At 60.7% G+C, this 220858-nt stretch carries 237 protein-coding genes, 1 tRNA gene and 6 pseudogenes (1 of these 244 running past the window's edge); 100 read left to right on the top strand and 144 right to left on the bottom strand.

The window, feature by feature from the left end; all coding sequences use genetic code 11:
* Nucleotides 1-66: 66 nt before the first annotated feature.
* From ACP7BX_RS15180 to ACP7BX_RS15140, 9 genes are all read right to left on the bottom strand, one after another.
* The gene (locus ACP7BX_RS15180; protein WP_426161296.1) at nt 67-819 is read right to left on the bottom strand and encodes a phage minor tail protein L; all 753 of its coding nucleotides are present in this window, start codon (nt 817-819) and stop codon (nt 67-69) included.
* A 10-nt stretch (nt 820-829) separates the two neighbouring features.
* The gene (locus tag ACP7BX_RS15175; RefSeq protein ID WP_426160472.1) at nt 830-1168 is read right to left on the bottom strand and encodes a phage tail protein; all 339 of its coding nucleotides are present in this window, start codon (nt 1166-1168) and stop codon (nt 830-832) included.
* Nucleotides 1168-4221: a phage tail tape measure protein gene (locus ACP7BX_RS15170; protein ID WP_426160473.1), complete on the bottom strand. Its 3054-nt coding sequence runs from the start codon at nt 4219-4221 to the stop codon at nt 1168-1170. The genes ACP7BX_RS15175 and ACP7BX_RS15170 overlap by 1 nt, the downstream gene beginning before the upstream one ends.
* Nucleotides 4222-4248: 27 nt before the next feature.
* On the bottom strand, nt 4249-4521 hold the full coding sequence (locus tag ACP7BX_RS15165) for a DUF1799 domain-containing protein (RefSeq protein WP_017479634.1): 273 nt from the start codon (nt 4519-4521) through the stop codon (nt 4249-4251).
* 47 nt (nt 4522-4568) lie between these two features.
* Nucleotides 4569-4949, bottom strand: coding sequence for a phage tail assembly chaperone (locus ACP7BX_RS15160; RefSeq protein ID WP_426160474.1), 381 nt, complete (start codon nt 4947-4949; stop codon nt 4569-4571).
* 3 nt (nt 4950-4952) lie between these two features.
* Nucleotides 4953-5609, bottom strand: coding sequence for a phage tail protein (locus tag ACP7BX_RS15155; protein WP_426160475.1), 657 nt, complete (start codon nt 5607-5609; stop codon nt 4953-4955).
* 72 nt (nt 5610-5681) lie between these two features.
* Complete coding sequence (locus ACP7BX_RS15150) at nt 5682-6098, bottom strand: phage tail terminator-like protein (protein WP_426160476.1); 417 nt, start codon at nt 6096-6098, stop codon at nt 5682-5684.
* Nucleotides 6095-6691, bottom strand: a complete 597-nt coding sequence (locus tag ACP7BX_RS15145; protein ID WP_426160477.1) for a hypothetical protein — start codon at nt 6689-6691, stop codon at nt 6095-6097. Before ACP7BX_RS15145 ends, ACP7BX_RS15150 begins: the two co-directional genes overlap by 4 nt.
* A complete protein-coding gene (locus ACP7BX_RS15140; protein ID WP_426160478.1) occupies nt 6688-7056 on the bottom strand; it encodes a hypothetical protein in 369 nt (122 codons plus the stop codon). Before ACP7BX_RS15140 ends, ACP7BX_RS15145 begins: the two co-directional genes overlap by 4 nt.
* 49 nt (nt 7057-7105) lie before the next feature.
* On the opposite strand from ACP7BX_RS15140, the gene ACP7BX_RS15135 reads away from it, so the two are divergent.
* Nucleotides 7106-7345: a hypothetical protein gene (locus tag ACP7BX_RS15135; protein ID WP_426160479.1), complete on the top strand. Its 240-nt coding sequence runs from the start codon at nt 7106-7108 to the stop codon at nt 7343-7345.
* On the opposite strand, the gene ACP7BX_RS15130 is transcribed toward ACP7BX_RS15135, so the two are convergent.
* The 10 genes and pseudogenes from ACP7BX_RS15130 to ACP7BX_RS15085 form a co-directional block, all read right to left on the bottom strand.
* Nucleotides 7342-7845, bottom strand: a complete 504-nt coding sequence (locus tag ACP7BX_RS15130; RefSeq protein WP_426160480.1) for a DnaT-like ssDNA-binding protein — start codon at nt 7843-7845, stop codon at nt 7342-7344. The two genes, ACP7BX_RS15135 and ACP7BX_RS15130, sit on opposite strands and share 4 nt — an antisense overlap.
* A 59-nt stretch (nt 7846-7904) precedes the next feature.
* Nucleotides 7905-8489, bottom strand: a complete 585-nt coding sequence (locus ACP7BX_RS15125) for a hypothetical protein (protein WP_426160481.1) — start codon at nt 8487-8489, stop codon at nt 7905-7907.
* A 47-nt stretch (nt 8490-8536) separates the two neighbouring features.
* A complete protein-coding gene (locus ACP7BX_RS15120; protein ID WP_042572010.1) occupies nt 8537-9502 on the bottom strand; it encodes a major capsid protein in 966 nt (321 codons plus the stop codon).
* Between the two features lie 12 nt (nt 9503-9514).
* Nucleotides 9515-10243 (bottom strand): hypothetical protein, encoded by a 729-nt coding sequence (locus ACP7BX_RS15115; RefSeq protein WP_426160482.1) that lies wholly within the window; start codon nt 10241-10243, stop codon nt 9515-9517.
* A 101-nt stretch (nt 10244-10344) separates the two neighbouring features.
* Entirely contained in the window at nt 10345-10995 is a 651-nt protein-coding gene (locus tag ACP7BX_RS15110) for a hypothetical protein (RefSeq protein WP_426160483.1), read from the bottom strand.
* A gap of 24 nt (nt 10996-11019) precedes the next feature.
* The gene (locus ACP7BX_RS15105; RefSeq protein ID WP_426160484.1) at nt 11020-12108 is read right to left on the bottom strand and encodes a minor capsid protein; all 1089 of its coding nucleotides are present in this window, start codon (nt 12106-12108) and stop codon (nt 11020-11022) included.
* Nucleotides 12083-13502 (bottom strand): annotated as a pseudogene (locus ACP7BX_RS15100) (DUF4055 domain-containing protein). Before ACP7BX_RS15100 ends, ACP7BX_RS15105 begins: the two are co-directional and overlap by 26 nt.
* Nucleotides 13499-14800, bottom strand: a complete 1302-nt coding sequence (locus tag ACP7BX_RS15095; RefSeq protein WP_426160485.1) for a terminase large subunit domain-containing protein — start codon at nt 14798-14800, stop codon at nt 13499-13501. The pseudogene ACP7BX_RS15100 and the gene ACP7BX_RS15095 overlap by 4 nt, the downstream one beginning before the upstream one ends.
* Complete coding sequence (locus ACP7BX_RS15090; protein WP_426160486.1) at nt 14787-15248, bottom strand: DUF2280 domain-containing protein; 462 nt, start codon at nt 15246-15248, stop codon at nt 14787-14789. The genes ACP7BX_RS15095 and ACP7BX_RS15090 overlap by 14 nt, the downstream gene beginning before the upstream one ends.
* A gap of 88 nt (nt 15249-15336) precedes the next feature.
* Nucleotides 15337-15669: an HNH endonuclease signature motif containing protein gene (locus ACP7BX_RS15085; protein ID WP_426160542.1), complete on the bottom strand. Its 333-nt coding sequence runs from the start codon at nt 15667-15669 to the stop codon at nt 15337-15339.
* Between ACP7BX_RS15085 and ACP7BX_RS15080 the strand changes: the two genes are divergently transcribed.
* Nucleotides 15562-15939 carry a hypothetical protein gene (locus ACP7BX_RS15080; protein ID WP_426160545.1) on the top strand — a complete coding sequence of 126 codons (378 nt, stop codon included), beginning with the start codon at nt 15562-15564 and terminating at the stop codon, nt 15937-15939. The genes ACP7BX_RS15085 and ACP7BX_RS15080 overlap by 108 nt on opposite strands.
* Here the strand turns inward: ACP7BX_RS15080 and ACP7BX_RS15075 are convergent.
* Nucleotides 15888-16520 carry a putative metallopeptidase gene (locus ACP7BX_RS15075; protein WP_426160487.1) on the bottom strand — a complete coding sequence of 211 codons (633 nt, stop codon included), beginning with the start codon at nt 16518-16520 and terminating at the stop codon, nt 15888-15890. The two genes, ACP7BX_RS15080 and ACP7BX_RS15075, sit on opposite strands and share 52 nt — an antisense overlap.
* Nucleotides 16521-16716: 196 nt before the next feature.
* On the opposite strand from ACP7BX_RS15075, the gene ACP7BX_RS15070 reads away from it, so the two are divergent.
* The gene (locus tag ACP7BX_RS15070; RefSeq protein ID WP_426160488.1) at nt 16717-17028 is read left to right on the top strand and encodes a hypothetical protein; all 312 of its coding nucleotides are present in this window, start codon (nt 16717-16719) and stop codon (nt 17026-17028) included.
* Between the two features lie 177 nt (nt 17029-17205).
* A complete protein-coding gene (locus ACP7BX_RS15065) occupies nt 17206-17565 on the top strand; it encodes a hypothetical protein (RefSeq protein WP_426160489.1) in 360 nt (119 codons plus the stop codon).
* Between the two features lie 5 nt (nt 17566-17570).
* On the opposite strand, the pseudogene ACP7BX_RS15060 reads toward ACP7BX_RS15065, so the two are convergent.
* Together ACP7BX_RS15060 and ACP7BX_RS15055 are read right to left on the bottom strand one after the other, a co-directional pair.
* A pseudogene (locus tag ACP7BX_RS15060) lies at nt 17571-17761 on the bottom strand (hypothetical protein).
* Nucleotides 17762-17821: 60 nt separating this feature from the next.
* Entirely contained in the window at nt 17822-18013 is a 192-nt protein-coding gene (locus ACP7BX_RS15055) for a DUF2188 domain-containing protein (protein WP_426160490.1), read from the bottom strand.
* A 207-nt stretch (nt 18014-18220) separates the two neighbouring features.
* On the opposite strand from ACP7BX_RS15055, the gene ACP7BX_RS15050 reads away from it, so the two are divergent.
* Nucleotides 18221-18469 (top strand): hypothetical protein, encoded by a 249-nt coding sequence (locus tag ACP7BX_RS15050; protein WP_426160491.1) that lies wholly within the window; start codon nt 18221-18223, stop codon nt 18467-18469.
* Nucleotides 18470-18596: 127 nt separating this feature from the next.
* On the opposite strand, the gene ACP7BX_RS15045 is transcribed toward ACP7BX_RS15050, so the two are convergent.
* Nucleotides 18597-18914 (bottom strand): hypothetical protein, encoded by a 318-nt coding sequence (locus ACP7BX_RS15045; protein ID WP_426160492.1) that lies wholly within the window; start codon nt 18912-18914, stop codon nt 18597-18599.
* Nucleotides 18914-19285, bottom strand: a complete 372-nt coding sequence (locus tag ACP7BX_RS15040; RefSeq protein WP_426160493.1) for a chemotaxis protein — start codon at nt 19283-19285, stop codon at nt 18914-18916. The genes ACP7BX_RS15045 and ACP7BX_RS15040 overlap by 1 nt, the downstream gene beginning before the upstream one ends.
* A 313-nt stretch (nt 19286-19598) precedes the next feature.
* Here ACP7BX_RS15040 and ACP7BX_RS15035 point away from each other — a divergent pair, with 313 nt between their 5' ends.
* From ACP7BX_RS15035 to ACP7BX_RS15025, 3 genes are all read left to right on the top strand, one after another.
* Nucleotides 19599-19859, top strand: coding sequence for a hypothetical protein (locus ACP7BX_RS15035; RefSeq protein WP_426160494.1), 261 nt, complete (start codon nt 19599-19601; stop codon nt 19857-19859).
* A gap of 372 nt (nt 19860-20231) precedes the next feature.
* Nucleotides 20232-22007 (top strand): sensor domain-containing phosphodiesterase, encoded by a 1776-nt coding sequence (locus ACP7BX_RS15030; RefSeq protein ID WP_426160495.1) that lies wholly within the window; start codon nt 20232-20234, stop codon nt 22005-22007.
* Nucleotides 22008-22200: 193 nt separating this feature from the next.
* The gene (locus ACP7BX_RS15025; protein ID WP_426160496.1) at nt 22201-22437 is read left to right on the top strand and encodes a hypothetical protein; all 237 of its coding nucleotides are present in this window, start codon (nt 22201-22203) and stop codon (nt 22435-22437) included.
* A 98-nt stretch (nt 22438-22535) separates the two neighbouring features.
* Here ACP7BX_RS15025 and ACP7BX_RS15020 read toward each other — a convergent pair whose 3' ends face one another.
* The 9 genes and pseudogenes from ACP7BX_RS15020 to ACP7BX_RS14980 form a co-directional block, all read right to left on the bottom strand.
* Entirely contained in the window at nt 22536-23081 is a 546-nt protein-coding gene (locus ACP7BX_RS15020; RefSeq protein ID WP_426160497.1) for a hypothetical protein, read from the bottom strand.
* Nucleotides 23078-23722, bottom strand: coding sequence for a recombination protein NinG (locus tag ACP7BX_RS15015; protein WP_426160498.1), 645 nt, complete (start codon nt 23720-23722; stop codon nt 23078-23080). The genes ACP7BX_RS15020 and ACP7BX_RS15015 overlap by 4 nt, the downstream gene beginning before the upstream one ends.
* On the bottom strand, nt 23719-24234 hold the full coding sequence (locus ACP7BX_RS15010) for a hypothetical protein (protein ID WP_426160499.1): 516 nt from the start codon (nt 24232-24234) through the stop codon (nt 23719-23721). The genes ACP7BX_RS15015 and ACP7BX_RS15010 overlap by 4 nt, the downstream gene beginning before the upstream one ends.
* On the bottom strand, nt 24231-25028 hold the full coding sequence (locus ACP7BX_RS15005) for a hypothetical protein (protein ID WP_426160500.1): 798 nt from the start codon (nt 25026-25028) through the stop codon (nt 24231-24233). Before ACP7BX_RS15005 ends, ACP7BX_RS15010 begins: the two co-directional genes overlap by 4 nt.
* Complete coding sequence (locus ACP7BX_RS15000) at nt 25015-25944, bottom strand: helix-turn-helix domain-containing protein (protein ID WP_426160501.1); 930 nt, start codon at nt 25942-25944, stop codon at nt 25015-25017. The genes ACP7BX_RS15005 and ACP7BX_RS15000 overlap by 14 nt, the downstream gene beginning before the upstream one ends.
* Complete coding sequence (locus ACP7BX_RS14995; protein WP_426160543.1) at nt 25941-26228, bottom strand: HNH endonuclease; 288 nt, start codon at nt 26226-26228, stop codon at nt 25941-25943. Before ACP7BX_RS14995 ends, ACP7BX_RS15000 begins: the two co-directional genes overlap by 4 nt.
* Before the next feature lie 8 nt (nt 26229-26236).
* Nucleotides 26237-26528: pseudogene (locus ACP7BX_RS14990) on the bottom strand (phage replication protein); the annotation flags it as partial.
* Nucleotide 26529: 1 nt separating this feature from the next.
* On the bottom strand, nt 26530-27378 hold the full coding sequence (locus tag ACP7BX_RS14985; RefSeq protein WP_426160502.1) for a BRO-N domain-containing protein: 849 nt from the start codon (nt 27376-27378) through the stop codon (nt 26530-26532).
* Between the two features lie 213 nt (nt 27379-27591).
* Nucleotides 27592-27771, bottom strand: a complete 180-nt coding sequence (locus tag ACP7BX_RS14980) for a Cro/CI family transcriptional regulator (protein WP_426160503.1) — start codon at nt 27769-27771, stop codon at nt 27592-27594.
* A gap of 109 nt (nt 27772-27880) precedes the next feature.
* Between ACP7BX_RS14980 and ACP7BX_RS14975 the strand changes: the two genes are divergently transcribed.
* The 3 genes from ACP7BX_RS14975 (at nt 27881) to ACP7BX_RS14965 (ending at nt 31488) form a co-directional block, all read left to right on the top strand.
* Entirely contained in the window at nt 27881-28537 is a 657-nt protein-coding gene (locus tag ACP7BX_RS14975; protein WP_426160504.1) for a LexA family protein, read from the top strand.
* Nucleotides 28538-28627: 90 nt separating this feature from the next.
* The gene (locus ACP7BX_RS14970; protein WP_426160505.1) at nt 28628-30394 is read left to right on the top strand and encodes an ATP-dependent nuclease; all 1767 of its coding nucleotides are present in this window, start codon (nt 28628-28630) and stop codon (nt 30392-30394) included.
* Nucleotides 30379-31488, top strand: a complete 1110-nt coding sequence (locus tag ACP7BX_RS14965) for a DNA cytosine methyltransferase (RefSeq protein WP_426160506.1) — start codon at nt 30379-30381, stop codon at nt 31486-31488. The genes ACP7BX_RS14970 and ACP7BX_RS14965 overlap by 16 nt, the downstream gene beginning before the upstream one ends.
* Before the next feature lie 119 nt (nt 31489-31607).
* Here ACP7BX_RS14965 and ACP7BX_RS14960 read toward each other — a convergent pair whose 3' ends face one another.
* Nucleotides 31608-32096, bottom strand: a complete 489-nt coding sequence (locus ACP7BX_RS14960; protein ID WP_426160507.1) for a DUF2846 domain-containing protein — start codon at nt 32094-32096, stop codon at nt 31608-31610.
* Nucleotides 32097-32337: 241 nt separating this feature from the next.
* Between ACP7BX_RS14960 and ACP7BX_RS14955 the strand changes: the two genes are divergently transcribed.
* The 3 genes from ACP7BX_RS14955 to ACP7BX_RS14945 all read left to right on the top strand — a co-directional run bounded on the left by ACP7BX_RS14955 (nt 32338) and on the right by ACP7BX_RS14945 (nt 33753).
* Nucleotides 32338-32589, top strand: coding sequence for a DUF1654 domain-containing protein (locus ACP7BX_RS14955; RefSeq protein ID WP_426160508.1), 252 nt, complete (start codon nt 32338-32340; stop codon nt 32587-32589).
* A gap of 423 nt (nt 32590-33012) precedes the next feature.
* Nucleotides 33013-33306 (top strand): hypothetical protein, encoded by a 294-nt coding sequence (locus ACP7BX_RS14950; RefSeq protein WP_426160509.1) that lies wholly within the window; start codon nt 33013-33015, stop codon nt 33304-33306.
* A 63-nt stretch (nt 33307-33369) separates the two neighbouring features.
* Nucleotides 33370-33753, top strand: coding sequence for a response regulator transcription factor (locus ACP7BX_RS14945; protein ID WP_426160510.1), 384 nt, complete (start codon nt 33370-33372; stop codon nt 33751-33753).
* A gap of 7 nt (nt 33754-33760) precedes the next feature.
* Here the strand turns inward: ACP7BX_RS14945 and ACP7BX_RS14940 are convergent, their stop codons facing one another.
* Nucleotides 33761-34174 carry a hypothetical protein gene (locus tag ACP7BX_RS14940; RefSeq protein WP_426160511.1) on the bottom strand — a complete coding sequence of 138 codons (414 nt, stop codon included), beginning with the start codon at nt 34172-34174 and terminating at the stop codon, nt 33761-33763.
* A 207-nt stretch (nt 34175-34381) separates the two neighbouring features.
* On the opposite strand from ACP7BX_RS14940, the gene ACP7BX_RS14935 reads away from it, so the two are divergent.
* A complete protein-coding gene (locus ACP7BX_RS14935; RefSeq protein WP_426160512.1) occupies nt 34382-34819 on the top strand; it encodes a hypothetical protein in 438 nt (145 codons plus the stop codon).
* 569 nt (nt 34820-35388) lie between these two features.
* On the top strand, nt 35389-35580 hold the full coding sequence (locus tag ACP7BX_RS14930) for a hypothetical protein (protein ID WP_426160513.1): 192 nt from the start codon (nt 35389-35391) through the stop codon (nt 35578-35580).
* Here the strand turns inward: ACP7BX_RS14930 and ykgO are convergent, their stop codons facing one another.
* Nucleotides 35581-35736: a type B 50S ribosomal protein L36 gene (gene ykgO / locus ACP7BX_RS14925; protein WP_426160514.1), complete on the bottom strand. Its 156-nt coding sequence runs from the start codon at nt 35734-35736 to the stop codon at nt 35581-35583.
* A 136-nt stretch (nt 35737-35872) separates the two neighbouring features.
* Here ykgO and bet point away from each other — a divergent pair, with 136 nt between their 5' ends.
* From bet to ACP7BX_RS14900, 5 genes are all read left to right on the top strand, one after another.
* The gene (gene bet, locus ACP7BX_RS14920; RefSeq protein WP_426160515.1) at nt 35873-36679 is read left to right on the top strand and encodes a phage recombination protein Bet; all 807 of its coding nucleotides are present in this window, start codon (nt 35873-35875) and stop codon (nt 36677-36679) included.
* Nucleotides 36676-38304: a YqaJ viral recombinase family protein gene (locus ACP7BX_RS14915; RefSeq protein WP_426160516.1), complete on the top strand. Its 1629-nt coding sequence runs from the start codon at nt 36676-36678 to the stop codon at nt 38302-38304. The genes bet and ACP7BX_RS14915 overlap by 4 nt, the downstream gene beginning before the upstream one ends.
* On the top strand, nt 38301-38543 hold the full coding sequence (locus ACP7BX_RS14910) for a hypothetical protein (RefSeq protein WP_426160517.1): 243 nt from the start codon (nt 38301-38303) through the stop codon (nt 38541-38543). Before ACP7BX_RS14915 ends, ACP7BX_RS14910 begins: the two co-directional genes overlap by 4 nt.
* Nucleotides 38540-39001 (top strand): hypothetical protein, encoded by a 462-nt coding sequence (locus tag ACP7BX_RS14905; RefSeq protein WP_426160518.1) that lies wholly within the window; start codon nt 38540-38542, stop codon nt 38999-39001. The genes ACP7BX_RS14910 and ACP7BX_RS14905 overlap by 4 nt, the downstream gene beginning before the upstream one ends.
* Nucleotides 39002-39082: 81 nt before the next feature.
* Nucleotides 39083-39331: a hypothetical protein gene (locus ACP7BX_RS14900; protein WP_426160519.1), complete on the top strand. Its 249-nt coding sequence runs from the start codon at nt 39083-39085 to the stop codon at nt 39329-39331.
* A gap of 98 nt (nt 39332-39429) precedes the next feature.
* Here the strand turns inward: ACP7BX_RS14900 and ACP7BX_RS14895 are convergent, their stop codons facing one another.
* Nucleotides 39430-39660, bottom strand: a complete 231-nt coding sequence (locus ACP7BX_RS14895; protein WP_426160520.1) for a hypothetical protein — start codon at nt 39658-39660, stop codon at nt 39430-39432.
* Nucleotides 39661-39714: 54 nt separating this feature from the next.
* Here ACP7BX_RS14895 and yejK point away from each other — a divergent pair, with 54 nt between their 5' ends.
* Nucleotides 39715-40722 carry a nucleoid-associated protein YejK gene (gene yejK / locus ACP7BX_RS14890; RefSeq protein ID WP_426160521.1) on the top strand — a complete coding sequence of 336 codons (1008 nt, stop codon included), beginning with the start codon at nt 39715-39717 and terminating at the stop codon, nt 40720-40722.
* Nucleotides 40723-40726: 4 nt separating this feature from the next.
* Here yejK and ACP7BX_RS14885 read toward each other — a convergent pair whose 3' ends face one another.
* Both ACP7BX_RS14885 and ACP7BX_RS14880 read right to left on the bottom strand, forming a co-directional pair.
* Nucleotides 40727-41020 carry a hypothetical protein gene (locus ACP7BX_RS14885; RefSeq protein ID WP_426160522.1) on the bottom strand — a complete coding sequence of 98 codons (294 nt, stop codon included), beginning with the start codon at nt 41018-41020 and terminating at the stop codon, nt 40727-40729.
* A gap of 72 nt (nt 41021-41092) precedes the next feature.
* On the bottom strand, nt 41093-41287 hold the full coding sequence (locus ACP7BX_RS14880) for a hypothetical protein (protein WP_426161297.1): 195 nt from the start codon (nt 41285-41287) through the stop codon (nt 41093-41095).
* Between the two features lie 93 nt (nt 41288-41380).
* On the opposite strand from ACP7BX_RS14880, the gene ACP7BX_RS14875 reads away from it, so the two are divergent.
* The 3 genes from ACP7BX_RS14875 (at nt 41381) to ACP7BX_RS14865 (ending at nt 43913) form a co-directional block, all read left to right on the top strand.
* Complete coding sequence (locus tag ACP7BX_RS14875; RefSeq protein ID WP_426160523.1) at nt 41381-41770, top strand: hypothetical protein; 390 nt, start codon at nt 41381-41383, stop codon at nt 41768-41770.
* 24 nt (nt 41771-41794) lie between these two features.
* Nucleotides 41795-43405, top strand: coding sequence for a DNA (cytosine-5-)-methyltransferase (dcm, locus tag ACP7BX_RS14870; RefSeq protein ID WP_426160524.1), 1611 nt, complete (start codon nt 41795-41797; stop codon nt 43403-43405).
* A 199-nt stretch (nt 43406-43604) separates the two neighbouring features.
* Entirely contained in the window at nt 43605-43913 is a 309-nt protein-coding gene (locus ACP7BX_RS14865; RefSeq protein WP_426160525.1) for a DUF4406 domain-containing protein, read from the top strand.
* A gap of 45 nt (nt 43914-43958) precedes the next feature.
* Here ACP7BX_RS14865 and ACP7BX_RS14860 read toward each other — a convergent pair whose 3' ends face one another.
* Complete coding sequence (locus ACP7BX_RS14860; protein WP_426160526.1) at nt 43959-44279, bottom strand: hypothetical protein; 321 nt, start codon at nt 44277-44279, stop codon at nt 43959-43961.
* A gap of 79 nt (nt 44280-44358) precedes the next feature.
* The gene (locus tag ACP7BX_RS14855) at nt 44359-44601 is read right to left on the bottom strand and encodes a hypothetical protein (protein ID WP_426160527.1); all 243 of its coding nucleotides are present in this window, start codon (nt 44599-44601) and stop codon (nt 44359-44361) included.
* 880 nt (nt 44602-45481) lie between these two features.
* Between ACP7BX_RS14855 and ACP7BX_RS14850 the strand changes: the two genes are divergently transcribed.
* From ACP7BX_RS14850 to ACP7BX_RS14835, 4 genes are all read left to right on the top strand, one after another.
* Nucleotides 45482-45871, top strand: a complete 390-nt coding sequence (locus ACP7BX_RS14850) for an HNH endonuclease (RefSeq protein WP_426160528.1) — start codon at nt 45482-45484, stop codon at nt 45869-45871.
* A gap of 616 nt (nt 45872-46487) precedes the next feature.
* Nucleotides 46488-46715: a hypothetical protein gene (locus ACP7BX_RS14845; RefSeq protein ID WP_426160544.1), complete on the top strand. Its 228-nt coding sequence runs from the start codon at nt 46488-46490 to the stop codon at nt 46713-46715.
* Nucleotides 46716-46732: 17 nt separating this feature from the next.
* Entirely contained in the window at nt 46733-46969 is a 237-nt protein-coding gene (locus ACP7BX_RS14840; protein ID WP_426160529.1) for a DUF4224 domain-containing protein, read from the top strand.
* 4 nt (nt 46970-46973) lie between these two features.
* Nucleotides 46974-48038, top strand: coding sequence for a tyrosine-type recombinase/integrase (locus ACP7BX_RS14835; RefSeq protein WP_426160530.1), 1065 nt, complete (start codon nt 46974-46976; stop codon nt 48036-48038).
* 117 nt (nt 48039-48155) lie between these two features.
* On the opposite strand, the gene ACP7BX_RS14830 is transcribed toward ACP7BX_RS14835, so the two are convergent.
* Nucleotides 48156-48246, bottom strand: a tRNA-Ser gene (locus ACP7BX_RS14830).
* Between the two features lie 152 nt (nt 48247-48398).
* Here ACP7BX_RS14830 and ACP7BX_RS14825 point away from each other — a divergent pair.
* Nucleotides 48399-49070, top strand: a complete 672-nt coding sequence (locus ACP7BX_RS14825; protein ID WP_025858161.1) for a Bax inhibitor-1/YccA family protein — start codon at nt 48399-48401, stop codon at nt 49068-49070.
* A 62-nt stretch (nt 49071-49132) separates the two neighbouring features.
* Here the strand turns inward: ACP7BX_RS14825 and murB are convergent, their stop codons facing one another.
* The 8 genes from murB to ACP7BX_RS14785 all read right to left on the bottom strand — a co-directional run bounded on the left by murB (nt 49133) and on the right by ACP7BX_RS14785 (nt 55953).
* Complete coding sequence (gene murB, locus ACP7BX_RS14820; protein WP_426160531.1) at nt 49133-50152, bottom strand: UDP-N-acetylmuramate dehydrogenase; 1020 nt, start codon at nt 50150-50152, stop codon at nt 49133-49135.
* The gene (locus ACP7BX_RS14815; RefSeq protein WP_010209653.1) at nt 50149-50613 is read right to left on the bottom strand and encodes a low molecular weight protein-tyrosine-phosphatase; all 465 of its coding nucleotides are present in this window, start codon (nt 50611-50613) and stop codon (nt 50149-50151) included. The genes murB and ACP7BX_RS14815 overlap by 4 nt, the downstream gene beginning before the upstream one ends.
* On the bottom strand, nt 50613-51377 hold the full coding sequence (gene kdsB / locus ACP7BX_RS14810; RefSeq protein WP_028616766.1) for a 3-deoxy-manno-octulosonate cytidylyltransferase: 765 nt from the start codon (nt 51375-51377) through the stop codon (nt 50613-50615). The genes ACP7BX_RS14815 and kdsB overlap by 1 nt, the downstream gene beginning before the upstream one ends.
* Nucleotides 51374-51559 carry a Trm112 family protein gene (locus tag ACP7BX_RS14805; protein WP_003174668.1) on the bottom strand — a complete coding sequence of 62 codons (186 nt, stop codon included), beginning with the start codon at nt 51557-51559 and terminating at the stop codon, nt 51374-51376. The genes kdsB and ACP7BX_RS14805 overlap by 4 nt, the downstream gene beginning before the upstream one ends.
* 24 nt (nt 51560-51583) lie before the next feature.
* Nucleotides 51584-52594 (bottom strand): tetraacyldisaccharide 4'-kinase, encoded by a 1011-nt coding sequence (gene lpxK, locus ACP7BX_RS14800; protein WP_426160532.1) that lies wholly within the window; start codon nt 52592-52594, stop codon nt 51584-51586.
* Complete coding sequence (locus ACP7BX_RS14795; protein WP_010209650.1) at nt 52594-53022, bottom strand: ExbD/TolR family protein; 429 nt, start codon at nt 53020-53022, stop codon at nt 52594-52596. Before ACP7BX_RS14795 ends, lpxK begins: the two co-directional genes overlap by 1 nt.
* A complete protein-coding gene (locus ACP7BX_RS14790; RefSeq protein WP_033896796.1) occupies nt 53019-53654 on the bottom strand; it encodes a MotA/TolQ/ExbB proton channel family protein in 636 nt (211 codons plus the stop codon). Before ACP7BX_RS14790 ends, ACP7BX_RS14795 begins: the two co-directional genes overlap by 4 nt.
* A 73-nt stretch (nt 53655-53727) precedes the next feature.
* Nucleotides 53728-55953: a DNA internalization-related competence protein ComEC/Rec2 gene (locus ACP7BX_RS14785; protein WP_426160533.1), complete on the bottom strand. Its 2226-nt coding sequence runs from the start codon at nt 55951-55953 to the stop codon at nt 53728-53730.
* Nucleotides 55954-56088: 135 nt separating this feature from the next.
* Here ACP7BX_RS14785 and ACP7BX_RS14780 point away from each other — a divergent pair, with 135 nt between their 5' ends.
* Entirely contained in the window at nt 56089-56604 is a 516-nt protein-coding gene (locus ACP7BX_RS14780; RefSeq protein WP_426160534.1) for a DUF2062 domain-containing protein, read from the top strand.
* On the opposite strand, the gene ACP7BX_RS14775 is transcribed toward ACP7BX_RS14780, so the two are convergent.
* A complete protein-coding gene (locus ACP7BX_RS14775; protein WP_426160535.1) occupies nt 56601-57971 on the bottom strand; it encodes a histidine kinase sensor domain-containing protein in 1371 nt (456 codons plus the stop codon). The genes ACP7BX_RS14780 and ACP7BX_RS14775 overlap by 4 nt on opposite strands.
* Complete coding sequence (locus tag ACP7BX_RS14770; RefSeq protein WP_178953675.1) at nt 57958-58686, bottom strand: response regulator transcription factor; 729 nt, start codon at nt 58684-58686, stop codon at nt 57958-57960. Before ACP7BX_RS14770 ends, ACP7BX_RS14775 begins: the two co-directional genes overlap by 14 nt.
* Nucleotides 58687-58892: 206 nt before the next feature.
* Between ACP7BX_RS14770 and ACP7BX_RS14765 the strand changes: the two genes are divergently transcribed.
* The 4 genes from ACP7BX_RS14765 to ACP7BX_RS14750 all read left to right on the top strand — a co-directional run bounded on the left by ACP7BX_RS14765 (nt 58893) and on the right by ACP7BX_RS14750 (nt 63657).
* Nucleotides 58893-61646: a response regulator gene (locus ACP7BX_RS14765; RefSeq protein ID WP_426160536.1), complete on the top strand. Its 2754-nt coding sequence runs from the start codon at nt 58893-58895 to the stop codon at nt 61644-61646.
* A 108-nt stretch (nt 61647-61754) separates the two neighbouring features.
* Nucleotides 61755-62744 carry a 2-hydroxyacid dehydrogenase gene (locus ACP7BX_RS14760; RefSeq protein WP_426160537.1) on the top strand — a complete coding sequence of 330 codons (990 nt, stop codon included), beginning with the start codon at nt 61755-61757 and terminating at the stop codon, nt 62742-62744.
* 71 nt (nt 62745-62815) lie between these two features.
* Nucleotides 62816-63256: a hypothetical protein gene (locus ACP7BX_RS14755; protein ID WP_033896804.1), complete on the top strand. Its 441-nt coding sequence runs from the start codon at nt 62816-62818 to the stop codon at nt 63254-63256.
* The gene (locus tag ACP7BX_RS14750) at nt 63253-63657 is read left to right on the top strand and encodes an META domain-containing protein (protein WP_426160538.1); all 405 of its coding nucleotides are present in this window, start codon (nt 63253-63255) and stop codon (nt 63655-63657) included. The genes ACP7BX_RS14755 and ACP7BX_RS14750 overlap by 4 nt, the downstream gene beginning before the upstream one ends.
* 32 nt (nt 63658-63689) lie before the next feature.
* Here ACP7BX_RS14750 and ACP7BX_RS14745 read toward each other — a convergent pair whose 3' ends face one another.
* The gene (locus tag ACP7BX_RS14745) at nt 63690-64151 is read right to left on the bottom strand and encodes a TlpA disulfide reductase family protein (RefSeq protein WP_033896806.1); all 462 of its coding nucleotides are present in this window, start codon (nt 64149-64151) and stop codon (nt 63690-63692) included.
* 115 nt (nt 64152-64266) lie between these two features.
* Between ACP7BX_RS14745 and arsC the strand changes: the two genes are divergently transcribed.
* From arsC to ACP7BX_RS14730, 3 genes are read left to right on the top strand one after another with little or no spacing between them, the layout of a single operon-like run.
* Nucleotides 64267-64620 (top strand): arsenate reductase (glutaredoxin), encoded by a 354-nt coding sequence (gene arsC / locus ACP7BX_RS14740; protein ID WP_314528363.1) that lies wholly within the window; start codon nt 64267-64269, stop codon nt 64618-64620.
* The gene (gene wrbA / locus ACP7BX_RS14735) at nt 64617-65231 is read left to right on the top strand and encodes an NAD(P)H:quinone oxidoreductase (RefSeq protein WP_426160539.1); all 615 of its coding nucleotides are present in this window, start codon (nt 64617-64619) and stop codon (nt 65229-65231) included. Before arsC ends, wrbA begins: the two co-directional genes overlap by 4 nt.
* Nucleotides 65215-65634 carry a DUF2069 domain-containing protein gene (locus tag ACP7BX_RS14730; protein ID WP_426160540.1) on the top strand — a complete coding sequence of 140 codons (420 nt, stop codon included), beginning with the start codon at nt 65215-65217 and terminating at the stop codon, nt 65632-65634. The genes wrbA and ACP7BX_RS14730 overlap by 17 nt, the downstream gene beginning before the upstream one ends.
* 88 nt (nt 65635-65722) lie before the next feature.
* Here ACP7BX_RS14730 and ACP7BX_RS14725 read toward each other — a convergent pair whose 3' ends face one another.
* Together ACP7BX_RS14725 and ttcA are read right to left on the bottom strand one after the other, a co-directional pair.
* Nucleotides 65723-66394, bottom strand: a complete 672-nt coding sequence (locus ACP7BX_RS14725; RefSeq protein ID WP_105522792.1) for a DNA-3-methyladenine glycosylase I — start codon at nt 66392-66394, stop codon at nt 65723-65725.
* Between the two features lie 67 nt (nt 66395-66461).
* Nucleotides 66462-67286, bottom strand: coding sequence for a tRNA 2-thiocytidine(32) synthetase TtcA (ttcA, locus tag ACP7BX_RS14720; RefSeq protein WP_426160779.1), 825 nt, complete (start codon nt 67284-67286; stop codon nt 66462-66464).
* A gap of 262 nt (nt 67287-67548) precedes the next feature.
* On the opposite strand from ttcA, the gene ACP7BX_RS14715 reads away from it, so the two are divergent.
* Nucleotides 67549-68151 carry a Yip1 family protein gene (locus ACP7BX_RS14715; protein ID WP_016977555.1) on the top strand — a complete coding sequence of 201 codons (603 nt, stop codon included), beginning with the start codon at nt 67549-67551 and terminating at the stop codon, nt 68149-68151.
* A gap of 128 nt (nt 68152-68279) precedes the next feature.
* Complete coding sequence (locus ACP7BX_RS14710; protein WP_426160778.1) at nt 68280-68774, top strand: SprT family zinc-dependent metalloprotease; 495 nt, start codon at nt 68280-68282, stop codon at nt 68772-68774.
* A gap of 94 nt (nt 68775-68868) precedes the next feature.
* On the opposite strand, the gene ACP7BX_RS14705 is transcribed toward ACP7BX_RS14710, so the two are convergent.
* Nucleotides 68869-70032 (bottom strand): CaiB/BaiF CoA transferase family protein, encoded by a 1164-nt coding sequence (locus ACP7BX_RS14705; protein WP_426160777.1) that lies wholly within the window; start codon nt 70030-70032, stop codon nt 68869-68871.
* Nucleotides 70033-70189: 157 nt separating this feature from the next.
* On the opposite strand from ACP7BX_RS14705, the gene tusD reads away from it, so the two are divergent.
* The 6 genes from tusD (at nt 70190) to ACP7BX_RS14675 (ending at nt 73626) form a co-directional block, all read left to right on the top strand.
* Nucleotides 70190-70582, top strand: coding sequence for a sulfurtransferase complex subunit TusD (tusD, locus tag ACP7BX_RS14700; RefSeq protein ID WP_314528382.1), 393 nt, complete (start codon nt 70190-70192; stop codon nt 70580-70582).
* Nucleotide 70583: 1 nt separating this feature from the next.
* Nucleotides 70584-70934, top strand: coding sequence for a sulfurtransferase complex subunit TusC (tusC, locus tag ACP7BX_RS14695; protein WP_122306974.1), 351 nt, complete (start codon nt 70584-70586; stop codon nt 70932-70934).
* On the top strand, nt 70934-71212 hold the full coding sequence (tusB, locus tag ACP7BX_RS14690; RefSeq protein WP_314528388.1) for a sulfurtransferase complex subunit TusB: 279 nt from the start codon (nt 70934-70936) through the stop codon (nt 71210-71212). The genes tusC and tusB overlap by 1 nt, the downstream gene beginning before the upstream one ends.
* A complete protein-coding gene (locus ACP7BX_RS14685; protein ID WP_177112667.1) occupies nt 71209-71544 on the top strand; it encodes a TusE/DsrC/DsvC family sulfur relay protein in 336 nt (111 codons plus the stop codon). The genes tusB and ACP7BX_RS14685 overlap by 4 nt, the downstream gene beginning before the upstream one ends.
* A complete protein-coding gene (locus ACP7BX_RS14680; protein ID WP_016977545.1) occupies nt 71541-72542 on the top strand; it encodes a glycosyl transferase family protein in 1002 nt (333 codons plus the stop codon). The genes ACP7BX_RS14685 and ACP7BX_RS14680 overlap by 4 nt, the downstream gene beginning before the upstream one ends.
* 88 nt (nt 72543-72630) lie before the next feature.
* The gene (locus tag ACP7BX_RS14675) at nt 72631-73626 is read left to right on the top strand and encodes a glutathione S-transferase family protein (RefSeq protein ID WP_314528396.1); all 996 of its coding nucleotides are present in this window, start codon (nt 72631-72633) and stop codon (nt 73624-73626) included.
* Between the two features lie 66 nt (nt 73627-73692).
* Here the strand turns inward: ACP7BX_RS14675 and cysG are convergent, their stop codons facing one another.
* The 7 genes from cysG to ACP7BX_RS14640 are packed head-to-tail and all read right to left on the bottom strand — an operon-like array spanning nt 73693 to nt 81428.
* On the bottom strand, nt 73693-75087 hold the full coding sequence (cysG, locus tag ACP7BX_RS14670; protein WP_314528398.1) for a siroheme synthase CysG: 1395 nt from the start codon (nt 75085-75087) through the stop codon (nt 73693-73695).
* Complete coding sequence (gene serS, locus ACP7BX_RS14665; RefSeq protein WP_028616788.1) at nt 75088-76368, bottom strand: serine--tRNA ligase; 1281 nt, start codon at nt 76366-76368, stop codon at nt 75088-75090.
* Nucleotides 76369-76384: 16 nt separating this feature from the next.
* The gene (crcB, locus tag ACP7BX_RS14660) at nt 76385-76759 is read right to left on the bottom strand and encodes a fluoride efflux transporter CrcB (protein ID WP_426160776.1); all 375 of its coding nucleotides are present in this window, start codon (nt 76757-76759) and stop codon (nt 76385-76387) included.
* Nucleotides 76759-78081, bottom strand: a complete 1323-nt coding sequence (locus ACP7BX_RS14655; RefSeq protein ID WP_016975526.1) for a replication-associated recombination protein A — start codon at nt 78079-78081, stop codon at nt 76759-76761. The genes crcB and ACP7BX_RS14655 overlap by 1 nt, the downstream gene beginning before the upstream one ends.
* Before the next feature lie 10 nt (nt 78082-78091).
* A complete protein-coding gene (gene lolA, locus ACP7BX_RS14650; protein ID WP_016975527.1) occupies nt 78092-78715 on the bottom strand; it encodes an outer membrane lipoprotein chaperone LolA in 624 nt (207 codons plus the stop codon).
* 54 nt (nt 78716-78769) lie between these two features.
* On the bottom strand, nt 78770-81178 hold the full coding sequence (locus ACP7BX_RS14645) for a DNA translocase FtsK (protein ID WP_033896820.1): 2409 nt from the start codon (nt 81176-81178) through the stop codon (nt 78770-78772).
* Entirely contained in the window at nt 81153-81428 is a 276-nt protein-coding gene (locus tag ACP7BX_RS14640) for a hypothetical protein (protein WP_426160775.1), read from the bottom strand. Before ACP7BX_RS14640 ends, ACP7BX_RS14645 begins: the two co-directional genes overlap by 26 nt.
* A 246-nt stretch (nt 81429-81674) precedes the next feature.
* Here ACP7BX_RS14640 and aat point away from each other — a divergent pair, with 246 nt between their 5' ends.
* The 3 genes from aat to infA all read left to right on the top strand — a co-directional run bounded on the left by aat (nt 81675) and on the right by infA (nt 83437).
* Nucleotides 81675-82355, top strand: a complete 681-nt coding sequence (gene aat / locus ACP7BX_RS14635; protein ID WP_426160774.1) for a leucyl/phenylalanyl-tRNA--protein transferase — start codon at nt 81675-81677, stop codon at nt 82353-82355.
* A 55-nt stretch (nt 82356-82410) separates the two neighbouring features.
* Nucleotides 82411-83118 (top strand): arginyltransferase, encoded by a 708-nt coding sequence (locus ACP7BX_RS14630; RefSeq protein WP_016975530.1) that lies wholly within the window; start codon nt 82411-82413, stop codon nt 83116-83118.
* A 100-nt stretch (nt 83119-83218) separates the two neighbouring features.
* Entirely contained in the window at nt 83219-83437 is a 219-nt protein-coding gene (infA, locus tag ACP7BX_RS14625; RefSeq protein ID WP_002553999.1) for a translation initiation factor IF-1, read from the top strand.
* 126 nt (nt 83438-83563) lie between these two features.
* On the opposite strand, the gene clpA is transcribed toward infA, so the two are convergent.
* Nucleotides 83564-85834, bottom strand: a complete 2271-nt coding sequence (gene clpA, locus ACP7BX_RS14620) for an ATP-dependent Clp protease ATP-binding subunit ClpA (RefSeq protein WP_033896823.1) — start codon at nt 85832-85834, stop codon at nt 83564-83566.
* A 29-nt stretch (nt 85835-85863) separates the two neighbouring features.
* The gene (gene clpS, locus ACP7BX_RS14615) at nt 85864-86232 is read right to left on the bottom strand and encodes an ATP-dependent Clp protease adapter ClpS (RefSeq protein ID WP_005789091.1); all 369 of its coding nucleotides are present in this window, start codon (nt 86230-86232) and stop codon (nt 85864-85866) included.
* Nucleotides 86233-86456: 224 nt separating this feature from the next.
* On the opposite strand from clpS, the gene cspD reads away from it, so the two are divergent.
* Nucleotides 86457-86771: a cold shock domain-containing protein CspD gene (cspD, locus tag ACP7BX_RS14610; protein WP_426160773.1), complete on the top strand. Its 315-nt coding sequence runs from the start codon at nt 86457-86459 to the stop codon at nt 86769-86771.
* Between the two features lie 80 nt (nt 86772-86851).
* Here the strand turns inward: cspD and icd are convergent, their stop codons facing one another.
* Entirely contained in the window at nt 86852-88108 is a 1257-nt protein-coding gene (gene icd / locus ACP7BX_RS14605) for an NADP-dependent isocitrate dehydrogenase (RefSeq protein ID WP_110624458.1), read from the bottom strand.
* 493 nt (nt 88109-88601) lie between these two features.
* Between icd and ACP7BX_RS14600 the strand changes: the two genes are divergently transcribed.
* Complete coding sequence (locus ACP7BX_RS14600) at nt 88602-90827, top strand: NADP-dependent isocitrate dehydrogenase (RefSeq protein WP_426160772.1); 2226 nt, start codon at nt 88602-88604, stop codon at nt 90825-90827.
* 57 nt (nt 90828-90884) lie between these two features.
* Here the strand turns inward: ACP7BX_RS14600 and ACP7BX_RS14595 are convergent, their stop codons facing one another.
* Entirely contained in the window at nt 90885-91757 is an 873-nt protein-coding gene (locus tag ACP7BX_RS14595) for a LysR family transcriptional regulator (RefSeq protein ID WP_426160771.1), read from the bottom strand.
* A gap of 71 nt (nt 91758-91828) precedes the next feature.
* Nucleotides 91829-92806: a DMT family transporter gene (locus ACP7BX_RS14590; RefSeq protein WP_314528419.1), complete on the bottom strand. Its 978-nt coding sequence runs from the start codon at nt 92804-92806 to the stop codon at nt 91829-91831.
* A 175-nt stretch (nt 92807-92981) separates the two neighbouring features.
* Here ACP7BX_RS14590 and ACP7BX_RS14585 point away from each other — a divergent pair, with 175 nt between their 5' ends.
* The 23 genes from ACP7BX_RS14585 to ACP7BX_RS14475 all read left to right on the top strand — a co-directional run bounded on the left by ACP7BX_RS14585 (nt 92982) and on the right by ACP7BX_RS14475 (nt 117590).
* Complete coding sequence (locus ACP7BX_RS14585) at nt 92982-93428, top strand: NUDIX hydrolase (RefSeq protein ID WP_426160769.1); 447 nt, start codon at nt 92982-92984, stop codon at nt 93426-93428.
* 59 nt (nt 93429-93487) lie between these two features.
* On the top strand, nt 93488-94612 hold the full coding sequence (gene mnmA / locus ACP7BX_RS14580) for a tRNA 2-thiouridine(34) synthase MnmA (RefSeq protein WP_426160768.1): 1125 nt from the start codon (nt 93488-93490) through the stop codon (nt 94610-94612).
* A complete protein-coding gene (gene hflD / locus ACP7BX_RS14575; protein WP_033896832.1) occupies nt 94609-95232 on the top strand; it encodes a high frequency lysogenization protein HflD in 624 nt (207 codons plus the stop codon). The genes mnmA and hflD overlap by 4 nt, the downstream gene beginning before the upstream one ends.
* Nucleotides 95233-95357: 125 nt before the next feature.
* Nucleotides 95358-96728, top strand: a complete 1371-nt coding sequence (gene purB / locus ACP7BX_RS14570) for an adenylosuccinate lyase (protein WP_177113304.1) — start codon at nt 95358-95360, stop codon at nt 96726-96728.
* Nucleotides 96729-96812: 84 nt separating this feature from the next.
* Entirely contained in the window at nt 96813-97979 is a 1167-nt protein-coding gene (locus ACP7BX_RS14565; protein WP_033896834.1) for a cupin domain-containing protein, read from the top strand.
* Nucleotides 97972-98394 (top strand): GNAT family N-acetyltransferase, encoded by a 423-nt coding sequence (locus tag ACP7BX_RS14560; RefSeq protein WP_314528432.1) that lies wholly within the window; start codon nt 97972-97974, stop codon nt 98392-98394. Before ACP7BX_RS14565 ends, ACP7BX_RS14560 begins: the two co-directional genes overlap by 8 nt.
* 150 nt (nt 98395-98544) lie before the next feature.
* On the top strand, nt 98545-99282 hold the full coding sequence (locus ACP7BX_RS14555) for a secretin N-terminal domain-containing protein (protein WP_426160767.1): 738 nt from the start codon (nt 98545-98547) through the stop codon (nt 99280-99282).
* A 491-nt stretch (nt 99283-99773) separates the two neighbouring features.
* Nucleotides 99774-101099, top strand: a complete 1326-nt coding sequence (gene aceA, locus ACP7BX_RS14550; RefSeq protein WP_003174717.1) for an isocitrate lyase — start codon at nt 99774-99776, stop codon at nt 101097-101099.
* Nucleotides 101100-101756: 657 nt separating this feature from the next.
* Nucleotides 101757-102170: an NADH-quinone oxidoreductase subunit A gene (locus tag ACP7BX_RS14545; protein WP_003219575.1), complete on the top strand. Its 414-nt coding sequence runs from the start codon at nt 101757-101759 to the stop codon at nt 102168-102170.
* A 10-nt stretch (nt 102171-102180) separates the two neighbouring features.
* Nucleotides 102181-102855: a NuoB/complex I 20 kDa subunit family protein gene (locus ACP7BX_RS14540; RefSeq protein ID WP_016975544.1), complete on the top strand. Its 675-nt coding sequence runs from the start codon at nt 102181-102183 to the stop codon at nt 102853-102855.
* 73 nt (nt 102856-102928) lie between these two features.
* Nucleotides 102929-104713: an NADH-quinone oxidoreductase subunit C/D gene (gene nuoC, locus ACP7BX_RS14535; RefSeq protein WP_029293360.1), complete on the top strand. Its 1785-nt coding sequence runs from the start codon at nt 102929-102931 to the stop codon at nt 104711-104713.
* A gap of 2 nt (nt 104714-104715) precedes the next feature.
* On the top strand, nt 104716-105213 hold the full coding sequence (gene nuoE / locus ACP7BX_RS14530; RefSeq protein ID WP_033896837.1) for an NADH-quinone oxidoreductase subunit NuoE: 498 nt from the start codon (nt 104716-104718) through the stop codon (nt 105211-105213).
* Nucleotides 105210-106565 (top strand): NADH-quinone oxidoreductase subunit NuoF, encoded by a 1356-nt coding sequence (gene nuoF, locus ACP7BX_RS14525; protein WP_003174722.1) that lies wholly within the window; start codon nt 105210-105212, stop codon nt 106563-106565. The genes nuoE and nuoF overlap by 4 nt, the downstream gene beginning before the upstream one ends.
* Before the next feature lie 135 nt (nt 106566-106700).
* Nucleotides 106701-109415 (top strand): NADH-quinone oxidoreductase subunit NuoG, encoded by a 2715-nt coding sequence (gene nuoG, locus ACP7BX_RS14520; RefSeq protein WP_426160788.1) that lies wholly within the window; start codon nt 106701-106703, stop codon nt 109413-109415.
* Nucleotides 109412-110419 carry an NADH-quinone oxidoreductase subunit NuoH gene (gene nuoH, locus ACP7BX_RS14515; protein WP_017137518.1) on the top strand — a complete coding sequence of 336 codons (1008 nt, stop codon included), beginning with the start codon at nt 109412-109414 and terminating at the stop codon, nt 110417-110419. Before nuoG ends, nuoH begins: the two co-directional genes overlap by 4 nt.
* Before the next feature lie 11 nt (nt 110420-110430).
* Nucleotides 110431-110979 carry an NADH-quinone oxidoreductase subunit NuoI gene (nuoI, locus tag ACP7BX_RS14510; protein WP_003174725.1) on the top strand — a complete coding sequence of 183 codons (549 nt, stop codon included), beginning with the start codon at nt 110431-110433 and terminating at the stop codon, nt 110977-110979.
* Nucleotides 110980-110988: 9 nt separating this feature from the next.
* Nucleotides 110989-111492 carry an NADH-quinone oxidoreductase subunit J gene (gene nuoJ / locus ACP7BX_RS14505; RefSeq protein WP_016974946.1) on the top strand — a complete coding sequence of 168 codons (504 nt, stop codon included), beginning with the start codon at nt 110989-110991 and terminating at the stop codon, nt 111490-111492.
* A 2-nt stretch (nt 111493-111494) separates the two neighbouring features.
* Nucleotides 111495-111803 (top strand): NADH-quinone oxidoreductase subunit NuoK, encoded by a 309-nt coding sequence (nuoK, locus tag ACP7BX_RS14500; protein ID WP_003174727.1) that lies wholly within the window; start codon nt 111495-111497, stop codon nt 111801-111803.
* The gene (gene nuoL, locus ACP7BX_RS14495) at nt 111800-113653 is read left to right on the top strand and encodes an NADH-quinone oxidoreductase subunit L (RefSeq protein ID WP_033896839.1); all 1854 of its coding nucleotides are present in this window, start codon (nt 111800-111802) and stop codon (nt 113651-113653) included. The genes nuoK and nuoL overlap by 4 nt, the downstream gene beginning before the upstream one ends.
* 40 nt (nt 113654-113693) lie before the next feature.
* Entirely contained in the window at nt 113694-115226 is a 1533-nt protein-coding gene (gene nuoM, locus ACP7BX_RS14490) for an NADH-quinone oxidoreductase subunit M (RefSeq protein ID WP_010209575.1), read from the top strand.
* 7 nt (nt 115227-115233) lie between these two features.
* Complete coding sequence (gene nuoN / locus ACP7BX_RS14485) at nt 115234-116697, top strand: NADH-quinone oxidoreductase subunit NuoN (RefSeq protein ID WP_016974944.1); 1464 nt, start codon at nt 115234-115236, stop codon at nt 116695-116697.
* Nucleotides 116698-116935: 238 nt separating this feature from the next.
* Nucleotides 116936-117286 carry a toxin gene (locus ACP7BX_RS14480; RefSeq protein WP_038850296.1) on the top strand — a complete coding sequence of 117 codons (351 nt, stop codon included), beginning with the start codon at nt 116936-116938 and terminating at the stop codon, nt 117284-117286.
* Nucleotides 117276-117590, top strand: a complete 315-nt coding sequence (locus ACP7BX_RS14475) for a helix-turn-helix domain-containing protein (RefSeq protein WP_033896843.1) — start codon at nt 117276-117278, stop codon at nt 117588-117590. Before ACP7BX_RS14480 ends, ACP7BX_RS14475 begins: the two co-directional genes overlap by 11 nt.
* Nucleotides 117591-117625: 35 nt before the next feature.
* Here ACP7BX_RS14475 and tagF read toward each other — a convergent pair whose 3' ends face one another.
* From tagF to ACP7BX_RS14390, 17 genes are all read right to left on the bottom strand, one after another.
* The gene (tagF, locus tag ACP7BX_RS14470) at nt 117626-118171 is read right to left on the bottom strand and encodes a type VI secretion system-associated protein TagF (protein ID WP_426160789.1); all 546 of its coding nucleotides are present in this window, start codon (nt 118169-118171) and stop codon (nt 117626-117628) included.
* A gap of 9 nt (nt 118172-118180) precedes the next feature.
* Nucleotides 118181-121744 carry a type VI secretion system membrane subunit TssM gene (tssM, locus tag ACP7BX_RS14465; protein WP_426160791.1) on the bottom strand — a complete coding sequence of 1188 codons (3564 nt, stop codon included), beginning with the start codon at nt 121742-121744 and terminating at the stop codon, nt 118181-118183.
* A 2-nt stretch (nt 121745-121746) separates the two neighbouring features.
* Complete coding sequence (gene icmH / locus ACP7BX_RS14460) at nt 121747-123018, bottom strand: type IVB secretion system protein IcmH/DotU (protein ID WP_426160792.1); 1272 nt, start codon at nt 123016-123018, stop codon at nt 121747-121749.
* Between the two features lie 15 nt (nt 123019-123033).
* Entirely contained in the window at nt 123034-124365 is a 1332-nt protein-coding gene (tssK, locus tag ACP7BX_RS14455) for a type VI secretion system baseplate subunit TssK (protein WP_426160793.1), read from the bottom strand.
* A gap of 192 nt (nt 124366-124557) precedes the next feature.
* Nucleotides 124558-125976 (bottom strand): type VI secretion system-associated FHA domain protein TagH, encoded by a 1419-nt coding sequence (tagH, locus tag ACP7BX_RS14450; protein ID WP_426161298.1) that lies wholly within the window; start codon nt 125974-125976, stop codon nt 124558-124560.
* An 18-nt stretch (nt 125977-125994) separates the two neighbouring features.
* On the bottom strand, nt 125995-127956 hold the full coding sequence (locus ACP7BX_RS14445; RefSeq protein ID WP_426160796.1) for a type VI secretion system Vgr family protein: 1962 nt from the start codon (nt 127954-127956) through the stop codon (nt 125995-125997).
* Nucleotides 127957-127960: 4 nt separating this feature from the next.
* Nucleotides 127961-128761 (bottom strand): hypothetical protein, encoded by an 801-nt coding sequence (locus tag ACP7BX_RS14440; RefSeq protein WP_426160797.1) that lies wholly within the window; start codon nt 128759-128761, stop codon nt 127961-127963.
* Between the two features lie 26 nt (nt 128762-128787).
* Nucleotides 128788-131415, bottom strand: a complete 2628-nt coding sequence (gene tssH / locus ACP7BX_RS14435; RefSeq protein ID WP_426160798.1) for a type VI secretion system ATPase TssH — start codon at nt 131413-131415, stop codon at nt 128788-128790.
* A complete protein-coding gene (gene tssG / locus ACP7BX_RS14430) occupies nt 131408-132427 on the bottom strand; it encodes a type VI secretion system baseplate subunit TssG (protein WP_426160799.1) in 1020 nt (339 codons plus the stop codon). The genes tssH and tssG overlap by 8 nt, the downstream gene beginning before the upstream one ends.
* Nucleotides 132412-134289 (bottom strand): type VI secretion system baseplate subunit TssF, encoded by a 1878-nt coding sequence (tssF, locus tag ACP7BX_RS14425; RefSeq protein ID WP_426160800.1) that lies wholly within the window; start codon nt 134287-134289, stop codon nt 132412-132414. The genes tssG and tssF overlap by 16 nt, the downstream gene beginning before the upstream one ends.
* On the bottom strand, nt 134286-134804 hold the full coding sequence (gene tssE / locus ACP7BX_RS14420; RefSeq protein ID WP_038850289.1) for a type VI secretion system baseplate subunit TssE: 519 nt from the start codon (nt 134802-134804) through the stop codon (nt 134286-134288). Before tssE ends, tssF begins: the two co-directional genes overlap by 4 nt.
* 247 nt (nt 134805-135051) lie before the next feature.
* Nucleotides 135052-135534, bottom strand: a complete 483-nt coding sequence (locus ACP7BX_RS14415) for a type VI secretion system tube protein Hcp (RefSeq protein ID WP_016978511.1) — start codon at nt 135532-135534, stop codon at nt 135052-135054.
* A gap of 22 nt (nt 135535-135556) precedes the next feature.
* The gene (tssC, locus tag ACP7BX_RS14410) at nt 135557-137056 is read right to left on the bottom strand and encodes a type VI secretion system contractile sheath large subunit (protein ID WP_426161299.1); all 1500 of its coding nucleotides are present in this window, start codon (nt 137054-137056) and stop codon (nt 135557-135559) included.
* A gap of 78 nt (nt 137057-137134) precedes the next feature.
* Nucleotides 137135-137635 (bottom strand): type VI secretion system contractile sheath small subunit, encoded by a 501-nt coding sequence (gene tssB, locus ACP7BX_RS14405; protein ID WP_033896857.1) that lies wholly within the window; start codon nt 137633-137635, stop codon nt 137135-137137.
* Between the two features lie 37 nt (nt 137636-137672).
* The gene (gene tssA / locus ACP7BX_RS14400) at nt 137673-138686 is read right to left on the bottom strand and encodes a type VI secretion system protein TssA (protein WP_426160930.1); all 1014 of its coding nucleotides are present in this window, start codon (nt 138684-138686) and stop codon (nt 137673-137675) included.
* A 78-nt stretch (nt 138687-138764) separates the two neighbouring features.
* Nucleotides 138765-139790, bottom strand: a complete 1026-nt coding sequence (locus ACP7BX_RS14395) for a catalase family peroxidase (protein ID WP_314534065.1) — start codon at nt 139788-139790, stop codon at nt 138765-138767.
* A 51-nt stretch (nt 139791-139841) separates the two neighbouring features.
* Nucleotides 139842-140759, bottom strand: a complete 918-nt coding sequence (locus ACP7BX_RS14390; protein WP_426160931.1) for an anti-sigma factor family protein — start codon at nt 140757-140759, stop codon at nt 139842-139844.
* 482 nt (nt 140760-141241) lie between these two features.
* Between ACP7BX_RS14390 and ACP7BX_RS14385 the strand changes: the two genes are divergently transcribed.
* Nucleotides 141242-141793, top strand: coding sequence for an RNA polymerase sigma factor (locus tag ACP7BX_RS14385; RefSeq protein ID WP_082461389.1), 552 nt, complete (start codon nt 141242-141244; stop codon nt 141791-141793).
* Between the two features lie 110 nt (nt 141794-141903).
* Here ACP7BX_RS14385 and ACP7BX_RS14380 read toward each other — a convergent pair whose 3' ends face one another.
* Together ACP7BX_RS14380 and ACP7BX_RS14375 are read right to left on the bottom strand one after the other, a co-directional pair.
* Nucleotides 141904-142656, bottom strand: a complete 753-nt coding sequence (locus ACP7BX_RS14380; RefSeq protein ID WP_314534072.1) for an outer membrane beta-barrel protein — start codon at nt 142654-142656, stop codon at nt 141904-141906.
* Nucleotides 142657-142792: 136 nt separating this feature from the next.
* A complete protein-coding gene (locus tag ACP7BX_RS14375) occupies nt 142793-143617 on the bottom strand; it encodes an arylamine N-acetyltransferase family protein (protein ID WP_426160932.1) in 825 nt (274 codons plus the stop codon).
* Between the two features lie 120 nt (nt 143618-143737).
* Here ACP7BX_RS14375 and ACP7BX_RS14370 point away from each other — a divergent pair, with 120 nt between their 5' ends.
* The 3 genes and pseudogenes from ACP7BX_RS14370 (at nt 143738) to ACP7BX_RS14360 (ending at nt 144750) form a co-directional block, all read left to right on the top strand.
* Nucleotides 143738-143974 (top strand): DUF6555 family protein, encoded by a 237-nt coding sequence (locus tag ACP7BX_RS14370; RefSeq protein ID WP_426161300.1) that lies wholly within the window; start codon nt 143738-143740, stop codon nt 143972-143974.
* A 96-nt stretch (nt 143975-144070) separates the two neighbouring features.
* Nucleotides 144071-144247, top strand: a pseudogene (locus tag ACP7BX_RS14365) (LysR family transcriptional regulator); the annotation flags it as partial.
* Nucleotides 144248-144336: 89 nt separating this feature from the next.
* Nucleotides 144337-144750, top strand: a complete 414-nt coding sequence (locus ACP7BX_RS14360) for a hypothetical protein (RefSeq protein ID WP_426160934.1) — start codon at nt 144337-144339, stop codon at nt 144748-144750.
* 114 nt (nt 144751-144864) lie between these two features.
* On the opposite strand, the gene ACP7BX_RS14355 is transcribed toward ACP7BX_RS14360, so the two are convergent.
* The 3 genes from ACP7BX_RS14355 to ACP7BX_RS14345 all read right to left on the bottom strand — a co-directional run bounded on the left by ACP7BX_RS14355 (nt 144865) and on the right by ACP7BX_RS14345 (nt 146124).
* Nucleotides 144865-145107 (bottom strand): hypothetical protein, encoded by a 243-nt coding sequence (locus tag ACP7BX_RS14355; protein ID WP_426160935.1) that lies wholly within the window; start codon nt 145105-145107, stop codon nt 144865-144867.
* A 625-nt stretch (nt 145108-145732) separates the two neighbouring features.
* Nucleotides 145733-145933, bottom strand: coding sequence for a DUF6021 family protein (locus ACP7BX_RS14350; RefSeq protein ID WP_426160936.1), 201 nt, complete (start codon nt 145931-145933; stop codon nt 145733-145735).
* Between the two features lie 14 nt (nt 145934-145947).
* Nucleotides 145948-146124, bottom strand: a complete 177-nt coding sequence (locus tag ACP7BX_RS14345; RefSeq protein WP_163825853.1) for a hypothetical protein — start codon at nt 146122-146124, stop codon at nt 145948-145950.
* A 114-nt stretch (nt 146125-146238) separates the two neighbouring features.
* On the opposite strand from ACP7BX_RS14345, the gene ACP7BX_RS14340 reads away from it, so the two are divergent.
* Nucleotides 146239-146760 (top strand): DUF3087 family protein, encoded by a 522-nt coding sequence (locus ACP7BX_RS14340; protein WP_033901363.1) that lies wholly within the window; start codon nt 146239-146241, stop codon nt 146758-146760.
* On the opposite strand, the gene ACP7BX_RS14335 is transcribed toward ACP7BX_RS14340, so the two are convergent.
* From ACP7BX_RS14335 to ACP7BX_RS14290, 10 genes and pseudogenes are all read right to left on the bottom strand, one after another.
* Nucleotides 146757-147224: an MEKHLA domain-containing protein gene (locus ACP7BX_RS14335; protein ID WP_426160937.1), complete on the bottom strand. Its 468-nt coding sequence runs from the start codon at nt 147222-147224 to the stop codon at nt 146757-146759. The two genes, ACP7BX_RS14340 and ACP7BX_RS14335, sit on opposite strands and share 4 nt — an antisense overlap.
* 16 nt (nt 147225-147240) lie before the next feature.
* The gene (locus tag ACP7BX_RS14330; protein ID WP_426160938.1) at nt 147241-148371 is read right to left on the bottom strand and encodes an MFS transporter; all 1131 of its coding nucleotides are present in this window, start codon (nt 148369-148371) and stop codon (nt 147241-147243) included.
* Between the two features lie 47 nt (nt 148372-148418).
* A pseudogene (locus tag ACP7BX_RS14325) lies at nt 148419-149782 on the bottom strand (MFS transporter).
* 86 nt (nt 149783-149868) lie between these two features.
* On the bottom strand, nt 149869-150321 hold the full coding sequence (locus ACP7BX_RS14320) for an alpha/beta fold hydrolase (RefSeq protein ID WP_426160940.1): 453 nt from the start codon (nt 150319-150321) through the stop codon (nt 149869-149871).
* Nucleotides 150314-151063: a putative DNA-binding domain-containing protein gene (locus ACP7BX_RS14315; RefSeq protein ID WP_426160941.1), complete on the bottom strand. Its 750-nt coding sequence runs from the start codon at nt 151061-151063 to the stop codon at nt 150314-150316. The genes ACP7BX_RS14320 and ACP7BX_RS14315 overlap by 8 nt, the downstream gene beginning before the upstream one ends.
* Nucleotides 151060-151884 (bottom strand): DUF692 domain-containing protein, encoded by an 825-nt coding sequence (locus ACP7BX_RS14310; RefSeq protein WP_314534102.1) that lies wholly within the window; start codon nt 151882-151884, stop codon nt 151060-151062. The genes ACP7BX_RS14315 and ACP7BX_RS14310 overlap by 4 nt, the downstream gene beginning before the upstream one ends.
* A gap of 54 nt (nt 151885-151938) precedes the next feature.
* Nucleotides 151939-152211 carry a hypothetical protein gene (locus ACP7BX_RS14305; protein ID WP_038850270.1) on the bottom strand — a complete coding sequence of 91 codons (273 nt, stop codon included), beginning with the start codon at nt 152209-152211 and terminating at the stop codon, nt 151939-151941.
* 26 nt (nt 152212-152237) lie between these two features.
* Nucleotides 152238-152999 (bottom strand): alpha/beta fold hydrolase, encoded by a 762-nt coding sequence (locus ACP7BX_RS14300; protein WP_010209550.1) that lies wholly within the window; start codon nt 152997-152999, stop codon nt 152238-152240.
* An 18-nt stretch (nt 153000-153017) separates the two neighbouring features.
* Nucleotides 153018-153425 carry a DoxX family protein gene (locus tag ACP7BX_RS14295; RefSeq protein WP_033901356.1) on the bottom strand — a complete coding sequence of 136 codons (408 nt, stop codon included), beginning with the start codon at nt 153423-153425 and terminating at the stop codon, nt 153018-153020.
* Nucleotides 153422-153694: a BufA1 family periplasmic bufferin-type metallophore gene (locus tag ACP7BX_RS14290; protein ID WP_010209548.1), complete on the bottom strand. Its 273-nt coding sequence runs from the start codon at nt 153692-153694 to the stop codon at nt 153422-153424. Before ACP7BX_RS14290 ends, ACP7BX_RS14295 begins: the two co-directional genes overlap by 4 nt.
* Nucleotides 153695-154269: 575 nt before the next feature.
* On the opposite strand from ACP7BX_RS14290, the gene ACP7BX_RS14285 reads away from it, so the two are divergent.
* Complete coding sequence (locus tag ACP7BX_RS14285; protein WP_426160942.1) at nt 154270-157086, top strand: ATP-binding protein; 2817 nt, start codon at nt 154270-154272, stop codon at nt 157084-157086.
* Between the two features lie 248 nt (nt 157087-157334).
* Here the strand turns inward: ACP7BX_RS14285 and ACP7BX_RS14280 are convergent, their stop codons facing one another.
* Nucleotides 157335-157793, bottom strand: coding sequence for an REP-associated tyrosine transposase (locus tag ACP7BX_RS14280; RefSeq protein ID WP_426161301.1), 459 nt, complete (start codon nt 157791-157793; stop codon nt 157335-157337).
* A 422-nt stretch (nt 157794-158215) separates the two neighbouring features.
* Between ACP7BX_RS14280 and ACP7BX_RS14275 the strand changes: the two genes are divergently transcribed.
* Entirely contained in the window at nt 158216-161686 is a 3471-nt protein-coding gene (locus tag ACP7BX_RS14275; protein WP_426160630.1) for a hypothetical protein, read from the top strand.
* Nucleotides 161687-161740: 54 nt separating this feature from the next.
* Here ACP7BX_RS14275 and ACP7BX_RS14270 read toward each other — a convergent pair whose 3' ends face one another.
* From ACP7BX_RS14270 to ACP7BX_RS14205, 14 genes are all read right to left on the bottom strand, one after another.
* Nucleotides 161741-162073: a hypothetical protein gene (locus ACP7BX_RS14270; RefSeq protein ID WP_426160631.1), complete on the bottom strand. Its 333-nt coding sequence runs from the start codon at nt 162071-162073 to the stop codon at nt 161741-161743.
* Nucleotides 162074-162222: 149 nt separating this feature from the next.
* The gene (locus ACP7BX_RS14265; RefSeq protein WP_033901353.1) at nt 162223-163269 is read right to left on the bottom strand and encodes an EscU/YscU/HrcU family type III secretion system export apparatus switch protein; all 1047 of its coding nucleotides are present in this window, start codon (nt 163267-163269) and stop codon (nt 162223-162225) included.
* A gap of 3 nt (nt 163270-163272) precedes the next feature.
* The gene (sctT, locus tag ACP7BX_RS14260) at nt 163273-164085 is read right to left on the bottom strand and encodes a type III secretion system export apparatus subunit SctT (protein ID WP_016978389.1); all 813 of its coding nucleotides are present in this window, start codon (nt 164083-164085) and stop codon (nt 163273-163275) included.
* Between the two features lie 6 nt (nt 164086-164091).
* Nucleotides 164092-164361, bottom strand: coding sequence for an EscS/YscS/HrcS family type III secretion system export apparatus protein (locus tag ACP7BX_RS14255; protein WP_016969171.1), 270 nt, complete (start codon nt 164359-164361; stop codon nt 164092-164094).
* A 10-nt stretch (nt 164362-164371) separates the two neighbouring features.
* Nucleotides 164372-165025 (bottom strand): type III secretion system export apparatus subunit SctR, encoded by a 654-nt coding sequence (gene sctR, locus ACP7BX_RS14250; RefSeq protein WP_017137580.1) that lies wholly within the window; start codon nt 165023-165025, stop codon nt 164372-164374.
* The gene (sctQ, locus tag ACP7BX_RS14245; protein ID WP_426160632.1) at nt 165022-166023 is read right to left on the bottom strand and encodes a type III secretion system cytoplasmic ring protein SctQ; all 1002 of its coding nucleotides are present in this window, start codon (nt 166021-166023) and stop codon (nt 165022-165024) included. Before sctQ ends, sctR begins: the two co-directional genes overlap by 4 nt.
* Nucleotides 166020-166466 (bottom strand): hypothetical protein, encoded by a 447-nt coding sequence (locus ACP7BX_RS14240; protein ID WP_016978393.1) that lies wholly within the window; start codon nt 166464-166466, stop codon nt 166020-166022. Before ACP7BX_RS14240 ends, sctQ begins: the two co-directional genes overlap by 4 nt.
* Before the next feature lie 16 nt (nt 166467-166482).
* Nucleotides 166483-167805, bottom strand: coding sequence for a FliI/YscN family ATPase (locus tag ACP7BX_RS14235; RefSeq protein ID WP_033901351.1), 1323 nt, complete (start codon nt 167803-167805; stop codon nt 166483-166485).
* Nucleotides 167802-168386, bottom strand: a complete 585-nt coding sequence (locus ACP7BX_RS14230) for a FliH/SctL family protein (protein WP_038846094.1) — start codon at nt 168384-168386, stop codon at nt 167802-167804. The genes ACP7BX_RS14235 and ACP7BX_RS14230 overlap by 4 nt, the downstream gene beginning before the upstream one ends.
* A complete protein-coding gene (locus ACP7BX_RS14225) occupies nt 168383-168997 on the bottom strand; it encodes a type III secretion protein (RefSeq protein ID WP_426160633.1) in 615 nt (204 codons plus the stop codon). The genes ACP7BX_RS14230 and ACP7BX_RS14225 overlap by 4 nt, the downstream gene beginning before the upstream one ends.
* On the bottom strand, nt 168994-169776 hold the full coding sequence (gene sctJ / locus ACP7BX_RS14220) for a type III secretion system inner membrane ring lipoprotein SctJ (protein WP_177114787.1): 783 nt from the start codon (nt 169774-169776) through the stop codon (nt 168994-168996). Before sctJ ends, ACP7BX_RS14225 begins: the two co-directional genes overlap by 4 nt.
* A gap of 4 nt (nt 169777-169780) precedes the next feature.
* Entirely contained in the window at nt 169781-170215 is a 435-nt protein-coding gene (locus tag ACP7BX_RS14215; protein ID WP_016978397.1) for a hypothetical protein, read from the bottom strand.
* Nucleotides 170216-170224: 9 nt separating this feature from the next.
* The gene (locus tag ACP7BX_RS14210) at nt 170225-170458 is read right to left on the bottom strand and encodes a hypothetical protein (RefSeq protein ID WP_028616832.1); all 234 of its coding nucleotides are present in this window, start codon (nt 170456-170458) and stop codon (nt 170225-170227) included.
* A gap of 12 nt (nt 170459-170470) precedes the next feature.
* Nucleotides 170471-171034 carry a hypothetical protein gene (locus ACP7BX_RS14205; protein ID WP_025999889.1) on the bottom strand — a complete coding sequence of 188 codons (564 nt, stop codon included), beginning with the start codon at nt 171032-171034 and terminating at the stop codon, nt 170471-170473.
* 48 nt (nt 171035-171082) lie between these two features.
* Here ACP7BX_RS14205 and ACP7BX_RS14200 point away from each other — a divergent pair, with 48 nt between their 5' ends.
* Nucleotides 171083-171847 (top strand): tetratricopeptide repeat protein, encoded by a 765-nt coding sequence (locus tag ACP7BX_RS14200; RefSeq protein ID WP_426160634.1) that lies wholly within the window; start codon nt 171083-171085, stop codon nt 171845-171847.
* 230 nt (nt 171848-172077) lie between these two features.
* On the opposite strand, the gene ACP7BX_RS14195 is transcribed toward ACP7BX_RS14200, so the two are convergent.
* The 7 genes from ACP7BX_RS14195 to ACP7BX_RS14165 all read right to left on the bottom strand — a co-directional run bounded on the left by ACP7BX_RS14195 (nt 172078) and on the right by ACP7BX_RS14165 (nt 177731).
* The gene (locus ACP7BX_RS14195) at nt 172078-172458 is read right to left on the bottom strand and encodes a hypothetical protein (RefSeq protein ID WP_033901347.1); all 381 of its coding nucleotides are present in this window, start codon (nt 172456-172458) and stop codon (nt 172078-172080) included.
* Between the two features lie 14 nt (nt 172459-172472).
* A complete protein-coding gene (locus ACP7BX_RS14190; RefSeq protein ID WP_426160635.1) occupies nt 172473-173753 on the bottom strand; it encodes a type II and III secretion system protein family protein in 1281 nt (426 codons plus the stop codon).
* Nucleotides 173750-175882 carry a type III secretion system export apparatus subunit SctV gene (sctV, locus tag ACP7BX_RS14185; RefSeq protein WP_178954934.1) on the bottom strand — a complete coding sequence of 711 codons (2133 nt, stop codon included), beginning with the start codon at nt 175880-175882 and terminating at the stop codon, nt 173750-173752. Before sctV ends, ACP7BX_RS14190 begins: the two co-directional genes overlap by 4 nt.
* Nucleotides 175879-176214 (bottom strand): tetratricopeptide repeat protein, encoded by a 336-nt coding sequence (locus ACP7BX_RS14180; RefSeq protein WP_016977474.1) that lies wholly within the window; start codon nt 176212-176214, stop codon nt 175879-175881. The genes sctV and ACP7BX_RS14180 overlap by 4 nt, the downstream gene beginning before the upstream one ends.
* Entirely contained in the window at nt 176214-176570 is a 357-nt protein-coding gene (locus ACP7BX_RS14175; protein ID WP_033901343.1) for a hypothetical protein, read from the bottom strand. The genes ACP7BX_RS14180 and ACP7BX_RS14175 overlap by 1 nt, the downstream gene beginning before the upstream one ends.
* Nucleotides 176571-176596: 26 nt before the next feature.
* Nucleotides 176597-177484: a SctD/MshK family protein gene (locus tag ACP7BX_RS14170; RefSeq protein WP_426160636.1), complete on the bottom strand. Its 888-nt coding sequence runs from the start codon at nt 177482-177484 to the stop codon at nt 176597-176599.
* A gap of 85 nt (nt 177485-177569) precedes the next feature.
* The gene (locus ACP7BX_RS14165) at nt 177570-177731 is read right to left on the bottom strand and encodes a hypothetical protein (RefSeq protein WP_016969018.1); all 162 of its coding nucleotides are present in this window, start codon (nt 177729-177731) and stop codon (nt 177570-177572) included.
* A gap of 601 nt (nt 177732-178332) precedes the next feature.
* On the opposite strand from ACP7BX_RS14165, the gene ACP7BX_RS14160 reads away from it, so the two are divergent.
* Nucleotides 178333-178794: a winged helix-turn-helix domain-containing protein gene (locus ACP7BX_RS14160; protein ID WP_033901368.1), complete on the top strand. Its 462-nt coding sequence runs from the start codon at nt 178333-178335 to the stop codon at nt 178792-178794.
* A gap of 115 nt (nt 178795-178909) precedes the next feature.
* Nucleotides 178910-179431 carry a superoxide dismutase family protein gene (gene sodC / locus ACP7BX_RS14155; protein WP_016977469.1) on the top strand — a complete coding sequence of 174 codons (522 nt, stop codon included), beginning with the start codon at nt 178910-178912 and terminating at the stop codon, nt 179429-179431.
* Here sodC and ACP7BX_RS14150 read toward each other — a convergent pair.
* Nucleotides 179428-180288 carry a Dyp-type peroxidase gene (locus ACP7BX_RS14150; protein ID WP_426160637.1) on the bottom strand — a complete coding sequence of 287 codons (861 nt, stop codon included), beginning with the start codon at nt 180286-180288 and terminating at the stop codon, nt 179428-179430. The two genes, sodC and ACP7BX_RS14150, sit on opposite strands and share 4 nt — an antisense overlap.
* Before the next feature lie 138 nt (nt 180289-180426).
* On the opposite strand from ACP7BX_RS14150, the gene ACP7BX_RS14145 reads away from it, so the two are divergent.
* Nucleotides 180427-182043 (top strand): NADP-dependent glyceraldehyde-3-phosphate dehydrogenase, encoded by a 1617-nt coding sequence (locus tag ACP7BX_RS14145; RefSeq protein ID WP_426160638.1) that lies wholly within the window; start codon nt 180427-180429, stop codon nt 182041-182043.
* A 23-nt stretch (nt 182044-182066) separates the two neighbouring features.
* Nucleotides 182067-183125 (top strand): FUSC family protein, encoded by a 1059-nt coding sequence (locus tag ACP7BX_RS14140; protein ID WP_269134211.1) that lies wholly within the window; start codon nt 182067-182069, stop codon nt 183123-183125.
* 181 nt (nt 183126-183306) lie between these two features.
* On the opposite strand, the gene ACP7BX_RS14135 is transcribed toward ACP7BX_RS14140, so the two are convergent.
* Nucleotides 183307-184065 carry a TetR/AcrR family transcriptional regulator gene (locus tag ACP7BX_RS14135; protein ID WP_426160640.1) on the bottom strand — a complete coding sequence of 253 codons (759 nt, stop codon included), beginning with the start codon at nt 184063-184065 and terminating at the stop codon, nt 183307-183309.
* A gap of 358 nt (nt 184066-184423) precedes the next feature.
* On the opposite strand from ACP7BX_RS14135, the gene ACP7BX_RS14130 reads away from it, so the two are divergent.
* The 4 genes from ACP7BX_RS14130 to ACP7BX_RS14115 are packed head-to-tail and all read left to right on the top strand — an operon-like array spanning nt 184424 to nt 189047.
* Nucleotides 184424-185128: an ABC transporter ATP-binding protein gene (locus tag ACP7BX_RS14130; protein WP_033901366.1), complete on the top strand. Its 705-nt coding sequence runs from the start codon at nt 184424-184426 to the stop codon at nt 185126-185128.
* Complete coding sequence (locus ACP7BX_RS14125) at nt 185125-186342, top strand: ABC transporter permease (protein ID WP_426160641.1); 1218 nt, start codon at nt 185125-185127, stop codon at nt 186340-186342. The genes ACP7BX_RS14130 and ACP7BX_RS14125 overlap by 4 nt, the downstream gene beginning before the upstream one ends.
* Nucleotides 186335-187813, top strand: coding sequence for a TolC family protein (locus ACP7BX_RS14120; protein ID WP_426160642.1), 1479 nt, complete (start codon nt 186335-186337; stop codon nt 187811-187813). Before ACP7BX_RS14125 ends, ACP7BX_RS14120 begins: the two co-directional genes overlap by 8 nt.
* Nucleotides 187803-189047: an efflux RND transporter periplasmic adaptor subunit gene (locus ACP7BX_RS14115; RefSeq protein ID WP_426160643.1), complete on the top strand. Its 1245-nt coding sequence runs from the start codon at nt 187803-187805 to the stop codon at nt 189045-189047. Before ACP7BX_RS14120 ends, ACP7BX_RS14115 begins: the two co-directional genes overlap by 11 nt.
* A 103-nt stretch (nt 189048-189150) precedes the next feature.
* Here ACP7BX_RS14115 and ACP7BX_RS14110 read toward each other — a convergent pair whose 3' ends face one another.
* From ACP7BX_RS14110 to ACP7BX_RS14060, 11 genes are all read right to left on the bottom strand, one after another.
* A complete protein-coding gene (locus tag ACP7BX_RS14110) occupies nt 189151-190545 on the bottom strand; it encodes an FAD/NAD(P)-binding protein (RefSeq protein ID WP_426160644.1) in 1395 nt (464 codons plus the stop codon).
* Between the two features lie 12 nt (nt 190546-190557).
* Entirely contained in the window at nt 190558-191325 is a 768-nt protein-coding gene (locus ACP7BX_RS14105) for an ABC transporter ATP-binding protein (RefSeq protein WP_426160645.1), read from the bottom strand.
* A gap of 3 nt (nt 191326-191328) precedes the next feature.
* The gene (locus ACP7BX_RS14100) at nt 191329-192669 is read right to left on the bottom strand and encodes an ABC transporter substrate-binding protein (RefSeq protein WP_426160646.1); all 1341 of its coding nucleotides are present in this window, start codon (nt 192667-192669) and stop codon (nt 191329-191331) included.
* Between the two features lie 21 nt (nt 192670-192690).
* Nucleotides 192691-193740 carry a branched-chain amino acid ABC transporter permease gene (locus tag ACP7BX_RS14095; RefSeq protein ID WP_426160647.1) on the bottom strand — a complete coding sequence of 350 codons (1050 nt, stop codon included), beginning with the start codon at nt 193738-193740 and terminating at the stop codon, nt 192691-192693.
* A gap of 4 nt (nt 193741-193744) precedes the next feature.
* Entirely contained in the window at nt 193745-194626 is an 882-nt protein-coding gene (locus ACP7BX_RS14090; protein ID WP_061448941.1) for a branched-chain amino acid ABC transporter permease, read from the bottom strand.
* The gene (locus ACP7BX_RS14085; protein ID WP_426160648.1) at nt 194626-195396 is read right to left on the bottom strand and encodes an ABC transporter ATP-binding protein; all 771 of its coding nucleotides are present in this window, start codon (nt 195394-195396) and stop codon (nt 194626-194628) included. Before ACP7BX_RS14085 ends, ACP7BX_RS14090 begins: the two co-directional genes overlap by 1 nt.
* Nucleotides 195393-196295: an AMP-binding protein gene (locus ACP7BX_RS14080; RefSeq protein WP_426160649.1), complete on the bottom strand. Its 903-nt coding sequence runs from the start codon at nt 196293-196295 to the stop codon at nt 195393-195395. The genes ACP7BX_RS14085 and ACP7BX_RS14080 overlap by 4 nt, the downstream gene beginning before the upstream one ends.
* Nucleotides 196296-196477: 182 nt before the next feature.
* Nucleotides 196478-197857, bottom strand: a complete 1380-nt coding sequence (locus tag ACP7BX_RS14075; RefSeq protein ID WP_426160650.1) for an LLM class flavin-dependent oxidoreductase — start codon at nt 197855-197857, stop codon at nt 196478-196480.
* A complete protein-coding gene (locus tag ACP7BX_RS14070) occupies nt 197857-198183 on the bottom strand; it encodes an acyl-CoA dehydrogenase (RefSeq protein WP_177110635.1) in 327 nt (108 codons plus the stop codon). The genes ACP7BX_RS14075 and ACP7BX_RS14070 overlap by 1 nt, the downstream gene beginning before the upstream one ends.
* A gap of 9 nt (nt 198184-198192) precedes the next feature.
* The gene (locus tag ACP7BX_RS14065; RefSeq protein WP_426160651.1) at nt 198193-199389 is read right to left on the bottom strand and encodes an SfnB family sulfur acquisition oxidoreductase; all 1197 of its coding nucleotides are present in this window, start codon (nt 199387-199389) and stop codon (nt 198193-198195) included.
* Nucleotides 199390-199543: 154 nt separating this feature from the next.
* Nucleotides 199544-200107: a helix-turn-helix domain-containing protein gene (locus ACP7BX_RS14060; protein WP_016977449.1), complete on the bottom strand. Its 564-nt coding sequence runs from the start codon at nt 200105-200107 to the stop codon at nt 199544-199546.
* Between the two features lie 92 nt (nt 200108-200199).
* Between ACP7BX_RS14060 and ACP7BX_RS14055 the strand changes: the two genes are divergently transcribed.
* The 7 genes from ACP7BX_RS14055 (at nt 200200) to ACP7BX_RS14025 (ending at nt 207298) form a co-directional block, all read left to right on the top strand.
* Nucleotides 200200-201129, top strand: coding sequence for a DMT family transporter (locus ACP7BX_RS14055; RefSeq protein ID WP_038846035.1), 930 nt, complete (start codon nt 200200-200202; stop codon nt 201127-201129).
* Nucleotides 201130-201258: 129 nt separating this feature from the next.
* On the top strand, nt 201259-204180 hold the full coding sequence (locus ACP7BX_RS14050) for a monovalent cation/H+ antiporter subunit A (RefSeq protein WP_426160652.1): 2922 nt from the start codon (nt 201259-201261) through the stop codon (nt 204178-204180).
* A complete protein-coding gene (locus tag ACP7BX_RS14045; RefSeq protein ID WP_003192163.1) occupies nt 204180-204524 on the top strand; it encodes a Na+/H+ antiporter subunit C in 345 nt (114 codons plus the stop codon). Before ACP7BX_RS14050 ends, ACP7BX_RS14045 begins: the two co-directional genes overlap by 1 nt.
* On the top strand, nt 204521-206203 hold the full coding sequence (locus ACP7BX_RS14040) for a monovalent cation/H+ antiporter subunit D (RefSeq protein ID WP_177095432.1): 1683 nt from the start codon (nt 204521-204523) through the stop codon (nt 206201-206203). Before ACP7BX_RS14045 ends, ACP7BX_RS14040 begins: the two co-directional genes overlap by 4 nt.
* Nucleotides 206200-206688 (top strand): Na+/H+ antiporter subunit E, encoded by a 489-nt coding sequence (locus ACP7BX_RS14035; protein ID WP_426161302.1) that lies wholly within the window; start codon nt 206200-206202, stop codon nt 206686-206688. Before ACP7BX_RS14040 ends, ACP7BX_RS14035 begins: the two co-directional genes overlap by 4 nt.
* On the top strand, nt 206685-206963 hold the full coding sequence (locus tag ACP7BX_RS14030) for a K+/H+ antiporter subunit F (protein ID WP_010209507.1): 279 nt from the start codon (nt 206685-206687) through the stop codon (nt 206961-206963). The genes ACP7BX_RS14035 and ACP7BX_RS14030 overlap by 4 nt, the downstream gene beginning before the upstream one ends.
* On the top strand, nt 206960-207298 hold the full coding sequence (locus ACP7BX_RS14025; protein ID WP_028616866.1) for a Na+/H+ antiporter subunit G: 339 nt from the start codon (nt 206960-206962) through the stop codon (nt 207296-207298). The genes ACP7BX_RS14030 and ACP7BX_RS14025 overlap by 4 nt, the downstream gene beginning before the upstream one ends.
* Nucleotides 207299-207423: 125 nt before the next feature.
* Here the strand turns inward: ACP7BX_RS14025 and ACP7BX_RS14020 are convergent, their stop codons facing one another.
* Together ACP7BX_RS14020 and lepB are read right to left on the bottom strand one after the other, a co-directional pair.
* Nucleotides 207424-207882 carry an HIT family protein gene (locus ACP7BX_RS14020; RefSeq protein WP_426160616.1) on the bottom strand — a complete coding sequence of 153 codons (459 nt, stop codon included), beginning with the start codon at nt 207880-207882 and terminating at the stop codon, nt 207424-207426.
* Between the two features lie 50 nt (nt 207883-207932).
* Nucleotides 207933-208600, bottom strand: a pseudogene (lepB, locus tag ACP7BX_RS14015) (signal peptidase I).
* 111 nt (nt 208601-208711) lie between these two features.
* On the opposite strand from lepB, the gene ACP7BX_RS14010 reads away from it, so the two are divergent.
* Nucleotides 208712-209263 (top strand): dihydrofolate reductase family protein, encoded by a 552-nt coding sequence (locus ACP7BX_RS14010; protein ID WP_426160615.1) that lies wholly within the window; start codon nt 208712-208714, stop codon nt 209261-209263.
* A gap of 67 nt (nt 209264-209330) precedes the next feature.
* Here the strand turns inward: ACP7BX_RS14010 and cysS are convergent, their stop codons facing one another.
* Nucleotides 209331-210719, bottom strand: coding sequence for a cysteine--tRNA ligase (gene cysS, locus ACP7BX_RS14005; protein ID WP_426160614.1), 1389 nt, complete (start codon nt 210717-210719; stop codon nt 209331-209333).
* An 18-nt stretch (nt 210720-210737) separates the two neighbouring features.
* A complete protein-coding gene (locus tag ACP7BX_RS14000) occupies nt 210738-212438 on the bottom strand; it encodes a glutamine--tRNA ligase/YqeY domain fusion protein (protein WP_314530043.1) in 1701 nt (566 codons plus the stop codon).
* A 247-nt stretch (nt 212439-212685) separates the two neighbouring features.
* Between ACP7BX_RS14000 and ACP7BX_RS13995 the strand changes: the two genes are divergently transcribed.
* Entirely contained in the window at nt 212686-213189 is a 504-nt protein-coding gene (locus tag ACP7BX_RS13995; protein WP_016977438.1) for a peptidylprolyl isomerase, read from the top strand.
* Complete coding sequence (gene lpxH / locus ACP7BX_RS13990) at nt 213186-213935, top strand: UDP-2,3-diacylglucosamine diphosphatase (RefSeq protein ID WP_016977437.1); 750 nt, start codon at nt 213186-213188, stop codon at nt 213933-213935. The genes ACP7BX_RS13995 and lpxH overlap by 4 nt, the downstream gene beginning before the upstream one ends.
* Before the next feature lie 92 nt (nt 213936-214027).
* Here lpxH and ACP7BX_RS13985 read toward each other — a convergent pair whose 3' ends face one another.
* The 5 genes from ACP7BX_RS13985 to ACP7BX_RS13965 all read right to left on the bottom strand — a co-directional run.
* Nucleotides 214028-215557 (bottom strand): DHA2 family efflux MFS transporter permease subunit, encoded by a 1530-nt coding sequence (locus ACP7BX_RS13985; protein WP_426160613.1) that lies wholly within the window; start codon nt 215555-215557, stop codon nt 214028-214030.
* Entirely contained in the window at nt 215557-216756 is a 1200-nt protein-coding gene (locus tag ACP7BX_RS13980) for an efflux RND transporter periplasmic adaptor subunit (RefSeq protein WP_177002827.1), read from the bottom strand. The genes ACP7BX_RS13985 and ACP7BX_RS13980 overlap by 1 nt, the downstream gene beginning before the upstream one ends.
* A gap of 15 nt (nt 216757-216771) precedes the next feature.
* Nucleotides 216772-218220: an efflux transporter outer membrane subunit gene (locus tag ACP7BX_RS13975; RefSeq protein WP_269131188.1), complete on the bottom strand. Its 1449-nt coding sequence runs from the start codon at nt 218218-218220 to the stop codon at nt 216772-216774.
* Nucleotides 218217-218690, bottom strand: a complete 474-nt coding sequence (locus ACP7BX_RS13970; protein WP_033903222.1) for a MarR family winged helix-turn-helix transcriptional regulator — start codon at nt 218688-218690, stop codon at nt 218217-218219. Before ACP7BX_RS13970 ends, ACP7BX_RS13975 begins: the two co-directional genes overlap by 4 nt.
* A 175-nt stretch (nt 218691-218865) precedes the next feature.
* On the bottom strand, nt 218866-220858 hold the 3' portion of the coding sequence (locus ACP7BX_RS13965; RefSeq protein WP_426160611.1) for a translocation/assembly module TamB domain-containing protein. The gene runs 1679 nt beyond the window's last position; 1993 of the gene's 3672 nt are visible here — the last part of the coding sequence; the start codon falls outside the window, past its right edge; the stop codon is at nt 218866-218868.

Here is a 220858-nt window from a genome sequence, read left to right as displayed (position 1 = left end):
CACCTGAAAGAAAAGCAGCAGCCCGAATCAATGACCTCCGTGCCGTAGAACTAAGGCCCTATTGTATCAACTTCGAGCGATCAAGCTCACAGCTGGGAACCCCCCAAATGGGAGTTCTTCGTGCTCCCCGAATCTCACCTTACAACCAGTCGAAAGGCATCCATCGCAGTCGTCCTTTGCTGGGTCGTCCGTGAGGTTTCCATCAATGTCACGGTATGGGCCGATGTATCCACAATCAGGGCCTCTATATCCACCTGTCATGCTCCAATGGCACAGCGTCGTCATCTGCCGGCCAGGCAGCCCGTGGTTATCGATTTCACCAGGAGAAGACAGCTCCCAGACTACTGCCTCGCCGTCCTCGCTGGTTTTCTGGTCGATGTACCAAATCTCCAGCGCCTCCTGAGTAGGGTCAGCAGTTGGGTTTCCGTCAGGGTAGTTCGCAGCGTCCAGGTACTGGGCCAGCGTCTCACGGACCGTCAGCTTGAACTTCAGCATGTCCTCAAAGGCCAGGCACAACGCCGTGACGCGCCCGTTGACGTTGCCGGCGGCGAAAGTCGGCCGAGAGGCGGTGCCGTCGCTGCTCGAGGAAATACCCTCAATCTGCACCGGCCAGGCCGCGTACTCCTCGCCTTGCCAGATGATCGACTTGGCGGGCAGGTCCTCTTCCGAGCCCTCATAGGCCAGCAATTCCTCTGGCGTATGCGGAATGGCGTGACCGTGGAAGCGAAGGTAATCGGCGCCGTATTCCGTCCCGTCAATTTCAAACAGGCGAATCTCGCCGCCGGGCTCCAGTTTCTGGATGTCCGTGATCAGTGCCATGGGCGGTTACTCAGGGATGAAAGGTTTGCTGGAAAGTCGTGGTGATGGCGTAGACCTGGCCGCCGCGGTGCACGGGCTTGTAGCCATTGCACTTGTATAGACCAAGCTCACCCAGGGGCGGCTCCCACAGGAAGCCTTTCGCTCCCTTGTGTCGGTCGAGGAAGTCCATGATGTCCTTGATACGCCCCTTCAAGCCCGTGAAAGTCACGGGCCAGGATTGCGACCGGTTGTTGAGGCCATCCTCGACCGACTGCTCGTAGCCATCGCCAAACTGCTTGGAGCGAACGCGCTGGACTATATCGCCCTCCGCGCCCTTCTCCGTCGCCCAGGTGAATCGTTCGATAGCCATCAGCGCCCCTTAATTGCTTTGTTGATGACGCCGCCCTGGCCCATGTCCTTGTTGCGCATCTGTTGGTACTTCTGCTCAACGAACGCGGCCAGCTCCTTGCCGAACAGGTCATAGCCGGGAGCATCAGCCGAAGACGAGGCGTTGCCCTCGCCATCAATGTGCACATCGACGTTGATCTGCGTTGAGCCAGATCCGCCGCCGGCAGCCATAACGCCAAGCTTCCCACTGGATGTCCGGGTCAGTGGCATGATCGCCTCATCCCCCGCTTCACCCATGACTCCGGTTTTGCCGTTGGCCATACCGAACGCCGTGGGCTTGCTGACGATGGAGTTGGTGAAGGCACCGCCGTCGGCGAACATCTGCACACCACCGGACCAGGCGCCACCCATTGCTTGAGGAAAGTAGGTGTTGGAGTAGCCGGCCGCCGAGGCGCCGAGATTCGACGAGTTCGCTCCTGCAGAACCTGCAGCAAGCCCATTACCGCCGCCGGCCGCACTGCCACCGAAGTAGCTCGCTGCCGCCCCCACCAAGCTACCCAGCAATGCCGAACTGGCCTGACGTGTAGCGATGCGAGCCATGTCCGCCAGAATCGACTTGGTGAAGTCCGCAAACGACGACTTCCCAGTGATGGCGAAGTTGACGATCGAGTCCTCCATGGAACTGAAGGCATTGCCGAACAGGCTCTTGGTCTGCCCCGCAATGTTCTGCGCCGAGTCCAGGTAGTTTTCCCAGGCCGCCGTAGCGCCCTTCGTCCAATCGCCCTGGGCAGCCTCCACATCCGCGTAGTTCTGCCGGATCTGGTCGGTGGCCTTCTTGTTCGCATCTGCGAGTGCCTGGGATTTGCGGGTGAACTCCTCCTCTGACATATTGCGCGACGGGTCGGAGCGCTGGTTTTCCAGTTCCAGTGATTGCTGAGCAAACCGGTCTTGCTGGCTGTTCAGCTCCCCATTGAGCGCGTTCTGGCGGTCTCCCTGGCCAACACCCAGACCGGCGCGTTGCCCGGCCAACTCCAAGGCCCTCTGTTGCTGCCCCAGCGCCTGTACGTACGAACTGATCGCCCGCTCCTGCTTGGCGAGTCGCCCGGTCTCGTTGGTCGCCAATACCTCGAGCTGGCTATCCGCATCCTTCTGCGCCTTGACCCCCCCTGCGCGCGCGTCGGCGATCTTCTGGTCCAGCTGGATGCTTTGCGCGGCAGACGTGGTTTTCTTGCGCTTCGCTGCCTCCAGTGCGGCAATCTCAGCCTCGTACGCCGCCGTGGTTTGGTCGAGCTGATTGCCAATCAGCGCCTGGCGCCGCAGCAGATAGTCTTCCTCAGACAGCAGGCCGGCCTTCTGCGCCGCTTCCAGTTCCTTCTGGTAGTTTTTGTAGGTGTCGGTGATCGCCGCAAGTGCGTTCTTCGCGTCGTTGAAGCTGGTCAGGTCAACTTGGGTCCCGGCGGTTTTCGGGTCTTTGAACTTGTCGTTGATGTTGGCGATGTTTTTGTCGATCGTTGCCTGGGCCAGGCGCGGGTCATTCGGCGCAACCTTACGGATGTCGTCGAGTTGCTTTTTGTAGTCCTTGAGCGCATTGGCCCGCTTCTGTTCATTCGTCCATGAAGACTTGGTGAGCGCGTCGACTTTTTGCATGGACGTGACAGCGGCCTGTTGAGCTTTTGCCTGGTCGCCTTCCAACTTGGCTATTTCAGCCTGCGCCGCCTTTTGGTCCTCGAGCATATTCAGGCGGTTTTGATAGAGATCGATCATATCCTGCTTGTTTTGGAACAAGCCAACGTCACCCGACTGCGCGCTAGCCAGATCTCGGCGGGCCTGTTCAATATCAGCACCAATGTCTGGGCGCCCGATATTCTTGAGGTTGTCCGCAGCGCGTGCAACCGCGTTGTAGCCTTTCTCCCAGAAACTTAGGTTCTCCAGAATCTTCGGCGTGCGCTCGTTGATCGCATCGGCATATTGCTCAGTCGCCAGCTTTACGGCGCCGGCGTGGTCACCCTGCTCTTCCAACGCGGCAATCTGCGAGTAAACCGAAGCGGTGAGGTAGTGGTACTGCTCGTTCAGCGCAGCAGATGCCTTTACCGGGTCATCGGCGAGCTTGACGAACTCAGCAACAGTCTCGCCGACCGCCTTGCCGGTGGCATCCTGCATCGACACGGCGGCCTGGGTGATCCCAGTGAAGCTCTCGCCGGCGATCTTGCCGTTGTCTGCCAGCAGCGCCAAGACTGCGGCCGCCTGGCCGGTGGTGCCCACGGTAGCGCTGACCTGCCGAGCCATGTCGCCCAACTGCCCGGCACTCACGCCGGCGTAGTTGCCAGTAAGGATCAGTGATTTGTTATAGCGGTCCTGCTCTTCGCTGCCCTTGTAGTAGGCAACGGCGAGGCCACCGACGGCTGCAGTGGCCAGGGCCAGCGGGGCCAGGATAGCGAGCAGTCCAGCCGCACCAGCGCCAGCACCGGCGCCCAACTGAGCCACGGCACGAACGCCGCTACCCCAATCCCCCGACGACAGCGCGTTGCCCAACTGCACAACGTTTTCCTGCGCCTGGTGGGTGCCGAGGCGCAGCTTGTCGAAACCGGTGGCCGTCTTTTCGAGCTTGGCGTAATCCTTGTCGATCTTGCCCAGGGCGCTGTTGTACTGCTCTTGGCTGATTCGCCCTTCGTCGAGGTGCTTGCCCAGTTGCTCGACCTGAGTATCCAGCTTCGCCAGCGCAGCGCGGGCCGGGTCGATGGCACCCAACAGGCTATTCAGGGCCTTTTGCTCGTCCATGGCCGACTTGGCCAGGGCGATCTGCTGCTTGTCCAACTGAGCGGAGATCTTCGCCGCCTCTGCCTCGCCATAGGCGCCGGTCTTGGTCAGCTTGGCGAGGGCGTCACGCTGCTTTGCCAGGTCCTGGGTGGTTTTTGCGCTAGTGGACAGCGACTTTTCCAGGGCCTGCATTTCGTTCATTAGCGAAACGGCGGACTGCTCGGCCCGGCCGCCGGCCTTCGCCATCTCATCCAGGCTTGTTTTCGCCTGGATTGCATCGGCCGAGTCGATCTTGACGCCGAGTTCTGCAATGTTCATCGACTCACCTTGAATAAGCGCCCATGGTCACGGGCTGTTTTCCCTTTCCTCCGCCATGACGCGCAGGGCTTCGCCTTCCAGCACCTGAAGGTCAGGGAAGATTTCAGCGAGTTTCTTTTTCTTGATGCCGAGGAAGCCGGCCACGTCGCGGATGCAGGTGTAGTCGAGACCGATTGCGCCACCGGCGCCCGCCCGCCATTGAGTCGACATCCGGTTGAACAGGAAGAACGCCGGCCAGTTGCAGGGCCAGACCTCGGTCACCTCTTCGAGGTCGCCCGGGGCAAGTCCGAACAAGCCCATCAGTTCAGCCGGCGCCGCCGGCGCGTAGAGTGCGCGGGCGGCGTCCGTCAGTTTCCCAAGCGGGCCTGATTGAATGCGCTCTGATAGGCATTCACGACCGCCTCAGCAGCGCCCTGGCAGGACGTCACCAGCGCACGAATGCTCTTGTCGTCGAATTTGTCGTCGAAGCCCCAGCCGACTACCAGGTCCTTGATCTGCTGCGACTGCTGCTCAGTGTCAGCAGCAACGATTTCGGAAAGCGTTGGGCTTTCGCCCAGGGCGGTCCGAGCTTCATCGCGCTTCAGGTTCCACTCATCAAACAGAGCGGCAAGACTCGGGCGATCCCGATACTTGAAGGTGAACTCAATTTTCTCGGGCTCACCCCCAACGATAGGGATCGACACGAAGGCCTTGAACGTCGGGTTTTGGGCGATTCTGATCTTTGCCATGGGTTAAGCCACCGCAGTCAGGTAACGGGTCGGCTCGGCCTGCAGAGCCAGGTTAACGGTGCGGGTCAGCAAATTATTGCGGGAGACCGCCGGCTGCTTGGAGAACGAGGTGTAAGCGCCGTAATACAGCGTGTCATTTCCAGGCAGGTTGAGGCGGGCCGCTTCGATTTGCTTTCCTGCATCCGCCTTCAGCAACACCGCGTTGAACGCTTGAGCCGGGTCGTCGGCAATGGTCAGAACCATGCTCGCTGCCGATTTATCAGTGGGCATTTGCTTGCCTTGGTCGTTTTCGAGGAAAACCACATCCAGATAGTTTTGCTCTCCGCCGGAGAAGTTAACGTCAGTAACCTGCGGCACCTGCACCCAAGTCAGGATCTTGCGCATGGTCCCCGCGCCGCCACCAGCCGGGAAAAGCTGGGTATCGCTGGTGTCGACCCCTTCCAAGGTGATTGCGGTAGCGGTGGCCGCCTTCACGCGCACCACCTTGCTATCGAGCTTGCTCCAGCCAGACGTCAGCAGAACAATATCGCCAGCAGCGATGGTGCCGCCGACAACAGTAGCCACCGCCTCGCTCGCATTGCTGATGGCAGCGAAAGCCAGCGCCGCGCCGTAGGTCGCAGCGTGCTGGAAGGTGCCGCCGTTCGGGAGTTTGTAGCCCATGGGTATTTCCTCTTTGCAGATGTGAAAAAACCCGCTCAATGGCGGGTCTTTGGGTTTGCCCAATGGGCGGGATCAGTTCGTGTCGGCTCGGTACAAGAACGAGACCGGCACGGTGTAGGTGGAATCGCCTGTGATGCCAGGCCCTTGGTCAACTGGCGACATTGTCACCACGGTCACCGCGCCCTTCGTGTCCCACGCGTACAGAGGGAACAGGTTGGTCAGTTCTGCTGCGATAGGATTCGTCTTGGCCTTGCCGGTGCCGGCCGGCGCAATGATGCTCACCTGGAACACTCCGGTGAACAGCTGGTGATCGCCGCCGAGCGTGTTGCTCGCAGTGTCACCCGGGATCGTGAAAGCCCGCAGATACGTCTCGCCCGCCGCCGGCGTGTAGGCCGTATTCTCGAAGACGATTTTCAACTTCTCCGGCCTGGCAGCATTCCAGGCGATCAGCTTGGCCTCGTAGATCGAAGCGATAATTGCGTGACTCATACCTGGTTGTTCCTGATGGCCTCCAGCACGATCTGCTGGAAGCGAGCTACGGTTACCCGGACCATGCCGCTGGGGGCCTGGGTCGAATGGCCGAACTCCAGCGGTATCGCGTAGGGCAAGTTGTTGATGATGTAGGCCATCTGGCCGGCGGTGAAGTCACTCATCGCAGCAACCAGCGCCGCAGTGGTTTCGGCGCCGCTCGGGTCTACCTCGTCAAAGGTGACGTTCTCGACCACGTCGAGCGAGATGTGCCAGTTCGCACGGAACCGGCCACCGACGTAGCCCTCTGGAGCCTTGACGTCCATGCCGTCGTTGAGCTTGCGGCCCTTTTTGAGCCTGCCGCCCTTCGTAAGGTTGGCCGGGTCACTGCGCAGCGCGCTGTTGTGATCGTCAACGGCCTTGTTGTACTGGGTCGCCACGGCGTTCTGCGCCCAGATCTCCGGGTTACCCACGGGGGACATCCGGATCAGGCTGCTCCCGACCTCGATAATGATCTCGCGCACACTGGCGTCGATCGCTTTGCTGGTTTGCGCGGCGAACTCAGCCAGGCTCAGGGCGAAGCTGCCGGACTGCCCGGCGCCTGCCCGGCTCAAGATCGCACCTGCAGCTCATACAAGATCGGCGTACCGCCCGGGTTGATCTCTTTCAGCGGCGGAACGATTGACCAGGTGCGGCCCTGGGCCACGACTTTGTCGAGCAGACTCGGCGCCCATGCCATGTCCTGCGCAGCGATCTTGAGCTTCTTGTCGCCCTGCCTGATGAGGCTGTTGTTCTGGAATTCGAGGCCGGTGAAGTCAAGCAGGATGCCTTGGGCGGTTTGCTCGACGGTCGCGCCTGGCGCTTCGCCACCCGTCTCAGGGTCGTACTCGCCGGGCTCCGTCTTGCTGATGGTCACGGGCTGTCCAAACTCTGTGATCATATCCAGAGCCATCACGGCCATTTCGTCGTAGAAGGTCATGGTGATACCTTTATCACTTAACAAAGACAAACCTAAAAGGATTGAGGCGATGAAGGATTTGAAACTAGAGCAGGAAGACGAAGCTATTGCCAAAATTGCACGAGGGGCGCTGGGAAACTATGCGAATGCAAAATGGCGAGACAGCTCAGACGAGGAATATAGGAACCGTATCTCCAAGGTTGGAGTAAAGGAGTTCGTTGAGGGGTTTCTTGAATCCAATTCAGGTATCGGGCTACCTCCATCAGCTCAAAAACAGGACTATTTAGAACAACAGGCGAGACTCATCTAAGCCCGGACAGCGAACAATCCGCGCTTTTGTAGGTAGTCGGCAAACTGCGTGGCGCTCGGCCGATCCGGTGCCGCCGGCAACAGCCGGTTGCTGGTGGACGGGATAGCCGCGTACTGCCGCGTTACAGCCCCTTCAACACGATCCAGCAAGACAGCGCCTTTGCGCTTCTCTACCGGATCGATATCGTCCTGATGAATCTCTGCAGCCAGGGCCATCTGCCCGTACTGGATCCGCGCCGGAAGGTAGTTGTTCGGCTTGATCTCATTATCCAGAAGCACTTCCCGGCGCGGCCAGGACAGGCCCTGCTCGCTACTGGTTTTGCGCCCCTTCCACGTCATGCCATCCATCGCCAAGGCGGCCCGGCGCAGCAGCGCTTCCTGCTCGGGAACACCAGCGGGGACGACAGTGCCGAACTTCACGGCATACAGGGCCAGGTCCTCGGCGCTCGCGTAGCTTTCGGCGTCAGACTTGCCGGTGCCGTCCTCGATGATGAGTGTCATGCGTCAACTCGCTGGAATGGTTTGTAAATTGGCCGCCGGATCACCGACAGCCAGCAGTATTACTCCTTGGTCAGCTCGGCGACGAGCTTTTCCAGGGATTCTTTCGAGGCGTTGGCCCGATACTGGACCCTGGCATCATCGAGCTTTGCTTTCAGCGCCGCGATTTCACCGGCCTCATCAGCCGGTGGTGTGAGGGCAGACTTCTTCAGCGTTTCAACCTCTCCGCGCAGTGCGTCGACAGTCAAGGCCAGGCCGTCACGTTCAGTGGTCAACTCATCAACCGAAGCATGGACGGTGCCCAGCAAGTCAAACAAGCGCAACGCCAGGTCGCCGGACTCTGGACGATGGATTTCGCCAGCCTCCAGGCCGTCAATAAGGATCTGCATCGATCCATGCTCAGCACGCAAAGCCGCGATGATTTTTTCCAGTTCGACCTGATTGGCGGCGCCAACAATCTGCACACGCTTGGCCTCCTTCACCGACACGTCGATACCGGCCGCTTCATACGCGTTGACGACTCTGGGCCAATCGCCGATTACCAGCACGCTGGTCACGCCGGCTTCGGGCTTGTCGAAGTGTTCCGGATTGCGGTACCGCTTCTCCGGGTCGAAGCCGCTCAGCTGGTTGCTGTAAGTCAGTTCCATGTGTTTCTCCAGGGCGGCCGTCGCTGACCGCGCGTTGAGTTTGAGCCTTAGCCACCAGTGACCGGAGGCGTTGCGGTGAGCGTGATCATCACGCCAGCGGTGACCTTGTTGCTGCCCGCATGCTTGACCCAGTTGGCAGCGGAGCCGACAGCAGCCAAGGTCGGGTTGGAACCACCAGTGGTGGCTTTCCAGCTGTAACCCAGCACGTCGATATTCACGGTGCCTTCAGCGCGGTAGCCGATGCTCAAGTTTTCTTCATCGTTCACTTCGTAGGAACGGAAGCCCGGGGCCTGCGACTCGGTGATGGTTACGGCGTTTGGCAGCAAACCGAAGATCACATCCGCCGGCGCGGTGTCGGTAACCAGTACCGGTTTGCCCAGAGTGCCCGGCAGGCCGCCGTAGATCACGACGCCAGCTTCTTCGTAGATCTTGTTGGTGATGGCTTCGTCGACGATGTCGAAGTAGGCGCTGGAGTGCATGACCCACAACGCAATACGGCCGAACTTGTCGCCGAATTTGCGCATGCCACGGGTCAGCGTCTTCTTGCCATCGGTTTCGATGTTGGCCGAAACCACCATGTCGGCGTTGGAGCCGATGGCAGCACGCAAGCCAGCAGTTGCGTACTGGATGAAGCCTTCCAGGGTCGCGTCAGCAACGTCGGCACCGACGATCTGAGAGAACTCCTCGACCGGACGGCCGCGGCGCTTGAACGCTTCTTCGGTGGTCTGGTACGGGCCGTACTTCCATGGAGCCTTGACGCCCACAGCTTCGCCGGCGGAGATCTTCTTGGCAGTTACCTTGCCGTCAGAGTTGACGTCGCGGTGCTCCAGAGAGCCGTTCAGCTTGTAGAGAGCGCGTTTGCGGAAGTCGCCTTCGATCAGCTCGTTGTCCAGCACCATTGCGCCGTTGGACGATGCGTTGAACACGTCCAGGTTGTCCTGAACACGTTCCAGGTATGCGGTTTGCGCCTCATCGTTGTAGATGATCAGGTCGCTGTTAACGGTTGTAGCCATGGGTCAATCCCCTTACTTGGGCAATGCGAGATATGCGGTTTGGCCGTGCTTGCGCTGAAAATCGCGCTTCTGCTCGGAGGTCATTTCGGAACGCTTGAATGCAGCCTTGCCGCCACCCCCGCCCGGGGCAAATGTCCCTGAAGCCCTTGGCCACAGATGAGGTGCGCTTTCGCGCAGAGATTCCGCCCATTCGAGCGGAGTCAGAGGGGTCTTACCATCTTTACCGAGGATGACCTGTCCGGATTCATCAACGGCGACTGCATCGCCATCTTCGTTAAGCGTGAATACGCCTTTGGCGCGCAGGATGATGTCGTCGGTTGCTTCCGGCAGAGCGCCGGCCTTCAGTGCCGCGCCGCGCACCGAGTCACCCAGAACCTTGCCCTGGAACTTGGCAGCGAAGGATTCGGCCTTCTCGGCGCGCTCGCTGATGGTCTTCAACTGCTTGTCGTAGTCGCCACGCAGGCGCTCGGTGCGGCGGTTGAATACCTCGTCCACCTTGCCCTCGGTCAGAAGCTTGGTTTCCTCGTCCTGCCCGGCGCGACTCAGCAAGCCTTTGACGGCGTCAATGTCGATGCCTTCAAACTGGGTTTCAAACTGGGTCAGCTTGCCGTTGGTTTCCTTCAGCTTGCCCAGCAGTTCCGAGTTCTTGGTTTTGAGACCAGAAACGGATGCTTCAACGGCAGTCGCGATAGCGGCCTTGATTGCCGGGTTTTCCAGGTCGATTTCGTCTTCTTCTGCCACGTTGATACACCCCTTGGGTTTGTTCGCCCGCTTCGCAGGCATAAAAAAACCTCGCACTTGGCGAGGCTTGTATTTTTGGTATCACGCGAAGACTATTTTCCCTAATCGAATTCGTCAGTTAGATCATCTTCACAATTGTGCTCAGGCAACAGCAGAGGAATTCCCAGTTCGGCAGAAGCCACGAGTAATACGTTAGCAAGCTCACTGCTCAGTGGAAAACGGTAGACAGCTAATGATGTTCTTACGGAAATCGACACCTCATCCAGGGAGCTGACCTGAAGTATTTGGATTTCGCGCAAAAAATCTGGCAGTCGCTCGTCAAGCCAAGCTAAGTGAATTTCCGACCGGGACTCCAAGCGTTTTGGTAACCGGATCTTTAGAGATTCTGGTAGATACCTCATTAGATCTGACGCTACTCCAGAGGGCGCCTCCAGCAAAATGGACCTCACGACGCTGGGGACTGAGCTCATAGAGACAACTCTGATCGAAAACCTGCGGTGCTGTACAAATTGGTCGACTACGAACCGCTCCCTTTCCCGCTCTGCCTGTGAAGCCTCGGATCTGCGTACCAATGCCAAGCTGGTTATCACCGCTAGGAGCGCACCAACCCCCGATACCCAATCGCCCAGGCTGCCCCAGTTAGGAACAAATTTTACAATCGAGTCGGGATTCAAATTGATGCCAGCAGTTAAACCCAGCAGCCCACTTACAGCACATAGAGCAACCACTCCGACTACGATGAGATATTTCATGTCACCTCCATTTGAATGAAGGCGTTATAGCAATCCGGCCCGCTCAAAAGCCAGCGGTTCCAAGTTTTTCATCTGCACCAAAGTCAGTGGTGCGAAGTTGCGATCAAGCTGTAGTTCCGCGAAGCGCCCCACAGACAGCCCGCCCTCCCGGAACAGTTTGGCTCGGACGGGGCCGATGGCGACGTCCTGGAACGAGGCCGGCTGCTGCTGCAACCAGTGGTAATAATCAAGGCTTGCACTGACCTGCCCTGCACCTTCCGCACCCACTGAAGCCCGGGTAGCGCCTTTGGCGAACATGGCGCTGAGTTTGGTGAGCAAAACGAACGTCGTACGGCAGTTCGGGTGGAACGGAGGCCTTGGCCCGGAATCCACGGGAAACTTGCGCTTGTCCATCGAGCGGCATTGCTGGCTGGTCTTGCTGTCCAGCGTAGCCACCATCTGGATTTCTTCCACGATGTCGGTGTTGGCTTTGGCCACCTCCATCCGCGCTTGGGACGACACATGCTGAATCGCCGTGTGCACGACCGTGCTGGCATTACGGTTGGTGGTAGCGAGAATTCCATCCTTGTAGCCGGCAGCCTTGGTACCGCGAATGTTGCGAATGATCTGAAAGTTCGTCTGCCCCTCGAAGAAGCCCTGCCGGATGGTGCCGGTAACCCGTTCACGCTCTGCACCGGTCCATCCCTTGATGAAGGCCTTCAGCAACTTGCCGCCGCCGGTACCGCGCACGCTGAGCGGGTTGGTCAATACTGCGGTACGGATTGCAGCTGCGCTCGGCGCGACCACATCCAGCGACACGCCAACCGGCGCCGACCTGGCAAGGCTGGTCGCCTCAAATTCGGCCTCGTAGTTAGCTATGTCCACTAAGTCGAGGTTCAGTTGCGCGCTGTAGCGGTCGAAGATGCCCAGCAACAGGCTGTCGACTTCTTTCAGCAGCGCCTCCAAACGTTTGACGTTGTACTCCGTCAGATCCGACTGGGTAAGCCGGTCGCGGATTGAGCGATCAATCTCCTTGAGGAAGGGAGCGAACTTGCCTACCTCCCCTGCCTTCAGCTTTTCGAGGAAGACCGCGTGCCGGATGGTCGCGTCAAGGATTGCTTGGTTTGCCGCCATTCGTTTTTGCCCTCATCGTCCAGGCCCAAGCCATCGCCCTGCTCTTCCAGCTCGCCGTCGATCTGTTGGTCGGTGCGCTCCGGTGCAATCAGCCCAAGTTTGCGCAGATAAGCCCGCAAGTCAGCCTTAGCAAAGCCGCCGTTCTGCCACAGAGCTACCAGTGCGGTGATCATCTGCGGATCAGCCGTCAGCTCGACGAACTCCTGATTCACCTGGTACGCGACTTTCTTGTCAGCAATGCCCATGTAGGCGCAGCACCACATGATGGCTCGCGTGTAGGCCTCGCTCACGTTGGCCACGCACCCAGCAAGAACTGATGTCGATGCCGACTGATCGCCGCGAGACTCGGTAGCGGTCTTGGTGGCGAGTGAAGCAACCACCATTCGAGCACCCAGCTCGATCATCATCTGGTTTTTGTCGGCCATGGCTTCTTTGACCAGCGTGTTCGGTGCGGGCTGCGCGTAGCCGAACTGGCCGCCGGCGGGCAGCATCATTGGCGCCCGGGATCCGACATAGACGCCGTTCTTCTCCATCCAGTCGCGCCACTGCTCGTCCAGGCCAGAGATCCACGGCTGGGCTTGTCCGCACCAGAAGACGCTGTCTTCGTAGTCAGCGCTGTTCCGGTAATGGCCCAGATTGATCATTGCGATGTCGTAGAGCGGCGACTCATCGATGCTCGGGTCATTGTTCTGTGCACCGACGAAAGTGAATGGGATCTCCTTGAGACGACCCGTGACACCCTCCGGCCTGAATTCTTCGATGACTGCCAGTGGTCCACCACCTTTTGGCCCGGACCGGCGCCAAACCCGGCAAACAAAGCCGTCGTCCTCCAACGCCAGTTCCCGGTATTGCTCAGCTGTCTTGTAGCCAAACCCATCCGGTATTTCCGGCGACTCGCGCAGCACCACCAGCGTCAGCACGCTGTGGCCGTTAACCATGCCCGTGCACCAATTGATGATGTCTTCCGCGCAGTAGGACAGGATCACCGAGTGACCGCCGATGCCGTCGTCCTGGTGATAGTCGACGTACAGACCATGTCGCCCAGCTTCAAGCACCTTCTCCAGCGTGCCTTGGGAGTGCTGGTAAATGCTCACCCCGGAGCCGTTGGCGTTGTCCTGCAGGTATTCCAGCTTCTTCGGCACCGTGAGTGTCGGGTCTTTATGGAAGGCCAGGCCCAGCAGCCCGTTCCGGGTGTGCCCGGTAGCGTTCTTTAACACCGCCCGCTCGCGGTACGCCCGGTTCCGAGCTTCGTTCTCCGGCGACTTGTCGTGTGCGTTGATGTACGGCAGCCGGTCGACAACCCGGTGCTGGCCGGCACAGACGTCGCGAACGGTGGCCCAGCGGTCCAGCACTGCTGTGTACTCCGCCCGCTTGAAGGAGACGTCGTTACTCATCGGGCGTATCCCATTTTGATAGCGGTGACCAGTTTGATGATCGGGTACTCGCGGTGGATGAAGTAGCCGCCGGCGTCGTTCGCGTGATCGATGCCGGCAGTCTTGTCTGGCTCCCCGTTCGCGCCCCACACCTGCTGCTCTAGGCCATCGGCGTAGGTTGGGCAGGTGAACGGGTTGACCAGGTAGCGGCGCTCGCCCTGCGCATTGCAGAAGACGGCGTTCATTGCGTTGATTCGGTCCTTCACCGGCGGGTTTGCCGCTGGGGCAATGACCGTGAAACCGGCCTGCCGGAGCATGGCCAGGTCGGTGATGCTGGCGTTCACGGACTTGCGTGAATCACCCGAAGCATCCGGGTAAATCCTGATTTCGCACGTTTTCTTGAAGTCGTTACCGTCGTGCTGCCAGTAGCGTTCCTTGATGCGGCGGATCATGTCGGGCGTGTCGTATCCGTCGATTAGCTCATCCACGGCCCTGGGCAAGCCTTGATCGCGCTTGACGTGGGTGATCGCCGCCATCTTGCCGACGTTGAAGTCCATCCCGATGAACAGCGGCTCGCCGGGCTGCACGGTGTCGAAACACCCATTGAGCTTGCGGTTGTAGGCCGTGTAGATCGTGCCGGATGTCAGGTTGACGAACTGGCCCTTGAGGTACGCCATGATCAGCTGTGGCGGATACGACTCCATCAGGGATGCGATGTAGTCCTCCGGCAAGTTCAGCTCGTTGTCGAAGGTGCTGGCCTGCACCAGGCCGTATATCTCCTTGAGCGACGGCTTGTCGCGCAGCTGCTTCACGAACTGCAGGAAGACGAACTTGAAGCCTTCCGGCGTCGTGGTGACGTCTACCCCGTTCTTCAGCCCGGGCAGGTTGTAGCGCATCCGGGCGATGATCTTGCGCCAGGCCTGCTGTGCCTTGAGGGCAGTCAGCACGTCCAGCTCATCCACCAGGGCATGGCCAATCTTGAAACCGACAATCGTCTGCGGCTTCTCCATCGACCGGCAAATCACAGTGCCGCGGTACTGCCGACCGCTGTAGATGTGAACTTCGTGGTTCGCCTGGTTGATCTTGGTCTTCAACCCCCAGTCGTAGGCCACCTCATCCATGGTCGGATAGAAGATGTCCCGGATCTGCGGGTAAGTCGGTGCGAAGTAGCCAGCGTTAACGCCGGGCCACTCCATGAAGTGCTTGCTCAGTGCCGAGCAGCCCACCCAGGTCTTGCCTGAGCCGAACCCGGCAACGAACGCACGAAACTTGTGGGGCAGCGTGAGGAACTGTGCCTGGGGAACGTTAAGGCTCGGCACTCGGCTTCCTCGCGTCTACCACGTCGACCTGAATCCGGGTCGGGATCAAAGGCTCATCGCCCGCCTCTTCCTTCTTGGAGCGGTTGACGAACATATCACCGGTTTCTTTCGCCGCTTGTTCGAGGATCTGCATGGCCAAGCCGATGTTCTTCATCGACTCAGCCTTCTCCACAAAGCGGTTCATGGCACGGAGACGAAAGGCGCGGTTGGCAATGGGTATGTCTTCAGTCTCTTCGCGGAAACGCTTTCTGGTCTGCTCGAAAAGGGTCTTCCATCTGTCTGCGAGCTTCTTACCTGAAACCTTCGTCGGGTCGTGGGATTCGACCTGCTGACGGGTGATGCTCAAGCTGAATTCCTTATGGACCGCCTCAACCACCTGAGAAGGCGTATCGAAGCAAGCGAGAGCCTGTACTACAAAGGTCTTCACCTCACTGCTTAGAGCTGCCATAGGCGTTCATCCGTCCAAACCTGTCCAAAATCAGGCCGACTTAAGCAGACAGGTTCCGCAGGCCCTCGATATATTCAGTTTCCCTACCTCAGGCGGCTGTCGTAGCCGAATCAACGGCCTGTAGGTGGGTCCAATTGCGGCCATGCACTACGTCTTGGATTGCCGCATGGCTAACTCCATAGCGGCGCGCAAAAGATGCGCACTGGCCGTATGTTCCGGCGTATTCCGAACGTATGGCTAGCACGTCATCTTCAGTTAGGAGGGCCTTGCTGTTTAACGTCCCCTCCCGTGAAAGGAGCCCAGTGCGGAATGCGTGTCGCATGTTTCCGCTGCGCGTGACGTATTCAAGATTATCAAGTCGCGGGTTCTGCTTGTTTCCATCGATATGATTGACCTCGCACCCCTCTGGACATGGCCCGATAAAGACATGGGCGACAAGGCGATGGACATACCAGTTCGTGACATCACCGTCACAGAAGAGCGCAACGGCTGGATACGCCCCGCCACCCGGAATGCGGGGCTTGAGGACTGCCCCAACGCGGCCGCGACCACGCTTCGGTTTTACTATGCGTTTGACCTCGCCGTAGTTGCTAACCGCATAATCAGGTTGGCTTTGAATAACCTTCCATTGCTCAATCATTACGCAGACCTCATAAGACATGTGCCGCATGCACTGGCGATAGATGCGTGACTTACCGATGGGGGCTTCTTGGCGGCTTCGACCATGCGAGCCAAATCACCGTCGGGATGCCCTACGCCGTATCGCTCGACCACCGAAACGAACTCGCTGACGTCATGGCCACGCAGGAAGAGCTTGGGCAGGCCATCCTGAGTGAACTTGGGTGCTCCGTACTGATCTGTCGCCTGGGAAATGTGATAGAGCTCATGCTCAACCAGTCGCAAAAAATCTACATCGCTGCATTGGGCGCAGTAGTCAGCGGCCAAGGTGATGATGAAGGCCGGCACATCGCCGAACCAATCACGCATCTGTTGCTCCATCCGAGCCTTCTGCCAGCCGCCGGCACGGAACGCTACCTGTTCGGCCTGGCCCAGGACTGTGCGGCCCTGCTTGTTGAAGCTCGACGACGCCCACATGATCCGAATGTTTGCGTCCAGTAGGTGAGCATGGTCTTCGTTGTGAATGCTGCCGGTGCTGGCAAGGATCTCGGTTTGGAGCCATTCCCACACCTCAGGTGCAGGTGTTAGACGCATACCTAAGTCGGAAAGCTCGGACAACTCAAGAAGTGACGATGGAGGGTATGGCCTATCCATGGATCACCTTGAACTTGAAATTGTGGAGTGTTACCGGTATTGGTGGCGGCTTCAAAAAGTAAGGAAGCTCAATTCAATGTCTCGCATTAAATGTATTTGCCTTAGCGCTCTCGCAGTTGCAACTCTCTCAGGATGCGTTACTGCCCCTACCTGGGTTAACAGGGGGCCAGTAGATCTAGACGTTTGGAACGGCCTGATGAACTGCTACACCGATGCCAATATCATCGACGGAGAAAGGATGGAGGGTACGCTCTGCGCCACGCAGGAATCTGGTTTCTTCGGAGGCGGCGAACCTGAAGTCTATTTCGGGCCATGGAATCGGAAATTCATGAAAGAGTACGCTAGCGCAGCCACTGCAGGTGTAGCTCAGGACTGGAAGGGTAAAAAGGTGTTCTTGCAATGCGAGCCCACACTCGCGGGTGATAACAAAACAGTTGCGAAGCGCTTTTGCAAAGTCACGGTCAACGATCAGTTGCTGGTTAGCGCAACCATCAAATACGTGAAGTAAAACTAAGCCTCTCAAGCCATCAGGCTCAAAACCCGGCCCGATAGGCGCGTTCGATTGCCTCCCAGTCGGGTTGCTTGGTTGTCATAAATTATCTCAGGTGAGCCTAAAGGCGGGATTGAAATAGTTGAGCGTTGCCGGTATTGATTACATTCAGAAAACACTTCAGAGGAGCTATACATGCAAGGGAACTTTCGAAAGCCCGCGGACCCAGAGCTTACGAAGATAGGGGCACACTTCTTTGCTTCGTGCATTGTGTTAAACGAGCCGAATCGCGCGACGTCTCAGGAACTTGAGAGAGCGAGAACCACACAGGATCAAACAATCGCCACACTACGCCAGGTAAATTACGCGCCAGAAAAGGCGTTTATTGAACCAATCCCGAACGATGAGAACCGCCATATCGCCGCATTAGCGGGGCAAGATGGGCGAATTCCCAATAAAGAAGAATCAGAGCACCTGATCATTCCAGGACCGATGATTCAGCAAGTGCAAAGCATGTACTACGAATCATGGTTCCATAGCCTCAAACGGCAATAGGTACATCAGCCGCAGCCCGTCGTCGCGGTTTCAGCATGAGCATGACCTGCAAAACCGCGACGACAATGCCCTGAAGCAGCCCGGAATTCTTGGAGGCGTCGATTGCCTTGGCGATGGCGCTATCCAGATCGACCAAGGCCTTGTTGATATCCTGGCCCAACGGTAGCGCATGCCGCAGTCGAGTGACGTTACTCATAAAACACCCTGACATAAAAAAGCCCCGGCGGTTGCCGAGGCCATTTGAGAGTTACTTCGTCTACTGCGCGCTTGTATGCCGTTTGGTTCGCACCACCCTCATAGGCAGCGCCGCTGCATAGGCAAAAGCCTCTTCACGCGTGCGGAACGAGCCGAGCCGGTCAGCATTCGTACAGACTCTCCAAGGGCCGTGGTTTACGCTTAGGACGTCGTATCCATTGATATGCATCTTGGTCAGGGTAGGAACACTCATAGTCACCTCCTTCTCTAGAGCTAATCTGCGTTTGTCCTAGCCAACCATACACCCGCTTTTGTAATTGTGATTACCGCATGTCGCGCCACAATTTGATGCACTCGAATACGTGGCGCGCTCCTACCGCTCGTCGCCCAAGCTATCTTTGGGAGAAGAGCTGCCGACAGACTGTCTGCTACAGCTGGAAATTCAATAGGGGGGAAACCAGTGACTAGTCGTCAAATCAAAGAGGATCTGTACCGGGCTGCAGAAAACTATCGGTTACTCGCGGAAATCATTCTGAATATAAAAGGTTCTGCCCTAGCTAAAGATGCAAACTTTGTGGCACAACTCGAAGGGCTTCGGGATGCAATGGCTGAATATGCAAAGCAGATTCAATGCTTGACCAAGGCTATCAGCAAAGCTGAAACCACCCAGGATTTTAAAAGACCGGTTCTGCGATTGGTCAAGCGTTAGTATCCGAAGATCGACGTCATTCGAGATGCTAGCGCGCCTACGATCAATCTCCATGTCTATCTGGTCAACCCAGCTACCATTGACTTGACCGCCCTAACTCAGCACGCGGTGTGCCTCCGAGATGCGATCATTGGACCGCTCGGTTTAGCGCCTCGTCCGCCTTGTCGGCCGCTTGGGCCGCAGTAGTAGCAGCCTCAGCAGCTTTGTCAGCGGCCGTGCCTGTCTTGCGGGTCAACTCTTCAAGGCGCTTATCCCGTTCATCCATGGCAGCGTCGTAAGCGTTGCGGATCTCTTCCACCTGCTTGCCTTGGTTGTCTGCCAGCGACCAATAGCTGACCTGGTACCCAAGAACAGCACCCCCACCGACCAACACAGTAGCGATGGCCCAAACCTCTGCCCGCCGCCACCAGCGGCGAGCGATAAATTCCAATGCGCATCTGTCCATCAGGCCACTCCTCCCAGCTTGGTGCGCAGGCGAGTGATCTCGTCGCTCTGCTGCGTCACGCGGTCAGTGAGTTGAGCGACCTGACTGGTCAGCGCTTCAATCTTGCCTTCCATGCGCCCAACAGCGGCGGCCAGGTCATTCCGCTCTTTCGCGAATTGATCGGCGCGGACCTCAGCTTCTTTGCGAGCGGCGCGCTCTTGGTTCAGCAACTCATTCAACCGCTTGAGCGTTCCGATATCGGCGCTGTCCATTGCCCGGTCGGTCGCATCCTTGGAGAGAAACCGGCGCAGCCAAAGCAAGCCGCCCAGCACCACGGTGGCGCTACCGCCCAGCCAAGTAGCTGTCCCTGGGCCAAGGTCAGTAGGATCCATCGTCACTCCATGAATAAAAAAACGTGGGCTGGCCTGGGCATAGCCCAAAACAGAAAGGCCCCGATCAATGTCGAGGCCCTAAATAGATGCGCGTTTTTTTGCGATTTCTGCCAAAGAACATGACAGCGTCGACGTCCCAATGCATAAATCGCGCTTGTTTAGCACCATTCTAGAAGACCAGTTAGACGCGGATGCTCGTGTTGCCGGTTTTGTTACAGGCCATCGCACTAGCGGCTACTGATGTCCGGATCGTCCCGAAGAAGTCCTGGTTAAACGTGATTTCAGACAAAAAACCCGCTTAGGCGGGGTTTCGATGAAAATTTTAGTCGCTTGTGGCTTGAGGGACTGGGACCTCGTCAATGCTAATGCAGTGCTCAATGTCCGTTATCTTTTGCAGAGCAAGCCCAGCGCTTGGGTAAGCTCCGAACATTCGGCCCTGATAAAAAACAACCCACGCAAATGGGATATCTGCACTGCCGGCCTGCCCTACCACCAACTTCTTGAACCGTTCCGCCAAGTCGTCGACATGCATCTGCGCCATGCCACGCAAAACCATGATGCTCTCCCAATTTGATAGTCGGAATGGTCTATTTTCGACTGATCAAAAACTGAGTGCAACAAAAAGCCCGACTGATCGGCCGGGCTTATATTTATCAATTCACTAGGCGCAAAATAGGCAGGATAAGAAAATCTTCTCTCATTTTCTCACGCAGTGCAACCTCTTTATCCCGAGCACGGCCTATTGATCTACTACGGGTCAGTGAAGAGCGAGATCTTGCGGTGAGCATCCTAGCTCAGCCATAGGTGAAATAGACATCTACCACCAGATGGTCAGAATCATATTCGTAGGACGAACAAGCTATGGACGTGATAGGTAAATGAAGTCGTAGACCTATACGGTATCTGATAACGTCTAGCCACAAGGTCGTGCTAAGTGAGGCTAACCATGGATGTAAACGCTCCTATCCCAGATTACGAAACAGAACGGTTATTACGCGTTGCGGACCTTTGTCCGCAGAATGACGAAGATGATGAAGTCTTCGAAAAAATGATTTCAATGACTTCCGAATTCTTTAGCGTACCTATTGCATTGATTTCGATCGTTGATAAGCATCAACAGTGGTTCAGAGCGCGAATAGGTATCGAGCAGCGCGCCACCCCGCGAAACGTATCCTTCTGCGAGCACTCACTGCGCGACCGAGAGCCTATGGAGATCTTGGATGCGCGAAAAGATGAGCGTTTCAAAGACAACCCCATGGTAACCGGCGCCCCATTCATTCGCTATTACGCTAGCGCACCACTTCTCACTATTGACGGCTTCTCCCTGGGCAGTCTATGTATAATAGACAACGCTCCTAGAGGACCTATGAGTAAGCGAGATGCAGGAATGCTCGTTTATTTTGCTCAACTAGTGGTAATGCGAATCATGGGGTTGCGGTCTCGCAACTACATAGATCAACCTACGGGACTATTCAATAGACTCCGACTCGAAGAAGATATTCGCCTAGCGAGCTCCAGTGGCATCTCACACAATTTATATGCGGTAGATATTATATCCCCAAAGTTTTTAAATGACGTCGTGAAAGCGCTTGGCTATAGCTTTTCTCAGTTGCTAATGCTTAACGTAAAGGACCGTCTACAATCGCTGCTACCTCAAAAATGCCTTTTGTACAAAATCAGCCCCACTCGTTTTGGCTTTCTCTTAAAGGCGCACGAACCTGTTGAGCGTATTTGCTTAGAGATACTTTCAAGCTTTGATGCGCCAGTTGATTGCCAGGGAATTCCAATCCTTATGCAGACAGGCATAGGGGTACTGGCAATCACCGATTCAGAAGAGAGAGATTGGCTTCGCTTGGTAGTTGGAGCTGCTGACGACGCTAGAGTAAGAAACTTGGGGTGGACGCTCTACCAAGCTGAATTGGATGCCGCTCAGCAACGAGCGTTTGCGCTTCTGAGCTCCTTATCAGATGCTGTCCGTTCTGCAAACCAACTGAGCTTAGTATTTCACCCCAAAATCAACTTGCCCGATCTTGACTGCAAAAGCGTTGAGGCGTTGATTCGATGGACCCACCCTACACTTGGCGCCATTAGTCCGGCAGAATTTATACCGCTGGCCGAGAAAACGGCATTGATGCAATCCATAACCTTCTGGGTTCTTGACGCTGTAGTAGCCCAAACGAAGGATTGGAGAGCGAAAGGACTTGAATTACGAATTGCCATGAACGTGACTGTCAGCGATCTTGAAAACACGAAATTCGTAGACAGCGTAAAAGAATACGTTGATAGCGGCGACCTTCATCCAGAAGATCTAGAGCTTGAATTCACCGAAAGCATGCTCATGTCAGATCCGAAGACTGTGATTAGACAGCTAGAGCGAGTCCGCAGCATGGGAATCGAGATTTCCGTAGATGACTTTGGTACTGGCTATAGTAATTGGACCTATCTGCGGCAGCTCCCTGTGAACACGGTGAAACTCGATCAGTCATTGATCAGCAATCTCAACACAAACGAAAAAGACAAGCGACTGGTTAAAACATTGATTGAACTTGCTAGAGGACTGGGGTACCGAGTTGTAGCAGAAGGCGTGGAAACTGAGAGCGTCCTTGATCTTATCATTCGCTGGGGCTGCTCAGAAGCACAAGGGTACCTGATCACCAAACCGCTTAAAGCTAATTTACTGGAAACATGGTTGGATCAAGGCGGGTTCGCTGGCACTCCTTGATATGCCAAAGGAGCCAGACTCATGGATGGTTTGACTACGTGCCGTTACGAGCTAGACAATCTCGCACCCACCGAATGGCCAATTTCCTTCACTTGATGAAGCTAACACCTTGGATCTTTAGGTTGAGAGCACTCATTTAGCGGACTAGCGTTTACTAGGCCCGCCAGGGATGAAAGAAAATTGGAGATTGGATATGCGTAAACTACACAAAATATGCGTTGCCGCTTTTTTCACTGCAGGACTGATGTCACACACAGTCTTTGTTAATGCTGAAGGGGACGTATCGAAGGACGTGAGAACCGACGTACGTGACGCAGACAAAGATGCTGATCGGGCGGGACGTGACGTCGGGAAGGAGGGTAAGCATCTTGATAAGGAGAAACATAAAGATGACCGCCACGTTGACAAGGAGGTAAAGAAAGAACTCTAACCCTTAGGGACCTGTCGGCGGGCAGCTCGCTTTCCGCTCCCGCCCACTGGGGAAATGTGCCTCGCATAGCAGTCTGTCGTCGCTGTTACAACGACATGCTAAGCGGCAACGGTTGCAATTAACCCTTCTGCATCAAGCAGTTCCTGGGCCAGAGTCAACGCCTCATTCACCTGGTTATCGAGCACCGTGCGTATATGCGAACGCCACCGGTATCGCGTCGACTCTGGTTTGCCGTCGTTATCCCAGTTGGTGATGTCGTACCAAGCTGCCGGCAGCACCGCGACGGAGCGCTTGCCTTCGACTCCCGCCACTTGCGGAATCGCCCAGGTCAGCACCGCGCATTCACGGAACCGTTTGGGCGCCGGCGACTTCACCGAGCTCAACAGCTCCAGAATGGCACCATGCTTGCGCTCCTCGTGGGTGGAGTACTTGGCCACCAGTGCCCGCCAGTGCGCTGGGGTGAGCGCCTTGTGCAGCCGACCGAACACCCAGCAGTCCTGAAGGAACGCTGCCTCCTTACCGACGATCTCCCCCTTCTGCTTGGCGTACTGCACCTTCGGCTCAAAGTCGCAGCCGCCGGCGGAACTGATGGTCTCGGCCGCTAGGGCTCGAACTACTGCTGAAACAACGTTGCGATAGGTCATGCGGCTTCCCCTTTTTTCAGCTCTCTGGTCATTGCCCGGTATTTGGCCTTGATGGCCTTGATCTCATCCACGGTGTACTTGCGCGCCTCATGAGGCCCTTCAATCCATGCGACCTTCTCGGCACCAATGCGCAACACAAGGCGGATGCGGTACTCCACGGCGTTGCCGGAAAGGTTTCGGTTGCACTTCACGCACTGGCGGTGGATGTTCGACGGCTCGAAGCGCAGCTCTGGACAGGCGCCGACGGATCTATAGTGCCCAGCGTCCCACCGGCTGCCGGTCATAAGGTCGTTGTCGTTGGGCGTCGAGTCGCAGCTGATGCATGGCAGGTGCGCGTCACGCATTCGCACGTACTCGTTCACCGCAGCCTGGGCTTCGCGCAGGTGGTCCGCCCTGCTCTTCAGCTTCTCCTTGCGGACCTTGATGTCCTTGCGCTCAACGTCGGCCAGCGCCTTTCGTGCCCGGACCTGATTGACCGGCGCATGAGCGAGGGCACAAGCAATCTCATCACATACCGCCTGGAAGTCTCGAACCGGGGTGAACTTGACCCGGCATACGGCGCAGCACTTCTGGCGGCGCGCCCGGACCTGGATCCCGCCGGACTTGAGCGGCGTGGTGCGCTTAAGTTCGGTACGCTTCATGCCGCCTCCTTGAATGCTTCGAACTCGGCCATTTCGGTCAGGCGCTCTTCCGTGAGCGTCGGCCAGTCATGCAGCACCAGGTACGCGCAGCACTGGCGCCAGAAGTCTTGGAATGTCTCCTCCCCCATCGAGTCGTAGGAAAGGCTGCGAGGTGTTTTGCGGGTGAGCTGGCCCAGGCCGGGGATATCGAACGCTTCCTCGTCGCAGTACACGCCCGACTCCAGCTGCAGAGCCTTGATCGCGTCGTGGGACTGCTTGCCAGAGAACCGGTCGATGTTCTGGCTCAGCACCCGGCCCAGGCCGTGGACCAAACCGTTGAACCGTGGGTTGCGCGGCTGCTTGAGGTCGGCGCGGATCTTTGTGTTGATCCGGAAATCCCGCTCGCGCAGGATCGACCGGTCGGCGTCGGAGGACGGCACAAACGCGGCGACCTCCTTGCCGGAGGCAGGGTCAACCAAGCGGCGCAGCACCAGATACACGGGCATTGGGCGAGGCTTTGCTGGCTTGGTCATTGCGCTGCCCTCTTCGCTTCCAGTTCCTGGGCCTGCTTGATCAACAGAGCTCGGCGATCAGCCAACTCATTTGCCGCATCAATCCGCATTTCGGTTTTCCGTTCGGCGCTGGCCTTGCGCATTTCCAGCATCGAGGTTTTCACCAGTTCCAGCTTCTGCCGAAGCTCGGGCTCTGGCCGTGTGACGGTGCCAGTGAGCAAGCCGGCGATGGCGCGACCGTCCTCAGTGATCGGCTCGACGCTCAGGTCCGCCAGGTACTTCTGGGCGTATTCGCGCGGGATTCTCTTCAGCTCCATTGCCTTGGTCACAGCCTGGATGCGGCGGTTGGAGTCGAAGCCCACGGACACGTGCCAGTTGACCGGTTTCGCATCCTCGCGGGCCTGGCCCACGAACCTTTGGTAGGCGTCGATGAACGCCATGCGCGCACCGATTTTGTCGCCGCCATCCAAGATGGGTTTCGCTGCTGCCAGGGCCAGTTGGATTTCATCGGTCAGCACCACGGTTTCAAATTCGTCGTTGGTGGTCATGGCGATGGCCCAGGCCTCGTCCTTGCCAGGACGGCCGTCGGAGGACTGGACGCGTTGCAGGATGTCAGCCATTGCCAGCTTGCCCTTCACCTCGAAGCGACAGGCCTTGAGCGCTGCTTTGACGACGGGCACCGGATACGCACAGAGGTCTTCAGCCATCATCGCGGCAGTGCCTGGGTTCATTTCCTGGCCCATGGCTTCGGCGGTTGCGCAGATGGCAGCGGCCAGCCCGGCGACCTGCTGGTCGTTCATTTCAGAGGTATTCATTGCGGTCACCTGCTTGACGTTTGGCCAGAACCATTTGGGCGGCCTGCTCCGCTGCGGAGTGGTTCGCCTCAGTCCGTTCCATCTGGCGTGCTGTCGTGCCGTTGATGCGTTGCCCGGTCACCCACTGGGTGTGGTAGCTCTCGGCGTTGGCCAGCAGCTCGTTGAGGCTGTGGCACTTGCGCAGCACAGCGGCGTCGCTGGTTTTCAGGAAGTGAGCAGCGACGTGGTGGGCGACGTCGGCACCGAGGCGGTCGACCAGTTGGCCGAGCTGGCCGCCGACCTTGGCGTTCCACACCGGCCAGGCGCTGTAGCGCTTGCGGTAGGCCATGGCGTAGTTCGCCCAGACCTTGAAGGTTTTGCAGGTCTGGTCTTTGGGGCCCGGCATGTCAGCGGGAATCTCGACCCGTGGGGCATCGGCGCGATCAACCACCAGCACCAAGCCGCGGGACTGAGCCGGCACAACCTCGGCGGAGGCCGGGGGTGCAGTTGGTTCATTGACCGGTTCCATGACTGGTTCAAGAGAGTTACTGATTCTGGGTGCAGCTGCTGCACTACACCCTAGTGCAGGAGATTCACTAGGGGGTGAACCTGCTGCACTACCCGGGTGAATCTTGTGCACTACCCCTGGTGCAGGAGGTGCACCACCACCATCGAGGGTCAGGAAGTAAACGTTCGATGAGTTCCCCTTCGGGCCACCCTTTCGAATTTCCTTGCGCAGCAGTCCTGCCTCACAAAGCGCGGTGATATGGTTCATGACAGAGCGCTTGCTGATCTCGCACTGATCGGCGATGTGCTGGTAGGACGGCCAGCACTCACCGACGTCGCTGGCGTTGTCGGCCAACTTGATCAGCACCAGCTTGCGTAGAGGATTACCGACGCGAAGTTTCATCGCGGCGACCATAAGGCCCATGCTCATGCTGCACCTCCGGCGAAGGTGCGGAAATCAATCGTCTGAACGCCTTTCCAGCTATTGCAAGACATGCAAAGGGTTTGAAGGTTGCCCAATGACGCTTCCCCGCCCAGGCTTTCAGGAATGACGTGATCTGCCCTCAAGCGCATAAGCACCGAGCAACCGCATCGCAAACATGCATGACCGTCGCGGGCGAATACCTGTGCACGCAAGCCAGAAGGAATCGGTTTCTTTTTCGTCCTGCGCCGGGGCGAGAGAACTGGAGGTTGGTAGGCAGTGACGTGGCCCATACGGTTCGGGTTCCAGTCACAGCCTTTTTCGGTGAGTCGGAGTGCCTCAGAGCGCAACTCAATCAAACCGGCCTCTTCCAGGGCCTTCAGCATGCGGTAGGCGGTGTCCACCTTATCGGTGAGCAGCGGCAGCTCCTCGATGATCTTGGCCTTTCTGAGCGCGAAGAGGATCCCGTCGCCAGTCTTGATTGGCTTGGTCCAGCTCGGGCAGCCGTAGACGAACGCGAACAGCAGGGCCTGCTGAGAGTTCAGCCCCCACTCCAGCGCCTTCACCTGGTTAATCGTGACGGTGTATTGCATGTCAGGCCTTCCCGACCTTAGCGGCCAATTCGATGAAGCGATCCACGTACCAGTGAGGCTGCGTCTCGCGGGGGCATTGAAGGCTGGTGAGATTCTTGCCGTAGGCCATGCCCTTCTCGGTCACGGACCAGAAGTCGACGGTTACCTGCTTGGAGTTTTTGCGCTCGAGAACCTTTAGGAAGCCATGGGCCTCAAGTGCAATGTTGAAGGCGCGGGCCGTGCTGGCGATGGCGTGATCTTTGATCAGGGCTGTGATTGCTTTGGTGGGCATCGAAGACCCACCAGCAGCGTCTGGCGCGGCGTCAACGGCGTAGCCTGGGAGGAACTTTGCATCCAGGCCGTTATTGGCGGCGATCTTTGCCAGCATCAACATCTTGCTGGAGTTGGCCGGCTTCAGCAGGCGGTCGAAGCATTCCAGGATGGCCAGCTCACCGACGATCTTGGAACTGTTCGGACTTTGGGCGGAAAAGGTGCCGGTCTTGCGAATGCTCGGCAGAACCTGGCCCACCACCCACTCCTCAAACTTCTCGGCGGCCGGCAGCTTCGATTTCATCACCAGTCGGTAAAGGTCGCGCTCCGGGATGATGGTCATGAAACCACCACCCTGTTTCGGGGTAGTGGTCGCAGCCTTGCAGTGACGGGCTACAGCGTTCTCTGGCTTGGAGTAGCCCAGGGCGTCAGCGACGTCGCGCGCGACAAACCACGGATCGCCAAGCTTGTCGGTGATGACCCGAATTGCGGCGCCGTCGAAGTCGAATGGAATCACTGAGGAATTGCGCGCCACGTTTTCGGATTGCGAAAAACGTGGCGCGAGATTGGTAGTGCTATTGATATGTGGCGGCGTTTGCATATAATCGGCCTCGCTAAGTTTTATCGAAGAAGCCGACCTCGACCGTCGGCTTTTTTATTGCCTGTAATTCGGCGCCGAAGCGCCAACCACCTCGCCCTACTCCCCGCATTGCCTCTCTCAAAACCCACTGGATAAAACTCCAGCGACCTCAGGTTTCTTACTTCGCAGACCGGCTGGGCCGATACTGACTACATGGGCAGAAGGGTTTGCCTGTCAGGCGGCTTGGTCTTTCTTTGTCGCCTTGAACTTGCCCTTGGAAAGGACCTGGATCTGGTACTGCCGGGATTCGGGAATCGTTTCCCCCCACATGGTCACGGCGCTTGGGCGGATGCCCAAAGCGACTGCCAGCTTCGTCTTGCTGCCGAAGAATTCGGCGACTTCATGCGTATTCATTGCGCATCCTCGTTCGAGCCTGTCGCAATTTAAGCATGCTTAAGTTGTGGCATCAACGGTGATTTGAACCTACTGCATGCTTAAATTCAGTTAACTTAATATTGAGTCCATGGAAAGACACGAACGTATCGCCCGCGCCATACAGGTCAGCGGTAAAAAGAAAGGGGAAATTGCATCGCTTTGCGGCGTTGCAAATTCGGCCGTCACTCAGTGGATCACCGGCGAGAGCAAAAGCCTCAGGCCGGAGAACCTTTACGCCCTGGCGAAAGCGACTGGCTATCGGGCTGAGTGGCTAGCCATTGGCGAGGGCAATGAGCGGGAGGCTACCGAATCAAATATCTCCCCCGCCGCCCAGCCCACCAAATCATTCCGCTACCCGGTGGTCAGCTGGGTTGCCGCCGGCGCCTGGACGGAAGCGGTGGAGCCCTACCCGGCCGGAATTTCGGACACCTACGAGTTTTCGGAGTACGACTCCAAAGGCCCGGCGTTCTGGCTGACAGTCAAAGGTGACTCGATGACAGCGCCCGCCGGCCAGAGCATCACTGAAGGCACGCTGATCTTGGTGGACACAGAAGCTGAGGTAGCACCAGGGAAGCTGGTCGTGGCCAAGCTCCCTGACAGCAATGAAGCCACATTCAAGAAGCTGGTCAGCGACGGCGGACGGCTGTTCCTCAAGCCACTGAATCCGAGCTACCCCATTGAGGCCGTCGACGAGAACTGCCGGATCGTGGGCGTGGTTGTACAGGCGCTGCAGAAGTTTTACTGACCTTGGGATAAATCAGATTTGAGGTCTAAAAAGAATTACAAGCTGGCTCACAAATAAAACGCACATTCACCATATATGGACAGATTCAGTATGACGGACAATGAAGCGATAAGTGAGCTAGTTAAAACACTAAGCAAATTCCAGCCAGGAAAACCATTAAAGAATTATATTACGCACGCTAGATTTCCGAAATTCAAAAGCATTGAGCCAGGAACACAGATAAATTTCGATTTCCCTTTAACAGCTCTAGTTGGTGCGAACGGCATAGGAAAAAGCTCAGTATTGCATGCCCTATGGGGGATGCCTTTCGGGTACACAACTAGTAAATTTTGGTTCGCAACGGATCTCGACCCAATAGAAGGAACCAAAAAAGACCCTCAGCGCTACGTTTATGGGCATTGGAATGAAGCGTACAACAACGTCGTAGAAACAAGAAAAGCCAGACTGGGAAGAAAGGAGGACTACTGGGAGCCTTATCGCCGCAGCGCAGCAGATGGCATGCCGCCTATTCCTGATCGTGACATTCCCGGCAAGTCCAAAGATCGGTGGAACCCAGTCAGAAGGAAAGTTGTCTATATCAACTTCAAAATGACTTTCGGTTCATTTGACCGTTACTTTTATACTGATGAAGGCGTCACCGGCGAAGATAAGCGTGCACCGATGAAGCTCGAAGCGCGCAGACTCAAAAAGATAATTGCAGAAAACCGGCAAAGCTACAAACACGGACCACGACAAGAACTTTTTGAAAATAGACCTTTAACTGCTAAAGAACTACAAGGTGTCTCTCAAATTCTCGGGCGGGAATACAAGTCCGCACAGTTTGTCAGGCATTCATTGTACCCGGGCAACAGAGGGCAAGATGTAAGTGTGGTTTTCCGCAGGGGGATCGAGTACTCGGAGGCATTTGCTGGCAGCGGAGAAATTGCAGCAGTAAGTGCTGTAGTGCAGATACTCGCGGCCGAAGAGTACTCTCTAATACTCCTAGATGAGCCCGAAACCTCACTGCACCCCGGCGCACAAAGAGCCCTACTAAGATTTTTACTTGAACAGATAAAATTAAAAAAGCTTCAAGTTGTGATCTCCACACATTCCAGCGATTTTTTGGACGGCCTGCCTCCAGAGGCAATTAAAGTTTTGGAAGATAACGGCAGCCAGCAAACTAGGGCTATTGAAAAATGTTCGCCTTATGCTGCTCTGTATAGGCTTGGTCGACCAACCGGTAACAAGAAGCGAATATTGGTTGAAGATCCCTTGGCAGAGCAATTAATCCTGCAAGCAGCCAAAGGCCTTGATCCTGGAGACGCAGCAGTACTTGAGGTGAAAATTGCACCAGGCGGAGCCGATTCAATCACCAAGTACCACATCCCGGCAGCGTTGACGTCCGGTGATGATATCTTCGTTTACCTCGATGGAGACAAGCAGAGAGTCCCTCAATTCACTGACCCCGCGAACGTCCCACCGGCTGCAAACGAGGATCTGGGGAAGCTCATAAAGCAAGAGATTGGATGTGAGCCTCACTTCCTTCCGCCGGGCGGTGATGACCCCGAGGGAACGAAAAGAGCTAAAATACAATCAAGCTTGAGCTATTTGGGCTGGGTGAGGGATCGCTTAGCTTACCTTCCCAAATTTTGCCCAGAGCACATTCTCTTGGAGAGCATCGACCCAATAGCGGGTGCGGGAGTAAAAAAATCGCAGGACGCAAAAGACCTCCTGAAAGATATTTTGACCGGCAACGTCATAGAGCTAAGCGGCGCGGAGTTGGCAGTGCTGGAGAAGGTAGCGTTGGCGAAGGTACCGCAAAATAACGCAGATTTTGCTACGATCCGCCAACAGCTCCAAAAATGGCTTCACAAATAAATGTAGCATTAACCTTCTCTCCAACCGTAAAGGATCTATTTCAATTGGCTTCTCCGTATGATCTTACCGCGATTGATCTTTTTAGTGGCTGTGGTGGCCTGAGCCTTGGCTTACAGCAGGCAGGGTTTCGCGTAGTCGCGGCGGTAGAGGTTGCTCAAAAAGCCCAAGACACTTATAAGCTCAACCATGCAAATGTAGATCTTTACGGAGTTGACATACGCAAACTTGAGCCATTAGATATTCTAAAGAAAGCCGGCCTAAAGCATGGTGAGCTTGATTTATTGGCAGGCTGCCCGCCGTGTCAAGGATTTTCCAGGCTCAGAACCAAAAACAAATCTAACTCAGTTTTCGATGAGCGTAACGATTTGATTGGAGACTTTCTGCGATTCGCATCAGCTATAATGCCCAAATGTATAATGCTGGAAAATGTACCCTCCTTATCTAAGGATTCGGGGTTTGAAATTGCCTGTTCCAGGCTCGCAGAGCTCGGATACAGCTACGTTATTCACGTCCTTGACGCTGCGGACTATGATGTCCCCCAACGACGTAAGCGTTTGATAATGCTTGCTTCTCGGGTTCATCATCCTGCAGTGGCTGAAAAGTCCCCCACAAGAAGGACCGTGCGCGAGACAATTTCCGGTTTGAAGTCACCATCTAGAAGTCGTGACCCGATTCACTCCATACCTGAACGAAGAAGCCAGGCCGTAAAAGATTTGATAGCACTCATACCAAAGAACGGTGGGAGTAGAACTGACCTTCCAGTTGAGCGCCAACTCGAATGCCATAAGCGCAGCAACGGGTTTCGCGATGTTTATGGTCGGATGAGTTGGGACTCAGTCTCTCCAACGATTACGAGTGGTTGCCATAATCCTTCAAAAGGAAGGTTCCTCCACCCTTCGTTGAACCGAACTATAACTCTTCGTGAAGCCGCTATGCTTCAAGGCTTCCCAGGAACTTACGTGTTTGACCCCAAGCATGGTAAAGAATCTATAGCTTTAATGATCGGCAACGCGCTGCCACCTCCGTTTATTGCTGCTCATGCGCGGTCTTTAAAAGCTGGAATCATGGCCTCGGAAACTTCAACTGGTACATGACAATTGTAATGATTGGTTATGGTTATATTAACCAAAATGCAAACGTTTAAGCCCGCCTTAGCCATCGCGGGCTTTTCTTTGCCTGCAATTTGGCTATCGGTATCACGACCCGACTGGAGCTAGATCGCCTCAACCCTTCTGCATTGAGAAATCTCGGGCAATGCCTGATCTGCAGACACTCTATTGAGCTGCCACTGCAGGTCAACTGCGACAGCATTGAATTGTTTTGCCTGCACTCTCGTGCTGTTGGATGTAAGGCTAACGTAGGAGGCATCTGAGCGTTTAACACCGACTACAGTGGTCGTGGTGCCCCCCTCAAGATCGGAATTGCCCAAAATTCCAGCCTTCCATTTCTGGGTGATCGTGTGCTCACCTGGCGTAATTGGCACAGCTACGTAACCGCCATTCTCTAGAGACGCTATCTGCTTTCCGTCCAAAGAAATCAAAGCGGTCATTAGGCCCATATCGTAATTACTGGGCCGGTATACGTAGAGCACCCCACGTTGAGAATCAACGTTTTCAAGTGGCGTGAATTTTGGTCCTGTCATCGTGCAGGAGCTGAGGAGCCCCAATAAGACGAATACTGAGATCTTCCGTGCTTGAGTCATAACTGCTCCATCCTCATTAAGCGACCGATGATCAACACTGATGGGCTAGCAATCAAATCTTTTGTTGGCTCACAGCAGAATTTGCTTCGCTTGCCTCCTCTCTGCGCCTCATTCGCAGAATCTTCACAGATGGCAGGCAGGAAACAAGATATGCATTTGTGCATGAAACTTCTTACTGCCCTCTTGCCAACACATGACAGCATCAATACTGTGTATGCATACAGTACGCAAGGAGCGACGCATGAACCAGGCACCCTACTCCGCATCAAAACCACGAAACTCCTACGAGCTTGTTGGCCGCCGCCTGCAAGGCTTGATCGCTTCTCCCCGGGTCCAGAGGATTCAGTTGGTGGAGGTATCCAGGCGCGACGATGAAAGCCCTGAAGCCTGGCACCAGGTCATCCAAGACATCGGCGATACCGCCGGCATAAGGATCGAGCATCTGGATGACGGCGCCGTCAGGATCGGCTGGCGCGAGTACTGCGACACATAAATCAGCCCGCCGTTGAGCGGGCTTTTTATCGCCCACAAATTTCAGCAATCTGAATTTAATTATTCAGCATGCTTGACACATTGATTTCAGCTTGCTTAAATTCAGCTCAAGCCAGCAGCGAATACCGCCGGCTAGCGGCGAAAGCTGCGCCGCTCTTTAACAACCCAAGACCTTCGCAGATCGATCCCCGGCAACGGGCACAGCGCGAACAATAAATTCGATCTCCATGCCAGCTCTGGAACTGGCCGTACTCCCAGATGCGAGTACGCGAAACCACGCAAGCCGGTCGGCGAAGAACACCGTCCACGAAATGTGTGACGCCGGCCAGAGATATGAATCGGGCGATGCGCGTGGTGGAGAGACGGACATTTTCACTTCTGCACCTGGTGACGGGTGCAGCGGGAAAACAACCGGAGAGTAGTGATGACCAAAAAGGTAGGGAGGAAAACGACGGTGACGGCGATAGCAATTCGGATGCATCCAAAGCTAAGACATCTTCTGGATGTGGTGGGTCGTAAGCAGCGCCGGTCAATGACTGCCGTGATCGAGGCCGCCATCGAAGCATTCGCAAGTTCTGCGGAGCGTGATATCGCGGAGTCGACTTGGTCCACCGATGAAAACGAGCGCGCCTTGAACCTCTATTTAACAGCGCCTGACCTTTGCTCATTCGATGAAGAAGTCGATGCCAAAGCAGCCCTGGCTGCGCGCAGCAAATAATCGGAAATTTTCACTTTTGCCACCGCATCGGTGGCAGCGGGAAAACAACCGGGAGTCACGACGATGGAAGCAACAATCATCAACGGCGGATGGAAAGGCCACCTCGGACGTGGCCTTGCGCCGCGAGAGCTTCAGTTTCTGCTTTGGATTGCCCAGGGCTTCACCTCGAAAGAGATCGCCCGGGAAGCGGGCATCGAGTACGGCAGCGTCAAGAAGCGCCTGACCAATGCGATGTTCAAGCTGGGCGTGACGAAGCGTACTGCTTTGGTGGCCGAGGCAATGAAGCGCCAGATCATCACGCCGGTGTGCTTTGTGCTGGCGGCGCTGATCGCCATGCACTCGATGATCAGTGACGACTCGCTGCGTCGTGATCGCCGGGCGCCGGAACGGCGAATGGCTCAGGTGCGTATGGTACGCCGGGCTGAGTGCACTGAATTGACTGTATGAGCAGGTGCTAACGATTTTGCCGAGAGCTGATTAGCTGCTGGCATCTATCAGCCATCTGAGGGAGGAACTCAGCCACATCAGACAGCACGCGGTACATCTCATTCTCGTCCGGAAACGGGTATACCTCGAGGTTAAGAGCGATCTGAACCTTGCGCAGATCTGTGCCTTCGACGAGCCAGCGCTCAACGGTGCGAGTCATCGCTGATCCGTTGTCATCCGTCTGCCAAGCAAGAAAGTCAAATAGCCTAGCGACCTGCAGAAACGATATCGAGTCAGGGATATCGGCAAAAAGCCGATCAGCCAAATTCTCCTCCCCAAACTCAACCACTACTGCACGGACAGCGCTGAACGCTTCAGTGTATTTGGGCTCGCTGCTCTCTGCTGCGATCACGTTTAACGCCCTTTCAACAACCTGATGCATAGCAATTCCTTGCTCCGATAAGGAGTGTCGATGCTACCAGCCTTCAGTACGACTCGCTAAACGGCCAGCGCCGCGGCAGCCGTGAAAGACCGGCACCCTTCCCCACCTCTATTACGTCAGCACTCCTCCCCCGCGCCCATCGGCAACCAGCGGGAGGCATGAGTGTTGACGAATACAGGTGAACAACCCGCCACTTTGGAGGCGACCATGAGCGCAGTAATGAAGTTATGCCAGGAGCGTTACGATGCCCAGGTGCCTCCAGAAGTTAGCGAGGCGAACCCGGAACAGGAATGGCTGCAGCACTCGGCCGAACGTTTGGTGTGCGGCATGGACATCAAGTGGAAGCGCCGCCACGGCAAGCTGCAGGTAGTGACTTTCGACCGGTATTGCACGTACCTGCAGGGCATCCTGAATCAGCGCCAGATCGACGGCCTGGACCAACGCGACTCACTCGCTCGGCTGTTCCTTTCGGCAGTCCTTGGCAGTCAGGCAGATTCACGCAGTCACGCGGCTGACCTGATGGGAGAGCAACGCCCCATCGCCGCTGCCGAGCGGATCGCCATGGACCTCTTGAAGCCCTACGCCACCGACGCGGTTGCAGCAGAGCGTGAAGAAGCCGAAGACGACGTGGATTCAGACCTATGAGTCCGCACGTCGCGATCACCACCGCTCTACTCGCGCTTGAGCATCCGGACACGACAGACCTTGCTGAGTCGCAGGTCGAGGGCTTGATCGTTTGCCACTTCACTAGAAGCGCTATCAACGCCGAAGAGTTTCATCACTACAGCGCTTGGCTGTTGAGAGCCAGCCGGAAGAGGCTGACTCGGTTGGATAGTTAGGCCGTTAGGTTATGTTGAGCGCCCATCGTTACGACTTTGTTGTTTTCTTACTCCTTTCCCAGTTATCCGTTCGTATTGGTGGTGAATAAACCAAACGACCAAGAGCAGGCCAGACAACCCAATAACGAACACCAACAGCTCTAGAGCGGGACCTTCGTGTGAAAACATTTTTCGTTCCTCATCCTGAAGTAGCGTGACCTAAAAACGGCCACTACCGAAATTATTCGTAACAATTCATACATTTTTAGGGTAGCCGCCAAAAAAGGATGAGACAACCCCAGAAGTGGCAAAACCATTGATCTAGACACGTCACTCGTCGATAAATCCTTCGCGTGCTTCACGAGTGACAGTCCAAACTTCTCTGAGGAGGCTGCAGTGACCACCGCACCGGTTAAATCTCTCGTCGACGAGCAGCTCGAAGACATCAGCGCTCACAACCTTCGCGAAGCCTACAGCCTGGCCGAACGCCGCGGCTTCTTCGGCGCACCGGTTGAGCAATACGCAGAACCTGGCTACGGCGGTCGCGTTCTCCAGGTCCTGCGCTATCGAGTAGAACGGCAGAACTGATCAACCTTTGCCTTTGTTTTTATTCTTCGCACTGCCCTGCCGCGCTTTGAATTTCGGATTGGACTTGCAGATGACGTAGATCCGGCCCCGGCGCTTCACGATCTGGCACTCGCGATGACGGTTTTTCGCTTCTTTGAGTGAGGACAGCACTTTCATAGGTGAAGCTCCTTGCATTGAGTTGATACGTTATTACGTATCTTTAATACGAATAAGAACGTTTATCAACTATTATTTCCCCCACCCCCTTTTATCGCTGCGAGCATCGCGGCAAGGAATCCCCATGTCCGCAGTAATGAAGCAGGACGACAACACGCCTGCGATGTCGGAGGCCGCGCTTGTTGAAGTACTGAGCAGCAGCCTCTACCCCGGCGCAGAAAAGAACTCGGTTGTGATGGTCCTGGCCTACTGCCAGGCCGCGCACCTGGACCCGATGTTGAAGCCGGTGCACATCGTCCCGATCTGGAACTCCAAGACAAAAAAGATGCAGGACACGGTGATGCCAGGCATCGGCCTGTACCGCATTCAGGCGGCGCGCACCGGCCAATACGCCGGGATCAGCGAACCAGAATATGGCCCTTCAGTGACTGCAAAGTTGAGTGGTGTAGAAGTCACGTATCCCGAATGGTGCCGCGTGACGGTCAAGCGGCAGATGAGCAACGGCCTGGTGGCCGAATACACAGCCAACGAGCGCTGGATCGAAAACTACGCAACAGCCAGCAAGGACACTGCGGCGCCCAACGCCATGTGGAAGCGTCGAGCCTTTGCCCAGCTCGCCAAATGCGCCGAGGCCCAGGCCCTGCGCAAAGCTTTCCCTGAAGTTGGATCAGCGCCAACGGCCGACGAGATGGAAGGCAAAGCGTTCGAGGAGCCGGCGCGCGATGTCAGCCCACGACAGCAAGCCCAGCCTGAACCGGAAGCGCTGCCCGCCTACTCCGACGACCTACTGACCGAGAACATCGCGAAGTGGCAACCGCTGATCGATTCGAACCGAACCAGCCCTGAACACCTCATTGCGACCATCAGCAGCAAGTACACGCTGAGCCCGGCGCAGATTGAAAAAATCACCAACCTCAAAGCCCTCAATGGAGAGTCAGCATGAAAATTCATAACGTAGCTCAAGGCTCCGCCGAGTGGCTTGCCCTTCGCGCCAAGTACCGCACCGCCTCAGAAGCCCCTGCAATGATGGGGGCCTCGAAGTATCAATCCCGCACCGACTTGCTGATGGCCAAGAAGACCGGTATCACACCGGACGTCACGCCCTCGCAGCAGTTCATCTTCGACAAAGGGCACGCGACCGAGGCCCTGGCACGCCCACTGGCCGAAGCACTGATCGGCGAAGAGCTTTATCCGATCGTTGCCACCGAGGGCAGCCTGCTCGCTTCCATGGACGGCGCCACGATGCTTGGCGAGACCCTGTTCGAGCACAAGCTGTGGAATGAGTCGATCGTAGCCCAGGTGAAAGCCGGCGACCTAGCTCCGCATTACTACTGGCAGCTTGAGCAGCAACTGCTGGTGAGCGGCGCTGAGCGGGTTATCTTTGTTTGCTCGGACGGCACGCCGGAGAACTTCGTGCACATGGAGTACCGGCCTGTCGCTGGGCGCGCGGCCCAGTTGATCGAGGGCTGGAAACAGTTCGAGGCAGATCTGGCCAACTTCGAGATGGCCGACGCGCCTTCAATCGTCGTCGGCAAGGCGCCGGACGAGCTACCAGCGCTGCGCATCGAACTGACCGGCATGGTTACCGCCAGCAACTTGAAAGTGTTTGAAGACTCGGCCCTGGCTGTGATCGATTCGGTGAAAACCACGCTCTCCACCGACCAGGACTTCGCCGACGCGAAAAAGGCAGTCAAGTGGTGCGGTGATGTTGAAGAGGCTGTCGCTGTCGCCAAGAAACAGGCCCTTTCGCAAACCCAAAGCATCGACGAACTGTTTTCCTCGCTGGATCGCATCAGCGCCCATGCCCGCGAGACCCGCCTGAAGGTCGACAAGCTAGTGAAGGCTCAGGAGCTGCTGGTGAAGACCAACATCAAGCAGAAAGCCGAGCTGGCACTGGCAGATCACATTGCCGCCATCAACAAGACGTTGGGCCAAGTCACGCTGCCTCATGTCGTTTCGGACTTCGCCGGCGCCATGAAGAACAAGCGCACCATCGCCAGCCTCCAGGACGCAGTTGATACCGAACTGGCCCGGGCGAAGATCGATGCAAGTCAGGCTGCTGACGGCATACGCTTGAACCTGACCAGTCTGGCAGAGCTTGCCGTTGATCATGCCTTCCTGTTCAGCGATGTGCAGCAGCTGGTCACCAAAGCAAACGATGACCTGGTGACGCTGATCAAATTCCGAATCTCCGAACACCAGAAGGCGGAGCAGGCTAAGGCCGACGCGAAGCGCATCGCCGATGAGCAGGAAGCCCAGCGACTGGCAGCCATCAAGCCAGGGCCGGTCGTGGAGAAGGTGGCGGCGCCCGAGCCTGTCCGCGCCACACCAGTTCAGACAGCGGCACCCGTCGCCCAGGCTACAAAGCCAGTAACGAGCCATGTGGTCGAACAGGTAGTGCTGCAGGTCAACGTGACGGACTTCGAGGCACTGATCAAAGCGGTGGCATATGGTCAGGCGCCGATCACGCTGCTTTTGGTCAACTGGGAAGTGCTCGACGCTATGGTCGCCGAGCAGGGATCAACCTTCAGCATGGCCGGGGTGACGCTGGCCAAGGCGGCAGCATGATCAGCAACCTCAGATCAGATATCGAGTTCCGTCGGGAGAAAGCGCTGGAACTTTCCATTCAGGTCCGTCGGCACATAGCCGCCGGCGGCAAGTACAGCATTGGCGACAGCCCGGAGATCAATCCAGACCCGGCCAAACGTTCGGAAATTATCGACCCGACGACCATCCTCAAGCGCCGCAAGCCGTCCATCACCAGGGCCGAACGTAACGCGTTGCGCAAACTCGCGGAGGCATTATGAGCAAGCGCAAGCCGCATAACCTGCAGGCGCGCATCGCACGATCGTGCCGCTCACTGCTGGCCTCCAACCACGTCGCCGTCGTCAACATCGACCCCAGCGGCCGCCAGGGCATGATCAATTACAAGTCGCTGAAGAACATCGCGCCGGGGAAGATCGGCCAGGCCGTCTGCGGCATTCCCCACCGGTGGACGATCTACCTCAGTGCGCTTTGCATCGACGCCCGCGGTGACCGCTACAGCAAGTCAGTGGAGGTGGCGCCCGATGGCGTCTACCTCTCCGACCACCTGGAAGACGTGATCGAGCATTGCTACAAGGAACTGCGCGACTCAGCCAATCAAAGCCAGATGGTAGCTTCGGGTTGGATTGCCATTCCGGAAGCGATGTCGCTCGATGAGGCGCACGCCGCCCGGATCTTCGAAGCGGTCGGCGCCTGGAATCAGCAGAAGGTCGCAGCGTGAAGCGAATCAATAAACAGGTTAGCGCGAGACGCCGACCAACCTGGCTCGCACTGCCGGCCAGCGGAATAGAAGAGGTAGGGCATGGCCAAGAATCCAGCCGAACGCAAGCGCGACCAGCGCGAAAGGGATAAGTTGACAAAGGCGGAAAAGGAAGCCGCCCTACTGTCACGCCAGATCGTCACGAAGCTTTATCACAACGATGACGCGGCGCTGAAACGGGTCATGGCCAGGACGAATATAGGCGAAGAGCAGGACCTGATTTCCCGTTTCATTCGCGGCGCTGACCGTATGACCGACGAGCATCTGGCAGACCACATTCGCATTACGTGACATCTCACCGTGACTTACTAAAACGACACCCATTGGATGCCGTCTTTCATATTTAACAGCCGCTCAACTATACGACAAGCGGCAATCCGTAGGTGTTATCAGAGGTCGGAGTGCAACTTCTTAACTTCATCTTTTGGAATTATTGCGAGAATAGAGCCATCAGCGGCCAATAGAACATATTGATGCCCTTGGTCCGTGACTTTTGCGGCCTTGTCGTAGACCTGAATGTTGCCTTCGTAATCTTCTACAGCTACAGCCATTTTCATTTCTCCTTGAACCGGCTCCGCGCCGGGCCAGAACAGATACCCCATATAAAACCAAAACGCCATTATACCTTTGTTGCATCCGGTAACGGAGGGCGGCGCCTACCTGAGGTAAACGCAATGCCTATTCGCCACAGCGTAATCCACAAGATCGACAAGAAGCCCGACGGCACCCCGGCGGTTCTGTTCCTGGGCGCGTCCGAGCAGGTCGAGAGTCAGGCCCGCGACGACCTGATGAGCCAGCTCAACGAAAGCTACAACGCCACCACCGGCAAAGGCTGGGGGTTCTTTCACCAAGAGTCGGGCGCGCACCCATTCAGCGGCTGGCTCGGCAAGTACCTGGCCGGCGACACCGACTTCCTGACGTTCAGCACCACAGCCGTCGAACACCTGACCAGGCTGATGGAAGAGTCGAACCTCACCACCGGTGGGCACGCCCTCTTCTGCCACTACCAGCAAGGCATGACCGATTACCTGGTCATCGCCCTGATACAGGAAACCGAAGCGGTGACCACGACCGAAGAGCTGGCCCTGATGACCGTGAAGCGCCTGGATCTGGACCACATCCGCCTGGCCGCGCGCATCAACATCAGCGAATGGCAGAACAACCGTCAGTCGAAGCAGTACATCTCGTACCTGAAGGGCGAGCAGGGTCGGAAGCTCAACGAGTACTTCCGCGACTTCATCGGCTGCCAGGAAGGGATCGACGGGCCGGGCGAAACCCGAACGCTGCTGAAGGCGTTCAGCGACTTTGTTGAAAGCGAAGATCTGCCAGAAGAGTCGGCGCGCGAGAAGACGCACACCCTGGTCAGCTACTCCATGGCCCAGGCTAAGTTGGGCGAGCCGATCACCCTCGACGAGCTATCAGGCCTGATCGACGAAGACCGGCCCAAGAACTTCTACGACTTCATCAAGGGGAAGGACTACGGGCTTTCCGAGACCCTGCCGCCAGACAAGAAGACCCTCAACAAATTTCGGCGCTTCACCGGCCGGGCCGAGGGCCTGACGATCAGCTTCGAAGCACACCTGCTGGGCGACAAGATCAAGTTTGACGAGGAAGGCGGCACTCTGACGCTGCGCGGCCTGCCCACTCAGTTGACCGAGCAGCTCAAGCGCGCTGCCGGATGAGCCGCTAAATCAATCCGCGCTTCTTGTCGATTTCGTAAAGCGCCTGAGCATCCCCTGCATCTAGTGCAGCGTAGTACTCGGGATCCTTGATTCGATACAGCTGCTCTAACGTTTCGAGGTGCTCGGCGTCGAGTCGGTCAAAGCGAAGCTGTAGCTCTGCAAGAGCTTCTCTATGCCGATCAAGATCTTCGGTTACATCGTGGAGACTCTGCCGGAATTGCGGGAGTCGGTAGAACGAATCGTAGAAAGCCTGCAGGGCGAACAACGCCGTTAACAACCACCAATTCCACTGCTCCATATCCTTGTCCTGCTCGGGCCCCGTTCGCCCAACAAATACCCCATATCGACGAATCACGCCAGCCGCCCGGCCCTATCGACTTGCGTTGGTATTGCGAATAAAGGCTCCCAAGAAAAAGACAGCCGCAGGCCCTATCAGCCAGGTAACGGTTGTTCCTGGACTGACGATAGGCACGGCGATAGCAATTGCGAACAGGCCTATTCCTGCCCACAGCCTCTTACGCGGCGTGAACCACTCACGGAACGCTTCAAGCTTTTTACCAGGCATTACCACCTCCTTGTTTGATAAGCAGCAAAGCATATCACCCACTTAAACGAATCACGCCAGCCGGCGAGGCAGGCGCACGCTTGGAGATAAACCATGAGCACCTTTGCAGTGTTTGGAATGACCCTTGATGTCGCCATGGCCGAGGCCAGGAAGACTGTCAAAACCACCCGCCCCGACCCAAAGCGACCCGGCCACAAGATTGAGCTCTCGGTTGATGACTGGCTGATCAAGGTCACCCAGAAGGCCGAACAGACCATGGGGGGGGTAAGGGTTAAGCAACTCAGCCCGCTCTTTGACGCGCCGCAGTATGCGGAACACTTCATTGAATTGGCGCGCAAGGGTGGCGAGTGCCGCGACATGCGGATAAAGGCCAAGCGAACGCTGGTCGACGCCCAGGGCGAGCCGATCATCAACCCGAAGACGAAGGCACCAAAGATTGGATTTACGGAGTGGCCGACTAAGCAGCAAGACCAGGCCGCGTAACCAACTCAAACAGTGAGAACAGCCATGACCATAACCTACGGCTCTGTCTGCTCCGGCATCGAAGCTGCAACACAGGCCTGGCACCCGCTGGGCATGCGCGCCGCCTGGTTCGCCGAGATTGAGCCGTTCCCCTCGGCAGTCCTCGCGCACCACTTCCCTGACGTGCCGAACCATGGCGACATGACCAAGCTTGCCGCCCTGGTGCTGGCCGGCAAGATCCCGGCGCCGGACGTGCTGGTCGGCGGCACCCCGTGCCAGGCCTTCTCGGTCGCCGGCATGCGGGAAGGCCTCACCGATCCGCGTGGCGCCCTCACCATCAAATACGTGGAGCTTGCAGATGCAGTTGACTATGTTCGCGCCGGCCAGCGAAAGCCCGCCAGCGTTATCGTCTGGGAAAACGTCCCCGGCGTCCTCAGTGACAAAGGGAACGCCTTCGGATGCTTTCTTGGTGCGCTTGCTGGGGAAGACTGCGAGCTGCAGCCTCCAGGGAAAAAATGGCAGGACGCTGGTTGTGTGTATGGACCCAAAAGAACAATCGCGTGGCGGGTCTTGGACGCCCAATATTTCGGCCTGGCCCAACGACGCCGTCGTGTGTTCGTTGTCGCAAGTGCTCGAGACGGGTTCGATCCCACCGAGGTACTTTTTGAGCGAGAAGGCGTGCGCTGGGATACTGCGCCGCGCCGAGGCCAGGGGCAAGACGTTACCGGAACAGCTCCTTTCGGCCCTGCGCTCCAGTGTGGATGCGGACAAGTCTTTGCCGAATCCTTAGGCCATTACGGCTGTCCGAACTGTGAGGGCGATGATGGACCTGCGGTTGATATTTTCGGTGGCATACCGGCATTCGGCGGCCATAGCCTAGGAGGCTCGATCGAGCGCGCAGCAACGCTCACCGCCAAGGACAGCCGGCTCGATATCGAAAGCGAGACCTTTTTTGTCGCGCCGACACTCGTCGACGGCAGCCGGAAAAACGGCGGCTACAGCTATGACGATGTGCCGTGCGTGGCTGCAACCCTCGACGCGAGCTATGGACGGCTGCAGGGCTGCTCTGGCCAGGATGCGAACCACGGCCACAGCCATCTGGTAGTGCACGGTACGCAAGACCCCTGCGTCAGCATCGAACAGGCGCATACGTTAGGCCGCAACAATGGACAGGAGAATGCGCTGCTAGCGTTCACACAGAACAGCCGGAGCGAAGTTCGTTATATCGGCGGGGATGGCCAGGTGGTTGGAGCTCTTGCTGCAGAAGCTGGAGCCCAGCAGCAAAACTATCTGTACTGCCGCGAGGTCGCGCAAACGGTGACCAGCAACTACGGAAAGCAGTTGGACAACACCAACTCCGCCTTGGAACCGAACATCGTTGCCGGTCTATCTCCAACGCTTCGGTCCGGGAACATGCGCAACAACAGCAACCCAATGACAGAGGCATCCATGTTGGTAGGCGGCTCAGCAGTGCGCCGCCTCACTCCCGTCGAGTGCGAACGCCTACAGGGGATGGCCGACGACTACACCCTGATCCCCTGGCGCGGCAAGCCTGCCAGCGAATGCCCGGACGGCCCTCGCTACAAGGCAATAGGCAACAGCAAGGCCGTTACCGTGGTTCGCTGGATCGGCCGGCGACTTCTGCAACAACTCTGAACTCCCCACTCCACCGCCCTGGCATGGTCATGCAGCGCACGAAAATGCGCCCCTCTTTAGGTGCTGCAATGGCTAGCAAAATTTTCGATTCTGGCTATCGTGAGATCCACTTATCACAAAACTTTAACTTAACTTCGAGAAGATAGAAGCTTTATCTTTTATAAGTACAGCGACTAGGAATGACTTGAGAAGGATTTACGTGAACCGAATCTATCTGAGCGGGCCCATGAGTGGGCTACCTGACCGAAATTTCCCATTATTCAATTCAGTCGCAGCAAAGCTAAGAAGCCTGGGGTTCGAAGTAGTCAACCCTACAGATTTCAACCCAGACGGTGAGCTATGGCGCGATTGCCTGCGGCGCAGCATTTCTGACTTGATGACCTGTGACACGATCGCGCTGCTAGAGGGATGGTCTGGTTCCGACGGCTCTTTTCTCGAACTGAGCATTGCCAACCGCTTAGGAATGAGGGCCGTTAAAGCCCAAGAGTTGCTTACCTCATCGGGCTAACAACTGTGTTTTTTTGAAAATTGCTTGTACCGAACACAGCGTTTTTTATGTAAGCAGCCTGCGTAGGGTAGCAGCCATGCCTGCTTTTTTTAGTAACTCACGACCAGTTGGGGACTGCGCTCGCGCCCTGTTCAGCCCCCACTCAAGCGCCTGAGTAATGGTCTCGCGTGAACGACAGTCAAATGCCTCCTCGAAAAGCATTTCACCTTCGATATCGTAGATACCAATAAAGAGTTGAGTTTCCCAAAAAACTGACATACGAGCTTGGACATCCAGCGATGTGCCATCAGGCATCCGCTCAATAATGGAGCGGACGTGAAAAGCTGGATTCGTCCATTCCCAGTAAACTTGACCCCTATTTTTCATAAGTATTAACCATCGCTCAGAGTACGGCCTAACGAACACCCCTTTGTACTGGACAGACTCTTTTAATGAAGATTCCAGACTATTCCAATTGAATATCTATCCAGCGCTCAGCAGCTGCGGTTGCCGCCTCTACAGCGTCGACGTAGCTCGACCAAGGGCCTTCAACAATGTCGTAAATAGAAACCTGCACCGTGCACTCCATTGGAATAATGACAGCATGAGTCGGTACATCCGAATCATCCACATATCGAAAAACTATCTGAATGAGGTTTCCGTTGTACTCGTGACGAATAGGCCACGGTCTATCAGCAATCCAGCTCACCTATCACTCCTTGACGAGGCGTTGTGTTTATCACTTATGAGTACATCAAATACGCACATTTGCCACAATACCCACACACAAAATGAATGTATGAGGTGAGAGATTCAAAGCTGGGAAACCATTTCAATTTGCAGGTAGGACATCAGCTAGCGTCAAGAACCTCTGCCAAGCATCGACCGCATTACGATGCCGCGCAACTGCATCATCCCACCGCCCCCCATGCAACTCCCCGGCTGTCACCAGCATCATGATTACGGTGGTGGCAGCATCCAACTCAATCAACAGCTCGTGAGACTGGTATCTAAAATTTTCTTCTCTGCACATATTCAAGGCCCTCGGTGTAAGTCAAAAACAGATTTTTTTTGTCCTAACTCCACTGAATGACCAAATTGAGCTTTGAGATATCCGGGTAGCGGATGAGCGGTCACTTACACTGGCGGGAGCCAGCGCGGGGTAACTTTTCGGGTTTGGCGACTTTTACAGAATCAGTTGCGACGGTAGGTGCTTGCTGCCGAGCCCTTTCGAGACCCCACTCTACTGCCTTTGTCATGGTTTCCCCAAGCCGTGAATCGTACGACTCCTCGAACAGCATCATGCCCTTCACTCCGTATACACCAACGAATAGCTGTACTGCGCCCTCGGATGACATCCTGACTAGAACGTTCAGCAAGGTGCCGTCAGGCAGTCGCTCGTCTTTAGAGCGAACGTGGAGAGTTGAGTTAACCCAATCCCAATAGATTTTTCCCCTGATTCTCATACATACAGCCCTGATATTGACGCGAGAATTATGTGCCTTTATTAAGGGCAAACGGAATAACGCGCGAGAAATATTTACTTACCCCATCCCTTCAAGTCAGCCGCTGCAGCGGCAAGGATACCTATGCGCATGAAGAAAGCTGAGCGCGAACAAGTGCGCCTGAAGTATGGCGGCCACTGCGCCTATTGCGGGGTGCCGCTGGGTGACCGCTGGCACGCCGACCACCTGGAGGCAGTATGGCGCGAGCCCGAACGCGTGAACGGTCAGTACACCGGTGCCATCGTTATGGGTCGCCCAGCAAACCACGCCATCAACAACATGATGCCCGCGTGCGTGCCGTGCAACTTGAGTAAGGCGGCGATGCCGCTAGAGATCTGGCGAGAGCGCATCGCCGGACACCTTAACTCCCTCAACAGCTACCACCCCATCTACCGCCTGGCCAAGTCCTACGGGCTGATTGCCGAGACGGGTGCACCGGTGGTGTTTCACTTCGAAAAGGAGCAGCAGTCATGATCACCACGCTCTGGTTCACCCACGCGCTCATCTATAGGAGGACGAGGCTATGAGAACTGTTCAACGTTTCGTGGATGCCCCCACCGTCCAGTATGGTTTCCGCGTGGTACCGGCGACCTGTGAGGATGCCTAGAAGATCACCAGCTTTCGCCTAGACCGCCGAGTCAACTACTCGATCAGCCAAAAAGGTGAGGTAGTGCAGGAAAGTTAGTGCACCTTGGATCGCTCCGGATGCAGTTGCGGTTGCGAGGATGGTTGCCGTTGTGGCCGTTTCGCTGGTTGCAGTGAATGATTCTACACCGTTTAGCTGCGACAAGAGTTCGCCTAAGCCAGAAAGCAAGTCCCCCGGTTAAGGCTGCTGTAAATATCCTGGCTAGGCGAACGGAAAGATCCTAAACGAAACGCCAATCGAAATCTGTAAGCATTTTCTGAAAGCCAAAAGACAAAACTGACTGCCGGTAAACGGCGGACGAGGTGCGCACCCAGCAAAGTCGGCCTCGCCTTCCGTGGACTGGTAAAGAGCTTCGCCTGCTGAGTACGCGGCGTGAAGATACTCGCAAATAACAATCGCTATCAATATCCACCCGTCAGCCGCCCAACGCGGCAAGGACAACCCATGTATGCAACGAAACTCACCCTGATCCTGCTGGGCGCTTACCTGTACCTGTTCGGCACCGACACCTGGTTTATCTGGATCGGCTCTGACCTGCTCAGCACCGGCACAACCGAGGCACTGCTTTACGCCTTTGCCGATTCTGTGGCCTGGATGCTGATCACCTTCGGCCTAACCATTCACATCATAAAGACGGCACGGCCCGCGGCTGGGTCTTTCGAAAAACCATAGGCATAGAGGTGCACAACATGGAAATGCAAAGCGAAACCCTTGCCGAAGAAGAGCTGGCGGCCATCACCGGCTACATGATCCCATCCGGACAGATCGCCTGGCTTAACCGGAACGGCTGGAAATACGTACTGACGCGGGCAAGGCGCCCAGTGGTTGGCCGTGTCTACGCCCGCATGAAACTGGCTGGGGTTAAACCATCAGTAGAAAACGTTGCGGCCGAAGCCTGGTCGCTGGACCTATCACGGGTAGGATGAAGAAATGCGAGCGAAAAAGGCGGCAAACAGGGACCTGCCGCCACGAATGATTCGGCGTGTACGCACGCTGAAAGACGGTAAAGAGTGGGTTGGGTATTACTACGACGGGAGGAATGAGGACGGGAAGCGGGTGGAAATCCCGCTCGGGGGTGACTTGGACATCGCCAAGGCTGAATGGGCAAAGCTCGACTGCAAGCCAGTGCCAAAGAAGAACGCCCTACTGGGTCAGGTCTTTGATCGGTACGAGCGGGAGATCATCCCGGGGAAGGCGCCCAAAACGCAAAGCGATAACCTGCTGAGCCTGAAGCAGCTGCGCAAAGCTTTCTGCGATGCGCCCATCGACGCGGTGACGCCGCAGATCATCGCGCAGTATCGAGACAGTCGAACAGCAAAGGTGCGTGCAAACCGGGAAATCTCGCTGCTGTCACACATTTACAATATCGCGCGCGAGTGGGGTCTCACCGAAAACAACCCTGCCGCCGGCGTGCGCAAGAACAAAGAGGCGCCGCGAGACTTCTACGCCAGCGAGGAAATCTGGAGCGCCGTGTATACCGTGGCAGCCTCAGAGCTGCGCGATGCAATGGACCTGGCCTACCTGACCGCACAGCGCCCGGCGGACACGCTGTCCATGCGAGAGGCTGACGCCGTTAACGAGTTCCTGCAGGTGTCTCAGGGCAAGACGTCCAAGAAGCTGCGAATCCGCCTGACGGCCGCCGGCGCGATGAATGATTTAGGCGCACTGGTTGAGCGCTTGATCGCACAGAGACGCACCCGTGGAGTTCGAAACCCTTATCTGATCGTCACTGAGGATGGGAGGCAAGTGACCAAGCACATGCTAAGGCTACGCTTTGACGATGCGCGGGATAAGGCAATTGTTATCGCCAGAGAGGCAGGTGACGGGGTTCTGGCAGCAAGCATTCGTCAGTTCCAGTTCCGTGACATCCGCCCGAAAGCGGCCAGCGAGATCCTCGACATAGGGGATGCCAGCCGCCTGCTGGGGCATACGGACAAGCGCATCACTGAGACGGTTTACAGGCGTGTCGGGGAGATAGTAAAACCAGCCCGCTGACATCGAATTGCGGAAACCGCCTGAAATGATGCGGAAACGATAAGTAAATGAGCCGCTTGATCTCTCGCACCACAGAAACGTAAAAGCCCCGCTAGTGCGGGGCTTTTGTTTGAATCTTGGCGGGAAACCAGGGATTCGAACCCTGGAGACGCTATTAACGTCCGCCGGTTTTCAAGACCGGTGCATTCAACCACTCTGCCAATTTCCCTTGTGCATCACAGGATTATAGTAGCCCATCCCGTCTCAGCGGGCGCCATAATACCCGAATGAAACACACTGTCAAACTCTTGCCATAGCTTGTTACAGAGCGTCTGTTATGATCTTTGCGACTGAACGTTTCAAAACCGAAGGAGTGTCGCCATGCGCGAACAGAATTACGCAGTGAATGGTAACGCGCAGGCTGAGCAGCTTGAAGTCAGCCGCGTGTTGCGCAACACCTATGGCTTGCTCGCCCTTACCCTCGCATTCAGCGGCGTGATGGCGTTCGTGGCCCAGCAGATGCGCGTCGGCTATCCGAATATCTTTGTCGTGCTGATCGGCTTCTATGGCCTGTTCTTCCTGACCAACAAGCTGCGTGATTCGGCCTGGGGCCTGGTATCGGCATTTGCCTTGACCGGTTTCATGGGCTTTATCCTCGGCCCGATCCTCAACCGTTACCTCGGCATGGCCGGCGGCGCGGAAGTGGTCAGCTCGGCGTTTGCCATGACCGCACTGGTGTTTGGTGGTCTGTCGGCCTACGTGCTGATCACCCGCAAGGACATGAGCTTCCTGGGTGGCTTCATCACCGCTGGTTTCTTCGTGTTGCTGGCGGCCGTGGTGGCGAGCATGTTCTTCCAGATCAGCGGCCTGCAACTGGCGATCAGCGCAGGTTTCGTGCTGTTTTCCTCGGTGTGCATCCTGTTCCAGACCAGTGCGATCATCCACGGTGGTGAGCGTAACTACATCATGGCGACCGTCAGCCTGTATGTGTCGATCTACAACCTGTTTATCAGCCTGTTGCAGATCTTCGGCATCATGAGCCGCGACGACTGATTGCCAGCGCAATAAAAAATGCCCCGCATCGAAAGATGCGGGGCATTTTTGTTTCAAGGGACTTAATACTGGTTGGGCTCCATTTCCAGATCGACCTTGAAACGTTCTGCTATGTCGCGCTGGATACGCTGGGCCAGGTTCGCAATATCGTGCCCGGTGGCATCGCCGTAGTTGACCAGCACCAACGCCTGCAACGTGTGCACGCCGGCATCGCCGTCACGGAAGCCCTTCCAGCCGGCCTTGTCGATCAGCCAGCCGGCCGCGAGCTTCATCTGCCCATCGGCCTGCGGGTACGCCACCAGGTCCGGATACAGCGCCTGCAGCTCAGCCGCCAGCACTTGGGACACCAGCGGGTTCTTGAAGAAGCTGCCCGCATTGCCCAGCTCTGCCGGGTCCGGCAGTTTTTCCCGACGGATGCTGCAGATCGCGCGGCTGACATCACTCGGTGTCGCTTCGGTGATCCCCTGCCCCGCCAGGCGCTGCTGCACCGGGCCGTAGTCGAGTTTGAGATGGCTGGCGCGGCTCAGGGCAAAGCGCACCCGCAGGATCAGCCAGCGCGCAGTCTCATGCTTGAACAGGCTGTCGCGGTAGGCAAAGTTGCACTCTTCCAGGCTGAAGTCGCGCAGTTCGCCTGTGTGGCGATCCAGGGCGGTCAGGCCAGCGAATACATCCTTGATCTCGACACCGTAGGCGCCGATGTTCTGCATGGGCGCTGCGCCAACGGTGCCGGGGATGAGGCTGAGGTTTTCCAGGCCGCAGAAACCTTGCTCCAGGGTCCACAGCACGAACGGGTGCCAGGCCTCGCCGGCTTCGGCCTCGACCACCACCTGCGTGCCGTCGTCGTGCAACACACGAATGCCCTGGCTGGCCATGCGCAGCACCAGCGCCGGAATGTCCTGGGTCAACAGCAGGTTGCTACCGCCACCGATCACCAGCAGCGGCACCGCGTGGGTGGCTGAATAGGCCAAGGCCTCACGGACATCATCGTCACTGTGGGCCTCGGCGAACAGCTGGGCGCGCACGTCAATGCCAAAGCTGTTGAATGGCTTGAGCGACACCTGCGCAAGCACCTGCAAGGTCATAACCGCCCCTTCAATTCGATCACCAATAAATCACAGGCGCGCTCGATCAGGTCCAGGACCCGTTCAAAGCCTTGTTCGCCTTCGTAATACGGGTCCGGCACTTCGTCCACTTCGGCGTCGTAACGGCGCAGGAACAGGTCCAGCTCCGCCTTGCCCTGGCCGGGTTGCAGGGCCTTGAGGTTGCGCAGGTTGCTGTGATCCATGGCCAGGATCAGGTCATAACGCGCAAAGTCGGCGCGAGAAACCTGCTGGGCACGCTGGGCCGACAGATCGTAGCCGCGCACCAACGCCGCGCGCTGGCTGCGTTGGTCCGGCGGGTTGCCGACATGCCATTCGCCCGTGCCAGCGGACGCGACCTCGACTTGCCCCGCCAGCCCCGCTTCGCGCAATTTATGGCGCAGCACGCCTTCTGCGGTGGGCGAACGGCAGATGTTGCCCAGGCAGACAAACAGAACCTCCATCAGGCCCCCAGCAGGCGACGGACGCGCTCAAGGTCTTCCGGGGTGTCGACACCGGCGGGCGGCGCTTCCAGCGCATCGCCCACGTGGATGCGCACGCCGTGCCACAGGGCGCGCAGTTGCTCCAGGGACTCGGTGTTTTCCAGCCAGCACGGACCCCAACTGACGAAGTCATGCAGGAAACCGGCGCGATAGGCGTAAATGCCGATATGGCGACGGTAAGGCACGCCTTCCGGCAACACGTCAGGCTGCTTGGCGAAGGCGTCGCGCGCCCAAGGCAAGGTCGAACGACTGAACGTCAGCGCCAGGCCATTGATGTCACTGACCACTTTCACCACGTTCGGGTTGAACAGGGTTTCGATGTCTTCGATCGGCTCGGCCAAAGTCGCCATGCGCGCTTCGCCATGGGCGGCGAGGTTGGCGGCCACCTGGTCGATCACACTCGGTGGGATCAGGGGTTCGTCGCCCTGCACGTTGACCACGATGGCGTCTGGCGCCAGGCCAAGCTGGGTGGCCACTTCGGCCAGGCGATCGGTGCCGGAATTGTGGTCTTCGCGGGTCAGCACCGCCTCGGCGCCGAAGCCCTTGCAGGCCTCGATGATGCGCGGGTCGTCAGTGGCCACAACCACGCGCTCGGCGCTGCTTTTGCAGGCCTGTTCCCACACCAACTGGATCATCGGCTTGCTGCCGATCAGTTGCAGCGGCTTGCCCGGCAGGCGGGTCGAGGCGTAGCGGGAAGGAATGACAACGGTAAAGGCGGTGGTCATTTATCCAGGCGCTCATCGGTGGTCAGGGTGCGGGCTTCGCTTTCCAGCATCACCGGGATGCCATCACGGATCGGGTAAGCCAGGCCAGCGCCTTTGCTGATCAGCTCGGTTTTGTCGGCGCTGAGCTTGAGCGGGCCTTTGCAGATCGGGCAAGCGAGGATGTCGAGCAATTTGGTGTCCATGAATGTTTCCTGGAAAGCAGCGGTTTAAGGCAAAAGGCGGGCAGGCAGCAGACGCATCAGCTGCGTGTCGAACCAGGCGACGAACGCCGGCGACGGCAGCGCATCCACCGCAAGGTACCACCAGTCGGGCTGGGCAAAGGCGCGGCACTTCACCGCGTCCTTCTCGGTCATGACCAGCGGCAATGACGGCGTAAAATTCAGGACCTCGGCGCTGTAAGTCGCGTGGTCGGCAAAGCCATGGGGTATTGGCTGCCAGTGTAGCGTTTCAAGGGTAGTGAAGAAACGTTGCGGGTTGCCGATACCGGCGACCGCATGCACCTGCTGGCCGGCTGGAAAATGATCCACCGGCTGCCGTTCGCCGGTCAGCAGGTTGACCAGCGCGGTGGGTTGCAGGCGAAAGGCAAAACCATCGTCTCGATCACTGGTGGCACCGTTGTACAGCAACGCGTCGACGCTCTGGAGGCGCTCCACCGGCTCACGCAACGGCCCGGCCGGCAGGCAACGGCGGTTGCCCAGGCCACGGGCGGCGTCGATCAGCACCAGTTCAAGGTCACGGGCCAGGCGGTAGTGCTGCAGGCCGTCGTCGGAGAGGATCAGGTCGAGGGTTTCGCTGGCCAGCAGCGCCTTGACCGCACGGCTGCGGTCGGGGTCGATCATCAACGGCACGCCGCTGCGCTGCACGATCAACAGCGGTTCATCACCCGCCACGTCGGCGCTGTGGCTGGCTTCGACCCGCCAGGGCAACTGCGGCGGCTTGGCGCCATACCCCCGGCTGACCACACCCACGCGCAAGCCGCTGCGTCGGCAGTGTTCGATCAGCCACAGGATCAACGGTGTCTTACCGGTGCCACCCACGGTGATATTACCGACCACCACCACCGGCACCGGCGATTGGTAGATCTCGCCCTCACCGGCCAGGAAGCGTGCACGCTTGCCCTGCACCACCCGGCGATACAAGGACTCCAACGGCCGCAGCAGCGCAAGTGCCGGATGGCCCTCGTACCAGGCCTTGAGCAAACGATCGGACAGGGCCATCAGGGTTGGCCCGCCGCCTCGACGGTGGTCATGCGCAAATGGCTGAAACCGAGCTTGCCGGCAGCATCCATTGCGGTGATCACGGCCTGGTGCTGGGTCTTGCCATCGGCACTGATGGACAGCGGCAGCTTAGTGTCGCCGCCGGACTCTTTCTGCAAGGCGTCCATCAGGCTGGCCAGGTCGTTTTTCTCGAGCAACTGGTTATTCACCGAAAACACCCCGTCGGCGCTGATGGCGATGTCCAGTTGCTTGACTTGCTGGTCTTCGGCCGGCGAACCGCTCACGGCTTCCGGCAGGTCGACGCGCAGCTCGGTCTGCCGGGTGAAGGTGGTGGTGACGACAAAAAACAGCAGCAGGATAAACACCACGTCGATCAGCGACGCGAGGTTGATATCGACGTTTTCCCGTTGCTTGCGGCGAAATTTCACGCTTTGCCCCCAACCAGGTCCACGTCACGGTCGCCCTGCACCACTTCTACCAGCTTGATGGCTTCCTGCTCCATGCCGACCACCAGTTCATCGATGCGGCGTTGCAGGAAACGGTGGAAGAACACTGAAGGGATACCGACCATCAGGCCTGCGGCCGTGGTGATCAGCGCCTTGGAAATACCACCGGCCAGTACGGCTGCGTTGGTGGTCATGCCGGAGCCCATGAACGAGCTGAAGATATCGATCATGCCCAGCACCGTGCCGAGCAAGCCGAGCAACGGCGCCATGGCGGCAATGGTGCCGAGGGCGTTGATGTAGCGTTCCAGTTCATGGATGACGCGGGCGGCGGCTTCCTCGATGCACTCTTTCATGATCTCGCGACCATGCTTGGAGTTGGCCAGGCCGGCGGCGAGGATTTCACCCAGCGGGGAATTGGCGCGCAGTTCCTTGAGCTTTTCCTTGTCGAGCTGCTTGTTCTTGATCCAGGCCCAGACCTGCCCCAGTAAATGCTCGGGGGTCACGCGGCTGGCGCGCAGGGTCCACAGGCGTTCGGCGACGATGCCGAGTGCGGCGATAGAGCTCATGATGATCGGCAACATCATCCAGCCGCCGGATTTGACCAATTCCCACACAGTGAATGTCCCCTCGAAAAAGTGCGCCACTTTACCATATAGGTGCGTTGACCACAGACCCCATCGGCCGCGCCTAAGGTAACCGCTCGCGCCAGAACCGGCGTTGACTGCGCGCAACAACCGGCGGCGTAAAAGCCCCCAACTGCAGACGCACGGCGCCCTGCTCGGCACTGTCATACACCTGGCTGCCCAACCGCCGGTAGCGTTCCATCACCTGTGGATGGGGATGGCCGAACGCGTTGTGGCGCCCTCGCGAGATCAGCACGGATCGCGGAGCAAGCCGTTCCACAAAGGGCCAGGACGAAGAACTGCGACTGCCGTGGTGCGGCGCTTGCAGCCAATCAGTGCGCACCGCCAGGGGTGACGCGAGCAAGGCGTGTTCGGCGGCGCGGTCAATATCACCGGTCAGCAGCAGGCGCTCGCCATTGGCCTGCACCTGCAAGACGCAGGACTTCGCGTTGCCACTGATAGCGTCCGGCCACTGCCAGAGTTCGAAGCTCACACCGTCCCAGGTCCATCGCTCGCCGCTGACACAAGGTTGGGTGCCGAGCGATGACGGCAAGCCTTCAGTTTCCCCGCCCACCACGCGCTTGATCGGCATGCCCTTGGCAACGGCTGCCGCACCCCCCGCATGATCGGCATCGGCGTGACTGAGCAGCAGCATGTCCAACTCCCCTACCCCGAGTTTTCGCAGCGACGGCAGGACAACGCGTGCGCCCAGATCAAAGCTTCCGGAGCGCGGACCGGCGTCGTAGAGCAACGCGTGATGACGGGTGCGCAGAATCAGCGATTGGCCCTGGCCGACGTCCAGTTGCACGACCTCTACTTGTCCATGAGGGATCAATTCTCGCGGGGGAAACACCGCCAACAGTAGCATCGGCAATCCGAGCAGACGAAATGGAACACCCTTTGGCAGCAGGAGCAGCACGGTCCCCAGCAGACTCACCAGCCAATAGCCCAACGGCACTTCGGCCGGAATCCAGGCGGGCATTTGCCCGGCGAGCCACGCCAAGCCCTTGAACAAGCCATCCAGTGCGCCACCCGCCAACCACAGCAATCCTTCACCCACCAACGGCAGCCACAGCAATGCGGTACCCAACAATGCCAGCGGCAACACCACCAAGCTGATCCATGGCACCGCCACCAGGTTAGCGAACGGCGCACTCAGGCTGATGGGCAACCCCAACACCAACAGGACCGGAAACAATCCGATCGCAATCAACCACTGCGGCCGGGTCCATGCCTGCCACAGGCTCCACGGCCCCAGACGGCCACCAAACGCCAGGATCAGCACCGCCACCGCCGCAAAGGACAGCCAGAACCCCGGCTGCAAACTGGCCAACGGCTCCAGCACCAACACCCCATTGAGTGCCAGCAACAAAGGCCACCACAGCCCCAGATGACGAAAGCGCAATCGCCAAAACAACACCAACCCGACCATCACACAGGCGCGCTGCACCGGCACGCCAAACCCGGCCAGCAAGCCGTAGCCCAACGCCGTGGCGAACGCCAGCGCACAGGCCCATGGCAACCACGGCCAGGTTCGAGACCAGCATCCATAGCGCGCCAGGCCGGCGATCAAGCCGTAGATCAAGCCCGCGAGCAAACCGATGTGCTGGCCGGAGATGACCAGCAAATGCACGGTCCCGGTATCTTGCAGCACCTGCCAATCAGCGGCGGTCAATCCAGAGCCATCGCCCAAGACCAGGGCGATCAGGCCTGCTTCCCGGCCTTGGGCATCCACCATCATCAGGCGCTGGCGCACACCGTCGCGCCAGGCGTTGGCAGCCGGTGCCAGGCGTTCTCCGTCCTTTACCGTGCCCGTGGCGCCAATCCGCTGGGCCAGCAGCCAAGCCTCCTGATCAAACCCATGGAAGTTCAGCAACCCGGCCGGCCGCTTCAGGGTGATTGCCAGGCGCCAGCGTTCACCGCTGCGCACAGCCGGTCCACCGCGCCAGGACACCCGGATACGCGTGGGCAACCGGGCATTACGCGACCGACTGTCGGTCAGCACGAAGCGCACGCCATCGCCCGTCTGTTGCGGCAAACCGATGACCCGCCCTTCTACCCAGCGCGTCTGACCATCCAGCGCCGGCCTGAGGCGGTCATCCAGCGCCCACTGCGCACTCATGCACGCCCAACTCAGCCCGAACAGGAAAAACGCCAAGGGATACGTGCGAAACGGCAACAACATCAAGGCCAGCACCAGCAAGGCAATCAGCCAACCGGTCGTCGGCAATGCCGGTAAAAAGCGCAAGGCCAGCAACCCCAGTGCAAACGCGCACATCCCTGTCCTCATGGATCATCCTTTTCCAGTGATCCACTCAGTCTTAGCCGGATGCCCAGCACGGCCTATGATGTTTTGTCACAAAGTCTGAATTTTCTGTTTATAGAATGCGGGCATACTTGCCCCTCGAACTGACCTGGACCCCTTATGCCCCGGCGCTTATTCAAACGATACATGCCTGACCCCAGCAGTATCAGGGAACACAAGTCATTACAGTTTCTCGGCACGTTGCTGCATGACCCGAACCTCTGGCACCTGAACCGGCACTCGGTCGCACGCGCAATGGCCGTGGGTTTGTTCGCGGCGTTTATCCCGATTCCGTTGCAGATGCTGCTGGCTGCCGTGCTGGCAGTCACCGTGCGCGGCAATATGCCCATCGCGGTCAGCCTGGTGTGGCTGACCAACCCGATCACCATGCCGGTGGTGTTTATCTGCACCTACATGACCGGCGCCTGGCTGATGAATGTGCCGCCGCGCAGCCTGCCGGATGACCTGACCTGGGAATGGATCAGCGGCCAATTGAGTACGTTATGGCAGCCATTCCTGCTGGGTTCAGTGGTGCTGGGGCTGGTGTTGGGCGCGATCGCGTATTGCCTGACCATGGGCTATTGGCGCTGGTGGGTGGCCCACCAATGGAAAAAACGCAAACAGCGTCGCGCCTAGCAAGCCCGCAGGCGCAGATGCACGCGCAGCCCTTTTCCGGTGTTTTCCGCCCACAAGCTGCCGTCCTGGCGCTGCACGGCATTGCGCGCGATGCTCAAGCCCAGGCCGAAGCCACCATCGCCGGGGCGTGATCCGTCCAGGCGCGTGAAGGGTGCGAAGATCCGTTCCAGGTCCCCGTCATCAATCCCGCCGCCCTGATCCTCCAGCCACACATGCCAATAGTCACCTTCGCGACGCCCATCCAGGCTGACCACGCCGCCCACGGGTGAATGGCGAATGGCATTGCGCAGGATGTTCTCCAGGGCCTGGGCCAACGCATTCAGGTTGCCACGCACCCAGCACTCCGGGCCGAGCAGGCACGGCAGGCGCGGTGCCGGCCAATCGCTCTCGAAACATGCGTTTTCGCGCAACATGTCCCACAGCGCTTGAAGCTGGATATCTTCCTGGGGCAGCGGCGCCCGCTCGGTGTCCAGCCAGGCCAGTTGCAGGCTGTCTTCCACCAGGCGCTGCATGGCGTCGATCTCACGGCCGAGCCGCTCGCGCAGCTGCGTCAGGTCCTGCTCACTGTCACAGGCCACCCGCAGGCGGCTCAGCGGTGTGCGCAGTTCATGGGACATGTCTCGCAGCAGTTGCTGCTGCAACACCACGGTGCCCTGCAAACGCTCGGACATATGGTCGAACGCGCGGCCCAGCTCGCCCAACTCATCCTGACGACTGGTGGCGTCGTGGGACAGCCGCGTATTCAACTGGTCGGCCCGCCAGGCGTTGGCCTGCTCACGCAATTGATTGAGGGGCATGATCAGCAGCCGATACAGACCGACGCACAGCAACAGCGTAAACAGACCGGGAATCACACCATTGGTCACTACCCGCCAGAACAGTTGATAGCGTCCCGGCATGAAACGCTGTGGCAATTCGATCACCAGCGAACCCGCGCTGGGGTCGGCGGGAAACGGGATTTTCAGCCACGGCAGGCCTTTGGTATGCCGGCTCACCGGCCAGTCCAGGCCACGCAGAAAGGTCAGGCGCTGGCTTTCCTTATCGGTCAGCGGGTAGCTGCTCAGCGATTGCAAGTCATTGCCGATCACACCGATCCAGGTACTTTCGCGCTTGCCCATCTCCTGCAGCCACGCATCGACGCCCGCATTGCCGCCTCGGTTCCAGGCCTGTTCCGCACGTACCGCGTAGCCACTCAAGGTGATCCGCGCTTCATCGGACAGGTAGGCGTTCTGCTGCTCCATGTACCGACCCCACGACCAACTGAGCCAGATCATCAGCAAACAGAAGGCGATCAGCAGGCAGGCCAGCTTCCAGAATAACGAGTGCTTGCCCGGCAGGCGTTTAAAAGGCCGTTTAAAGGCTGTCATCGGCACCGCTCAACACATAGCCCTTGCCCCACACCGTGCGCACTTCGCGCTCGGTGTAGCCGATGGCCTTGAGCTTGCGGCGGATCTGGCTGATATGCATGTCCAGGCTGCGGTCATGGGGCGCGTAACCGCGTTGCAGCACATGCTGGTAAAGGAAGGGTTTGCTGAGGACTTCTTCCGCGTTGCGATGCAGGGTTTCCAGCAGGCGATACTCACTGCGGGTCAGGCCAGCCCAGTGTTCCAGGTGGAAGACATCGCACAGCTCATCGTCGAAACGCAGGGTGCGAGCGTCGTCACGCGCGGGCGCCAGGCTCGGCAATGGGCGTCGGTCCAAGGCGACACGGCGCAGGATGGCTTCGATGCGCACGCGCAACTCGATCATGCTGAACGGCTTGGGCAGGTAGTCATCGGCACCCAGGCGAAAACCGCTGATGCGATCAGCCTCGGCACCGAGTGCCGACATCAGGATCACCGGGATCGAATGGCTCTGGCGCAGATGGGTGAGGATCGACAACCCATCCAGCCCCGGCAACAAAATATCCATCAACACCACGTCGAATACCTGATCGCGCGCCATCTGCAGGCCTTGCTGGCCGTTCTGGCACCAGGTGACGTGGAAACCACAGCGCCCCAGGTGCTCATGGACATAGGCGCCCAGCACGGGGTCATCTTCGATGGTCAGGATACTGGGCAGGCCAATTGCTACGGGATTCATTAGTATCTGCAAGTCATTCTCAATGACTGATTATTCAAGATAACCCCGCCGCAGGCAATCGCCACTGGCCGCCAAATGCCTTCAAGATTGCCGTATGTCATTAATTTGCAAGATTCCTCGCCGCGCAAATGGCTACACTGCGCAGGTGGCGCGGGCCGGATGCCCGCGCAATTCCGTAGATATCAATGTGGTAGCAGGAGAGTGGCGTGCTGACAAGAATGGGGATCAAAGGCCGCGTACTGTTGCTGACCTTATTACCGACCAGCCTGATGGCCTCGTTGCTGGGCGGCTATTTCACCTGGATGCAGCTCTCGGAACTGCAGACCCAATTGCTGCAACGCGGCGAAATGATCGCCGAACAGCTGGCGCCCCTGGTCGCGCCCGCCCTCAGTGCGCGCAACACTGATTTGCTCGAGCGCATCGCCACCCAATCCCTGGAACAGCCGGACGTGCGTGCCGTGTCCTTTCTCAGCCCAGACCGCGCGCCCCTCGCCCACGCTGGCCCGACCATGCTCAACCAGCCACCGGTCGGCAACAGTTCCCATTTATTGCAGCGCACCGGCAATGATGCCACCCGCTATTTGCTGCCGGTGTTTGGCCGCCATCGCAACCTCGCGGGCGACCTGATCCCGGATGAAGCCGACCGCCTGCTGGGCTGGGTCGAGGTGGAACTGTCCCACAACGGCATGTTGCTGCGTGGCTACCGCAGCCTGTTCGCCAGCCTGTTACTGATCGCCATCGGCCTGATCTGCACTGCGGCGCTGGCCCTGCGCATCAGCCGCACGATCAACTCGCCCATTGGCCAGATCAAGCAAGCCGTGGCCCAACTCAAGGACGGCAACCTGGAAACCCGCTTGCCTCCCTTGGGCAGCCAGGAACTGGACCAGCTTGCCTCGGGCATCAACCGCATGGCCGAGACCTTGCAGAACGCCCAGGAAGAACTGCAACACAGCATCGACCAGGCCACTGAAGACGTGCGCCAGAACCTGGAAACCATCGAGATCCAGAACATCGAACTGGACCTGGCGCGCAAGGAGGCTCTGGAGGCCAGCCGCATCAAGTCGGAGTTCCTGGCCAACATGAGCCACGAGATCCGCACGCCGCTCAACGGCATTCTCGGCTTCACCCACTTATTGCAAAAAAGCGAACTGACCCCGCGCCAACTCGACTACCTGGGCACCATCGAAAAATCCGCCGACAACCTGCTGGGCATCATCAACGAAATCCTCGACTTCTCGAAAATCGAGGCCGGCAAGCTGGTGCTCGACAGCATCCCGTTCAACCTGCGCGACTTGCTGCAAGACACCCTGACCATCCTCGCCCCCGCCGCCCATGCCAAGCAGCTGGAACTGGTGAGCCTGGTGTACCGCGACACGCCGTTGGCGCTGGTGGGCGACCCGCTGCGCCTCAAACAGATCCTCACCAACTTGATCAGCAACGCGATCAAGTTCACCCGTGAAGGCACTATCGTCGCCCGCGCGATGATCGAGGACGAGCAAGAAGACAGCGTGCAATTGCGCATCAGTGTGCAGGACACCGGCATCGGCCTGTCCAGCCAGGACGTGCGCGCGTTGTTCCAGGCCTTCAGCCAGGCCGACAACTCGCTGTCGCGCCAACCGGGCGGCACGGGGTTGGGCCTGGTGATTTCCAAACGCCTGATCGAGCAGATGGGCGGTGAAATCGGCGTCGACAGCACGCCGGGCGAAGGCTCGGAATTCTGGATCAGCCTGAACCTGCCCAAGACCCGCGATGATGTCGAAGACTTGCCTTCCGCGCCGCTGCTGGGTCATCGCGTCGCGGTGCTGGAAAACCACGAACTGGCACGCCAGGCGCTGCAACATCAATTGGAAGACTGTGGCCTGGAGGTCACACCGTTCAACAGCCTGGAAAGCCTGACCAACGGCATCACCAGCGCCCACCAGACCGAGCAGGCCATCGACCTTGCGGTACTCGGCGTCACCGCCAACGACATCCCGCCCGAGCGCCTCAACCAGCACCTGTGGGACCTCGAACACCTGGGCTGCAAAGTGCTGGTGCTGTGCCCGACCACCGAGCAGATGCTGTTCAACCAGTCCGTACCCAACCCCAACAGCCAGTTGCAGGCCAAGCCGGCGTGCACGCGCAAGCTGCGTCGCGCGCTGTCCGACCTGATCAGCCCGCGACCGTCACGCAGCGAACCGGGCGAGCCGTTGTCCAGCCGTGCGCCGCGCGTGTTGTGCGTGGACGACAACCCGGCAAACCTGCTCTTGGTGCAGACGCTGCTGGAGGACATGGGCGCACGGGTGCGCGCCGTGGAAAGCGGGTATGCCGCCATCGATGCGGTGAAACAGGACACCTTCGACCTAGTGCTGATGGACGTGCAAATGCCCGGCATGGACGGCCGCCAGAGCACCGAGGCGATCCGCCAGTGGGAAAGCGAGCGCAGCGGCACGCCATTACCGGTGGTCGCCCTCACTGCCCACGCCATGGCCAACGAAAAACGCGCCTTGCTGCAAAGCGGCATGGACGATTACCTGACCAAACCCATCAGCGAGCGGCAACTGGCCCAGGTGGTGTTGAAGTGGACCGGCCTGGCCCTGCGCAATCAAGGCCCGGAACGCGCAACGGACGGCCTCGGCCCTGGCATACAACTGCCCGTGCTGGACCATGAAGAAGGCCTGCGCCTGGCCGCCGGCAAGGCAGATCTCGCGGCGGACATGCTTGCCATGTTGCTCGCCTCCCTGGAGGCCGACCGCCTGGCTATCACCCTTGCCCGTGACGCCAACGACAACAACGCCCTGATCGAACGCGTGCACCGCCTGCATGGCGCCACCCGTTATTGCGGCGTACCGCAACTGCGGGCTGCCTGCCACCGCGCCGAAACCTTGCTCAAGCAAGACGACGCCAAGGCCCAGCATGCCCTGGACGAACTGGACATGGCCATTGCCCGACTCGGCAGTGAAGCGCGGGTCAACGCCTGACTTTGTAAAGGAACAGGCTTTTGTGGTGAGCGAGCTTGCCTCGCGCGGGGCAAGCCCGCTCACCACAAACAGCCTGTTCATTCATTTGTAATTGCAGGGAGCATTTCCATGCGCGTCATTCTTTTCAGCAGCCAGACCTACGACCGCGACAGTTTTCTCGGTGAACCCTTGCCGGATGGCCTGGAACTGCAGTTCCAGCCCGCCCGCCTCAACCTCGACACCGTGGCCCTTGCCGAGCATCACGAAGTGGTCTGCGCCTTTATCAACGACGACCTCAGCGCCCCGGTCCTGGAGCACCTGGCCAAGGGCGGCACGCGGTTGATCGCGCTGCGCTCGGCGGGCTACAACCATGTGGACCTGGCCGCCGCCAAGCGCCTGGGCCTGACCATCGTGCGCGTGCCGGCCTATTCGCCCCATGCGGTGGCCGAGCATGCGGTCGCGCTGATCCTCGCCCTCAACCGTCGCCTGCACCGCGCCTATAACCGCACCCGCGATGGCGATTTCAGTCTGCACGGCCTCACCGGCTTCGATCTGGTAGGCAAGACTGTCGGCGTGGTCGGCACCGGACAGATCGGAGCCACTTTTGCCAAAATCATGGCAGGCTTCGGTTGCCAGTTACTTGCCTACGACCCCTTCCCCAACCCGCAAGTGCAGGCCCTGGGCGCGCGCTACGTGAGCCTGCCCGAACTGCTGGCCCAGGCGCAGATCATCAGCCTGCATTGCCCGCTGACTGCCGACAGCAAGCACTTGATCAACGCCCGCTCCCTGGCACAGATGCAGCCAGGCGCGATGCTGATCAATACCGGTCGCGGCGGTCTGGTCGACACCCCGGCGCTGATCGAGGCGCTCAAGGACGGCCAGCTCGGCTATCTGGGCCTGGATGTGTATGAAGAAGAAGCCCAGCTGTTTTTCGAGGACCGCTCCGACCTGCCCCTGCAGGACGACGTCCTCGCGCGCCTGCTGACCTTCCCCAACGTGATTATCACCGCCCACCAGGCGTTCCTGACCCGCGAAGCCCTGGCCGCGATTGCCGGCACCACCCTGGCCAACATTGCCGCGTGGGCCGATGGGCATGCGCAGAACCTTGTCGAGGGATGATCAGCGGTCACATACCAGGCTCATGATGAGCCAGCACCCGTGATAGGATGCCGCGCCTATTTGGAGGATCCATGGCCGAACACGATTTCCGCTTCAGTTTGCTGAGCCCGCAACACACCCTGATCGAATGCCGCGCCCTGGTGCCGGGCCGTTACCAAGTCACCGGCAACGGTGGCTCGATCAAGCATGGCGACATTTTGATCGTCTCCCTGCGCGGCAGTAAAACCCTGTCGATGCGCCTCACCGTCGAAGGTGATGCGCGCTACTCCATCCGCCCGGCGGGCCAATGGGTCGCCATGGCCCAAGGGCCGAAGTTCGGCGAGTTGGAGATTCACACCTGGAAGGTCAACTGCGACAGCTGCGAGGCCGTGTTGGAGTTTGAATTCGCGGTGGAAACCAAGCTGACCAAAGAACCGCTGCAACCGGCCGCCAACGCGCGCATTGCCGAATTGGGCTGGGCCAGCGAGGGCGACAAGCACCGCTGCCCTAAATGCCAAAAGGCCGCGCAATGAAAGGCCTGCTTCTGCTCGCCGCCGTCGGAGCGGCCCTGACGGGCTGCGCCGGGGATGTGGTCAAGCTCAAGCAGGATCACAGCTATGTGGTGGAATGGATTGGTGAACGGCCGCTGATGGACTACGCGCACCTGACCGTCACCCTCGGCGCCGATGGCCGTGCCTACGGCAACGGCGGCTGCAACCACTGGTTCGCGCCCTACACCGTCGACGGCGAAAAGCTCAGCTTCGGCCAGATCGGCAGCACCCGCAAACTCTGCGCCGAGGCCTTGATGGAGCAGGAACACCGCTTCTTCCAGGCCCTGCAAGGTGTGCAACGTTGGGACATCTCGCCGATCGAGCAGACGCGTTTCTGGCCGGCCGAGGGCAAGCCGATTCGGCTGTGGCTTGAAGAAGGCTGATCGATGGGAGGGGCAAAACCCCTCCCATTTTGTTATCCGCGCAACGCCTTGAGTTTGGCCAGCACCCCTTCCGCCGTCTGCTCGCCCATCAACGTCTCACGTACCTTGCCCTTGTCATCGATGATGTAGGTCACCGGCAAGGCTTCGCTGCGCGGGATATCGAAAATCTCTTCGGGATTCTGCGCCAGCACCGTGAACTTGATGCCCAACTTGTCACTGGCGGCTTTCAGCTCTTCGCCCTGCACATTGTCGAAGTTGACCCCGAACACACCCACGTTCTGCGCCTTCAGTTGGTCGGCCAAGGCATTGAGTTCAGGGATTTCCGTGCGGCACGGGCCACACCATTCGGCCCAGTAGTTGACCACCAGCCACTGCTTGTCCAAGCGTTCGGCAGCCACCTTCTTGCCATATTGGTCAACGCCGTAATCGTTACCGCAGCCGCTGAGCAGCAGGGTTGTGATGATCGCCAATGCACCGATCAGTCGCCTTGTCATGGGGTAATCCTTCGCAAAAATGAACGTTGGCTGCGACCTATCGCCTCTTACGGTTTAAGGACAGGTCGCTGCGCGGGTAGAATACCCGCCACCTTACGCAAGATGCGACCCGCACATGACCGATCTGACGCTTTATCACAACCCGCGCTGCTCGAAATCCCGCGGTGCGCTGGAACTGCTGGAAGCCCGCGGCCTTACCCCCAACGTGGTGCGCTACCTGGAAACCCCGCTGGACGCCGCGCAATTAAAGGCATTGCTGGGCAAGCTGGGGATCAGTGCCCGCCAACTGCTGCGCACCGGCGAAGATGAATACAAGGCGCTTAACCTGGCCGACGCCAGCCTCAGCGAAGCCCAGTTGATTGCGGCCATCACCGAACATCCAAAGCTGATGGAACGCCCGATCCTGGAAACCGCCGACAAAGCCATCATTGGCCGTCCGCCGGAAAATGTGCTGGAGATCCTGCCGTGACGTCGCCCTATGTGCTGGTGCTGTATTACAGCCGCAATGGCTCGGTGAGCGAAATGGCCCGGCAGATCGCCCGGGGCATCGAGCAAGGCGGCATGGAAGCGCGACTGCGCACCGTGCCGGCGATCTCCACCGAGTGCGAAGCCGTGGCACCGAGCATTCCGGAGGAAGGCGCACTGTATGCCAGCCTGGATGACCTGAAGCACTGCTCCGGCCTGGCCCTCGGCAGCCCGACCCGTTTCGGCAACATGGCAGCGCCGCTCAAGTATTTTATCGACGGCACCAGCAACCTATGGCTTACCGGCGCCCTCGTCGGCAAGCCGGCCGGAGTGTTCACGTCTACCGCCAGCCTGCACGGCGGCCAGGAAACCACACTGATGTCGATGCTGCTGCCGCTGCTGCACCACGGCATGCTGATCACGGGCCTGCCCTACAGCGAACAGGCCCTGCTCGACACCCAGGGCGGTGGCACGCCGTACGGCGCCAGCCATCACGCCGGCCCCGACGGCAAGCGCATGCTCGATCAACATGAAATCGCCCTGTGCCGCGCCCTTGGACTGCGCCTGGCAACGACCGCGACCTTGCTGGAGAGCGGCAGTGGCCAGAAAGCCTAAGGTCCTGCCACCCCAGGCGTGGCTGGAGCCACGGGTCAAGCTGGCACGCGTGCTGAGCCTGCTGGCGTTTTTTGGCCTGGTGGGTTTGCTCTGCGTTTACTACCTGTTCGTCGCCGACCTGCATGGCGCGCGGCCGTGGGTGATCCTGCTGATCGAGCTGGTGCCGCTGCTGGTGCTGACGCCGGGCATGCTGCTGGGCAGCGCGCGCGGGCATTCGTGGATGTGCTTTGTGGTGAACCTGTATTTCATCAAGGGCGCGCTGGCGGCGTATGACCCGAACCGGCAGTGGTTCGGGATGCTGGAGATGTTGGCGAGTCTGGCGGTGTTTTGTACGGCGTTGTTGTATGTGCGGTGGCGGCATCAGTTGAATCGGCGGTTGGCCGCAGATTTGCAGCCAGCCTGAAGACCGCTATCGCAGGCAAGCCGGCTCCCACATTTGGAATGCATTCCCCTGTGGGAGCTGGCTTGCCTGCGATAGGATCACCTCGGTCTCAATGATTCACCGTGTAAGCCAACATCATCGACAACTGGCACATCGGCCGCCCACTCTCGGCGTGCCACTGGTTGAATGCGCCCTGCACCGTCGCCAGGTCGCGCAGGCTGGTGGGTGCCTTGTCGACGATCTTCTGCGCATTCAGCGCTGCCACCACGTCATAACTCGGCACAAAGGTGTCCTTGCCAACCATGCGCAAGAAGCGCGGCGCTGACAGCCCGCCAAGCTGATGGCCATGCTTGCTCAGGTACTTCCACAGCCCGACGATATCGGTCACCGGCCAGTCGGCAATGAACGCGCCGAAGCTGCCCTTCTCCTGCTCGATGTCGAGGATCATCTGCGCATTGCGCGGCACGCTCTTGAGCTTGCCCAGGTGACGGATGATGCTGGTGTCCTGCATCAGCCGCTCCAGATGCTCGGCCCCCATCAGCACGACTTTTTCCGGGTCGAAGCCGAAAAACACCTTTTCGAACGCCGGCCACTTGGCATCCACCACGCTGTGCTTCAAGCCCGCACGAAACACGCGCAGCGCCAGGGTCGACAGGTAGCGATCATCACTGATCTTGCGCAATTGCGCCGGGGTCTTGGGTACAGGCAGATGGGCTTCCAGCTCGGCCGCCGAACCGAAGCGGTTCAGACAGTATTCGTGCAGCCATTTGTAATCGCGCATGCCCTCTCCTGGCAGTTGAATTGAAAACGGCGCCCGCGAGCGCCGTGTGTCAGAGCGTTGAAATGGCTCAGAGGTTCACTACGTTGACGAAGCGCGAGGCGGCGGTTTCATCAATTTTCAGGCTGGTGAAGTCGAACAGGTTGCGGTCGGCCAACTGCGACGGCTGCACATTCTGCAAGCTGCGGAAGATGCTTTCGGTACGGCCTGGGGTCTTGCGCTCCCAATCCACCAGCATTTCCTTGACCACCTGGCGCTGCAGGTTTTCCTGGGAGCCGCACAGGTTGCACGGGATGATCGGGAATTGCTTGAAGTCGGAGTAGGCCTGGATGTCCTTCTCGTTGCAATACGCCAGCGGGCGGATCACCACGTTGCGCCCGTCATCGGCACGCAGCTTGGGCGGCATGGCCTTGAGCGAGCCGTTGAAGAACATATTGAGGAAGAAGGTCTCGACGATATCGTCGCGGTGGTGACCCAGGGCCATCTTGGTCGCGCCGATTTCATCCGCGAAGGTGTACAGCGTGCCACGGCGCAGGCGCGAGCACAGCGAGCAGGTGGTCTTGCCTTCCGGAATCAGCTCCTTGACCACCGAGTAGGTGTCTTTCTCGACGATGTGGTACTCGACGCCCAGCTCATTGAGGTAGGCCGGCAGCACATGCTCGGGGAAGCCCGGCTGTTTCTGGTCCATGTTGACGGCGACGATCTCGAACTTGATCGGCGCGACCTTTTGCAGGTGCAGCAGCACGTCGAGCATTGTGTAACTGTCTTTGCCGCCGGAGAGGCAGACCATGACCTTGTCGCCGTCCTCGATCATGTTGAAATCGGCGACCGCTTCACCGGCCAGGCGACGCAGGCGTTTTTGCAGTTTGTTCTGGTTGACCGTAAGAGTGCCCATGGCGCTTGGATCCGCTAGAGGTGTGTGACGAAAAGCCGGGTATTTTACGCAAAAAAACCATCAAAAGGGCTAGCGGTAAAAGACCCCGCCGCGATTAAGCCCAATGTTTACAGCGCAATTTGCTCTAAAGGCCCTACAGTTATTCCGGTCATCACTTCCTATACTGCGACTAGAGGTCGCAGATCTATCCAGACCTTTGAGGCCATTTGGCCCGTGGGCGCTCCGATGGGGGGCGATGGTAATAACGACAGGAGTGACTGGCATGATCCATCACGTCGTGGGGCTGTTTACCCATCCCGACCAGGAATGGCGGGAAATCCGTGGCGATAAAGAAGAAAGCATCGGCCACATGTACCTCACCCATACCTTGATTCTTGCGGCGATCCCCGCCGTTTCAGCCTTTATCGGCACCACCCAGGTCGGCTGGGTCATCGGTAACCGTGCGCCGGTGATGCTGACCCAGGAAAGCGCCTTGTGGATGACCATCATGTCCTACGCCGCCATGCTCGGTGGCGTGGCGGTGATGGGCGCCTTCATTCACTGGATGGCGCGCACCTACGACGCCAACCCCAGCATGGCGCGCTGCGTGGCCTTTGCCACCTACACCGCTACGCCGCTGTTTATCGGTGGGCTGGCCGCGCTTTATCCGCATATGTGGCTGGGCATGGTCGTGGGTACGGCGGCCATCTGTTACACGGTGTATTTGCTCTATGTGGGGCTGCCGACCTTCATGAACATCGACCCGGATGAAGGCTTTCTATTTTCCAGCTCGGTACTGGCCGTGGGCCTGGTGGTACTGGTGGCGATCATGGCGTTTACCGTGATCGTGTGGGGGCTGGGCGTGGGCCCGATCTACACCAACTGACCGTTTAAAACCTTAGGCAAAGCCACCGCAAGGTGGCTTTGTGCATCATGCATGACCATTCGGCGCCTGACAGATTCGGAAACACCCAGCTTTGCGGCATACTGGACGTCTCTGGAGATATGGTCAGCATGCCCGAGCAACTCAATACCCGCGTCGAAGATTGTTTCCTACAAGCCGAATCCTTTTTCAAACGAACCTTCAAACGTCCCCAGGTCAGCCTCAAGCTGCGGGGCCAGAAAGCCGGTGTCGCGCATTTGCACGAGAACCTGCTGCGATTCAACCTACAGTTGTACCGTGAAAACAGCCAACACTTCCTGAAACAGACCGTGGCCCATGAAGTGGCGCATCTGATTGCCCACCAATTGTTTGGCGAACGCATCCAGCCCCATGGCGAGGAGTGGCAATTGATCATGCGCGGGGTTTACGAACTGCCGCCAGACCGATGTCACACCTATGAGGTGAAGCGTCGCCAAGTGACCCGTTACATCTACCGATGCCCGTGTGCAGACAGTGACTTTCCGTTTTCGTCACAGCGCCATGGCATGGTGGCTCAGGGGCGGCGGTATTTGTGTCGACGCTGTCGGCAAACCTTGGTGTTTACCGGCGAAACCCGGGTGGAATGAAGGGCCTCATCGCAGGCAAGCCAGCTCCCACATTTTGACCGCGCCGCCTAACAAATGTGGGAGCTGGCTGCCTGCGAAAGCGCCAGTTCAAGCACTACCCGATGACCTTGGCTCGCCGTAAATCTTCTATCCGCTGAGCACTGAAACCCAACGCCGCGAGTACCTCATCACTGTGCGCTCCTACCTCGGCACCGATATGTCGGGGCGGCGGCAAACCCTCGGAAAACTTCAAAGGAAAGGCCAATTGCGCCTGGGTCGAGCCATCGCCCCGCGGAACCTGGCTGACCAATTGCCGCGCCTTGAGCTGTGGATGTTCCACCGCCTCACTCAGGCTCAACACCGGCTCCACGCACGCATCCACCCCAGCGAACAACGCGCACAGTTCATCAAAGCTGCGCTTCTCAAATTCAACTTGCAGCGCCAACTTGAGCTTGGGAGACAAACCCAGTGCCGCCAACTCCGGCCGCCCCAGCGCCTCGCAGAGCTGCTGCATAAACCCAGGCTCCAGGCTGCCCACCGACATCCAACGCCCATCCCGCGAGCGGTAGTAATCGTAAAAGCTACCGCCATTGAGTACATGGCCCTCGCGCTCCGGCTCCACCCCACACGCCAGGTAACCCGCGCCGGCCATGGCGTTCAGGCTGAACGAACAGTCGGTCATGCTCACATCCAGGTATTGACCAACCCCGCTCTGCTGCCGGGCGATGACCGCCGCCAGCAACCCCACCACTGCGTGCAACGAACCACCACCCACGTCCGCCACTTGCACACCCAATGGCAGCGGCCCGCTGTCCTGGCGCCCGGTGTAGCTGGCCACGCCGGCCAACGCCAGGTAGTTGATATCGTGCCCGGCGCGGTCTTTATAGGGGCCAGTCTGACCATAACCGGTGATCGACACATAAATCAGCCGGGGATTGATCGCCTTCAGTGCTTCATAACCCAAACCCAGGCGCTCCATCACCCCAGGGCGGAATTGTTCGAGCAGGATGTCGTAGTCCTTCACCAACGCCCGCACGATCTCCAGCGCCTCGGCCTGCTTGAGGTCCAGCGCCAGGCTGCGTTTATTGCGATTGAGGTAGGCGTGGCTCGCCGATGTACCCTGATCATGGGGCGGCAGCACCCGCAACAGGTCCAGGCGCGTGGGCGACTCGATACGCAGCACCGCGGCGCCCATGTCTGCCAGCATCAGGGAGGCAAACGGGCCGGGCAGCAGGGTGGAAAAATCCAGCACTTTGAGGGACGCCAAGGGACCTGACATGGGCACTCCATTTCCGTTTCGACTGCCCACAGACTAGGCAGCCTTGCCCCTCACGGCAATCGCCGAAACAGTCAGCAAAGATGACCGTTTTGATCACGGCGGGCTTTTTCGTGGCGGCGGCTTTATCATTGGCCCACGTTTGCTTGCCGAGTGTTCCATGAAGTTTGCGATTGCCCTGTTTTCCGCCGCCCATGCGCCCTCCTCGCGCCGCGCCCTGCTGTTCGCCCAGGCAGCGCTGGCTGGTGGGCATGAGATTGTGCGGCTGTTTTTCTATCAGGATGGCGTGCACAGCGCATCCAACAACATCGTTGCGCCCCAGGATGAGCAAGACATCGCCCGCCAATGGCGTGAGTTTGTCAGCCAGCACCAGCTTGATGGCGTGGTGTGCATTGCCGCTGCGTTACGCCGTGGCGTTCTCAACCATGAGGAAGCCACGCGGTATCAGCGCACAGCGGTGAATCTGGATGCGCCCTGGGCGCTGTCTGGCTTGGGGCAATTACATGATGCGATCCAGGATGCCGACCGCCTGATCTGTTTTGGAGGGCCGTGAGATGTCTAAATCCTTATTGGTGATCAGCCGTCAGGCACCGTGGTCCGGGCCGAGCGCACGGGAAGCGCTGGATATCGTGCTGGCCGGTGGCGCATTCGATCTGCCCATCGGCTTGCTATTCATGGATGACGGCGTGTTCCAACTCGCCCCGCACCAGAACGCCAAGGCCGTGCAACAAAAGGACCTGAGTGCCAACCTGCAGGCGCTGGGGCTGTTTGGCATCGACGATGTCTTTGTCTGCCGCCACAGCATGGCCGTGCGTGGCTTGACGCCGCCCACCGAGGCGCAACCGGTGAGCAACGACGCTATTTCCCAATTGATTGACCGTTACGACCAGGTGATTACCCTCTGATGTCGACTTTACACGTGGTGTCTCACTCCCCGTTTTCCGACAGTCGCCTCGACAGCTGCCTGCGTATCTGCGGCGCCGAGGACGCGATCCTGCTGTGCGGCGACGGCGCCTATGGGCTGCACGCCCCTGCCCTGCACACCAGGGGCGTGAAGGTGTTCGTGCTGGCCGAAGACATGCAGGCGCGCAACCTGCCGCTCCCGGACTGGGCCGACAGCGTGGACTACCCAGGTTTCGTACAGCTGTCGATTGACTACGACAAGGTCAACACCTGGCTATGAACACCCTGACCGTAGGCGCACGTACCCTGGAACTGGACAAAGACGGCTATTTGGCCGACCTGGACGACTGGTCCGCTGACGTCGCCCATGCCCTGGCCGCAGCCGAAGCCCTGGAGCTGACCCCGGCCCACTGGGAAATCCTCGAACTGCTGCGCCAGTTCTATGCCGAATTCCAACTGTCCCCGGCCACACGTCCGCTGATCAAGTACACCGCCTTGAAGCTCGGCCCGGAAAAGGGCAACAGCCTGCACCTCAACAAACTGTTCAACGGCACTCCCGCCAAACTCGCCGCCAAGCTGGCGGGCCTGCCCAGGCCGACGAATTGCTTATGACCGACTTTGCCCCGCTGACCCTTGAAACCCCTGCCGAGCACCCATTTGCGCAATTTGTACGCATCCTGGGCAAAGGCAAGCGCGGCGCGCGCAACCTCACCCGCGAGGAAGCCCGCGAAGCCATGGGCATGCTGCTCGATGAAAAAGTCGAAGACACCCAACTCGGCGCCTTCCTGATGCTGCTGCGCCACAAGGAAGAAAGCCCGGAAGAACTCGCAGGCTTCACCGAAGCCGTGCGCGAACGCCTGGATGCCCCGGCGCTGAACGTGGATGTCGACTGGCCAACCTATGCCGGCAAGAAGCGCCACCTGCCGTGGTACCTGCTGGCGGCCAAGTGCCTGGCGCAGAATGGTGTGCGCATCCTTATGCACGGCGGCGGCGCGCACACGGCGGGCCGGCTGTACACCGAACAACTGCTGGAAGGTTTGCAGATCCCGCTGTGCCGCAACTGGCAGCAGGTCGAGGCTGCCTATGCGCAAGGCAACCTGGCGTTTATTCCGCTGGGCGACTGGGCGCCGCAATTGCAACGCATGATCGACCTGCGCAACACCCTGGGCCTGCGCTCGCCGATCCACTCCCTGGCGCGTTTGCTCAATCCCTTGAATGCGCGCCTGGGCCTGCAAAGTATTTTCCATCCGGGTTATCAGGGCGTGCACCGCGATGCCAGCGGTCTGCTCGGCGACAACGTGATCGTGGTGAAGGGCGATGGCGGCGAGATCGAGATCAACCCCGACTCGGCCAGTCACCTTTACGGCACCACCGGCGGCGAAAGCTGGGATGAAGAGTGGCCCGCCCTCTCCGCCCAGCGCCACGTCAAACCGGCCACACTCGAACCGGAACACCTGAAGGCGTTGTGGCGCGGTGATGTCGAAGACAGCTACCCGCAACTGGCGTTGATCGCGACCATGGCCCTGGCCCTGCGCGGCCTGGGCCATTCACGGGAACAGGCGTTCGTCCTGGCCCAGCAATACTGGGACGCGCGGGACAAATCGATTTAATCGATCATTAGCGCCCGGTCTTTGCGCTTTTAAATCGAACTCAGCCCTTTAGACTGGCCTCCAACGCTTATTAGCCAAGGAGCCAGTCATGGGTTTGCTGATCGAAGGACACTGGAAAGACCAGTGGTACGAAAGTAGCGCAGACGGCGCATTCCAACGGGAGCAGGCGCAACGCCGCAACTGGGTGACCGCCGATGGCGCGCCGGGCCCGAGCGGCGAAGGCGGCTTCAAGGCTGAAGCCGGCCGTTATCACCTCTACGTCTCCCTTGCCTGCCCCTGGGCCCATCGCACTCTCATCCTGCGTAAGCTCAAAGGCTTGGAAAGCCTGATCGACGTGTCCGTGGTCAGTTGGTTGATGCTGGAAAACGGCTGGACCTTCGACAAGGCTCACGGCTCCACCGGCGACAAGCTGGATGATTTCGACTTCATGCACCAACGCTACACGGCTGACACGGCTGACTACACCGGGCGCGTCACCGTGCCAGTGCTGTGGGACAAAAAGCTCAAGCGCATCGTCAGTAATGAATCGGCGGAGATCATCCGCATGTTCAACAGTGCGTTTAATGAGCTGACCGGCAACACCCTGGACTTCTACCCCGAGCCGCTGCGCCCGACCATTGACGCACTGAATGAGCGTATTTACCCGGCCGTGAACAACGGCGTGTACCGCGCAGGCTTCGCGACGTCGCAGCAGGCGTATGAACGTGCGTTTGAGGATGTGTTTGCGGAGCTGGATCACCTAGAGCAGCATCTGGGTGAGCATCGCTACCTGGCCGGTGAATACCTGACCGAGGCGGATGTACGGCTATTCACCACGCTGATTCGCTTTGATGCGGTGTATTACAGCCACTTCAAATGCAACCTGCGCAGGATTGCGGATTATCCGAACCTGTCGAATTGGTTGAGGGAGATGTACCAGTGGCCGGGCGTGGCCGAGACGGTGGATTTTGCGCATATCAAGGGGCATTACTATGCCAGTCACCGCACGATCAACCCGACGGGGATTGTGCCGAAGGGGCCGTTGCAGGTGTTTGATGGAAAGCATGATCGGGCACAACTGAACGGCAAAAGTGTCTGGAGCTGATCAGTCACTGTGGTGAGCGGGGCAAGCCCGCTCACTACAGAAAGACCATCAGCCGCAATAGCGTTGTCAGACTTGAGACTGCGCGCCTTCAAACCACTTGAGCTTTTCGCGCAACACCACCACCTCACCCACAATCACCAGTGTCGGTGCATGCACTTCATGCTCCGCCACCATGCGCGGCAGGTCTGCCAGCGTGCCGGTAAACACGCGCTGGTTGGATGTGGTGCCCTGCTGGATCAACGCTGCAGGGGTATCCGATGCACGCCCATGCTTGATCAGTTGCTCGCAGATGATCGGCAAGCCAATCAACCCCATGTAGAACACCAGGGTCTGCGAGGGCCCCACCAGGTCATGCCAGGGCAGGTCCGAAGTGCCGTCCTTCAAATGCCCGGTAATGAAGCGCACCGACTGAGCATAGTCGCGGTGAGTCAGCGGAATCCCGGCATACGCCGCGCAACCGCTGGCCGCCGTGATCCCCGGCACCACTTGGAACGGAATGCCGTGGGCCGCCAGTTCCTCGATCTCTTCGCCACCCCGGCCAAAGATGAACGGATCGCCACCCTTGAGGCGCAGCACGCGCTTGCCTTGCTTGGCCAGGTCCACCAATTGCTGGTTGATCTGGTCTTGCGGCACGGCGTGGTCGGCGCGGCGCTTGCCGACGTATACACGCTCGGCGTCACGGCGGCACAGTTCAAGAATCGCGGGGGCTACGAGGCGGTCATACAGCACCACATCGGCTTGCTGCATCAGGCGCAGGGCGCGGAAGGTCAGCAGGTCCGGATCACCCGGCCCTGCGCCCACCAAGTAGACTTCGCCCGGTGCATTCGGCGGCGCGCCGTTGACCTTTTCGATCAACAGGCGCTCGGCTTCAGCACCCTGCCCGGCCAATTGACGGTCGGCAATCGGGCCCTGGAACACGTCTTCCCAAAATGCGCGGCGCTGCTGCACATCCGGGTACAAACCTTTGACCTGAGCGCGAAAACGCGCCGCCAAACCGGCCAACTGGCCGTAAGTGGACGGAATCCAGGTTTCCAGCTTGGCGCGGATCAGGCGCGCCAGCACCGGCGCATCGCCGCCGCTGGACACCGCGATCACCAAGGGTGAACGGTCGACAATCGCCGGGAAGATCACGCTGCACAAGGCCGGTGCATCCACCACGTTGACCGGCACGCAACGACGCTTGGCATCGCTGGACACTTGCGCGTTCAACGGCTCATCGTCCGTGGCCGCGATGATCAGGGTGCAACCGTCGAGGTCCGCCTCCTGATAACCGCGCAAAATCAGTTCCCCGCCACTGCCCAGTACCAGTTCACGCAACTGGTCTTCGATCTGGGGAGCAACCACCCGCAGCAACGCACCGGCATCGGCCAGCAGCCGGGATTTGCGCAAGGCAATCTCCCCGCCACCGACGACCAACACACGACTGCCGCGCAGGTTATGAAACAGCGGCAGAAATTCCATTTAGCGGATGACCTCAACGCCCGCCATGTACGGCTTGAGCACTTCCGGTACGCGGATCGAGCCGTCCGCCTGCTGGTAGTTTTCCAGCACCGCCACCAGGGTACGGCCTACAGCCAAACCGGAACCGTTGAGGGTGTGGACCAGCTCAGGTTTGCCGGTTTCCGGGTTGCGGAAACGCGCCTGCATGCGACGGGCCTGGAAGTCACCGCAGTTGGAGCACGACGAAATCTCGCGGTATTTGTCCTGGCTCGGCACCCACACTTCGAGGTCGTAGGTCTTCACGGCGCTGAAGCCCATGTCGCCAGTGCACAGCGCCAGCACGCGGTACGGCAGCTCCAGCAATTGCAGGACGCGTTCGGCGTTGGCGGTCAGGCCTTCCAGGGCTTCCATGGACGTCGACGGCTCGACCACCTGCACCATCTCGACCTTGTCGAACTGGTGCTGGCGGATCATGCCACGGGTGTCACGACCCGACGCACCGGCTTCGCTGCGGAAGCACGGGCTGTGGGCCACGAACTTGATCGGCAGTTGCTTGGCGTCGAGGATCTCGCCGGCCACGATGTTGGTAAGCGACACTTCGGCGGTCGGGATCAGGTACAGGTCGGCTTCGCCGTCGCGGCTGATCTTGAACAGGTCTTCTTCGAATTTCGGCAACTGGCTGGTGCCCATCAGCGCCGGCGCCTGCACCAGGTATGGGGTGTAGGCTTCTTCGTAACCGTGTTCGCCGGTGTGCAGGTTGATCATGAACTGCGCCAGGGCACGGTGCATGCGCGCGATCGGGCCGCGCAGCAAGGCAAAGCGCGCGCCGGACATCTTGGCAGCGGTTTCGAAATCCAGGCCCCCGGTCAATTCGCCCAGGGCAACGTGGTCCTTGATCTCGAAATCAAACGCGGTTGGGGTGCCCCAGCGGCGCACTTCAACGTTGCCGTCTTCGTCTGCGCCGATCGGCACGGATTCGTGCGGGATGTTGGGGATGCCCAGCAGGATCGAATCCAGCTCGGTCTGGATCTTGTCCAGCTCGACCTTGCCGTCGGACAGCTCAGTGCCCATGCGCTCGACATCCGCCATCAGCGGGGCGATGTCTTCGCCGCGCTGCTTGGCCTGACCGATGGATTTGGAACGCGCATTACGCTCAGCCTGCAGTGCTTCGGTGCGGGTCTGGACGGTCTTGCGCTGTTCTTCCAGCGCTTCGATGCGCGCAACATCCAAGGCAAAGCCACGGGATGCCAGGCGGTCCGCTACGTCCTGAAGGTTGCTACGTAACAGTTTGGAATCGAGCATGTCGGTCTCTCGTTTATCAAAGTTTGGTCAAGGACAGGCCAGCCCAGGTGGCGAGCAGCCCGCCGAACACGCTGATACCCAGGTACCCGAAGGCGATCAGGGCCTGCCCGCTTTCCAGCAGGCGCAGCGTATCCAGTGAAAAGGATGAAAAGGTCGTCAGACCGCCTACAAAGCCGACAATCAAGCCAGCGCGAATTTCAATCGGTACTTCCGGGCGCATCAGGAACCAGCCGTACAACAGCCCGATGATCAGGCAGCCGACCAGGTTGACCGCCAGGGTCGCCGCATAAAAATGCTTCGGCCAGTTGGCGCTGACCCATGTGCCAGCGGCGAAACGCAATAATGTACCAGCGATGCCGGCTGCGGACACGGCAAGAATCGTCTTGAACACTACTTTCTCCGCTGTCTGGGGCTGAGTCGATCGAGTTGGGCGAGGTGATTGAGCTTTTCGCCGATCTTCAGCTCCAGGCCACGGGGCACGGGTTGATAGAGCGGGAGTGGCTCAAGGTCATCGGGGAAGTAGTCTTCACCGGCCGCATAGGCGTCCGGTTCATCGTGGGCGTAGCGGTATTCATCACCGTAGCCTAACTGTTTCATCAGCTTGGTCGGCGCGTTGCGCAGGTGCATCGGCACTTCGAGGGAGCCGTATTCGGCGGCGGCGCGCAGGGCGGACTTGAAGCCCATGTACACCGCGTTGCTTTTCGGCGCACAGGCCAGATAGGTGATGGCCTGGGCCACCGCCAACTCGCCTTCCGGGCTGCCGAGGCGCTCCTGCACATCCCAGGCGGCGAGGCACAGGCTCAAGGCGCGCGGGTCGGCGTTGCCGATGTCTTCGCTGGCCATGCGCACCACGCGGCGTGCGAGGTACAGCGGGTCGCAGCCGCCGTCGATCATGCGCGCGAACCAGTACAGCGCGCCGTCCGGGTTGGAGCCGCGCACGGATTTATGCAGCGCCGAAATCTGGTCGTAGAAAGCTTCGCCACCCTTGTCGAAGCGCCGGCGCGTGTCGCCGAGCAGACTTTGCAGGAGATCGACGCCGATCTCGCTGCCGTCTTCGGCCAGGTCGGAGGCGTTCTCCACCAAGTTGAGAAAGCGGCGGCCGTCACCATCGGCGGCGGTGAGCAGAATCTTGAAGCCCTCTTCGCTGACGCTCAGTTGCCGTTTGCCCAGCCCTTTGTCTTCACTCAGGGCACGGTGCAGCAGCTTCTGCATCGCTGCTTCGTCCAGGCTTTTGAGCACATAGACCCGCGCCCGCGACAGCAAAGCGTTGTTCAATTCAAACGAAGGGTTTTCCGTGGTGGCGCCGATAAAGATCAGCGTGCCGTCTTCCACATAAGGCAGGAACGCATCCTGCTGCGACTTGTTGAAGCGGTGCACTTCATCGACAAACAGGATGGTGCGCTTGCCGTATTGGCCGGCCTGCTGCTTGGCGACTTCCACCGCCTGGCGGATCTCCTTGACCCCGGCGAGTACCGCCGAGACCGTCTCGAAGTGTGCATCCGAGACCTTCGCCAGCAACCGCGCCAATGTGGTCTTACCCACCCCCGGCGGCCCCCAGAAAATCATCGAGTGCAGCGCACCCTGCTCCAGGGCTTCGCGCAAAGGCTTGCCGCGAGCCAGCAGGTGCTCCTGACCGACGTACTCGTCCAGGTTGGTCGAACGCAAGCGCGCGGCCAGTGGCTGGGCAATCGGGTCACTTCGAAACAGGTCCATGGGCAGCGATTTATTCCTGGATCACATCGGCACCCTTGGGGATGTCGAACTTGAACTTGGAGGCAGGCACCGGCTGGTTGGCCTTGACCCCGGAGAACAGGATGTCGGTGCGTTGGCCGACGCTGTCGACCAGGCGCATGTTGTTGATGACGCCATTGCCGAACGACAGGGACAGCGTGTCGAACAGCGTGTCCTTGGATTTCGGCTTGAGGGTGAACTCGATCACGTTGCTGGTTTGCTTGGAGGTGATGTCGAAGCTGTCGTTGATCTTCGACACATCACCCGACAGCAGCAGCGCCGGGGTCTGGTTCAGGCGCGGGTCGAGCTTTTTGATGGTCGCCTGCTCCAGGTCCGGGTCCCACAGGGTGACCTTCTGGCCGTCAGACACGATGGTCTGCTCGGCCTTGCCTTCGGTGTGCCAGTAGAACAGGCCAGGACGCTGCACGGCCATTTCGCCTGCGGTTTCCTGCAACTGGGTGCCGCCGGCATCCAGGGTCAGCTGGGAGAAGCGCGCGGTCAGGGTCTGGGATTTGTCCAACAGGTTCTTCAGGCTGGCGACGGAGGCCGGGTCAGCGTGGGCCGAAACAGCGGTCAGGGCCAGTGCTGGCAACAACAGCATGCGGATAAGGCGCATGGGAGTCCTCATTGAGTGTTCAGGGCGTGCCGCGTGTTGCCACGCGGCACGGGGTCAGTCGCGCATCTGCCCAGGGGCGATGACTTCACGCGAGCCGTTGGTGTTCATAGCGGTGACGACGCCGGCCATTTCCATGGCTTCGATCATGCGGGCGGCGCGGTTGTAGCCGATTTTCAGCTTGCGCTGCACGGCGGAAATCGAGGCGCGACGGCTTTCCAGTACGAAGGCCACGGCCTCATCGTACAGCGCGTCGGTTTCAGCATCGTCGTCACCACCGCCGCCGCCATTTTCAAAGCCGCTGCCGGCCTCTTCGACGCCGTTGAGGATGTCGTCGTTGTATTCGGGTGCGCCGCGCAGTTTCCAGGCTTCCACCACGCGATGCACTTCATCATCGGAAACGAAGGCGCCGTGGACCCGGATCGGCAGGCTGGTGCCCGGCGGCATATAGAGCATGTCACCATGGCCGAGCAGTTGTTCGGCGCCGCCCTGGTCGATGATGGTCCGCGAGTCGATCTTGCTCGATACCTGGAACGCCATCCGCGTAGGAATGTTGGCCTTGATCAACCCCGTGATCACGTCCACCGAAGGACGCTGGGTGGCGAGGATCAAGTGGATACCGGCGGCACGGGCCTTCTGGGCGATACGTGCAATCAGTTCTTCGACCTTCTTGCCGACGATCATCATCATGTCGGCGAATTCGTCGACCACCACCACGATGGTCGGCAGCTTGGTCAGCTTCGGCGCTTCGTCGTGAATGCTTTCGCGCTTGTACAGCGGGTCATCAATGGTCTCGCCACGCTCTTGGGCTTCCTTGATCTTGGCATTGAAGCCCGACAGGTTACGCACGCCCATTTTCGCCATGAGTTTGTAGCGGCGCTCCATCTCGGCCACGCTCCAGCGCAGGGCGTTGGCGGCGTCCTTCATGTCGGTGACCACCGGGCACAGCAAATGCGGAATGCCTTCGTAGATCGACAGTTCCAACATCTTCGGGTCGATCATGATCAGCTTGGCGTCTTCCGGGCCGGACTTGAACAGGATCGACAGGATCATTGCGTTCACCCCCACCGACTTACCGGAACCGGTGGTACCGGCCACCAGCAGGTGAGGCATCTTCGCCAGGTCGGTGATCACCGGCTTGCCGCCGATGTCGTGGCCCAGGGCCAGGGTGACCGGCGACTTGAAGTTGTCGTATTCCGGGGTCGACAGCACCTCGGAGAAGCGCACGATCTGGCGGTCTTCGTTGGGAATCTCGATACCCACGGTGGTCTTGCCGGGGATGACTTCCACCACGCGCACGCTGGTCACGGCCAGGGAACGGGCCAAGTCTTTCGCCAGGTTGGAAATACGGCTGACCTTGACGCCGGCGGCCGGCTGAATTTCGTAACGGGTAATCACCGGGCCGGGATGGATCGAGTCCACCGACACTTCGACGCCGAACTCCTTGAGCTTGATTTCCAGCAGGTGGCCGACGGCCGCCAGGGATTCCGGGGAATAGTTGAGTTGTTTCTTTTCGGCCGGGTCGAGGATCGAGATCGGCGGCAAGGTGCCTTCGACGGCACTGTCGACGAACAGCGGCGCCTGTTTCTCTTTCTGTACACGATGGCTGGGCTCAGGAGCCTTGGGCGGTGCCGGGGCGATCACCGGCGGCACCTGCTTCTCGCGATCCGACATGTGTTTGCTCAGGGCCTGCTCGCGCTCAATGAGGCGCTCCTTGACCTTGGCCTGTTCGCGCCGGTCCGGCGTGGTCGGGGCCACCACTTCGTTGACGCGGGTGTCCACCTCACGCAGTTGGGCAACCATGCGCTTACGGTCGACACGGGCCGCCCACCAGCGGTTGGCGGCGCCCTGAAACAGTTCCAGCAGGTCGAGGGTGATCTTGCCGGTGACGTCCATCACCTTGAACCACGACAGGTCAGTGAATACGGTGAGGCCGAACAGGAACAGCGCGATGAACATCAGGGTGCTGCCCTGGATATTCAGGGTCCTGCGTGCCAGGTCGCCCAGGCTTTCGCCCAGCGCCCCGCCCGCGCCCGCCGGTAGGCCGGTGGGGGCATGGAAATGGATATGGGCCAGGGCTGCGCCGGACAGTACGAGGAACACCAGGCCGATCAGGCGCCAGGAGAACAGCCAACCGCTCCACTGCCACGGTTCATGACGCTGGCGGAAGATCTGCCAGGTTTTGATCGCCAGCAGCAACGGGAAGATATAAGCAAAGTAACCCAGCACCATGAACAGGATATCGGCGCTGTAGGAACCGGCAGGCCCGCCGAAGTTCTGCACGTCTTCGATCTTGCTGTTGTGGCTCCAGCCCGGATCGTCCTTGCCGTACGTGAGCAAGGCCATCATCAGGAACAGGCACAGGGCGCCGATAGCGATCAGCGCACCTTCCTTGAGGCGATAATGCAGGTGCTGGCGCCAGGCCGGCACGACTGCTGCTTTAGGTGTTGCGGCGGATTTCTTCAAAACGGGTCTTTTCCTGCGCCTTTAGCGCGTCCATCTGTTGAATGACTGCAAATACTGCCCAATCCGAGCAGTTGAAAAATGAACGAGCGTCGTTGAATCTACTTTTACCATTGGGCGCTTGCTGGATGAAATGACGAAAGCGCCACAATGCCCGCATTGTACGGGTTTGTGCCGGCGATGCCACGCCCCTGCCCTTCACTCGACAGCCTAGCCAATTTTGTGTCGCAGCATGTTCAATTTGAGCATGCATTCTCTTTGCTGACAAAGGCTTATGCGCTGTTTTTATCAATCCAGGCAAGCTTGGCAAATGGCCTGCATGGCACAGACCCGATTACGACCACGTCGCCGGCACAGAGTTGCAGAAACACCTGCTCACGCTAATCCACCTCAATAGCCGATTCGGGCTGGCCCGATGGCGCCGTGTCGACAATAATCAGCACTGCGCAGACAGGTGTCATACCTGCCACTCCCCTCCCCTTCCGTAAGCCTGGATGCCATGCTGACCTGGTTACAACGCGACTCACTGACATTCCCTCCCCTGGCCAAGGCCATGCGCGAACCCAATGGGCTGCTGGCGGCTGGCGGCGATCTTTCGGCCGAACGCCTGGTGCAAGCCTATCGCCATGGCTGCTTCCCGTGGTTTTCGGAGGGTCAGCCGATCCTCTGGTGGTCGCCCGACCCGCGCACTGTGATATTCCCCGACGAGCTGCATGTCTCCCGCAGCCTGGGCAAGCTGTTGCGCCAGCAGCGCTACACCGTGACCTTCGATCAGGATTTTGCCGCCGTCATCCAGGCCTGCGCCGCACCGCGCGCCTATGCCGACGGCACCTGGATCACCGAAAGCATCCAGAGCGCTTACCTGGAACTGCACCAGCGCGGCTACGCGCATTCGGTGGAGGTGTGGGAAGACGGCAAGCTGGTGGGTGGCTTGTATGGCTTGGCGATGGGCCAGCTGTTTTTTGGCGAGTCCATGTTCAGCCGCGCCGACAACGCCTCGAAGTTCGGCTTTGCCACGCTGACCCGCCAGCTACAGGAATGGGGTTTTGTATTGATCGACTGCCAGATGCCCAACGATCACCTCCACAGCCTGGGCGCCCGCGCCATATCCCGCAGCGACTTCGCAGGTTTCCTGCGCGACCATCTGGATCAGCCCAGCGCTGGACCGTGGGTTTCCTAGGCGACTTCCGCGCTCCTGGCTTACACTTATTTCAAAGCTTATCCGAGGGTTGATCATGACCGAGTTGGCGCGTTTGAAGTTTTATGCCACTCAACCCCACTCTTGTAGCTATCTGCCCGACGAGCAGGCCACCACACTGTTCCTCGACCCCAGCCAGCCTATGGACGTGCATGTGTATGCCGACCTGTCGGAGATGGGCTTTCGGCGCAGTGGCGATCATCTGTACCGGCCTCATTGCCAGAACTGTAATGCCTGCGTCCCGGCACGCATCCCTGTGGCGCAGTTTCTGCCGGACCGTAACCAGAAACGCATCCTCAAGCGCAATGCCGACCTGACGGTGATGCCGGCCAAGCCACGCTTCACCGAAGAATATTTCGACCTTTACCAGCGCTACATCGAAGAGCGCCATGCAGACGGCGATATGTTTCCACCCAGTCGCGACCAATTCTCCACGTTCCTGGTACGCGACCTGCCCTTTTCACGCTTCTATGAATTTCGCGCCGACGGCCGGTTGGTGGCAGTGGCCGTGACCGATTTGCTGCCTAACGGCCTGTCGGCGGTCTACACCTTCTACGAGCCTGCCGAAGAGCGTCGCAGCCTGGGACGCTTTGCAATCCTCTGGCAAATTGGCGAAGCACTGCGCCTGGAACTGGAGGCGGTGTACCTCGGCTACTGGATCAAGAACTGCAAAAAGATGAACTACAAGACCCAATATCGGCCCATAGAACTGCTGATTAATCAAAGATGGGTCGTGCTTAACTAGAACCCCTTGGCTTAAACACCCTTTTTCGGGCACAATGCACGCCGCTTTTGCCTGGCGCAGTTGCACCGGGCCATTCACTGGATACCGAGGGCTTTACTGCATGTCGAAAGAAGACAGCTTCGAAATGGAAGGCACTGTCGTCGACACCCTGCCCAACACCATGTTTCGTGTGGAGTTGGAAAATGGGCACGTCGTAACCGCGCATATCTCCGGCAAGATGCGCAAGAACTACATTCGTATTCTTACCGGTGACAAAGTGCGCGTCGAGCTGACGCCCTATGACTTGAGCAAAGGGCGCATCACTTACCGCGCTCGCTAAGCAAGTCAATACAAGACGCCCGGTTATGCCGGGCGTTTTTGTATGCGCGCTATTTGACAATCACCACAGTCCCCACAGACAGCAAAAAGGCGCCTTTCGGCGCCTTTGCTTTATTGCAGCTATCGATCAGGCCATTTCAGCCGTGGTTTCGAACTCGAAGGTCAGCTCGCCATCCTTCAGGTCGATGTGCACCACGCCGCCATGGTCGGAAAGTTCGCCGAACAGGATCTCTTCGGCCAATGGCCGCTTGATCTTGTCCTGGATCAGACGCGCCATTGGGCGTGCACCCATTGCCGCATCGTAGCCACCCTCGGCGATCCAACTGCGCGCCGCTTCCGTGACATCCAGCTGCACGCGCTTGTCTTCCAACTGCGCCTGAAGCTCGGTGAGGAACTTGTCCACCACGCTTTTGATGACCTCATGACTGAGGCGACCAAACTGGATGATGGTGTCCAGGCGGTTGCGGAATTCCGGCGTGAAGCTCTTCTTGATCACTTCCATCGCATCGGAAGAGTGATCCTGATGGCTGAAGCCGATCGAAGCCCGGGCGGCCGTTTCGGCACCGGCGTTGGTGGTCATGATCACGATCACGTTGCGGAAGTCCGCCTTGCGCCCGTTGTTGTCGGTCAGAGTCCCGTGGTCCATCACCTGCAACAGCAGGTTGAAGACTTCCGGGTGGGCCTTCTCGATTTCATCGAGCAGCAGCACGCAATGCGGTTGCTTGGTGATCGCCTCGGTCAACAGACCACCCTGGTCGAAGCCAACATAGCCCGGAGGCGCACCGATCAGGCGCGACACGGTGTGACGCTCCATGTATTCGGACATGTCGAAACGCACCAGCTCAATGCCCATGGCCTTGGCCAACTGCCGCGCCGCTTCGGTCTTGCCGACGCCGGTCGGGCCGGCGAACAGGAACGAACCAACCGGTTTGTCCGGCGACTTGAGGCCCGCACGCGACAACTTGATCGCGGTGGACAGCGCATCGATGGCCGCATCCTGACCGAACACGGTCAGCTTGAGGTCACGCTCCAGGTTACGCAGCAGCTCCTTATCGGAACTGTTGACGTGTTTAGGCGGAATCCGCGCGATCTTCGCCACAATGTCCTCGACCTGAGGCACATCAATGCGCTTCACACGCTTCTCGACCGGCTGCAGGCGCTGGTAGGCACCCGCCTCGTCGATCACGTCGATGGCCTTGTCCGGCATGTGTCGGTCATTGATGTACCGCGACGCCAGCTCAGCAGCCGAACGCAGGGCCTCATCGGTGTACTCGATGCCATGGTGCGCTTCGAAACGCCCCTTGAGCCCACGCAGGATGCCGATGGTGTCTTCAACCGAAGGCTCGGACACGTCGACCTTCTGGAAGCGACGCGCCAGGGCACGGTCTTTTTCGAAGATGCCGCGAAATTCCTGGAACGTGGTCGAACCGATGCAACGGATATCACCCGACGACAGCAACGGCTTGAGCAGGTTGGAGGCGTCCATCACCCCCCCGGACGCCGCACCGGCGCCAATGATGGTGTGGATTTCGTCGATGAACAGGATCGCCTGCGGGCGTTTTTTCAGCTCGCCGAGCAGCGCCTTGAAGCGCTTCTCGAAATCGCCACGGTACTTGGTCCCGGCGAGCAACGCGCCCAGGTCCAGGGAGTAGACGACACTGTTGGCCAGCAGGTCCGGCACCTGGTTATCCACGATGCGCTTGGCCAGGCCTTCGGCAATCGCGGTTTTACCCACGCCCGCCTCACCCACCAGCAACGGGTTGTTTTTGCGACGACGTGCAAGGATCTGCGCTACGCGCTCAACTTCGAGCTCACGCCCCACCAACGGATCGATCCGCCCCTGGCGCGCCAGTTCGTTGAGGTTGCTGGCATAGGCATCCAGTGGATTGCCCGAAGAAGAAGACTCACCGCCCTCGTCGTCCTGCATATCCTGCTCACCCTCGGAATGATCGCCGTGCCCAGGCACCTTGGAGATACCGTGGGCGATGTAGTTGACGACATCGATACGGGCAACGCTCTGCTGTTTGAGCAGGAACACTGCCTGGCTTTCCTGTTCGCTGAAAATCGCCACCAGCACATTGGCGCCTGTGACTTCACGCTTACCGGAGCTCTGAACATGGAACACGGCACGCTGAAGCACCCGCTGGAAGCCCAGGGTTGGCTGGGTTTCACGGTCTTCATCGTGGACTGGAATAAGGGGTGTCGTGGAGTCGATAAACTCCTGCAGGTCATGCTTGAGTTTGTCGAGGTTGGCGCCGCACGCACGCAAAACGGTGGCGGCAGCTTCATTGTCCAAAAGTGCCAACAGCAGGTGTTCGACGGTCATGAATTCATGACGCTTCGAACGAGCCTCCTTGAAGGCAAGATTGAGGGTGACTTCGAGCTCGCGGTTTAACATAGCTTCACCTCATACCCAAGTGGTCGGCGTTAACCGTCCTTCTCGATTTCACAGAGTAGCGGATGCTGGCTTTCCCTGGCGTACTGGTTGACCTGCATGGCCTTTGTCTCGGCGATGTCGCGGGTAAACACTCCACATACTGCCCGTCCTTCTGTGTGAACGGCCAGCATTACCTTGGTCGCCAACTCGCGGTTCAGGTTAAAAAACACCTCGAGCACTTCGACCACGAAATCCATCGGTGTGTAGTCATCATTGAACAAAACCACCTTGTACATCGGCGGCGCCTGTAAGGCAGGCTTGGCCTCCTGAACAGCAATGCCTGCAGAACCGTCGTCATCATGTTCCTGATCCGGTCGATCCTGATTGAATGTTAGTCGAATCTGGCTGTTTGCATGCATGGAAAGAAAGGTTCGTCAGTGGTTCAAATACAGTGGTGGGGGCGACCTGTCAGAATTTCAACTCTGACCGACTGGTCGCCTTGACTATCGGCGAAACGGTGTTACAACCAATAGAACCCACAGTGGGTAAAAAAGGTCCGCGCAGTCAACCTTATTTATTCGGGTTAGGACGGATAAACTGGATGATACTCCAGTGATGGAGTCTGGTGCAGAGGGATATGGGTATGTCTGGCGTCAAGATCAAAGGCAAGGTCAAATGGTTCAACAATGCCAAGGGGTACGGTTTTATCAACGAAGAAGGTAAATCGGATGACCTCTTCGCGCATTACTCAGCGATCCAAATGGACGGATACAAAACGCTGAAGGCGGGCCAGGAAGTGAGCTTTGAAATCATTCAAGGACCAAAAGGCTTGCATGCAGTAGGTATCTGCAACCCCTGCAACGCTGGAGACCGCGACCACGCAAAGCACGAAGCATCCCGCGACGACAAAAAAACTGCAGACAAAGCCATAAAAGGCAAAGAAAAAGAAAAGGCCTGACATTCGGCCAAGCAAATGCACTGCAAAAAAAAACGGCCCTCCCGAACAATCAGGAGGGCCGTTTTTTATGCCTAACCCTCCTACATATGCGAAATCAACGCATCACCAAAACCCGACGACGACACCAGCTTCGCGCCATCCATCAAGCGCTCGAAGTCGTACGTCACAGTCTTGGCCGAAATCGCGCCATTGGTGCCCTTGATGATCAAATCCGCCGCCTCGGTCCAACCCATGTGCCGCAACATCATCTCGGCCGACAGAATCAACGACCCCGGATTCACCTGATCCTTGCCCGCATACTTAGGCGCAGTACCATGGGTCGCTTCGAACATCGCCACGGTGTCCGACAGGTTCGCACCCGGCGCAATACCGATACCGCCCACCTCCGCCGCCAAGGCGTCGGACAGGTAATCACCGTTCAGATTAAGCGTCGCGATCACGTCGTACTCAGCCGGACGCAACAGGATTTGCTGGAGCATGGCATCGGCAATCGCATCCTTGACCACCACGTTCTTGCCGGTCTTGGGGTTCTTGAACTGCATCCACGGGCCGCCATCCAGCAGCGTCGCGCCAAATTCTTCAGCTGCCACTTCATAGGCCCACTCCTTGAAGGCCCCTTCGGTGAACTTCATGATGTTGCCTTTATGCACGATGGTCAGCGAGTCGCGGTCGTTATCCACTACATATTGCAGGGCTTTACGCGCCAGACGCTGGGTCCCCTCTTTAGAGACCGGCTTCACGCCAATTCCGCAATCCTGGTCGAAACGGATCTTGGTCACGCCCATTTCTTCCTTGAGGAACTTGATCACCTTGATCGCCTCGGGCGAACCGGCCTTCCACTCGATCCCGGCGTAAATGTCTTCGGAGTTTTCACGGAAGATGGTCATGTCCACATCGCCAGGCTTCTTTACCGGGCTGGGTACGCCTTCGAACCAACGCACCGGGCGCAGGCACACATATAGATCGAGTTGTTGGCGCAGGGCCACGTTCAACGAACGGATGCCGCCGCCGACGGGTGTGGTCAGCGGCCCCTTGATGGAAACCACGTAATCCTTGACCGCATCCAGGGTTTCCTGAGGCAGCCAGGTGTCCTGGTCGTAGACTTGAGTCGCCTTTTCGCCGGCATATACCTCCATCCAGGAGATCTTGCGCTTGCCGCCGTAGGCCTTTTCAACAGCTGCATCGACTACCTTGATCATCACCGGGCTGATGTCGACGCCGATACCGTCACCTTCTATATAAGGGATGATCGGTTGGTCAGGAACATTGAGAGAATGGTCTGCATTGACGGTGATTTTGTCGCCGACTGCCGGAACCTGAATCTTCTTGTATCCCATGCTGAACTCCATCTATGGATTGAACATCTGGCTGCGTTCGAGCCTACTCCAGATAAATGGCGACTGAAACCTCACGCCATGCTCATCTGCATCGAAAACAGCATAATTTGTCGCCTACAAGCCTGAAAGCAAAGGCAAAATCGCCAATCTTGAGCATATCGTGCGACTTTGGCAGCAACCTGGGCCCTGCGACCTTTAGACCAATGGACGACACACCTTTTGTATGAAGGCTCGGCGTAAGCATAGCGACCTATGTATAATGCCGCCGCTGACCAAAGAGTCACGACGGTTGACCGCTCTAGACAGAAGCCCTCAGCCAGAAAGCAGGACTATTACAATAGTCCAAACGCTTGACGCTCGACTGATGCAACCCAACATCACCGCGAAGAAACCTCGACATTTCGCTCATGGATGACTTTGAACGAACGCGCTCCACCCGGCGCATCTCGAGTTTCTGCGCACGCTTTCAGCAAAGAAGAGAGTTAATCCGAATATGCCCACCCGCTCGAAGATCATCTACACCTTCACCGACGAAGCCCCGGCCCTCGCCACCTATTCACTGCTGCCTATCGTAGAGGCCTTCACCGCTTCCGCTGATATTGCCGTGGAAACCCGCGACATCTCCCTCGCCGCGCGCATCCTCGCAAGCTTCCCCGAGCAACTGGGCGCCAAGGCTATCCCGGACCACCTCGCCGAACTGGGCGACCTGGCCGTTACGCCTGAAGCCAACATCATCAAGCTGCCTAACATCAGCGCCTCGACCCCGCAGCTGCAAGCCGCGATCAAGGAACTGCAGGCCCAGGGCTACGCCCTGCCGGACTACCCGGAAACCGTAACCACCGACGCGGAAAAAGAAACCCGTGCACGTTACGACAAGGTCAAGGGCAGCGCCGTGAACCCGGTACTGCGCGAAGGCAACTCCGACCGCCGCGCACCGCTGTCGGTCAAGAACTATGCACGCAAGCACCCGCACAAGATGGGCGCTTGGGCTGCCGACTCCAAGTCGCACATCGCGCACATGAACAACGGCGATTTCTACGGCAGCGAAAAAGCCGTACAGATCGAAGCCGCTGACGCCGTGAAGATCGAGCTGATCGCCCAAGACGGCACCGCCACCGTACTGAAGGAAAAGACTTCGGTACAGGCCGGCGAGATCATCGACACCGCCGTACTGAGCAAGAAAGCCCTGCGCGCGTTCATCGCCGCTGAAATCGAAGACGCCAAGAAGCAAGGCGTGCTGCTGTCGGTCCACCTGAAAGCCACCATGATGAAGGTCTCCGACCCGATCATGTTCGGCCAGATCGTTGCCGAGTTCTATAAAGACGCCCTGACCAAGCACGCCACCGTGCTGGAACAGATCGGCTTCAACCTGAACAACGGCATCGGCGACCTGTACGCTCGTATCAAGGCCCTGCCGGCCGACCAGCAAGCGCAGATCGAAGCTGACATCCAGGCCGTTTACGCGGCTCGCCCTTCCCTGGCGATGGTCAACTCCGACAAAGGCATCACCAACCTGCACGTGCCGAGCGACGTCATCGTCGACGCCTCGATGCCGGCCATGATCCGTGACTCCGGCAAGATGTGGGGCACCGACGGCCAGCTGCACGACACCAAGGCCGTGATCCCGGATCGCTGCTACGCCACCATCTACCAAGCAGTCATCGAAGACTGCAAGGCCAATGGCGCCTTCGACCCAACCACCATGGGCAGCGTGCCAAACGTTGGCCTGATGGCGAAGAAAGCCGAAGAGTACGGCTCCCACGACAAGACGTTCCAGATCAAGGCTGACGGCGTAGTCCGCGTCACCGACAGCAAGGGCAACCTGCTGATGGAACAGAAAGTCGAAGCCGGCGACATCTTCCGCATGTGCCAGACCAAAGACGCGCCGATCCAGGACTGGGTCAAACTGGCCGTCAACCGCGCCCGCGCCAGCAACACGCCGGCTATTTTCTGGCTGGACCCTAAGCGTGCTCACGACGGCGTCGTGGTCGAGAAAGTTCAGGCTTACCTGAAAGACCACAACACCGAAGGCCTGGACATCCGCATCATGTCGCCGGTCGACGCGATGAAGTTCACCCTGGAGCGTACCCGCAAGGGCCTGGACACCATCTCGGTGACCGGTAACGTGCTGCGCGACTACCTGACCGACCTGTTCCCGATCATGGAACTGGGCACCAGCGCCAAGATGCTGTCCATTGTGCCGCTGATGAACGGCGGTGGCCTGTTCGAAACCGGCGCCGGCGGTTCGGCTCCAAAGCACGTGCAACAACTGGTGGAAGAAAACTTCCTGCGCTGGGATTCCCTGGGCGAGTTCCTGGCCCTGGCCGCTTCCCTTGAGCATTTGGGTGTGACGTACAACAACCCGAAAGCCCTGGTACTGTCCAAGACCCTGGACCAGGCCACCGGCCAGTTCCTCGACAACAACAAGTCGCCATCGCGCAAAGTCGGCAACATCGACAACCGCGGCAGCCACTTCTACCTGGCGCTGTACTGGGCTCAAGCCCTGGCCGCCCAGAGCGAAGACACTGCACTGCAAGCGCAGTTTGGCGAACTGGCCAAGACCCTGACCGCGAACGAAGCGACCATCGTCGCCGAGCTCAACGCCGTACAGGGCAAGCCAGTGGATATCGGTGGCTACTACGCGCCGAACCCGGAGCTGACCAGCAAGGCCATGCGCCCAAGCAACACCCTCAATGCGGCGATTGCCAAGTTGAAGTAAGGTTGTGAGGTGACATCACAAACCCCGGCCTGGTGCCGGGGTTTGTGTTTTTAGCATTCATGCAGCGCCGTATTCCTCGCGCCACGCCGCCTCGATAATTGCTAACAACTGAGACCTGTACCAAGGCTCCCAGCCCACCCTCTGCTTAAGCTCCACACCAAATCCGGGCAACGCCGGAAAATGCGCGAGCGCGTCCAGTTTATTCAAGCCCTGCACTTGGGCAAACCAAGGCAGAAGCGTCACGCCAACCCCTGCGTGGACCGCCGAACGCAACGACATCAGGTCTTCACACTCGTACACACAGCGCCACCTGACCCCACTTTCTTCAAGGCGTCGAATCGCCAGACTCCTGAACACGCAAGGCGCCTTGAACAGGGCCAGCGCTACTTCCTGACCAGCCACCAGGGCCGCCCCACGCTCCCCACCCAGCCATACCAACGAAAGCTCGTGCAAAGACCGTCCAGCGACTTTTTGCAACTCGTCAATCATCAGGCAAATATCGAGGCGCCCTTCATTAAAAGCGTCCGCGAGCACGGCGGACCGCGCCACCTTGACCACGATTCGCACCGCTGGCAATTCAAGCGCGACAGCAGGGATAACGCGCTGCAAGAGCTCATCGCTGAAATACTCTGGAATACCCAGCGTCACGGACTCCTGACTGCGACTGACATCAAACAGGCCCCCCACCTTATCGTTGATGCCAACCATCTGCTGGGCGTAGCCGGTCAGGCGCTCGCCCTCAAGCGTGAGCAACACTTGACGGTTGTCGCGAGCAAAAAGCTCGACACCCAGCAAATCCTCCAACCGCCGAATCTGCTGACTGATCGCCGGCTGAGTCAGGCTCAGCGCCTGCGCAGCCCGAGTAAAACTACCCAACTCAGCGACCTTGAGAAAACTGCGCAGCGACTGAATATCAAGATTGACTCTCATGACACACCAATGCGAGTGAGTAAATACGCCAAACATTAATGCAAGGCACCTGGCATTTCTGTCAACACCACTCACTTCGCCCGCAAATGATTCATCAAATAAACCCCAACCGCCGAAACAACAAACCCCACAATCGCCACCGCACTCGGGACTTCACCCAACACTAGCGACGCCATGATCTGCGTGACCGCCGGAATAACATGAAACAAGTTAGTCGCCTTACTTGCCTCCCCCCGGCGAATCATCAAATACAGCAGCGTTAGCGCCCCAACGGAGTTCATCAACGTGATCCAGGCTATCGACGCTGCAAATGGCGCCCATTCGGTCACGCGCATGGTTTCGGTGGTGTAGGCCAGCAGCAACATAACCAGCGACGCGACAACCATCTGAATGAAGCAGCCCACCCACAGGTTCACGCCACCCAGAAAGCGCTTCTGATAGAGCGTGCCGAGTGTGATACCTAGCAACGCCAGGCCCACTGCGCCATATCCGGCTAGTGACGCCTCGGTGCCGAAAAGGCTGCTGGCTACGACAATAACCACACCGCCGACGCCCAGGATGGACCCCGGCAGGTCGCGCCAACTCAATTGCTCACCTAAAAAGAAAAAAGCGCCGATCACGACAAATACCGGCATCAGCCCGACGATCAGCGCGGCTTGCCCTGCTGGAACGCCCTGACTGATGCCGGTGTACAAGCCACCGAACTGCAACGCCTGCAGAAGCAGCCCAACTGCAGCAGCGTGGAGGTAAGGCGTCAGCTTTTTCGGCCATTCAGCTTTAATCGCAAGTGCAACTCCCAGGAAAACCAGCGCCGCCAGGGCAAATCGGTAGAACGTCATGGTGAACGGCTCGCCATAACGCACGCCGAAGGCGCCGCCGATATAACCGGAACTCCACAGCAGAATGAAGGCAATGGGTAGCGGCGAGGTGAGACGTACTTCGTAGCTTTTGTGGGCAACCGGACTCATGGCACTCTCCAAATTGACTTGAAGAGGTAAACTGCGCCAGGCCCTGGCATCCGTAAAATCATAAAATGTCAGGCGCATCATGCAGAACGCTTATGCAGACTTCCTGAAGAAACCCAATCAAAATGTGGGAGCTGGCTTGCCTGCACTAGCTGTCTGCCAGCTGATACAGCTGCAACTGAACCACCGCCATCGCAGGCAAGCCAGCTCCTCACACACCGACTGAGTTTCTCCAGCCACATCATCCTCGAGGCCGCTTATGACCTGGCAACCCCACATCACCGTCGCCACCATCGTCGAAGACAACGGCCGCTTCCTCATGGTCGAAGAACTCAAAAACGGCCGCGCCGTGCTCAACCAGCCGGCCGGCCACCTCGATCCGCATGAAACCCTCACCGAGGCCGCCATCCGCGAAACCCTCGAAGAAACCGGCTGGGACGTCGAAGCCACCGGCATCGTCGGCATTTACCTCTACACCGCCCCCAGCAACGGCGTGACTTATCAAAGAGTCTGCTTTATCGCCAAAGCCCTGAAACACCACCCAGACTATCAACTCGACGAAGGCATCCTCCGCGCCCGCTGGCTGACCCGTGACGAACTGATGGAACTGCGCAACGACTGGCGCAGCGAGCTGATCATCCGCTGCATCGACGATTATCTGGCCGGCCAGCGCCACAGTCTCGAATTGATCCGCCCTTCTCTTTAGCCTTGAAGGCCTGAGCCTGATAGAATCGCGTCCTTTTTCAAGACACCCGTTGAAACCCTATGCGTGATCCAGCCCCTTCTGACACACAAAAGAAGCGCGTCATCGTCGGCATGTCCGGCGGCGTGGATTCTTCCGTTTCCGCCGTTCTGCTCATGGAGCAGGGTTATGAGGTGGAAGGCCTGTTCATGAAGAACTGGGAAGAAGACGATGGAACGGAATACTGCACCGCCATGGACGACCTGGCGGACGCCCAGGCCGTGTGCGACAAGATCAGTATCAAGCTGCACACCGCCAACTTCGCCGCCGAGTACTGGGACAACGTGTTCGAGCACTTCCTGGCCGAATACAAGGCCGGTCGCACGCCGAACCCGGACATCCTGTGCAACCGTGAAATCAAGTTCAAAGCGTTCCTCGACTACGCCATGATGCTCGGCGCCGACCTGATCGCCACTGGCCACTACGTACGCCGCCGCGATATCGATGGCCGCACCGAACTGCTCAAGGGCCTGGACCCGAACAAGGACCAGAGCTACTTCCTGCACGCCGTCGGCGGTGAACAGATCGCCAAGACCCTGTTCCCGGTGGGCGAGCTGGAAAAACCCGAAGTGCGCAAGATCGCCGAGAAACACGGCCTGGCCACCGCCAAGAAGAAGGATTCCACCGGGATCTGCTTTATCGGCGAGCGCCGCTTCAGCGACTTCCTCAAGCAGTACCTGCCGGCGCAACCGGGCGAAATCCACACCACCGAAGGTGAAGTCATCGGCCGCCACCATGGCTTGATGTACCACACCATCGGCCAACGCCAGGGCCTGGGCATCGGCGGTTTGAAAGACGCCGGTGAAGAGCCGTGGTACGTGCTGGTCAAGGACCTGGAAAACAACGTGCTGATCGTCGGCCAAGGCAACGAGCATCCGTTGCTGTTCTCCGGCGCCCTGCTCGCTTCGGAAATCTATTGGGTCAACCCGATCGACCTGAGCACCCCGCGCCGCCTGACCGCCAAAGTGCGCTATCGCCAGAGCGACCAACCCTGCACCCTGGAAAAAACCGCCACCGGCTACCGCGCTACCTTCGATGACCCGCAACGCGCAGTCACGCCTGGCCAGTCCGTGGTGTTCTACGACGGTGAAATCTGCCTGGGCGGCGGCGTGATCGAAGTGGCCGAAGCCTGGAGCAAATCGGCATGAGCCCGACCCAGGAGCAATTGACGGCGCTGGGCGGGGTCTTTCTCGCCGCCGTGCTGGTGGACAAGATCGCCAAGACCGGCCAGGTCACCGAAGCCGGCCTGACCTGCATGCTCGGCAGCCTGCTGATCCGCGACCCCAAGGATACCCTGGAGGTCTACGGCGGCGACGATATCGCACTGCGGGAAGGTTACCGCGCGCTGATCGGCGCCCTTGAGCGCGACCCGAGCACCTTGCAGCGCGAGCCGTTGCGCTATGCGCTGTCGATGCTCGGCCTTGAGCGTCAGTTGGCCAAGCGCGACGACCTGCTGGAGGTCATCGGCAAGCGTTTGCCACAGATTCAATCCCAGGTGGAACACTTCGGCCCGGCCCACGAAAACGTGATCGCGGCCTGTGGCGCGCTGTACCAGGACACCCTGAGCACCTTGCGCCAACGCATCCAGGTGCACGGCGACATGCGCAACCTGCAGCAACCGAACAACGCCTCGAAAATCCGTGCCCTGCTCCTGGCCGGTATTCGTTCGGCGCGATTGTGGCGTCAGTTGGGCGGTCATCGTTGGCAGCTGGTGATCAGCCGCCGCAAATTGCTCAAAGAGCTTTACCCGTTGATGCGCAACGAATAAGTCGCACCGACAGGCTATTTTCAAGCCGTTACGCGTAATACGCCGGTCAGTTGGCGACGGACCGGCGGATTTTTTCATGTATGATACGCGCCCCATTTCGTTGCCCGACTGTCCGAGAACACCCCATGCAGCTCTCTTCGCTCACTGCGGTTTCCCCTGTTGACGGCCGCTACGCCGGCAAAACCCAGGCCCTGCGCCCTATTTTCAGCGAATACGGCCTGATCCGTGCTCGCGTGCTGGTTGAAGTGCGCTGGCTCCAGCGCCTGGCCGCTCACCCTGCCATCAGCGAAGTGCCGGCGTTTTCCGCCGAAGCCAACGCTGTATTGAACACCCTGGCGGAAAACTTCTCCCTGGAGCACGCCGAGCGTGTGAAAGAGATCGAGCGCACCACCAACCACGACGTCAAAGCCATCGAATACCTGCTCAAAGAGCAAGCGGCCAAGCTGCCGGAACTGGCCCAGGTCAGCGAGTTCATCCACTTTGCCTGCACCAGCGAGGACATCAACAACCTGTCCCACGCCCTGATGCTGCGCGAAGGCCGTGATGACGTGATGCTGCCGCTGATGCGCCAGACCGCCAACGCCATCCGCGAACTGGCGATCCGCTTCGCCGACGTGCCGATGCTGTCGCGCACCCACGGCCAGCCCGCGTCGCCGACCACCCTGGGCAAAGAATTGGCCAACGTGGTGTACCGCCTGGAGCGTCAGATCGCTCAAGTGGCGGCCGTGCCGCTGCTGGGCAAGATCAACGGCGCCGTAGGCAACTACAACGCCCACCTGTCGGCCTACCCTGAGATCGACTGGGAAGCCAACGCCCGCGCCTTCATCGAAGACGAGCTGGGCCTGGGTTTCAACCCGTACACCACGCAGATCGAGCCGCACGACTACATCGCCGAGCTGTTCGACGCCATTGCGCGCTTCAACACCATCCTGATCGACTTCGATCGCGATATCTGGGGCTACATCTCTCTGGGCTATTTCAAGCAGCGCACCATTGCCGGTGAAATCGGTTCGTCGACCATGCCGCACAAGGTCAACCCGATCGACTTCGAAAACTCCGAAGGCAACCTCGGCATCGCCAACGCCCTGTTCCAGCACCTGGCCAGCAAGTTGCCGATCTCCCGCTGGCAGCGCGACCTGACCGACTCCACCGTACTGCGCAACCTCGGCGTGGGCTTCGCTCACAGCGTGATCGCGTACGAAGCCAGCCTCAAGGGCATCAGCAAGCTGGAACTCAACGAGCAGAAGATCGCCGCTGACCTGGACGCATGCTGGGAAGTCCTGGCCGAGCCGATCCAGACCGTGATGCGCCGCTACAACATCGAAAACCCGTACGAGAAGCTGAAAGAGTTGACGCGCGGCAAGGGCATCACCTCTGACGCACTGCAAACTTTCATCGACGGCCTGGACATGCCAGCCGCGGCCAAGGCCGAGCTGAAATTGCTGACCCCGGCCAACTACATCGGCAACGCTGTAGAGCAAGCCAAGCGCATCTGATCGTTGCTTGACCCTTTGAGACGCCCGGCCGCGCCGGGCGTTTTTATTCCAGTCTGAAAAGTGCTTTTTTTCAATAGGTTACACATGAATCCTGATATCCCTCTTCAACTTCTGGGCGGCATCACGGCACGGGAATTCCTGCGCGACTACTGGCAGAAAAAGCCGCTGCTGATCCGCCAGGCCATCCCTGATTTCGAAAGCCCGATCGACGCCGACGAACTGGCCGGCCTGGCCCTGGAAGAAGAAGTCGAGTCGCGCCTGGTGATCGAACACGGCGAGCGCCCGTGGGAACTGCGCCGCGGCCCGTTTGCTGAAGATGCCTTTAGCACCCTGCCCGAGCGTGAGTGGACCCTGCTGGTGCAGGCTGTCGACCAGTTCGTGCCGGAAGTGGCCGAATTGCTCGAGCAGTTCCGCTTCCTGCCAAGCTGGCGCATCGACGATGTGATGATCAGCTTCGCCGCGCCCGGTGGCAGCGTCGGTCCGCACTTCGACAACTACGATGTGTTCCTGCTGCAAGCCCAAGGCAAGCGCAACTGGAAGATCGGCCAGATGTGCAACTCCGAAAGCCCGCTGCTGCAGCACGCCGACCTGCGCATCCTCGCCGAATTCGAAGAAAGCGCCGAGTGGGTCCTGGAACCGGGCGATATGCTCTACCTGCCGCCACGCCTGGCGCACTTCGGCATTGCTGAAGATGACTGCATGACCTACTCCGTGGGTTTCCGCGCCCCCAGCGCCGCTGAAGTGCTGACCCACTTCACCGACTTCCTCAGCCAGTACCTGACTGACGAAGAACGCTACACCGACGCCGACGCCCAGCCGGTCAGCGACCCGCACCAGATCCAGGGCGACGCGCTCGACCGCCTCAAGAGCCTTCTGGCCGAGCACATGAGCGACGAGCGCATGCTGCTGACCTGGTTCGGCCAGTTCATGACCGAACCGCGCTATCCTGAACTGGTGGCCGGTGAAGAATTGGGCGAAGAGGATTTCGTCAACAGCCTGCAAGACGGCGCGATCCTGGTGCGCAACCCGAGCGCGCGCATGGCCTGGTCGGAAGTCGACGACGACGTGCTGCTGTTCGCCAGCGGCCAGAGCCGTTACCTGCCGGGCAAGCTGCGCGAACTGCTCAAGCTGATCTGCGCCGCCGACGCCCTGCACGCCGAAAACCTCGGCCCATGGCTGGCGGACGAAGACGGTCGCGACCTGCTGTGCGAATTGGTCAAGCAAGGAAGCCTGGGATTTGCCGATGAATAAGATTCACGTAAGTGTCGCGGACTGGCAAAAGGATGTCGCCGAGATTCGGCGCATTCGTGAAGCGGTGTTTATCGCTGAACAATCGGTTCCGCCAGAACTGGAGTGGGATGCGGACGACGCCGGCGCGGTGCATTTCCTTGCATTCGAAGGTGATTTTCCGATTGGCACCGCACGCCTGCTGCCCAGCGGCGAGATCGGACGCGTGTCGGTACTCAAGGACTGGCGCGGGCTGAAGGTCGGCGACAAGCTGATGGAAGCGGTGATCGGCGTGGCCGAGCAACGCGGCCAGGCCAAGCAGTTCCTGAGTGCGCAGGTGTATGCAGCGCCGTTCTATGAGCGACTGGGCTTCAAGATCGTCAGTGACGAATTCCTTGAAGTCGGGATTCCGCATGTGGACATGGTGCGCGGGGACTGATCCGAATCCGCATCGCCTGGGATAGCGATATCAGCAACACCAATAATGCCCTGCCTTGCCAGGGCATTTTGCCGTCTACGATTCAACTTGCCCCCCGCTAGGCCGACAAACTGGCAAACTCAAGCCTAAAGACTCGCAGAGATAACGGACATGTCCCTACGCACCCTGCTCACCGCCCTTCTCCTGACCGCCAGCGTTTCGGCCATAGCCGACACCGAAGTGGTCAACCTGAGCAACCGCACCAGCGCCGACCTGCTCCCCGTAGCGCAGAACTTCATCGGCAAGGACGGCACCGTCAGCGCCTACGGCAACCAGCTTATTGTCAACGCCGACCCCGCCAAGATCCAGGACTTGCGCGCCCTGCTCTCCCAACTCGACACACCAGCCAAGCGGCTGCTGATCACCGTCGACACCAACGAAAACAACCAACAGAACAGCGGCGACAGCCAGACCCGCATCATCAGCTACGGCACCGCCAGCCGCGACGGCGGGATCCAACAGATCCAGGCCAGCGAAGGCGTGCCCGCGCTGATTCAGGTCGGCCAGAGCGTACCGCTGACCACCACCCAGCAAGACGGCTACGGCCGCTTGCAGAACCAGACCCAGTATCGCAACGTCACCCAGGGGTTCTACGTGACGGCGAGCGTCACCGGCGAAACCGTTCACCTGGCGATCAGTACCAACCGTGACCGCATGAGCCAGGAACGTCCCGATGTAGTGAATGTGCAAAGTACCGACACAACCGTCAGCGGCCGCTTGGGTGAATGGATCCCCCTGGCCGGTATCAATCGCGAGACCCAGGCCGACAAATCCTCTGGAACCCGCACCTACTCTACTCAAGGTCGCGATGACCTGACTGTGCGGGTCAAGGTCGACACCCTGAACTGAAGCACCAAAAACTGACTGATGAGTCGTATTAGACCAAAGATGTAGTGCTTTAAAAAAAGCACTACAAAACATTTGACGATCCAAAAAAGCATGGGCATGATGGCCTCGCTCCCGCTAATCAGGGGCCCTGGCAAGGGCCTTCGGATCGCCGCTCCAAGCTACCCACCTGAGCCGATTCGTGTCTGTACCGCCCACAAGGCGTGTTTGACTTTGGTTGCGACTGGAACGAAGTTGTCCCGAGGGACGGAAGCTAACCAGGTAACCCGGCTACACGCTGTTGAACACCCAAGGGCCCACGACGCCCTCAGACTGTTCGCGGCCCGCCTTTACCTACCGCCCCTCTCGCCAATCGTTCATCCCGTCGCATTCCCCGCCAGACCCGACATGACCGCCTAAGCTTCTGGTCAGCGAGCAGCCCTGCCCACGCATTTGAATGCAGGGCTGGCAAATGGATTTTTCCACCACAAGAAGACGCGACGAGGTTTACTTCCATGGCACTGACACGCGAACAGCAAATTGCAGCCCTCGAAAAAGACTGGGCTGAAAACCCACGCTGGAAAGGCGTGACCCGCGCTTATTCCGCTGCTGACGTCGTCCGCCTGCGTGGCTCGGTTCAACCTGAGCACACCTTTGCAAAACTCGGCGCCGAGAAGCTGTGGAACCTGGTGACCCAAGGTGCCAAGCCTTCCTTCCGTCCCGACAAAGATTTCGTCAACTGCATGGGCGCCCTCACTGGCGGCCAGGCAGTGCAACAGGTGAAAGCCGGTATCCAGGCGATCTACCTGTCCGGCTGGCAAGTGGCAGCGGATAACAACTCCGCTGAATCCATGTACCCCGACCAATCGCTGTACCCGGTGGACTCGGTCCCAACCGTGGTCAAGCGCATCAACAACTCGTTCCGTCGTGCCGACCAGATCCAGTGGAAAGCCGGCAAGAACCCAGGCGACGAAGGCTACATCGACTACTTCGCACCGATCGTGGCTGACGCTGAAGCCGGCTTCGGCGGCGTGCTGAACGCCTACGAGTTGATGAAGAGTATGATCGAGGCTGGCGCTGCCGGCGTGCACTTCGAAGATCAGCTTGCTTCGGTGAAGAAATGTGGCCACATGGGCGGCAAAGTATTGGTGCCAACCCAGGAAGCCGTACAGAAGCTCACCGCTGCACGCTTGGCGGCCGACGTTGCCGGTACACCGACCATCATCCTGGCCCGTACCGACGCCAACGCCGCTGACCTGCTGACTTCGGACTGCGACCCGTACGACCAGCCATTCGTGACCGGCGAGCGTACCCAGGAAGGTTTCTACAAGGTCCGTGCCGGCCTGGACCAGGCGATTGCCCGTGGCCTGGCCTACGCGCCGTACGCCGACCTGATCTGGTGCGAAACCGCCAAGCCGGACCTGGACGAAGCCCGTCGCTTCGCCGAAGCGATCAAGAAGGAATACCCAGACCAACTGCTGTCCTACAACTGCTCGCCTTCCTTCAACTGGAAGAAGAACCTGGACGACGCGACCATCGCCAAGTTCCAGCGTGAACTGTCCGCCATGGGCTACAAGCACCAGTTCATCACCCTGGCCGGCATTCACAACATGTGGCACAGCATGTTCAACCTGGCGCACGACTACGCCCGCAACGACATGACCGCCTACGTGAAGCTGCAAGAGCAGGAGTTCGCCGACGCCGCCAAGGGTTACACCTTCGTGGCTCACCAGCAGGAAGTGGGCACCGGCTACTTCGACGACATGACCACCGTGATCCAGGGCGGCACCTCGTCCGTGACCGCGCTGACCGGCTCGACCGAAGAAGAGCAGTTCCACTAAGCACCGCGTACACGGCCACTGCGGCCCCAAGGAAGACCTAACCGCAGTGCCGCACAACAATCACGCCCCGACCTGTTCGGGGCGTTTTTTTAGCTGATGAAAATCCGACTGGCATAACACGGATCAAAATGTGGGAGCTGGCTTGCCTGCGATGGCGGTGCACCAGTCGCCGCATTCAAATGCTGACACACCGCCATCGCGGGCAAGCCCGGCTCCCACAGGGATCGCGTCGAGCTGAACGTTTTTGCGCAAAACATTGATCCAGAGCGGTGTTCGCGTGGATCAGATCGGTTAAAAGATCCCCGTCAGCAACTAAGCGACACTCTAGCAAGTAACGGCAACTTCCCTCGCCACACGAGAAACATTCGCTTAAACCCCGCGCAAACAATATTCATTATCATTTGGCGCATGAAAACTTCGTTACAGGATAAACAAAACACATTTGATTAAATGCCCGCTAATGCCCGCCCCACAAGGGCTACAGCCCCAAGAAGGTGCACTATGTCCTTATTCCATCGAATAATTTCGCCATAGGAATTTTACTTGCCCGGTGTTTAGCCATAAAATCACCGCGATTGATTGCAGTGCGACATATCGTCACTGCATCGTTACTTTTTCGAGCTCAGAGACCTTTGCTCTCTGTTAAGGATTTCCAGCATGACCGAAGCGACAGGACTCATGGCCCACAACTGGGGCTTTGCCATTTTCCTCCTCGGTGTTGTCGGCCTCTGCGCCTTCATGCTCGGTGTCTCCAGCCTCCTCGGGTCAAAAGCCTGGGGCCGCAGCAAAAATGAACCGTTCGAGTCCGGCATGCTACCTACAGGTGGCGCCCGCTTGCGGCTCTCAGCCAAATTCTATCTGGTCGCGATGCTTTTCGTGATCTTCGATATCGAAGCCCTTTTTCTCTTTGCCTGGTCTGTGTCCGTCCGCGAAAGCGGCTGGACCGGATTCGTCGAAGCTCTCGTTTTCATAGCAATTCTGTTGGCAGGCCTTGTCTACCTATTCCGAGTGGGCGCCCTTGACTGGGCTCCGGAAGCTCGTCGTAAGCGGCAAGCGAAGCTGAAACAATGAGGCTTTGGCGATGCAATACAATCTCACCAGGATCGACCCGGATGCTCCTAACGATCAGTACCCTATCGGCGAACGGGAAACCGTCTCCGATCCGTTAGAAGATCAAGTCCACAAAAACATCTACATGGGCAAGCTGGAAGACGTGCTGAGTGGCGCGGTCAACTGGGGACGTAAGAACTCCCTGTGGCCGTACAACTTCGGTCTTTCGTGCTGCTACGTGGAAATGACCACCGCCTTCACGGCGCCCCACGACATCGCGCGCTTTGGCGCCGAAGTTATCCGGGCATCGCCGCGCCAGGCGGATTTCATGGTTATCGCCGGCACCTGCTTCATCAAGATGGCGCCGATCATCCAGCGTCTCTACGAGCAAATGCTCGAACCGAAGTGGGTTATCTCCATGGGTTCGTGCGCCAACTCCGGTGGCATGTACGACATCTACTCCGTCGTTCAGGGGGTGGACAAGTTCCTGCCCGTGGACGTCTACGTGCCCGGCTGCCCGCCCCGCCCCGAAGCATTTCTGCAAGGCTTGATGCTGTTGCAGGAATCGATCGGCAAGGAGCGTCGCCCGCTGTCCTGGGTCGTTGGCGATCAAGGCGTATACCGCGCCGAGATGCCTTCGCAAAAGGAAGAGCGCCGCGAACAGCGAATCGCAGTCACCAACCTGCGCAGCCCTGACGAAGTCTGATCCAGCCCGCTTCTTTAAATAGAACGAACACCTGGCTTCATTCTTTACGTTGACCGAAAGCGATAAAAAAACCATGACTACAGGCAGCGCTCTGTACATCCCGCCTTATAAGGCAGACGACCAGGATGTGGTCGTCGAACTCAATAACCGTTTTGGCCCTGACGCCTTCACCGCCCAGGCCACACGCACCGGTATGCCGGTGCTGTGGGTGGCGCGCGCCAAGCTCGTCGAGGTCCTGACCTTCCTGCGCAACCTGCCCAAGCCGTACGTCATGCTCTATGACCTGCATGGCGTGGACGAGCGTCTGCGCACCAAGCGTCAGGGCCTGCCGAGCGGCGCCGATTTCACCGTGTTCTACCACCTGATGTCGCTGGAACGTAACAGCGACGTGATGATCAAGGTCGCACTAAACGAAAGCGACCTGAGCATCCCGACCGTCACCGGTATCTGGCCGAACGCCAGCTGGTACGAGCGTGAAGTCTGGGACATGTTCGGTATCGACTTCCCGGGCCACCCGCACCTGACGCGCATCATGATGCCGCCGACCTGGGAAGGTCACCCGCTGCGCAAGGACTTCCCTGCCCGCGCCACCGAATTCGATCCGTTCAGCCTCAACCTCGCCAAGCAACAGCTTGAAGAGGAAGCCGCACGTTTCCGTCCGGAAGACTGGGGCATGAAACGCTCCGGCACCAACGAGGACTACATGTTCCTCAACCTGGGCCCGAACCACCCTTCGGCTCACGGTGCCTTCCGTATCATCCTGCAACTGGACGGCGAAGAAATCGTCGACTGCGTGCCCGACATCGGCTACCACCACCGTGGTGCCGAGAAGATGGCCGAGCGTCAGTCGTGGCACAGCTTCATCCCGTACACCGACCGTATCGACTACCTCGGCGGCGTGATGAACAACCTGCCGTACGTGCTCTCGGTCGAGAAGCTCGCCGGTATCAAGGTACCGGACCGCGTCGACACCATCCGCATCATGATGGCCGAGTTCTTCCGCATCACCAGCCACCTGCTGTTCCTGGGTACCTATATCCAGGACGTCGGCGCCATGACCCCGGTGTTCTTCACCTTCACCGACCGTCAGCGCGCCTACAAGGTCATCGAAGCCATCACTGGTTTCCGCTTGCACCCGGCCTGGTACCGCATTGGTGGCGTGGCCCACGACCTGCCGAACGGCTGGGAGCGCCTGGTCAAGGAATTCATCGACTGGATGCCCAAGCGTCTGGACGAGTACCAAAAGGCTGCTCTGGACAACAGCATCCTCAAGGGTCGAACCATCGGCGTCGCCCAGTACAACACCAAAGAGGCGTTGGAATGGGGTGTCACCGGTGCTGGCCTGCGCTCAACAGGTTGCGATTTCGACCTGCGTAAAGCGCGTCCATACTCGGGCTACGAAAACTTCGAATTCGAAGTCCCGCTGGCCGCGAATGGCGATGCCTACGACCGTTGCATCGTGCGCGTCGAAGAAATGCGCCAGAGCTTGAAGATCATCGAGCAATGCATGCGCAACATGCCGGCAGGCCCGTACAAGGCGGATCACCCGCTGACCACGCCACCGCCGAAAGAGCGCACGCTGCAGCACATCGAAACCCTGATCACGCACTTCCTGCAAGTTTCGTGGGGCCCGGTCATGCCGGCCAACGAATCCTTCCAGATGATCGAAGCGACCAAGGGTATCAACAGTTATTACCTGACGAGCGATGGCGGCACCATGAGCTACCGCACCCGGATCCGTACCCCAAGCTTCGCCCACTTGCAGCAGATCCCTTCGGTGATCAAAGGCGAGATGGTCGCGGACTTGATTGCGTACCTGGGTAGTATCGATTTCGTTATGGCCGACGTGGACCGCTAAGCATGAACAGCACGCTTATCCAGACAGACCGTTTCACCCTGAGTGAAACCGAGCGCTCGGCCATCGAGCACGAGCTGCATCACTACGAAGACCCGCGCGCGGCGTCGATCGAAGCCTTGAAGATCGTCCAGAAGGAACGTGGCTGGGTGCCGGACGGCGCGCTCTACGCCATTGGCGAGATCCTCGGCATCCCTGCCAGCGACGTTGAAGGCGTGGCTACGTTCTACAGCCAGATCTTCCGTCAGCCGGTTGGCCGCCACATCATTCGCGTGTGCGACAGCATGGTCTGCTACATCGGTGGCCACGAGAAAGTGGTTGACGCGATCCAGACCAAACTGGGCATCGGCCTCGGCCAGACCACTCCGGACGGCCGCTTCACGCTGCTGCCGGTGTGCTGCCTGGGCAACTGCGACAAGGCGCCGGCGTTGATGATCGACGACGACACATTCGGTGACGTGCAGGCAACTGGCGTGACCCAATTGCTCGAGGGCTACCCATGACCCTTACATCCTTCGGCCCGGCCAACCTGATCAAGCGTTCGCCTGAAACCCACCCGCTGACCTGGCGCCTGCGTGACGATGCCGAGCCGGTGTGGCTCGACGAATACCAGGCCAAGAACGGTTACGCGGCGGCGCGCAAAGCTTTCGCCGACATGGCCCAGGACGATATCGTCCAGACCGTGAAAGACGCCGGCCTTAAAGGCCGCGGCGGTGCAGGCTTCCCCACTGGCGTTAAGTGGGGCCTGATGCCAAAAGACGAATCCATCAACATCCGCTACCTGCTGTGCAACGCGGATGAAATGGAGCCAAACACCTGGAAAGACCGCATGCTGATGGAGCAACTGCCCCATCTGCTGATCGAAGGCATGCTGATCAGCGCCCGCGCGTTGAAAACCTACCGCGGCTACATCTTCCTGCGTGGCGAGTACACCACCGCCGCCAAGCACCTCAACCGTGCCGTGGAAGAAGCCAAGGCGGCTGGCCTGTTGGGCAAGAACATCCTCGGTTCGGGCTTCGATTTCGAATTGTTCGTGCACACCGGCGCCGGGCGTTATATCTGCGGTGAAGAAACCGCACTGATCAACTCCCTCGAAGGCCGCCGCGCCAACCCACGTTCCAAACCGCCCTTCCCTGCCGCCGTCGGCGTATGGGGCAAGCCGACCTGCGTCAACAACGTCGAGACCCTGTGCAACGTGCCGGCGATCATCGCCGACGGCGTGGACTGGTACAAATCGTTGGCCCGCGAAGGCAGCGAAGACATGGGCACCAAGCTCATGGGCTTCTCCGGCAAGGTCAAGAACCCTGGTCTGTGGGAGCTGCCGTTCGGCGTGACCGCCCGCGAGCTGTTCGAGGACTACGCCGGTGGCATGCGCGACGGCTACACCTTGAAAGCCTGGCAGCCAGGCGGCGCCGGCACCGGTTTCCTGTTGCCTGAGCACCTCGACGCACAGATGTATGCCGGCGGCATCGGCAAGGTCGGCACCCGGATGGGTACGGGCCTGGCGATGGCAGTGGACAACACCGTGAACATGGTCTCGTTGCTGCGCAACATGGAGCAGTTCTTTGCCCGTGAATCCTGCGGCTTCTGCACCCCATGCCGCGACGGTCTGCCGTGGAGCGTGAAGCTGCTGATGGCCCTGGAAAATGGCGAAGGCCGCGAGGGTGATATCGAAACCCTGCTCGGCCTGGTCGGTTTCCTCGGCCCAGGCAAGACCTTCTGTGCTCACGCACCGGGCGCCGTGGAGCCATTGGGCAGCGCCATCAAATACTTCCGCTCGGAGTTCGAAGCCGGCATCGCGCCCACCAGCGCCGCCGTCCCGCCTCTGGCAAGGCCGATCGTAGTCGGCGCGTAACGCTTAAAAAGGCGAAGGGTCCGTGCCCTTCGCTTTCTCATGGGCTGACGCCGTAAAGGCTGTGTTGATGCCCGTGAATAACAAGATTCCATTAGCCACGCCCGCTGACAACGGGCCAACGAAGAACTTTGAACCATGGCCACTATCCACGTAGACGGCAAAGCGCTCGAAGTCGATGGGGCAGACAACCTGTTACAGGCATGTCTCTCACTAGGCCTCGACATCCCGTATTTCTGCTGGCACCCCGCGCTTGGTAGCGTCGGTGCCTGTCGCCAGTGCGCGGTCAAGCAATACACCGACGAGAACGACACCCGTGGTCGTATCGTCATGTCCTGCATGACCCCAGCCACCGACAACACCTGGATCTCCATCGACGATGAAGAATCCAAGGCGTTCCGCGCCAGTGTCGTCGAATGGCTGATGACCAACCACCCTCACGACTGCCCGGTCTGTGAGGAAGGCGGTCACTGCCACCTGCAAGACATGACGGTGATGACCGGCCACAACGAGCGCCGTTATCGCTTCACCAAGCGTACCCACCAGAACCAGGACCTCGGCCCGTTCATTTCCCACGAAATGAACCGCTGCATCGCCTGCTACCGTTGCGTGCGCTTCTATAAAGACTACGCCGGCGGCACCGACCTGGGTGTGTTTGGCGCCCACGACAACGTGTACTTCGGTCGCGTTGAAGACGGCGTGCTCGAAAGCGAGTTCTCCGGCAACCTCACCGAGGTCTGCCCGACCGGTGTGTTCACCGACAAGACGCACTCCGAGCGCTACAACCGTAAGTGGGACATGCAGTTCGCCCCGAGCATCTGCCATGGCTGCTCCAGCGGTTGCAACATCTCCCCGGGCGAGCGCTACGGTGAACTGCGTCGCATCGAAAACCGCTTCAACGGTTCGGTCAACCAGTACTTCCTGTGCGACCGTGGCCGTTTCGGCTATGGCTACGTCAACCGCGAAGACCGCCCGCGTCAGCCGTTGCTGGCCAACGGCGGCAAGCTGAGCCTGGACGACGCGCTGGATAAAGCCGCCGACCTGCTACGCGGCCGCAACATCGTCGGTATCGGTTCGCCACGCGCCAGCCTCGAAAGCAACTTCGCGTTGCGCGAACTGGTCGGTGCCGAGCACTTCTACAGCGGTATTGAAGCCGGTGAGCTGGAGCGCATCCGCCTGGTCCTGCAAGTGCTGAACGACAGCCCGCTGCCGGTGCCGAACATGCGCGACATCGAGGACCACGACGCCATCTTCGTGCTCGGTGAAGACCTGACCCAGACCGCCGCACGTATCGCCCTGTCGCTACGCCAGTCGGTCAAAGGCAAGGCCGAAGACATGGCCGACGCCATGCGCGTACAGCCGTGGCTCGACGCCGCGGTGAAAAACATCGGCCAGCACGCGCTGAACCCGCTGTTTATCGCAAGCCTGGCTGAAACCAAGCTCGACGATATCGCCGAAGAATGTGTGCACGCAGCCCCAGACGACCTGGCCCGTATCGGTTTCGCCGTGGCCCACGCCCTCGACGCCAGCGCACCGGCCGTCGAAGGCCTGGACGCTGAAGCCGTTGAACTGGCCCAGCGTATCGCCGACGCCCTGCTGGCCGCCAAGCGTCCATTGATCATCGCTGGCACCTCGTTGGGTTCCAAGGCGTTGATCGAAGCCGCTGCCAACATCGCCAAGGCCTTGAAGCTGCGCGACAAGAACGGTTCCATCAGCCTGGTCGTGCCTGAAGCCAACAGCCTTGGCCTGGCCATGCTCGGTGGCGAGTCCCTGGACGCGGCCCTGCAAGCCGTGACCGACGGCAAAGCCGACGCCATCGTGGTGCTGGAAAACGACCTGTACACCCGCACCGATGCCGCCAAGGTTGACGCTGCGCTCAACGCCACCAAAGTGCTGATCGTTGCCGACCACCAGAAGACCGCTACCAGCGAGCGCGCCGACCTGATCCTGCCAGCCGCCACCTTTGCCGAAGGCGACGGTACGCTGGTCAGCCAGGAAGGCCGCGCCCAGCGCTTCTTCCAGGTGTTCGATCCGAAATACATGGACGCCAGCATCCTGGTTCATGAAGGCTGGCGCTGGCTGCATGCCCTGCGCGCCACCCTGCTGAACCAGCCGATCGACTGGACCCAGCTCGACCACGTCACTGCCGCCACCGCCGCGAGCGCGCCGCAACTGGCACGGATCGTCGACGCTGCACCGTCCGCCGCGTTCCGCATCAAGGGCATGAAACTGGCCCGTGAACCGCTGCGTTATTCCGGTCGTACGGCCATGCGCGCCAACATCAGCGTGCATGAACCACGCACTCCACAAGACCCGGACACCGCGTTTGCCTTCTCCATGGAAGGTTATTCGGGTTCGGTCGAGCCTCGTCAGCAGGTGCCGTTCGCCTGGTCGCCGGGCTGGAACTCGCCACAGGCCTGGAACAAGTTCCAGGACGAAGTCGGTGGTCACATCCGCGCTGGCGACCCAGGCACCCGCCTGATCGAAAGCACTGGTGACGCGCTGAACTGGTTCGCGGCCGTACCGCGTCCGTTCAACCCGGCCCAGGGTACTTGGCAGGTTGTGCCGTTCTTCCACCTGTTCGGCAGCGAAGAGAACTCTTCCAAAGCCGCGCCGGCTCAAGAACGCATCCCGGCCGCCTACGTTGCCCTGGCCAAGTCCGAAGCCGACCGCCTGGGTGTCAACGACGGTGCCCTGCTCAGCCTGAACGTGGCCGGCCAGACCCTGCGTCTGCCGCTGCGCATCAACGAAGAGTTGGGTGCTGGCCTGATCGCACTGCCAAAAGGCATCGCTGGCATTCCAGCGGCGATCTTTGGCAAAACCGTTGACGGTCTGCAGGAGGCAGCGCAATGACTTGGTTCACGCCGGAAGTAATTGACGTGATCATTTCGGTGGTCAAGGCCATCGTGATCCTGTTGGCCGTGGTCGTCGCGGGCGCCCTGCTCAGCTTCGTCGAACGTCGCCTGCTGGGCTGGTGGCAGGACCGTTACGGTCCGAACCGCGTTGGCCCGTTCGGTATGTTCCAGATCGCCGCCGACATGCTGAAAATGTTCTTCAAGGAAGACTGGACCCCGCCGTTTGCCGACAAGGTGATCTTCACCCTGGCACCGGTCGTGGCCATGAGCGCCTTGCTGATCGCCTTCGCGATCATCCCGATCACCCCGACCTGGGGCGTGGCGGACCTGAACATCGGCTTGCTGTTCTTCTTCGCCATGGCCGGTCTGTCGGTCTATGCGGTGCTGTTCGCCGGTTGGTCGAGCAACAACAAGTTCGCCCTGCTGGGTAGCTTGCGGGCTTCGGCCCAGACCGTGTCCTATGAAGTGTTCATGGGCCTCGCGCTGATGGGCATCGTGGTGCAGGTCGGCTCGTTCAACATGCGCGACATCGTCGAGTACCAGGCGCAGAACCTGTGGTTCATCATTCCGCAGTTCTTCGGCTTCTGTACCTTCTTCATTGCTGGCGTCGCCGTGACTCACCGTCACCCATTCGACCAGCCGGAAGCGGAACAGGAACTGGCCGACGGTTACCACATTGAATACGCCGGCATGAAATGGGGCATGTTCTTCGTTGGCGAGTACATCGGCATCATCTTGATCTCGGCCCTGCTGGTCACGCTGTTCTTCGGCGGCTGGCATGGTCCGTTCGGCATCCTGCCGCAGTTGGCGTTCTTCTGGTTCTTCCTGAAGACCGCGTTCTTCATCATGTTGTTTATCCTGCTGCGCGCGTCCATTCCGCGTCCACGATACGACCAGGTGATGGATTTCAGCTGGCGCTTCTGCCTGCCACTGACCCTGATCAATTTGCTGGTGACGGCTGCCGTTGTGTTGTTGAACACGCCAGCCGGCGCGGTTCAGTGAGGATTTGACCCATGTTCAAATATATTGGCGACATCGTTAAGGGTACCGGTACCCAGTTGCGAAGCCTGGTGATGGTGTTCGGTCACGGTTTCCGCAAACGCGACACCCTGCAATACCCGGAAGAAGCGGTGTACCTGCCGCCGCGTTATCGCGGCCGTATCGTGCTGACCCGCGACCCCGATGGCGAAGAGCGTTGCGTAGCCTGCAACCTGTGCGCCGTGGCGTGCCCGGTGGGTTGCATCTCCCTGCAGAAAGCTGAAACCGAAGACGGTCGCTGGTACCCGGACTTCTTCCGCATCAACTTCTCGCGCTGCATTTTCTGCGGCCTCTGCGAGGAAGCTTGCCCGACCACCGCGATCCAGCTGACACCGGATTTCGAGATGGCCGAGTTCAAACGTCAGGACCTGGTGTACGAGAAAGAAGATCTTTTGATCTCTGGTCCCGGTAAAAACCCTGATTACAACTTCTATCGTGTTGCAGGTATGGCCGTTGCCGGTAAGCCGAAAGGCGCCGCACAAAACGAAGCCGAGCCGATCAACGTGAAGAGCTTGCTGCCTTAAGGAAGAAAGATGGAATTCGCTTTCTATTTCGCGTCCGGTATTGCAGTGGTGTCCACGCTTCGCGTGATCACCAACACCAATCCTGTGCACGCCCTGCTCTACCTGATCATTTCGTTGATCGCCGTGGCCATGACCTTCTTCGCACTCGGCGCTCCGTTCGCCGGCGTGCTGGAAGTGATCGCCTATGCCGGCGCCATCATGGTGCTGTTCGTGTTTGTGGTGATGATGCTCAACCTGGGGCCGGCTTCGGTCGCCCAGGAGCGCGTCTGGCTCAAGCCCGGCATCTGGCTCGGCCCGGTTATCCTCGCAGCGCTGCTGCTGGGTGAACTGCTGTATGTGCTGTTCGCTCACCAGAGCGGCCAGGCCATCGGCCACACCACCGTAGACGCGAAGGCCGTGGGCATCAGCCTGTTCGGCCCGTACCTGCTGGTGGTCGAACTGGCTTCGATGCTGCTGCTCGCGGCAGCCATCACCGCCTTCCACTTGGGCCGCAACGAAGCCAAGGAGCAATGACGATGCCTGCTATCCCTTTGGAGCATGGTCTGGCGGTCGCCGGCATCCTGTTCTGCCTTGGCCTGGTCGGCCTGATGGTTCGCCGTAACATTCTGTTCGTGTTGATGAGCCTGGAAATCATGATGAACGCCGCTGCACTGGCGTTCATCGTTGCGGGTGCACGTTGGGGCCAGCCGGATGGACAAGTCATGTTCATCCTGGTGATCAGCCTGGCAGCCGCCGAGGCCAGTATCGGCCTGGCGATCCTGCTGCAACTGTATCGTCGCTTCCACACGCTTGATATCGACGCTGCCAGTGAGATGCGCGGATGAACATGATCTTTCTGACTTTCGTATTCCCCCTGATCGGTTTCCTGCTGCTGTCGTTCTCTCGCGGACGCTGGTCGGAAAACCTCTCGGCCCTGGTGGGTGTGGGCTCCATTGGCCTCTCGGCCATCGTGACCGCCTACGTCATCTGGCAATTCAACGTGGCGCCGCCGGAAGGCGGTCACTACACCCTGGTACTGTGGCAGTGGATGTCGGTGGAGGGCTTCAAGCCCAACTTCGCCCTCTACGTCGACGGCCTGTCGATCACCATGCTCGGCGTGGTGGTGGGTGTGGGCTTCCTGATCCACCTGTTCGCGTCCTGGTACATGCGCGGTGAAGCCGGTTACTCGCGCTTCTTCTCGTACACCAACCTGTTTATCGCCAGCATGCTGTTCCTGGTGCTGGGCGATAACCTGTTGTTCCTGTACTTCGGCTGGGAAGGCGTGGGCCTGTGCTCGTACCTGTTGATCGGTTTCTACTACAGCAACCGCAACAACGGTAACGCAGCCCTTAAAGCCTTCATCGTGACCCGTATCGGTGACGTGTTCATGGCCATCGGCCTGTTCATCCTGTTCCAACAGGTGGGGACGCTGAACATCCAGGAACTGCTGGTGCTGGCACCGCAGAAATTCCAGGTTGGCGACTTCTGGATCACCCTGGCTACCCTGATGCTGCTGGGCGGCGCTGTCGGTAAATCCGCACAACTGCCGCTGCAAACCTGGCTGGCGGATGCGATGGCCGGTCCTACCCCGGTGTCGGCATTGATCCACGCCGCAACCATGGTAACCGCCGGTGTCTACCTGATCGCCCGTACCCACGGCCTGTTCACCCTGGCGCCGGACATCCTGCATCTTGTCGGCATCGTCGGTGGCGTGACCCTGGTGCTGGCCGGTTTTGCTGCGCTGGTACAGACCGACATCAAGCGTATCCTCGCCTACTCGACCATGAGCCAGATCGGCTACATGTTCCTGGCCCTGGGCGTTGGTGCCTGGGACGCGGCGATCTTCCACCTGATGACCCACGCCTTCTTCAAGGCCCTGCTGTTCCTCGCTTCCGGTGCGGTGATCGTTGCCTGCCACCACGAGCAGAACATCTTCAAGATGGGCGGCCTGTGGAAGAAACTGCCACTGGCCTACGCCAGCTTCATCGTCGGTGGTGCCGCCTTGGCCGCCCTGCCGTTGGTGACCGCCGGTTTCTACTCAAAAGACGAAATCCTCTGGGAAGCCTTTGCCAGCGGTAACCAGAACCTGCTGTACGCAGGCCTGGTGGGTGCGTTCATGACCTCGCTGTACACCTTCCGCCTGATCTTCATCACCTTCCACGGTGAAGCCAAGACCGAAGCACACGCAGGCCATGGCATCTCGCATTGGTTGCCGTTGTCGGTGCTGATCATCCTGTCGACCTTCATCGGCGCGCTGATTACCCCACCGCTGGCCGGTGTCCTGCCAGAAAGCGCCGGCCATGCCGGTGGCGCTGCCAAGCACAGCCTGGAAATCGCCTCGGGCGCCATTGCCATCGCCGGTATCCTGTTGGCAGCCCTGCTGTTCCTCGGCAAGCGTCGCTTCGTGACCGCCGTGGCCAACAGTGGCATTGGCCGTTTCCTGTCGGCCTGGTGGTTCGCTGCCTGGGGCTTCGACTGGATCTACGACAAACTGTTCGTCAAGCCTTACCTTGCCATCAGCCATGTACTGCGCAAAGACCCGCTCGACCAGACCATCGGTTTGATCCCGCGTGCCGCCAAGGCCGGTCACACCGCCCTGAGCCGCAGCGAGACCGGTCAACTCCGTTGGTATGCCGCTTCCATGGCAGCCGGTGCCGTACTGGTGATCGGCGCCATCGTTGTGGTAGCGGTCTGACTATGAATATTGCGAACCTGCGAAAGGAAACGAGCCTGTCATGATTCTGCCCTGGCTAATCCTGATCCCCTTTATCGGCGGCCTGCTCTGCTGGATGGGTGAACGCTTCGGCGCCACCCTCCCCCGCTGGATTGCGTTGCTGACCATGTCCCTGGAACTCGCTCTTGGCCTCTGGCTGTGGGCCCATGGCGACTACTCATTTGCTCCGGCACCGGGTGTCGATCCGACCTTCGCGCTTGAATTCAAGCACGTGTGGATCCAGCGCTTCGGCATCAACGTGCACCTGGCCCTCGACGGCCTGTCGCTGTTGATGATCCTGCTGACCGGCCTGCTGGGTATCCTCTCGGTACTCTGCTCCTGGAAAGAGATCCAGCGTCACGTGGGCTTCTTCCACCTGAACCTGATGTGGATCCTGGGCGGCGTTGTCGGCGTGTTCCTCGCCCTCGACCTGTTCATGTTCTTCTTCTTCTGGGAAATGATGCTGGTACCGATGTACTTCCTCATCGCGCTCTGGGGTCACAGTTCTTCGGACGGCAAGAAAACCCGGATCTACGCGGCGACCAAGTTCTTCATCTTCACCCAGGCTTCCGGCCTGATCATGTTGGTGGCGATCTTGGGCCTGGTACTGGTCAACTTCAACAACACCGGCGTGATTACCTTCAACTACGCCGACCTGTTGAAAACCAAGATGTCGTTGACCACCGAGTACATCCTGATGCTGGGCTTCTTCATCGCGTTCGCGGTGAAGCTGCCGGTGGTGCCGTTCCACTCCTGGTTGCCTGACGCTCACGCCCAGGCGCCGACCGCTGGCTCCGTGGACCTGGCCGGTATCCTGCTGAAAACCGCTGCCTACGGCCTGCTGCGTTTCGCCTTGCCGCTGTTCCCGAATGCCTCGGCCGAGTTCGCACCGATCGCCATGACCCTGGGTCTGATCGGGATCTTCTACGGTGCGTTCCTGGCCTTCGCGCAAACCGACATCAAGCGTCTGATTGCCTTCTCGTCCGTTTCCCACATGGGTTTCGTACTGATCGGCATCTACTCCGGCAGCCAGTTGGCATTGCAAGGCGCCGTGATCCAGATGCTGGCCCACGGTGTCTCGGCCGCTGCCCTGTTTATCCTGAGTGGCCAGCTGTACGAGCGCCTGCATACCCGTGACATGCGTGAAATGGGTGGTGTTTGGTCGCGCATCGCGTACCTGCCGGCGATCAGCCTGTTCTTCGCCGCCGCGTCCCTGGGCTTGCCGGGCACCGGCAACTTCATCGGCGAGTTCCTGATCCTGATGGGTGCATTCGTGCAAACACCGTGGATCAGTGCGATTGCTACCTCCGGCCTGGTGTTTGGTTCGGTCTACTCGCTGATCATGATCCACCGCGCCTACTTCGGCCCGGCCAAGTCCGACACCGTCCTGCAAGGGATGGATGCTCGCGAACTGATCATGGTGCTCGGCCTTGCGGTGCTGCTGATCTACATCGGCGTGTACCCGCAACCGTTCCTGGACACTTCTGCCGCGACGATGCATGGCGTGCAGCAGTGGTTCGGCACCGCCTTCTCTCAACTCGCTTCGGCCCGGTAAGAGCGCTATGGAATTCACGATCCAACACTTTATCGCGCTTGCGCCGCTGCTGATTACCAGCCTCACCATCGTGGTGGTGATGCTGGCAATCGCCTGGCGCCGCAATCACTCGCAAACGTTCCTGCTGTCCTGTGCCGGTCTGAACCTGGCCCTGCTGTCGATCATCCCGGCCCTCAAGGTCGCGCCATTGGCGGTCACGCCATTGATGATGGTGGATGACTTCGCGCTGCTGTATATCGCGCTGATCCTGGTCGCGACCCTGGCGTGCGTCACCCTCGCCCACGCCTACATGGGCGAAGGCGGCACCGGTTACCCAGGCAACAAGGAAGAGCTGTACCTGCTGATCCTGCTGGCTGCGGCCGGCGGTATCGTGCTGGTCAGCGCACAGCACCTGGCGGGCTTGTTCATCGGCCTGGAACTGCTGTCGATCCCGACCTACGGCCTGGTGGCCTACGCCTTCTTCAACAAGCGCTCCCTGGAAGCCGGCATCAAGTACATGGTGCTGTCGGCGGCCGGTTCCGCGTTCCTGTTGTTTGGTATGGCCCTGCTCTACGCCGAAGCCGGCAGCCTGAGCTTCACCGGTATCGGTCACGCCCTGGCCACCACCCACATGCCTGCGCCGATTGCCCAACTGGGCCTGGCCATGATGTTGATCGGCCTGGCGTTCAAGCTGTCGTTGGTGCCGTTCCACCTGTGGACCCCGGACGTGTACGAAGGCGCCCCGGCGCCGGTAGCGGCGTTCCTGGCCACCGCGTCGAAGGTTGCTGTGTTTGCGGTGATGGTGCGTCTGTTCCAGATCTCCCCTGCTGCCAACACCGGCGTGCTGAGCACCGTGCTGACCGTGATCGCCATTGCGTCGATCCTGTTCGGTAACCTCCTGGCCCTGACCCAGAACAACCTCAAGCGTCTGCTGGGTTACTCCTCCATCGCGCACTTCGGCTACCTGCTGATCGCCCTGGTGGCGAGCAAAGGCCTGGCCGTGGAAGCCATGGGCGTGTACCTGGTCACCTACGTGATCACCAGCCTGGGTGCATTCGGCGTGATCACGCTGATGTCCTCGCCATTCAAAGGCCGTGACGCCGACGCCCTGTACGAATACCGCGGCCTGTTCTGGCGCCGTCCGTACCTGACCGCCGTGCTGACCGTGATGATGCTGTCCCTGGCCGGTATTCCGCTGACGGCGGGCTTCATCGGCAAGTTCTACATCGTCGCCACCGGTGTTGAAGCCCACGAATGGTGGTTGGTTGCCTCCCTGGTACTGGGCTCCGCGATTGGCGTGTTCTACTACCTGCGCGTGATGGTCACCCTGTACCTGATCGAGCCAAACCTGCGCCGTGTGGACGCCGAGCTGCATTGGGAACAGAAGGCAGGCGGCGTGATGCTGCTGGCCATCGCCCTGCTCGCGTTCTTCCTGGGCGTTTACCCACAACCGTTGCTCACCCTGGTGCAGCACGCGGTGCTGGGCGTTTGATCGCTTAGCGGGATGCAGTCAACAAAACGGCGCCTTCGGGCGCCGTTTTGCGTTTCTGGGGGAGTGGCTTTTACCCTCCCCTATTCGCGGAAATTTCCTCAGCCATCTGCCTCTTCATCCGGCATCTACTCGATGAAGGCCGCCGTATGGTGTCTGCGTTTTAGGAAAGTTCCCACAGCAGGGTCACTTGACCCATCGCGGGTGGGCCACCAAACTATACGCAGGCTACGTACAAAACATGGATGCTCTATTTATCGAACTGCCGGCCTTCGAGCGGCATCGCAAGGACTATCTGAGTGACGAGCTTTTCCAGGGTTTTCAACAAGAGTTGATGAAAAACCCGGAAGCAGGAGATGTGATCGAGGGAACAGGCGGACTGCGCAAGGTTCGCTTCGTCGATGAGCGACGCAATAAAGGCAAGCGCGGTGGCCTGCGGGTCATTTACTACTGGTGGTCGGGCGGCACGCAATTCTGGCTGTTCACCCTGTACGGCAAGCACGAACAGGATGACCTGACACCACAGCACAAAAAAGCCCTAAAACACCTGCTGGACAGGGAAATCAAAGCGAGAACACATCATGAAACGTGAAATCTTTTCCGAACTGGTCGAAGGCTTCGATGCCCTGGCAGACGAACGTCAAGGCAAAGTCACCCTGCGAACCCACAAGGTTCACCTCAAAAACCTGGCGCCACTCACCGCCGAGGAAGTGGTCGCGGTGCGCCAACAACTCAACCTCTCCCGGTCGGTGTTCGCCATGTACCTGCGCACCAACACCCGCACCCTGGAAAACTGGGAGCAAGGCCGGGCCAAGCCGAACGCCCAGGCTGCTACGCTGATCCGCCTGGTGGCACGTTTCCCGGAAACCGTGGCGCAACTTGCTGCATTGGGTTGATCAGCAAAGCCCCGACAGGTTCGGGGCTTTTTCATTCAGGGCCATGGGCCGCCGAGCATGTCGGCGAAGGTCTCTGCATCAGGCAATCCCTCCCCTTCCCAACGCGTCGGCGCAACGTGGGGGGAACCTTCGCTCCAGAACAACACCCGCATGGCGGGATCTGCTCGTTCGATAAGCGTGGGCAATGGCAACGCCTGTACCGACTCATCAAATACCTCGAGGGAAAACGCCTCGCCCAGGGCGGACAACGCCAAGCGCTCCACCTCACCATGCCAGGTCGCATCCAACAGCAGCACGTCTCCAACTGCTGCAGCAACGGTCAGTGGAAAATAGCGCCCCACCCGATCCACACTGGGAATCATCACCCCGGCCCAGCCCTGTTCACCGCACACACCCGCCGCCAACGCAAAGTGCCAGATCGGACTGCACAGGTACACCTCCAGCCATTGCTCGCCCAGACGCTCATAACTGCACTGCAAACCGGCCTGCAACCAGGCGTCCCACGGGCCAAGGAATTCCGGTGCCAAGCGACGACTGACAAAGTCTCCCAGGCTGGGAACCTTGCCGAAAAATCCATTCATGGTGGTTTCCTAAAAGCTGCCCGGGCAATGGAACGGCTCGAAGCTGTCGCGGCGGAACGGGTTGATCACACTGCTAGCCCGCAGCAGATACGCCACCCGATGGCCTTCCAGGTTGAAGGTCAGTTGCAACTGTTCGCCCTGGGTGCTCACCACAGCCTTGTCCATCATGCGCAGCCAACCCCAGGGGCCGTCGCTGCGCAGTGGGCTGGCCAGCCCTGGCGTGGCGTCCAGGCGCACCAGGCCGCCGGACCTGCCGCTGGGCAGCGAGATACTGGCAAAGTCGGGCACAGTCCCGGCGTCAAACACCACCGGCTGGCCATCGATATCCAGCGTGACCTTGCTCAGTGCCGGGTCTGCCCCCAGGGGTTTCAAGTCAAAGCGCATGGACGGCAGGCGCGCACCGGCCACGAAGAACATATCGCGCAACCTGGCGCCACGCTGGAATTGATTGAGTACATCCTGGGAGATATTCAGCGGCGTCACGCCAGTTGAACGCCAGCGCCACTGGCTGCCGCTCATGTCGACATACGCCGCAAGGTTCTTGCTGAAAAAATCGTCCATCAACCCACCGGGGCCGAAAAACTTGCCGAAGTCATCGGCGGTGGCATCGCGGGCCGTGCTGCGCACCAGCGGATAACGCCCATCGATGGCCGCCCGACAGAACGGTGCGCCGCTCGCCTCCCATAGTGCATTCAACCGGGCTTTTTCATTGCCAAGGGTCAGCGCCGTCCCCCCCGATTCCACATCCCGCAGCAACGTCGACAACGGCGCAGGCTGCGTGTCACCCGAGCGTTTCAAGCGCCCCAACACCTCGTTGGAAGGTGCCGGCGCAGCACTGCGGCGCGCGGCGTCAGCGCTGTCAAAGAATTGCCCGGCGTCCTTCAACGACGCCAATACCTCATCCACCGGCTGCGGGCCGGCGCCGTTGCCCACCAGGCGATGCAGCGCAGCGAAATGCGGGTCCACCGGGTTGGTCGACGCGTCCGCCACCGGTGCCGGGTTATCGCCGCCCAGCGCCGATTGCAGCTTTTGCGTGGCCGCAGCGATCTTGTCGCGCACGCGCTGATCGGTGTCCTTGACTGTGGTCGAGGTCAACGCCCCCTCCAGCGTGGTTTCCTTCGACACCGCCACCAGCAACGCGCGCAACGGTGAATCGCTGGCGGCGAGCACATTGGTCACCAACGAGGCCTGGCCAAGGCTGGTCAACGGTGCCAGGTGCACATCCGCGAGGAAACTGTCCCATTGGCGGATGTAATCGGCGTAGTAAAGCTCCAGCACCGCCGCCTGCATGGCCGGGTTGGCGCCGGCAATCTGCGCCGACTCCTGGCGGTCCAGCACCCAACTGTCCTTGGCCATCTCAGCCACGGCCTGCGGGGTCCTGCGGGTCAGTTCTCGGTAGCCGGCGATGCTGTAGACGCCACTCACCCCACGGGACAACGGCTCGCCACTGGCGCGGGTAAACAACGACGAAACATCCCGCCCCACCGCACTGTTCACACTCAGCTCGGGCAGGTGTTGCTGGTCGACCTGGCGCTTCACCCGGTTATAGATGCGCTGGGACAACGGCATGCTCGCCAACGCCAGGCGCACCTTGGCCACCAGCGCGCTGTCCAGTTGCACCGGCTCGGCCTCGTCGTCGGCCTCCAGCAGCGCCGTGACGTGCTCCGACAGCTGCTGCAACTGCGCGGGCGTGGCCTGGGGCAGTTCGCGACGCCAGTCCACATCGACCCAGGCCTGCACCGACGGCGCGTCGAAGAACTGCCGTTCGCCGAGCATCAAGTAGGCGCGCAAGGTTTCGTAAAGAAACTCCTGATTGCTCGCATCGCCACGTCGCAAGGCGTTTTCCAGGTTGGCGACGATATGCGGCAACAAGGTGCTGCGCAGCAAGCGCCGATACAACGTGACTGCGCCCGCACCGAGCTTGTTGCCCTGGTACAGGCCCATGCGGCTGAGCAACGGCACACTGCGGTCGTCGTCGCTGTAGCCGCTGGGCAAGGCACGCGCGGCATTCAGCAACGGCAGGGTCACCAGCACATCGCCTTCGGCCGGCAGTGCCTTGGCCAATTGCGCGACGTTGGTGGCGGCATTGGACGCATCGGCGATCAGTTGCAGGTTGCGGGTATAACTGATGGTCATGCCGACCAGCAGCAGGACGAACGCCACCCCCGCCGCCATGCGCCCCGCGCGGCCGAGCAGGTGTCGGCGCCGTTGTTCCTGGTGATTGACCCCGGCGAGCCCGGCTTCCTTGAAGATCACCTCGCGCAGCAGGCGGGTGATGAAGTAACTGCGCCCACTGGCGACATTCGGCGCCAGCACCTTGCGGCCCAGGCCGAAGGACGCCGCCAGCGAGGTCAGCACTCGGTCGATCGGACTGCCTTCCTGGGTGCCACTGGTGAAATACACCCCCCGCAGCAGCGCCGGTTCCTGATAGCGATTGGCTTCGAAGACTGTATTGAGAAAACGCGTGAGGCCGTCGCCCAGGCTGGCGAACTGTTGCGGGAAGCTGTAGAGCAACGCGCGTCGTGACAAGTCACGCTCCTGTTGCAAGCGCTCCAGCACACGCCGCTGCAACTGACGCTCCAGGGCATCGAACTCGCCCGGGAACGACGCCAGGCCCGTCTCCACCTGGGGGGGCTGGGCCAACGGAAAGGTCACGCCCCACACCTGCGCGCGTTCGTCGCGGCCGAAGGTTTCGAAAAACTCCGAAAAGCCCGCGAGCAAGTCGCACTTGGTGATGATCACATACACCGGGAAGCGCAGGCCCAGGCGCTCGTACAGCTCATTGATGCGCGCGCGGATCGCCACGGCCTGGGCCTGGCGCTGGGCGTCGGTCTGTTGCAGCAAGTCGCTGACGCTCAAGGCCACGATCACACCGTTGACCGGGCGTTGGCGGCGGTACCTTTTCAGCAAATCGAGGAAGCCGCCCCATGCGGCCTTGTCGACCTCGGTGTAGCTGTCCTGGGTGGTGTAGCGCCCGGCAGTGTCGAGCAGCACCGCTTCATCGGTGAACCACCAATCGCAATGCCGCGTGCCGCCGACACCGCCGATGGCACCGCTGCCCATGGCCTCGCGCAGGGGAAATTGCAACCCGGAATGGGTCAGTGCCGTGGTTTTGCCGCTGCCCGGCGCGCCGACAAACATGTACCACGGCAATTGATACAGGTACTGCCCGCTCATCTTCCAGCCAGGATTGGCCTTGCGCAGCACCGCCATGGCCGAACGCATGCGTTCGCCCAACTCGGCCACTTCAGCCTGGGACTCACGCACGCCGGGCGCCACCGATGGTGCGTCAGCCACGCCCGCCATCAAGCCACGGTTGGCACGCCAGGCCCGCCACAGGCGCCAGGCAAAATAGCCGGCCCACACCAACACGAACAACCCGATCAAACCCCAGCGTCGCGACTCCGGCGCCAACGGCTCGCTGCCGTTGAACGCCAGCAGCGGGCCTTCGTACCACACCAACAGGGACAGCAAGGCCACACCGATCAGCGACAACAACCAGGGCTTGAGCAGCCACAGGATGAAGCGCTCCACCGGGGACCATAACAACGAAAACAGCGTCGAAAAATTCATGGCTATTGCGCCTGGGAAGGGATCAATACGGTGATATCGACGCGGCGGTTACGCGCGCGATTCACCGCTGAATCGTTGGGCACCAAGGGTTCGGTTTCGCCACGGCCTTCGCTGCGGTAACGCTCCACCGGCCCGGCCCGTTGCGCCAGCAAGCGTGCGACGGTCTTGGCCCGCGCCTGGGACAGATCAAAGTTGGAGCCCAGCCGTGAGGTCGCCGAGGGCCGCACGTTGTCGGTATGCCCAACCACCACCACATCCCCCGGCACCGTAGCCAGGGCATCGCTGATGCGCGTGATCAAGCCGTCGAAGTTGCTCGACACTTCGGCACTGCCGGAGGCGAACACCCCATCGCCGCGCAGGGTGATGACCGAGCGGTCGGCGCTGTCTTTCACCGCCACCAGCCCCTGGGCCACTTCCGGCGCGAGGAACCCGGCCAGGCGCACGGGCGCAGGCGTGGCCGGCACCGCCACCTTGAGCGGCGAAGCCACACGGATCGAACCGAGCTGGGCAAACACCGGGTCGGACGCGCGATTGAGCAACCAGCTGTAGGTCAGTTGCACACTCAACAGCAGCACCGCCGCCACCGACGCCAACACCCACAACGGCACCCGCCGCAACATCGAGGCCTGCGGCGCTTCGGCACCGCGCCAACGCGGTGACAAGTCTTGCTCCTGATTGCCACGTTGCTGGTTGATCAAGTGCAGCAGGCGTTCACGCAACAACCCCAACTGATCGAGGCCGCGATCCAGCACGCGATAACGTCCCTCCAGGCCCAGCGCCATGCACAGGTACATCAACTCCAGCACGTCGATATGGGTACGCAGGTCCTGGCTCAGGCGCTGCAGGATCATGAAGAACTTCTCGCCGCCCCACGCCTCGTTGTGGAAGGTCACCAACAGGCTGCGGCTGCCCCACACTCCGGCGCCCCACGGGGTGCTGGCGATGGTTTCGTCGACCAGGGTGCACAACGCGTAGCGCGCGGCGGCCACGGTTTCCACGTCGACCTGGCTGGCGCGGGCCTGGGCTTCGAAGGCCTGCACCGCCTGGATCAGGCGCTGGCGCAGGCTTTCCATATCCGGCATGGCCGTGAGACTGCGCAACGGCACCACCAGGTCCAACAGCGGGTTGGCGGCACGCACCAGCGGGTTGAGCCCCTGGCCCTGCAACACCATGGCTTCGCGCTGTACCGGTGTTACCGGCGGTGCTGCCCTGAGTCCGCCTGGAGTGGGAATCAGCAGGGTGCGATCCGGGTCGCCTTCAAAAGTGTCGTTCACGTCAGTCACCTTGCCTTAGTTGCGGATCGCCCAGAACTGCATGTCCAGCCCTGGGAACACCCCGGCGATATGCAGGGCAAAGCCGGCCGACTGGCTCAGCAATTGCCAATATTCGCTGCTGCGATCGAGTTCGAAATAGGTAAAACCGGCGTGGAACGGCAGCTGCCGTGGCGCCACCGGCAAGGGGCGCAGACCGATGCCCGGCAGTTGCAGGTTGACCAGGTCGCGGATCTTCTCCACCGAGCCGATCTTCACCTGCGGCGGGAAGCCGTTGCGCACGCTCTCGGCGGACATCTGTGCCTGCACCGCCAGGATAAAGGTGGCCGAACGCAGCAGGTCCTGGTCGGGCAGCACCGCCACACGAATGCCGTACTGGCGCTCCTCCAGCGGGATCGCGATGGCGCGCGCATCCATCACCGTCGACAGTGCGCGGCGCAGGTCGAGCATCACCGGGGCGAAGGTTTCCGCCAGGGCTGCATGGCGGTACGCCGGGTAGGCAGAGGCGCGCTTGTCATCGCGGGTAAAGGTCGCCAATTCACCGGCCAGGCTCGCGAGGTCGCGGTACAACTGCTCGGGATGCAGGCCGGTCATCGCGGCCAAGTGGCGCACCAACGGCAGGCTGCGATTGAGTACCTGCAACAGCAGGAAGTCGGCGATTTCTGCGGCGCCGCTGCCATCGGGTTGAGTCAGGCGCGACGCCAGCGCCTCGACCCGCTGCTGCACCAGGCCCAGCAGCTCATCGACAAACGCCCCCAGGCGTTCGGCGGCACGGATGTCCAGGCACGGCGGGCAGTAAGTGCGGTCGAGCACCACGCTTTTGTCGGCACGTTTTTCCACCACATGGGCGATGCCCAGGGTGGTGTAGGCATCCACTACATCGCCTTCAAACGCCAGGCGCAGACGCAGTTTGCCGATGCTCATCAACGCGCTGCTGTCCAGGCCATTGCTGTCCCAGGCTTCGTACTCGCTGCTGCGATGGCGGGCGAAGTTTTCAAAGCTGGGGTTGTCATCCACTTCCGACACGCCAGGACGCAGGCTGGGCAGCGCCAGTACCACTTTCAAATCGCGGGCGTCGCCGGGGATCTCCAGGGGCAACGGCATTTCATCGCCGAAAGGCAGGCCAACCGGCGTGCCGTCAGGCAACACGCCGCTGAACGACAACAAGGACAACTTGCCCATGGCCAACTGCTGCGGGTCGATTTCCAGCGTGGAAAAACCCCAGCTGTAAGCGCGCAAGGCACTGACGCGGGCTTCCAGTTGGGCCTGCAGGAAACGGTCATGTTGTTGCAGGTGTTGAGGCTGCAACAGCATGCCTTCGGACCAGACGACTTTGTTATTCCAGGACATGAATTCTTCTCATCAATTGAATACGTTTCTGATGCTGGCAAGCTTGTCTGTGGTGAGCGGGCTTGCCCCGCGCTGGGCTGCGAAGCGGCCCCAATCCAGACGCTGCGTTTATTCAGTCAAATAAGGTCGCCTGTTTTAGGGCTGCTTCGCAGCCCAGCGCGGGGCAAGCCCGCTCACCACAGAGACCTGCGCTCAAGAGCGCATCCGCGCGACCTGTTCCTCATAAGCCTTGGAAAACAGCTCACCAAACAACCGCTGCAAATCCTCATCGGCATCCCGTGCCAGGTCTTCGTAGCGCTCCACCAAGCGATCCCACAACCGCGCCTTGCGCCGCGCCGGCATCCACTTGTCCAGCGCGCCATGGGTGGTGCGGCGTTGCTCGACCCGTGCCGGATCAAAGCGCTGCACCACCGCGCCAAGGGCCGCGCGCATGCCGGCGATCACCGCCAGTTCATGGGCCTTGAGGTCGTCGAACGAGGCGTTCATCGCCTTGACCGGGCGCATATAGGCCGGTGAGTCGCCACCGAGCATCTGGGTCAGGGCGCTGTCGGCGTCGGGGAAGAATTTGAGTGGGTTGTTGGAATAGGCGCCGATCATGGTCATGTCGATATGGCTTTCGCGCTTGGTCAGCGCGCGGGCCATGAGCACATCCATGGTGCCGGTGGTGGCGGCGCGGAGCATTTCGCCGACCAACTGGGCCAGCTCCGTGGGGGTACGGGTGGTGTGAAGGTCGGGGAGGCCCAGGCCTTGGAGCAACGCATGCAACACAGCGTCATCACTGTTGTACGCGGTCAATGTGGGAGCGGGCTTGCTCGCGAAGGTCTCCAAGACGACCGGTTGCTCCTGAATGACCGCGTTATCGTTCTTCGCGAGCAAGCCCGCTCCCACATGGGGTTCCGGGGCAACCGTGGGTTGGGTGGACAGGCCAAGCAACGGATCGTAATCCTCCGGAATCACCTGCGGCTCCGCTTGCCACAACGGCGCGTTGAACGCCTGCAACTGCGGCGCCACGTGGTCGCTTTCAGTGCCGCGAAACGCCGGCGTCAGCGATGGATTCAACCCCAACGGGTCCGACAACGGCATGGCCCCGTCAAACAACGAGCCGCCCTCCAGGATGCGCGCACCGGCCAGGTCATCATGCAGCAGCACCGGCACCACCACTTCCGGGTTGCGCACCAACGGCTGGGGCACTTCCAGGGGTGGCAGCGGCGCGGCCACGGGCGGCGGTGGAGGTACGAACAACGGCGGCAGGATCCGTGTCGCCAGGGCATCATCTTCGGGTTCGATAGCGGCTGGCTGCTCCAGGCGCACTTCCAGGGCGTAATCACCGATCACCAGGCGATCCCCCTCCTCCAGCACGCGCTCGCGCCCGTTACCCAGAGGACGCTCATTGACCAGGCTGGGATTGCTGCCGGTGTCAGTCAGGTAAAACTCGGCGCCACGCAGTTCGATGCGCGCATGCACCCGCGAAATGTATTTGCCAGGGTCGTCCAGGGTCAGGTCATTGTCCGGCCCTCGGCCGATGGAGCCACCCACCTCGGTAAACCGGCAGATCACGTCGCCGGGCATCGGTTGGTCACGGTAGCTTTTGACCAGCAGGATCAGGTTCATAGCGGGCTCCTGTAAGGGTTATTTGCCATCGTCGGCCTCCTTGGGCGGCAACGGCACGCCGGCAGGTCCGGTGGCGGCCGACAGCGCCAGCGCGGTCGCGGCAGTGCCGGCCTGGGGCAGGGGGATGGGAATGGTCGAGGCGAGAATCATCGCCGGGGTGATCGTGAGAAAGGTCGTGCCGACCTTCATGGTGATGGTCGCCCCGGCTTCGATCACCACGTTCATGCCACCCTTGATGTGCACGTCGAGGCCGGCAGTGACGCCGGTCTTCAACTTGCCATCGATGATCATGTTGGTGCCGGCGGTCATCGACACGGCGCCTGTGGCTTTTTCGTTACGATTGCCGCCTACTGAGGAATGCCGGTCACCGCCGACTTTCTCGCGCAGGTCGTTGTCGACTTTTGAATGGCGGTCACCGCCGACCCAGTCCAGGGAGTCCTTGAGCACCCGCTGGTCGAGGTTTTTCTGGGCGTGCAGGAACACCTGTTCCGCGCCTTTCTTATCTTCGAAACGCAGCTCGTTGTAACCACCGCCGCCCTTGGACGAGTTGCTCTTGATCGTCGAACGCGTGGCATTTTCCGGCAGCGCATAGGGCGGCAGGGTCTCGGCGTTGTAGACACTGCCGGTCACCAGCGGTTGGTCGGGGTCGCCTTCAAGAAAACTCACCACCACCTCCTGGCCGATACGCGGCGTGTACAGCGCGCCCCAGCGTTTGCCGGCCCAGCCCTGGGCCACACGAATCCAGCACGAACTGTTTTCATCGCGCTTGCCCTCGCGGTCCCAGTGGAACTGCACCTTGATGCGCCCGTATTTATCGGTCCAGATTTCCTCGCCGTGCTTGCCCACCACCATGGCCGTCTGCGGGCCGTGCATCAGCGGCTTGCGCGACACACACGGCGCACGGAATTGCTGCTGGCGCGACAGGGCAACGAACTCGCAGGTGAGCACCGGCTCGGGATGGTCCGGTGGCGTCGGCTCGTAGGTGTCCGAGGACAAGCGATAACGCGCCTCCAGCAACAGGAATTGCGCGTTCTGCTCGCTGCGCGGGTGTTCGGTCAAGGTCATCAGCGCGCCCGGAAACAACCCGCGCGCGCGGGTGGCGCCAGTGACGCGCTGGGTGCCGGTGTGCAGCGACTCGATCAGCGTGCGCGCGTAGGTTTCGCCCTGTTTGCGCTCGGTGTACTTGCCGGGGTAGTCGTAACGTTCATGACGCGACTGCGGGTAGCTGCCGGCCAGGGTCGACTTGGCCAACAGGTTGGCATTGGGCTTTTCGAAGTCGAAGTCCTGCAGGGTGTAGCCGCCCGGTTCCACCTCGCCACTCATGCGCCAGTCGTAGATCACTTCGCTTTCGCGCATGGCGTGGTCTTCGGCGGGCATGAAACGCACCTGGGCGTACCCCGGTGCGGGCGAATGGGCACCGTAAGAATCAGCCAGTACCAAGGTGTGGCGCCCGGCCGCGCTCTTGAAGAAGTAGTAGATGCCCTGCTGTTCCATCAAGCGGCTGACAAAATTGAAGTCGCTCTCGCGGTACTGCACACAGTAGGTCAGCGCCTTGTAGCTGGCGCTCAAGCCCGAGGTGTCGACATCCGCAATGCTGTAGGGCGCAAACACCTGCTTGAGGATGTCCGGCACGCTCAGTTCCTGGAAAATCCGGCAGTCGCTGGCCAACGTCAGGAACCACAGCCACGGTCGCAACACCGCCGTGTACGTGGCGTAACGCCCCTGGCGACCGGTGAACGCGAAGTGGCTGACGTGCCCGTTGAAGTAGCGGCTGCCGCCCTTGGGCAGGTCCACCGCGACCGTCATCTGGGTGGCCAGCAGGTCATCGATATTCAGGTCGGTGCGTTCGCTGTACAGCTCCAGCCGGTATTCGCTGAGCTGGGACAGGCCCTCAAGGGCCTGCATGCGCCGGAACAGCAACACGTCGGCTCCCAACACACTGGTGACCTGGATTTCGCGATGAGCTTGGGTCGTGGCCATGGCGTCAAGGCACCGGGTAGAAGGTATGGATGTGCAGGGTGCCGTCGGGCATGCGGTCGACCAGCATGCAGGCCGACGAGATCTGTACCAGGCCTGGCGTATCGCCGCCTACCACATCGCGGCGCGACTGATAGAGCAGCACCGGATTGACGCCGATGACAGGGTTGACCGGTGTTTCGATCGTCGCGCGCGTCGCGCCGGCATCGAGTGTCTGTAGCTGCTGAAAGCCGATGGTGGAATTGAGCACGTCGCGAGCGACAATCGCGGCTTGCTGGGAGTCGGCAAACACCCCGGAAAACTCGGTGCCCAGAAACTTGTTCACGTAGGTCCGGTTGATCCGATTGACAATGGCCCCGCCGACAGCGGTGGGCAGCGGTTGCGCGGCCAGGGCATTGGCATTGTCGATCAGCCGCTGCCGGCCGGACGCCAGGCCGGCGTTAATGCGCGCGGTAATCGCGCTTCGATTTTTTTGCAGCTCGAAATGCTCCCAGGTGTCCTTGACCTCTTGGCCATTGGCGGGTCCTGGGAGGGTCGAGCTACCCATGATGAACGCCCGCCCTGGCTCAGTGATGGGTGCTGTTCCCGGATTACCAATCGATCGGCCAGACGGGCTGGTCTTGCCCTCGTACCCGCCCGGCAAATCCTCACCGGTTGGCCGCACCCGGTCGGAAATCTGCAAGCCACGCGCATCCACATGCAAGGCCAACGCATGCCCCGGTTGCCCGTTGTGCGGACTGGCACGGCCGTCACTTTGCTGCAACGCGGTCATGACTTCGTAAAGGCCATAGTTTCTTGCGTAAGGCATAGGTATCACTCCTGTCATCAATGGGCTCAGGCAAACCGATAGCTGAATTCGCCGCCTTCGACGGTGACAGCCACGCAGGTGGCCGGTGTTCCAGCGAGCAAGCGCTTGAGAAATTCGGTACTGATCGCCGGCAACATCGAGTTGGTCAGGATCGCGTCGATCATCCGTCCGCCGCTTTCCAGCTCGGTGCAACGGCTGGCGATCAGCTCCACGACGTCCTCGCTGAAGGTGAACGGGATCTTGTGGCCCTCGGCGATGCGCTTCTCGATACGCCCCAGTTGCAGGCGGATGATGCTGCCGAGCATGGCGTCGCTCAGCGGGTAATAGGGGACGACCACCAGGCGCCCGAGCAAGGCCGGTGGGAACACGTCGAGCAAGGGTTCGCGCAGCGCCTTGGCGATGGTGTCCGGCGCGGGCAGGCTGGTTTGCGGATGGCGGCAAAGACGACTGATCAACGCGGTGCCGGCATTGGTGGTGAGCAGGATCAGGGTGTTCTTGAAGTCGATGATCCGGCCTTCGCCGTCCTCCATCCACCCCTTGTCGAACACCTGGAAAAACAGCTCGTGCACGTCCGGGTGGGCCTTCTCCACCTCATCCAGCAGCACCACGCTGTAAGGCTTGCGTCGCACCGCTTCGGTCAGCACGCCGCCTTCGCCGTAGCCCACGTAACCGGGCGGCGCGCCCTTGAGGGTAGAGACGGTGTGCGCCTCCTGGTACTCACTCATGTTGATGGTGATGACGTTCTGCTCGCCGCCATACAACGACTCGGCCAGGGCCAGCGCGGTTTCGGTCTTGCCCACTCCGGAAGTGCCGGCGAGCATGAACACGCCCACGGGCTTGCCGGGGTTGTCGAGGCCGGCGCGGGAGGTCTGGATGCGTCGCGCGATCATCTCCAGCGCATGGTCCTGGCCGATGATGCGTTGGCCCAGGCGCTCGGCCAGGCGCAGCACGTTTTCGATCTCGTTCTTGACCATGCGGCCCACGGGAATGCCGGTCCAATCCTGCACCACCGAGGCCACGGCCTGTTCGTCAACGCTGATGAGTACCAGAGGATGTTCGCCCTGCTGCGCGATCAGTTCGTCCTGCAGTTGGCGCAACTCGGCCAGGCCGGCTTCGCGGTCATCGGACTCGGCCAATTGGCTGCGCAGGCGCTGGATCTGTTCCACCAGCGCCAGCTCGTTATCCCAGCGCCCTTCCACTTCGTCCAGGCGTTCGCGTTCACTGGCCAGCAAGGCTTCGACCGAGGCGCGACGGCTGACGGTGTCCACGCCGATGGCGGTCTCGCGCTCGATGATTGCCAGCTCGGTTTCCAGCGACTCGATACGGCGCCGACTGTCATCCACCTCGGCCGGGGTCGCATGCAGGCTGATGGCGACGCGAGCACAAGCCGTGTCGATCAGGCTGACGGCCTTGTCTGGCAGCTGCCGCGCCGGGATGTAGCGGTTGGACAAGCGCACCGCCGCTTCCAGCGCCGAATCGAGGATGTGCACCTGATGATGGTTCTGCATGGTTTCGGCAATGCCGCGCAGCATCAGGAGCGCGCGGGCTTCATCCGGTTCGTCCACCTGCACGGTCTGGAAACGTCGGGTCAGCGCCGGGTCTTTCTCGATGTGCTTCTTGTACTCGGCAAAGGTCGTCGCGCCTACTGTGCGCAAGGTGCCTCGGGCCAACGCCGGCTTGAGCAGGTTGGCTGCATCGCCGGTGCCGGCGGCGCCGCCCGCGCCGACCAGGGTGTGGGTCTCGTCGATGAACAGCACCACCGGTTTGACACTGGCTTGGACCTCGTCGATCACCGAGCGCAGGCGCTGTTCAAACTCGCCTTTCATGCTCGCGCCAGCCTGCAACAGGCCGACGTCGAGGGCCAGCAGTTGCACATCCTTGAGGCTGGGCGGCACGTCGCCACGGGCGATGCGTTGGGCAAACCCTTCGACCACGGCGGTCTTGCCGACGCCCGCCTCGCCCACCAGGATCGGGTTGTTCTGGCGGCGACGCATGAGGATGTCGATCACCTGGCGAATCTCTTCATCGCGACCGACGATGGGGTCCATCTTGCTCGTACGCGCTTGTTCAGTGAGGTCGACGGTAAAGCGCTTCAGGGCTTCCTGCGGTTTGCTCGGGGCCAGTGCGCCGAGGTCTTCGCCCGGTGCCTGGTAGCCGTCGCTGGCGCTCATCCGGGCTTCGGGGGAGTCCTTGAGCAACGCTGCGAATCGCTCACTCAAGTCATCGATACCGACCTTGTTGAACTCACGGGAAACCCCGTACAAGCCGTTGCGCAGGCTGGGGGTTTTCAGGAGTGCCAACAGTAAATGGCCGGAGCGCACCTGGGACTCGCCGAGCATCAACGTGGCATACACCCACGCACGTTCGACGGCCTCTTCCACTTGCGACGACAAGTCGGTGACCGACGTCGAGCCGCGGGGCAAGCGGTCGAGGGCGGCCGTCAGGTCACGGGCCAATACGGCCGGGTCGATGCCGTAATGGCGGATCAGCCGCAGCAGGTCCGAGTCGGTCAGTTGCAGGATCTGCTGCAACCAGTGCACCAGCTCCACATAGGGATTGCCGCGCAGCTTGCAGAACACGGTACTGCTTTCAATCGCCCGGTAGCACAGGCTGTTGAGTTTGCCGAAAAGCGCGACGCGACTGATATCAGCCATGGGCAGGTCCTTGAGGGGTATGGGAGAGGCGCGGGTTGATCAGCAACTGCCGATCATCCTGCTCGGGGGCCTGGCTGCTCAGCCAACTGGTCCAGCCCAGGGGCGCAGAACCGAGGCGCAAGCCAGGCAGTTGTTCTTTCTTGACGATCAGGTTGACGTCCCAGTCCAGCGCCAGGCCGACGTATTGGCGCACCCAGTCCTGCACGCGCTGCAGGCTGTCGCCACCGGGCAGCAGGCGACGGGTTTGCGCCAGGTCAAGGGGGCCGATCAACAGGCGGAACTTGTGCTGGGTGTTCCAGACTTTCTTGCCCATCACGGTGGTCTGGCCGAGTACGGCGGCATCGGGGCCGCTGCGCAGCGCGCACAGGCCGTCAGCGGGCAATTTCATCCAGTGGCCGACAAACTGCTCGACCCGCACCGGCACGCCGAGGTAGTCGGTCAGTAGCGCAGCCAAGCCCTCAGCATTGCGCGTCTGCGGGCCCAGGCGTCCGGCGAAGTGCAGCTTGGCCACGTCGGGCACTGCGTTGCGGTCCAACAGTGAAGCCTGGCCGATGCCGATCAGGGAGCCCAGGTACTGCGCAAAACGGTCCGCTCCCGGGCGGTCCAGGCTCACCGCCGGCTGGGCAATGGCCCAGGCGCGGTAGAACAGGCTGATCATGCGGTGGTGGAATACGTCGCAGAACGCCGCGAGTGTGGGGTCGTTGCGGTTGCGTTGGCGGTCGCGGATGTATTCGGTGAGGTGAATCGGCAACGGACCGTTGGCGCCCATCAGGCCAAAGAAATTCAACAACAACTTGGGCACAGCGCCGGGCGTGAGCGCAGCGATCATCGCCGGTTCGAACGCCAGCGACGGCTGCTGCCCGAACCGCACGGCCTCATCCGCCGGGCGCGCGGCCTGGCCGATACGCGGCAAGTGCGGGAACGCGCACTCCAGCTGACGCAACGCGCCGTAGAAGTCGAAGCGCGCCGGGTGCGCCTCCAGGGCGCCGAGCAGGGTCAGAGGATCTCGCATCTGCCCACCCGCGCCGGCCATTGCATGATCACGCCGCGCGTGGTGCTCTTGATCAGCGTTTCGGTGAACGCGTTGAGCGACACGTACTTGGCAAAAAACTGCTCCAGCACCGAGCCCAGCACAAACACACCAGCGCCTTCGAACGCGGCTTCATCCAGGGTCACACTGACCTGCAAGCCACGGCCATAGGTGATCGGCCCTGGCAAAGGCAGGCGGCGCACGATGCTTTCGGCCGTCACCGAACGCAGGCCTTCGATCTGCTTATGGGCGGCTTCGTCTTCAATACGGCAATACAGGCGCAGCATCTCGCGCAAGGCACTGGCGCCCTGCTCCTTGTCCTGGTCCAGCAACGACAGGTAGTTGAGGGACAAATGGCTGACCAGCCGCCATGCGGTTTCGCCCTCGGCAAAGGATGGCGCCGGCACCGTGGGCCCGGTGAGGCAACGCACCGCCTGCACCGGCGCGCCGGACTCGACGCTGAAGTCGCTGCGGCCACTGCCTACCGGCATGCTCAACACCAGGTCACGGTTGCTGCACAGGGTGTCGATGCCCAACTGGCGAAGGTCGCTGCGGTGCGGGGCTTCCTGGGCGTCCACCAGGGACAGGAACAACTCGCTGCCGATGTAGCTGGAACGCGGGCCTTGGCGGTGCTGTTGCTCGGACAACACCCGCGCATCCCGACGCACTTGGTAAAAGGCGTTAGGCGGCTTGCGGGCGTGCAGGTCATTGGCGCGGTAGAACGACTCGAAGGTCTGACTGGCTTGCGCACCACTGCCATAGCCGGTCACGCCTTCGATCTGGTAGATCTCGTAATCCATCGGCCGCGTGCGGTCCGCAATCACGTGGTATTCCGCCTGCTGGTCGGACAGGTGCACACGCTCGGCGCGCATCGGGAACAGGTTGATCGCCGGCGTGCAATACAGGCCGAAATTCGCTGCGCTGAGGCTTTGTTCCAACTGCGGATCGAGCTTCTTGAACAGCACGATCACGTCCAGCTGTTCAGCGCTGCAGCGGCTGACGCTGTTGGCCAGTCCCACCACGTCGGCAAACATGAAGCGCTGCGGCATGGCGAAGTATTCCTGCAACAGCCGATAGCCCTGGAACTGACGCGGGCCGGTGGGCAGCAACGCTTCACTGTCGCTGTAGCCCAGGCTGCGAATCGCGCTTTTGGGCAGGAATTGGTGCCAGTCCACATGCTCCTGCACTGGCATCACCAGCACGCCGACGGCCTGGGCCAGCAGGTGTTCGAGGATGCGCGACGGCGTGGCGTCGCCGCCACGGATGTGCAGCGGCAGGTTATCGAGGGACAGGTCGCTGAAGGCCAGGCCGGCACCAACCCTGAGGCGCAGGCGCAGGGCCGCCTTGACCCCGCCGAGGCGCGACAGATCAACACCCGCCACGTGTGCACCGCAGGCAAAGTAGCGCGCCTCGACCAGCTCGATCGGCCACAAGGTCACATCATGGGCCGTGCGGAATTCGCAGGCGGTCTGGTCGCCCTTGCCCAATTGGCTGTGCAGCGCGGTGTCGCGTGGCACCTTGAACCCAGAGGCCAGGCTGCCCTCGCCCATGTCCGGCTGCAATTGCACCACCGCCATCGACGGAGTGGGCGCTAGGTATTGCGGATACACCAGTTCCAGCAAGTGGTTGGTAAAGCGTGGGAACTCGGCGTCGATCTTCAACTGCACCCGCGCCGCCAGAAAGCTGAACCCCTCCAGCAACCGCTCCACATAAGGGTCGGCACAGGCATAGGTTTCCAGCCCCAGGCGTCCGGCGACCTTGGGGTAGTCACGCGCGAATTCACCGCCGACTTCCCGCAGGTGAGCCAGTTCACGTTCGTAGTAGCGGAGCAGTTTGGCGTTCACCGCACGTCCCTTGTCTCGATATCGAATACCCTGGCCTCGCCTGCTTCCAGGTCGAGTTCGGTCTTCAGGTACAGGCGCTCGGGCAACGGTTGGCCCCAGAGTTCGCCATGAATTTCAAAGGCCATCTGGTTAGGACTGGCCGTAGCCCCCGAGGGCGCCACCGGCACCACCCGCACGCTGTTGCGTAAAATCCGCGGTTCAAAATCCCAGATCGCCTGGCGGATGCGCCGCCCAAGTTCGTCACGGTCCAAACCGGCGGCGGTCTTGCCGGCAAGATCCGGCAGACCAAAATTGACCACCGACTGCATCGCCAGTGGGTAGGCGCTCAAGTCACGAAAACTGCCCAGGCTGGTGCTGTTGAGCAGCCACCCCAGGTCACGCAACACCGCTTGGCGCAGGCCGCGCATGGACAGCACGCGCTTGTCCCGAGGCTCCACGGCATGCTCGGTGTCGTCATCGCTCAAGCGGTCGAGCAACGACGGTTGCAGGCGTTCGCGACTGGTGAGTTCAGCCATGGGGTGGGTCTCCCTCTAAACGTTGTGGATAAGGCGGTTGTGGCTGTGGCTGCGGTTGTGGCGAGCGGGCTTGCCCCGCGTTGGGCTGCGAAGCGGCCCCATCACAGCCACCGTGTTCTGCCAGATAAATCGCGGCGGCAGGTTTTGGGGCTGCTTCGCAGCCCAACGCGGGGCAAGCCCGCTCGCCACAAAAAGCCCGCTCACCAAAAACACAACAGGCCCGATAACCACACCGAAGACAGCCGCATCAAATCTTCTGGTTCTTTTCCAGGTCCCACTTCTTCGGCGTGCCGGTGATCACGGTGTCGCCGGTGAAGGAGTCGAACTCGTAGCTGATGGTGGTGAAGTTGATCGAGATGGTTTCGCTCGGGCGCTCGCCGTTGCTGCTGGCGGAGTAGGAGCTGATGATCGCGCTGCCGAGGATCAACTTGAGGAACACTTGTTGCTTCTTGTCCGGGCCGCCGGTCTGGATGAAGTGGATCTCGGCATCGCCCAGGCTCTTGCCGCACACGGCCTGCATGAACAGGTCGGCGGAGGCCAGGTCGGTGACCTTGGTCATGGAGATTTCCGAGAACGACGGGTTGCTGGTGTCGCGGTCGGCGCCGCCACCGCTGGTGGAGATCGCCCGGCCGACACCCATCTGGATCGCATCGATGGTGATCCAGTCCTTGTGCCCGTCGACGGTGGAAGTGCCTTTGATCTGGGTGCCTTTGAAGTTCAGCAAAATCATGGTGGTTACCTTTCAGGGTTGATCAGTTGGATTTGGTGGACGGCAGCTTGGAGACCAGGCGCAGGGACACGGTCAGGCCTTCGAGCTGGTAGTGCGGGCGCAGGAAAAACTTGGCGCCGTAGTAGCCGGGGTTGCCTTCGATTTCTTCCACCACCACTTCAGCGCCGGCCAGTGGCTTGCGTGCTTTGTCGGCGTCGGTGGCGGTGGCCGGGTTGTGTTCCACGTAGCGGCCGATCCAGTTGTTGAGCCAGATCTGCATGTCGTGGCGCTCTTTGAACGAGCCGATCTTGTCGCGCACGATGCACTTCAAGTAATGGGCGAACCGGCAGGTGGCGAACAGGTACGGCAGGCGCGCGGCCAGGTTGGCGTTGGCGGTGGCGTCCGGGTCTTCGTACTCGGCCGGCTTGTGCATCGACTGCGCGCCGATGAAGGCCGCCAGGTCGCTGTTCTTCTTGTGCACCAGGGGCATGAAACCGTTCTTCGCCAGTTCCGCTTCACGGCGGTCGCTGATGGCGATTTCAGTCGGGCAGGTCATGTCGACGCCGCCATCATCGGTCGGGAAGGTATGCACCGGCAGCCCTTCCACCACACCGCCGGATTCGATGCCGCGAATCTGCGAACACCAGCCGTAGTGTTTGAACGAGCGGTTGATGTTCACGGCCATGGCATAGGCGGCGTTGGCCCAGGTGAAGTCCTTGGCGCCAGCGGCGTCGGTGGTTTCTTCGAAGTCGAACGCTTCCACCGGGTTGGTCTTGGCACCGTAAGGCGCGCGGGACAGGAAACGCGGCATCGCCAGGCCCACATAACGCGAATCTTCACTGGCACGGAAGCTGCGCCAAGCTGCGTGTTCCGGGGTCTGGAAGATCTTGGTCAGGTCGCGCGGATTGGCCAGTTCCTGCCACGACTCCATCAGCATCACGCTGGGGTCGGCGGCGGTGATCAACGGGCAGTGCGCCGCCGCACTGACGCGGGCCATCTGGGTCAACAGCTCCACGTCCGGGGCGCTGTTGTTGAAGTAGTAGTCGGCCACAAACGCTCCATAGGGCTCGCCACCGAACTGGCCGTATTCTTCTTCATAGAGCTTCTTGAAGATCGGGCTCTGATCCCAGGCCACGCCCTTGAACTTACGCAACGTCTTGTGCACTTCGTTCTTGGAAATGTTCATGACCCGGATCTTCAGCGACTCGTCGGTCTCGGTGTTGTTGACCAGGTAATGCAGGCCACGCCAGGCGCTTTCCACGCCCTGGAATTCCTCGTGGTGCAGGATGTGGTTGACCTGTTCGGTAAGCTTCTGGTCGAGGGCGGCGATCAGGCCTTCGATGGTGCCCAGCACGTCGTGGGGCATCAGCTGAGTGCCTTGCAACGCTTGCTCGGCCAGGGTGCGCACGGCGGTTTCCACCGCTTCCTTGGCTTTGTCGGTCTTGGGCTTGAACTCTTTTTGCAACAGGCTGGCGAAGTCGCCGGCGTCGAACTCGGTGGTGACCAGTGGCTGTCCGGCCTGTTCCGATTGCGGAGTGGACATGACGGTTTCCTCGAATTTTGGGCAAAACCTCCCCGTACCGGGGCAAACGAGGCTCCGGCAGAGTCAGCGGTTATTCAGTTATTCAGGCTGTTTGGGCGCAGTGCTCAAGGCCTGCATCACGCTCGGATCGGCGAGCAGTTTGGCCAGCAGCTCCTCGGCACCGACTTTGCCGTCCATGTAGGTCAGCAGATTGGACAATTGGCTGCGCGCGGTGAGCAGTTGGTTGAGGCTCGGCACCTTGCGGGCAATGGCGGCCGGGCTGAAGTCGTCCATGGTTTCAAAGGTGATCTCCACCGGCAGGTTGCCCTCGCCGCTCAGGGTGTTGGGCACCTGGAACGCCACGCGCGGTTTCATGGACTTGAGGCGCTCGTCGAAGTTGTCGATGTCGACTTCCAAAAACTTGCGCTCGGCCACCGGTGGCAACGGCTCGGCGGGTTTGCCGGAGAGGTCGGAAAACACCCCCATCACGAAGGGCAACTGCACGGTTTTTTCCGAGCCGTAGATCTCCACGTCGTATTCGATCTGCACACGTGGCGCCCGGTTGCGAGCGATAAACTTCTGACTGCTTTCTTTGGCCACAGGACGAGCTCCGGTGAGTGGGTTTGATACAAAAGGGTCAGTTGTCGCTGTTGCGAATACCGCTGACCAGCGCCAGTTGCGCAAGACCATCGGGAGCGAGGTCTTGCAGCAATTCCATGAAATTCTTGTCGATCAGCTTCTTTGCCCGTTGCAGCAGGAACGGCACGGGACTGGCCGGTTCGTGAGTCTGGAAATAGGTGCACAGGCGGTCGAGCGTCTGACGCGCGTCTTCGCGGCTGTTGATCTCGCCATGGTTGGGTTGCGGCGTTAAGGCCGGGGCATCGGCCGTGATAACCGGTGCTGCCACATCCAGTTGCGGACGACGGATCACGTCACCGGCACGCCGCAACAGTGTGGCCAGGCTGCTCAGATCGATAGCGCGGCCGACGCCGACTTTCTCCGTGAGCAGCTGCTCGATCTGCACGCTCAGCGCCAGGGCCTGGGCCAATGCGGTTTCGGTGGCGTCCAGCGCCAGCGGGTCCGCCTCGGCTAACGCGCCTTCGATCACGGCCGGGCTGAGGTCACCGCTTGGTTCGGTGGTGGCCAGGTCGATCTGGCGCAGGCTCAAGCTGCCCACACTGCGCGCCGTGATCAGCGGAGCGCCCAGCAGGTCGCGCAACAGCCCGGACGGCTCGCAGAGAAACGCCAGGATATTGATGCGCAGCAGCGGGTCGTGGTCATCATCGGGATCGAGCTGGGGATGCAGGCCATCCCAGCAGTGTTCCAGCAACCCATGGATCAACTGCAGGCCCGCAGCCAGGCCGGAGATACCGTGCAGGTTGAGTTGGGCGCGGGTCAGCCAGATCGCCAGGCGCAGGTCGCGGCTGCGCTCCAGCAGCGGCAAGGCCAGCAGCATCACCCGCTTCCAGTTCGGCTCGATGGCTTGGGTGATGGTGTCGCCGTATTGCACCTCGGGCTTGCCCAGGGCTTCTTCTTCCAGCTCGAGGAATTCAGGGTCGTATTCGACGTTCAAGCCGCCGCCGTTTGCCTCGCCCAGTGGCAAGGCAAACGCGGTGAAATCCAGTGGTTGAGCGTCGGTGGGCAGGCCCATCGCAATTCCCTCGTTCAAGTTGTTCTGGGAATAGAACAAGCGAGGGAAATGATTTATTCCGAGGGCTTGGAAAAATTCTTAACGCAGGCGCTCTTCGCTGATGCGCCGGCGATGGGATTCGGCATAGGCCGCCTTGCGCGCCAGCAGCAGCGGGTCATCCGAAGGCGCAATCCCCGGTGGTAGCTCCAGCGGGTTGAAGTCGATATCGCGGCATGCACCGTCGACCTGGGCTTGCTGGTCATCGATCACCAGCACACCGGCATCGATCTGCCGACGCCCCTCGGGCCAGCGCACGGTGGCATCGGTGGTGACATCGCCAGGATCGGCCAGGGTGATGATCAGGTGCCAGCGCACCGGCCCCTGCTCCAGTTGCGTGGCAAAGCCGAAGGCGAGGAAGTCGGGGTCGCTACGCTGCGCGGTGGTCATCGCCTTGTACGGTGTCTCGGGCACCATGCTCCAACGCACGAAACGTTCCTGGCCCTGGGCGTTGATCATGCGAAAGGCGTTGACGCTGTAGTACGTGGTGTTATCAAAACCGGAAGAGCCTGGGTGGTCAGCGAGCCATTGTTCGAACGGGCGCATCTCCGGATGGGCGCGCTTGAAGGCCTGCATCTTTTGCGGGTCCGGAGCGTTATCGCCATAGGTCGGCATCGAGGCGCGCAACTGCTGGTAAAGACCTTCGGGGGTGTTGACCGGGAACACCGGCACGGAATTCATCGCCATGTACCAGGCGTCGCCCTCCGAGCCCGCCAGGCGCAACGCCATGCTGCGGATCATGCCGTGCACGTCGGCCTGGGCCGGATCCCCCCCGGCAGCGGACAAGCGACCGATCAACGGCACCGTGCCGCGCTGCAACATCGCGGCGTGGGAAACCTCTGTCGCATTGCCGTTGCTTTCAAAGTGGCCGCTGATGCACTGGCCCTTGGCATGGTTACGCCGAAACCCGGGATGGGCACCGCCCGCGACGGCCTCCATTTCATCGACGATCTGTACAGCGGAGGGTGACGGCGAATACAGCAGCCACACACCGATGCCGGCGAACACTGCGACAGCCAGGGCGAAGGACAAACGGAGGTGTTTTTGCAGCGGAAAAGTTCTTTTCATCACGCTATCTGGGATCACAGCATCGGGAACCAATGCCCGACCCCAGCATGGTTATTTCTGGAGGGCGGCGATCCACATCGGTGACGGCGCCCCGGCAAACAACTGGGCGGCACTTCGGTCGGCGACAAGTCGGGCAACGGCGTTGAGGTCCACACCTTCGGGCTCGCCGATCAGGGCGTAGCCCAGTTCAGACTGGCGCCACGTTACTACGTTCATTTGCGCGACGCTTTGCTGGGTGATGGACTGGTCCGGCTTGGGCTCTTTCATCACGCACAACGCCACCGGCGCACCACTGGCCGGCAGGTACACCAGCTGGATCAGCGCCTTGTTGTTGAAGCGCAGACGCTGCACGCGCTTGAACGTCAGGCCGGCGGAACTGAGGTCGGGAACGCGCAGGGCCATGCCGTCGATATCACGGATATCCGCGAGGGTCTTGGTGATGGCATCCGTCGGTTGCGCGCCGTAGGCCACGGTTTCACGGGTGTACAGATGCTGGTAGGCAGCCGCCTGTTGAACCCATGGCGAGGCCTGGGCAACGGCGGGCGCGGTGGTCTCGATACCCGGCTTCAGCGCACCGCCGAATGCACCAACTTGAAGCACCAGGGCATAGCAGGCTGCACCGGCAACGAACGTCAGCGCGGGCCATGCAAATTTAGGTTGGAAGAATGCGAACAGCCGGGAGAAAACGCTGTCTGTCTTTTCGTCGGAAACTTCAGCGCTACGGGAAGGAGCCGGTTCAGCCGTGTGCTGAGCCGCCAACGCAGCAATGTTGAGCTTGAGACTTTCGGGCACCGGCGGCAGGTTCTGCCGGGCAAAGGCTTCCTCATAAGGCAGGCACGAAGCCATCAACCGGGAGACTCGTTCAGCCAGGTCCGGTGAAGCGTCTATGAGCCGCTCTAGCTCCTGGTTCTGTTGCGACGAAAGCTCGCCGTCAACATAGGCCATTAGCAAGGCATCATCCGCTACCATGGGTTTTTCTCTCCGTTTGTATTCATCAGTTTCTGCAGGGTGATTCTCAGCCTTGTGGGCCGAAGCGGCGAGCCGGTGGGTAGCGACAAGCCATCATATTGATATCAGCTTCACGGTTGCAACAGGTCAAAAAACTTTAAAGCAAGCGGCGAATACTCGGTGACACGCACAAATACTTTAAGAGAACACCCTGGAATCTAAAATATTCCCAGGGCCTGATAAATCTTATATGTTTCACTCCGTGTCAGGGTATTTTTCCTGACACGGCTGCCAGAATCATTGGCCTGTAACCTGCATAAGCTGTCATTAACCTTTCAATGACGATCCAAATCGGTACACTTTGTCAGCATCTTGATACAATTCTTCGACACCCAGGACCCTCAGCACCGCAAAAAGGACGCCGCGACACAGGCATCCGCTACGGTATCGACCTCGTAGCCTGACCGCTCCATTTTAGGCATCAAGAAATAATAAGAGGAAATATGTCGATCACCGGTGCTGATTTACCCGCACTGCTTCCCGAACTGTTGCCACGCCTGTGGGCCTTTGCGTTGCGCATTTGCGGCGACAAGCACGATGCCGAGGACCTGGTGCAGCTCGCCTGTGTCCGCGCGCTGGAACGGGCCCATCAGTTGCAGCCCGACACCTCGGTACTGAGCTGGATGTTTTCCATCGTGCACTCCACCTGGATCAACGAACTGCGCTCACGCAAAGTGCGCAGCCGTTCGCGCATGGACTGGAACGACGAATTCCTCGAAACCGTCAGCGACCCCGAGGCGCCCAACCCGGAGTCCGACCTGATGCACCGCCAGATCATCGAAGCGGTACAAAAACTCCCCGATGGCCAGCGCGAAGTGATGCTGCTGGTGGGCGTGGAGCGCTTCAGCTACAAGGAAGCCGCCGAAATGCTCGACCTGCCGATCGGCACCATCATGAGCCGGCTGTCCCGTGCGCGTCAGGCGATCGGCGCGCTTTTTGATTCGCCGAAAAGCAAACCTTTGCGCGCTCGACCGGAGAGTTCTTCCGCGAGCTGAAACCGCTCTAAACTGGCGTCCTGAACGGGACCACCCTAAGGACGAAGCCCCCTCTCCTTCCTCATCGTGAAAGGCGCAGGCACTCAGCTTGAACGCCCGCCACAATATGCTTAGAACGCGATCCCGACCTTGAAGCCGTACTCGTTGCGCTTGAGCTTGGTGTTGTCGGCCACTTCGGAATCACCGTCGAGCTTGTACTCGGTGCGGGTGTAGTACAGGCCCGCAACCACCGGCAGGTCGCCCTTCTGGTTCATCAGCAGGCTGACTTCGGCGTAGGGGTTGGTGCGGTCCTTGAGATCCACGGTGTCGCTGCCGAAATCTTCCACCTTGAGCTTGGTGCGGCCATCAATAGTACGGCGGGCGCCAGCTTCGACGCGCAGGGTCATGTCATCGAACTGGTGGTTGTAGCCCAGGGCTGCCTTGGCGAACGGCGACTTGTTGGTGAGCTTAACGTCGAGGTCGTTGATCTCTGGCTCGTAGCGCGTCCAGCTGTAGCCACCGCCAACGATTACGTCGACAAAGTTGCGTGCATCCAGCGCGGCACGCCAGCCGAGGTCCAGGTCAGCCTGGCCTTCCTTGAGTTTGTTGTCGCTTTTTTCGCCGTACTTGGCTTCGATACCGGCCTGGTAGATAAAGCCGGATTCAGCGGTGAGCTTGTTGCCGAAGTTATAGAACAGTCCCGCTTCAGGCATGTGGCTCTTGTCGCTCTCGCTGCCGCCTTCGAATTTGAAATCGTTGTAGCTGCCCAGGATCCCGAAAGTGGAAATCGGGTCGGTGGACGGTGCGGCGAACACCGCGGCAGGCGCAGCGACCAGCGCCAGCAGCGAGGAACCCTTGAGGAATTTTCCGAATAGCTTGGACATCGTTTTACATCTCCTTGTCTGGTGAGCAAATTATTCAGGAATCGGTTCGAACCCCTGCTTGCGCGAAAGGTTCGAATTAATTTGCGTTGATTTGGAGGTAAAACGGTTCAGCGAAGGCTCTAGCTCAACACTTCTATCATTTAGCCATTACCAAGCCATCAAGCACAGTACGCAGCGCCGGCGTGACCGGCACGCGAATGCCGAAGGTTTCAGTCAACACGTCCAACATCTCATCGGCACTGGTGAGCGCGCGCTTTTCACTCGGCCGGTCCAGGGAGTGAATTGCATAGTTGGCATTGTTCAGCGTGTGCCGTTTACCCGCAGCCAATCGTGCAACCTTCAATTGGCCAACAAATACCGAGTCCGGATGGGTGGAGACATACCAGTTGCCGATTTCATAATCGATGGCCGCCTGCACTTGCAGGTCGAACACGTACAGACCGCGCCACTCCTCGACCACTTGCGCCCACAGGGTGTAACTGCCCTGCCCGTCGAAACTCAGTCGATAAGGCTCATGGGCCGTGTCCTGCACCGCCTCGGTGTCCAACCGCAACGGACTGCTGGGCACCATGCCGCCAAAGCCGACATCGGTGATATAGCGCACGCCATCCAACGTCACCAGGCTCAAGCGATGAGTCCGAGCCGTACGTGCCTCCGGCGGCCCACCCATCACCACCCTCCCCGTGATACCACGCGCGTCAAAACCAAGCTCCTGCAACAACGCCAGGAACATCTGGTTCAACTCGTAGCAATACCCACCCCGCCCCTCCAGCAGCACTTTCTGCTCGACGCTGGCCAAATCGATTGGCACCGGCAAGCGCATCAGGCTCGACAGGTTCTCGAACGCAAAGGTGCACACATGACGCAGTTGCAGCTCCCGCAAGGTGTGCAAGGTCGGCGCTGGCGGCGAGTCATAACCCAGGCGTTGCAGATAGAGGGGGCTATGGGTCAACAGTGACATGGCGCAATCCTTGGGCGCGGGAGGGAGGCGACACTATGCCGCGCCGACAGGCAGATTGTCATTTTGAATGAACCTTTTTGAACGCTGCCCTATCCATCTATAACAACACAGGGAGGCAACATGAGTACCGCAAAAATCTACACCATCAACTACCAGCTGCACGGCAAACCAAAATCCTTTGTGGTGCGTGCCGAAGTGATGAACAACGCCGAAGCCTGGCACTGGGCGGCGGTGGATGCCGATATCGCCCACGTGAGCCGCATAGGGCGGGTTGGGCATGAACAAGTGAAGAAGACAACCCGACCGTGGGCGGAGAAGTTTGGGATTACGGAGGTGACGTGGGTGGCGCCGAAGTGAGGGGGGAAAGCCCCGCTGGGTGAGGCGGGGCTTTCTGGGCTGTAGCGGCTATTCGCGAACGACGCCTTTCGGCCATCCGTACAGGCGATGCGTAAACCCCACGGAGAAACACTGCTCAGCAATGCCCGCCGGTTGCTGGAGCTGAACGACGGCATCTTTCAGACCCTACGTGAAAGCCAAACCCCCGCGATCATACGCCTCGGGCTTCAGGGGGAACATTTCCTCAGCGATATCCTGCGACGTTTCGTCCAGACTTACTTGAGGGTTCAACTCGGACGACGGCAATGGATTAGAGTGGGCTACGTAAATCCAAACCCCAGCAGTTTTCCACACCTCTGTTTATAGCCAGGAGCGACGTTCCCATGAGCGAGCTGTATGAGAAAGCCGAGTTCGCCTTGCGAGCCAAAGACAGTGCGGCCTTCTGGGCTGCACTCACCGGCGTCGACGCACAAATGACCGCACCACTTTTGGCGAGGCTCCTGCTGGAAGACTGGCATGAAGAGCATGAAGATATCGTTTTTGAGTTGGGGTTAATCGGGGAAAACTGCGCGACGTCCGCGATTGCGCAAGCCGCGCAGAAGAATCTCGAGTACCTGATCAGGTGGGGCAACCTGGAAGAGTTTCAGCGTAAGTGCGCTTATGCGTTAGCGCGTATTGGCTCTGGCGATTCGAAGGTAGCGTTGGAGCTTATGGCGCAGCAGTTCGACACAGGCCTTAGCAAGTATGCTGAGGAAGGGCTGAGGCATTGGGCTGTGCCGGTCAAAAAGCGAGGTTAGTGGGTGGATTTTTTTGAGTCTAGATGACAGATTCTGGCCGAGAGTTGCCACTCACAAACAATTATTTTCGGCCAGAAGCGGCCATTCGAAAGCGTCTACGAATCTAGGTACGATTCACTCATCAAACAAGGTCCAGCCATGGCAAATACCTACAAAGTCTTTTGCCGTAAAAAATAATGTCAGCTCCTCTGGGTCAAATTCTTTGTAGAGCCAGTGACCGGAAAGTGGGCCTCTGGTTATTACGTATTCCAGACGGTATTTTTGTACAGGTCCAAAACTGAAGGACCGTGAGTTCAACTCAAATCTGTCACCTCTGCTGAGCCCCCATAGCTTTTCAACAAGGCCATCATCAAGCACCACCTCTCCCGCTATCTGAATGAGATACGTTGAATGAAGTTTCTTTTTGAAGCCTAACGCTTCTGACCATACATCAACCTACCTATGACAGTCTGGGCATCGGCATCATAATACTGGAACATGATGATGACCGCTTAGGGTCCAGAGTGTGTAAAAACACCAACCGCGCTATCGCCGCCGAACTCAACTGGGAAGGAATGCCAACGTTTCAAGGTTGATCTCAGCGTAACGTCCCAATTCGGCCTTGTAGAGGCAGATCCTAGAGACCCCCAACTCCGCCTGCAAGAAAGTGACGAGCTGTCTAAGGTTGCCCTTGGCATGTGCCGTGGTCGGACTTACGACAGTCGCACACTCTGGTTCGTCGTCGTAAGTTCTGATTAGGAATATATCCCCATCGTTCTGCACGCTGTAATTATGACCACGGTACTCATACCCTAAATCATGGTCAACATCGTCAAAACGGGTAGATTTCACTATCTTCACAGCAGCATCCAACATTCGAGTTCCACAAGAGGATCGTCTCGTGAAGCGCTTTATTCAAGGGGAGCATAGAGGTCAGTAACTGACTGGTGCAGGCCAACTCCTTACCTTCTACAGGATGCAGGTGTGGGAAGGTCGCACAGACTCAAGGCTTCAAGTCGCCCAACGGGTCATATGGCGGCTTCCTCCCCTCCTTGTCCTTCTTTTCCTTATCCAACGGCGCAATCGCCGGTCCTACCGGGTCCACCTGCGGATCCGCCACATCCGGCGAATCCGGGTCAAACCCCAGTTCATCCTTGCCACTGGAATGCTCGCCCGAAGCCGGGCCTTTGGGTGGGTTACTCACGGCGTTCTCCTCGTTCAGAGTGGACGGGCCTTGTCATGCAGGTTTTCCAGGTCTTCCTCGACGCGTTCCACGTCGTCGTCCTGACGCTCCGCCGGGTCGTTGGGGCGCAACGCATCGTTGTCGCGCTCTTCTTCTCCGGGTGTGCGGTCAGGGTTTGGGGTGCCGGGCGGTGGCTGGTTGTACTCGGACATGATGGTTCACCTCAAAGGGGTCTACACAGGTTTAGAGAAACCGCCTTGCGCCATCGTTCAACTTGTTTGCCCAGGCGTGAGATGATGCGCGCCCCTTCTGGAGGCATGAACCGGATGTTCGAGCTCAAACCCTGCGACCCTGTCACCTTCCGCCAACAGACCCGGCGCAGCACGTTGATGGTGGCGGTGCTGTTCCTGGCCTTGGCGATGTTGCTGTCGAGCCTGGCGGTGATGCTGTTTGGCGAGCCTGGCGGGGATAATTTCCGCTTTAATGTCGGCGGTGTGTTCGCCGGGGTGCTGATTACGGTGGCGCTGGTGCGCGGGCCGTTCTGGAGCCAGCCGTGGCTGGCGGCGGCGGTGTATGGCTGGCAGCTCAAGCGCAACCTGATGAGCGTGACCAATGTGATGCACAAGGTCACCGAGCGGGTGCAGGCCAATGACCCGACGGCGATCAAGGTGCTGCGTTTTTATCATTTGGGCCTGACGCAGATGCATGAGCTGGACGCCAACTCCAGCGCCCAGGTGCAACTGGTCGCTGAGGTCGAGGCGCATAAGGCCAAGATGCAGGCGCTGGGGATCGATCCCGAGCAGACCCGGTTCGACCCCGCCTGGCTGCAGGCCTTTAAAAGCGCTTAGGCCAGCACGCCGATGCGTTGCGCGTCGGGCCAGAACAGCGCGGCCTGGCCGCAGGGTTGCCCGGCGTCGTCGAGCAAGGTCCACACCACCCCGGCGTGGATCATGAAGGGCTGATCAAAAGCATCTACACGCCAGCCGCTGTAACCGTCGGCGATGCCATCGGCGGTGACTTGCTCCAGCAGCACCTGGCGCGCGGCGCGGTCGAGTTCCGAGGCGCTGAAGCGTGAGGGCATGCCGATGAAGCGTTCGCGCGGGTATTTGAAGCACTGCAACGCGCAGTCATTCACGTAGGTAAAACGCGGGTCTGCGGCGCCGTCATGGGCGAGCAGGCTATAGGGCGCGTCGCGGTGCAGCCAGGCCAGGCGCTGTTGCGGGTCGAGGTGGTCGGGGGCCGGCAGTCCCTGGCCGGTCCAGTGTCGATACGCCTTGTCCAGCACGCCTATAAAGTCTTCTTGATGGGACACGCACACCCTCACATCGTCAGTTGGAAATCTTTGCCCGCCAGCAGAACACCGCGCTGACGGCAATGGCCGCACCGGCCAGGCCAAACACCCAGGGCGCCGAGGCGATCGGCAGCAGCAAGCCGGCAAGCAAGGGCCCGAGGCCGGCGCCGATATCGCGCCATATGGCGTTCGAGGCCAGCGCCGACACGCGCATGGATCCGGGGTTGCGCTCGGCCACCAGGGTCGTCACCAGCGGTAGTTGCAGCGCACGCAGCACCAGCACCGCCGCCGCGCCGACGATCACCCAGTAGCTGCCGAACGCGATCAGGGCCAGGGCACTCAGGAACGAAAACAGCAACAGCATCGAGGTCGCGCCAAACCGCTGGGCCGCGCGACCGCCCAGGGGGCTCAGGAGCATTTCCGAGACGTACCGCAGCGCCATCAGGCCACCGGCGATCAGCACCGCATCGCCGCCCAGCAGCTTCTGCGCCTGGATCGACAGCCCGAAGATAAACAGGCCGTCCAGCGCCACCCCCTCGATAAACGACCACATCGCCACGCTGTCCGGCCACTTGAAGCGCCGCCCCGGCGTGCTGTGCAAGTCATGCCCGACCGTAGGCAAGCCGCGCGCCATCCACAAGCCCACCAGGCAGCAGCCGGCCAGAATCAGAAAGATCGGACGCGGACCGGCCATCAATGTCAGCCAGCCGCCCAGGGGCAACGCCAGCATCGGCCCCAGGGCGATCAGCGCGCGGGAACGCCCGGCCCGGCGTGCGGCGCCGGCAGGTTCCGAGGTGGCCAATACTTGGGTCGACAGGTTCAATGCAGCAAAACACAGGCCCCACACCAGGCGCAGGCAGAGCAAGGCGGCGAAGCCGGACAGCAGCGAGTTGCCCACGGCGCACAGGGTGGCGGCGCCGGCGGCGATCATGCAGGTCAGGCGGTCGCCGTTACGCGCGTAAAAATTGAGGACATGGCGGTAGCCGAAAATCCGCACCAGGCGGTTGGCCGCCAGCAGCACGCCGGCTTGGGCCAGGGTGATGCCGAAGGCCTGGGATTCCATCGGCAGCAGCAGGTAGAGCAACACGTCGCTGGGCAGGCATAACGCCAGGGTCAGCGCGGCGCGGCGGGAGTGGGTATCAGCGGTGCGGAGGGCCAGGCTGGACATAAATCTGGAAACATCCCGAAATATTCAGGTCGCCACGGTAGCGTTAATCAGCCCTTTTTCCCATAGGGAAACAACCGCAGACCACTGGCCACCGCACCGACCAAGGCAAACCCGCAGCCCAGCCACAGTGCATATTGCGGCCCGCTGCCCAGGGACAGGTGGAAACACAAGGCCACCAAGGACGCGCCCAACGTCTGCCCCAACAACCGCGAAATCGCCACGATGCCACTGGCCCCGCCGCTGCGGGCCAACGGCGCACTGGTCATCAAGGCCTTGAGATTTGGTGACTGGAAGAAGCCGAAACCCGCGCCACACAGTGCCATGCGCCAGCCGATATCAAACGCCGAAGCACCGCTGCCCAGGGTCGCGAGCGCGGCCATGCCCACGCTGAGCATCAACAGGCCGATGCCGCACAGCACGCCCAGGTTCACGCGATCGGCCAGGCGCCCCGCCACCAGCGCCATTACTGCCACAACCGCTGGCCACGGCGTCATGAGGAAACCGGTTTCCACCTGGCTATGCCCCAGCACCGCCTGCAACAGGAACGGCAGCGACACAAAGGCCAGGCCCTGGGCGCTGAACGCGCAAATAGCGGTAAGGGATGACAAGGCAAATACCGGGCGCTTGAACAGGTCCAGCGCGAGCATCGGCGCCGGGTGCCCGGCCTGGCGCCGCAGCAGCAATGCACCACACACCAGCGCCACGGCGATCAGGCCCAAGGTAACGCGCCCTGGGCGCCGTGCACCGCCGTGCCCAACCCCAGCACCAGCAAGGCAAACAGCCCCGCGCACAACACAGCGGCAAGACGATCGAACGCATGCCCGGTCATCGGCAGGGTCGGCAACGAGCGCAGGCCCAACGCCAGCGCCAGCAAACCCAAGGGCACGTTGATCAGGTACAGCCAGTGCCAGGTCGCCACCGACAGAATCGCCGATGCCGCGGTCGGCCCCAGGGTAAATGCCAACCCCACCACCAGCGAGTTGTAACCCAGTCCCCGACCGAGCATTTTTGACGGATAGATATGCCGCAACAGCGCGGTGTTCACGCTCATGATCGCCGCCGCGCCCAGCCCCTGCACCACCCGCGCAGCCGTCAGGGTGACCAGCGACCCGGCCAGCCCGCAAAACAGCGACGAGACAATAAACAGCAGCAACCCGCCGAGGTACACCCGGCGATGCCCCAACACATCACTGAGGGACGCAAACGGCAGCACCGTGGCGATGATCGCCAACTGGTAGGCATTCACCACCCAGATCACCGAGGCGGAATCGGTGCCGATTCCCTCGGCCAGGGTCGGCAACGCCGTGTTGACGATGGCCGTGTCCAGGGTCGCCATGCCGATCCCCAGGGAGATCGCCATCACGGCCGGCAGGCGTTTATTGAGGGGCAACCCATCGGCAACAGAAGACATGGACAATCCGCGCAGGTGACAAAGGCGTTTAGATTAAGGGCTGCGGCGAATTTTTTCAGTGCTGGATTGGCTGGCTGTCAGTATTTTCATGTTCGCCAGTGCCCGGTCTTGGCCATCACCTCTACCGCTTCGGCGAAACCAGCCTGGGGTGCGCTGTTCAAGGTGACCAGGCCCACACAGCGGCTCGGTTTCAACGCAGCGGCACGCACGGCCACGTGCCCACCCGCCTCCACACCCGCCAACACCGCCTCGGGGATATGCAGCGCGTTCATCAGTTCCAGCACATCCTGGCCCTGCGCCGCCTCGTCCTGCCCGCGCAGGTTGGGGACGATCACCCGGAAACCCTGGGCGGCCAACGGTCCGCTGACCGTGGCAAAAGCGTTCACATCCGCCGCCAGCAAAATAATCGCCCGGCCCTCCTCCGGCCCGAAGGCTTCATAACGGATCTCGCCGTCATCGGTGCTCACCTGCTGCACGGCCAATGCCGGTGCGGCCATCACCACTGCTGCCAACAGCAAAAAACCACGACGATCAAACATGACGGACTCCCACTATTAATTCACTGCCCAGCCAACCGGCCAGGTATTCCCCTGCTTGCATCACACCCGCTTCTTCCCCCAGGCGCTGCACCAGGAACTCACACAGCCCGGCGAAACTGCCGTCGGCCTGTAGCTGTTGCACGGCCAGTAATTCCAGCGCATCCACCTGGCGCAAACGCGACGTGAACTGCCGTCGCCACACCAGCAAGCCACCCGCCTGTTCCAGCATCACCGCTTCCGGCGTGGGCGTTTCCTGCCACAGCGCCGACCAGATGGCCTCGGCATTGGTGGTCAAGGCGTGGCAGCGCAACGACGGCGTCAGTTGCAACACGGCCGTGTCCCAATCCAGCTCGGCCAGGACCTCCAGCGCCAACGGCTGTGCATCGGCGGCGACAAAGGCTTCATTCAGGGCCGACTCGATCCAGGCCAGTTCATGCACATCCGGGTTGCGCGGGAACACCACCTTCAAGGTGGCGTAGAAGCCCTCCGGATACGCGTCCAGCGTCCAGGCGTGGGGCGGATGGTTGTCGATGTGGGTGATGCTCGCCGCCAGGAAGGCCTCTTCCCCCACCCAACGGCGCAGGTTGGGAAACGCCTGCTCCAGGCACCCCACCAACTGCGCGCGGTAGTTGTTCTGGTACACCGCCAGGCCGGCGTGATGATTGCCCAGCGCCTGTGCGGATTCATCCGACGCACTCACCAACCAGCTGCGAAAGGTCTGTTGTAGCTGCGCCAGGTTCATCGCTGCGCTCCCAACGTGCGGGCCATGGCCAATTCCTGGAGCAGCTCGGCAAGGGGCGGGATCTCATCGTCGCGCTCGATCATGGTCGCCACCGGCCCCAGCCGGGTCATGGCCTGGGCGTACAGCTCCCAGACGCCGGTGCACACCGGGCTGTCATGGCTGTCGATCAAGATGTCACGGCCTTGACTGTGGCCAGCCAGGTGCACCTGGCGCACACGTTCGGCGGGAATACCCTTGAGAAACGCCTGGGCGTCGAAACCGTGGTTGCTGGCACTGACGAACACATTGTTGACGTCCAGCAGCAGCTCGCAGCCAGTGCGCCGGGCCATGGCCGCGATAAATTCCCACTCGGTCATGGAGGCGCCTTCGAACGCCAGGTAACTCGACGGGTTCTCGAACAGCATGGTGCGGCCCAGCACGTCCTGGGCTTGCTGGATGTTGGCGCAGACTCGGTCCAGGGCTTCGTCGGTGTATGGCACTGGCAGCAAGTCATGGGAATTGAAGCCACCGCTGCGCGACCAGCTCAGGTGGTCGGACACGAACAGCGGTTCAACCTCGTCTACCAGCGACTTGAGGCGCTTCAAGTAATCCCCGTCCAGCCCTTCGGCGGTGCCGATGGACATGGACACACCGTGCAGCGCCACCGGGTGGCGTTCGCGCACCTGACGTAAAATGTGCCGGGGCTGGCCGCCCGCGACCATGAAGTTTTCGGAGATCACTTCGACGAAATCCACGGGCACCGAGGTCTCCAGGAAGTCGCAGTAATGCTCCTTGCGCAGGCCCAGGCCGTAGCCTGAAAAGTGCGGGTTGGATGTCGACATGGCGGATCTCCGCAAAAAATAAGTGGCGAGCCCACACAGGGCCCGCCGGGTGGATTACTTCGGTTCGGTCAGGGTGCCGCCGGCCTTGAGGCACTCGGACGGGGTCTTGACGATCACGCCTTCGCCTTTGCAGCTGTTGAGGCCTTTGCAGTCGTTCTTGGCGGTGGCGCACAGGCTGGTGCCTTTGCAGGTGTTGACGCCGTAGCAACGGCCGGGTTTTTCCGGCTGATCAGCAGCGCTGGCGGCCGTGGCAAACGAAGCCGAAGCCATGGCGATCAGGGCAGCAGCGGCAGCGAGGCTCAGACGGGATTTGAGTGCAGTATTCATGGGTGTTTCTCCGGGGTTGGGGTGAATTACTTGATAACGGACGCAGCGTCTTCGATGACCTTCGCCACAGCCTCAGGCTGGGAGATGTACACCGAGTGGCTGGCCTTGATTTCGGTGACCTTGGAACCGGCGCGTTTGTACATCCAGCGCTGCAGGTCTGGGCTCAGGGCGCGGTCTTCGGTGGAGACCACGGCGTAGGTCGGTTTTTTGTGCCAGGCCGCGGCCCACACGGTGCCGCCGAACAAGGCAGTGGTCGCCGGCACTTGGGAGGCGGCCATGAAGTCGGTGCGGTTGGTGGTCAGGTCGGCCGCAAAGTCGGCGTTGAACTTGGTGCGGTCGAAGAACAGATGGCCGTCGCGGCTGGCCTTGATGTCATCGCTGGGCGCAGGCATCGAGCCGATCAACTGGGCCATGTTCTCGCCCACTTCCGGCTGCAACGCCGAGACGTAGACCAGCGACTTGACCTTGTCGCGGTCGCCGGCAATCGAGATCACCCCGCCGCCGGAGCTGTGACCCACCAGCACCACCGGGCCGACTTGCTGCTCCAGTACTTCGCGGGCCTCGGCCACATCGGCGGCCAGGCTTTCGTGGCCCTGATGCACCACGGTGACCTTGTAGCCCTTGTGAATCAGGATGTCGTGCACCACACGCCAGCCGGAACCGTCGACAAACGAGCCGGGCACGATCACCACGCTTTTACCGGTGCCAGGCTGCGGGGCATCCGCCGCCTGGGCCAGCATCGGGACAGTCAGGGCCATAGCAATGGCCAGGGAAGAAAGCATACGCATTGGAAATCTCCATCAAAGTTAAGAACGTTTGCCCAAGATCAGGCGGTCCAACGACCAGGCCCCACCGCCGTACGCCAGCAGCGGCAACAACAAGCCCGCCCAGGTCAGGTGCACCGGCCATGCGGCGGGGTACACAAACACCTCGATCACCAGGGTCATGCCCAGCAGCGCGGCGGCGGCCGGACGGGTCAGCAGGCCCAGCACCAGCAACAGCGGGAACAGGTGCTCGGCATAAGTCGCCAGGTGCGCAGCCCAGTCCGGCGGGATCAGCGGCAAGGCGTACTCCGAACGGAACAGCGTGTAGGTCGACGGCTTGAGTTCAAGAAACCCCGTGACCTTGGTGCGCCCCGACAGGAAGAACACCGCCGCAATCGCCACCCGCGCCACCAGCAACAGCAGGGCTTCCGGGAGCAGGCGCTGGATCACGGCTGCTCCGTCAGGCTGCCGAAGCCTTTAGGGGTCTTGATCTGGGTGCAGGTGCCTTTGTCCACCAGCACCCAGGCGTTGCCCTGGTAGTCGGTGGTGGAGGTGGCGGCGCACGAGGTGCCAGCGCCTGCGGCGCAATCGTTGGCACCGGCCAGGGCCACGCCGAAGCATTTTTCCTGGGGCTTGGGCTCATCGGCATGGGCCACGGCCGCGAAGGCGCTGAGGGACAGGGCGAGGGTTGCCGCGAGGGCTGCGTAAGGACGCTTCATGGGGTGAGTCTCCTGGCTTGACTGAGTGTGGCCAGGGCGCCTTGGGGTCGGTGACCGCCTGCGCCAGCTGGTGTGCAGAGTTAAAGCCAGGCGTGTATCCGGTCTGTGTCGCGAACGCGATAGAACGTCATGCGGGTGTATCAGGATGGGGCGGGGATACAGTTCGATACACAGTCAATAAAACATTGCCAAAACCCCGGCGATTTATTCGGCATCCCGAACGACACAATTAGAAATATTCGCCTTTCCGAACGAAGGCTCTTACGGGCTGCCGACGACCGCAAAAATCACCATAAATTTCATACGGTTGTTGTCATGTTTGTTACATGCCAACTGGCATACATTCTGCTTTATCCGTATTTCTGGTAATAAAATGTTTCAGCTCTGAGACAGTCTCATCCCCTGAAGCATGGCCGGCGATCCACCTATAAAAACCACCACGCCCCAAAGGAGGGCGGCCTTCCGACCTTTTGATCGACATCAACTTTCCAAGACTGCTGCTGCACATCTGCACCCCAAAAAGGGCGAACGGCCTGATCGCCGAAAACAAGCCCGACTATAAAAAGGACGATTTGATGAGCTCGAGCAAGAACCACGCAGTGTCCTTCCTGGACGCAGACCACCCCGCGCCGGCCACCCCGGACAGCACCATTGGCTTCGGCCCTTTCCTACTCCTGGCAAGGCAGCACGTATTGCTGCGCAACGGCGAGCCGGTGACCCTCGGCAGCCGTGCGCTCTACCTGTTGATTGCCCTGGTGACCCGCGCCGGCGAACTGCTGGAGAAATCCGAATTGATCTCCTTCGCCTGGCCCAAGGTGGTGGTGGAGGAATGCAACCTGCGCGCGCAGATCGTCGCGTTGCGCCGGGCCCTGGGCGACGATGGCAACTTCAGCTATATCGTCACGGTGCCGGGTCGGGGTTATCGGTTTGTGGCGCCCGTCACGGTACTGGCTCCCGGAGAAGAGCAACTACCGGTGCCTTATGTGCGGGTGGATGAGCCCAACCTGCCGACGTCGACGGCTGAAGTGATCGGCCGCGACGCCTTGATCGCCAGCCTGGCCGACCAGGTCATGAGCCAGCGCTTCGTCACCCTCACCGGCCCCGGTGGCATCGGCAAGACCACCGTTGCCATGGCCGTGGCGCAGCGTTTGGCCAGTGAACTCAACCTGGGCAGCTGTTTTGTCGACCTGGCCCCCGCCACCAGCGGGCAATGGGTGGCCGGCATGCTCGCCAGCGCCCTGGGCATCCAGACGGTCAGCGAAGACCCACTGCACGGCGTGGCCGCCAGCCTGGCCAACCGGCGTCTGTTGCTGGTGCTGGACAACTGCGAACACGTGCTGCCGGCCACCGCCGACGCCGTGGAAACCCTGCTGCGCAGCGCGCCCCAATGCCATGTGCTGACCACCAGCCGCGAACCCCTGCGCGCCGACGGTGAACGGGTGCACGACTTGGCACCGCTGCAAGTGCCCGACGCACACGCCAACCTCAGCGCCCACGAAGCCCTGGCCTGGTCCGGCGTACGCCTGTTTGTGGAGCGAGTACGCGCCCTCGACCCCGACTTTGTGTTCGGTGATACCGATGTCGCGGCGGTCTGTGCGATCTGCCGCAAGCTCGACAGCAACGCCTTGGCCATCGAGATCGCCGCCGCCCGCGTGCGCACCTTTGGCATCCAGGACCTGGTGGGCCTGCTCGACGGCAGTTTCCGCCTGCAAATGACTGGCCGACGCACCGCCCTCGCCCGCCATCGCTCCTTGAGCGCCACCCTGGATTGGACCTACGCCATGCTCAGTGGCGATGAACAGGCGATGCTGCGTCAGCTCGCGGTGTTCACCGGCTCCTTCACCCTGGAAGCGGTCAAGGCGATGACCGCCAGCAGCAGCCTCGACCCGCGCAACGCCCTGCCCCTGCTCGAAAGCCTGATGGACAAGTCACTGCTGATCGCCGGTGAGTCCAAGGCGCTCAAACGCTATCGCCTGCTGGAAACCACCCGCGCCTACGCCCTGGAAAAACTCAGCGAACAAGGCGAAACCCGCTCAACCTGCCAACGCCATGCACGCTATGCCCTCGGCATGCTGCAGGAAGCCGGGCAGACCCTGGACGGCTTGTCGCCGGAAACCTGGCTGGCGCTCTACGGCCCGGAAATCAACACCATCCGTGCGGCGCTCGACTGGGCCTATTCGCCCAGCGGCGACTTGGCATTGGGTATCGAACTGACCCTGGGTGGCGTGCCGCTGTGGTTACGTTTGTCCCTGGTCAGCGAGTGCCGCACCTGGGTCGATAAAGGCCTGGCCAGCGACGGCCTCGTCCCACTGCCGTTGCGCCAGCGCATGTTGTTGCAGACCGCCCTGGCCAGTGTGCTGATGCTCACCTACGGCACCGGCAGCGAAATGCGCGAAGCCTGGCGCCAGGTGCGCGAAGACGCCCGCGACCTCGGTGATGCCGAGCACAAATTGCGCGCGTTGTGGGGTTTGTGGACCGACCGCTGCGGCTGCAACCAGTACACCGAAGCGCTGGAACTGGCCGAGCGCTACATCGCCCTGAACAGCAGCGGCAGCCACCAACTGCTCGGCAAGCGCATGCGCGCCGTGGCGCTGTTCCACATGGGTGACCTGCTGGGCGCACGGCAGAATATCGACGAAGCCCTCGGCTCTCCGTCGGCGCCGCGCTCGCACATCATCGACGTGCACTTCGACCAACGCATCGCCGCGCGCTGCCTCAAGGCCAAGGTGCAGCTGCTCGAAGGCGATGTCGACCCGGCACTGCGCCTGATCGGCCAGTGCGTCGACGAAGCCATCTCCCTCGATCACCCGGCGACCCTCTGGTACACGTTGTGCCTGGGCGCGATCCCCTTGGCGTTGCTGGCGTCCAACCTGCCGAAAGTGCGCTACTACCTGGGGTTGCTGCAAGACAGCACCACCGGTCAGGACCTGCATATCTGGCGGCAATTTCGCCTGTGCTTCGAAAGCATCCTGCTGATCCGCGAAGGTTCGCCCGAAGCCGGCGTGCCGCAACTGGGCGAAGCCCTGCATCACCTGCAAGGCCAGGGTGACAGCCAGCTCTACAGCCTGCTGCGCTGTGAATACGCCTTGGGCCTGGCGCGCCTGGGCCTGGAAAAACTCGCCCTGGAAGTGCTGGAAGACACCCTGCAACTGGCCCTCGGCCGCCACGAACGCTGGTTCGCACCGCAGATGTTACGCATCAAGGCACAACTGACCCTGCGCCAGGCGCACTTCGGCTCGGTGGACAAGGCCAAAGTGCTGCTGCGCCAGGCCTGGGTGGATGCGCAATTGTCGGGGGCGCATTTTTGGCGGGCGCAGATTGCGACGGATTTGGCGCGGCTTCAGGAGCCCAAATTGCGCATCGCCTCCCTGCCCCGCTTCCAGCACCGCTAGAAACGTCGATCTGGGATGATTCTCTGTGGTGAACTGGCTTGTTGTGATGAGTGGGGCTGTTGTGGTTGTGGTGAGCGGGCTTGCCCCGCGCTGGGCTGCGAAGCGGCCCCAATCCAGGCACCGCATGTTTCCAGGTAGAACCAGGCCGTCTGGTTTTAGGGCCGCTTCGCAGCCCAGCGCGGGGCAAGCCCGCTCACCACAACAAGCCCGCGCAGCAGAAACCACAACCACCCTCAACTGGAGCTCAATCAAAGCCAAGCCGCATCCCACAGCGAGTAATCCCCAACCCGCTCAACCAACCCTGCCCGCAACGGATTGGCAATGATGTAACGGGCCATCTTGCGAAGATCATCCTCCACGCGCACCGCTCTATCGTGATAGCCGGGTTGCCAGACACGCTCCTTGCTTCGTCGACGACGGTTGATGGTCAGCGTGCTACGTGACTTGATACGTCGAATTACATCGCTCAGGGTCTTTTGCTTCAGTTCGAATAGCCAGTGGATATGGTCGGGCATGATGACCCAGGCCAGGGATTCGATCAGGCCCAACTCGTGGGTGTTCCGGAATTCGGCAACCAGCAGGCGCCCCAGGAAGAAGTCGGTAAATAGACATTGGCGGTTATGGACGACGATGGTGATGAGGTAACTGCGGCCGTGTTCCGAATAGCGTCCGTGACGCAGGCGGTGGGATTGAGGGGCTGGGCGCAAATCCGTTGCTCCTGGGGAAGTCCTTGAGAACATTAACGCTAGCGGCTGATTTGAGATGGGCCCGGCTTATTTATTGACTGGATATATCTAGAGGTAAGTGAACAAGTTCTCCGTAGTGAGCGGGCTTGCCCCGCGCTGGGGCGCGAAGCGGCCCTAAAACCAGACAACCCGGTTCTACCTGGAAACATGCGGTGACCGGATTGGGGCCGCTTCGCAGCCCAGCGCGGGGCAAGCCCGCTCTCCACAACAAGCCCGCTCTCCACAACAAGCCCGCTCACCACGACAGCCCCGCTCACTACAGAGATGACAGGTTCATTTCACAGCTGTGAAAGCTTGTGCGATCTTGCCAAAGGCCGTCTTTTTACCCCCCGCCAACGCCTAGTATCGAGTCCTCGTGCGCCCCCACTCACATGGACTGAAGAATGATCAACCGACCCGAGAAAGCCGCCTCGCCCCGCGTCAGTGAAACCCGTGCGCCGGAGCGCGTTTTTGATGCGGCGCTGAACAAGGCCAAGACCCTGGCGGCCACCGGGGCCAGCAATCAACAGCTCAAGCCGGACGACTACAAGGAAGTCACCGCCCTGCCCGCCAAGCTGGACATCGACACACTCAAGGTGGTGTCCGAAGACAAGGACGCCGGGGTGATCTATTTCGAGCAGGACGGCAACAAATTCAAGATCACCCGCGAAGGCGCGGACAAGGTCCAGGAAGGCTTCGACCTGCTCAAGGGCCTGCATTTCGGCCATGCCGTGGCGCCGGTCAACCAGGGCGGGCCGGATGAGGGCACGCCGCTCTACGACCTGCTGCACACCCTGGCCGAAACCCAGGGCACACCGGCTGGCAAGGCGATCCGTGAAGCCCTGGGCAACCCTGACCAGCAGCTGTTGCGCGAAGACGACCCCACCGTGCGCCTGGCCAACATCAAGTCGGTGGGCGAAGCCAAGGACGGGGTCGTCAAGGTCGAGATGGAAAACGGCCAGACCCTGGTGATCGCCGAATCGCTCACGCCCGAGGCGTTTGCCAGCTACAACAACGCCGGCGTGACCAAAGAGGCCCTCAACGACGGCAAGGCCAAGGGCTTTGAGGAGGTCACCCGCCTGCCCGGCGACCTGGATTTCAGCCAGCTCAAAGTGGTGTCCGAAGACCCCAAGTCCGGGGTGATCCTGTTCGAACACCAGGGCAAGAAATACATGATCAGCCAGTCCGAGGCCGCCCTGCCGCAGCCCGGCGCGGACCTGAGCAACCCCAACCCCAACGCCGGCAGCAGCCTCTACACCTTCCTGCAGGCGGTGCACAAAAGCGAAGGCACCCCAGCGTTCGACTACATCAAGAATGCGCAGTCGTTGCCTGGCCAGGAACTGCTGCGCAAGGACGAAGCCAGCCTCAAGCTGGGTGACATCAGCAAGGTCGACGCGCCCATGGACGGCATCCTGGTGGTCAACGGCGCCGACGGCAAACTGCTGGTGGTGTCCAAGGGCATCACCCCTGAGGCCTTCGCGGCCTACACCACCAAGGGCCAGAGCCTGGCCGGTATCGAAAAAGCCAAGGGCGACGGCTACAGCCTGGCCGGGCCGGATGCTTACCTGGCGTCGACCGAAGACATCATGAGCGTCGGCGGCGCGGGCGATTACGGCCCAGGGTTGATCGCCTTCACCCAACACAAACCGGGTGGCGCCGAAGAGAAAATCGTCGTCAGTGAAGATACCAACCCACAGATGTTCGAACAGATTTCGGGCTATCGCACCGACATCGCCCAACAGACCACCGACGTCGACAAACTGCGCGCCGACAACGGCTTGCCGCCGCTCAAGGACGTGTCCGTCGACAACCTCGCCACCACTGAAAAAGACGAAAGCGGCAACCCATTGAGCGTGCAGGACCTGTCGATGAAAACCCTGGTGGACAGCTACCGCGCCGGGGTCAAGGACGGCAGCATCGGCAAGGATGACCCGCGCGCCAAATTCCTGCGCGCGGTGGAAGCCAAGAGCATGGCCGACAACGGCATGTCGATCATTCCCGAGCATGGCTTCGGTAACCAGGGCATCGCCACCACGCCTATCGACGTGACCTCGCGAGATGTGCGCGACAACATCTTCGACACAAAATCCATCGACAAGACCATCGGCGAACTGCTGGGCGACTCCACTATCCAGGCCGACATCAAGGCCAACCACGATGCGGCCCTGGGCAAGGTCGACGGCGGCCAGGCCAAGGTCGACGAGGTGCACCAGAAACTGATCGACAGCACCTCCTCGGAGAATTTCACCCAATACATCAAGGCCCTGCAGGACGACGGCAAGACCGAGCTGGCCACCCAGGAAATCCAGACCGCCTACACCGCCCTGGCCGACATCGACCCGGCCAAGGCCGATAACTTCCTGCAGAACCTGCAGATTGACGGCTACACCGACGCCGTCGAAAAACTGATGGACGACCCAAGCAAGATCAGCGACGACAACACCGCCCTGGCCACCACCGACAACACCCTGGCCATCCTTTCCATGCTCAAGGGCGGTGCCGATGGCCTGCCGCGCCAGGCGCTGGGGGTGTATTCCAAGTTCGTCGACCAGTTGCTCAAGGACAAAGGCGCCGCCGCCGACTTCGGCAAGGCGATGATTTCACTGGGTGACACCTGGCAGAAAAACGGCGTGATCAGCTTCAGCGACATCGAACACGCCGTGAGCAAGGAGATCATGCCGAGCCTCAGCGAAGAGAACCGCAGCGCATTCGTGAAGAACCTGACCTTCCTTAAAGACAACGGCGTGCTCGGCTCGGTGGGCGGCGCCATCGGCATGGGCCGGATCGTCTACCAACTGGCGGGGCAAGGCGGCAAATTGGCCGACACGCCGATGAAACGCCTGGGGATCGCCAACGACTTCCTCGGTTTCCTCGGCACCGGCTCCCACTTCGCCACCCTCGGCCTGAAAGTCTACGACAAGCTGCGCGGCACCAACGCCTACAAACTGATGGGCTTCGACCGCTCCCTGCCCGACCTGTGGGCCAAGCCCGGCGAGGGTTACCACGCCCTGCCCAAGGACGCCGAAGCGGTGCAGAAGAAATACTTCGACATCGTCGACCAGGCCATGGACGACGGCAAGGACGTGGGCAAAGTGCTCAACAGCGGCGGCTGGAGCGATGAGGGCGCGAAGAAGGTCCAGGAAGGCATCGAAAAAGGCATCGCCAGCCGTGGCGGCGTGGCCGGAGCGGGCTTTGGCGCCAAGTTCGCCAGCAGTGCGATCAAGGTGATTGGCATGGCCACCGACGTCGCCGGCGGCGTGATCAGTGTGGTGCAGGCGGCCTTCACCCTGCGGGATGGCGTGCGCGAAAAAGACCCGGTGAAAATCGCCTCGGGTTCATTGTCGATGGCCGGTGGCGTGAGCAGCCTGGTCGCGGCCGGTGGCGGTGTGCTGACCACCCTCGGCGTCACGGGGCGCATCATTCCGTTTCTCGGGCCGGTGGGCTTCCTGATTTCCGGCGCGTTGTCGTTTGTCGGCGCCATCCTCAGCACCGTGCAGTCGCACAAGCTGCACAAGATCTCGATGCAGAACTGGGACCAGATCCAGGACTTCAAGCAGGATGGGCTGCTCAAGCCGAACGGCGATGAGGCTTATGTGTGGCTGCAGACTTACCTGTCCGACTGGGGCCAACGCGATGCACCACAGGACCAGAGCATCTTTGACTTTCGCAAGGAAGAATGGGATGCGCGCTCGAGTATCCGTGGCGGCGATCATCGGCGCGATCACCCGGATTACATTGGCGACGGCAACAACCGCAATTCGGAAGACTACAAGTACTCGCTGAAACCGTCGGAGTGGACCAACGACAACCACGACATCATCTGGCGAGTCGGCGACGGGTATGGCGGCGAATACCACGATGTAGACAAGCCCTGACCGGCACCTTTACGCGGGCTGCACACTTTAGGGCGCGCAGCCAATGGCGTAAGGTCAGTAATAAATCTGAGCGGAGACCTGCGCATTCCCGTACTGAATGCAATTGCACGGTTTGGACGACAATGCGCCAGCGGCCATCCCGGGATTCCAGGGCCCGATGATGCCGTCCCTCTTGCCATTGTCATCCACCGAATCGAGGGAATTAAGCACCCGATCGCGCTTGAGGACTTCCTGGGCCAGTTGGGTCTCTTTGTCCTTTTGTGCATCCCCGGTCAGCGGGCGCCCAGCCACCTCACGGATTTTGTCGGCGGTCGCATTCCCGGTTTTCGGGTCCTTGAAGGCTTGAAAGTTATTCCCAAACTCTTTTGCCAGTTGTGAATCCGACATCTGGAAGAAGCCATTGTCGTTGGGCCGAGTGTACGCCCCGGATGTTTGCTGCACAGATACGCTGACGATTGCCAGGATTGAGGTGTCCTGGACTGTTCTGCAAAACTCTGTGGCGGACGTGTTCCTTCGAGTTCCAACGCCTCATCGTTCTAAATCAACCGAGCCGCGACCAGCCAATCCGCCACCGCCTGGAACGATGCATCCGGCACCGGATCACCCGGCACTGTCTTGCGCGCAATCTCCGCCGCCAGCCCTTTGTCCGGCGCGTGGGGAATGCCCAGGTCATACGCCTCCTGCAACATCAACAGCGCCTCCTCCGGCGAGGCCCGGCACACAATCACCGGCACCGGCGTTTCCCCGCGCACATAACGCACACCAATCACCCAGCCGTCGGTGGTGCCGATCATCATCGACGCGCGGTTCAAGCCCAGCTTGGTGGCCAAGGCCTGCATCTCGTTGCGCTGGCGCCGGCGTTCGCTCTTGATCAACGGGTCGCCGTCGATGTCCTTGCGTTCACGCTTGGTCTCGCTACGGGTCATCTTCATGTCGCGGCCGAACAGCCAGCGCTGCATCATCACGTCCACCCCGCCCACCAGGATGAACGCGCAGAGCACGGTGAATACCAGCGGCTTGAGCACCAGGAAGAAGGTCGATTCCATGCACTCGGCGCCGCAACGCGACGACTCCATCAAGGCCTGCAACGCATGCTTGCCCACCACATAGAACGCGATCGCCAGCACATGCACCTTGATCAGGCCCTTGATGAACTCCACCAGGTTGCGCAGGGCAAAGATTTTCTTCATGCCCTCCGCCGGGTTGATGCGCTTGAACTCGGGCTTGATCGGGTCCACCGAGAACACAAAGCCGCGCATGGTGATGATGTTGGTCAGGATCACCACGCCGGTGGTCACCGCCATCACCGGCAAGGTGATGCCGATCACCAGTTGCTCGGCATGGTCGAGCACCCGTGGCCACACCGTGGCGAACGGCTCGATGTAGATCTGTGCGGTGAGGTCGATCAGCGCCGTGACCTGGGCCTTGGCCCGGGGCGCAAGGATCGAGATGCACAGCGTGCAGAACAGGATGACCATGCCCGACACCAGGTCCTGGCTCTTGGCGACCTGGCCTTTCTTGCGCGCGTCCTGGAGCTTCTTGTCCGTGGCCGGCTGGGATTTCTCTTCGCTGGTATCGGCCATGGGCTACTCCATGCCAGCCAGGGTCTTGAGCAGTTCGACGGTGCCGCGAAACTCCGCTAATTGGTCAAGCATCATCGGGATCAGGAAGCCAATGTAGATCACCATCAGGATCGTGAAAAACAGGTTCTTCACCGGCAACGACAGGTCGAAGATGTGCAGGTTCGGCGCCATGCGTGACAGGTAGGCGAGCATCAGGTCAGTCACCAACAGTGCGATCAACAACGGCGAGACCATCAGCACGCCGACGCGCATGATCTGGTCGAGGATCGACAATACCGCCAGCAATGCCGAGCTGGCGAATACTGGGGTAAACGAGGTGACCGGCCAGAGTTGGTAGCTGTGGTAATACCCGTCGACCATCAGGATGAACCCACCGGACATGAAGAACAGCGTGATCAGCATCACCGTCAGCAACGTCGCCATCACGCTGGATTCCCCGGACGACAACGGGTCCACCAGTTGCGCCATGGTCGAGCCGCGCTGCAGGTCGATCAATTCCCCCGCCACTTCAGCGGCCCAGAACGGAATGCCAAACAGCAGGCCGATCAAGATACCGATGAGGAACTCCTTGATCAGCAAGCCGGCGATAAACACGCTGCCGTGTTCGGGCATCGAGGTCAGCGCTTCGAACACCGGGAAAAACATCGGGATGGAAATGGCCACGGCCACGCAGCCGCGAATCATGCCGGTGAGGCCGAGGCGGTTGAACGCCGGGGTGATCACCACCACGCCCATGGCGCGGCAGGCGGCGAGCGAGGCGGAGCTGATCACCGGGTAGGCGACCTCCAGGAACTGCGCGGTCAGGCTGGCATCCATGTGCGGTCAGCGCGTCCACATCGGAAAATTATCCAGCACCTGGCCACCCAGTTCCGCCACTTGCCCGGCGAGGACCGGGCCCAGGAACACGATGGTCAGCAACACCGCCACCAGCTTCACCACCTGCGGCAGGGTCTGGTCCTGGATCTGCGTCAGCGCCTGGAACAGGCCCACGCTCAACCCCACGATAATTGCCACGCCCAGCGCTGGCGCGGAGAGCATCAGCACGGTCATCAGTGCCTGTTTCATCAATGACAGGAATACGTCCTGGCCCATGGGTCGTGCCTCAGCCGTAACTCAGAATCAAACCGTGCATCAAGCGCGACCAGCCGCTCAGGGACACGAATAAAAAGATCTTCAGCGGAATGGAGATCAGGTTCGGCGAGACCATCGACATGCCCATGGCCATCAGTACGTTGGACACCAGCAAGTCCACCACCAGGAACGGGATGTACAACAGGAAGCCGATCTCGAAAGCGCGGGTCAGTTCCGAGCTGACGAACGCCGGAATCAACACCACCAGGTCATCATCGCGCAGGTCGGCACGGGCTTCCGGCGACCAGATAGTCTCGGTGGCCTGCACGAAAAAGCCGCGCTCGGATTCATTCGCGAAACGCTTGAGGTGCGCCTGCAGCGGCGGGCGCAAGGCGTCGCCTAAATCCTTGAGTTGCTCGACATGCTCGATGTTGAGGTCGCGCCCCTCCACTTGCCGGTACATGTCGCCAATCAACGGCGTGGTCACGTACACCGACAGGATCAATGCGATGCCGTACAGCACCAGGTTCGGCGGCGTCTGTTGCACGCCCAGGGCGTTGCGGATCAGGAACAGCACCACCGAGATCTTCATGAAACCGGTGAGTGTCACCACCGCCAACGGGATCAGCCCGATCGTCGCAACGACCAGGATGATCTCGATCAGGTTCGGCTGATAACCGGTCATGGGGTGGCGAAACTCAGCAGGCGCACGCCCAGGCCGTCACCGATTTTCACCAGTTGGCCCTGGCCGACACGACGGCCGTTGACCATCAGGTCGACGCTGTCCACGCCCGGCGTATTGAGCTGCAACAGGCTGCCCGCGCCCAGTTCGCGCAATTGCGCCAGGGTCAGCTCCAGCGTGCCGACCTGGCACACCAGTTTCAACGGCAACTCATCCAGCGCCGCGGCGGCATCAACATCAGTCATGGGGTTCTCCGGTTCCACAAAGGGGGCTTTCAAGGCTTCCTGCAGGCGCAGGACTTCACCTTGGTATTGGCAGCGCGCCTGCAGGCGGCCGTCGAAGTCGAGCAGCAGGCCGGGGCCTTGTTCCAGCATCAGCACATCGCCGGGGCGCAGGCTGCGCAGTTCGCCGAGGCTCAGCCACTGCCGCCCCGCCACCACCGTGAGGGTCTGGTGCAGGGCCAGCAACGGCTCGGGTTCGGGCTGGGCGTAGTGCGCGAGCAACTGCGCCACCAGCATGGCGGCGCTTTCGCTCAGGTCCAATTGGGCGCTCATAGGCGGCTGGTTGGCGAACGTCAGTTCCAGCGCCACGTGCACGGCAAACGGGTCTTGGCCTTCGCTCACATCAAGCACCTGCACGGGGTAGCCGAGCAGCGGCTCCAGGGTCTCGATCAGGTCGAGCAGTGCCAGTTCCAGCAACAGCGAACGCGCCAGCGCGGGCAACGGTTGCACGTCGAATGACAGCGCCAGCGGCAGCAACAACTGCTCCATCGCTGCGGCGGACAAACGCAGGCGCGCGGGTGCGCGGCCGAGTAACAGCAGCACGTCACGCGGCGCAGCGAGGGCTTGCGGTTCGGTGGCCCAGCGCACACGCAGGTCCTGCCCGGCGAGGCGGCCTTGCCAAGGGCGACAGCGGCGATGCAATAGGTTATGCAGGGCCAGCAACGCTGGATCGTAGTGGGTCAGCCACGGCGACAACGGATCGGCAAGGGCTGCGATCATGTGCCGACGCCTTCGTCACGCAGCTCGCCCACGCGGCGCTCATCGCTCTCGCGTCCTTCCAGCAGGCTTTGCCAGGCGTCGGATTGACGCTGGCGGCTCAGACGCTCCTGGCGGAACAGGTCGCGCTCGCGCTCCTGGCTTTCGAGCGTGGTGGACACGTGAGTCACGTCGTTTTCCAGTTGCTGCTGGTCATCCGACAGCCCGCGCAACCGATCCTGGGCCGCCTGCCAACTGGCCACCGACAGGCCTTCGGTGAGCGAGGCATACACCTGCCGCGCTTCCTCGGCGATGGCTTCACGGTGCAGGCGCAGTTGCTCCTTGGCGTCGGTGAGCACGCCGTGGGTCTGTTCGCAGCGTTGTTGCTGGGCGGCCAGTTGGCTGGCGGCGCGTTGTTCACGCAAGACCCGCAGGGTTTGCAGGGTGCGCAGTTGCTCGGTTTTCATTGGGTTTGCTCCTTGTTCATGCCAACACCCGGCGCATATGGGCCAGGGTCTGTTCCAGGTTGCTCGGCTCGCCTGCGTTCTGGCGCAGGAAGGCTTCGATGGCGGCGTGGCGGTTGATCGCTTCGTCGGCCAGGGGGTCGCTACCGGCGGAGTACTCGCCGACGCGGATCAGCATTTCGATCTCGCCATACCGCGCCATCAATTCGCGAATGCGCATCGCCAGGCGCTTGTGTTCTTCTCCGGCGACCTGCTCCATCAAACGGCTGCGGCTGCGCAACACATCCACCGCCGGGAAGTAGTTGCGCTGGGCCAGTTCGGCGCTGAGGGCGATGTGCCCGTCGAGGATCGAACGGGCTTCCTCGGCCACCGGATCGCTGGCGGCATCACCCTCGGTAAGCACGGTGTACAACGCGGTGATGCTGCCGGTGGGACCGGGGCCGGCGCGTTCCAGCAGGCGCGGCAAGGCCGAGAAAAACGACGGCGGATAACCACGCCGTGTCGGCGGTTCGCCCACGGCCAGGCCGATTTCGCGCTGGGCACGGGCGAAGCGGGTCAGGCTGTCCATCAACAGCAACACGTTGCGGCCTTGGTCGCGGTGGTATTCGGCCAGGGTGGTGGCGACAAACGCCGCGCGCACCCGCTCAGCCGCCGGGCGATCCGAGGTGGCAACCACCGCCACGGTGCGCGCACGGGCCTGGGCGTCGAGCTGCACGTCGAGCAGTTCGCGCACTTCCCTGCCCCGCTCGCCGATCAGGCCGATCACGATCACATCGGCTTCGCTGTTGCGAATGATGCTGGCCAACAGCGAAGACTTACCCACGCCGGGCTCACCAAAGATCCCCATGCGTTGGCCCTGGGCAAGGGTCAGCAGGCCGTCGATGGAACGAATGCCCAGCGCCATGGAACGCACGATCAACTGCCGGGAAAACGGTGCCGGGGGTTCAGCGTGCAGCGGGTAATGCTGCAGGGCCACGGTCGGCGGGAGGCCGTCGCCGTCGAGAAAATCGCCCATGGGGCTGATCACCCTCCCCAGTTGCGCATCACCCACGGCGACGCCCAGGGTCTCGCCGGTGGCGGTGATTTGAGTGCGGGTGGACAGCCCTTCCATGGAGCCAATGGGCGACAGGATCGCCTCGTCACCGTCAAAGCCGATCACCTCGGCGCTCAGGCTGCGGGCGCTGCCGGGATCACGCAGTTGGCACAGCTCTCCGATGCTCGCGCCGGCCACACTGGCTCGCAGCAGTACACCACGAATGCTCAACACCGTGCCGTGCATGGGGCGCAAGCGTGCTTGCGCCAAGCGCCCGGACAGGCGTGGCAGCAGCTGTTCCAGGTTCATGCCACGCCCTCTTCGGCGAACGGCAACAGGCTGCGCCGCAGGTTTTGCAATTGGGCTTCGAGGCCCAGTTCAACTGATCCGGCCGGGCTGTTCAGGCGCGCCTGGCCGGCGTGCAACTGTTCGTCTGCATCCACGGCAATCGCCAGCCCTTCCAGCTTGAGGCGTTGACGCAACGCATCGACCTCCGCAGGCGGCACCCACAGGGTCAACGCCTGGTCCTGGCGAAACGCGCTCAAGGCCTGGCGGGTACTGCGTACCACGCGGTCGGCGCTGTCCAGCTCACCCAGCACTTCACGCACAATGCCCAAGGCCAGGTCGGCCAGGGACGCTTCCAGGCTGCTCAAGTAGTGCTGCACCTGGGATTGGGTGTGCAGCAGCAATTGCGCGACCTGCTCAGCCCCGGCTTGGCGGGCGCTTTCGAAGCCTTCGGCGCGGGCGCTGCTCAGCCATTGTTCGCTGTCGGCCTTGATCTGTTCGGCCTGTTGCTTGGCCGCTTGCAGGAAGGCAAAGCCGTCGCTCCATAACGCGGCGTCTTCGGCGCGCAGGATGCGGGCGGTGGGACGGCTCGGCAATTCACTCATGGCGTCATCTCCTCGGCCAGCAGGCACGCGGCGGCGGCCTGGACGATTTCCAGGTCACGGGGCACTCGGGCGCTGTGGCCCTGGGGGAAGGCAAAGCGCAAACGCAACCAGCCCTGCCAATCGGCATGCTGGGCGTGCAGCCAGGCGGCGACACAGCCTTGGCCGTCGCGGTCGATCGCCTCGATCAATTCGCCGGGATCGCGCAGCAAATCCGCTGCGCCGCCGAGTTGGCGCAAGGCCAGGGCTGAAACGAAGACTTCAGCACCCAGGCCTTCGCGCAGCTCATTGACCACCTCGCGGCGGATCTCCCGACTCAGGGTCGCGGCATGCCAGATTGCCCCGCACAGTCTCGGCAAGCGGGCGAACTGCGCGGGTGACAGCAGCAATACCGACAAGTCCGCCGCCAAGGGCGTGACCAACTGGTCCATGGGCGCCAGTTGGTAATGGCTGACCAGCAACTGCTCCAGGCGCTGGCGAAAACGCGGCTGGCCGTGCATCGCCTGCAGCACGGCGTCGGGCACCTCATCGGCAAAACACGCGCCCAGGCTCGGCCCGCGTACAAACTGCAGGGGCTCGGCGATCAGCCCCTGCCAACGCTCGAACAGACTCATTCACCCTCCTTGAGCACATACAGCGCCTGGGACTGGCGACGCGTCCATTGCTGACGGGCCAGTACTCCCACGGCGCCGAGGGCGATCAACAAAAGCCCACCAAACATCAGCCGCGCCTGGGGCAGGTTGTCTTCCAGCAGCCACAGGCCCATGAAGCGGGCCAGGCGCGGCTGTGCCGGGTTATTGCTGATGGCCACAGCGGCTTTGATTGCCGTCACCGAAACGCCGTCGTAACTCAGGCCGGAAATACCGTTGGCCACCAGGGTCTTGATCTGCGGGATCAACGTATTGATGTCGGTGCCTGGGTCGTAACGCACCAATACCGAGGCCGAAGACGGCGAAATCACGCGCTTGAGCAAGTCGTTGTCCGGCAGCACCACGTGCACGCGGGCGGCGACGATGCCGTCGATCTGCGACACCGAGTGCGACAGCTCTTCGCTCAGCGCATAGATCATCTGCGCCCGCTCTTGCACCGGCGACGACACCAGGCCATTGCCCTTGAACACCTCGCCCATGTTGGAAAAGCTCTGTTGCGGCAGGCCGGCGTTGTCGAGCAGGGTCATGGCTTCGGCAAAGCGTGACTCATCGACCACCACCTTGAGCTGGCCGTTGTCCTGGGCCTTGCGCTCCGCCGGGATGCCACCGCGCAGCAGTACCGCGACCATGGCGTTGGCATCGCGCTCGCTGAGGTTGGTGTAGAGGTCGGTGTTGCAGGCTTGCAACAGGCTGGCGAGCAGGCCGATCAGCAGCAGGCGCAAGGCGCGGTTGGGGCTTGGCATGGCGTTATTGGCCCTTGAGCAGTGTGTTGGCGGAACCGGAAATCTGCGTCGCACCGCGCACCACCATCTGGGTTTCGATGGAGTAGTCGAACATCTTGCCCAGGGAGTGGACGATCTGGTCGACCTGTTGCTCACCGACCTTTTTCCCCGGCTCGCCTTGAGGTGAAGCGCTGGCGGTGCGGATCTCTGCCGAAGCCGGTGGCGGCGCCGACGGGTTGTTGGTGAGCAGGTCGGCGCGCTCGGAAAACGCCCGCGTGCGGTCGATGAAACTGTTCATGCGCTCCATCAGGCCCGAGCCGATCTGGTGCGGGCTGGCGCCTTCGGGCATGCCCTTGGCGGTGTTGGCCATGTGCTCGAACAGGTTCTGCGAGGCCCCGGCGGGCCCCGCGCCGGCAGACGGCGGCAGCGCCGAAGCGCCGGCGGCGAGACTGATAGTCATAGGGGCTTCCTACTCTTCGTCGTCATCGGACATGGCGTCGTTCAGCAGTTCCTGCATCTTCGGCATGATGATGAACTGACCGCCGATGGTGACCGCCTGGGTAATCAACGCATCGGTGAACTCGGGGTCATCGGCTTCGTTGGGTTTGTCGGCGGCCTTGGCGTTATCCACCGCGGCATTGAACTTGGCTTCAGGGCTGGCGCCACCAGGGGCGAGATTGCTGTCTACGGCCGTTACGGACATGGTGCTGCTCCTTTACTGGGTTGGGGTTTCGGTACTGACTTGCGCGCCACGGAACACCCGCACCCCGCGCTCGCGCGCCACCGGGGCGGCCACGACCTTGGGTTGCAGGTGATCCACATGCTGCTGCACCAACGCCAGGTACGGCGGTGGTCCGGACACGAACACTTCATCGCCCTCGGGGCCGTTGCGCATGGACAGCTGCTGGCCGAACACATCGAGGTTGCTGAGGTAGGCCTGCAACTGGTCGAGGTCCAGGGCGTTGGCCTTGAACAGCTTGGTGCTGATTTCATCGCTGGCATTGAGGTACAGCAGGTTGCCGTCGAAGTACCAGGTGAGGCCGTTGGTGCTGCACAGGGTCTGCAGGAACTCACCGGCAGTGGCGCCGCGAATCGTGCTGCGGGCTTTGCCGCGCACCTTGTCGGAGAGCACCAGGGGCACGTCGAGGTTGTGGCCGAATTCTTCCAGGGCGCTGCGCACATCCTGGTCTACCAGCACGTAGGCATAGGGCTGGGAGAACCACGCCGGTTCTTCGGCGGCATTGGCAAAACGGCTGCCGAACAGGCATAGGACAGCCAGCAAAAATATGCTTACATGGCGTCCGCCTTCGCCAGACGAGTTGTGACGATGTCCAAGAATTTTCTGCTCGCCAGTACCCTGTTGCTGGCCGCCTGCTCCAGCAAGCCCGCGACCGATTCCGACAAGTCGTTGCAACTGGCCAATGACCTGAGCAAGCGCGGCGACTACGCCAGTGCGGCCGCGCTGTACGAGCGTGCGGCGCAGCAACCCGGTGCCGGCATCGAGTTGTGGCTCAAGCTCGGCCAGGCCAAGCTCGACGCCAAGGATGCGCTGGGCGCCGAGCGGGCTTTCCAACAAGCCCTGGGGTTCGATGCGCGCAATGCCGACGCCCTGCTCGGCCTGGGCACCGCGCAGTTGCAGTTGGGCAAAACCCAGCGTGCCGTCACTGCCCTGGGCCAGGCGGCGGAGATTGGCGGGTTGCCAGTGGCCTACACCCGCCTGGGTGTGGCGCAGATCCTCAATGGCCAGGCCGCTGCGGCGCAAACCGCGTTCGCCAAGAGCCTGAGCCTCAAGCCCGACGACCTCGACAACCGCTGCAACCTGGCCCTGGCCTACGCGTTGGGTGGGCAGTCGCAACAGGCGTTGGAGACCATCGCACCGGTCGCACAGTCGCCCCGTGCCTTGCCTCGGCATCAGCGTAATGAGTTGTTGGTGATGGTGTTGGCGGGCTATGAGCAGCGAGTGGCGGGGTTGCCGCTGGATGACATTCCTGCGGCCGAGCGGGAGCGGTTGGTGGTGGAAGCCAAGCGCATCAAAGCCATCAGTGACCCGGTGGCGCAGGCTCGGGAGTTGGGGTTGGTTGACCCGCGTTGAGCCGGTGATAGGTGGTTTTTTTGTGGTGAAGGGGCTTTCTGTGGTGAGCGGGCTTGCCCCGCGCTGGGCTGCGGAGCAGCCCCAAAACCAGGCACCGAGTTTCACCTGATGAACCGCGGCGAGGCTGATAGGGGCCGCTTCGCGCCCCAGCGCGGGGCAAGCCCGCTCACCACAAAAAGCCGGCTCGCCACAGTGGATGTGTTCAATACGGGAGGTGTGATGTTCAAGGGTCATTGCTGGCCTCCCGCGGCGCCAGCCTTGGCTTCCTGCTGGTCCTTGCGCCGCTGCAATTGCTCGCGGTCGAAACCTTCGATGTACACCTGGGCTGCGCGGCCCACGGGCGCGGCCATCACCGGGCCGGTTGGGCGGCCTTGGGTCAGGTCTTGCTTGCGCTCGACCATTTGCATCAGGTTCAGGTTGTTCGCGCAGCCCAACGCCAGGGTCGGCTTGAAGTCTTCGCCCAGGCCGATGGTGTCCGTGGCCGGAGGCTGCTGACACTGGGTCGGCAAGCCATCCGCGCGGTACTCGGACGAGTAGTACGTCGGCGCCAGGTGGGTCTGGCAACCCATCAGCGCCAGGGGCAACAGCATCAATACGCGTAAAGCAGTCATGGCAGTCCCCCTGATCAATTCATGTAGAAACCGAACGCCCCGCCGCTGCGCGGTCCGGTGGCCGCTGCGGTAGCCGGTTGTGCGTCGAGAGGCGTGGCGAGGGTGCGACCGCGCACCGGCTCCACCAGATACGGGGTGATGAGGATCACCAGTTCGGTTTCATTGCGCTGGAAGCGCTTGGAACGGAACAGGTTGCCGAGGATCGGCAGGTCGCCCAGCAATGGCAGTTTCTCGATGTCCTGGCTGCTTTCGCGCTGGAACAGCCCGGCAATGGCGAAGGTCTGCCCACTGCCGACCTCCACCCGCGTATCGGCGCGGCGCACGCTGAAGGACGGCACATGGAAGTTGCCGAAGTCCACGGTGCCGCCGCTGACCACGCTGCTGACTTCCGGGCGCACTTGCAAGGCGATGCGGCCGTTGGGCAGCAGGGTCGGATTGAACAGCAACGACACGCCGAACGACTTGTATTCGATGCCCACCAGGTCACGGTTGACCGGCACCGGGATCGCCACTTCGCCACCCGCAAGGAAACTCGCGGTCTGGCCGGTCATGGCGGTGATATTCGGCTCGGCAAGGATCTGCAACACGCCGTTGGCCTGCAACGCATCGAGCATGCCGTCGATATTCACGTTGCCTGAACCGGCACCTGCTGCTGCCAAGCCGCCTGCCGTGGCAGCGGCCAGTGGTCCGCCGGTGATCAGGCCGAAGGAGAAGGTGCCGTTGTTGAACATGGCGTTCCAGTTCACACCGTAGTGCAGCAGCTCGGAGCGCGACACCTCGGCAAAACGCACACGCAGGTTCACTTGGGCGGAGCCTGCGTATTCGGTGGTGTTGATCGCGCTCTGGAAACCTTGCCCCTGAGGGTTGAGCAAGGCATTCAGGTTGGTCGCTTCCGCCACCGAACCCAGGGTGCCCTTGGCGACCAGGCGGTTGCCGGCGCCGCTGATCTGTGCGCCGTTGCCGGGGTGCAGCGCCTGCATCGGCGTGCTCACCGCCTGGCTGCCACTGCTCACGGCCAGGGTCAGGCTCGCCAGTTGTTTGCCGTCGCTGCCCAGGGCAATCAGGCTGGTGTTGCCCGGCGCCTTGCCGAAAATATAGATCGTGCCCGGCGACACCACTTGCAGGTCGGCCACATTCGGCTCGGCCACCAGTACTGAATCCACCGGCGCGACAAAATGCAGGATGCGCCCTTCACCGGAGGCCAGGGCAATCGAGCCCCCGGCACCGGCCGCGATTTCCTGAGCCTGGCTCACACACGCAAAAACACTCAGCAACAGCACACAAAAACGCATCATGAGGCGGACGCCAGGGGGGTGACGGAAGCCGCGGCAGGCGCGCGGCGGTTGGAGATTTCGGTGAGGCTGATGGTCACAAGCGCTTGCAGGTTGTACTCGGTGGCCAGCTCGCGGAACGACAGCACCGCCAGCTCCAGCTCACCGCGCAGCACCAGGCGGCGCAGGCTGCGACGCAGTTCCGGATGCACCAGCAACACCGCACTGTTGACCTCACGGGTGTTGTCACAGGCCTGGCGCAGTTGGGCGAGCAAGGCGCGGCTGACTTCTTCGGGGATCAGTTCGCGCTGAGGCTCCTGGCGGCGCAATGAGGCACGCAGTTGATCTTCCAGGCCCGGCGCCAGCACCAGCGCACCGATCACGCGGTTGCGGTCGGCGTATTGATGGCTGATCTGCCGCGCCAGCGCGGCGCGCAAGTGTTCGGCCAGGCGCCCGGCGTCGGTTTCGCGGGCGCCCCACTCCACCATGGCTTCCAGCAAAGCGCGCTGGTTGCGGATCGACACGCCCTCGCCAACCAACAGGCGCAAGGTTTCGGCCACCCGTTGCAGCGGCACCAGGCGCAAGGCCTCCTTGACCAGTTCACCGTAGGTCGCCTCGGTACGCTCCAGCAGCAGGCGGGTTTCCTGGATGCCGAGGAAGTCGGCGGCATAGCGACGCAGGCTACGTTCCAGCACGCCGCGCAATACCTCGTCGGGCAGCAGGAAGCCGATGCCGGCGTTGCGCAGGGTGTCTTCGTGCTGGCGTTCGACCCAGTGGGCGCTGCGACCATTGAGGGGGGAATCGGCCTGCACAGTGGCGATGTCCAGCAGCTGCACATGCACCGGATCGTCCTGCACCAGCAGGCAATTGATCGGCAGTTCGCCCTCGCTCACCGGCACGCCTTCCAGGGACACGCGGAAACTGCCCGGAGTGGCCTTGGCCTCCATATAGATGCCCGGCACCGGCATGTCCACGCCGAGTTCGGTACGCAGGTCGTGGCACAGCGCTTCGACGCGCTGGCGCAGCAGTTGGCGCGGCGCGCTCTGGGACACACCGCTGCCGAGGGTCAGCAGCACACGGGTATCGGGCAGCAGGTTGTCATCCAGTTCGGCCTGCACTTCGACCACCGGTTCCGGCGTCTCGACCAGCGCTTCGCGTTCTGGCTGGCGATGATGTCGGCGATACATCATGAACGCCGCACCACCAAACACCAGGGACAGCCCGAGGAACACCCAGGTCGGAAACCCCGGCAGCAGGCTCACGCCAATCATGATCAACGCGGTCAAGCCCAGCGCCCGGTAACTGGCACCCAGTTGCTTGATGATCTCGCTACCCAGGTCCCCCGCTTCGCCGTCGCTGTTGACGCGAGTGACCACAGTGCCCGCCGCCACGGAAATCAGCAGCGCCGGAATCTGCGCGATCAGGCCGTCACCCACGGTCAGCAACGAGTAGGTGTGCACCGCGACGCCGAAGGGCATGTCGCGCTCGATCATGCCGATCAACATGCCGCCGAGCAGGTTGACCGCAAGGATCACCAGGCCGGCGATGGCATCGCCTTTGACGAACTTCATGGCGCCGTCCATCGCGCCGAACATCTGGCTTTCACGTTCCAGGCGCGAGCGACGGCGACGGGCTTCGGCCTGATCGATGTCGCCGTTGCGCAGGTCGTTGTCGATGCTCATCTGTTTGCCGGGCATCGCGTCCAGGGTGAAGCGCGCAGCCACTTCCGCCACACGCTCGGCCCCCTTGGTGATCACCACGAACTGCGCCACGGTAATGATCAGGAACACCACCATGCCCACCACCACTTGCCCGGCAATCACAAAGTCGCCGAAGGCCTTGACGATATGGCCGGCGTCGCCGTGCAGCAGGATCAAACGTGTGGTGGTGATCGACAGCGACAACCGAAACAATGTGCTCAACAGGATCAGCGGCGGCAGCGCGGAAAATTCCACCGAATGGCCGATGTAGAACGCCACGATCAGGATCAGGATGCTCAGGGCGATGTTAAGGCCGATCAGCGCATCCACCAGGTAGGTGGGCAGCGGGATGATCATCATCACGATCGCCATCAGCATGAACGCGACGATGATCACGTCGGTACGCTGCGCAGCGAGGCGCGCCAGGTTGTTCAGGCGGTTGAGTGCACTCATGCGCCAGCCCTGCGTGCGGCCAGGTAGCGTTTGAAGCATTGGCGCGCTTCGTCCTTGCGCTCGCCGTACCACAAGGCGCGGGCGCGCAGCAGCAACAGGCTGGCGGACTCGCCTTCCAGCGCCACCAGGCGATCCAGGGCACTCAGGGCACGGGCGGCGTCGCCGCTGTCGGTGAAGGCCAGCACCAGCGAGCGCAGCAACACACCGTCGTGGGGTGCGACGCTGACGGCAATCAGCAACATCACCAGGGCGCGCTGGGACTGGCCATTGCGCCGATACAGTTCACCAATGCCCTTGAGCAGTTGCACGGCGTCGTCGTTTTCGCGGGCCATCAGGTATGCACCTCCGAGCGTTGCTGTTCGAGGTTGCGGCGCATCTCGATCTCTTCGCCGATCAGCTCGACGGCCAGTGCCTTGATGTGTGGCTCGGCGTCCAGGCCGGGCAGGATGTGTTCCATCACATGCTCCAACAACTCCAGCGAACGCGCGCCGCCGAACAGCAACGAGTCGACGCCGGCAGCCGCGGTGAGTGCTTCGAGGTCACTGCGCAGGGAGCGGCGGGTCTGGGTCTTGCGGGTCTTGAGCACCGCTTCGAAGGCGGTGGCCTGGCGCGAGTTGACCGGGCGAACCGCTTCGACCGGCGCACTGCGCACATCACTGGGAATCAACGGGCGGGGTTCGACTTTCATCCCAGGGCCTTAGCTTAAAAGCATGGTCACAGCGTGAAGGTGAAGCGCTCCTCGCCACGGGCGAGGATCACTTGGTTGTTTTCGATGCGTTCCAGCACCCAGTTGTCCGCCAGGGCTGCGCCGGGGTAGAGGCGCTTGCCGCTGTCGTTGATCACGTAGGGCTGGGCGCCAAACCATACGGCCTGGAAGCGCACGCGCGGCGCGGCGGCATCGGCGCGGGCCGTCACACGCGGGTTGAGCACGACCTGTTGGCCGTAGCGCTGGTCAAACGCCTGCTGCAAGGCCAGCCACTGTGGCTTTTGCGACTGTTCAAAGGTGCCGGTGGCGCTGAGCTGGCCATTGCTGTCACTGATTTTCACGGTGTCCAAGCGGGCGGTTTGTAGCTGCTGCTCCAACCAGACTTTGGCTTGCTCGCGGGACGGTTTTTTCAGCGGCGCAACCTCGTCGGCTACGACCGTTGCGGGCACCCGTGGCGCTTCGCTACGAACCGCCAGCGCCCCTGCACAGATAAACAGCAGGACGGTCGCGACAATCCAGGGGGTGATTTTGCGTGGGGCGTCCGACGGTTTTTCAGCGCCACCAGGCACCGCCAGGCTCACACCCGCCGTGCCGATCCGCAGTTGCAACGGCAATCGCGCGCGATGGCCGTTGCCGTGGGGAATACGCACATTGCCGGCGAGCAACACGTCACCGCCCAGCGCTTCGACTGCCACTTGGTCGCCTTCAAACCGCAGGCGCAAGTGCAGGCCGGCAATGCCGGGATCGGTGAGTACCAAGTCGGCCGCCAGGTCGGCGCCGAGGGTATAGACCGGCTGGTCGAGCACCAGGGAACTGCCCTGGTGCAAACCACCGGTCACGGTCAAGGTCGGTGCGCCAGTAGCGGCGACCGGCCCCAAGGAAATCAAGGCTGTCATGGTTGGGTTTGCCCCCTTGAGCATGTGCAACGGGGTCAAGCATCAGAGGGTAAACGGGCAGCGCCGGCGCCGCCCGTTTGGCGAATCAGTTCTGCGGACGCTGTTTGGTGGCGTCGAGCTCCGCTTTTTTCGCGGTGCTGATTTCGGTGATCTTGGCCGACTTCTCGATAGCCATGTTGAAGGTCGCTTCCATCTTCGCGATAGCGTCGTCGGCGCCGCCTGCTTTTACTGGTGGGACATCAGCCATGTTCATCTCCTTGCATCGATAGGGAAGTTATTCAGTTGCGCAACAGCAAGCTGAAAGTATGCAAACCGGTGAATGCCCAAAACGTCAGACAGTGAGCCTTCGAACTGCCGTCGGTTTGCATGGGTTCCATACTACTCACGATCAAAACGCCTTCGCTGTGAAAGCTTGTGAAACGTTCCACACAGGCACTGTGAAAGGTTTGGCTCAACCTGGCGTTGAGAAAAATTCATCCATTTTCAGGAACGGAACTTTCAGAGAAAACCCAAGACACGCTGCAGCCCCCGATTTACGGGGGCCTTCCAACTGTGAACACAACGAACGTGAGCAATAAAGCGCGATACAAACGAGCTATGAAGCAAGGCTTGGCAATTATTTTCGCGACGACTTCACATTTCTCGCTAATAGCCTTTTGCCCAACTTCCCAGATATTTCCATTTGTAACAACAGCGACTTAATCATCGCGTTTGATAGCCCCTCCCGAGCAGCCTTATTGCTGGGAGAACAACTTTCCTCCGCGCCCGTTAGTGCAACTGCACTAATAACCAAAGGACTCGTTCACGGGCCGGCTATATATAAAACTTCCAGGTGATCTATGACCGACATGAATGATTCACCCACAACGCTCCTCGACAACGACGGCTGCGCTGAGATTCACTTCGGCCCTTATCGACTGCTCCCCAAGCGCCATCAACTGCTCAAGCACGGGCAACCCGTGAACCTGGGCAGCCGCGCGCTGACACTGCTGATCGCCCTCGCCTCGCGCCCCGGCGAACTGCTGAAAAAAACCGAACTGCTCGACATTGCCTGGCCGAAACTGGTGGTGGAGGAATGCAACCTGCGCACGCAGATCAAGACCCTGCGCCGCACCCTCGGTGACGATGAAGCGTTGTACATCGCCACGGCACCCGGCCTGGGCTACCGCTTCGTGGCGCCCACCTGGTTCGAGCGGGCGCCAAAACCGCGGGTGAAGGAGCCGGTGGTGCTGGGTGTGTATGGCTGCCGCCATTGTCGCGGCGCGGGGATGGTGCCGCTGTTTGCACAGATGGGTATGCAAAACAGTTGATGGCCCGAGGTTATTCCGTTGGAAAAATATGTTTTTTCCAACGGAATGTTTGGCGCAGCCCAATCGTTGTTATTCCTGAAACTGCCCAACACCCATAACCTTCAGGAACGCTTTTATGAATCGCTCTCTTCTGCTCGGCCTGCTCAGTGTCTTCGCGGTCGGCTCCGCCCAGGCGGCGTCGTTGCAAGTCCCGGTCAACCTGGTAAGTGCCGATGGCGCGCCACAGCCCGTCGGTAGCATCACCATCAGTGAATCGGCCTACGGCTTGATTTTCACCCCTGATCTCAAATCCTTGCCAATGGGCGTGCACGGCTTTCATATCCATGAAAACGGCAGCTGTGAAGCGGGTGTGAAAGACGGCGTGAAAGTCGCGGCGCTGGCCGCCGGCGGGCACTTCGACCCGGAGAAGACCGGCAAGCACCTGGGCCCTTACGCCGACGGCCACCTGGGTGACCTGCCGGCGCTGTACGTGAACATGGACGGTACCTCGAACAACCCGGTGCTGGCGCCCCGCTTGAAAAGCCTGGCACAGATCAAGGGCCACGCGCTGATGATCCATGCCGGTGGCGACAACCATTCCGACATGCCCAAGCCATTGGGCGGTGGCGGTGAGCGACTGGTGTGCGGCGTGATTTAAGCCAGCGCGCTCAGGTCCAGGTGCCCATCCTTGATCGGCGGGCACCAGTAGTAACCGCCGGTCAACGGTGTGCTGATGCGGTACAGGCCATCGACAATCCCATCTTCCAGCCCGCTCATGCGGCGCAGTTGCGCTTCGAACGCGTCGAAGGAATGGCCGAACGCGAGAAACATCAACCCGGCCTGGCCGTTCTCGGCCCATGGCATCGAGCGGCGCACTACGAAGGCTTCCGGGGTGAAGCTTTCCTGGGCGGTGCGTTTGGTGTGGGCGGACTCGGGGGCGTCGTCGAGTTCTTCGTTGTCGCCATGGCGGCGGCCGATGATGTGGTCGCGCTCTTGCGCAGGCAAGGCGGCGAAGCCGTCGAGGTCGTGCTGCCACTGCTGGATCGCGGCAAAGCTGGCGCCGCTGTCGGTCAGGGCCGCTTCAACCGCCGCGTCATCGTGGGGGTTTTCGGTGCCGTCTTCGTAGTCGGTGAGGTCGAAGCCGGTCTTGTAGCGGAAGCCTTCGGTCATCTGCACCAGGCGGAACGCCGGGGCCAGGGCCTTTTCGAAGGCGCGGCTGCGCAACAGCAATTCACCGCGATCCACGCCGTGCAGCCATACCCACAACGCCTGTTGGGTTGACGGGTTATGCGCGCCCGGCCCGCTGACCGTGGGGAATGTGCGCAAGCCTTCAATCCGGGCGCCCAAGGCATTCACCAGTGGCTCGCCAAAACCCACCACCGCCGCCGAATCGGTCAACTGCACCAGCGCGTCCAACGCAGCGGGCACCGTGGCCAGTGAGTCCACGGCAAAAAGCAGATGGCGTGCCTGCAACGGCACCGGTGCGGCAAGAATGCCCGGCTGGTACTGACTCATGTGAACTCCTTCTGAAAAGCCGCGCAGTTTAACCGCCAGGCGCATGGCTGCGTACAAGAAAGCGCGCAAGCCTTGCCATAGAGCCTGTTGTTGGGTGACTCTCTAGTCATGTTTTGCAACTATTCCAGGGGTAGCGACATGACCACCAGCAACCTGCTCGCCCAGCTGTTTCCCGCCTCCGCCGCCGAGATTCCCGAGCCATTCCAGCTCGGAGCGCCCATTGAACAGCATGATTACCTGGTCGATGGCCAGTTGCAGGTGTGGAACGGCCCCTTGGCCAAGGTGCAGAGCCCGGTGCAGTTTGGCGACGAACGTGTGCATATCGGCAGCACGCCGCTGCTGGACGCCGACACCGCCCTCACCGCCCTGGATGCCGCCGTTCGCGCCTATGACCGAGGCCAGGGTGAATGGCCGACGATGCGCGTGGCCGAACGTATCCAGCACGTCGAAGCCTTCCTGCGCCGCATGCGTGAACAGCGCGATGCCGTGGTCAAGCTGTTGATGTGGGAGATCGGCAAGAACCTCAAGGACTCGCAGAAAGAGTTCGACCGCACCTGCGACTACATCACCGACACCATCAATGCCCTCAAGGAACTCGACCGTCGCTCCAGCCGCTTCGAGTTGGAACAGGACACCCTCGGCCAGATCCGCCGCGTGCCGCTGGGCGTGGCCCTGTGCATGGGGCCCTATAACTATCCGCTGAACGAGACCTTCACCACGCTGATTCCGGCGTTGATCATGGGTAACACTGTGGTGTTCAAGCCGGCCAAGCTGGGCGTGCTGCTGATCCGCCCTTTGCTGGAAGCGTTCCGCGACAGCTTCCCGGCCGGGGTGATCAACGTGATCTACGGCAGCGGTCGCGAAACCGTCAGCGCGCTGATGGCCAGCGGCAAGATCGATATCTTTGCGTTCATTGGCACCAACAAGGCCGCCAGTGACTTGAAGAAACTGCACCCCAAGCCGCATCGCCTGCGCGCAGCACTGGGTCTGGACGCGAAAAACCCAGGCATCGTGCTGCCCGAAGTGGACCTGGACAATGCCGTCAGCGAAGCCGTCACCGGTTCCCTGTCGTTCAATGGCCAGCGCTGCACCGCGTTGAAAATCCTCTTTGTGCATGAAGACGTCGTCGACCGTTTCATCGAGAAATTCAACCAGAAGCTGGCCACGCTCAAACCCGGCATGCCGTGGGAAGACGGCGTGGCGCTGACGCCATTGCCCGAAGTGGGCAAGGTGGATTACCTCAACGGCCTGGTGGCTGACGCCGCGCAACACGGTGCCAAGGTGGTGAATGCGCACGGTGCCGAGAGCCGCGGATCGTTCTTCTACCCGGCGGTGCTGTACCCGGTGAACCCGCAGATGCGCGTGTACCACGAAGAGCAGTTCGGCCCGGTGGTGCCGATCGTGCCTTACCGCGACCTGGAAACCGTGATCGACTACGTGCTGGACTCGGATTTCGGCCAGCAGTTGAGCATTTTCGGCACCAACGCCGTGCAAGTCGGGCGCCTGGTGGACACCTTTGCCAACCAGGTCGGCCGCATCAACATCAACGCCCAGTGCCAACGTGGCCCAGACACGTTCCCGTTCAACGGGCGCAAGAACTCGGCCGAGGGCACGCTGTCGGTGCATGACGCCTTGCGCGTGTTCTCGATCCGCACCTTGGTGGCGACCAAGTTCCAGGAGAGCAACAAAGCACTGGTCAGCGACATCCTGCGTAACCGCGATTCGAGTTTCCTGACCACCGATTACATTTTCTAGAGGACGATTCGTCGTTGATTAACCTGCATCTGCCTGTGTTTGCCCGGCGCCTGTTGCGCCCCCTGCTCGACCCGTACCGCCGCTATCGCCATGCCAAGCTGATCCACGCCGTGCGCGTGTCCATCGGCTTGCTGGCGACGATCCTGCTGACCACCGGCATCAACCTGCCCCACGGTGAGTGGGCGTCGGTGACCATGCTGGTGGTGATCGGCGGGTTGCAGCACCACGGCAATATCGGCAAGAAAGCCGTGGAGCGCGCCTACGGCACCTTGATCGGCGCCAGTGTCGGCTTGCTGCTGGTGGTTCAGGAGGCCTACGTCGGCCAGCCATTGCTGACTTACCTGCTGATGTCGGTGGTGTGCGGGTTCTTTTCCTATCACGCCATCGGCAAGGGTGGGTACACCGCGCTGTTGTCGGCGATCACCGTATTTATCGTCGCCGGCCACGGTGACAACCCGCTGTCGGATGGGTTGTGGCGCACGGTCGACATCCTGATCGGTATCGCCCTGGCCCTGGCCTTTTCCTTTGCCCTGCCGCTGTACGCCGTGTACTCCTGGCGCTACAACCTGGCCAGCGCGTTGCGCGATTGTGCCGAGATCTATAGCCGGATCATCAACGGCGAGTCCGTCACCAGTGACGAACACCTCAAGCTGCTCAACCGCCTGAATGCGGCGATGCTGCAGTTGCGCTCGCTGATGCCGTCGGTGTCCAAGGAAGTGCGCATCTCCATGACCGAACTGGACGCCATCCAGCGGCATCTGCGGATGTGCATCAGCACCTTGGAAATTCTCGGCAACACCCGGCCCGACCCTCGCGATGAACAGGCGATGGCGCGCATGCAGGTGATGTTGAAGGCCGAGCATCGGCAGATCCGCGTGCAACTGGTGGGGATGGCGCGGGCGTTGAAGTCGGGGGTGACGGAGCGCTTGGAGCGGCAGAGCCATACGGGTGTCGAGCCGGCACTGGATGCGCCGGTGTACAGCGCGCTGGATGGTTATCGGCTGCTGACGCTGCAACTGGCGCAGAACGTGGATGCGATGCGCCAGCGGTTGGCCAAGAGCGCGGGGCGCTGGAAAATCTGAATGCGTCGGGCGGAAAAGGACATTTCCAACGCGTTTACAGATTTCAAGAATTTCACACTTTCCCTTACAAAGTTTTCACGTTTTATTCACATCCCGGAACGTAGTGTGAAGCCTCATCCGTTACAAATGTTGCATATCAAGCCCGCCGCCCCAGCGGGCTTTTTTTTGCCTGGGATTTGAGTCAACGCGCGGCCTTGCTCGCTGGCGCGGCGGACTGCTCGCGAATCGCACGCTGGGTATCCAGCACCTTCGCCAAGGCATGTTCCGCCTCCGGGCTTTGCTGTGGCACGCGAATCGCTGCCGAGACCAACGTGATCAACTTGGCCATCACCTCGGCATCCGTGGCCGGACGGCCCAGGCTCATGGAGTTCATCAGCAGGCGCAGTTCAGTACCGGCCATCACCCCGGAAATCGCCTTGAGCGCAAATTGCAGGCGCACCCCCAGTTCATTGCGCGGCAGGTCCGGCAGGGCCAGGGCAAAGGCTTCGAAGAACCGCTGGAACACCGGCTGGTAATGCACCTTGAGGTATTCCTGGATGAACGGCGACGTGTCGCTGTACACCCGCCCCAGGAAGCGGATAAACGAACGCCCTTCCCCACTGGCGCTGGTGGGATCGCTGCGTTCCAGGCCCATGGCCGGGGCAAACAGCACACCGAGCAGGGTGTCGCAATCCAGCGGGCCGTCGGCCTGCGCCTCGCAGCGCGCGAGCAACTCCAGGCGCTGCTCGTTGAGCGGCTCCAGGCGCAGCTTGAGCAGGGTTTGCATCAGGGAATCCTTGTCCCCGAAGTGATAGTTGACCGCCGCCAGGTTCACCTGGGCACGCTCGGTAATCTGCCGAAGCAGAACGGCGTCGTAGCCATACTTGATGAAGAGAGCCTCTGTCGCATCCAGCAATCGAGTCTTGGTGATGTTTGGAGCGCTGACTTTCTTCGCGACCATAGAAGTTCCACGTAGGAAATATTGTTTAAAAAAATAATTTGATTTTTTATACCGGGGCCCTCGTTCGAAAGCAAGTAGTGACACACCGCCATATGATCGAAAGCCTTGGCCGACGGGCCCGTCGGCGACAGGCAAGCGGGTTTTCCCCAACCTCCCGCCCCCTTTGAGTAGGCCTTTTCCCAAGCTGAAACCGCTCTACATCGACGGCTGGCGAAGCGGCTGGAAGGCGGTTAGTATTCAAACAATATTTTAAAAACAAGAAACAAAAACCGGTCCATGACGCCCCCTGACGCGCCCCTAACTTGTTACAAGGCTTTACGGGGACGATGGCAACGGCGTCGAGACTGAAGGCGTATTCATGACAGATACTCCCGCGCACCCAGGCTTGATCTCCCTGCAAGGCATCGGCAAACGCTATCAGCTGGCCGGGCAGCACCTGTCCATTCTCAATGATGTCTGCCTGTCCATCGCCCGCGGTGACAGCTGCGGCATCCTCGGGGCCTCCGGCTCCGGCAAAAGTACCCTGCTCAATATCCTCGGCCTGCTGGACCTGCCCAACTGCGGCCAGTACCACTTTGCCGGCCACGATATCTTCAACGCCACGCCCGATGAACTGGCGGCGATCCGTAATCAGCAGATCGGTTTTGTGTTCCAGAGCTTCAACCTGTTGCCACGCCTCAGCGCCCTGGACAATGTCGCCCTGCCGTTGAGTTATCGCGGCGTGTCGCGCCATGAATCGGTGGAACAAGCCCTGCGCATGCTCGAACAGGTCGGCCTGGCCGACCGCGCTCACCATCGCCCCGCCGATCTGTCCGGTGGCCAGCGCCAACGCGTGGCCATTGCCCGGGCGCTGGTGGGCAAGCCCTCGGTGATCCTGGCCGACGAGCCCACCGGCAACCTCGACAGCACCACCGCCCAGGACATCATGGACCTGCTGCTGGCGCTGAACCGCGAGCAACAGGTCACCCTGATCATCGTCACCCACGACCCCCACATCGCCGAGCGCCTGGACCGCAAGATCCTGGTGCGCAATGGCGTGGTGCAAGAGGCTGGGCGCCCATGAAGGAGCGGGTAAGGAGCAGCCTGCGGGTCGAACAAAGCCTCAGCCAACTGCTGCATGAAGCCTTCGTCAGCCTGCGCACCTTGGGCAAGCGCTCGATCCTGGCCCTGCTGGGTATCGTGATCGGCAGCTCGTCGGTGGTGGCATTGATCAATATCGGCAATAACGCGGCGGTAGATGCCGCGATGATTTTCAAGGACATGGGCACCGATACCCTGATCGCGCAGTTCCCCCCCAAGGGCGCCAGCACGGTGCCGATGCCCGCGCGCCTTGACCTCGACGCCGTACGCCAGACAGTGCCAGGCATCGACCATATCGGCGCCCTCACGTTGTTCAGCGGGCCCGTGGTGTTTCATGGGCGTACCGTCAACGCCAACTTCGTCGGCAGCACGCCGGACATCAAGGACGCGATGCGCCTGGCGGTGCAGCAGGGGCGCTTCCTCTCGGGCTTTGATGCCAATGAAACCTACGGCGTGATCGGTGACCAAGTGGCCCAGTCACTGAGTGCGCCGGGCGATCCCCTGCAATTGGGCGATCGCGTGCGCATCAACGATTACCTGTTCCTGATCGTCGGCATCCTGCGCAACCAGCCACGGGCGATGCTGATGCCGGTGCAAGCCAACGATTCGCTGTTCATTCCCGCCGAAGGCATGCGCCGCATCTATGCAACTCCGCAGATTGGCAACGTGATCATCCGCGCCGCGCCCAGCCAGGACATGGAACGTATCGCCAAGGACGCGGCCGCCGCGTTGAAACCCCGACTTCCCGACCACGATGTGGACATCCAGGTGCCCCAGCAAATGATCGACGGCATGACCCGGCAAAGCCGTACCTTCGCTTACCTGCTGCTGGCCCTGGGCGCGATCTCCCTCGTGGGCGGTGGCGTGGGAGTGATGAACGTGATGCTGATGAACGTCTCGGAGCGCCGCCGCGAGATCGGCATCCGTATGGCCCTCGGTGCGCGGCAGCGGGATATCCGCAACCTGTTCCTGCTCGAAGCCGTGACCCTCACCGCCGTCGGCGCGCTTTGCGGCGCGGTACTGGGCATGACCGCCGCATGGCTGTATGCCTGGCTGTCGGGCTGGGAGTTTGCCTTGGCGGTCGCCGCCCTGCCGCTGGGGGTGGGCAGTACCTTGCTGGTGGGGCTGTTCTTCGGCATTTACCCGGCGGTCTCGGCCTCACGCTTGCAGCCGGTGGAGGCCCTGCGCGATGAATAAATGGCTCTGGCTGCTCGCCTTCGCCAGCCTGCCCGGCATGGCCGCCGACGTGGTGATCAAGCCATCGGCACCCAGCACCACCCGCAGCGGCTATGACCGCAGCGTCTCGTTGAATGCCCAGGTCACCACCCTGACCCTGGGCGATGCGGTGTACCTGGGCCTGCGCAACAACCCGGCGATCCGCAGCGCCTACCTGCAACGGGTGGCGCAGAAGTTCGACCTACGCGTGGCCGAAGATGTGTTCAACCCCAAGCTCACCCTCAACAGTTATTACCGCACCAACCGTGGCTCCGCCGACAACACACGCAATGCCAACCTCGCGCCGGCCACCAGCCTGCTCAGCGAATACGGCACGCGCCTGAGCATGGCCTGGACCCAACAACTGAACACCGCCGACCGCGCCGGCCGCTACCGCAGCGACGGCCTGGACCTGGCGATCATCCAGCCGCTGATGCGCGGCGCCGGCTGGGACGCCACCACCGCGCCGCTGCGTCTGTCGCGCCTGTCGGAACAGGCCAACCGCCTGAACCTCAAGGCCACCGTGGCGCAGACCATCAGCCAGATCATCGCCACCTACCGCGAACTGCTGCGCGCCCAGGAACAACTGAGCATCGTGCAGGACGCCCTCAAGCGCTCCGGCACCTTGCTGGAAGTGAACAAGGCGCTGATCAATGCCGGGCGCATGGCGGAGTTCGAAATCGTGCAGACCGAAGCCGATATCGCCACCCAGCAACTCGGCGTGGAAGAAGCGCAGAACCAGCTGGACACCAGTCGCCTGGCCCTGCTGCGTCTGCTGGCGCTGGACCTGTCCACGCCGATTCGCGCCACCGAGGCCCTGGAGGCCCAGCCCGTGCAGGTCGACAAGCGCCAGGCCTTCAACCTCGCGCAGACCCAGCAGCCGGAATACCTTGCCGCGTTACTCGGCAGCCAACAGGCCGACCTCAACCTGGTGATCGCCAAGGATTCCGGGCGCTGGCAGGTGGACCTGGTGGCCGGTGCCAACCAGATACGGGCCAACACCGACAACGACGCCGGTCGTTCCAACAACCGAACCTGGGATAGCTACGCTGGGGTGCAGGTGCAAATCCCCATCGGCGATATCAGCACACGCCAGGCTGAAGTACGTGCGCGGGTGAATGTGGAGGATCAGGAGATCCGTATCACCGATGCACGCCAGGAGCTGGAGCGCAGCGTCAACAATGTGGTGCGCGACCTCGGCACGCGTTGGCGCCAATATGAAATCTCCCAGCGCGCCGTGGAGCTGTCGCGGCGCAAGATCGACATCGAACGGGAAAAACTCAGCGCCGGACGCTCCACCAACTTCCAGGTGCTGAGTTTCGAGACCGACCTGCGCAACGCCGAAAACGCGCAGCTCAATGCGCTGATCGCTTATTTGAACGCCCAGACCCAGCTCGACTTGACCCTGGGCATGACGCTGGAAAGTTGGGAAATCGCCCTCAATGACTACTAATCAGAAACGCCTGCTGGGCGCTGTACTTATCCTGTTGCTGGGCGGCGCGGGCCTGGCCTTGCGCAGTCCGGCCTCCGATCCGGCCGGCACTGCGGAGCAGTGGCAAGCCGTCCAGCCCGACGCGCTGGTGCACCAGATCGGCCTGGTGGGCAAGATCGAGCCCGACGCCACCATCACCCTCACCGCACCGTTCGACGGCAACGTGCAAGCCAACCTGGTGGAGCAAGGCCAGCGGGTCGAGGCCGGCCAGGTGCTGCTGCGCATGGACCCGGCCACCCTGGAGGTGCAACTGCGCGACGCCCTCTCCGCCCAACTCAAGGCCCGGCGTACCGTGCAGGAAATGCAGGACTGGGACAACGGCCCCACCGTCAGCCGCGCGCGCCGCAGCTTGCGCACCGCCGAAATGACCGCCGGCAATACCCAGCGCAAACTCACCGAGAGCGAAAACCTGTTTCAGCGCGGCATCATCCCGCGTAACGAACTGGACGACCTCAGGCAACAGACCCAACAGCAACAGCTGGATCTCGCCTCCGCCCGCAGCGAACTGCAACAGGCCGTCAATCAGGGCAAGGGCGAGTACCGCCAGATCGCCGACATGGAACTGACCAACGCCACGGTCAAATACGACGCCCTGCATAAACTGCTCGAAGGCAAGGAAATCCAGGCGCCGTTCTCCGGCATCGTGGTGCCGCCGCCGGGCAATAATTCGACTCAGGCTGGCGGCAGCAACACGGCTCCAGTGCAGGCCGGCAGCAAGGTCAGCCAGGGTCAGGTACTGTTTGGCCTGGCGAACATCGAACGGCTAAAAATCGTCGCCAAGGTCTCGGAGCTGGACATCAACCAATTGCATCAAGGCCAGGCCGTGGAAGTGCTGGGCGATGGGTTTGACGGCGAGCGGCTGAGCGGCTCGGTGAGCGTGGTGAGCGGCTTGGCGATTGCCAATGACAGCCAGGGCAGTGCGCAGTTTCCAGTGACCCTGTCGATCCCCAAGCTAACGCCGCAGCAGTTGCAACGGGTGCGATTGGGCATGAGTGCGCGGTTGACCATCGTGACCTACAACAACGCGCAGGCGATGGTGATTCCAAGCCAGGCGATAGGGCCGGATATGACGGTGGAATACCGCGAGGCGATGGATAAGCCGGTGGAGCGGGTGAAGGTGACGACCGGGCAATCGACGGCGCAGGGTGTGGAGGTCTTCGGCCTGAAACCGGGTTTTGTAAAAGTCGGAAGCTGAACACGGTCCAAACTGTGGGAGCTGGCTTGCCTGCGATGGCGCTGGGTCAGCTGGTACAGTGGAAACTGACACACCGCCATCGCAGGCAAGCCAGCTCCCACATTTAGAGTTGTGTGAGCTTTGCGGCCAAGGCCTTCGCTTGAATCGCCACATCCGTCACCGCCGTGCTTTCCCACCACATCCCCCGCAACGGCGGCCCCATGGCGAACAACCGAGGGCTGACGTGCCCCAGGGCATCCACCACCGCTCCCGAAACATCCGCCGCAATCCCCAATGCCAACGGCCCAGGCTGGATCAGCCCACGCTTGAGCAATTGCCGGGGCAACGGCCGGGCCACGCGGCGCCAGTCGTATTCGATACCGCTGGAGTTGATCAGCGCCGCGCCGCTAACCCGCTGCACCGCCTGCTCGCCCCGGTAGCGCACACCAATGGTCACGCCCTCGACCGAAGGTTCCAGGCCTTTGAACGACGCCGCCCGAATCCGCAACCGTCCCTCATCCTGCAAGCGTGCCACCAACTGCGCACTCAACGGCGGAGAACGGTGGTGATGGCTTTCCCACCACGGCCGCACATGGCGCACGAACTGGCGTTTTTCGCGCTCACTGGCCTGGCTCCACAGCCGGCCGATATGCGCACGCACCGTGTCCAGCGGTGCCTGCCAATCGATGCCATGTGCTTGCGCCAGAGCGCATTGCCGACGCACCTCGCGCAGCAATTGCCGAGGGCTGCGCAGGCGGTGATCTTCGCCAAGGAAATCCGCCCAGCTCGGCGGCTGTCGGCGCACATGAGGCAACAGGCCATGGCGCGAGAAAATCTCGATGGGCCCGCGATGCCCGGCCTGTTCCAGGGACACCACCGCATCAACCATGGTCAGCCCGGAACCGATGATCAGCACCGGCGCTTGCGGGTCAATCGCGGTCATGGCTTGCACATCCCAGGGATCCACTGCCGCTGCGTTCAACCCGCTGGACTCGGTCTGCGGTGTGCGCGCCGCCGGGAACATGCCGGTGGCCAGCACCGCAACACCGCCGCGCAATTGCTGGCCGTCATCCAGGGTGAGCAGCGCTGAACCTTGGTCCACCTGCAGGTCGACCCCTTCAGCACGCATATGCTCGACGCTGGAGGCAGACCGCGCCTTCGCCTCGGCCAAGCGTTGCTGGGCATACAAACCGAAAATCCCGCGCGGCGGGAACAATTCGCTGATCGGCACGGGCTGCTGGCTCGACTCCGGCCAGCCGCCCGCACCAATGTACTCGGTGAGCCATTGAGTCAGATCGTCGGCATTGTCCGGGTCGACACTCATGCGCGCCGCATTGCCGTTCAGGGTGTGGCCCAGTTCGACAGCGCTGTAGGCCTCGCCCCGGCCGAGCTCGGCACGCGGCTCGATCACCAGGATCCGGCGCCGACCCGGCAGGCGCAGCAGTTGCACGGCCAGCATCGTGCCGCTCAGGCCGCCGCCGATGATCAGTACATCAGCGTTGCGGATGGATTCAGTCATGCAGAGTCGCCCTTACTGTTTGCCCAGGTAAATGTCATGCAAGTCGCCCCGCGCCAACAACTCAGCGGCGCTGCCACTCAAGGCCACGCGGCCAGTATCCAATACGTAGCCGTGGGACGCATAGTTCAGTGCGACATTGATGTTCTGCTCGGCGATCAGGAAGCTCACCTGCTGCTCCCGGTTGAGCTGCGCGATGATCTCGAAAATCTCCTGCACGATCATAGGCGCCAAACCCATGGACGGCTCGTCGAGCAGTACCAAAGTAGGACGCGTCATCAACGCCCGGCCGATGGCGACCATCTGTTGCTCGCCGCCCGAGGTGAGCCCGGCGCGGGTGTGGCGCTTGGTCTTGAGCCTTGGGAACCAGGCGTAAAGGCGCTCCAGGTCCTGTTCCATGTCCTTGCGGCTCAAACGCCGCACGAAGCCGCCGCTGCGCAGGTTGTCTTCGACCGTGAGTTGGCCGAACACATGACGACCTTCCAGCACGTGGACCATGCCCTGGCGCACACGCTGGCTGGGATCGACACCGGCCAGGTCCAGGCCTGCGTATTCGATCACGCCCCGGCTGACCTCGGCCCGCTCGGCGCGTACCAACCCCGAGATCGCCTTGAGGGTGGTGCTCTTGCCGGCGCCATTGGCACCGAGCAAGGCGACGATGGCGCCTTTGGGTACGCTCAGCGACACCCCGGCCACTGCGAGGATCGCACCGTCGTAGATCACTTCGATATCGTTGACCGTGAGCAGAGACGGGCTGGCGGATTCAGCGGCGGGCTGGCTCATACTTTATTCATCCCCGGTGCAGGTGCGCGGTGTCAGGCCTTTTTCCTTGGCGAAGGCGGCGGATTTTTCATCGATCAACGGACGCAGCAGCGCGCGGTCGGCGGCGATCCACTCGCTGATCAGCGTCCAGTTGGCGCCGTCCCACTGCTGCACCCGCGCCGAGCCGCCACCTTCGTGGTCACGGCACGACAGCTTGAGGTTCTGCATCAGGCCCATGTAGCCCATGTCCTTCAAGCGGGCATCGTCAATGTTCAGGTGTTCCAGGCCCCAGCGGCCCTCTTCACCATTCAGCGGACGCTTGCCGAACTTGGCCTGGCCGGTGCGGATCGCTTCCACCGCCACGGCGGCGTTCACCAGGCCGGAGTTGTAGTAGACGCTGCCAAAGTTCTTCAGGTCCTTGAGGTCGCTGTGGCCCTTGTCGAGGATGGATTGCTTGAGGCGCTTGTGGATCTCGAAGTCGGCACCCGCCGGGTACGGCGTGAGCGCCAGGTAGCCTTTGGCGGCGGCACCTGCGGGTAACACGTCTTCGCTGGAACTGGCCCAGATGTCGCCGATGATGTGGTCCACCGGGAAGCCGAAGCGCGCGGCGGTCTTCACCGCGACCGGGGTCGATACGCCCCAGGTGCGCAGGAACACCCAGTCCGGGTTGGCCTGGCGCACCTGGCGCCATTGCGCGGACTGTTCGTTGCCGGGATCGGCCACTGGGATCTGGATGTTTTCAAAGCCGTACTTTTCCGCCAGCAATTTCAGCGGGCCGAGGGTTTCGCGACCATAGGCCGAGTCGTGGTAGACCGTGGCGATCTTCTTGCCCTTGAGCTTATCGAAACCGCCTTCGCGCTGGGCGATGTAGTTCACCAGGGTCGAGGCCTCACTGTAGAACGTCAGCATCACCGGGAAGTTGTAGGGGAACACGGTGCCGTCGGTAGCTTCGGTGCGGCCGTAGCCGAGAGTGATCAGCGGGATCTTGTCCACTTCCGCGCGCTCGCTCAGGGCATAGGCCGCCGGTGCGCCGTTGGGCTGGTACACCGCGACCGGCGCGCCATCCAGGCCATTTTTGAAGCGCTCGTAGCACTCGATGCCCTTCTCCGCCGTCCATTCGGTCTCGCATTCCTGCCACACCAGCTTGACGCCGTTAATGCCGCCTTCGACCTCGTTGATGTAACGCAGGTAGTCGATCATCCCGGCCCACACCTGCACGCCGCTGGAGGCATAGGCGCCGACGCGGTAGGTGGCCAGGGGAATGAATTGCTGGTCCGGCGAGGCCATCGCCTGGGGAACAGCACCAGCCAGGGCGGCCAGCGCAAACGCAGCGCCGGCCAGGGAACGTTTCAAGGATGCACGCATGGGAATTCTCTTGGGGGAATGTTAGAAACGCAGCGGCCACTGCCGCACACGGTCACGCAGGTTGTGCAACAGGCGAATCAAGCCCTCGGGTTCCTTGATCAGGAACACGATGATCAACACGCCAAAGATGATTTTCTGCAGGTTCTGCAACTGCCCCGCATCCACCGAACCGCCAAACAGCGCCTGCCCTGCGTGGCTGAGGAAAATCGGCAACAAACTGATGAAAGCCGCGCCGACAAAGTTGCCGGCGATGCTGCCCATGCCACCGATAATGATGATGAACAGGATCTGGAATGAACGATTGATATCGAAGCTGCTGGCGCTGGCCGTGCCCAGGTAGGCAAAGGCCCACAGCGCGCCGGCAATGCCGAGGTAAAACGAGCTGACGGCAAACGCCAGGCGCTTGTAGCGCACCACTGGGATGCCGACCACGGCGGCGGCGGTGTCCATGTCGCGGATCGCCATCCAGTTGCGCCCGACCTGGCTGCGCACCAGGTTGATCGCAGTCCAGGTCAGCAGCAGCACCGTGACCAACGTCAGCAGGTAACGGCCCAGCGGCGTGTTGAGGTCATGCCCGAACAACGCAAGCTTCGGCGCGGAGATGGTCCCGGACGAGCCATAGTTGTAGAACCAGGGGAATTTGACGAACAGCCACTCCAGGAAAAACTGCGCGGCCAAGGTGGTGACCATCAGGTAGAAGCCCTTGATCCGCGAGCTGGGCAGGCCGAACAACAGGCCAACCAACGCGCTGATAATCCCGCCGCCCAGCAGCGCCACCGGCAAGCCCAGCTCCGGCAGGCGCAGCAAAAAACCGTACGTGGCAAACGCGCCGACGGCCATGAAACCGGCGGCCCCCACCGAGGTTTGCCCGGTGTAGCCGGTGAGCAGGTTCAAGCCCAACCCGGCCAACGACAGCACTAAAAAAGGAATCAGGATCGCATTGAGCCAATAGTCATTGCCCCACAGCGGCACCACGACAAAGGCCAGCGCCAACAGGCCAATCAGCCCCCAGGGAATGCGCCGCTGGATCAGCAGCAACGGCGCGGTGTGTTGAGCAACAGGGATCGACATGGTTTCAGACTCGCTCGATGGCGCGCTCGCCGAACAGGCCGGCGGGACGGATATACAGGAAGGCCAGGGCCAGTACGTAGGCGAACCACGGCGTGATGCCGCCGCCGATCAAAGGGCCGATATACACCTCGGCCAGATTCTCCGCCGCGCCGACGATCAACCCACCGACAATCGCCCCGCCAATCGAGGTAAAGCCGCCGATGATCAGCACCGGCAAGGCCTTGAGCACCACCAGCGACAACGAAAACTGCACCCCTTGGCGCGCGCCCCACAGCAGCCCCGCCACCAGCCCGACAATCCCGGCCACCGCCCAGACGATCTGCCAGATACGGTTGAGGTTGATGCCGATGGACAGCGCCGCCGTGGTGTCATCCGCCACCGCGCGCAGCGACACGCCGATGCGGGTCTTGTTGAACAGCAACGCCAGGACGGTCACCAGCACCACCGCAGCGGCCGCAGCGATCAGGTCGAACTGGCTGAGCATCAGCGGGCCGATGAACAGCGGCACGTCGTCGATGCCCAGATCGAGGGCGCGCACTTGCGAGCCCATCAGACCCTGGGCCAGGCCTTCGATAATGAACGACAGGCCCAATGTGGCCATGAACAAGGTGATCTGTGAACGGTTTACCAGCGGCCGTAACACCAAGCGCTCGATGAGTAAGGCGCCAATGATCATCACGATCACGGTCAAGAGCAGCGCCAGGGCAAACGGCACGCCCTGATCATGCAGGCTGACAAAGGTCAGCGCGGCAAACAGCAGCATCGAGCCCTGGGCAAAATTGAACACACCGCTGGCTTTGTAGATCAGCACGAAACCGATGGCGACCAGCGAATACATGGTGCCGGCGAGCAGACCGCCGAGCAGGGTTTCAAAGAAAAACGTCATCAGTGCGCCACTCCCAGGTAGGCCGCGATCACCTCGGGATTGGCCTGTACTTCGGCGGGCGTGCCGTCGCCGACCTTGCGCCCGTAATCGAGCACCACCACGTGGTCGGACAGCCCCATGACCACGCCCATGTCGTGCTCGATCAACACCACGGTAGTGCCAAGGTCGCGGTTCACGTCGGCGACGAAGCGCGCCATTTCCTGTTTTTCCTCGGCATTCATGCCCGCCATGGGTTCGTCGAGCAGCAACAGGCTGGGCCCGGCGATCAATGCGCGGCCTAGCTCAACGCGCTTTTGCAGGCCGTAAGAGAGGTTGCCCACCAGCACATCACGTTGAGCTTGCAGCTCGAGGAACTCGAGAATGCCCTGGGCACGCAGGCGGAACGCTTCGGCTTCCCGGCGTGCGCGGGGTAAGCCCAGGGCTTGTTCAATAAAGCTGCTGCGCAGATGCCGCGACAGGCCGGTAAGGATGTTGTCGAGCACGCTCATCTTCTTGAATAGCGCGTTGTTCTGGAAGGTGCGACCAATGCCGCGGCGCGCGGCGCCCAACGGGTCGATGCGGTGGAAGTGCTGGTCTTCGAACACGATCTCGCCGGCATCGAAGCGATACACGCCATTGAGTACGTTGAGCAACGAGCTTTTGCCGGCACCGTTAGGGCCGATCAGCGCGCAGATCTCGCCGCGCGCCACGTCGAAGGACAAGGCATTGATCGCCTTGACCCCCTTGAACGACAGCGAGATATCCCGCACCTGGAGAATGGCTTGGCTCATGCGATGTCCCGTTTGAATTCCGCCAGCCACACCGGCGAAGGGGTGGATTTGAGGGGTTGCCAGATATAGGCCAGGCGCTGGAAGCCGAGCAGCTTGCGCACACGGTTTTTCAACAGGCGACGCAGGCCGCTTTGCGGGTGGGCGATGGCCCAGTCGCACAGGCGTCGGCGCCAGGTGCCTTGGGGTGCCAGGCGGCTTTCAATCTCGTCGGCCAGGTGCTGCAAACGTGCAGGTGACAACAGCAGGCCGGTGGGCGCCACTTCACTGCGATCACGCCGGGCCGAAGCCGGACTTTCCGGGAAGGCCAGGCCATGGCCGCTGTTCAGCCATTGCTCCAGCACGACCGCCAGGCCGCCCTGCCAGTGCGTGCCCTCTTCGCTCCACAATGCGGTTTCGCCGCTGGGTTGCCACCAGCGGGCGAGGTGTTGTGCCGGATCAACCGGACCCAGCAATTGGGCGAAGTCCAGCAGGTTGGCCGATTGCCAATGCCGCACTTGCTGGCGGTCCTGGGTGTAAGAGTGGGTGGGACGTATGCGCCACAGGTGTTGTTGCAGCGCGTCGACCTCAAGGTCGTCAGCCAGGGTCAGGACCTGGCCGCCGATGGAATGAGCCGCCAGCGCCAACAGCAACAGGTTCGGCTCGAACGCCCCGCTGAGGGCCAAGCGCGATTGCTCGTCAAAGCCCTGCTGGCGCAAGCCATCGGCCAGGCGTTCTACATCCCGCAAGGTGTCGATCCAGCGCCACGCATGCCACTGACCCTGGCGTTTGTGGCGCAAGGCGGTGTGCAGCGGCGTGATCTGTGCCCAGTGGTGCAGTTGTTCCAATGCCTTGGGCAGGTTGCCGAGCAGTTCGGCGGGCCATTCCGGGGCCAGCGGACGTTTGAGTTCGTGCACGCTCATAGGGGTAATGCTCCTAATGGGGTGATGTGCGTGCGGTGGTCCGCTGGCCAAGGTGGATCAAACAATAAAGATCAAATGTGGGAGCTGGCTTGCCTGCGATGACGGTATTTCAGTCACTTATCAGCCAACTGACCTACCGCTATCGCAGGCAAGCCAGCTCCCACATTGACCGGGGTGTTCAGTTAGAGGGTGGTGGCCTTGAGGTCGCGGTAACCGGCGCCGGGGTGATTGGCGCCCAACCGCGCACCGTCACCCAACAACTTCTCGCGCAGCGTGCCCTGGGCATATTCGGTCTTGTACACCCCGCGCTTCTGCAACTCCGGCACCAGCAGGTCCACGGCGTCGATGAAGGTTTCGTGGGTCAGCGCATAGGCCAGGTTGAAGCCGTCTACGTCGGTTTCCTCGACCCACTCCTGCAACAGGTCCGCCACGGTTTCCGGGCCGCCGACAAACAGCGGGCCAAAGCCGCCGATGCCGACCCAATCGGCCAGTTCATTCGGCGTCCAGACTTTGTTCGGGTCGGCCGTGGAGAAGGCTTCCACCGCCGATTGAATGGCGTTGGTGTGCACATGCTTGAGCGGTTCATCCGGTTTGAACTGACTGAAGTCGATGCCGGTCCAGCCGGAGATCAACGCCATCGCGCCTTCATAACTGACGTAGGATTTGTACTCGTCGAACTTGGCCTTGGCCTTGGCATCGGTCTCACCGACGATCACGGTCTGCAGGTTGAAGATCAGGATTTTCTTCGGGTCGCGCCCGGCTTCGGCGGCACGCCGGCGGATGTCAGCAACCGTTTTTTTCAGCAGCACCTTGGACGGTGCGGCGACGAACACACACTCGGCCTGCTCGGCGGCGAACTGTTTGCCTCGGCTGGACGCGCCGGCCTGGTAAAGCACCGGCGTACGTTGCGGCGAGGGTTCACACAGGTGAATACCGGGCACCTGGAAGTGTTTGCCGACATGGCGGATCTCGTGGATTTTGCTCGGGTCGCTGAAAATCCGGCGCTCGCGATCACGCAAGACGGCGCCCTCCTCCCAGCTGCCTTCCCAGAGTTTGTAGCAAACCTCGAGGTATTCCTCGGCGTAGTCGTAGCGCGCATCGTGTTCGGTCTGGGCTTTTTGGCCGAGGTTCTTGGCGCCACTCTCCAGGTAGGAGGTGACGATATTCCAGCCGATGCGGCCCTTGGTCAGGTGATCCAGGGTCGAGAGGCGACGGGCGAACGGATACGGATGTTCGAATGACAACGAAGCCGTCAAGCCGAAACCAAGGTGTTCGGTGACCAACGCCATCGGCGCGATCAACGACAGCGGATCATTGACCGGCACCTGAGCCGCCTGACGAATCGCCGCGTCGCCGTTGCCGTTGTACACGTCGTAAATGCCCAGCACGTCGGCGATGAACAGGCCGTCGAACTTGCCGCGTTCAAGGATCTTGGCGAGGTCGGTCCAATACTCCAGGTCCTTGTACTGCCACGAACGGTCACGCGGGTGCGCCCACAGGCCGGGCGATTGGTGGCCGACACAGTTCATGTCGAAGGCATTCAAGCGGATTTCACGGGACATCAAAGCACTCCGTTGAGGTGGTAGTTGCCGACAACCTGGTATTTCCAGCGCAGGGGGTCGTCGAGGGTCGACGGCAGTGCGGTGCGTTGGCCGGTCAGTTCGAATTCGGCGTTGCTCGCGGCAATCAAGGCTTCGGCGGCGGCGATCTGCGCCTCGGTGGCGGCCACCGGGCTTGGGTGGGTTTCAGCGCGTTCCAGCAAGGCGGCGGCCACGTCGACGCGGATCTGCAGATCGCCGAAGCGGCTGATCACATAGGGGTCATCGCTTTTCTGGACATGGCGGCGGGTGCTGTCCAACAGTTGGCGCGCAAGGCTCAGTGCGGTCATGGTCAATCCTCAGTTCCAGGGGTGGCGCGCGGGCTTCACGCCGTTGAGCACGAAATTGCCGATCAGGTGGTATTTCCAGCGGGCCGGATCGTGCAGGGTGTGGGTGCGTGCGTTGCGCCAGAAGCGGTCGAGGTTGTGCTTGCCGGTGACCGAGCGGGTGCCGGCCAGTTCGAAGAGCTTGCTGCTGGCGAGCAAGGCGGTTTCGGCCGACAGCACTTTGGCCTGGGCCACCACCAGCGAGGCGTGGGCCACGCTGTCTTCACTTGGCTCGGCGAGGGCACGGTCCACCGCCAGGCCGGCCTTGGCGAGGATGGCTTCGGTGCCGTGCACACGCCATTCCAGATCACCGATGGCGGCGATGGTGAACGGGTCCTGCCAGCCGTGATCCTGCTGGCTGTCGATCCACGGCCGCGCCTGGCGTGCGTAGATCTTGGCCTGTTCAAGGGCGCCCAGGGCGATGCCGGTGTCGACGGCTGCCTGGATGATCTGTGAAATCGGGCCGTTGGCGGTGGGTTGATCGAAGGCCTGGTGGGCGGGGATCACCGCGTTGAGAGGCACGGTTACGCCGTCAAGGGTCACGCCGCCGCTGGCGGTGGTGCGCTGGCCAAAACCGTCCCAGCTGTCGATCACATTCAGGCCTTGGGCATCGCGTTCGATGAAGGCAATAAACGCCTGGTCTTTTTCGTTATTGCCGACGGTGGGCACGATGTGGGCGAATAACGCGCCGGTGCAGTAGAACTTCTCGCCGTTGATTTGCGCGGTGTCGCCGTGGAAACGGATCTGCGTGTCGAAGGTGCCGGCGTTCTTGCTCTTGGCTTCGGAGAACGCGTTGCCGAAACGATAGCCGGCGAGGACTTTGCCGAAGTAGTAGTGTTTTTGTTCCTCCGTGGCCGTCTGCAGCAGAATGTCGACCACGCCTAAGTGGTTCTGCGGAATCTGCCCCAGGGAGGGGTCGGCGGCGGAGATCAACTTGATCACCTCAGCCACCGTCACATAGGACACCTCGGCACCGCCATAAGCCTTGGGAATGGTGATGCCCCACAGGCCGCTGGCCGAGAACGCGTCGAGTTCGGCCACCGGCAGGCGACGCTCACGGTCGCGCTCGCTGGCGTCGACGGCAAACCGTGCAGCCAGGCGCGTGGCGACCTCGATGGCTTCCGCGTCCGAGCGGATGATATGGGCAGGGTGTTGAGGGTGGGCTGACATGGGCCGACTCCAGGCTCCGAGGGGATACTGGAGTGATTGCAGGAGTCGTGCCTGAATTTAATTGCCAATAAAATCAGCGATTTGCCGGTCATTCAGCGCAACATGGCGCGTTTCAAAGCAGCAAAGTGTCCATCCACTGTTGCCGGGCGAACAGTTAGATCACCACGTTGCGTACAAACCGCACGGACACATCGCCGTCATTGCGATAGCCATGCACGTGGCGGCTGGCGAACATGTAAAACTCGCCGGCGGCGACGTGTTTTTCTTCCTCGCCCACCAGCAGGGTGAGGCAGCCTTCGAACACGAACAGTTGCACGCTCCAGCCATCCGGGTCGGGATCTGGGCTGTAGCGATCGCCCGGTTCCAGTTGCATCTCCCACAACTCGACCTCACGCCGTGCCGTGGCCTTGGCCAGCAACACTGCCTTGCTGCCGGGGATTTCACCGGCCCAGGCCAACTCGTTGATACGGCTATGGTCAGGGGCATCCGGCGCCTGGATCAGGTCGCTGAACGCCACGTCCAAGGCTTCGGCCACCCGGTCGAGGGTGGACAGGCTGACATTCTTCTCCCCCGCCTCGATGGCCACCAGCATGCGCCGGCTGACCCCGGATTTTTCCGAGAGCGCGGTCTGGCTCAGGTCGGCGGCATGGCGCAGGCGACGAACGTTCTGGCTGACGTGCTGCAGGACCGAGGCCCGTTGTGGGTTTTCTTTGTGCACTATATTGCTCAATGGGTGGGTGTGCGCAGTATACTGCCCAGCGTGCGGCGCATTGTGCGGTCCGTGCCTTTCCCTTGCAAGACCGAGCCGCCATGACCACCGCGAACGCCTCCCCTCGTTTCAACCGTTTCAGCAAAGCCGAATGCATCCTGGTGGTGATCACCATGATCTGGGGCGGCACCTTTTTGCTGGTGCAACACGCAATGACCGTCAGCGGGCCGATGTTTTTCGTCGGGCTACGGTTTGCGGCGGCAGCGATTGTGGTCGGCTTCTTTTCCTTGCGCACGTTGCGTGACCTGACGCTGTTCGAGTTGAAGGCCGGCGTATTCATCGGCGTGGCGATCATGTTTGGCTACGGGCTGCAAACCATTGGCTTGCAGACGATCCTGAGCAGCCAATCGGCGTTTATCACGGCGTTGTATGTGCCGTTCGTGCCGCTGTTGCAATGGCTGGTATTGGGACGCCGTCCTGGCTTGATGCCGAGCATTGGCATCATGCTGGCGTTTACCGGCTTGATGCTGCTGACCGGGCCGGCGGGCGCTTCGCTGAATTTCAGCCCAGGTGAGATCGCCACGTTGATCGGTGCCGTCGCGATTGCCGCTGAAATCATCTTGATCAGCGCCTTTGCCGGGCAGGTGGATGTGCGTCGGGTGACCGTGGTGCAACTGGCCACGGCGTCATTGCTATCGTTCCTGATGGTGGTGCCGATGGGTGAGGCGCTGCCGGGTTTTTCGTGGCTGCTGCTGTTCAGCGCAGTGGGCCTGGGTTTGACCAGTGCGGTGATCCAAGTCGCCATGAACTGGGCGCAGCAAAGCGTTTCGCCCACCCGAGCCACGTTGATTTATGCCGGTGAGCCGGTGTGGGCAGGCGTGGTGGGACGGATCGCCGGGGAGCGCTTCCCGCCGATTGCGATGCTGGGCGCGGCGTTGATTGTGGCGGCGGTGATTGTCAGTGAAATGAAGACCAAGGCACAAAAGGCGCTTGCAGTGGACAATGAGCTGGAGCAGGAACATCAGGGCTAAGCGGGGCATTGAAACAATGCCAAATGGGAGTTTTCGGCCTACCTTGTAGGATCCTGCCACATCTTGCCGTTTGGTGATCGAGAAAGCGGCACGTATGATGCATCCCAAACTCCCGCAGATTAGAAGCCTATGTCCCTGATAGTTCTACTGCTTCTGCCGTTCGCTGGCAGCTGTCTGGCGGCCTTGCTGCCGCACAATGCACGTAACACCGAATCCCTGTTGGCCGGCCTTGTGGCCCTGGTCGGCACCATTCAAGTCGCCCTGCTCTACCCCCAGATCGCCCACGGGGGCGTGATCCGCGAAGAATTCATGTGGTTGCCCAGCCTCGGGCTGAACTTCGTGCTGCGCATGGATGGGTTTGCCTGGCTGTTCTCGATGCTGGTGCTGGGCATCGGCACGCTGGTGTCGTTGTATGCGCGCTATTACATGTCACCGGACGACCCGGTGCCGCGCTTCTTCGCGTTTTTCCTGGCGTTCATGGGCGCCATGCTCGGGCTGGTGATTTCCGGCAACCTGGTCCAGATCGTGTTCTTCTGGGAACTGACCAGCCTGTTCTCGTTCCTGCTGATCGGCTACTGGCACCACCGCGCCGACGCGCGACGCGGCGCGTACATGGCGTTGATGGTCACTGGCGCAGGCGGCTTGTGCCTGCTGGCGGGCGTTATGTTGCTGGGGCATATCGTCGGCAGCTACGACTTGGACCAGGTGCTGGCAGCGGGCGATCAGATTCGCGCGCACTCGCTGTACCCGGTCATGCTGGCCCTGGTGCTGATCGGTGCCTTGAGTAAAAGCGCGCAGTTTCCCTTCCACTTCTGGCTGCCTCACGCAATGGCGGCGCCCACGCCGGTGTCGGCGTACTTGCATTCGGCAACGATGGTGAAGGCCGGCGTGTTCCTGTTGGCCCGCCTGTGGCCGTCGCTGTCCGGCAGCGAAGAATGGTTCTATATCGTCGGCGGTGCCGGCGCGATCACCCTGCTTCTCGGCGCTTACTGCGCGATCTTTCAAAACGACCTCAAGGGCCTGCTGGCCTATTCCACCATCAGCCACCTCGGCTTGATCACCTTATTGCTGGGCCTCAACAGCCCACTGGCCGCCGTTGCAGCCGTGTTCCACATCCTCAACCACGCCACGTTCAAGGCCTCGTTGTTCATGGCCGCCGGCATCATCGACCACGAAAGCGGCACCCGTGACATCCGCAAGCTCAGTGGCCTGGTCCGCTTGATTCCCTTTACCGCGACCCTGGCGATGGTTGCCAGTGCGTCCATGGCCGGGGTGCCGTTGCTCAACGGTTTCCTGTCCAAAGAGATGTTCTTCGCCGAAACCGTGTTCATCTCCTCCACCGCCTGGGTGGAATTTGCCCTGCCGGTGATCGCGACGGTCGCGGGTACGTTCAGCGTGGTCTATGCGCTGCGCTTCACCATTGATGTGTTCTTTGGCCCCACCGCCACCAACCTGCCGCACACGCCCCACGAACCCCCCCGCTGGATGCGTGCGCCGGTGGAGCTGCTGGTGTTCACCTGTCTGCTGGTGGGGATTTTCCCGGCCCAGATGGTCGGTTCGATCCTCGCCGCTGCCGCCTTGCCTGTCGTCGGCGGCGTGCTGCCGGAGTACAGCCTGGCGATCTGGCATGGTTGGAACGCGCCGATGATCATGAGCCTGGTGGCCATGTCCGCTGGCGTGGTGCTCTACCTGCTGCTGCGCAAGCAACTCAAGCGTGGCCGCTTCAAATACCCGCCCGTGATCAGCTACTTCAATGGCAAGCGCGGCTTCGAGCGCTGCCTGGTGGTGTTGATGCGTGGCACGCGCAAGATCGAGAAGCTGGTCAGCACCAAACGCCTGCAGACCCAGTTGTTCCTGCTGGTACTGGCGGCGGTCATCGCCGGTTTGATCCCGATGCTGCACAGCAGCCTCAGCTGGGGCGACCGGCCGAAGATCCCCGGTTCAATCGTATTCGTGACCCTATGGCTGCTGGCGATTGCCTGTGCCCTCGGTGCCGCCTGGCAAGCCAAGTACCACCGGCTGGCGGCCCTGACCATGGTCAGCGTGTGCGGCCTGATGACCTGCGTGACCTTCGTGTGGTTCTCGGCGCCGGACCTGGCGCTGACCCAACTGGTGGTGGAAGTGGTGACCACGGTGCTGATCCTGCTCGGCCTGCGCTGGCTGCCACGGCGGATCGAAGAAGTGTCGCCACTGCCAAGTTCCTTGCGCAAGGCGCGCATCCGGCGCCTGCGCGACTTCCTGTTGTCGACCGTGGTCGGCGGCGGCATGGCGCTGCTGTCCTACGCGATGCTGACACGCCAGACGCCCAACGACATTTCCTCGTTCTACTTAAGCCGTGCCCTGCCCGAAGGCGGCGGCAGCAATGTGGTGAACGTGATGCTGGTGGACTTCCGGGGCTTCGACACCCTGGGTGAAATCACCGTGCTCGGCGCCGTGGCGCTGACCGTTTACGCCCTGCTGCGACGCTTCCGCCCATCTAAAGAAAGCATGCAACTGCCCGCCCAACAGCGCCAGTTGGCGCCGGACGTGGCTACCGACCTGGTCAACCCACGCCAGGCCAGCGACACCGCCCTGGGCTTCATGATGGTGCCGGCGGTGCTGGTGCGCCTGCTGCTGCCGATTGCGCTGGTGGTGTCGTTCTACCTGTTCATGCGCGGCCACAACCAACCGGGCGGCGGGTTTGTCGCCGGCCTGGTGATGTCGGTGGCGTTTATCCTGCAATACATGGTCGCCGGCACGCAGTGGGTCGAGGCGCAGATGAGCCTGCGGCCGATGCGCTGGATGGGCTTCGGGCTGTTCTCGGCGACGCTGACCGGCCTCGGTGCACTGTTTGCCGGGTATCCATTCCTCACCACCCACACCTGGCATTTCAGCCTGCCGCTGCTCGGCGACATCCATATCGCCAGCGCCTTGTTCTTCGACGTCGGCGTGTACGCCATGGTCGTCGGCTCGACGCTGCTGATGCTCACCGCCCTCGGCCACCAGTCCGTGCGGGCCCATAAACCGAGCAACCAGGCCAAAGTGGTTGCCGCAACGGAAGGAGCCGCCTGATGGAAGAAGTCATCGCAATTGCCATTGGGGTCCTGGCGGCCTCCGGCGTCTGGCTGATCCTGCGGCCACGGACCTTCCAGGTGGTGATGGGCCTGTGCCTATTGTCGTACGGGGTCAACCTGTTCATTTTCAGCATGGGCAGCCTGTTTATCGGCAAAGAGCCGATCATCAAGGACGGCGTGCCGCAAGACTTGCTCAACTACACCGATCCCCTGCCCCAGGCGTTGGTGCTGACGGCTATCGTGATCAGCTTCGCCATGACCGCCTTGTTCCTGGTGGTGCTGCTCGCCTCCCGTGGCTTGACCGGCACGGACCATGTGGACGGCCGGGAGCCCAAGGAATGACGTGGATGAATCAAATGATCGTCGCGCCGATCCTGCTGCCGTTGCTCACCGCCGCATTGATGCTGATGCTCGGCGAGAAGCACCGCCCGCTCAAGGCGCGCATCAACCTGTTTTCCAGCATGATCGGCCTGGGCATCGCTGTTTTGCTGCTGTACTGGACGCAAAAAGGCGGCCCCGGCTCGATTGGCGTGTACCTGCCGGGAAACTGGCAAGTGCCGTTTGGCATCGTGTTGGTGGTGGATCAGTTATCGGCACTGATGCTGGTGCTCACCGGCATCATCGGCGTGAGTGCGCTGTTGTTCGCCATGGCCCGCTGGGACCGTGCGGGCACCAGTTTCCACGCGCTGTTCCAGGTGCAGATGATGGGTCTGTATGGCGCCTTCCTCACCGCCGACCTGTTCAACCTGTTCGTATTCTTCGAGGTGCTGCTGGCGGCGTCCTATGGCTTGATGCTGCACGGCTCGGGCCGGGCGCGGGTGTCGGCGGGGCTGCATTACATTGCGATCAACCTGCTCGCGTCGTCGCTGTTTTTGATTGGCGCGGCGATGATCTACGGGGTGACTGGCACGCTGAACTTCGCTGACCTGGCGTTGAAAATCCCGCTGGTGCCGGAGGCGGATCGTGGCCTGTTGCACGCCGGTGCGGCGATCCTGGCGACGGCATTCCTGGCCAAGGCCGGCATGTGGCCACTGAACTTCTGGCTGGCGCCCGCCTATTCCTCGGCGAGTGCGCCGGTGGCGGCGATGTTCGCGATCATGACCAAGGTCGGCGTGTACACCGTGCTGCGCCTGTGGACCCTGCTGTTCTCCGGCCAGGCCGGTGCCTCGGCGCTGTTTGGCGGCGACTGGCTGGTGTATGGCGGCATGGCGACCATCATCTGCGCCGGGTTGGCGATGGTGGCGGCGCAGCGGCTGGAGCGCATGGCCAGCTTGAGTATCCTGGTGTCGGCGGGGATCTTGCTGTCAGCCGTTGGTTTCGCTCAGCCGAGCCTGACGGCGGGGGCGCTGTTTTATCTGGTCAGTTCTACCTTGGCATTAAGCGCGCTGTTCCTGCTGGCCGAATTGATCGAGCGTTCGCGCTCGGCCAACGACCTGCCGCTGGATGAAGAGATCGATGCGCTGCCCAAAGCCATGGAATCGCTGCACCCACGGCCCGGCGTCAACCTCGACGATGAACAGCAAGCCGTGGTCGGCCAGGTGATTCCCTGGACCATGGCCTTCCTGGGTTTGAGTTTTATCGCCTGCGCCCTGCTGATCATTGGCATGCCGCCGCTGTCCGGGTTTATCGGCAAGCTCAGCCTGTTGAGTGCACTGGTCAATCCGCTGGGCCTGGGCGTCAGCGTTGACGCGCCGATCCGTCCGGCGGCCTGGGGCTTGGTGGCGCTGCTGATCTTATCGGGCCTGGCCTCGTTGATCGCCTTCGCCCGCCTCGGCATCCAGCGTTTCTGGACCCCGGAAGAGCGCCCTTCGCCGCTGCTGCGTCGCTACGAGTGCCTGCCGATCTTCTTCCTGCTGGGCTTGAGCATCCTGCTGACCTTCAAGGCCGAGCCGCTGATGCGCTACACCCAGGACACAGCCGTCAGCCTGAACAACCCGGAACACTACGTGATGGCGGTGATGGCCACGCGCCCGGTGCCGAGCCCTGAAGCCAAGGCCGCCGCGCTGGAGGTGCAGCCATGAAGCGTCTGTTCCCTGCCCCGTGGTTGTCGCTGGCGTTGTGGCTGCTGTGGCTGGTGCTCAACCTGTCCGTAAGCCCCGGCAACCTGCTGCTGGGCGCACTGCTGGGTTTTCTGGCGCCGCTGATGATGGCGCCGCTGCGGCCGTTGCCGATTCGCATTCGCCGCCCAGGGGTGATCATTCGCCTGTTTTTCCTGGTCGGCCGCGATGTGATCATCTCCAACCTGCAAGTGGCCTGGGGCGTACTGAGGTGCGGCTCCCGTCCACCGCGTTCGCGCTTCATCAAGATCCCCCTGGACCTGCGCGACGCCAACGGCCTGGCGGCGTTGTCGATGATCACCACGGTGGTGCCCGGCACCATCTGGTCGGAACTGGCGCTGGACCGCAGCATCCTGCTCTTGCACGTGTTTGACCTGGAGGATGAAGTGCCCTTCATCGAGCACTTCAAGTCCACCTACGAACGGCCCCTGATGGAGATCTTCGAATGAGCGCCCTGCTCTCCAATGCGATCCTGCTCAGCCTGTTCCTGTTCTCACTGGCCATGGTGCTGACGCTGATCCGTCTGTTCAAAGGCCCATCGGCCCAGGACCGGGTATTGGCGCTGGACTACCTGTACATCCTGGCGATGCTGATGATGCTGGTGTTGGGCATTCGCTACGCCAGTGACACCTACTTTGAAGCGGCGCTGCTGATTGCGCTGTTCGGCTTCGTCGGCTCGTTTGCCCTGGCGAAATTCCTGCTGCGTGGGGAGGTGATTGAATGATGCCGTTATGGATGGAAATCGTCGTGGCCGTGCTGCTGGTGTTGAGCAGTGTGTTTGCATTGATTGGCGCGATCGGCTTGCTAAGGATGAAGGACTTCTTCCAACGCATGCACCCGCCGGCATTGGCTTCGACGTTGGGGGCGTGGTGTGTGGCGTTGGCGTCGATCATCTACTTTTCGGTGCTCAAGTCCGGCCCGGTGTTGCACGGGTGGTTGATTCCGATCTTGCTGTCGATCACGGTGCCGGTGACCACGTTGCTGCTGGCGCGTACGGCGTTGTTCCGTAAGCGCATGGCGGGGGATGATGTGCCGGCGGAGGTCAGCAGCCGGCGCTGATACCTGAAAAGTACGCGGAAAAAAAGTGGGAGCGGGCTTGCTCGCGAAAGCGGTGTATCAGGAACACATACAGTGACTGACACTCCGCTTTCGCGAGCAAGCCCGCTCCCACATTTGGTTTTGTGCTAGGCAAAAGATCGAATGTGCGCCGCCAGTTCGGACAACTCAGCATCATCCGCCCGCCCATGATCATGGGACGAGATATATCCCTCATACACCTCGAAGAACTTGTCCACCTTCGAACTCAACGGCTTGAACGCACTGTCCGACCCAGTGCCATGCATGGGAAACAACTTCGCATGCAGATGATCCACGCCATACCCCTCCAGCATCATCCCCGTGCGCGCCACATCGGGAAACGCCCGGTCGATCTGCAACGCGGTCTTCTTCGCCGATATCGCGAGCCCGGCCAACACCTCATCCGACTGCGCAAACGCATAGCTGCCGTAGTGCTGCTTGGGAATCACCACGCTGAAACCGGGGGTGTTAGGGAAGATCGAGAGAAACGCCATATGCTGGTCGTCTTCCCACAAGATGTGTGCCGGGGAAGTCTTTTGAACGATGCGGCAGAAAATACAATCCATTTGAATCTCCGTCAGTGGATCCGGGTGTCCTTCAACTGGCAGAAATTCTATTACAAAATCGACGCGCCAAACCTGCGAAACCGCGGCATCCAATCATCCAGAATCTGCGCTGAAGCCAGCACATGATGCGCCCGCCCGATCAACAGCCGGCGCGGCACAAAACCGATATACCGGGAGTCGTCGCTGTTATCGCGGTTGTCCCCAGCATGAAGTAACTGTCAGCCGGCACAATGACCGGGCCAAAACTGCGCAACGCCCGCACCGTCGGCATGAACTGCACCGTGCGCTGACGGTTGGCCGCCAGCTCGTTCAGCTTGATCCCTGGCACCGTGTGGCCGGGCACGATGGGCTCGCTGATGTCCTGGGCATCACTGTAGGTGGACGGCACGCCGTTGACCCACAGCACCTCGTCTTTCATTTCCAGGGTGTCACCGGGAATACCGACGATGCGCTTGATCAGGCGCATGCCATCCTTTGGCGATGAAAATGTCACCACATCGCCGCGCTGCGGGTTGTCGAGCTTGGCCAGGGAAATATCGGTGAGCGGCACCTTGAGGTCATAGGCCACGCGGTTGACCAGCACCACATCGCCCTCCAGCAAGGTCGGGCGCATGGAGCCGGAGGGAATCGGATTCCAATCGGCCAGGGAGGTGCGAAAAACGCCGAAGCACACCCAGAACATGATTGCGTAACGGTAACGGATCAACCAACTTCGCATACATCCTCGCACGACAGAAAGGGGCATCAGGGCAATTTCTTAGAGGCTCGGTTGTTGCAGGTCAGGATTAAATTATCATTAGCGTCCAAGCGCACAAAAAGGAGTTTCGCCATGGATATCAAATGCTCAGTCTTTATCGCAGCCAGCGTCGACGGTTTTATTGCCCGTCCGGACGGTGATATCGACTGGTTGCACCGGCCGGAGTATGAAACCGCTGAGCTGAATGGCGTGACCTATGAAAGCTTCATCGCCACGGTGGATGCGCTGGTGATGGGCCGAAAAACCCTGGAGAAAGTGCTGTCCTTTCCGGAATGGCCCTATGAGGGTACGCCGGTCATTGTCCTGTCTCGCCAGCAACTGGAAATCCCGACGCATCTGGAAGGCAAGGTTGAGGTCATGGCGGGAGACGTGACCTCGCTCGTGGCAACGTTGGCCGAACGCGGTATGAAGCACCTCTATATCGACGGCGGCCAGACAATCCAGGCGTTTCTTGAAGCCGGCCTGATCAATGAGCTGATCATTACCCGTATCCCGGTTTTGCTGGGGCAAGGTATTCCACTGTTCAGCCAGGTTGGCAGTGGGCATGAGCTGCGCCATGTCGGAACCTACGTGTCGGACAATGGGTTTGTTCAGAGCAAGTATGACGTAGATAGTAAGCATTGAAGCCAAGCCCGCGTCCAAAAAAAACGCCCCGAACCAGTCGGGGCGTTTTTCATTCAGCGTTTACCGATCAAGCCTGATCAGCCAACCGCCACGTCGTCCCACCCTTCCCGTCTTCCAACACCACGCCCATGGCGGTCAGTTGGTCGCGGATACGGTCGGATTCCGCCCAGTCTTTGTTAGCACGAGCAGCCAGACGCGCCTGAATCAACGCATCAACCTCAGCAGCATCCACACGCCCTTCGGCGCCGGCTTGCAGGAAGTCCTCAGGCTTCATTTGCAGAACCCCAAGCACGCTGGCCAGTTCTTTCAAGCGGGCCGCCAGGCCAGCCGCTGCATCGAGATCGCTCTCGCGCAGGCGGTTGATCTCGCGCACCATCTCGAACAGCACCGCGCAGGCTTCCGGTGTGCCGAAGTCGTCGTTCATGACTTCGGTGAAGCGGGCCACGAACGCTTCGCCGCCAGCCGGCGCCACGGCCGGCAGGCCTTTCAACGCATGGTAGAACCGCTCCAGGGCGCCTTTGGCGTCCTTGAGGTTGTCTTCCGAGTAGTTGATCGCGCTGCGGTAGTGGCTCGACACCAGCAGGTAACGCACAACCTCTGGATGGTACTTTTCCAGCACGTCGCGAATGGTGAAGAAGTTGTTCAAGGACTTGGACATCTTCTCGCCATTGATGCGGATCATGCCGCAGTGCATCCAGGCGTTGGCGTAGGTCTTGCCGGTGGCGGCTTCGCTCTGGGCGATTTCGTTTTCGTGGTGCGGGAACTCCAGGTCGCTGCCGCCGCCATGAATGTCGAAGGTCTCGCCCAGGCAGCAGGTGGACATCACCGAGCATTCGATGTGCCAGCCCGGACGCCCGGCGCCCCATGGCGATTCCCAGCTTGGCTCGCCCGGCTTGGTAGCTTTCCACAGCACGAAGTCGAGCGGATCCTGCTTGGCTTCGTCGACTTCAATGCGTGCGCCGATACGCAGGTCTTCGATTTTCTTGCGCGACAGCTTGCCATAGCCCATGAACTTGGCGACGCGGTAGTACACGTCGCCGTTGCCTGGGGCGTAGGCGTAACCCTTGTCGATCAGGGTCTGGATCATCGCGTGCATGCCAGGGATGTGGTCCGTGGCACGCGGTTCCATGTCCGGCTTGAGGATGTTGAGGCGCGCCTCGTCCTCGTGCATCGCGGCGATCATGCGCTCGGTCAGCGCGTCGAAAGACTCACCGTTTTCGTTGGCGCGGTTGATGATCTTGTCGTCGATGTCGGTGATGTTGCGCACGTAGGTCAAGTCATAGCCGCTGAAACGCAACCAGCGGGTCACCAGGTCGAAGGCAACCATGCTGCGGCCGTGGCCGATGTGGCAATAGTCGTACACGGTCATGCCGCACACGTACATGCGCACCTTGTTGCCATCCAGCGGCTTGAAGACTTCTTTGGTCTTGCTGAGTGTGTTGTAGATCGTTAGCACAACGGCTTCCTTAGAGAATCACTGGCCCCACGAATCACGCAAGGTCACGGTACGGTTGAATACCGGGCGACCTGGTTTCGAGTCCTTGATATCCGCGCAGAAGTAACCTTCGCGCTCGAATTGGAAACGGTCTTCCGGCTGTGCTTCGCCCAACGAGGGTTCGGCACGACAACCAGTGAGTACTTGCAGGGAGTCAGGGTTGATGTTGTCCAGGAAGCTGGCGCTGTCTTCGGCCTTTTCCGGGTTCGGCGAGCGGAACAGGCGATCGTACAGGCGCACTTCGCACTCGATGCTGGCGGCAGCTGGCACCCAGTGGATCACGCCCTTGACCTTGCGGCCTTCAGGGTTCTTGCCCAGGGTGTCCGGATCGTAGGAGCAACGCAGTTCGACGATGTTGCCATCGGCGTCCTTGATCGCTTCATCGGCACGGATCACGTAGCTGCCGCGAAGGCGCACTTCGCCATTCGGCTCCAGGCGCTTGTAGCCTTTTGGCGGCTCTTCCATGAAGTCATCGCGGTCGATGTAGATTTCACGGGCGAACGGCAGCTTGCGCACGCCGAGTTCTTCTTTTTGCGGATGACGCGGCAACTCAAGGTTGTCGACCTGATCTTCCGGGTAGTTGGTGATCACGACTTTCAACGGACGCAGCACGCACATGGCGCGCGGGGCGTTGGCGTCGAGGTCCTGGCGGATGCTGAATTCGAGCATGCCGAAGTCGACCACGCCGTCGGAACGGTTGGTGCCGACCATGTCGCAGAAGTTGCGGATCGACGCCGGTGTGTAGCCACGGCGGCGGAAGCCCGACAGCGTGGACATGCGCGGGTCGTCCCAACCGTGGACGTGTTTCTCGTCAACCAGTTGCTTGAGCTTGCGCTTGCTGGTGATGGTGTAGTTCAGGTTCAGGCGGCTGAACTCGTACTGACGCGGGTGCGCCGGCACCGGCAGGCTGTCCAGGAACCATTCGTACAGCGGGCGATGGCTTTCGAACTCCAGGGTGCAGATGGAGTGCGTGATGCCTTCGATGGCGTCCGACTGACCGTGGGTGAAGTCGTAGTTCGGGTAAATGCACCACTTGTCACCGGTCTGGTGGTGATGGGCGTGGCGGATGCGGTACATGATCGGGTCGCGCAGGTTCATGTTCGGCGAGGCCATGTCGATCTTGGCACGCAGCACGCGGGCGCCGTCCGGGAACTCGCCAGCGCGCATGCGGGCGAACCAGTCCAGGTTCTCTTCCACCGAACGGTCGCGGAACGGGCTGTTCTTGCCCGGTTCGGTCAGGGTGCCACGGTATTCCTTGGCCTGTTCCGGGCTCAGGTCGTCGACATAGGCCTTGCCTGCTTTGATCAGTTCGACGGCCCAGTCGAACAGCTGGTCGAAGTATTTGGAGGCATAGCGCACTTCACCGGACCATTCGAAGCCCAGCCACTTGATGTCGCTTTCGATGGCGTCGATGTATTCCTGGTCTTCCTTGGCCGGGTTGGTGTCGTCGAAACGCAGGTGCGTGACGCCACCGAATTCCTGGGCCAGGCCGAAGTTCACACAGATCGACTTGGCGTGACCGATGTGCAGGTAGCCGTTGGGCTCTGGCGGGAAGCGGGTGACGATCTGCGTGTGCTTGCCCGAATCCAGGTCCGCCTGGATGATCGGGCGCAGGAAATTGACCGGGACGGCAGGTCCGGCCTTGGAATTCGAGGTAGGGTCGACAGTGGGCTTGCTCATAGGATCCTTGAACAGACAAGTACGTGGCCGGGCTAGGCCGACAAAACAAAGGCGATATCATAGCCGATGCTGTCAAGTACCTGACAGAGCGCGGCCAAAAACTGCTGCATTTATTGCACCGGCGGTAAAAAACCACCTCGAAATTCCTGCAGGGCACGCTAAACTGCGCGCCTTGGCCGCAATTTCGCCATACCGGTCGTGGTGCCAGGCACCCAAACCCACGAATTCCCTGAAAAGAGTAATGAACATGACTCAAGTCAAACTGACCACCAACCACGGTGACATCGTCATCGAGCTGAACGCCGAGAAAGCGCCGATCACCGTCGCCAACTTCATCGAGTACGTGAACGCCGGCCACTACGAAAACACTGTTTTCCACCGTGTCATCGGCAACTTCATGGTCCAGGGCGGCGGTTTCGAGCCTGGCATGAAAGAAAAGAAAGACAAGCGCCCAAGCATCCAGAACGAAGCGGACAACGGCCTTTCCAACGACAAGTACACCGTCGCCATGGCCCGTACCATGGAGCCGCATTCGGCCTCCGCGCAGTTCTTCATCAACGTCGCCGACAATGCCTTCCTGAACCACAGCGGCAAGAACGTGCAGGGTTGGGGCTACGCGGTATTCGGTAAAGTGACCGAAGGCCAGGACGTCGTTGACAAGATCAAAGGCGTGCAGACCACCGGTAAAGCCGGTCACCAGGACGTTCCGGTAGAAGACGTTATCGTCGAGAAAGCCGAGATCGTTGGGTGATATTGCTGATTTCAGATTTGCATCTGGAAGAGGAGCGCCCGGATATCACCCGGGCGTTTCTGGATCTGCTCCACACCCGCGCCCGTGGCGCCCAGGCGTTGTACATTCTGGGGGACTTCTTTGAAGCCTGGATTGGCGACGATGGGATGACCCCCTTCCAGCGTTCCATCTGCGAGGCTCTGCGTGAGCTGAGCGACAGCGGCACCCCGATTTTCATCATGCACGGCAACCGCGATTTCCTGATCGGCAAGGCGTTCTGCAAAGCCGCAGGTGCCACCTTGCTCAAGGACCCGAGTGTCGTGCAGCTCCATGGCGAGCCCGTGCTGTTGATGCACGGCGACAGCCTCTGTACCCGCGACGTCGGCTATATGAAGCTGCGACGCATCCTGCGCAACCCCATTGTGCTGTTTATCCTGCGCCACCTTCCTTTGAGCACCCGCCACAAGTTGGCGCGCAAGCTGCGCAGCGAAAGCCGGGCGCAAACGCGCATGAAGGCTAACGACATTGTTGATGTCACCCCCGAGGAAGTGCCACGGGTGATGCAGCAGTTCGGCGTGCGCACCCTGGTCCACGGCCACACCCACCGCCCCGCCATTCATAAGTTGCAGATTGGTGACCAGGCGGCCAAGCGCATTGTGCTGGGGGATTGGGACAAGCAAGGGTGGGCGTTGCAGGTGGATGAGCAAGGGTTTCAGTTGGCGGCGTTTGATTTTGTGAACCCGCAGTTGGCGCTGCCCGGCGCCTGATACACCGCGTTCCGGTTCGCTTTTTTGTGGTGAGCGAGCTTGCCTCGCGCGGGGCAAGCCCGCTCACCACAAAAGCAGGGTCAACCTCCCAGTTAGTGGCCAGAAGCCGCAGGCCCCGCTTTCGCGGTAAATGGCGGCTTCGCCAACCACACCAGCAACATCAACCCCATGAACATCCACCCTAGCAACGTGAAGTAGTCCACGGTGGACATCATGTACGCCTGGCTGGTGAGAATCTGATCCAACTGCGCATACGCCTTGTGCCCTGCCCCGCCCAGCGCCTGCAACGCATCGCGGGTGGCGGAGTCGTAGGTGGTCATGTTTTCGCTCATGTACGCATGGTGCTGGTCCGCCCGACGGATCCAGATCCAAGTGGTCAGCGACGCCGCAAAACTACCGCCCAAGGTCCGCAGGAAGGTGGCCAGGCCAGCGCCATCGGCAATCTGGTGCGGCGGCAGGTCGGACATCAGGATGCTCAGGGTCGGCATGAAGAACAGCGCCACGCCGATGCCCATGAACAACTGCACCAGGGCGATGTGCTGGAAGTCCACTTCATTGGTGAAGCCGGCGCGCATGAAGCAACTCAGGCCAATCGCCAGGAACGCCAGGCCCGCCAGCAGCCGCAGGTCGAACTTGTGCGCGTATTTGCCCACGAACGGCGACATCAACACCGGCAGGATACCAATCGGCGCCACCGCCAACCCCGCCCAAGTGGCGGTGTAGCCCATCTGGGTCTGCAGCCATTGCGGCAGGATCAGGTTGATACCGAAGAAGCCCGCATAACCCAGGATCAGCACAATGGTGCCGATGCGGAAGTTGCGGTAGGCGAACAGCTTCAGGTTGACCACCGGGTGTTTGTCGGTGAGTTCCCAGATGATGAACACCGCCAGGGCAATCACCGAAATCGCCGCACCGATGATGATGAAGTTGGATTCGAACCAGTCCAGGTCATTGCCTTTGTCGAGGATGATCTGCAAGGCGCCGACGCCGACGATGAGGCTCAACAGCCCCACGTAGTCCATCGGCTGATGGCTGGTGACCACGGGGCGTTTCTTCAGTTGGGACCGCACCACCATCACCGCGAAGATGCCGATCGGTACGTTGATGAAGAAGATCCACGGCCAGCTGTAACTGTCCGTAATCCAGCCGCCGAGGATCGGCCCGGCAATCGGCGCCACCACCGTAACCATCGCGAGCAACGCCAGGGCCATGCCGCGCCTCGCCGGCGGATAGACCGCGATCAGCAGGGTCTGGGTCATCGGGTACAACGGCCCGGCCACCAGGCCTTGTATGACCCGAAAGGCGATCAGTTCGGGCATCGACGTGGAAATACCGCACAGGAACGACGCCAGCACAAACAGCATGGTCGCCCACAGGAACAGCTTCACCTCGCCAAAGCGGCGGCTCAGCCAGCCGGTCAGCGGCAAGGCAATCGCGTTGCTCACCGCGAACGAGGTGATGACCCAGGTGCCCTGCTCCGAACTCACGCCAAGGTTGCCGGAAATGGTCGGCAACGCCACGTTGGCGATGGTGGTGTCGAGCACCTGCATGAAGGTCGCCAGCGACAGGCCAATAGTGGCCATCAACAGGCTGGGTGGCGTGAAGGAGGCGTTATTGCTCATCAGCGTTGCACAGCCTTGGGCGCGGCGAGGCTGTTGTCATGGATCAACTGGGTGATCATGGCGTCGGCCTCAGCCAGTTGGCGGTCATACACGTTAGTGGTGAACGAAGCTTTCTGCGGCGCCTGTTGCGCCAACACCGGGCCGCTCTGGTCGTGCAAATCGACGTTGACCAGGGTGCTCAAGCCTACGCGCAGCGGGTGCTTGGCCAGCTCATCGGCATTGATATGGATGCGCACCGGCACCCGTTGCACGATCTTGATCCAGTTACCGGTGGCGTTCTGCGCCGGCAGCAGGGCAAATGCGCTGCCCGTGCCCGCACCGAGGCTGTCGATGGTGCCGCTGAATTTCACGTCGCTGCCGTAGATGTCCGACTCGATGTCTACTGGCTGGCCGATACGCATGTCGCGCAGCTGGGTTTCCTTGAAATTGGCGTCGATCCACAGCTGGTTCAGCGGGATCACCGCCATCAACGCGGTGCCCGGTTGCACACGCTGGCCCAGTTGCACGGTGCGCTTGGCCACGTAGCCGGTGACCGGTGCAATCAAGGTGCTGCGCGCATTGGTCAGGTAGGCCTGACGCAATTGCGCGGCGGCGGCCTGCACGTCCGGATGGGACGAGATCACGGTGTCATCCACCAATGCGTTGGTGGTTTTCAGTTGCTGCTCAAGGTTGGTCAGCGCGTTTTTAGCGGCGGTCAGGCTGTCACGGGCGTGGGACAGTTCTTCCTGGGAAATCGCCCCGCCCTGGGCCAGGGTTTTACGGCGGTTGAAGTTGTCCTGAGCGGTTTGCACGTCGGCTTTCTGTGCGTTGACCTGGGCCTTCATGCCGTCGACGTTGCTGTACAAGCCGCGCACCTGGCGCACGGTACGGGCCAGGTTGGCCTGGGCGCTTTGCAGGCCGACGGCGGCGTCGTTCGGGTCGAAGTTGACCAGCACCTGGCCTTCGTGGACCAGGTCGCCATCATCGGCGCCGATGCTGACCACAGTGCCGGTGACCAGCGGGGTGATCTCCACCACGTTGCCATTCACGTAGGCGTCGTCGGTGCTCTCGTTGAAGCGGCCGTAGAGTTCATACCAGCCCCAAACGCCCACCACCGCCAGGATGACGATCAGCGCCAGGCCGATCAGCATCACTTTGCGTTTGCGGGGGTTGTTGTCCTGGGGTTGTTCAGTTGCGTTAGTGTTTTCGGCAGTGGCCATGACAAATACCTCAAATTATTCCGAGCGGGCGGGGGTGGTCGCGGCCATGTTCCTGGCGTCGTATCCGCCACCCAGGGCCTGCATCAATTGAATCGACAGATCGATCTGCGCGGCATTCAGCGTCGCCAGCTGGCGCTGGGCCTGCAGCAATTGTTGCTCGATGCTGAGCACATCCAGGTAGTTGCCGATGCCGGAGCTGTAGCGCTGCACACCAGTGTCGTAGGACTGCTGGGCAATGTCCGCGGCATGTTGCTGGGCCTGGATCTGCCGGCCGGTGTCGCGCAGTTGTGAAAGGGTGTTGCCGATATCGCCCAGGGCTTGCACCAGGGTCTTGTTGTACTGCGCCACGGCCAGGTCGTAGTCGGCGTCGCGGGCATCGAGGTCGGCGCGCAGGCGGCCGCCGTCAAAGATCGGCAGCGAGATCGTCGGCGCAATGTTGAAGAAGCGGCTGGCCGAGCCAAACATCGCATCCCCCAGCAACGACTCGGCCCCGGCGCTCGCGCTCAGGTTGAGGTTGGGGTAGAAGCGGGTCTTGCTCGCATCGATATTCTTGCCGGCTGCCTCCACGCGCCAGCGCGCGGCGATCAGGTCTGGGCGACGGCCCAGCAGCTCAGCGGGCAGCACCGAGGGCACGGCGACAGCACTGGGTTTCAGCACATTGGGCCGAGCCAGTTCACTGCCACGGTCCGGGCCTTTGCCGAGCAACACTGCCAAGGCGATCTTGGCGCTTTGCAGCTGTTTTTCCGCGTCGATCAGTTGCGACTGTGAGCTGGCTTCCAGGCTTTCGGTCTGCTGGTACTGATAGTGGCTGTCGATACCCGAGTTCAGGCGGCGCTGGCCCAGGTCGAGCATCTGCCGGGTGCGCTTGAGGTCGTCGTTGGCCAAGTCCCGCACGATATGGGCCTGGCCCAGGTCGCTGTAGGCCTTGGCCACGTTGGCGGCCAGGGTCAGGCGCGCGGCCTGTTGATCGACCTGGGCGGCACGCGCCTCGCCCAACGCCGCTTCCCAGGCGGCCCGCTGGCCGCCCCAGAGGTCGAAGTTGTAGTTGAAGCTGGCGCCGATGTTGCGCACGGTGGAGTAGGCATCGCCTTCGCCCCGTGGGTCCTGGTCTTTGGCCAGGCGCGAGCGTGTCACACCGGCGCTGGCATCCAGGGTCGGCATGCGCTCGGCGTTGGCGGCATAGGCAGCGGCTTCAGCCTGATGGGCACGGGCGCTGGCGACTTGCATGTCGGGGCTGTTCTGCAGGGCTTCCTGGATCAGGCCGTCGAGCTGTGGGTCGCCCAGGCTTTTCCACCAATCGGCGCTGGGCCAGGCCGCGCTCGACAAGGTCACGCCGCTCAACGTCTTGCCGGTTTGCAGGCTGGCCGCGTCGAGGCGTTGGCCTTGGGTGTCGAGGCCGCTGTAGTTGGCGCAACCGGCCATGCTCATGGCCACCAGCACCAGGCTAAGTGCGCGTCTGTTCATTCATTACCTACCCGCTGGATGACGATGGCGTCACCGGCAGCTACCAGAATTTTCTTGAGGATGCGTTCCAGGGTTTGCAACTCGCCGGGCTCCAGGGCGCCGGCCAGTTCGTTCATCGACTGCGCACCGATGTGCGGCAGCATGTCCGCCAGGCGCTGGCCGTCTTCGGTGAGCACCAGCCGCACCTGGCGCCGGTCCTGCTCGGAACGCTGGCGTGCCAACAGGCCCTTCTGTTCCAGGCGGTCGAGCATGCGGGTCATGGAACCGCTGTCCAGGGACAGGTTGCGGCACAGCTCCGCCGGGGTATCGACGTCGAACTGGGCAATGATGATCAACACCTTGAACTGCGCGGCGGTTACACCGTGCGGCTCCATATGGGTGTCGATAATGCGGTCCTTGAGCAGCGCCGCCCGACCCAGAAGCAGGCCAAGGTGGCAGTTGCGAAAACTGTCAGGGGTGAAGTGGGGCATCGGAAGTCACCTTATTACTGCCTAGGCAGTGAATGTATGACAAGATGTTACTGCTTAGGCAGCGAATGTCAAATGGAATTATTAGCTTGCTTGGTAATTGCGCGATGAGCGGTTTTGAATGCAAGCAAATGTGGGAGCGGGCATGCCCGCTCCCACATTTTTTACCGAGTAAGGTTTAGAAATCGCGTTTGTAGAAGATATCCAGGGAACTGGCCACACCACTGGCCACTTCCAGATACACCTTCTTGCTCAACAAGTAGCGCAAGGCGATCGTACTGGCCGGTTCGAACACCCCCACCCCATACCGCAGGCTGAGTTTCTCGGTGATCTTGCCGCTGGCCACCACGGCGGTGTTGTTGCCGCTGCCCTGGGTGTCGAGCTCAAAGTCCTGGATGCCCAGGTTCTTCGCCAGGTCCGACGTCACCCCGGCGCTGCCCATCAACCCCAGGCCCAACGCCGCCTGGGCCAGCATGTTGTTGTCTTCACCGGTGGTGCTCAGCGGCCGCCCGAGCACCAGGTAGGACAGTGCCTGTTCCTGGCTCATCGCCGGTTCGGAGAAGATCTGCGTAGTGGGCTGTTCGGCGCTGCCGCTCAGGCGGATACCGGCGATCACATCGTCGGTCTTGCGGATCGCTTCAATGTCCAGGTACGGCTGGTCCAACGGCCCGGCAAACAGCAACCGCGCACGACGAACGTCCAGCTTCTGGCCGTAGGCGCGGTAACGCCCATCGTTGAGCCACAGCTCGCCACGGGTGTCCATGTTGTCGCCGATATGCACCTGGCCCTGCACCTTGGCGGTGAGGCCGAATCCCGAGAAGTTGAGCTTGTCTTCACCCACCACCACGTCGATGTCCATCGCCATCGCCATCGGCGGCTTGCCCTCTTCGGTCTGGCTGCCGATGATCACCGTGTCATCCGAGACCTTGACGGTGGACGGCGGCAGTTCGCGTACGGTGATATCGCCGCGTGGGATGTGCACTTTGCCAGCGATGGCCAGCTTGTCGTTCTTCAGGCTGATTTTCAGGTCGGGCGCCACTTCCAGCACCGCGTAGGGTTCCACCGTGACCGGCAGTTGCGAGCCTTGCAGGCTGAGGTCCACCACCAGCGCCTGGCCCCAGTCGATCTGGCCCTTGAGGCTGCCCTGCCCGGCCTTGCCACTACGCCAGCCACCGTTGAGCTGCACGCTTTCACCGGCAATCAGCGCCTGCACATTCAAACCTTCCAGGCTGATGGGCAGTTCCGGACCGGAAATCTCGCCGCCCACCAGGTTCACGTTACCGTTGACCTGAGGTGCCAACAGCCCCCCGGAGATACGCCCGTTGCCATTGAGCTTGCCGCTGAGGGTTTCCACCATCGGCACAAACGGCCGCGCCACCGCGAGATCAAGGCCGACCAGGCTGAAATTGCCGGTAATCGGCTTGTTCTTCGGCAACGGGTTGATCTGCGCCTGCACCATCAATTCGCCTAGCTTGCCGCCACGGAAACTCAGCTGCGTGTCGATACGCTTGGGGTTGAGGGTGGTTTCCAGCTTTAGCGTGTCGTAGGGGAAGTCCAGCCACTGATCCTTGTCCTTGACGCGCAAGGTGCCGCCACTGGCATCCACCGCGACCACGCCTTTGGGGCCGCTGTCGGGCAGGTCCAGTTGCAGGTCGGCGTTGAGCTTGCCCTGCCAGGCGAAATCCTTGGGCAGGAACGCCGCCAGGCTGTCGATGGGGAATTGCTTGAGGTGGTAACGCAGCTTCGGTTCGGGCATCAGGCGCTGGTCTTCGCCGCACAGGCTCGCCGGGCCGGACACCCAGCAGTGCGCGGCAAATGTCAGCTTGCCATCGGCCATGCGTTCGATTTTCGCCGGGGCTTGCAGCTTCCAGTCCTGGCCGCCGGCTTGGACATCGCCGCTGGCCAGGCGCCCGCGCCAGTTGCCTTTGTCGAGGTTGCCATCCAACGCGAGGGCGAGCTTGACCAGCGGCCCGGCCAGGTCCAGTTGGACTTTCTGCTGCTTGATATCGCCCTGGGCGCTGGCGGTCAGGGTGCCGATCTGGGTGTCACCGGATTGGATGCCGCTGCCTTTCAGGTCGATCTTGGCGCGCTGGGCACTGTCCAGGCTGGCGTCGAGGGTGAGGTTTTGCAGGCGGTTATCGGCAAATGCCAGTTGCTGGCCCTTGAGAGCG

It is taken from the genome of Pseudomonas sp. DWP3-1-3b3 (assembly GCF_049896305.1).
In the GTDB taxonomy this organism is placed as follows: domain Bacteria; phylum Pseudomonadota; class Gammaproteobacteria; order Pseudomonadales; family Pseudomonadaceae; genus Aquipseudomonas; species Aquipseudomonas azotoformans_A.
Note: the sequence above shows the minus strand (reverse complement) of the source record. Positions and strands in the feature narration are given on the sequence as shown.

What these genes read in the sequence shown, in the direction of transcription:
- ACP7BX_RS15180 (WP_426161296.1), bottom strand. Translation starts at nt 819, where the DNA reads ATGGCACTGATCACGGACATCCAGAAACTGGAGCCCGGCGGCGAGATT.
- ACP7BX_RS15175 (WP_426160472.1), bottom strand. Translation starts at nt 1,168, where the DNA reads ATGGCTATCGAACGATTCACCTGGGCGACGGAGAAGGGCGCGGAGGGC.
- ACP7BX_RS15170 (WP_426160473.1), bottom strand. Translation starts at nt 4,221, where the DNA reads ATGAACATTGCAGAACTCGGCGTCAAGATCGACTCGGCCGATGCAATC.
- ACP7BX_RS15165 (WP_017479634.1), bottom strand. Translation starts at nt 4,521, where the DNA reads ATGGGCTTGTTCGGACTTGCCCCGGGCGACCTCGAAGAGGTGACCGAG.
- ACP7BX_RS15160 (WP_426160474.1), bottom strand. Translation starts at nt 4,949, where the DNA reads ATGGCAAAGATCAGAATCGCCCAAAACCCGACGTTCAAGGCCTTCGTG.
- ACP7BX_RS15155 (WP_426160475.1), bottom strand. Translation starts at nt 5,609, where the DNA reads ATGGGCTACAAACTCCCGAACGGCGGCACCTTCCAGCACGCTGCGACC.
- ACP7BX_RS15150 (WP_426160476.1), bottom strand. Translation starts at nt 6,098, where the DNA reads ATGAGTCACGCAATTATCGCTTCGATCTACGAGGCCAAGCTGATCGCC.
- ACP7BX_RS15140 (WP_426160478.1), bottom strand. Translation starts at nt 7,056, where the DNA reads ATGACCTTCTACGACGAAATGGCCGTGATGGCTCTGGATATGATCACA.
- ACP7BX_RS15135 (WP_426160479.1), top strand. Translation starts at nt 7,106, where the DNA reads ATGAAGGATTTGAAACTAGAGCAGGAAGACGAAGCTATTGCCAAAATT.
- ACP7BX_RS15130 (WP_426160480.1), bottom strand. Translation starts at nt 7,845, where the DNA reads ATGACACTCATCATCGAGGACGGCACCGGCAAGTCTGACGCCGAAAGC.
- ACP7BX_RS15125 (WP_426160481.1), bottom strand. Translation starts at nt 8,489, where the DNA reads ATGGAACTGACTTACAGCAACCAGCTGAGCGGCTTCGACCCGGAGAAG.
- ACP7BX_RS15120 (WP_042572010.1), bottom strand. Translation starts at nt 9,502, where the DNA reads ATGGCTACAACCGTTAACAGCGACCTGATCATCTACAACGATGAGGCG.
- ACP7BX_RS15110 (WP_426160483.1), bottom strand. Translation starts at nt 10,995, where the DNA reads ATGAAATATCTCATCGTAGTCGGAGTGGTTGCTCTATGTGCTGTAAGT.
- ACP7BX_RS15105 (WP_426160484.1), bottom strand. Translation starts at nt 12,108, where the DNA reads ATGGCGGCAAACCAAGCAATCCTTGACGCGACCATCCGGCACGCGGTC.
- ACP7BX_RS15090 (WP_426160486.1), bottom strand. Translation starts at nt 15,248, where the DNA reads ATGGCAGCTCTAAGCAGTGAGGTGAAGACCTTTGTAGTACAGGCTCTC.
- ACP7BX_RS15075 (WP_426160487.1), bottom strand. Translation starts at nt 16,520, where the DNA reads ATGGATAGGCCATACCCTCCATCGTCACTTCTTGAGTTGTCCGAGCTT.
- ACP7BX_RS15070 (WP_426160488.1), top strand. Translation starts at nt 16,717, where the DNA reads ATGAACTGCTACACCGATGCCAATATCATCGACGGAGAAAGGATGGAG.
- ACP7BX_RS15065 (WP_426160489.1), top strand. Translation starts at nt 17,206, where the DNA reads ATGCAAGGGAACTTTCGAAAGCCCGCGGACCCAGAGCTTACGAAGATA.
- ACP7BX_RS15055 (WP_426160490.1), bottom strand. Translation starts at nt 18,013, where the DNA reads ATGAGTGTTCCTACCCTGACCAAGATGCATATCAATGGATACGACGTC.
- ACP7BX_RS15045 (WP_426160492.1), bottom strand. Translation starts at nt 18,914, where the DNA reads ATGGACAGATGCGCATTGGAATTTATCGCTCGCCGCTGGTGGCGGCGG.
- ACP7BX_RS15040 (WP_426160493.1), bottom strand. Translation starts at nt 19,285, where the DNA reads ATGGATCCTACTGACCTTGGCCCAGGGACAGCTACTTGGCTGGGCGGT.
- ACP7BX_RS15035 (WP_426160494.1), top strand. Translation starts at nt 19,599, where the DNA reads ATGAAAATTTTAGTCGCTTGTGGCTTGAGGGACTGGGACCTCGTCAAT.
- ACP7BX_RS15030 (WP_426160495.1), top strand. Translation starts at nt 20,232, where the DNA reads ATGGATGTAAACGCTCCTATCCCAGATTACGAAACAGAACGGTTATTA.
- ACP7BX_RS15025 (WP_426160496.1), top strand. Translation starts at nt 22,201, where the DNA reads ATGCGTAAACTACACAAAATATGCGTTGCCGCTTTTTTCACTGCAGGA.
- ACP7BX_RS15020 (WP_426160497.1), bottom strand. Translation starts at nt 23,081, where the DNA reads ATGACCTATCGCAACGTTGTTTCAGCAGTAGTTCGAGCCCTAGCGGCC.
- ACP7BX_RS15015 (WP_426160498.1), bottom strand. Translation starts at nt 23,722, where the DNA reads ATGAAGCGTACCGAACTTAAGCGCACCACGCCGCTCAAGTCCGGCGGG.
- ACP7BX_RS15010 (WP_426160499.1), bottom strand. Translation starts at nt 24,234, where the DNA reads ATGACCAAGCCAGCAAAGCCTCGCCCAATGCCCGTGTATCTGGTGCTG.
- ACP7BX_RS15005 (WP_426160500.1), bottom strand. Translation starts at nt 25,028, where the DNA reads ATGAATACCTCTGAAATGAACGACCAGCAGGTCGCCGGGCTGGCCGCT.
- ACP7BX_RS15000 (WP_426160501.1), bottom strand. Translation starts at nt 25,944, where the DNA reads ATGAGCATGGGCCTTATGGTCGCCGCGATGAAACTTCGCGTCGGTAAT.
- ACP7BX_RS14995 (WP_426160543.1), bottom strand. Translation starts at nt 26,228, where the DNA reads ATGGGCCACGTCACTGCCTACCAACCTCCAGTTCTCTCGCCCCGGCGC.
- ACP7BX_RS14985 (WP_426160502.1), bottom strand. Translation starts at nt 27,378, where the DNA reads ATGCAAACGCCGCCACATATCAATAGCACTACCAATCTCGCGCCACGT.
- ACP7BX_RS14980 (WP_426160503.1), bottom strand. Translation starts at nt 27,771, where the DNA reads ATGAATACGCATGAAGTCGCCGAATTCTTCGGCAGCAAGACGAAGCTG.
- ACP7BX_RS14975 (WP_426160504.1), top strand. Translation starts at nt 27,881, where the DNA reads ATGGAAAGACACGAACGTATCGCCCGCGCCATACAGGTCAGCGGTAAA.
- ACP7BX_RS14970 (WP_426160505.1), top strand. Translation starts at nt 28,628, where the DNA reads ATGACGGACAATGAAGCGATAAGTGAGCTAGTTAAAACACTAAGCAAA.
- ACP7BX_RS14965 (WP_426160506.1), top strand. Translation starts at nt 30,379, where the DNA reads ATGGCTTCACAAATAAATGTAGCATTAACCTTCTCTCCAACCGTAAAG.
- ACP7BX_RS14960 (WP_426160507.1), bottom strand. Translation starts at nt 32,096, where the DNA reads ATGACTCAAGCACGGAAGATCTCAGTATTCGTCTTATTGGGGCTCCTC.
- ACP7BX_RS14955 (WP_426160508.1), top strand. Translation starts at nt 32,338, where the DNA reads ATGAACCAGGCACCCTACTCCGCATCAAAACCACGAAACTCCTACGAG.
- ACP7BX_RS14950 (WP_426160509.1), top strand. Translation starts at nt 33,013, where the DNA reads ATGACCAAAAAGGTAGGGAGGAAAACGACGGTGACGGCGATAGCAATT.
- ACP7BX_RS14945 (WP_426160510.1), top strand. Translation starts at nt 33,370, where the DNA reads ATGGAAGCAACAATCATCAACGGCGGATGGAAAGGCCACCTCGGACGT.
- ACP7BX_RS14940 (WP_426160511.1), bottom strand. Translation starts at nt 34,174, where the DNA reads ATGCATCAGGTTGTTGAAAGGGCGTTAAACGTGATCGCAGCAGAGAGC.
- ACP7BX_RS14935 (WP_426160512.1), top strand. Translation starts at nt 34,382, where the DNA reads ATGAGCGCAGTAATGAAGTTATGCCAGGAGCGTTACGATGCCCAGGTG.
- ykgO (WP_426160514.1), bottom strand. Translation starts at nt 35,736, where the DNA reads ATGAAAGTGCTGTCCTCACTCAAAGAAGCGAAAAACCGTCATCGCGAG.
- bet (WP_426160515.1), top strand. Translation starts at nt 35,873, where the DNA reads ATGAAGCAGGACGACAACACGCCTGCGATGTCGGAGGCCGCGCTTGTT.
- ACP7BX_RS14915 (WP_426160516.1), top strand. Translation starts at nt 36,676, where the DNA reads ATGAAAATTCATAACGTAGCTCAAGGCTCCGCCGAGTGGCTTGCCCTT.
- ACP7BX_RS14910 (WP_426160517.1), top strand. Translation starts at nt 38,301, where the DNA reads ATGATCAGCAACCTCAGATCAGATATCGAGTTCCGTCGGGAGAAAGCG.
- ACP7BX_RS14905 (WP_426160518.1), top strand. Translation starts at nt 38,540, where the DNA reads ATGAGCAAGCGCAAGCCGCATAACCTGCAGGCGCGCATCGCACGATCG.
- ACP7BX_RS14900 (WP_426160519.1), top strand. Translation starts at nt 39,083, where the DNA reads ATGGCCAAGAATCCAGCCGAACGCAAGCGCGACCAGCGCGAAAGGGAT.
- ACP7BX_RS14895 (WP_426160520.1), bottom strand. Translation starts at nt 39,660, where the DNA reads ATGGCGTTTTGGTTTTATATGGGGTATCTGTTCTGGCCCGGCGCGGAG.
- yejK (WP_426160521.1), top strand. Translation starts at nt 39,715, where the DNA reads ATGCCTATTCGCCACAGCGTAATCCACAAGATCGACAAGAAGCCCGAC.
- ACP7BX_RS14885 (WP_426160522.1), bottom strand. Translation starts at nt 41,020, where the DNA reads ATGGAGCAGTGGAATTGGTGGTTGTTAACGGCGTTGTTCGCCCTGCAG.
- ACP7BX_RS14880 (WP_426161297.1), bottom strand. Translation starts at nt 41,287, where the DNA reads ATGCCTGGTAAAAAGCTTGAAGCGTTCCGTGAGTGGTTCACGCCGCGT.
- ACP7BX_RS14875 (WP_426160523.1), top strand. Translation starts at nt 41,381, where the DNA reads ATGAGCACCTTTGCAGTGTTTGGAATGACCCTTGATGTCGCCATGGCC.
- dcm (WP_426160524.1), top strand. Translation starts at nt 41,795, where the DNA reads ATGACCATAACCTACGGCTCTGTCTGCTCCGGCATCGAAGCTGCAACA.
- ACP7BX_RS14860 (WP_426160526.1), bottom strand. Translation starts at nt 44,279, where the DNA reads ATGAAAAATAGGGGTCAAGTTTACTGGGAATGGACGAATCCAGCTTTT.
- ACP7BX_RS14850 (WP_426160528.1), top strand. Translation starts at nt 45,482, where the DNA reads ATGCGCATGAAGAAAGCTGAGCGCGAACAAGTGCGCCTGAAGTATGGC.
- ACP7BX_RS14845 (WP_426160544.1), top strand. Translation starts at nt 46,488, where the DNA reads ATGTATGCAACGAAACTCACCCTGATCCTGCTGGGCGCTTACCTGTAC.
- ACP7BX_RS14840 (WP_426160529.1), top strand. Translation starts at nt 46,733, where the DNA reads ATGGAAATGCAAAGCGAAACCCTTGCCGAAGAAGAGCTGGCGGCCATC.
- ACP7BX_RS14835 (WP_426160530.1), top strand. Translation starts at nt 46,974, where the DNA reads ATGCGAGCGAAAAAGGCGGCAAACAGGGACCTGCCGCCACGAATGATT.
- ACP7BX_RS14825 (WP_025858161.1), top strand. Translation starts at nt 48,399, where the DNA reads ATGCGCGAACAGAATTACGCAGTGAATGGTAACGCGCAGGCTGAGCAG.
- murB (WP_426160531.1), bottom strand. Translation starts at nt 50,152, where the DNA reads ATGACCTTGCAGGTGCTTGCGCAGGTGTCGCTCAAGCCATTCAACAGC.
- ACP7BX_RS14815 (WP_010209653.1), bottom strand. Translation starts at nt 50,613, where the DNA reads ATGGAGGTTCTGTTTGTCTGCCTGGGCAACATCTGCCGTTCGCCCACC.
- kdsB (WP_028616766.1), bottom strand. Translation starts at nt 51,377, where the DNA reads ATGACCACCGCCTTTACCGTTGTCATTCCTTCCCGCTACGCCTCGACC.
- ACP7BX_RS14805 (WP_003174668.1), bottom strand. Translation starts at nt 51,559, where the DNA reads ATGGACACCAAATTGCTCGACATCCTCGCTTGCCCGATCTGCAAAGGC.
- lpxK (WP_426160532.1), bottom strand. Translation starts at nt 52,594, where the DNA reads ATGGCCCTGTCCGATCGTTTGCTCAAGGCCTGGTACGAGGGCCATCCG.
- ACP7BX_RS14785 (WP_426160533.1), bottom strand. Translation starts at nt 55,953, where the DNA reads ATGAGGACAGGGATGTGCGCGTTTGCACTGGGGTTGCTGGCCTTGCGC.
- ACP7BX_RS14780 (WP_426160534.1), top strand. Translation starts at nt 56,089, where the DNA reads ATGCCCCGGCGCTTATTCAAACGATACATGCCTGACCCCAGCAGTATC.
- ACP7BX_RS14775 (WP_426160535.1), bottom strand. Translation starts at nt 57,971, where the DNA reads ATGACAGCCTTTAAACGGCCTTTTAAACGCCTGCCGGGCAAGCACTCG.
- ACP7BX_RS14770 (WP_178953675.1), bottom strand. Translation starts at nt 58,686, where the DNA reads ATGAATCCCGTAGCAATTGGCCTGCCCAGTATCCTGACCATCGAAGAT.
- ACP7BX_RS14760 (WP_426160537.1), top strand. Translation starts at nt 61,755, where the DNA reads ATGCGCGTCATTCTTTTCAGCAGCCAGACCTACGACCGCGACAGTTTT.
- ACP7BX_RS14755 (WP_033896804.1), top strand. Translation starts at nt 62,816, where the DNA reads ATGGCCGAACACGATTTCCGCTTCAGTTTGCTGAGCCCGCAACACACC.
- ACP7BX_RS14750 (WP_426160538.1), top strand. Translation starts at nt 63,253, where the DNA reads ATGAAAGGCCTGCTTCTGCTCGCCGCCGTCGGAGCGGCCCTGACGGGC.
- ACP7BX_RS14745 (WP_033896806.1), bottom strand. Translation starts at nt 64,151, where the DNA reads ATGACAAGGCGACTGATCGGTGCATTGGCGATCATCACAACCCTGCTG.
- arsC (WP_314528363.1), top strand. Translation starts at nt 64,267, where the DNA reads ATGACCGATCTGACGCTTTATCACAACCCGCGCTGCTCGAAATCCCGC.
- ACP7BX_RS14725 (WP_105522792.1), bottom strand. Translation starts at nt 66,394, where the DNA reads ATGCGCGATTACAAATGGCTGCACGAATACTGTCTGAACCGCTTCGGT.
- ttcA (WP_426160779.1), bottom strand. Translation starts at nt 67,286, where the DNA reads ATGGGCACTCTTACGGTCAACCAGAACAAACTGCAAAAACGCCTGCGT.
- ACP7BX_RS14715 (WP_016977555.1), top strand. Translation starts at nt 67,549, where the DNA reads ATGATCCATCACGTCGTGGGGCTGTTTACCCATCCCGACCAGGAATGG.
- ACP7BX_RS14710 (WP_426160778.1), top strand. Translation starts at nt 68,280, where the DNA reads ATGCCCGAGCAACTCAATACCCGCGTCGAAGATTGTTTCCTACAAGCC.
- ACP7BX_RS14705 (WP_426160777.1), bottom strand. Translation starts at nt 70,032, where the DNA reads ATGTCAGGTCCCTTGGCGTCCCTCAAAGTGCTGGATTTTTCCACCCTG.
- tusD (WP_314528382.1), top strand. Translation starts at nt 70,190, where the DNA reads ATGAAGTTTGCGATTGCCCTGTTTTCCGCCGCCCATGCGCCCTCCTCG.
- tusC (WP_122306974.1), top strand. Translation starts at nt 70,584, where the DNA reads ATGTCTAAATCCTTATTGGTGATCAGCCGTCAGGCACCGTGGTCCGGG.
- tusB (WP_314528388.1), top strand. Translation starts at nt 70,934, where the DNA reads ATGTCGACTTTACACGTGGTGTCTCACTCCCCGTTTTCCGACAGTCGC.
- ACP7BX_RS14685 (WP_177112667.1), top strand. Translation starts at nt 71,209, where the DNA reads ATGAACACCCTGACCGTAGGCGCACGTACCCTGGAACTGGACAAAGAC.
- ACP7BX_RS14680 (WP_016977545.1), top strand. Translation starts at nt 71,541, where the DNA reads ATGACCGACTTTGCCCCGCTGACCCTTGAAACCCCTGCCGAGCACCCA.
- ACP7BX_RS14675 (WP_314528396.1), top strand. Translation starts at nt 72,631, where the DNA reads ATGGGTTTGCTGATCGAAGGACACTGGAAAGACCAGTGGTACGAAAGT.
- cysG (WP_314528398.1), bottom strand. Translation starts at nt 75,087, where the DNA reads ATGGAATTTCTGCCGCTGTTTCATAACCTGCGCGGCAGTCGTGTGTTG.
- serS (WP_028616788.1), bottom strand. Translation starts at nt 76,368, where the DNA reads ATGCTCGATTCCAAACTGTTACGTAGCAACCTTCAGGACGTAGCGGAC.
- ACP7BX_RS14655 (WP_016975526.1), bottom strand. Translation starts at nt 78,081, where the DNA reads ATGGACCTGTTTCGAAGTGACCCGATTGCCCAGCCACTGGCCGCGCGC.
- lolA (WP_016975527.1), bottom strand. Translation starts at nt 78,715, where the DNA reads ATGCGCCTTATCCGCATGCTGTTGTTGCCAGCACTGGCCCTGACCGCT.
- ACP7BX_RS14640 (WP_426160775.1), bottom strand. Translation starts at nt 81,428, where the DNA reads ATGCATGCTCAAATTGAACATGCTGCGACACAAAATTGGCTAGGCTGT.
- aat (WP_426160774.1), top strand. Translation starts at nt 81,675, where the DNA reads ATGCTGACCTGGTTACAACGCGACTCACTGACATTCCCTCCCCTGGCC.
- ACP7BX_RS14630 (WP_016975530.1), top strand. Translation starts at nt 82,411, where the DNA reads ATGACCGAGTTGGCGCGTTTGAAGTTTTATGCCACTCAACCCCACTCT.
- infA (WP_002553999.1), top strand. Translation starts at nt 83,219, where the DNA reads ATGTCGAAAGAAGACAGCTTCGAAATGGAAGGCACTGTCGTCGACACC.
- clpA (WP_033896823.1), bottom strand. Translation starts at nt 85,834, where the DNA reads ATGTTAAACCGCGAGCTCGAAGTCACCCTCAATCTTGCCTTCAAGGAG.
- clpS (WP_005789091.1), bottom strand. Translation starts at nt 86,232, where the DNA reads ATGCATGCAAACAGCCAGATTCGACTAACATTCAATCAGGATCGACCG.
- cspD (WP_426160773.1), top strand. Translation starts at nt 86,457, where the DNA reads ATGTCTGGCGTCAAGATCAAAGGCAAGGTCAAATGGTTCAACAATGCC.
- icd (WP_110624458.1), bottom strand. Translation starts at nt 88,108, where the DNA reads ATGGGATACAAGAAGATTCAGGTTCCGGCAGTCGGCGACAAAATCACC.
- ACP7BX_RS14600 (WP_426160772.1), top strand. Translation starts at nt 88,602, where the DNA reads ATGCCCACCCGCTCGAAGATCATCTACACCTTCACCGACGAAGCCCCG.
- ACP7BX_RS14595 (WP_426160771.1), bottom strand. Translation starts at nt 91,757, where the DNA reads ATGAGAGTCAATCTTGATATTCAGTCGCTGCGCAGTTTTCTCAAGGTC.
- ACP7BX_RS14590 (WP_314528419.1), bottom strand. Translation starts at nt 92,806, where the DNA reads ATGATGCGCCTGACATTTTATGATTTTACGGATGCCAGGGCCTGGCGC.
- ACP7BX_RS14585 (WP_426160769.1), top strand. Translation starts at nt 92,982, where the DNA reads ATGACCTGGCAACCCCACATCACCGTCGCCACCATCGTCGAAGACAAC.
- mnmA (WP_426160768.1), top strand. Translation starts at nt 93,488, where the DNA reads ATGCGTGATCCAGCCCCTTCTGACACACAAAAGAAGCGCGTCATCGTC.
- hflD (WP_033896832.1), top strand. Translation starts at nt 94,609, where the DNA reads ATGAGCCCGACCCAGGAGCAATTGACGGCGCTGGGCGGGGTCTTTCTC.
- purB (WP_177113304.1), top strand. Translation starts at nt 95,358, where the DNA reads ATGCAGCTCTCTTCGCTCACTGCGGTTTCCCCTGTTGACGGCCGCTAC.
- ACP7BX_RS14565 (WP_033896834.1), top strand. Translation starts at nt 96,813, where the DNA reads ATGAATCCTGATATCCCTCTTCAACTTCTGGGCGGCATCACGGCACGG.
- ACP7BX_RS14560 (WP_314528432.1), top strand. Translation starts at nt 97,972, where the DNA reads ATGAATAAGATTCACGTAAGTGTCGCGGACTGGCAAAAGGATGTCGCC.
- ACP7BX_RS14555 (WP_426160767.1), top strand. Translation starts at nt 98,545, where the DNA reads ATGTCCCTACGCACCCTGCTCACCGCCCTTCTCCTGACCGCCAGCGTT.
- aceA (WP_003174717.1), top strand. Translation starts at nt 99,774, where the DNA reads ATGGCACTGACACGCGAACAGCAAATTGCAGCCCTCGAAAAAGACTGG.
- ACP7BX_RS14545 (WP_003219575.1), top strand. Translation starts at nt 101,757, where the DNA reads ATGACCGAAGCGACAGGACTCATGGCCCACAACTGGGGCTTTGCCATT.
- ACP7BX_RS14540 (WP_016975544.1), top strand. Translation starts at nt 102,181, where the DNA reads ATGCAATACAATCTCACCAGGATCGACCCGGATGCTCCTAACGATCAG.
- nuoC (WP_029293360.1), top strand. Translation starts at nt 102,929, where the DNA reads ATGACTACAGGCAGCGCTCTGTACATCCCGCCTTATAAGGCAGACGAC.
- nuoE (WP_033896837.1), top strand. Translation starts at nt 104,716, where the DNA reads ATGAACAGCACGCTTATCCAGACAGACCGTTTCACCCTGAGTGAAACC.
- nuoF (WP_003174722.1), top strand. Translation starts at nt 105,210, where the DNA reads ATGACCCTTACATCCTTCGGCCCGGCCAACCTGATCAAGCGTTCGCCT.
- nuoG (WP_426160788.1), top strand. Translation starts at nt 106,701, where the DNA reads ATGGCCACTATCCACGTAGACGGCAAAGCGCTCGAAGTCGATGGGGCA.
- nuoH (WP_017137518.1), top strand. Translation starts at nt 109,412, where the DNA reads ATGACTTGGTTCACGCCGGAAGTAATTGACGTGATCATTTCGGTGGTC.
- nuoI (WP_003174725.1), top strand. Translation starts at nt 110,431, where the DNA reads ATGTTCAAATATATTGGCGACATCGTTAAGGGTACCGGTACCCAGTTG.
- nuoJ (WP_016974946.1), top strand. Translation starts at nt 110,989, where the DNA reads ATGGAATTCGCTTTCTATTTCGCGTCCGGTATTGCAGTGGTGTCCACG.
- nuoK (WP_003174727.1), top strand. Translation starts at nt 111,495, where the DNA reads ATGCCTGCTATCCCTTTGGAGCATGGTCTGGCGGTCGCCGGCATCCTG.
- nuoL (WP_033896839.1), top strand. Translation starts at nt 111,800, where the DNA reads ATGAACATGATCTTTCTGACTTTCGTATTCCCCCTGATCGGTTTCCTG.
- nuoM (WP_010209575.1), top strand. Translation starts at nt 113,694, where the DNA reads ATGATTCTGCCCTGGCTAATCCTGATCCCCTTTATCGGCGGCCTGCTC.
- nuoN (WP_016974944.1), top strand. Translation starts at nt 115,234, where the DNA reads ATGGAATTCACGATCCAACACTTTATCGCGCTTGCGCCGCTGCTGATT.
- ACP7BX_RS14480 (WP_038850296.1), top strand. Translation starts at nt 116,936, where the DNA reads ATGGATGCTCTATTTATCGAACTGCCGGCCTTCGAGCGGCATCGCAAG.
- ACP7BX_RS14475 (WP_033896843.1), top strand. Translation starts at nt 117,276, where the DNA reads ATGAAACGTGAAATCTTTTCCGAACTGGTCGAAGGCTTCGATGCCCTG.
- tagF (WP_426160789.1), bottom strand. Translation starts at nt 118,171, where the DNA reads ATGAATGGATTTTTCGGCAAGGTTCCCAGCCTGGGAGACTTTGTCAGT.
- tssM (WP_426160791.1), bottom strand. Translation starts at nt 121,744, where the DNA reads ATGAATTTTTCGACGCTGTTTTCGTTGTTATGGTCCCCGGTGGAGCGC.
- tssK (WP_426160793.1), bottom strand. Translation starts at nt 124,365, where the DNA reads ATGTCCTGGAATAACAAAGTCGTCTGGTCCGAAGGCATGCTGTTGCAG.
- tagH (WP_426161298.1), bottom strand. Translation starts at nt 125,976, where the DNA reads ATGAACCTGATCCTGCTGGTCAAAAGCTACCGTGACCAACCGATGCCC.
- ACP7BX_RS14445 (WP_426160796.1), bottom strand. Translation starts at nt 127,956, where the DNA reads ATGGCCACGACCCAAGCTCATCGCGAAATCCAGGTCACCAGTGTGTTG.
- ACP7BX_RS14440 (WP_426160797.1), bottom strand. Translation starts at nt 128,761, where the DNA reads ATGCCTTACGCAAGAAACTATGGCCTTTACGAAGTCATGACCGCGTTG.
- tssH (WP_426160798.1), bottom strand. Translation starts at nt 131,415, where the DNA reads ATGGCTGATATCAGTCGCGTCGCGCTTTTCGGCAAACTCAACAGCCTG.
- tssG (WP_426160799.1), bottom strand. Translation starts at nt 132,427, where the DNA reads ATGCGAGATCCTCTGACCCTGCTCGGCGCCCTGGAGGCGCACCCGGCG.
- tssE (WP_038850289.1), bottom strand. Translation starts at nt 134,804, where the DNA reads ATGGCTGAACTCACCAGTCGCGAACGCCTGCAACCGTCGTTGCTCGAC.
- ACP7BX_RS14415 (WP_016978511.1), bottom strand. Translation starts at nt 135,534, where the DNA reads ATGATTTTGCTGAACTTCAAAGGCACCCAGATCAAAGGCACTTCCACC.
- tssC (WP_426161299.1), bottom strand. Translation starts at nt 137,056, where the DNA reads ATGTCCACTCCGCAATCGGAACAGGCCGGACAGCCACTGGTCACCACC.
- tssA (WP_426160930.1), bottom strand. Translation starts at nt 138,686, where the DNA reads ATGGGCCTGCCCACCGACGCTCAACCACTGGATTTCACCGCGTTTGCC.
- ACP7BX_RS14395 (WP_314534065.1), bottom strand. Translation starts at nt 139,790, where the DNA reads ATGAAAAGAACTTTTCCGCTGCAAAAACACCTCCGTTTGTCCTTCGCC.
- ACP7BX_RS14390 (WP_426160931.1), bottom strand. Translation starts at nt 140,759, where the DNA reads ATGGTAGCGGATGATGCCTTGCTAATGGCCTATGTTGACGGCGAGCTT.
- ACP7BX_RS14385 (WP_082461389.1), top strand. Translation starts at nt 141,242, where the DNA reads ATGTCGATCACCGGTGCTGATTTACCCGCACTGCTTCCCGAACTGTTG.
- ACP7BX_RS14380 (WP_314534072.1), bottom strand. Translation starts at nt 142,656, where the DNA reads ATGTCCAAGCTATTCGGAAAATTCCTCAAGGGTTCCTCGCTGCTGGCG.
- ACP7BX_RS14375 (WP_426160932.1), bottom strand. Translation starts at nt 143,617, where the DNA reads ATGTCACTGTTGACCCATAGCCCCCTCTATCTGCAACGCCTGGGTTAT.
- ACP7BX_RS14370 (WP_426161300.1), top strand. Translation starts at nt 143,738, where the DNA reads ATGAGTACCGCAAAAATCTACACCATCAACTACCAGCTGCACGGCAAA.
- ACP7BX_RS14360 (WP_426160934.1), top strand. Translation starts at nt 144,337, where the DNA reads ATGAGCGAGCTGTATGAGAAAGCCGAGTTCGCCTTGCGAGCCAAAGAC.
- ACP7BX_RS14345 (WP_163825853.1), bottom strand. Translation starts at nt 146,124, where the DNA reads ATGTCCGAGTACAACCAGCCACCGCCCGGCACCCCAAACCCTGACCGC.
- ACP7BX_RS14340 (WP_033901363.1), top strand. Translation starts at nt 146,239, where the DNA reads ATGTTCGAGCTCAAACCCTGCGACCCTGTCACCTTCCGCCAACAGACC.
- ACP7BX_RS14330 (WP_426160938.1), bottom strand. Translation starts at nt 148,371, where the DNA reads ATGTCCAGCCTGGCCCTCCGCACCGCTGATACCCACTCCCGCCGCGCC.
- ACP7BX_RS14320 (WP_426160940.1), bottom strand. Translation starts at nt 150,321, where the DNA reads ATGTTTGATCGTCGTGGTTTTTTGCTGTTGGCAGCAGTGGTGATGGCC.
- ACP7BX_RS14315 (WP_426160941.1), bottom strand. Translation starts at nt 151,063, where the DNA reads ATGAACCTGGCGCAGCTACAACAGACCTTTCGCAGCTGGTTGGTGAGT.
- ACP7BX_RS14310 (WP_314534102.1), bottom strand. Translation starts at nt 151,884, where the DNA reads ATGTCGACATCCAACCCGCACTTTTCAGGCTACGGCCTGGGCCTGCGC.
- ACP7BX_RS14305 (WP_038850270.1), bottom strand. Translation starts at nt 152,211, where the DNA reads ATGAATACTGCACTCAAATCCCGTCTGAGCCTCGCTGCCGCTGCTGCC.
- ACP7BX_RS14300 (WP_010209550.1), bottom strand. Translation starts at nt 152,999, where the DNA reads ATGCGTATGCTTTCTTCCCTGGCCATTGCTATGGCCCTGACTGTCCCG.
- ACP7BX_RS14290 (WP_010209548.1), bottom strand. Translation starts at nt 153,694, where the DNA reads ATGAAGCGTCCTTACGCAGCCCTCGCGGCAACCCTCGCCCTGTCCCTC.
- ACP7BX_RS14285 (WP_426160942.1), top strand. Translation starts at nt 154,270, where the DNA reads ATGAGCTCGAGCAAGAACCACGCAGTGTCCTTCCTGGACGCAGACCAC.
- ACP7BX_RS14275 (WP_426160630.1), top strand. Translation starts at nt 158,216, where the DNA reads ATGATCAACCGACCCGAGAAAGCCGCCTCGCCCCGCGTCAGTGAAACC.
- ACP7BX_RS14270 (WP_426160631.1), bottom strand. Translation starts at nt 162,073, where the DNA reads ATGTCGGATTCACAACTGGCAAAAGAGTTTGGGAATAACTTTCAAGCC.
- ACP7BX_RS14265 (WP_033901353.1), bottom strand. Translation starts at nt 163,269, where the DNA reads ATGGCCGATACCAGCGAAGAGAAATCCCAGCCGGCCACGGACAAGAAG.
- sctT (WP_016978389.1), bottom strand. Translation starts at nt 164,085, where the DNA reads ATGGATGCCAGCCTGACCGCGCAGTTCCTGGAGGTCGCCTACCCGGTG.
- ACP7BX_RS14255 (WP_016969171.1), bottom strand. Translation starts at nt 164,361, where the DNA reads ATGGGCCAGGACGTATTCCTGTCATTGATGAAACAGGCACTGATGACC.
- sctR (WP_017137580.1), bottom strand. Translation starts at nt 165,025, where the DNA reads ATGACCGGTTATCAGCCGAACCTGATCGAGATCATCCTGGTCGTTGCG.
- sctQ (WP_426160632.1), bottom strand. Translation starts at nt 166,023, where the DNA reads ATGATCGCAGCCCTTGCCGATCCGTTGTCGCCGTGGCTGACCCACTAC.
- ACP7BX_RS14240 (WP_016978393.1), bottom strand. Translation starts at nt 166,466, where the DNA reads ATGAAAACCGAGCAACTGCGCACCCTGCAAACCCTGCGGGTCTTGCGT.
- ACP7BX_RS14235 (WP_033901351.1), bottom strand. Translation starts at nt 167,805, where the DNA reads ATGAACCTGGAACAGCTGCTGCCACGCCTGTCCGGGCGCTTGGCGCAA.
- ACP7BX_RS14230 (WP_038846094.1), bottom strand. Translation starts at nt 168,386, where the DNA reads ATGAGTGAATTGCCGAGCCGTCCCACCGCCCGCATCCTGCGCGCCGAA.
- ACP7BX_RS14225 (WP_426160633.1), bottom strand. Translation starts at nt 168,997, where the DNA reads ATGAGTCTGTTCGAGCGTTGGCAGGGGCTGATCGCCGAGCCCCTGCAG.
- sctJ (WP_177114787.1), bottom strand. Translation starts at nt 169,776, where the DNA reads ATGCCAAGCCCCAACCGCGCCTTGCGCCTGCTGCTGATCGGCCTGCTC.
- ACP7BX_RS14215 (WP_016978397.1), bottom strand. Translation starts at nt 170,215, where the DNA reads ATGACTATCAGTCTCGCCGCCGGCGCTTCGGCGCTGCCGCCGTCTGCC.
- ACP7BX_RS14210 (WP_028616832.1), bottom strand. Translation starts at nt 170,458, where the DNA reads ATGTCCGTAACGGCCGTAGACAGCAATCTCGCCCCTGGTGGCGCCAGC.
- ACP7BX_RS14200 (WP_426160634.1), top strand. Translation starts at nt 171,083, where the DNA reads ATGTCCAAGAATTTTCTGCTCGCCAGTACCCTGTTGCTGGCCGCCTGC.
- ACP7BX_RS14195 (WP_033901347.1), bottom strand. Translation starts at nt 172,458, where the DNA reads ATGACTGCTTTACGCGTATTGATGCTGTTGCCCCTGGCGCTGATGGGT.
- ACP7BX_RS14190 (WP_426160635.1), bottom strand. Translation starts at nt 173,753, where the DNA reads ATGATGCGTTTTTGTGTGCTGTTGCTGAGTGTTTTTGCGTGTGTGAGC.
- sctV (WP_178954934.1), bottom strand. Translation starts at nt 175,882, where the DNA reads ATGAGTGCACTCAACCGCCTGAACAACCTGGCGCGCCTCGCTGCGCAG.
- ACP7BX_RS14180 (WP_016977474.1), bottom strand. Translation starts at nt 176,214, where the DNA reads ATGGCCCGCGAAAACGACGACGCCGTGCAACTGCTCAAGGGCATTGGT.
- ACP7BX_RS14175 (WP_033901343.1), bottom strand. Translation starts at nt 176,570, where the DNA reads ATGAAAGTCGAACCCCGCCCGTTGATTCCCAGTGATGTGCGCAGTGCG.
- ACP7BX_RS14170 (WP_426160636.1), bottom strand. Translation starts at nt 177,484, where the DNA reads ATGACAGCCTTGATTTCCTTGGGGCCGGTCGCCGCTACTGGCGCACCG.
- ACP7BX_RS14165 (WP_016969018.1), bottom strand. Translation starts at nt 177,731, where the DNA reads ATGGCTGATGTCCCACCAGTAAAAGCAGGCGGCGCCGACGACGCTATC.
- ACP7BX_RS14160 (WP_033901368.1), top strand. Translation starts at nt 178,333, where the DNA reads ATGAATGATTCACCCACAACGCTCCTCGACAACGACGGCTGCGCTGAG.
- sodC (WP_016977469.1), top strand. Translation starts at nt 178,910, where the DNA reads ATGAATCGCTCTCTTCTGCTCGGCCTGCTCAGTGTCTTCGCGGTCGGC.
- ACP7BX_RS14150 (WP_426160637.1), bottom strand. Translation starts at nt 180,288, where the DNA reads ATGAGTCAGTACCAGCCGGGCATTCTTGCCGCACCGGTGCCGTTGCAG.
- ACP7BX_RS14145 (WP_426160638.1), top strand. Translation starts at nt 180,427, where the DNA reads ATGACCACCAGCAACCTGCTCGCCCAGCTGTTTCCCGCCTCCGCCGCC.
- ACP7BX_RS14135 (WP_426160640.1), bottom strand. Translation starts at nt 184,065, where the DNA reads ATGGTCGCGAAGAAAGTCAGCGCTCCAAACATCACCAAGACTCGATTG.
- ACP7BX_RS14130 (WP_033901366.1), top strand. Translation starts at nt 184,424, where the DNA reads ATGACAGATACTCCCGCGCACCCAGGCTTGATCTCCCTGCAAGGCATC.
- ACP7BX_RS14125 (WP_426160641.1), top strand. Translation starts at nt 185,125, where the DNA reads ATGAAGGAGCGGGTAAGGAGCAGCCTGCGGGTCGAACAAAGCCTCAGC.
- ACP7BX_RS14120 (WP_426160642.1), top strand. Translation starts at nt 186,335, where the DNA reads ATGAATAAATGGCTCTGGCTGCTCGCCTTCGCCAGCCTGCCCGGCATG.
- ACP7BX_RS14115 (WP_426160643.1), top strand. Translation starts at nt 187,803, where the DNA reads ATGACTACTAATCAGAAACGCCTGCTGGGCGCTGTACTTATCCTGTTG.
- ACP7BX_RS14110 (WP_426160644.1), bottom strand. Translation starts at nt 190,545, where the DNA reads ATGACTGAATCCATCCGCAACGCTGATGTACTGATCATCGGCGGCGGC.
- ACP7BX_RS14105 (WP_426160645.1), bottom strand. Translation starts at nt 191,325, where the DNA reads ATGAGCCAGCCCGCCGCTGAATCCGCCAGCCCGTCTCTGCTCACGGTC.
- ACP7BX_RS14100 (WP_426160646.1), bottom strand. Translation starts at nt 192,669, where the DNA reads ATGCGTGCATCCTTGAAACGTTCCCTGGCCGGCGCTGCGTTTGCGCTG.
- ACP7BX_RS14095 (WP_426160647.1), bottom strand. Translation starts at nt 193,740, where the DNA reads ATGTCGATCCCTGTTGCTCAACACACCGCGCCGTTGCTGCTGATCCAG.
- ACP7BX_RS14090 (WP_061448941.1), bottom strand. Translation starts at nt 194,626, where the DNA reads ATGACGTTTTTCTTTGAAACCCTGCTCGGCGGTCTGCTCGCCGGCACC.
- ACP7BX_RS14085 (WP_426160648.1), bottom strand. Translation starts at nt 195,396, where the DNA reads ATGAGCCAAGCCATTCTCCAGGTGCGGGATATCTCGCTGTCGTTCAAG.
- ACP7BX_RS14080 (WP_426160649.1), bottom strand. Translation starts at nt 196,295, where the DNA reads ATGAGCGTGCACGAACTCAAACGTCCGCTGGCCCCGGAATGGCCCGCC.
- ACP7BX_RS14075 (WP_426160650.1), bottom strand. Translation starts at nt 197,857, where the DNA reads ATGTCCCGTGAAATCCGCTTGAATGCCTTCGACATGAACTGTGTCGGC.
- ACP7BX_RS14070 (WP_177110635.1), bottom strand. Translation starts at nt 198,183, where the DNA reads ATGACCGCACTGAGCCTTGCGCGCCAACTGTTGGACAGCACCCGCCGC.
- ACP7BX_RS14065 (WP_426160651.1), bottom strand. Translation starts at nt 199,389, where the DNA reads ATGTCAGCCCACCCTCAACACCCTGCCCATATCATCCGCTCGGACGCG.
- ACP7BX_RS14055 (WP_038846035.1), top strand. Translation starts at nt 200,200, where the DNA reads ATGACCACCGCGAACGCCTCCCCTCGTTTCAACCGTTTCAGCAAAGCC.
- ACP7BX_RS14050 (WP_426160652.1), top strand. Translation starts at nt 201,259, where the DNA reads ATGTCCCTGATAGTTCTACTGCTTCTGCCGTTCGCTGGCAGCTGTCTG.
- ACP7BX_RS14045 (WP_003192163.1), top strand. Translation starts at nt 204,180, where the DNA reads ATGGAAGAAGTCATCGCAATTGCCATTGGGGTCCTGGCGGCCTCCGGC.
- ACP7BX_RS14040 (WP_177095432.1), top strand. Translation starts at nt 204,521, where the DNA reads ATGACGTGGATGAATCAAATGATCGTCGCGCCGATCCTGCTGCCGTTG.
- ACP7BX_RS14035 (WP_426161302.1), top strand. Translation starts at nt 206,200, where the DNA reads ATGAAGCGTCTGTTCCCTGCCCCGTGGTTGTCGCTGGCGTTGTGGCTG.
- ACP7BX_RS14030 (WP_010209507.1), top strand. Translation starts at nt 206,685, where the DNA reads ATGAGCGCCCTGCTCTCCAATGCGATCCTGCTCAGCCTGTTCCTGTTC.
- ACP7BX_RS14025 (WP_028616866.1), top strand. Translation starts at nt 206,960, where the DNA reads ATGATGCCGTTATGGATGGAAATCGTCGTGGCCGTGCTGCTGGTGTTG.
- ACP7BX_RS14020 (WP_426160616.1), bottom strand. Translation starts at nt 207,882, where the DNA reads ATGGATTGTATTTTCTGCCGCATCGTTCAAAAGACTTCCCCGGCACAC.
- ACP7BX_RS14010 (WP_426160615.1), top strand. Translation starts at nt 208,712, where the DNA reads ATGGATATCAAATGCTCAGTCTTTATCGCAGCCAGCGTCGACGGTTTT.
- ACP7BX_RS14000 (WP_314530043.1), bottom strand. Translation starts at nt 212,438, where the DNA reads ATGAGCAAGCCCACTGTCGACCCTACCTCGAATTCCAAGGCCGGACCT.
- ACP7BX_RS13995 (WP_016977438.1), top strand. Translation starts at nt 212,686, where the DNA reads ATGACTCAAGTCAAACTGACCACCAACCACGGTGACATCGTCATCGAG.
- ACP7BX_RS13985 (WP_426160613.1), bottom strand. Translation starts at nt 215,557, where the DNA reads ATGAGCAATAACGCCTCCTTCACGCCACCCAGCCTGTTGATGGCCACT.
- ACP7BX_RS13980 (WP_177002827.1), bottom strand. Translation starts at nt 216,756, where the DNA reads ATGGCCACTGCCGAAAACACTAACGCAACTGAACAACCCCAGGACAAC.
- ACP7BX_RS13975 (WP_269131188.1), bottom strand. Translation starts at nt 218,220, where the DNA reads ATGAACAGACGCGCACTTAGCCTGGTGCTGGTGGCCATGAGCATGGCC.
- ACP7BX_RS13970 (WP_033903222.1), bottom strand. Translation starts at nt 218,690, where the DNA reads ATGCCCCACTTCACCCCTGACAGTTTTCGCAACTGCCACCTTGGCCTG.